The sequence below is a fragment of the Planococcus sp. PAMC 21323 genome (assembly GCF_000785555.1).
Lineage (GTDB): Bacteria > Bacillota > Bacilli > Bacillales_A > Planococcaceae > Planococcus.
Genome location: NZ_CP009129.1, coordinates 1153431 through 1384116 on the forward strand (window position 1 = coordinate 1153431; position 230686 = coordinate 1384116).

The 230686-nt window shown below is 39.5% G+C and carries 235 protein-coding genes, 1 tRNA gene, 1 other RNA gene, 2 riboswitches and 7 other annotated features (2 of these 246 only partly in view); of the genes, 216 read left to right on the top strand and 21 right to left on the bottom strand.

From position 1 onward, the window contains the following. The 12 genes from mutM to PLANO_RS05910 all read left to right on the top strand — a co-directional run. Positions 1–471, top strand: the 3' portion of a protein-coding gene (mutM, locus tag PLANO_RS05855; protein WP_038703539.1) for a bifunctional DNA-formamidopyrimidine glycosylase/DNA-(apurinic or apyrimidinic site) lyase. Its footprint begins 399 nt before the window's first position; only the last 471 of its 870 coding nucleotides appear in the window; the start codon falls outside the window, past its left edge; its stop codon occupies positions 469–471. A 9-nt stretch (positions 472–480) separates the two neighbouring features. After that, positions 481–1086 (top strand): dephospho-CoA kinase, encoded by a 606-nt coding sequence (gene coaE, locus PLANO_RS05860; protein ID WP_038703540.1) that lies wholly within the window; start codon positions 481–483, stop codon positions 1084–1086. A 99-nt stretch (positions 1087–1185) separates the two neighbouring features. Continuing rightward, the gene (locus PLANO_RS05865; RefSeq protein ID WP_038703541.1) at positions 1186–2205 is read left to right on the top strand and encodes a glyceraldehyde-3-phosphate dehydrogenase; all 1020 of its coding nucleotides are present in this window, start codon (positions 1186–1188) and stop codon (positions 2203–2205) included. Between the two features lie 316 nt (positions 2206–2521). After that, the gene (gene speD / locus PLANO_RS05870) at positions 2522–2905 is read left to right on the top strand and encodes an adenosylmethionine decarboxylase (protein ID WP_008496469.1); all 384 of its coding nucleotides are present in this window, start codon (positions 2522–2524) and stop codon (positions 2903–2905) included. Positions 2906–3019: 114 nt separating this feature from the next. Further along, complete coding sequence (nrdR, locus tag PLANO_RS05875; protein WP_038703542.1) at positions 3020–3496, top strand: transcriptional regulator NrdR; 477 nt, start codon at positions 3020–3022, stop codon at positions 3494–3496. A gap of 11 nt (positions 3497–3507) precedes the next feature. Next, positions 3508–4884, top strand: coding sequence for a replication initiation and membrane attachment family protein (locus PLANO_RS05880; RefSeq protein WP_038703543.1), 1377 nt, complete (start codon positions 3508–3510; stop codon positions 4882–4884). Further along, on the top strand, positions 4885–5820 hold the full coding sequence (gene dnaI / locus PLANO_RS05885) for a primosomal protein DnaI (protein ID WP_038703544.1): 936 nt from the start codon (positions 4885–4887) through the stop codon (positions 5818–5820). A 61-nt stretch (positions 5821–5881) separates the two neighbouring features. Continuing rightward, positions 5882–6120, top strand: a binding site (T-box leader). Between the two features lie 211 nt (positions 6121–6331). After that, positions 6332–8260 (top strand): threonine--tRNA ligase, encoded by a 1929-nt coding sequence (gene thrS / locus PLANO_RS05890; RefSeq protein WP_038703545.1) that lies wholly within the window; start codon positions 6332–6334, stop codon positions 8258–8260. 57 nt (positions 8261–8317) lie between these two features. Then, positions 8318–8458, top strand: a sequence feature (ribosomal protein L20 leader region). A gap of 83 nt (positions 8459–8541) precedes the next feature. Beyond that, the gene (infC, locus tag PLANO_RS05895; protein ID WP_038703546.1) at positions 8542–9048 is read left to right on the top strand and encodes a translation initiation factor IF-3; all 507 of its coding nucleotides are present in this window, start codon (positions 8542–8544) and stop codon (positions 9046–9048) included. Between the two features lie 27 nt (positions 9049–9075). Beyond that, positions 9076–9276, top strand: coding sequence for a 50S ribosomal protein L35 (rpmI, locus tag PLANO_RS05900; protein WP_008432253.1), 201 nt, complete (start codon positions 9076–9078; stop codon positions 9274–9276). Between the two features lie 49 nt (positions 9277–9325). Then, complete coding sequence (rplT, locus tag PLANO_RS05905; protein WP_006831130.1) at positions 9326–9685, top strand: 50S ribosomal protein L20; 360 nt, start codon at positions 9326–9328, stop codon at positions 9683–9685. Between the two features lie 253 nt (positions 9686–9938). Beyond that, the gene (locus PLANO_RS05910) at positions 9939–10211 is read left to right on the top strand and encodes a DUF1294 domain-containing protein (RefSeq protein ID WP_052124285.1); all 273 of its coding nucleotides are present in this window, start codon (positions 9939–9941) and stop codon (positions 10209–10211) included. Between the two features lie 9 nt (positions 10212–10220). Here PLANO_RS05910 and PLANO_RS05915 read toward each other — a convergent pair whose 3' ends face one another. Continuing rightward, positions 10221–10607, bottom strand: coding sequence for a hypothetical protein (locus PLANO_RS05915; RefSeq protein WP_038703547.1), 387 nt, complete (start codon positions 10605–10607; stop codon positions 10221–10223). 93 nt (positions 10608–10700) lie between these two features. On the opposite strand from PLANO_RS05915, the gene PLANO_RS05920 reads away from it, so the two are divergent. The 12 genes from PLANO_RS05920 (at position 10701) to PLANO_RS05975 (ending at position 21754) form a co-directional block, all read left to right on the top strand. Then, positions 10701–11186, top strand: a complete 486-nt coding sequence (locus PLANO_RS05920) for a dUTP diphosphatase (RefSeq protein ID WP_038703548.1) — start codon at positions 10701–10703, stop codon at positions 11184–11186. 75 nt (positions 11187–11261) lie between these two features. Then, positions 11262–12350 (top strand): M42 family metallopeptidase, encoded by a 1089-nt coding sequence (locus PLANO_RS05925; RefSeq protein ID WP_038703549.1) that lies wholly within the window; start codon positions 11262–11264, stop codon positions 12348–12350. A gap of 320 nt (positions 12351–12670) precedes the next feature. Continuing rightward, positions 12671–13570 carry a nuclease-related domain-containing protein gene (locus tag PLANO_RS05930; protein ID WP_231554756.1) on the top strand — a complete coding sequence of 300 codons (900 nt, stop codon included), beginning with the start codon at positions 12671–12673 and terminating at the stop codon, positions 13568–13570. 466 nt (positions 13571–14036) lie between these two features. Then, positions 14037–14252, top strand: a complete 216-nt coding sequence (locus tag PLANO_RS05935; RefSeq protein ID WP_038703550.1) for a helix-turn-helix transcriptional regulator — start codon at positions 14037–14039, stop codon at positions 14250–14252. Continuing rightward, positions 14242–14745: a hypothetical protein gene (locus tag PLANO_RS05940; protein ID WP_038703551.1), complete on the top strand. Its 504-nt coding sequence runs from the start codon at positions 14242–14244 to the stop codon at positions 14743–14745. The genes PLANO_RS05935 and PLANO_RS05940 overlap by 11 nt, the downstream gene beginning before the upstream one ends. Continuing rightward, the gene (locus PLANO_RS05945) at positions 14742–15191 is read left to right on the top strand and encodes a small multi-drug export protein (RefSeq protein ID WP_038703552.1); all 450 of its coding nucleotides are present in this window, start codon (positions 14742–14744) and stop codon (positions 15189–15191) included. Before PLANO_RS05940 ends, PLANO_RS05945 begins: the two co-directional genes overlap by 4 nt. A 46-nt stretch (positions 15192–15237) precedes the next feature. Next, positions 15238–16005 (top strand): TrmH family RNA methyltransferase, encoded by a 768-nt coding sequence (locus PLANO_RS05950; protein ID WP_038703553.1) that lies wholly within the window; start codon positions 15238–15240, stop codon positions 16003–16005. Positions 16006–16050: 45 nt separating this feature from the next. Further along, positions 16051–16278: a binding site (T-box leader), on the top strand. Between the two features lie 38 nt (positions 16279–16316). Beyond that, positions 16317–17354 carry a phenylalanine--tRNA ligase subunit alpha gene (gene pheS, locus PLANO_RS05955; RefSeq protein WP_038703554.1) on the top strand — a complete coding sequence of 346 codons (1038 nt, stop codon included), beginning with the start codon at positions 16317–16319 and terminating at the stop codon, positions 17352–17354. Positions 17355–17368: 14 nt separating this feature from the next. Beyond that, complete coding sequence (gene pheT / locus PLANO_RS05960) at positions 17369–19768, top strand: phenylalanine--tRNA ligase subunit beta (protein ID WP_038703555.1); 2400 nt, start codon at positions 17369–17371, stop codon at positions 19766–19768. 163 nt (positions 19769–19931) lie between these two features. Then, positions 19932–20294: a type IV pilus modification PilV family protein gene (locus PLANO_RS05965; protein WP_038703556.1), complete on the top strand. Its 363-nt coding sequence runs from the start codon at positions 19932–19934 to the stop codon at positions 20292–20294. Then, complete coding sequence (locus tag PLANO_RS05970) at positions 20291–20725, top strand: type II secretion system protein (protein WP_038703557.1); 435 nt, start codon at positions 20291–20293, stop codon at positions 20723–20725. Before PLANO_RS05965 ends, PLANO_RS05970 begins: the two co-directional genes overlap by 4 nt. Positions 20726–20737: 12 nt before the next feature. Further along, positions 20738–21754 (top strand): hypothetical protein, encoded by a 1017-nt coding sequence (locus PLANO_RS05975; RefSeq protein WP_038703558.1) that lies wholly within the window; start codon positions 20738–20740, stop codon positions 21752–21754. A gap of 73 nt (positions 21755–21827) precedes the next feature. On the opposite strand, the gene rnhC is transcribed toward PLANO_RS05975, so the two are convergent. Continuing rightward, complete coding sequence (gene rnhC / locus PLANO_RS05980) at positions 21828–22757, bottom strand: ribonuclease HIII (RefSeq protein WP_038703559.1); 930 nt, start codon at positions 22755–22757, stop codon at positions 21828–21830. An 82-nt stretch (positions 22758–22839) separates the two neighbouring features. Between rnhC and zapA the strand changes: the two genes are divergently transcribed. The 35 genes from zapA to PLANO_RS06160 all read left to right on the top strand — a co-directional run bounded on the left by zapA (position 22840) and on the right by PLANO_RS06160 (position 64407). Beyond that, the gene (gene zapA, locus PLANO_RS05985; RefSeq protein WP_038703560.1) at positions 22840–23100 is read left to right on the top strand and encodes a cell division protein ZapA; all 261 of its coding nucleotides are present in this window, start codon (positions 22840–22842) and stop codon (positions 23098–23100) included. Positions 23101–23105: 5 nt separating this feature from the next. Next, entirely contained in the window at positions 23106–23642 is a 537-nt protein-coding gene (locus PLANO_RS05990; protein ID WP_038703561.1) for a CvpA family protein, read from the top strand. Between the two features lie 56 nt (positions 23643–23698). Then, positions 23699–25408: a DNA polymerase/3'-5' exonuclease PolX gene (gene polX, locus PLANO_RS05995; protein WP_038703562.1), complete on the top strand. Its 1710-nt coding sequence runs from the start codon at positions 23699–23701 to the stop codon at positions 25406–25408. Between the two features lie 99 nt (positions 25409–25507). Further along, positions 25508–27868 (top strand): endonuclease MutS2, encoded by a 2361-nt coding sequence (locus PLANO_RS06000; RefSeq protein ID WP_038703563.1) that lies wholly within the window; start codon positions 25508–25510, stop codon positions 27866–27868. A gap of 23 nt (positions 27869–27891) precedes the next feature. Continuing rightward, complete coding sequence (locus PLANO_RS06005; RefSeq protein WP_038703564.1) at positions 27892–28305, top strand: DUF350 domain-containing protein; 414 nt, start codon at positions 27892–27894, stop codon at positions 28303–28305. Between the two features lie 249 nt (positions 28306–28554). Further along, positions 28555–30246: an AMP-binding protein gene (locus PLANO_RS06010; RefSeq protein ID WP_038703565.1), complete on the top strand. Its 1692-nt coding sequence runs from the start codon at positions 28555–28557 to the stop codon at positions 30244–30246. 112 nt (positions 30247–30358) lie between these two features. Further along, positions 30359–30943, top strand: a complete 585-nt coding sequence (locus PLANO_RS06015) for a fatty acid metabolism transcriptional regulator FadR (protein ID WP_038703566.1) — start codon at positions 30359–30361, stop codon at positions 30941–30943. A 17-nt stretch (positions 30944–30960) separates the two neighbouring features. Beyond that, a complete protein-coding gene (locus PLANO_RS06020; protein ID WP_038703567.1) occupies positions 30961–31734 on the top strand; it encodes an enoyl-CoA hydratase in 774 nt (257 codons plus the stop codon). Between the two features lie 20 nt (positions 31735–31754). Next, positions 31755–32528 carry an electron transfer flavoprotein subunit beta/FixA family protein gene (locus PLANO_RS06025; RefSeq protein WP_038703568.1) on the top strand — a complete coding sequence of 258 codons (774 nt, stop codon included), beginning with the start codon at positions 31755–31757 and terminating at the stop codon, positions 32526–32528. 91 nt (positions 32529–32619) lie between these two features. Continuing rightward, a complete protein-coding gene (locus PLANO_RS06030; protein ID WP_038703569.1) occupies positions 32620–33585 on the top strand; it encodes an electron transfer flavoprotein subunit alpha/FixB family protein in 966 nt (321 codons plus the stop codon). A gap of 204 nt (positions 33586–33789) precedes the next feature. Next, positions 33790–34104: a thioredoxin gene (gene trxA, locus PLANO_RS06035; protein ID WP_038703570.1), complete on the top strand. Its 315-nt coding sequence runs from the start codon at positions 33790–33792 to the stop codon at positions 34102–34104. A gap of 50 nt (positions 34105–34154) precedes the next feature. Beyond that, positions 34155–35951 carry an excinuclease ABC subunit UvrC gene (gene uvrC / locus PLANO_RS06040; protein WP_038703571.1) on the top strand — a complete coding sequence of 599 codons (1797 nt, stop codon included), beginning with the start codon at positions 34155–34157 and terminating at the stop codon, positions 35949–35951. 36 nt (positions 35952–35987) lie between these two features. Continuing rightward, positions 35988–36162: riboswitch (Lysine riboswitch) on the top strand. A gap of 126 nt (positions 36163–36288) precedes the next feature. Further along, positions 36289–37551, top strand: coding sequence for an aspartate kinase (locus PLANO_RS06045; protein ID WP_038703572.1), 1263 nt, complete (start codon positions 36289–36291; stop codon positions 37549–37551). Positions 37552–37905: 354 nt separating this feature from the next. After that, positions 37906–38520 carry a succinate dehydrogenase cytochrome b558 subunit gene (locus PLANO_RS06050; RefSeq protein WP_038703573.1) on the top strand — a complete coding sequence of 205 codons (615 nt, stop codon included), beginning with the start codon at positions 37906–37908 and terminating at the stop codon, positions 38518–38520. A gap of 44 nt (positions 38521–38564) precedes the next feature. Next, a complete protein-coding gene (gene sdhA / locus PLANO_RS06055) occupies positions 38565–40313 on the top strand; it encodes a succinate dehydrogenase flavoprotein subunit (protein WP_038703574.1) in 1749 nt (582 codons plus the stop codon). 22 nt (positions 40314–40335) lie between these two features. Next, on the top strand, positions 40336–41106 hold the full coding sequence (gene sdhB, locus PLANO_RS06060; protein ID WP_038703575.1) for a succinate dehydrogenase iron-sulfur subunit: 771 nt from the start codon (positions 40336–40338) through the stop codon (positions 41104–41106). A gap of 198 nt (positions 41107–41304) precedes the next feature. Beyond that, positions 41305–41772, top strand: coding sequence for an acyl-CoA thioesterase (locus PLANO_RS06065; RefSeq protein WP_038703576.1), 468 nt, complete (start codon positions 41305–41307; stop codon positions 41770–41772). A gap of 74 nt (positions 41773–41846) precedes the next feature. Further along, complete coding sequence (locus tag PLANO_RS06070; RefSeq protein WP_038703577.1) at positions 41847–42299, top strand: MarR family winged helix-turn-helix transcriptional regulator; 453 nt, start codon at positions 41847–41849, stop codon at positions 42297–42299. A 16-nt stretch (positions 42300–42315) separates the two neighbouring features. Beyond that, on the top strand, positions 42316–43119 hold the full coding sequence (gene racE / locus PLANO_RS06075; RefSeq protein ID WP_038703578.1) for a glutamate racemase: 804 nt from the start codon (positions 42316–42318) through the stop codon (positions 43117–43119). A gap of 76 nt (positions 43120–43195) precedes the next feature. Continuing rightward, positions 43196–43945 (top strand): ribonuclease PH, encoded by a 750-nt coding sequence (rph, locus tag PLANO_RS06080; protein WP_038703579.1) that lies wholly within the window; start codon positions 43196–43198, stop codon positions 43943–43945. Next, positions 43942–44547, top strand: coding sequence for an XTP/dITP diphosphatase (locus PLANO_RS06085; protein ID WP_038703580.1), 606 nt, complete (start codon positions 43942–43944; stop codon positions 44545–44547). The genes rph and PLANO_RS06085 overlap by 4 nt, the downstream gene beginning before the upstream one ends. 145 nt (positions 44548–44692) lie before the next feature. Further along, positions 44693–44766, top strand: a tRNA-Arg gene (locus PLANO_RS06090). Between the two features lie 311 nt (positions 44767–45077). Next, complete coding sequence (gene phaZ, locus PLANO_RS06095; RefSeq protein ID WP_038703581.1) at positions 45078–45935, top strand: intracellular short-chain-length polyhydroxyalkanoate depolymerase; 858 nt, start codon at positions 45078–45080, stop codon at positions 45933–45935. 841 nt (positions 45936–46776) lie between these two features. Next, the gene (locus PLANO_RS06105) at positions 46777–47787 is read left to right on the top strand and encodes a tetratricopeptide repeat protein (RefSeq protein WP_231554757.1); all 1011 of its coding nucleotides are present in this window, start codon (positions 46777–46779) and stop codon (positions 47785–47787) included. 103 nt (positions 47788–47890) lie between these two features. Further along, complete coding sequence (gene tig, locus PLANO_RS06110) at positions 47891–49177, top strand: trigger factor (RefSeq protein WP_038703583.1); 1287 nt, start codon at positions 47891–47893, stop codon at positions 49175–49177. 173 nt (positions 49178–49350) lie between these two features. Continuing rightward, positions 49351–50622, top strand: coding sequence for an ATP-dependent protease ATP-binding subunit ClpX (clpX, locus tag PLANO_RS06115; protein WP_038703584.1), 1272 nt, complete (start codon positions 49351–49353; stop codon positions 50620–50622). A 593-nt stretch (positions 50623–51215) separates the two neighbouring features. Then, complete coding sequence (gene lon / locus PLANO_RS06120; protein ID WP_038703585.1) at positions 51216–53543, top strand: endopeptidase La; 2328 nt, start codon at positions 51216–51218, stop codon at positions 53541–53543. Next, a complete protein-coding gene (yihA, locus tag PLANO_RS06125) occupies positions 53540–54121 on the top strand; it encodes a ribosome biogenesis GTP-binding protein YihA/YsxC (protein ID WP_038703586.1) in 582 nt (193 codons plus the stop codon). The genes lon and yihA overlap by 4 nt, the downstream gene beginning before the upstream one ends. Before the next feature lie 280 nt (positions 54122–54401). Further along, complete coding sequence (gene hemA / locus PLANO_RS06130; protein ID WP_038703587.1) at positions 54402–55775, top strand: glutamyl-tRNA reductase; 1374 nt, start codon at positions 54402–54404, stop codon at positions 55773–55775. A gap of 84 nt (positions 55776–55859) precedes the next feature. After that, complete coding sequence (gene ccsA / locus PLANO_RS06135; protein WP_038703588.1) at positions 55860–56690, top strand: cytochrome c biogenesis protein CcsA; 831 nt, start codon at positions 55860–55862, stop codon at positions 56688–56690. A gap of 17 nt (positions 56691–56707) precedes the next feature. Continuing rightward, positions 56708–57637, top strand: coding sequence for a hydroxymethylbilane synthase (gene hemC / locus PLANO_RS06140; protein WP_038703589.1), 930 nt, complete (start codon positions 56708–56710; stop codon positions 57635–57637). Then, entirely contained in the window at positions 57630–58331 is a 702-nt protein-coding gene (locus PLANO_RS06145; protein WP_038703590.1) for a uroporphyrinogen-III synthase, read from the top strand. The genes hemC and PLANO_RS06145 overlap by 8 nt, the downstream gene beginning before the upstream one ends. Continuing rightward, positions 58328–59311 (top strand): porphobilinogen synthase, encoded by a 984-nt coding sequence (hemB, locus tag PLANO_RS06150; protein WP_038703591.1) that lies wholly within the window; start codon positions 58328–58330, stop codon positions 59309–59311. Before PLANO_RS06145 ends, hemB begins: the two co-directional genes overlap by 4 nt. After that, a complete protein-coding gene (hemL, locus tag PLANO_RS06155) occupies positions 59308–60594 on the top strand; it encodes a glutamate-1-semialdehyde 2,1-aminomutase (RefSeq protein WP_038703592.1) in 1287 nt (428 codons plus the stop codon). Before hemB ends, hemL begins: the two co-directional genes overlap by 4 nt. 906 nt (positions 60595–61500) lie before the next feature. Then, positions 61501–61723 (top strand) — a binding site (T-box leader). Between the two features lie 50 nt (positions 61724–61773). After that, positions 61774–64407 (top strand): valine--tRNA ligase, encoded by a 2634-nt coding sequence (locus PLANO_RS06160; protein ID WP_038703593.1) that lies wholly within the window; start codon positions 61774–61776, stop codon positions 64405–64407. 216 nt (positions 64408–64623) lie between these two features. On the opposite strand, the gene PLANO_RS06165 is transcribed toward PLANO_RS06160, so the two are convergent. Further along, positions 64624–65421 (bottom strand): ATP-grasp domain-containing protein, encoded by a 798-nt coding sequence (locus PLANO_RS06165; RefSeq protein WP_038703594.1) that lies wholly within the window; start codon positions 65419–65421, stop codon positions 64624–64626. Then, on the bottom strand, positions 65418–66281 hold the full coding sequence (locus PLANO_RS06170) for an ATP-grasp domain-containing protein (RefSeq protein WP_038703595.1): 864 nt from the start codon (positions 66279–66281) through the stop codon (positions 65418–65420). The genes PLANO_RS06165 and PLANO_RS06170 overlap by 4 nt, the downstream gene beginning before the upstream one ends. Before the next feature lie 71 nt (positions 66282–66352). Here PLANO_RS06170 and PLANO_RS06175 point away from each other — a divergent pair, with 71 nt between their 5' ends. The 30 genes from PLANO_RS06175 to pheA all read left to right on the top strand — a co-directional run bounded on the left by PLANO_RS06175 (position 66353) and on the right by pheA (position 92988). Next, on the top strand, positions 66353–67549 hold the full coding sequence (locus PLANO_RS06175) for a bifunctional folylpolyglutamate synthase/dihydrofolate synthase (RefSeq protein ID WP_038703596.1): 1197 nt from the start codon (positions 66353–66355) through the stop codon (positions 67547–67549). 47 nt (positions 67550–67596) lie between these two features. Continuing rightward, positions 67597–69303 (top strand): sensor domain-containing diguanylate cyclase, encoded by a 1707-nt coding sequence (locus PLANO_RS06180; RefSeq protein ID WP_038703597.1) that lies wholly within the window; start codon positions 67597–67599, stop codon positions 69301–69303. A gap of 217 nt (positions 69304–69520) precedes the next feature. Next, a complete protein-coding gene (locus tag PLANO_RS06185) occupies positions 69521–70036 on the top strand; it encodes a type IV pilus modification PilV family protein (RefSeq protein WP_038703598.1) in 516 nt (171 codons plus the stop codon). Position 70037: 1 nt separating this feature from the next. Further along, positions 70038–70532 carry a PilW family protein gene (locus tag PLANO_RS06190; protein WP_038703599.1) on the top strand — a complete coding sequence of 165 codons (495 nt, stop codon included), beginning with the start codon at positions 70038–70040 and terminating at the stop codon, positions 70530–70532. Next, a complete protein-coding gene (locus tag PLANO_RS06195) occupies positions 70519–72060 on the top strand; it encodes a hypothetical protein (protein WP_038703600.1) in 1542 nt (513 codons plus the stop codon). Before PLANO_RS06190 ends, PLANO_RS06195 begins: the two co-directional genes overlap by 14 nt. A 31-nt stretch (positions 72061–72091) precedes the next feature. Further along, a complete protein-coding gene (locus PLANO_RS06200) occupies positions 72092–72496 on the top strand; it encodes a hypothetical protein (protein ID WP_038703601.1) in 405 nt (134 codons plus the stop codon). Beyond that, the gene (locus tag PLANO_RS15675; RefSeq protein ID WP_052124287.1) at positions 72489–73919 is read left to right on the top strand and encodes a VanW family protein; all 1431 of its coding nucleotides are present in this window, start codon (positions 72489–72491) and stop codon (positions 73917–73919) included. Before PLANO_RS06200 ends, PLANO_RS15675 begins: the two co-directional genes overlap by 8 nt. A gap of 22 nt (positions 73920–73941) precedes the next feature. Next, positions 73942–75600 (top strand): GspE/PulE family protein, encoded by a 1659-nt coding sequence (locus PLANO_RS06210; RefSeq protein ID WP_038703602.1) that lies wholly within the window; start codon positions 73942–73944, stop codon positions 75598–75600. Between the two features lie 3 nt (positions 75601–75603). After that, on the top strand, positions 75604–76650 hold the full coding sequence (locus tag PLANO_RS06215) for a type IV pilus twitching motility protein PilT (protein ID WP_038703603.1): 1047 nt from the start codon (positions 75604–75606) through the stop codon (positions 76648–76650). 1 nt (position 76651) lies between these two features. Further along, positions 76652–77863 (top strand): type II secretion system F family protein, encoded by a 1212-nt coding sequence (locus PLANO_RS06220; protein ID WP_038703604.1) that lies wholly within the window; start codon positions 76652–76654, stop codon positions 77861–77863. 129 nt (positions 77864–77992) lie between these two features. Next, positions 77993–78433, top strand: a complete 441-nt coding sequence (locus tag PLANO_RS06225) for a prepilin-type N-terminal cleavage/methylation domain-containing protein (RefSeq protein WP_038703605.1) — start codon at positions 77993–77995, stop codon at positions 78431–78433. 31 nt (positions 78434–78464) lie between these two features. Continuing rightward, a complete protein-coding gene (gene pilM, locus PLANO_RS06230) occupies positions 78465–79403 on the top strand; it encodes a type IV pilus biogenesis protein PilM (RefSeq protein ID WP_038703606.1) in 939 nt (312 codons plus the stop codon). 6 nt (positions 79404–79409) lie between these two features. Continuing rightward, positions 79410–80153, top strand: a complete 744-nt coding sequence (locus tag PLANO_RS06235; RefSeq protein WP_038703607.1) for a fimbrial assembly protein — start codon at positions 79410–79412, stop codon at positions 80151–80153. Continuing rightward, on the top strand, positions 80150–80905 hold the full coding sequence (locus tag PLANO_RS06240; protein WP_038703608.1) for a hypothetical protein: 756 nt from the start codon (positions 80150–80152) through the stop codon (positions 80903–80905). Before PLANO_RS06235 ends, PLANO_RS06240 begins: the two co-directional genes overlap by 4 nt. Before the next feature lie 132 nt (positions 80906–81037). Further along, positions 81038–81793, top strand: coding sequence for a prepilin peptidase (locus PLANO_RS06245; RefSeq protein ID WP_038703609.1), 756 nt, complete (start codon positions 81038–81040; stop codon positions 81791–81793). A 338-nt stretch (positions 81794–82131) separates the two neighbouring features. Further along, on the top strand, positions 82132–82734 hold the full coding sequence (locus PLANO_RS06250; protein WP_038703610.1) for a Maf family protein: 603 nt from the start codon (positions 82132–82134) through the stop codon (positions 82732–82734). Beyond that, positions 82734–83426 carry a RadC family protein gene (radC, locus tag PLANO_RS06255; protein WP_038703611.1) on the top strand — a complete coding sequence of 231 codons (693 nt, stop codon included), beginning with the start codon at positions 82734–82736 and terminating at the stop codon, positions 83424–83426. Before PLANO_RS06250 ends, radC begins: the two co-directional genes overlap by 1 nt. 94 nt (positions 83427–83520) lie before the next feature. Then, positions 83521–84549, top strand: coding sequence for a rod shape-determining protein (locus PLANO_RS06260; RefSeq protein WP_038703612.1), 1029 nt, complete (start codon positions 83521–83523; stop codon positions 84547–84549). Between the two features lie 13 nt (positions 84550–84562). After that, a complete protein-coding gene (gene mreC, locus PLANO_RS06265; protein WP_038703613.1) occupies positions 84563–85447 on the top strand; it encodes a rod shape-determining protein MreC in 885 nt (294 codons plus the stop codon). Further along, entirely contained in the window at positions 85444–85974 is a 531-nt protein-coding gene (mreD, locus tag PLANO_RS06270; protein WP_038703614.1) for a rod shape-determining protein MreD, read from the top strand. Before mreC ends, mreD begins: the two co-directional genes overlap by 4 nt. Positions 85975–85990: 16 nt before the next feature. Next, positions 85991–86662, top strand: coding sequence for a septum site-determining protein MinC (gene minC, locus PLANO_RS06275; protein ID WP_038703615.1), 672 nt, complete (start codon positions 85991–85993; stop codon positions 86660–86662). Between the two features lies 1 nt (position 86663). Next, positions 86664–87464, top strand: a complete 801-nt coding sequence (minD, locus tag PLANO_RS06280; protein WP_038703616.1) for a septum site-determining protein MinD — start codon at positions 86664–86666, stop codon at positions 87462–87464. A gap of 60 nt (positions 87465–87524) precedes the next feature. Next, a complete protein-coding gene (locus PLANO_RS06285; protein ID WP_038703617.1) occupies positions 87525–88463 on the top strand; it encodes a nuclease-related domain-containing protein in 939 nt (312 codons plus the stop codon). A 181-nt stretch (positions 88464–88644) separates the two neighbouring features. After that, positions 88645–88726: a sequence feature (ribosomal protein L21 leader region), on the top strand. 13 nt (positions 88727–88739) lie between these two features. Further along, positions 88740–89048: a 50S ribosomal protein L21 gene (rplU, locus tag PLANO_RS06290; protein WP_008498928.1), complete on the top strand. Its 309-nt coding sequence runs from the start codon at positions 88740–88742 to the stop codon at positions 89046–89048. Positions 89049–89050: 2 nt separating this feature from the next. Beyond that, positions 89051–89380 (top strand): ribosomal-processing cysteine protease Prp, encoded by a 330-nt coding sequence (locus tag PLANO_RS06295; RefSeq protein ID WP_038703618.1) that lies wholly within the window; start codon positions 89051–89053, stop codon positions 89378–89380. A gap of 13 nt (positions 89381–89393) precedes the next feature. Beyond that, entirely contained in the window at positions 89394–89684 is a 291-nt protein-coding gene (gene rpmA, locus PLANO_RS06300) for a 50S ribosomal protein L27 (protein WP_008498930.1), read from the top strand. A 146-nt stretch (positions 89685–89830) separates the two neighbouring features. Next, positions 89831–90346: a Spo0B domain-containing protein gene (locus PLANO_RS06305; RefSeq protein WP_038703619.1), complete on the top strand. Its 516-nt coding sequence runs from the start codon at positions 89831–89833 to the stop codon at positions 90344–90346. 1 nt (position 90347) lies between these two features. Beyond that, positions 90348–91637, top strand: coding sequence for a GTPase ObgE (obgE, locus tag PLANO_RS06310; RefSeq protein ID WP_038703620.1), 1290 nt, complete (start codon positions 90348–90350; stop codon positions 91635–91637). Between the two features lie 16 nt (positions 91638–91653). Next, complete coding sequence (locus PLANO_RS06315; RefSeq protein ID WP_038703621.1) at positions 91654–92106, top strand: ACT domain-containing protein; 453 nt, start codon at positions 91654–91656, stop codon at positions 92104–92106. Between the two features lie 15 nt (positions 92107–92121). Then, positions 92122–92988: a prephenate dehydratase gene (gene pheA / locus PLANO_RS06320; protein ID WP_038703622.1), complete on the top strand. Its 867-nt coding sequence runs from the start codon at positions 92122–92124 to the stop codon at positions 92986–92988. A 214-nt stretch (positions 92989–93202) separates the two neighbouring features. Here pheA and PLANO_RS06325 read toward each other — a convergent pair whose 3' ends face one another. After that, entirely contained in the window at positions 93203–93736 is a 534-nt protein-coding gene (locus PLANO_RS06325; protein WP_038703624.1) for a transcription repressor NadR, read from the bottom strand. A gap of 125 nt (positions 93737–93861) precedes the next feature. Here PLANO_RS06325 and ruvA point away from each other — a divergent pair, with 125 nt between their 5' ends. From ruvA to dtd, 13 genes are all read left to right on the top strand, one after another. Next, entirely contained in the window at positions 93862–94458 is a 597-nt protein-coding gene (gene ruvA, locus PLANO_RS06330) for a Holliday junction branch migration protein RuvA (protein ID WP_038703625.1), read from the top strand. A gap of 18 nt (positions 94459–94476) precedes the next feature. Next, positions 94477–95475: a Holliday junction branch migration DNA helicase RuvB gene (gene ruvB / locus PLANO_RS06335; RefSeq protein ID WP_038703626.1), complete on the top strand. Its 999-nt coding sequence runs from the start codon at positions 94477–94479 to the stop codon at positions 95473–95475. Continuing rightward, entirely contained in the window at positions 95472–96551 is a 1080-nt protein-coding gene (gene queA / locus PLANO_RS06340; protein WP_038703627.1) for a tRNA preQ1(34) S-adenosylmethionine ribosyltransferase-isomerase QueA, read from the top strand. Before ruvB ends, queA begins: the two co-directional genes overlap by 4 nt. Next, positions 96548–97690, top strand: a complete 1143-nt coding sequence (gene tgt, locus PLANO_RS06345) for a tRNA guanosine(34) transglycosylase Tgt (protein WP_038703628.1) — start codon at positions 96548–96550, stop codon at positions 97688–97690. Before queA ends, tgt begins: the two co-directional genes overlap by 4 nt. A gap of 42 nt (positions 97691–97732) precedes the next feature. Beyond that, complete coding sequence (yajC, locus tag PLANO_RS06350) at positions 97733–98008, top strand: preprotein translocase subunit YajC (RefSeq protein WP_038703629.1); 276 nt, start codon at positions 97733–97735, stop codon at positions 98006–98008. 118 nt (positions 98009–98126) lie between these two features. Next, a complete protein-coding gene (locus PLANO_RS06355; RefSeq protein WP_038703630.1) occupies positions 98127–98435 on the top strand; it encodes a post-transcriptional regulator in 309 nt (102 codons plus the stop codon). 147 nt (positions 98436–98582) lie between these two features. Beyond that, positions 98583–100859, top strand: a complete 2277-nt coding sequence (secDF, locus tag PLANO_RS06360) for a protein translocase subunit SecDF (RefSeq protein WP_038703631.1) — start codon at positions 98583–98585, stop codon at positions 100857–100859. Between the two features lie 75 nt (positions 100860–100934). Then, entirely contained in the window at positions 100935–101300 is a 366-nt protein-coding gene (locus PLANO_RS06365) for a LapA family protein (protein ID WP_038703632.1), read from the top strand. An 83-nt stretch (positions 101301–101383) separates the two neighbouring features. Continuing rightward, complete coding sequence (recJ, locus tag PLANO_RS06370; RefSeq protein WP_038703633.1) at positions 101384–103726, top strand: single-stranded-DNA-specific exonuclease RecJ; 2343 nt, start codon at positions 101384–101386, stop codon at positions 103724–103726. Then, positions 103717–104229 (top strand): adenine phosphoribosyltransferase, encoded by a 513-nt coding sequence (locus PLANO_RS06375; RefSeq protein WP_038703634.1) that lies wholly within the window; start codon positions 103717–103719, stop codon positions 104227–104229. The genes recJ and PLANO_RS06375 overlap by 10 nt, the downstream gene beginning before the upstream one ends. Positions 104230–104321: 92 nt before the next feature. Beyond that, positions 104322–105875, top strand: coding sequence for a glycosyl hydrolase family 28-related protein (locus PLANO_RS06380; RefSeq protein WP_038703635.1), 1554 nt, complete (start codon positions 104322–104324; stop codon positions 105873–105875). A gap of 172 nt (positions 105876–106047) precedes the next feature. Then, the gene (locus tag PLANO_RS06385; RefSeq protein ID WP_038703636.1) at positions 106048–108240 is read left to right on the top strand and encodes a RelA/SpoT family protein; all 2193 of its coding nucleotides are present in this window, start codon (positions 106048–106050) and stop codon (positions 108238–108240) included. A 9-nt stretch (positions 108241–108249) separates the two neighbouring features. Beyond that, positions 108250–108687 carry a D-aminoacyl-tRNA deacylase gene (gene dtd, locus PLANO_RS06390; RefSeq protein ID WP_038703637.1) on the top strand — a complete coding sequence of 146 codons (438 nt, stop codon included), beginning with the start codon at positions 108250–108252 and terminating at the stop codon, positions 108685–108687. 290 nt (positions 108688–108977) lie between these two features. Here the strand turns inward: dtd and PLANO_RS06395 are convergent, their stop codons facing one another. Continuing rightward, the gene (locus tag PLANO_RS06395; protein ID WP_038703638.1) at positions 108978–110561 is read right to left on the bottom strand and encodes an N-acetylmuramoyl-L-alanine amidase family protein; all 1584 of its coding nucleotides are present in this window, start codon (positions 110559–110561) and stop codon (positions 108978–108980) included. Positions 110562–110673: 112 nt separating this feature from the next. Beyond that, positions 110674–110913: a binding site (T-box leader), on the top strand. Positions 110914–110969: 56 nt separating this feature from the next. Between PLANO_RS06395 and hisS the strand changes: the two genes are divergently transcribed. The 4 genes from hisS (at position 110970) to PLANO_RS06410 (ending at position 115132) form a co-directional block, all read left to right on the top strand. Then, positions 110970–112250, top strand: coding sequence for a histidine--tRNA ligase (gene hisS / locus PLANO_RS06400; protein WP_038703639.1), 1281 nt, complete (start codon positions 110970–110972; stop codon positions 112248–112250). Between the two features lie 2 nt (positions 112251–112252). Next, positions 112253–114022 (top strand): aspartate--tRNA ligase, encoded by a 1770-nt coding sequence (aspS, locus tag PLANO_RS06405; RefSeq protein ID WP_038703640.1) that lies wholly within the window; start codon positions 112253–112255, stop codon positions 114020–114022. A gap of 59 nt (positions 114023–114081) precedes the next feature. Continuing rightward, positions 114082–114264, top strand: a non-coding RNA gene (gene ssrS, locus PLANO_RS15815) — 6S RNA. A gap of 103 nt (positions 114265–114367) precedes the next feature. Then, complete coding sequence (locus tag PLANO_RS06410) at positions 114368–115132, top strand: tRNA threonylcarbamoyladenosine dehydratase (protein ID WP_038703641.1); 765 nt, start codon at positions 114368–114370, stop codon at positions 115130–115132. 121 nt (positions 115133–115253) lie between these two features. On the opposite strand, the gene PLANO_RS06415 is transcribed toward PLANO_RS06410, so the two are convergent. After that, entirely contained in the window at positions 115254–116543 is a 1290-nt protein-coding gene (locus tag PLANO_RS06415) for a replication-associated recombination protein A (protein WP_038703642.1), read from the bottom strand. A gap of 275 nt (positions 116544–116818) precedes the next feature. On the opposite strand from PLANO_RS06415, the gene cymR reads away from it, so the two are divergent. The 15 genes from cymR (at position 116819) to mtnN (ending at position 131641) form a co-directional block, all read left to right on the top strand. Next, positions 116819–117235 (top strand): cysteine metabolism transcriptional regulator CymR, encoded by a 417-nt coding sequence (cymR, locus tag PLANO_RS06420; protein WP_038703643.1) that lies wholly within the window; start codon positions 116819–116821, stop codon positions 117233–117235. Between the two features lie 14 nt (positions 117236–117249). Continuing rightward, on the top strand, positions 117250–118383 hold the full coding sequence (locus tag PLANO_RS06425; RefSeq protein ID WP_038703644.1) for a cysteine desulfurase family protein: 1134 nt from the start codon (positions 117250–117252) through the stop codon (positions 118381–118383). 13 nt (positions 118384–118396) lie between these two features. Further along, on the top strand, positions 118397–119512 hold the full coding sequence (gene mnmA, locus PLANO_RS06430) for a tRNA 2-thiouridine(34) synthase MnmA (RefSeq protein WP_038703645.1): 1116 nt from the start codon (positions 118397–118399) through the stop codon (positions 119510–119512). 14 nt (positions 119513–119526) lie between these two features. After that, on the top strand, positions 119527–120186 hold the full coding sequence (locus PLANO_RS06435; RefSeq protein WP_038703646.1) for a tetratricopeptide repeat protein: 660 nt from the start codon (positions 119527–119529) through the stop codon (positions 120184–120186). Positions 120187–120210: 24 nt separating this feature from the next. After that, positions 120211–122628: an SF1B family DNA helicase RecD2 gene (gene recD2, locus PLANO_RS06440; RefSeq protein WP_038703647.1), complete on the top strand. Its 2418-nt coding sequence runs from the start codon at positions 120211–120213 to the stop codon at positions 122626–122628. 295 nt (positions 122629–122923) lie between these two features. Continuing rightward, positions 122924–123132 (top strand) — a binding site (T-box leader). A gap of 40 nt (positions 123133–123172) precedes the next feature. Then, positions 123173–125797, top strand: a complete 2625-nt coding sequence (gene alaS / locus PLANO_RS06445; RefSeq protein ID WP_038703648.1) for an alanine--tRNA ligase — start codon at positions 123173–123175, stop codon at positions 125795–125797. Between the two features lie 89 nt (positions 125798–125886). After that, positions 125887–126153 carry an IreB family regulatory phosphoprotein gene (locus PLANO_RS06450; RefSeq protein WP_038705389.1) on the top strand — a complete coding sequence of 89 codons (267 nt, stop codon included), beginning with the start codon at positions 125887–125889 and terminating at the stop codon, positions 126151–126153. Positions 126154–126155: 2 nt separating this feature from the next. After that, the gene (gene ruvX, locus PLANO_RS06455) at positions 126156–126572 is read left to right on the top strand and encodes a Holliday junction resolvase RuvX (protein ID WP_038703649.1); all 417 of its coding nucleotides are present in this window, start codon (positions 126156–126158) and stop codon (positions 126570–126572) included. Between the two features lie 13 nt (positions 126573–126585). Continuing rightward, the gene (locus tag PLANO_RS06460) at positions 126586–126900 is read left to right on the top strand and encodes a DUF1292 domain-containing protein (RefSeq protein ID WP_038703650.1); all 315 of its coding nucleotides are present in this window, start codon (positions 126586–126588) and stop codon (positions 126898–126900) included. A gap of 125 nt (positions 126901–127025) precedes the next feature. Continuing rightward, positions 127026–128150 (top strand): endolytic transglycosylase MltG, encoded by a 1125-nt coding sequence (gene mltG, locus PLANO_RS06465; RefSeq protein WP_081976635.1) that lies wholly within the window; start codon positions 127026–127028, stop codon positions 128148–128150. 91 nt (positions 128151–128241) lie between these two features. After that, positions 128242–128847, top strand: a complete 606-nt coding sequence (locus tag PLANO_RS06470) for an O-methyltransferase (protein WP_038703651.1) — start codon at positions 128242–128244, stop codon at positions 128845–128847. A gap of 36 nt (positions 128848–128883) precedes the next feature. After that, entirely contained in the window at positions 128884–129507 is a 624-nt protein-coding gene (gene udk / locus PLANO_RS06475) for a uridine kinase (RefSeq protein WP_038703652.1), read from the top strand. Between the two features lie 76 nt (positions 129508–129583). Beyond that, positions 129584–130060: a transcription elongation factor GreA gene (gene greA / locus PLANO_RS06480; RefSeq protein ID WP_038703653.1), complete on the top strand. Its 477-nt coding sequence runs from the start codon at positions 129584–129586 to the stop codon at positions 130058–130060. 131 nt (positions 130061–130191) lie between these two features. Next, complete coding sequence (locus PLANO_RS06485) at positions 130192–130866, top strand: DUF1510 family protein (protein WP_038703654.1); 675 nt, start codon at positions 130192–130194, stop codon at positions 130864–130866. A gap of 70 nt (positions 130867–130936) precedes the next feature. Then, positions 130937–131641, top strand: coding sequence for a 5'-methylthioadenosine/S-adenosylhomocysteine nucleosidase (mtnN, locus tag PLANO_RS06490; protein ID WP_038703655.1), 705 nt, complete (start codon positions 130937–130939; stop codon positions 131639–131641). Between the two features lie 62 nt (positions 131642–131703). Here the strand turns inward: mtnN and pssA are convergent, their stop codons facing one another. Next, positions 131704–132243, bottom strand: coding sequence for a CDP-diacylglycerol--serine O-phosphatidyltransferase (pssA, locus tag PLANO_RS06495; protein ID WP_038703656.1), 540 nt, complete (start codon positions 132241–132243; stop codon positions 131704–131706). A 94-nt stretch (positions 132244–132337) separates the two neighbouring features. On the opposite strand from pssA, the gene PLANO_RS06500 reads away from it, so the two are divergent. The 12 genes from PLANO_RS06500 (at position 132338) to PLANO_RS06555 (ending at position 141750) form a co-directional block, all read left to right on the top strand. After that, positions 132338–133111, top strand: a complete 774-nt coding sequence (locus tag PLANO_RS06500) for a phosphatidylserine decarboxylase (protein WP_038703657.1) — start codon at positions 132338–132340, stop codon at positions 133109–133111. A gap of 38 nt (positions 133112–133149) precedes the next feature. Beyond that, positions 133150–133671 carry a YqeG family HAD IIIA-type phosphatase gene (locus PLANO_RS06505; protein WP_038703658.1) on the top strand — a complete coding sequence of 174 codons (522 nt, stop codon included), beginning with the start codon at positions 133150–133152 and terminating at the stop codon, positions 133669–133671. Next, entirely contained in the window at positions 133668–134771 is a 1104-nt protein-coding gene (gene yqeH / locus PLANO_RS06510) for a ribosome biogenesis GTPase YqeH (protein ID WP_038703659.1), read from the top strand. The genes PLANO_RS06505 and yqeH overlap by 4 nt, the downstream gene beginning before the upstream one ends. 11 nt (positions 134772–134782) lie before the next feature. Continuing rightward, on the top strand, positions 134783–135610 hold the full coding sequence (gene aroE, locus PLANO_RS06515; protein ID WP_038703660.1) for a shikimate dehydrogenase: 828 nt from the start codon (positions 134783–134785) through the stop codon (positions 135608–135610). After that, positions 135597–135896 carry a ribosome assembly RNA-binding protein YhbY gene (gene yhbY, locus PLANO_RS06520; RefSeq protein ID WP_038703661.1) on the top strand — a complete coding sequence of 100 codons (300 nt, stop codon included), beginning with the start codon at positions 135597–135599 and terminating at the stop codon, positions 135894–135896. The genes aroE and yhbY overlap by 14 nt, the downstream gene beginning before the upstream one ends. Continuing rightward, positions 135893–136480 carry a nicotinate-nucleotide adenylyltransferase gene (locus tag PLANO_RS06525; protein WP_038703662.1) on the top strand — a complete coding sequence of 196 codons (588 nt, stop codon included), beginning with the start codon at positions 135893–135895 and terminating at the stop codon, positions 136478–136480. The genes yhbY and PLANO_RS06525 overlap by 4 nt, the downstream gene beginning before the upstream one ends. Further along, positions 136449–137024 (top strand): bis(5'-nucleosyl)-tetraphosphatase (symmetrical) YqeK, encoded by a 576-nt coding sequence (gene yqeK / locus PLANO_RS06530; RefSeq protein ID WP_038703663.1) that lies wholly within the window; start codon positions 136449–136451, stop codon positions 137022–137024. The genes PLANO_RS06525 and yqeK overlap by 32 nt, the downstream gene beginning before the upstream one ends. Then, complete coding sequence (gene rsfS / locus PLANO_RS06535; protein WP_038703664.1) at positions 137021–137359, top strand: ribosome silencing factor; 339 nt, start codon at positions 137021–137023, stop codon at positions 137357–137359. Before yqeK ends, rsfS begins: the two co-directional genes overlap by 4 nt. Further along, entirely contained in the window at positions 137356–138078 is a 723-nt protein-coding gene (locus tag PLANO_RS06540) for a class I SAM-dependent DNA methyltransferase (protein ID WP_038703665.1), read from the top strand. The genes rsfS and PLANO_RS06540 overlap by 4 nt, the downstream gene beginning before the upstream one ends. Positions 138079–138194: 116 nt before the next feature. Then, entirely contained in the window at positions 138195–138824 is a 630-nt protein-coding gene (locus PLANO_RS06545) for a helix-hairpin-helix domain-containing protein (protein WP_038703666.1), read from the top strand. 80 nt (positions 138825–138904) lie between these two features. Further along, the gene (locus PLANO_RS06550) at positions 138905–139477 is read left to right on the top strand and encodes a ComE operon protein 2 (RefSeq protein WP_038703667.1); all 573 of its coding nucleotides are present in this window, start codon (positions 138905–138907) and stop codon (positions 139475–139477) included. Between the two features lie 38 nt (positions 139478–139515). Beyond that, positions 139516–141750, top strand: coding sequence for a DNA internalization-related competence protein ComEC/Rec2 (locus PLANO_RS06555; RefSeq protein WP_038703668.1), 2235 nt, complete (start codon positions 139516–139518; stop codon positions 141748–141750). Positions 141751–141934: 184 nt separating this feature from the next. Here PLANO_RS06555 and PLANO_RS15820 read toward each other — a convergent pair whose 3' ends face one another. Next, positions 141935–142069, bottom strand: coding sequence for a YqzM family protein (locus PLANO_RS15820; RefSeq protein ID WP_038703669.1), 135 nt, complete (start codon positions 142067–142069; stop codon positions 141935–141937). Positions 142070–142226: 157 nt separating this feature from the next. On the opposite strand from PLANO_RS15820, the gene holA reads away from it, so the two are divergent. Next, complete coding sequence (gene holA, locus PLANO_RS06565; protein ID WP_038703670.1) at positions 142227–143255, top strand: DNA polymerase III subunit delta; 1029 nt, start codon at positions 142227–142229, stop codon at positions 143253–143255. Between the two features lie 50 nt (positions 143256–143305). On the opposite strand, the gene rpsT is transcribed toward holA, so the two are convergent. Further along, positions 143306–143557, bottom strand: coding sequence for a 30S ribosomal protein S20 (gene rpsT, locus PLANO_RS06570; protein ID WP_038703671.1), 252 nt, complete (start codon positions 143555–143557; stop codon positions 143306–143308). A 215-nt stretch (positions 143558–143772) separates the two neighbouring features. Here rpsT and lepA point away from each other — a divergent pair, with 215 nt between their 5' ends. From lepA to recO, 20 genes are all read left to right on the top strand, one after another. Next, entirely contained in the window at positions 143773–145602 is a 1830-nt protein-coding gene (lepA, locus tag PLANO_RS06575; protein ID WP_038703672.1) for a translation elongation factor 4, read from the top strand. 59 nt (positions 145603–145661) lie between these two features. Then, a complete protein-coding gene (gene hemW, locus PLANO_RS06580; RefSeq protein WP_038703673.1) occupies positions 145662–146801 on the top strand; it encodes a radical SAM family heme chaperone HemW in 1140 nt (379 codons plus the stop codon). A gap of 90 nt (positions 146802–146891) precedes the next feature. Beyond that, positions 146892–147926 carry a heat-inducible transcriptional repressor HrcA gene (gene hrcA, locus PLANO_RS06585; protein ID WP_038703674.1) on the top strand — a complete coding sequence of 345 codons (1035 nt, stop codon included), beginning with the start codon at positions 146892–146894 and terminating at the stop codon, positions 147924–147926. 17 nt (positions 147927–147943) lie between these two features. After that, positions 147944–148543, top strand: a complete 600-nt coding sequence (grpE, locus tag PLANO_RS06590) for a nucleotide exchange factor GrpE (RefSeq protein WP_038703675.1) — start codon at positions 147944–147946, stop codon at positions 148541–148543. 20 nt (positions 148544–148563) lie between these two features. Then, the gene (gene dnaK / locus PLANO_RS06595) at positions 148564–150390 is read left to right on the top strand and encodes a molecular chaperone DnaK (protein ID WP_038703676.1); all 1827 of its coding nucleotides are present in this window, start codon (positions 148564–148566) and stop codon (positions 150388–150390) included. A gap of 108 nt (positions 150391–150498) precedes the next feature. Beyond that, complete coding sequence (dnaJ, locus tag PLANO_RS06600) at positions 150499–151614, top strand: molecular chaperone DnaJ (protein ID WP_038703677.1); 1116 nt, start codon at positions 150499–150501, stop codon at positions 151612–151614. 126 nt (positions 151615–151740) lie between these two features. After that, a complete protein-coding gene (gene prmA / locus PLANO_RS06605; RefSeq protein ID WP_038703678.1) occupies positions 151741–152682 on the top strand; it encodes a 50S ribosomal protein L11 methyltransferase in 942 nt (313 codons plus the stop codon). A 12-nt stretch (positions 152683–152694) separates the two neighbouring features. Continuing rightward, a complete protein-coding gene (locus PLANO_RS06610; protein WP_038703679.1) occupies positions 152695–153432 on the top strand; it encodes a 16S rRNA (uracil(1498)-N(3))-methyltransferase in 738 nt (245 codons plus the stop codon). Positions 153433–153499: 67 nt separating this feature from the next. After that, positions 153500–154168, top strand: coding sequence for a deoxyribose-phosphate aldolase (deoC, locus tag PLANO_RS06615; RefSeq protein ID WP_038703680.1), 669 nt, complete (start codon positions 153500–153502; stop codon positions 154166–154168). A gap of 95 nt (positions 154169–154263) precedes the next feature. Next, the gene (gene rpsU / locus PLANO_RS06620) at positions 154264–154437 is read left to right on the top strand and encodes a 30S ribosomal protein S21 (RefSeq protein WP_006828698.1); all 174 of its coding nucleotides are present in this window, start codon (positions 154264–154266) and stop codon (positions 154435–154437) included. A gap of 226 nt (positions 154438–154663) precedes the next feature. Next, positions 154664–155989 (top strand): NfeD family protein, encoded by a 1326-nt coding sequence (locus tag PLANO_RS06625; RefSeq protein ID WP_197053113.1) that lies wholly within the window; start codon positions 154664–154666, stop codon positions 155987–155989. Positions 155990–155993: 4 nt separating this feature from the next. After that, a complete protein-coding gene (floA, locus tag PLANO_RS06630) occupies positions 155994–156980 on the top strand; it encodes a flotillin-like protein FloA (RefSeq protein WP_038703681.1) in 987 nt (328 codons plus the stop codon). Between the two features lie 30 nt (positions 156981–157010). Then, positions 157011–157508, top strand: coding sequence for a hypothetical protein (locus PLANO_RS06635; protein ID WP_038703682.1), 498 nt, complete (start codon positions 157011–157013; stop codon positions 157506–157508). A 233-nt stretch (positions 157509–157741) separates the two neighbouring features. Beyond that, the gene (locus PLANO_RS06640) at positions 157742–158701 is read left to right on the top strand and encodes a PhoH family protein (RefSeq protein WP_038703683.1); all 960 of its coding nucleotides are present in this window, start codon (positions 157742–157744) and stop codon (positions 158699–158701) included. Positions 158702–158869: 168 nt separating this feature from the next. Then, positions 158870–160990 carry an HD family phosphohydrolase gene (locus tag PLANO_RS06645; RefSeq protein WP_038703684.1) on the top strand — a complete coding sequence of 707 codons (2121 nt, stop codon included), beginning with the start codon at positions 158870–158872 and terminating at the stop codon, positions 160988–160990. 14 nt (positions 160991–161004) lie between these two features. Then, complete coding sequence (gene ybeY / locus PLANO_RS06650) at positions 161005–161487, top strand: rRNA maturation RNase YbeY (RefSeq protein ID WP_038703685.1); 483 nt, start codon at positions 161005–161007, stop codon at positions 161485–161487. Continuing rightward, complete coding sequence (locus PLANO_RS06655; RefSeq protein WP_038703686.1) at positions 161474–161827, top strand: diacylglycerol kinase family protein; 354 nt, start codon at positions 161474–161476, stop codon at positions 161825–161827. Before ybeY ends, PLANO_RS06655 begins: the two co-directional genes overlap by 14 nt. Positions 161828–161846: 19 nt before the next feature. Next, positions 161847–162257, top strand: a complete 411-nt coding sequence (locus PLANO_RS06660; RefSeq protein ID WP_038703687.1) for a cytidine deaminase — start codon at positions 161847–161849, stop codon at positions 162255–162257. After that, complete coding sequence (gene era / locus PLANO_RS06665; RefSeq protein WP_038703688.1) at positions 162241–163158, top strand: GTPase Era; 918 nt, start codon at positions 162241–162243, stop codon at positions 163156–163158. Before PLANO_RS06660 ends, era begins: the two co-directional genes overlap by 17 nt. A gap of 12 nt (positions 163159–163170) precedes the next feature. Continuing rightward, on the top strand, positions 163171–163953 hold the full coding sequence (gene recO, locus PLANO_RS06670) for a DNA repair protein RecO (protein ID WP_038703689.1): 783 nt from the start codon (positions 163171–163173) through the stop codon (positions 163951–163953). Between the two features lie 352 nt (positions 163954–164305). Here recO and PLANO_RS06675 read toward each other — a convergent pair whose 3' ends face one another. After that, positions 164306–165682, bottom strand: coding sequence for a glycine--tRNA ligase (locus PLANO_RS06675; RefSeq protein WP_038703690.1), 1377 nt, complete (start codon positions 165680–165682; stop codon positions 164306–164308). A 325-nt stretch (positions 165683–166007) separates the two neighbouring features. Between PLANO_RS06675 and PLANO_RS06680 the strand changes: the two genes are divergently transcribed. From PLANO_RS06680 to PLANO_RS06740, 13 genes are all read left to right on the top strand, one after another. Continuing rightward, a complete protein-coding gene (locus tag PLANO_RS06680; RefSeq protein WP_038703691.1) occupies positions 166008–166646 on the top strand; it encodes a transcriptional regulator CcpN in 639 nt (212 codons plus the stop codon). Positions 166647–166656: 10 nt separating this feature from the next. Further along, positions 166657–167463 carry a pyruvate, water dikinase regulatory protein gene (locus tag PLANO_RS06685; protein WP_038703692.1) on the top strand — a complete coding sequence of 269 codons (807 nt, stop codon included), beginning with the start codon at positions 166657–166659 and terminating at the stop codon, positions 167461–167463. 198 nt (positions 167464–167661) lie between these two features. Further along, a complete protein-coding gene (gene dnaG / locus PLANO_RS06690) occupies positions 167662–169461 on the top strand; it encodes a DNA primase (protein WP_038703693.1) in 1800 nt (599 codons plus the stop codon). A 33-nt stretch (positions 169462–169494) separates the two neighbouring features. After that, the gene (gene rpoD, locus PLANO_RS06695) at positions 169495–170649 is read left to right on the top strand and encodes an RNA polymerase sigma factor RpoD (RefSeq protein WP_038703694.1); all 1155 of its coding nucleotides are present in this window, start codon (positions 169495–169497) and stop codon (positions 170647–170649) included. 154 nt (positions 170650–170803) lie between these two features. Beyond that, a complete protein-coding gene (locus PLANO_RS06700) occupies positions 170804–171946 on the top strand; it encodes an acyl-CoA dehydrogenase (protein ID WP_038703695.1) in 1143 nt (380 codons plus the stop codon). A 229-nt stretch (positions 171947–172175) separates the two neighbouring features. Next, positions 172176–172559, top strand: coding sequence for a cytochrome c550 (cccA, locus tag PLANO_RS06705; protein ID WP_038703696.1), 384 nt, complete (start codon positions 172176–172178; stop codon positions 172557–172559). Positions 172560–172621: 62 nt separating this feature from the next. After that, entirely contained in the window at positions 172622–173335 is a 714-nt protein-coding gene (locus PLANO_RS06710; RefSeq protein WP_038703697.1) for a tRNA (adenine(22)-N(1))-methyltransferase, read from the top strand. Continuing rightward, on the top strand, positions 173322–174434 hold the full coding sequence (locus PLANO_RS06715) for a Nif3-like dinuclear metal center hexameric protein (protein WP_038703698.1): 1113 nt from the start codon (positions 173322–173324) through the stop codon (positions 174432–174434). The genes PLANO_RS06710 and PLANO_RS06715 overlap by 14 nt, the downstream gene beginning before the upstream one ends. Before the next feature lie 353 nt (positions 174435–174787). After that, complete coding sequence (locus PLANO_RS06720; RefSeq protein WP_038703699.1) at positions 174788–175300, top strand: GNAT family N-acetyltransferase; 513 nt, start codon at positions 174788–174790, stop codon at positions 175298–175300. Positions 175301–175525: 225 nt separating this feature from the next. Then, positions 175526–175876, top strand: coding sequence for a hypothetical protein (locus PLANO_RS06725; RefSeq protein ID WP_038703700.1), 351 nt, complete (start codon positions 175526–175528; stop codon positions 175874–175876). 141 nt (positions 175877–176017) lie between these two features. Further along, the gene (locus PLANO_RS06730) at positions 176018–176407 is read left to right on the top strand and encodes a hypothetical protein (protein ID WP_038703701.1); all 390 of its coding nucleotides are present in this window, start codon (positions 176018–176020) and stop codon (positions 176405–176407) included. A gap of 455 nt (positions 176408–176862) precedes the next feature. Further along, positions 176863–177147: a hypothetical protein gene (locus PLANO_RS06735; RefSeq protein ID WP_038703702.1), complete on the top strand. Its 285-nt coding sequence runs from the start codon at positions 176863–176865 to the stop codon at positions 177145–177147. 181 nt (positions 177148–177328) lie between these two features. Next, positions 177329–178003: a hypothetical protein gene (locus PLANO_RS06740; RefSeq protein WP_038703703.1), complete on the top strand. Its 675-nt coding sequence runs from the start codon at positions 177329–177331 to the stop codon at positions 178001–178003. Between the two features lie 155 nt (positions 178004–178158). Here PLANO_RS06740 and PLANO_RS06745 read toward each other — a convergent pair whose 3' ends face one another. Then, positions 178159–178389 carry a hypothetical protein gene (locus tag PLANO_RS06745; RefSeq protein ID WP_038703704.1) on the bottom strand — a complete coding sequence of 77 codons (231 nt, stop codon included), beginning with the start codon at positions 178387–178389 and terminating at the stop codon, positions 178159–178161. 456 nt (positions 178390–178845) lie between these two features. On the opposite strand from PLANO_RS06745, the gene PLANO_RS15680 reads away from it, so the two are divergent. The 3 genes from PLANO_RS15680 to PLANO_RS06755 all read left to right on the top strand — a co-directional run bounded on the left by PLANO_RS15680 (position 178846) and on the right by PLANO_RS06755 (position 180517). Next, positions 178846–179505 carry a hypothetical protein gene (locus tag PLANO_RS15680; protein ID WP_052124289.1) on the top strand — a complete coding sequence of 220 codons (660 nt, stop codon included), beginning with the start codon at positions 178846–178848 and terminating at the stop codon, positions 179503–179505. A gap of 371 nt (positions 179506–179876) precedes the next feature. Further along, positions 179877–180035, top strand: a complete 159-nt coding sequence (locus PLANO_RS15950) for a hypothetical protein (RefSeq protein ID WP_156108887.1) — start codon at positions 179877–179879, stop codon at positions 180033–180035. 260 nt (positions 180036–180295) lie between these two features. Further along, entirely contained in the window at positions 180296–180517 is a 222-nt protein-coding gene (locus PLANO_RS06755; protein ID WP_156108888.1) for a DUF3953 domain-containing protein, read from the top strand. 65 nt (positions 180518–180582) lie between these two features. Here PLANO_RS06755 and PLANO_RS06760 read toward each other — a convergent pair whose 3' ends face one another. Continuing rightward, positions 180583–181011 (bottom strand): DUF4181 domain-containing protein, encoded by a 429-nt coding sequence (locus PLANO_RS06760; RefSeq protein ID WP_038703706.1) that lies wholly within the window; start codon positions 181009–181011, stop codon positions 180583–180585. A 425-nt stretch (positions 181012–181436) separates the two neighbouring features. Here PLANO_RS06760 and PLANO_RS06765 point away from each other — a divergent pair, with 425 nt between their 5' ends. After that, on the top strand, positions 181437–181991 hold the full coding sequence (locus PLANO_RS06765) for a hypothetical protein (protein ID WP_038703707.1): 555 nt from the start codon (positions 181437–181439) through the stop codon (positions 181989–181991). Between the two features lie 265 nt (positions 181992–182256). After that, entirely contained in the window at positions 182257–182694 is a 438-nt protein-coding gene (locus PLANO_RS06770; protein ID WP_038703708.1) for a hypothetical protein, read from the top strand. Positions 182695–183676: 982 nt separating this feature from the next. Here PLANO_RS06770 and PLANO_RS06775 read toward each other — a convergent pair. Beyond that, positions 183677–184090 (bottom strand): hypothetical protein, encoded by a 414-nt coding sequence (locus PLANO_RS06775; RefSeq protein WP_038703709.1) that lies wholly within the window; start codon positions 184088–184090, stop codon positions 183677–183679. Positions 184091–184247: 157 nt separating this feature from the next. Here PLANO_RS06775 and PLANO_RS06780 point away from each other — a divergent pair, with 157 nt between their 5' ends. Beyond that, on the top strand, positions 184248–184709 hold the full coding sequence (locus PLANO_RS06780; protein WP_156108889.1) for a hypothetical protein: 462 nt from the start codon (positions 184248–184250) through the stop codon (positions 184707–184709). Positions 184710–184757: 48 nt separating this feature from the next. On the opposite strand, the gene PLANO_RS06785 is transcribed toward PLANO_RS06780, so the two are convergent. Next, positions 184758–185738 (bottom strand): 4-hydroxy-3-methylbut-2-enyl diphosphate reductase, encoded by a 981-nt coding sequence (locus PLANO_RS06785; RefSeq protein ID WP_038703710.1) that lies wholly within the window; start codon positions 185736–185738, stop codon positions 184758–184760. 136 nt (positions 185739–185874) lie between these two features. Between PLANO_RS06785 and PLANO_RS06790 the strand changes: the two genes are divergently transcribed. From PLANO_RS06790 to PLANO_RS06810, 5 genes are all read left to right on the top strand, one after another. After that, the gene (locus PLANO_RS06790) at positions 185875–187170 is read left to right on the top strand and encodes a DEAD/DEAH box helicase (protein ID WP_038703711.1); all 1296 of its coding nucleotides are present in this window, start codon (positions 185875–185877) and stop codon (positions 187168–187170) included. Between the two features lie 12 nt (positions 187171–187182). Further along, positions 187183–188076 carry a deoxyribonuclease IV gene (locus tag PLANO_RS06795; RefSeq protein ID WP_038703712.1) on the top strand — a complete coding sequence of 298 codons (894 nt, stop codon included), beginning with the start codon at positions 187183–187185 and terminating at the stop codon, positions 188074–188076. 195 nt (positions 188077–188271) lie between these two features. Beyond that, positions 188272–189039 carry a metal ABC transporter ATP-binding protein gene (locus tag PLANO_RS06800; protein ID WP_038703713.1) on the top strand — a complete coding sequence of 256 codons (768 nt, stop codon included), beginning with the start codon at positions 188272–188274 and terminating at the stop codon, positions 189037–189039. Continuing rightward, positions 189036–189890, top strand: coding sequence for a metal ABC transporter permease (locus PLANO_RS06805; RefSeq protein WP_038703714.1), 855 nt, complete (start codon positions 189036–189038; stop codon positions 189888–189890). The genes PLANO_RS06800 and PLANO_RS06805 overlap by 4 nt, the downstream gene beginning before the upstream one ends. After that, entirely contained in the window at positions 189887–190297 is a 411-nt protein-coding gene (locus PLANO_RS06810; RefSeq protein ID WP_038703715.1) for a Fur family transcriptional regulator, read from the top strand. The genes PLANO_RS06805 and PLANO_RS06810 overlap by 4 nt, the downstream gene beginning before the upstream one ends. A gap of 36 nt (positions 190298–190333) precedes the next feature. Here PLANO_RS06810 and PLANO_RS06815 read toward each other — a convergent pair whose 3' ends face one another. From PLANO_RS06815 to PLANO_RS06825, 3 genes are all read right to left on the bottom strand, one after another. Next, positions 190334–190924 (bottom strand): nucleotidase, encoded by a 591-nt coding sequence (locus PLANO_RS06815; protein ID WP_038703716.1) that lies wholly within the window; start codon positions 190922–190924, stop codon positions 190334–190336. Between the two features lie 12 nt (positions 190925–190936). Beyond that, the gene (gene ispG / locus PLANO_RS06820; protein ID WP_038703717.1) at positions 190937–192064 is read right to left on the bottom strand and encodes a flavodoxin-dependent (E)-4-hydroxy-3-methylbut-2-enyl-diphosphate synthase; all 1128 of its coding nucleotides are present in this window, start codon (positions 192062–192064) and stop codon (positions 190937–190939) included. Positions 192065–192252: 188 nt separating this feature from the next. Further along, on the bottom strand, positions 192253–192765 hold the full coding sequence (locus PLANO_RS06825; protein ID WP_052124291.1) for a DUF1189 family protein: 513 nt from the start codon (positions 192763–192765) through the stop codon (positions 192253–192255). A gap of 168 nt (positions 192766–192933) precedes the next feature. On the opposite strand from PLANO_RS06825, the gene PLANO_RS06830 reads away from it, so the two are divergent. The 13 genes from PLANO_RS06830 to PLANO_RS06890 all read left to right on the top strand — a co-directional run bounded on the left by PLANO_RS06830 (position 192934) and on the right by PLANO_RS06890 (position 205901). Next, complete coding sequence (locus PLANO_RS06830) at positions 192934–194565, top strand: Na/Pi cotransporter family protein (RefSeq protein ID WP_038703719.1); 1632 nt, start codon at positions 192934–192936, stop codon at positions 194563–194565. A 91-nt stretch (positions 194566–194656) separates the two neighbouring features. After that, entirely contained in the window at positions 194657–195136 is a 480-nt protein-coding gene (locus PLANO_RS06835) for a DUF456 domain-containing protein (RefSeq protein WP_038703720.1), read from the top strand. 150 nt (positions 195137–195286) lie between these two features. Beyond that, the gene (gene sodA, locus PLANO_RS06840) at positions 195287–195895 is read left to right on the top strand and encodes a superoxide dismutase SodA (protein WP_038703721.1); all 609 of its coding nucleotides are present in this window, start codon (positions 195287–195289) and stop codon (positions 195893–195895) included. A gap of 112 nt (positions 195896–196007) precedes the next feature. Next, positions 196008–198185 (top strand): peptidoglycan D,D-transpeptidase FtsI family protein, encoded by a 2178-nt coding sequence (locus tag PLANO_RS06845; RefSeq protein ID WP_038703722.1) that lies wholly within the window; start codon positions 196008–196010, stop codon positions 198183–198185. Positions 198186–198349: 164 nt separating this feature from the next. Then, a complete protein-coding gene (locus PLANO_RS06850) occupies positions 198350–199294 on the top strand; it encodes a PstS family phosphate ABC transporter substrate-binding protein (RefSeq protein WP_038703723.1) in 945 nt (314 codons plus the stop codon). A 75-nt stretch (positions 199295–199369) separates the two neighbouring features. After that, positions 199370–200296 carry a phosphate ABC transporter permease subunit PstC gene (pstC, locus tag PLANO_RS06855; RefSeq protein WP_038703724.1) on the top strand — a complete coding sequence of 309 codons (927 nt, stop codon included), beginning with the start codon at positions 199370–199372 and terminating at the stop codon, positions 200294–200296. A gap of 1 nt (position 200297) precedes the next feature. Then, complete coding sequence (pstA, locus tag PLANO_RS06860; protein ID WP_038703725.1) at positions 200298–201176, top strand: phosphate ABC transporter permease PstA; 879 nt, start codon at positions 200298–200300, stop codon at positions 201174–201176. A 28-nt stretch (positions 201177–201204) separates the two neighbouring features. After that, positions 201205–202017, top strand: a complete 813-nt coding sequence (gene pstB / locus PLANO_RS06865; protein WP_038703726.1) for a phosphate ABC transporter ATP-binding protein PstB — start codon at positions 201205–201207, stop codon at positions 202015–202017. A 15-nt stretch (positions 202018–202032) separates the two neighbouring features. Further along, positions 202033–202692 carry a phosphate signaling complex protein PhoU gene (gene phoU / locus PLANO_RS06870; protein ID WP_038703727.1) on the top strand — a complete coding sequence of 220 codons (660 nt, stop codon included), beginning with the start codon at positions 202033–202035 and terminating at the stop codon, positions 202690–202692. Positions 202693–202880: 188 nt separating this feature from the next. Next, a complete protein-coding gene (gene rpmG, locus PLANO_RS06875; RefSeq protein WP_006830468.1) occupies positions 202881–203030 on the top strand; it encodes a 50S ribosomal protein L33 in 150 nt (49 codons plus the stop codon). A 65-nt stretch (positions 203031–203095) separates the two neighbouring features. Next, a complete protein-coding gene (locus PLANO_RS06880; protein ID WP_038703728.1) occupies positions 203096–203671 on the top strand; it encodes a 5-formyltetrahydrofolate cyclo-ligase in 576 nt (191 codons plus the stop codon). After that, positions 203668–203865, top strand: coding sequence for a YqgQ family protein (locus tag PLANO_RS06885; RefSeq protein ID WP_038703729.1), 198 nt, complete (start codon positions 203668–203670; stop codon positions 203863–203865). Before PLANO_RS06880 ends, PLANO_RS06885 begins: the two co-directional genes overlap by 4 nt. 131 nt (positions 203866–203996) lie before the next feature. Continuing rightward, entirely contained in the window at positions 203997–205901 is a 1905-nt protein-coding gene (locus PLANO_RS06890; RefSeq protein WP_038703730.1) for an LTA synthase family protein, read from the top strand. An 81-nt stretch (positions 205902–205982) separates the two neighbouring features. Here the strand turns inward: PLANO_RS06890 and PLANO_RS06895 are convergent, their stop codons facing one another. Continuing rightward, complete coding sequence (locus PLANO_RS06895) at positions 205983–206165, bottom strand: DUF2759 domain-containing protein (RefSeq protein ID WP_008499035.1); 183 nt, start codon at positions 206163–206165, stop codon at positions 205983–205985. Positions 206166–206315: 150 nt separating this feature from the next. On the opposite strand from PLANO_RS06895, the gene PLANO_RS06900 reads away from it, so the two are divergent. Then, positions 206316–206960, top strand: a complete 645-nt coding sequence (locus PLANO_RS06900) for an MBL fold metallo-hydrolase (RefSeq protein ID WP_038703731.1) — start codon at positions 206316–206318, stop codon at positions 206958–206960. 68 nt (positions 206961–207028) lie between these two features. Here PLANO_RS06900 and PLANO_RS06905 read toward each other — a convergent pair whose 3' ends face one another. Then, on the bottom strand, positions 207029–207271 hold the full coding sequence (locus PLANO_RS06905; protein ID WP_038703732.1) for a DUF2626 domain-containing protein: 243 nt from the start codon (positions 207269–207271) through the stop codon (positions 207029–207031). Positions 207272–207557: 286 nt separating this feature from the next. Between PLANO_RS06905 and comGA the strand changes: the two genes are divergently transcribed. The 10 genes from comGA to gcvPB all read left to right on the top strand — a co-directional run bounded on the left by comGA (position 207558) and on the right by gcvPB (position 216156). Beyond that, on the top strand, positions 207558–208628 hold the full coding sequence (comGA, locus tag PLANO_RS06910; RefSeq protein WP_231554758.1) for a competence type IV pilus ATPase ComGA: 1071 nt from the start codon (positions 207558–207560) through the stop codon (positions 208626–208628). Then, entirely contained in the window at positions 208582–209625 is a 1044-nt protein-coding gene (gene comGB, locus PLANO_RS06915) for a competence type IV pilus assembly protein ComGB (protein WP_038703733.1), read from the top strand. The genes comGA and comGB overlap by 47 nt, the downstream gene beginning before the upstream one ends. 11 nt (positions 209626–209636) lie before the next feature. Then, positions 209637–209951, top strand: a complete 315-nt coding sequence (comGC, locus tag PLANO_RS06920) for a competence type IV pilus major pilin ComGC (RefSeq protein WP_038703734.1) — start codon at positions 209637–209639, stop codon at positions 209949–209951. After that, a complete protein-coding gene (gene comGD, locus PLANO_RS06925) occupies positions 209938–210375 on the top strand; it encodes a competence type IV pilus minor pilin ComGD (RefSeq protein WP_269429600.1) in 438 nt (145 codons plus the stop codon). Before comGC ends, comGD begins: the two co-directional genes overlap by 14 nt. 7 nt (positions 210376–210382) lie before the next feature. Continuing rightward, entirely contained in the window at positions 210383–210664 is a 282-nt protein-coding gene (locus PLANO_RS06930; RefSeq protein ID WP_231554759.1) for a hypothetical protein, read from the top strand. After that, entirely contained in the window at positions 210652–211095 is a 444-nt protein-coding gene (gene comGF, locus PLANO_RS06935) for a competence type IV pilus minor pilin ComGF (protein ID WP_038703736.1), read from the top strand. Before PLANO_RS06930 ends, comGF begins: the two co-directional genes overlap by 13 nt. A 199-nt stretch (positions 211096–211294) precedes the next feature. Then, positions 211295–211822 (top strand): shikimate kinase, encoded by a 528-nt coding sequence (locus PLANO_RS06945; protein ID WP_038703738.1) that lies wholly within the window; start codon positions 211295–211297, stop codon positions 211820–211822. A 127-nt stretch (positions 211823–211949) separates the two neighbouring features. Continuing rightward, positions 211950–212041, top strand: a riboswitch (glycine riboswitch). A gap of 163 nt (positions 212042–212204) precedes the next feature. Further along, positions 212205–213305 (top strand): glycine cleavage system aminomethyltransferase GcvT, encoded by a 1101-nt coding sequence (gcvT, locus tag PLANO_RS06950; protein WP_038703739.1) that lies wholly within the window; start codon positions 212205–212207, stop codon positions 213303–213305. 27 nt (positions 213306–213332) lie between these two features. Continuing rightward, complete coding sequence (gene gcvPA / locus PLANO_RS06955; protein WP_038703740.1) at positions 213333–214700, top strand: aminomethyl-transferring glycine dehydrogenase subunit GcvPA; 1368 nt, start codon at positions 213333–213335, stop codon at positions 214698–214700. Beyond that, the gene (gene gcvPB / locus PLANO_RS06960; RefSeq protein WP_038703741.1) at positions 214693–216156 is read left to right on the top strand and encodes an aminomethyl-transferring glycine dehydrogenase subunit GcvPB; all 1464 of its coding nucleotides are present in this window, start codon (positions 214693–214695) and stop codon (positions 216154–216156) included. The genes gcvPA and gcvPB overlap by 8 nt, the downstream gene beginning before the upstream one ends. 191 nt (positions 216157–216347) lie before the next feature. On the opposite strand, the gene PLANO_RS06965 is transcribed toward gcvPB, so the two are convergent. Next, positions 216348–216731 (bottom strand): rhodanese-like domain-containing protein, encoded by a 384-nt coding sequence (locus PLANO_RS06965; protein WP_038703743.1) that lies wholly within the window; start codon positions 216729–216731, stop codon positions 216348–216350. Between the two features lie 156 nt (positions 216732–216887). Here PLANO_RS06965 and PLANO_RS06970 point away from each other — a divergent pair, with 156 nt between their 5' ends. The 14 genes from PLANO_RS06970 to dxs all read left to right on the top strand — a co-directional run. Continuing rightward, positions 216888–217667 carry a lipoate--protein ligase family protein gene (locus PLANO_RS06970; RefSeq protein WP_052124363.1) on the top strand — a complete coding sequence of 260 codons (780 nt, stop codon included), beginning with the start codon at positions 216888–216890 and terminating at the stop codon, positions 217665–217667. 186 nt (positions 217668–217853) lie between these two features. Next, the gene (locus PLANO_RS06975; protein WP_038703744.1) at positions 217854–220412 is read left to right on the top strand and encodes a vitamin B12-dependent ribonucleotide reductase; all 2559 of its coding nucleotides are present in this window, start codon (positions 217854–217856) and stop codon (positions 220410–220412) included. A 305-nt stretch (positions 220413–220717) separates the two neighbouring features. Further along, on the top strand, positions 220718–221158 hold the full coding sequence (aroQ, locus tag PLANO_RS06980; RefSeq protein ID WP_038703745.1) for a type II 3-dehydroquinate dehydratase: 441 nt from the start codon (positions 220718–220720) through the stop codon (positions 221156–221158). Positions 221159–221160: 2 nt separating this feature from the next. Then, complete coding sequence (locus PLANO_RS06985) at positions 221161–222222, top strand: M24 family metallopeptidase (protein WP_269429601.1); 1062 nt, start codon at positions 221161–221163, stop codon at positions 222220–222222. A 17-nt stretch (positions 222223–222239) separates the two neighbouring features. Then, positions 222240–222800 (top strand): elongation factor P, encoded by a 561-nt coding sequence (efp, locus tag PLANO_RS06990; RefSeq protein WP_038703747.1) that lies wholly within the window; start codon positions 222240–222242, stop codon positions 222798–222800. 126 nt (positions 222801–222926) lie between these two features. After that, positions 222927–223430, top strand: coding sequence for an acetyl-CoA carboxylase biotin carboxyl carrier protein (gene accB, locus PLANO_RS06995; protein ID WP_038705398.1), 504 nt, complete (start codon positions 222927–222929; stop codon positions 223428–223430). A 26-nt stretch (positions 223431–223456) separates the two neighbouring features. Then, the gene (gene accC / locus PLANO_RS07000) at positions 223457–224806 is read left to right on the top strand and encodes an acetyl-CoA carboxylase biotin carboxylase subunit (protein ID WP_038705399.1); all 1350 of its coding nucleotides are present in this window, start codon (positions 223457–223459) and stop codon (positions 224804–224806) included. 15 nt (positions 224807–224821) lie between these two features. Then, positions 224822–225217 carry an Asp23/Gls24 family envelope stress response protein gene (locus PLANO_RS07005; protein WP_038703748.1) on the top strand — a complete coding sequence of 132 codons (396 nt, stop codon included), beginning with the start codon at positions 224822–224824 and terminating at the stop codon, positions 225215–225217. A gap of 205 nt (positions 225218–225422) precedes the next feature. Then, complete coding sequence (gene nusB, locus PLANO_RS07010; protein WP_038703749.1) at positions 225423–225812, top strand: transcription antitermination factor NusB; 390 nt, start codon at positions 225423–225425, stop codon at positions 225810–225812. A 14-nt stretch (positions 225813–225826) separates the two neighbouring features. Further along, positions 225827–226675: a bifunctional methylenetetrahydrofolate dehydrogenase/methenyltetrahydrofolate cyclohydrolase FolD gene (gene folD, locus PLANO_RS07015; protein ID WP_038703750.1), complete on the top strand. Its 849-nt coding sequence runs from the start codon at positions 225827–225829 to the stop codon at positions 226673–226675. A gap of 95 nt (positions 226676–226770) precedes the next feature. After that, the gene (gene xseA, locus PLANO_RS07020; protein WP_038703751.1) at positions 226771–228132 is read left to right on the top strand and encodes an exodeoxyribonuclease VII large subunit; all 1362 of its coding nucleotides are present in this window, start codon (positions 226771–226773) and stop codon (positions 228130–228132) included. Then, positions 228125–228361 carry an exodeoxyribonuclease VII small subunit gene (xseB, locus tag PLANO_RS07025; RefSeq protein WP_008429975.1) on the top strand — a complete coding sequence of 79 codons (237 nt, stop codon included), beginning with the start codon at positions 228125–228127 and terminating at the stop codon, positions 228359–228361. The genes xseA and xseB overlap by 8 nt, the downstream gene beginning before the upstream one ends. Continuing rightward, a complete protein-coding gene (locus PLANO_RS07030) occupies positions 228358–229239 on the top strand; it encodes a polyprenyl synthetase family protein (RefSeq protein ID WP_038703752.1) in 882 nt (293 codons plus the stop codon). The genes xseB and PLANO_RS07030 overlap by 4 nt, the downstream gene beginning before the upstream one ends. Positions 229240–229330: 91 nt before the next feature. Then, positions 229331–230686 carry the 5' portion of a 1-deoxy-D-xylulose-5-phosphate synthase gene (dxs, locus tag PLANO_RS07035; protein ID WP_038705400.1) on the top strand. 549 nt of this gene lie beyond the right edge of the window, so only the first 1356 of its 1905 coding nucleotides appear in the window; the start codon lies at positions 229331–229333; the stop codon falls past the right edge of the window.

Below are 230686 nucleotides of genomic sequence, written 5' to 3' on the forward strand. Positions count from 1 at the left end.
ATGCGGGTATTGCAAGAAGAAGGAGATTTTCCACCGCTACTATTAATGGCGCCTGAACCTTTTGATGATGGCGCACTTGAGCATTTTCTTGCAATGGCAGAAAGCTCGAAATACAACAATAAAGCAATTAAGGAAATCATTATGGATGGGCAAATTATTTCTGGCTGCGGCAATATATACGCTACAGAAGCGCTCTTTAAAATGAAAATTCATCCGAAACGTGCTGCTAGTCGCATTAGCCGGAAGCGGAAAATAGAATTGTTCAAATCGATTGTTGCTATTTTGCTCGAGAGTATTAGAGCGGGTGGCAGTACAATTTCAGATTACCGCGATATAAACGGTGAATCAGGCAACATGCAAGACCGTTTTGGAATGTATGGCAAAAAACAATGCACAAATTGCGGTACAGATACAAAGACCTTAAAAATTGGCGGTCGGGCTTCTGTTTATTGCCCGACATGTCAGAAATGAGGACAAACAATGATTATTGGATTGACAGGCAGTATTGCCAGTGGAAAAAGCACAGTATCCGAAATGTTGAAAAATGAAGGATATCCGATTATTGATGCGGATCTCGTGGCTAGACTAGTTGTAGAACCAGGTACAGAAACGCTTGAGCAAATTAGACAAGCGTTTGGATCTGAGGTTATAAGTGTAGACGGCACAATGAATCGTGCAAAAGTGGGCGAAATCATTTTCAATGATCCAGTTAGCCGTAAAACTTTAAATGATATTATTCATCCAGCAATTCGACAAGAAATGCTCAAGCAACGATATGAGTTGCTTGAGCAAGGTTTTAAAACCATTATTATGGACATTCCATTATTATTCGAAAGTCGCTTGCAATATTTAGTAGATAAAATCTTAGTTGTCAGCGTTACTGAAGAAAATCAGTTGAAACGATTAGTAGAAAGAAATGGCTTTACTGAAAAAGAAGCAAGAGCTCGCATTAATTCTCAATTGCCGATGTCTGTGAAAGAAGATGGCGCAGATGCAGTGATTTACAATAACGGAAGTTTAGAAGAAACTAGTCAACAATTAATGCGAATTTTAGTTAGTTGGCAAGCCGCTTCTCAAAAAGAATAAAAGATATGTTTTAAAGGTTCTCTAAATAAGCAATTGTGTTATACTATATTAGAAATTAAAAACATAAGTATAACTTAATTACAAACGGAGGATTCCTACATGACAGTTTCTATTGCAATTAACGGGTTTGGCCGTATTGGCCGTATGGTTTTCAGACAGGCGATATTGATGGATGATGTCACAATTACAGCAGTCAACGCCTCATATCCAGCTGAGACCCTTGCGCATTTGATTAAGTATGACACAAATCACGGTACCTTCTCGGGGGACGTATCTTCTGAAGAAGATGCTTTAATTGTTAACGGGAAACGAGTTCAATTGGTTAGTGAACGCGACCCTTTGAATCTGCCATGGAAAGAAATGGGCATTGATATTGTCATTGAAGCGACTGGTAAATTCAATTCTCGCGAAAAAGCAGCGCTTCATTTAGAAGCTGGAGCTAAAAAGGTGATCTTAACAGCACCTGGTAAACAAGAAGATATCACAATTGTTATGGGTGTTAACGATGACAAATTGGATATTGAACATCATGATGTTATTTCAAATGCTAGCTGCACTACAAACTGTTTAGCGCCTGTTGTTAAAGTGTTAAATGACAAATTTGGTATTGAAAACGGTTTAATGACAACGATTCATTCGTATACAAACGATCAACAAAATTTGGATAACCCGCATAAAGATCTTCGTCGCGCTCGTGCTTGTGCTCAATCGATCATCCCTACTTCTACGGGTGCCGCGAAAGCGCTATCATTAGTATTGCCGGAATTGCAAGGGAAGCTTCACGGTATGGCATTAAGAGTGCCAACGCCAAATGTCTCATTAGTTGATTTAGTTGTAGACTTAGAGACAGCGGTTACAATTGAAGAAGTAAATCAAGCTTTTGAAGAAGCTTCTGAAAATGGTTTAGCAGGAATCTTAGAATTGACGATGGAGCCTTTAGTATCTGTAGACTTTAACAGCAACGCCAGTTCAGCAATTGTGGATGGATTATCGACAATGGTGATTGGCGAGCGCAAAGTGAAAGTATTGGCTTGGTATGATAATGAATGGGGCTATTCTGCTCGTGTGATTGATTTAACTAAAAAAGTAGCAAATGCGATGATCTTAGTATCAAAATAATATAATTGCCCTATATCTCCCCGTTTAAAGGGAGATATAGGGTTTTTTCTTATGGTTTTTTTGAGAGAGATTGAGAATTAATAAGATATTATTATTGCATTTACAATAAATACGTTTTATACTATGATTCGTAGTTGAAAAACGACTACCACTTCTGACTTTCCATCAAAGCAACTAGGAATTAGGAGCGTAAGATTTTTTATTCACATGACTGCTTAAAGGGTTAGGATCTCTTTGGACTAACTTTCCCCCGTGGTAGTCAACTTTGAATATTTTGCGCAAAAACCAAAATGATATCAAAGGGGGAAAACGAACCATGGAAACAATGGGACGTCACGTAATTGCAGAACTTTGGCAGTGTGATTTTGACAAATTAAACGATATGGATTTTATCGAACAAACTTTTGTTGATGCAGCACTTAAATCTGGAGCTGAAGTAAGAGAGGTAGCTTTTCACAAATTTGCACCACAAGGTGTTAGCGGAGTTGTGATTATCTCAGAATCTCACTTAACCATCCATAGCTTCCCAGAACATGGCTATGCGAGTGTAGATGTATACACTTGCGGCGATCTAGATCCGACTATTGCAGCGGAATATATCGCAGAAGCACTAGGTTCAACATCACGCGAGCTTGTAGAAATACCACGCGGTATGGGACCAGTAAGTGTTGAAAAATCCAAAGTTTCAGTAACTGTATAATCCATTTAACCAAAAACACGTAAGCAGAGGATAAAATCCTCTGCTTTTTCTATTTTTCTAAGGAATTTTTGTTATACTATATACACTAGATAGAGAAGTTAGGGAGATGTAGAAATGAAATGTCCTGCTTGCCAACATAACGGCACACGCGTTGTCGATTCAAGGCCAATAGATGAAATGAAGTCAATCAGAAGAAGAAGAGAATGCGAAGCTTGCGGATACCGCTTTACCACTTTTGAAAAGGTGGAGGAGATGCCACTGATTGTCGTCAAAAAAGATGGCTCGCGTGAAGAGTTTAGCCGCGAAAAAGTTTTACGCGGATTAATTCGTGCGTGTGAAAAGCGGCCGGTATCTTTAGAAGAGCTGGAAGAAGTTGTCTTTACAATTGAAAAAGACCTTCGACGAGAAGGCAATCCAGAAGTAAAATCTGAAGAAGTTGGGGAATTGGTGATGAACCGATTAGCCACTATTGATGAAGTAGCATATGTTCGCTTTGCATCGGTATATCGCCAGTTTAAAGATATTACTGTTTTTATCGATGAACTAAAGGATTTGCTAAACAAAGGTCCAGAAGGCAAGAAAATCGATTGAGGTGGTAACTTATGACTGCGTATTATAAAGAGTTGCAGCCTGCTGATCCATATCGTATTCGGTTGCCTTATCCATTTTCAAATTACGATCGGCAACTTTTAACGCTATTGTATCAACCGATGATTGGTGCAGAGGCAATAGCGTTGTATTTAACTTTATGGGCCGAAGGCGAAGCATCCCGAGAAGAAACGACTCATTATACATTAATGAACACATTAGGAAATCCAATTGCAAAAATTTTCGATGCCAGAATTCAGCTAGAGGCTATCGGATTGTTGAAAACATATAGGAGTAATGAAGGCGATCGCTCTTTTATTTATGAGTTGTGCCCGCCGCTCGACCCAAAAACCTTTTTTATGGATCCTTTATTGTCGATGTTTTTGTTTAGTAAAATTGGCGAGTCCTCCTATAGAAGAGTACGCAATCGCTTTTTGGTGTATACAGAAATTTCGGCAGATTATGAAGAAGTATCCCGTACTTTTACAGACATTTTTCAGCCAGTACATGCAAAAGCAGGCTATCCATCCGTCAAAAAAGATTTACAAGAACGCAAAAAAGGTAAGTATGAAGCGGATTCGGAATTTGATTTCGATTTACTTAGACAAGGTTTATCTGAGCAATTAGTGCCTAAGAAAGTATTAACCGCAACGATAAAAGAATTTATAACAAAACTGTCTTATTTATATAGTTGGGGACCACTAGAAATGCAGAAGGTCATTTTATTAGCAATTGAAGACGATTATAAATTGACGGTAGAAGGTTTGAAAAAATCTGCTTCTGAGTATTATAAATTAACAGTATCTACGACAGCACCGCAACTTGTTCAAATGCATAAACCAGCAGAAAAGCAAGAAGGTGCAGTTGAAACACCAAAAACTAAACAAGACGAATTACTCGTTTATTTGGAAACTGCTCCACCGATTCAAGTATTACGTGATATTGCGAACGGCAGTGAACCTTTACCGGCGGATGTTGAACTGGCCAATCAATTGGTCATAACACATGGCATGAAGCCAGCAGTTGTCAATGTGCTCTTGCAATATGTATTGTTGCGCACTGATATGAAACTAACAAAAGCATATGTAGAGAAAATTGCTTCGCATTGGTTACGTAAGGGCGTGACAACGGCCAAGGAAGCGATGGAAATAGCCCGAGTCGAGCACACCCAGTACATGAAGTGGAAATCAGAAGGTTCTCCTACAACTGTAGCGAAACCGTTTACTGGAAATGGAAATCGGAAACCGGTGCGCGAAGAAAAACTACCGGAATGGTTCCATAAAAAAGACGATGTACCTGTTGCTAAAACAGAGCCAAGAAACGAAAGTCTGGAAATAGAAAAACAAAAACTTCTTGCGAAACTTGCGCTGAAGAAAGGAAAAGGTGGTTAAATGGAACCGATTCGCGAAACATTAAAACGTGTGGTCAATGCACCTGCTTTTTCTGAGCGCTATAGTGAAATGCGTAAAGAAGTATTGGCTCATCCTGGCGTCCAAAAATTTCTTGGAGATCATGCTGAAGAAATTGATGCCCCGACAATTGATCGAGGGCTCGGAAAATTGTATGAATATATCGACCAATCCCATGACTGCAATAAATGCCCTAGCTTAGATGGCTGCATTAATCATTTAAAAGGCTTTGAACCAAATTTAGTGCTAGAACGTGGAACGATTGGGATTTCTTATACAAAATGTCGATTGAAAGAATCAAATGACAATAAACGTCATGCTTCATCTTTGATCCATAGCATGTATATGCCAAAAGAAGTAATGCAAGCAACACTTGATGGCTTTGATTTAGATGACAGTCGTATGGAAGCATTTCGTGCAGTTGGTGATTTTCTAGACAAGGCAACAGGCCCTGACAATTTACCTGAAAAAGGATTATATCTTTTTGGCCAATTTGGTATTGGGAAATCGTATTTATTGAGCGCAGTCGCTAATGAGCTTGCTGAAATTAATGTCAAATCGGTACTTGTTTTTGTTCCGGAATTTATGCGTGAAATGAAACAAGCGATTGGCGATCAAACTTTGCAAGAAAAAGTGGATTACGTGAAGAAAGCAGATGTGTTAATGCTCGATGATATTGGGGCAGAAGCGATGTCGAGTTGGACGCGTGATGAAGTGCTCGGAACAATTCTTCATTACCGTATGTCGGAAAAGCTTCCGACGTTTATGTCGTCTAATTTTAGTTATTCTGAACTTGAATACCATTTAACGTATTCACAGCGTGGCGAAAAAGAGGATTTAAAAGCAGCGCGCATTATGGAACGTATTCGTGCGCTAACGACACCAGTAAAACTCGATGGACGTAACCGACGAAATTAACGGCAGAACTATTGCCTTTTGGAACAATTCGGTTTATAGTAGTAACAATCGAACCAAGATTTTACATGCCTTGACAAGGACATGAGCGAACTTATACGACTTTCAGAGAGAGAAGCCTTGGCTGTGAGCTTCTTAAGTAACGTTTTTTCGCTTACCCCCTTTGAGCAGCAACTGTGAACAGTTTCTAACTAGCAGTTGACGGTACCGGCCCGTTAGCCGATGCAGAGCTTCTTTCAATATGGATCTTTCCATATTGAAATGAAGAAGGGTGGAACCACGAGCTAAAGCTTCGTCCCTTTTGGGATGGGGCTTTTTTCTGTGGAAAAAAAGAAAAGAACGTTTTAACTGAACAAAAGTGAACTTATATATGGAGCGAGCCAGCGGAGTCTCTTGCGAAATATGGGCAGCAGAATTCTTCTGTAGTTCACTTTTATTCAAGTTAATAAAGAAACGTCTACCAGACCCTGTGGTTTAGACATTTCACTAGAGATAATCAAAAGGAGAGATTGGCATGGCAGACATGATTCAACTAACATTCCCTGATGGAGCGGTAAAAGAATTTGAGCAAGGCGTAACAACTGAAGAGATTGCACAATCTATCAGCCCAGGACTGCGTAAAAAAGCATTGGCTGGTAAAGTAGGCGACAGTTTAGTCGATTTACGTACACCTTTGACTGAAGATGGGGAAATCGCCATCGTGACACCTGAATCAGATGAAGCATTGGAAATTTTGCGTCACAGCAGTGCGCATGTATTAGCTCAAGCGATCAAACGCATGTACCCAGATGCCAAACTTGGTATTGGTCCAGTAATTGAACATGGTTTTTATTACGATATCGACACAGATACAGCGATCACTTCAGAAGACTTGCCATTGATTGAAAAAGAAATGAAGAAAATTGTTAATGAAAACGTTGAAATAATTCGCCATGACGTGACACGTGCAGAAGCACAAGAACGTTTTGCGGCAATCGAAGATCCTTACAAATTAGAGCTTCTTGAAGCGATTCCTGAAGGCGACCAAGTTTCGATTTACGAGCAAGGCGACTTTTTCGATCTTTGCCGTGGTGTTCACGTACCATCTACTGGTAAATTAAAAGAATTTAAATTACTAAGTGTAGCTGGTGCTTATTGGAGAGGGAACAGCGACAACAAAATGCTTCAACGTATTTACGGTACTGCCTTTTTCAAAAAAGAAGACTTAAAAGCGCATCTTGAAATGCTTGAAGAAGCAAAAGAGCGCGACCACCGTAAAATCGGAAAAGAATTGAATTTATTCATGAACTCTCAAAAAGTAGGCCAAGGCTTGCCGATGTGGCTTCCTAAAGGTGCAACAATTCGCCGTATTATCGAGCGTTATATTGTTGATAAAGAAGAACGTCTAGGCTACGATCACGTTTATACGCCGGTAATGGGTAGCGTGGAATTATATAAAACAAGCGGACATTGGGATCATTACCAAGATGATATGTTCCCTGTGATGAAAATGGACAATGAAGAATTGGTATTACGTCCAATGAACTGCCCACATCATATGATGATCTTTAAACAAGGTATTCATTCGTACCGTCAAATGCCAGTTCGTATCGCGGAACTTGGTTTGATGCATCGTTATGAAATGTCCGGTGCATTATCAGGACTTCAGCGTGTTCGTGGAATGACGTTAAACGATGCGCATTTATTTGTTCGTCCAGACCAAATTAAAGAAGAGTTTAAACGTGTTGTGAATTTAATTGTTGAAGTTTACAAAGATTTTAATATTAATGATTATTCGTTCCGCTTGTCTTACCGCGACCCAGAAGACAAAGAAAAGTATTTTGATGACGACGCGATGTGGAACCGTGCACAAGCAATGTTAAAAGAAGCAATGGATGAATTGGATGTTGACTATATTGAAGTAGAAGGCGAAGCAGCATTTTACGGACCGAAAGTTGATGTTCAAGTGAAAACGGCTCTTGGAAAAGAAGAAACATTGTCGACTGTTCAATTAGACTTTCTTCTACCAGAACGTTTTGAGTTATCGTATATTGGCGAAGATGGCAAGCAACACCGTCCAGTCGTTATTCACCGCGGTGTCGTTTCCACAATGGAGCGTTTTGTCGCGTTCTTGATCGAAGAATATAAAGGGGCATTCCCGACATGGCTTGCACCTGTTCAAGTTGAGCTGATCCCCGTATCGCTAGATGTGCATAGTGCGTATACAAAAGAACTTCAAGAAAAACTACAGTCTCACAAAATTCGCGTAGACATTGATGAGCGTGATGAAAAACTGGGCTATAAGATTCGCGAAGCGCAAATGCAAAAAGTACCGTACATGCTAGTTATCGGTGACAAAGAGGTAGAAGACGGTTCTGTAAATGTTCGTAAATACGGCGAACAGAAATCAGAAAGTATGCCGTTTGAAGACTTTGTAAAACTGGTTCAAAGCGAACTTCGTTAATCAGCTTGACAGTGTTTGTTACACATGATATTATGAATAAGGTTATAGAATACTTATATGTGCAAGCAGGAGCACCCGCTTCTCACCTGATCGACCGATTGTTGGCAGGTATACACGATTGACTTTTACACGCAGAAAGACGCGTGTTGTCATATTTGCGGGTGAACCTCTCTGGTTCACCCGCTTTTGTTTTGATCGGAACCCTGTAAACCGGTTCGGCCGGTTCACACATTTAAGCTATTCGCGACACTATCCGGAGGTGGATTACTATTAGCAAAGACATTAATGTAAATGACGGTATTCGTGCACGTGAGTTGCGAGTTATTGATCAAAACGGTGAACAACTTGGCATCAAAACACGTATCGAAGCACTTGAAATTGCAGCTCGTGTCAACTTGGATCTTGTTCTTGTGGCTCCTCAAGCTAAGCCGCCGGTTGCTCGAATCATGGACCATGGTAAATTCAAGTTTGAGCAGCAGAAGAAAGATCGTGAAATCCGTAAAAATCAGAAAGTGATTATCGTTAAAGAAGTACGCTTAAGCCCTTCAATTGACGATCACGATTTCAACACGAAACTTCGCAATGCGATCAAGTTCCTTGAAAAAGGCGACAAAGTGAAAGCTTCTATTCGTTTTAAAGGCCGTGCGATTACGCACAAAGAAATTGGACAACGTGTACTTGAACGTTTCGCAGAAGCGTGCAAAGAAGTTGCAACAGTTGAGCAGCGCCCGAAAATGGATGGTCGCAGCATGTTCTTGATGCTTGCACCAGTTAACGAAAAAGAATAAGAGATCATTGTTTAGGAGGAATTCGAAATGCCGAAAATGAAAAGCCATAGCGGTGCATCAAAACGTTTCAAAAAAACGGGTACTGGTAAAGTAAGACGCCACAGCTCACACACTAGCCACTTATTCGCAAACAAATCTACAAAGCAAAAGCGTAAACTTCGTAAAGGGAAACTTGTTTCTTCAGGCGACTTGAAACGCATCAAATCATTAATCTATAACATGAAATAAACCGTAACAAAAAATCGAATTTTTTATATTCAGCAGGAGGTAATGTGATATGCCACGCGTAAAAGGTGGAACAGTGACGCGTCAGCGTCGTAAAAAGGTCATTAAATTAGCAAAAGGTTATTATGGTGCAAAGCACATCCTTTTCAAAGTAGCAAACCAACAGGTAATGAAGTCAGGTAACTATGCTTACCGTGACCGTCGTAACAAAAAACGTGATTTCCGTAGACTTTGGATCACACGTATCAACGCAGCAGCTCGTATGAACGAAATTTCATACAGCCGCCTTATGCACGGATTAAAAGTTGCTGGTATCGACATCAACCGTAAAATGCTAGCTGAAATCGCTGTATCTGATGCAGCTGCATTCACAGCATTGGTTGACCAAGCGAAAAAAGCAGTAACTAAGTAATAAAAGCGAAAGTGCCTGTTCAGACCCGACAGGCTTAAGACGGACCACCGAAGCGGCGCTTTTTGCCGCACAGGTGGGTTGACTTAAGTCCCGAGGGTCTAGGCATTGCAGCTAGATAATAAAAGCGAAAGTGCCTGTTCATCGCAGTCCATAGACATCACACAACTAGAAAGCTGCAATGCATAGGCATTTAACGCTACAATAAAAAAGACTGACGATTTTTCGTCAGTCTTTTCTTATGGGGGAAAATCCAATGTTTTTGATTATCTTTGTATATATGGCAATCTTGACAGTCATGGCTTTTGTTATGATGAAAATCGATAAACACCAAGCGCAAAACCGTGGTCAACGAATCCCTGAGAAAAACTTATGGACAGTCGCCATATTCGGTGGCGGAATTGGTGCGTATCTTGGCATGATGGCATTTCGTCATAAAACAAAACACACCAATTTTCGCATCGGATTTTTAGTATTAGCTCTACTCGATGGTGCATTTTTAATTTGGAGTTATCAAAACTTCTTATAAATTAAGGAATTATTCTTCTTGTTTCATCAGGCGTTCAATGGGATTTTTCCAGCTGATATGAGCTTCTGGATAATTCATCAAAATTTCTTTTTCAAGAAAGCGGAAATCTTCTTTTGTAAAGCCTTGCAATTGATCAGGATCTGCAACCCATACAAAAATCGAAACGACTTCAAAAGATTGTTCAGTCGTACCAAGGTATTTCTCACCTTCAAACAACACGCCGCGAAGTGAGATGAAAAAGTTTTTCTGAACATTTTTCACATCGTCTAAAAAATAATAATTTCCTGCTTCAAGAGCGGCATCCAATTTCCTTTTCGGATCCACGATATAACGGATCAATCGATAAAATAAATAAATGATTAATGCCAATACAATGAGGCGTATAAGAAAAGCCATTTGAATTACCTCCTGTCTACATATTTCTATAGTTAGTATACGAGTTGAAAGTCGTTAAGTTTCACGATTTAATAGAATAAAGGGGAGATTTGTATGAAATTACAAGAATTGTTCAAAATGCAGGAAGAACTCGATCGTTTTATTCAATCAAATCAGAATATCAATGAAGATGTATTTCGCAAGAAAGGTTTAGCTTTATTAGTAGAGCTAGCAGAACTGGCAAATGAAACACGCTGCTTTAAATTTTGGAGCACTAAAGGCGCGTCAGAACGATCTGTCATACTAGAAGAGTATGTGGATTCTATCCATTTCTTATTGTCGCTCGGCATTGAAAAAAACTTGGACACGTTGGAAAATTGGCCAGACCCAATAGCAGAAAAAGAGCTTACGGAATTATTTCTCCGCACGCAAAAAGCCATTCAAGAATTTCTTGAAAATTACTCAATGTCTAATTACATGGAAGTATGGAGTTGTTACGGCGGATTAGCACGTGCGCTTGAATTTAATTATGAAGAAGTGCTTGATGCGTATATTCAAAAAAACAAAACCAATTACAATCGTCAACATGATGGGTACTAATAAACGAATGTTTTGATAATTGGTAGAAATTCCTTTATAATAAACAAGCAATGAATTATTTAGGAGGTCGAAATAATGACGAAATTAGATGAAACACAATTAATGTTAAAAGAATTGACTGATGCGAATGGCATTCCCGGAAATGAACGCCAGTCACGCGAGGTCATGAAGAAATACATAGAACCATATGCGGATTCAATCGAAACAGACGGTCTTGGAAGCTTGATTGCCAAAAAAGAGGGTTTGGCTGACGGACCCAAAATTATGGTAGCGGGTCATTTAGATGAAGTTGGCTTTATGATCACGCAAATTGATGAAAAAGGCTTTTTGAAATTCCAACCAGTAGGCGGCTGGTGGTCACAAGTTATGTTAGCGCAACGCGTGACGATTACAACTCGTAACGATAAAGAAATTACAGGTGTCATTGGATCAAAGCCACCGCATATTTTAACACCTGAAGCACGCAAAAAACCTGTCGAAATTAAAGATATGTTTATCGATATCGGCGCATCGTCTCGTGAAGAAGTAAAAGAATGGGGCATTACGCCAGGCGATATGGTAACTCCATATTTTGAATTTACGGTTATGAACAACGACAAATTATTGATGGCAAAAGCTTGGGATAACCGTATCGGTTGTGCGATTGCAATTGACGTCTTAAAAGGACTTAAAGGTGTTGACCATCCGAACGTAGTTTACGGAGTAGGCACTGTTCAAGAAGAAATCGGCTTGCGTGGCGCTAAAACAGCGACTGCTAAAATTCAGCCAGATATCGGTTTTGCAGTAGACGTTGGCATTGCTGGGGACACGCCGGGAATCACGAGCAAAGAATCGAATAGCAAAATGGGCGATGGCCCGCAATTATTACTTTTCGATGCTTCTATGGTTTCTCACCGCGGTCTACGTGAACTTGTGGTCGACACGGCTGAAGAAGCAGGCATTCCGTATCAATTTGAAACAATCGCAGGCGGCGGAACTGACGCTGGATCGATTCACTTAACAGCAAACGGTGTTCCAGCACTAGCGATCGGTGTAGCTACTCGCTATATTCACTCGCACGCAGGAATTCTGCACCGCGACGATTATGAAAACGCAGTAAAGTTAATCATCGAAGTCATCAAAAAACTCGACAAAGACACAGTCGCTCGTATTACATTCGAATAAAAATAGAGAACCCTTCGCTTAGGCGAAGGGTTTTTTGTGTTTTGCAAACAAAGTGCCGTTTAGCGCAAATAAACTTCCGCTCGCCGCAAACAAAGCGCGAGATAGCGCAAACAACGGTGTGTATCCCGCAAACAATCTCGTTCATCGCGCAAACAATTAAAGGTTTTTCGCTTTTCGCTTGCGAAAAGCATCCATCTAGAGATTTTCAGGTTTTAAAAAGAATGCTATACTCTATTTATTCTGATAGGAGGTGCTCTATGCACAGAAAAGAACTCGTTTTACTGTCTCAAACATAGTCGCTCGAAAGACTGTTATACCGCTTGCCTGAACATCATCCACAACGCCAATTTCTACAAGTCGAGTTATATCGAAGTGCTGCTGGAGAACGAGGGGAAACAAGGCTAGCGCGGAAGTTGGTGGAATTTAGTCCAGAAGAAAACTACCGCTTTTTGCAGAATGTTTGCTTGTCACTTGGCGAATGGAAAATTCAAATAGACGGCTTATTGCTGACAGAACGTGGCGCGATTATTGTGGAATCGAAAAACATTAGTGGACAGCTTTATTTTGATCATCAAACAGGCGAATTTGCTCGGACAGACATAGAAGGCCAACGCACGGTAATGGAAGATCCTACAATTCAATTAAATAAAAACATTCGCTTTCTAACGAAATTTTTTAAAATGAATAAAATCCAGTTACCGATCAAAGGTATTGTTGTATTTACATCTAAACAATGTGAATTTATTACGAAACCTCAAAATAGCGTTGTCTGTAAAACGTATCAATTGATTGACCATTTATTTCACATACTCAACTCTTTCCCCGACATGAATACCCAACCCAATTTATCGAAAATCGATAAACTTCTTCAAAAACATCAAACCCCTTATAAGCGGCTTCCTTTATGTCAGCTATACACTATAGCTTTTGCTGAACTAAAGCCCGGTATTTTTTGTGCGAGTTGTAAAAATCATCGAATGTTCCGGAAATATCGGTGCGGCTGGATGTGCGAGTTGTGCCAAACAGTAGATCTACATGCATTTGAAACGACGGTTCAGGAATATTTTTCACTCGTCCATACTCAACTAAGCAATAAGCAGTTAAGGCAGTTTTGTAATATTGATTCTCCATTTGTGGCGTCTCGCTTGTTGTCAACTTTTGATTTTGAGATTGCCGGTGCATTACGCAACCGGACCTATCAATTGAAGAATAAAGATTAGCTTTTCACTCCGGTGAGAAGCTTTTTTTGTGTTTTGCAAACAAAGCAAGGAATTGCGCAAACAAACTTTCACTCGCCGCAAACAAAGCAAGGGATTGTACAAACAACACTCTCTATGCCGCAAATAAAGCCGCATATGCCGCAAATAAAGAGTCATAGACCACTAGGTGCGTACTCGTTTAAAACTCCCAGAGCATTATTATTCTTTCGAAACTAGCTTTTCACTCAAGTGAGAAGCTTTTTTTGAGTTTTGCAAACAAAGGAGCGTATTGCGCAAACAAACTTTCGCTCGCTGCAAACAAAACGCGAGATAGCGCAAACAACGATCTCTATCCCGCAAATAAACTCGTTCACTCCGCAAATAAAGTCTCGTAAAACAAATTAATGTACATAATAATTGACTTAATGTTAAGTAAAGTGTACATTATGTTATATAAACCGAACATGAAAAAGGAAGGATGAAGCAGATGCTTAAAAATCGAGTGAAAGAACTTAGGGCTCGGTACGGCTTCACACAAAGCGATCTCGGCAAGCAAGTGGATGTCACGCGACAAACGATTGCTTTTATTGAAAAAGGAGAGTTTTCACCTTCGATTACCCTTTCGCTTAAACTAGCAAAAGCGTTGCAAACCAACGTCAACGACTTATTTTGGTTAGAGGAGGACGATGAACATGAAAAATGATTTTCGGATGCAGTACCCACTGTGGATGATGGGGTTTATCGGTGTGTTAGGAATTTTCTTATTCGGAGTCAATTCACCAATGACAAGCGATATCATCCTTACTGAAAATGAACAAAGCATACTGGTTGAATATGGTGTCGTGCAAGGATTTATTATTTTAGGGTCAATCTTAGTGTATCTCTTGATGCTGTTTGTTTTTTATATGAAGATGAGACGCCATAACAAAATGAATCCGACACAAAAAATTCCTTCTTTTGCTATTCGCCCACCCGAATATTTAGAACAGGATGAAGGTATGACGCATATTACGCGCATGGCTTCACAAAAAGTGTACACCTTTATGACATGGAGTTTACCGGCGTTAGCGGTATTTGCTATGTTTTCACCGTTACCAAGAATTTATACAGTGCTCACTATATTGATTGTCGCTTTCTTGCAATACGTCATTTACTACAAAGCAATCCGCGCGCATTTGAAGGAGGAACCCGAATGATTTATGAATACATTCTTGTCTTTTTAGGAGCGGCAATTCCTTGGTTTGAAATCGCCTTAGTCATTCCGCTTGGCATTGTTTGGGGCTTATCTCCTTTTTGGGTAATGATGTTAGCGTTTATCGGCAATATGGTAACGGTGTTGGCATTGATCGTTGGATTTGACCGTTTCAAGGTATGGTATAACAAACGTCAAGAAGCTAAAGGCAAAACTACCAACAAAAAAAGCGAACGCGCCAAACAGATTTGGAATCGGTACGGCTTACCAGGCCTTGCCATGCTCGGACCCATTTTAATCGGTACGCATATTGCCGCGTTTATCGGAATGACGCTAGGTGCGACAAAAAAGAATACGACTGTTTGGCTGACCATTAGCATTGCTGCGTGGACGCTTGTCTTTGGACTTTTGACAGCACTTGGCTTTGATTTCTTCACGGATAAAATCTAAGCTGTGCTATACTTGAGCTATTCTGAAATAAAGGCGTGAACGTATAATGAAAAGAATTGAATCTAACCAAAACTCACTCGTTAAGCATTGGAAAAAGCTCAGCACCACCCGGAAAGAGCGCGATAAATTCGCGGAATTCTTAGTAGAAGGGTTTCATTTAACTGAAGAAGCACTTCACAAAAAAGATCTTGTGAAATCATTAATTGTGCGCGAAGGCGTCGACATTCCAGAAGGTTGGGATATTGAAGGCGTTGCACATTATTCGGTAACAGCTGCTGTAGCAAAAGAGATTTCGGAAACTGAGCACACGCAAGGAATTTTCGCTCATTGCGCACAACCTGAGTTTACTGAAGACGAGCAAAAATCATGGACAAAGCTGTTAATGATCGATGCTGTTCAAGATCCAGGCAATATCGGAACCATGATTCGTACGGCTTCAGCTAGCGGGATTGATGCCGTTATTCTTGGTAAAGGTTGTGCAGATCCGTATAATCCGAAAACGGTTCGTTCAGCACAAGGATCTCATTTCCAAATTCCTATCGTTAAAGGGGAATTGATGGAATGGACCGAACAAACAAAAGCAAGTGGCATTACTATTTTCGGAACAGCGCTTCAAAACTCAACGCCCGTTCACGAAGCAAAAACGCTTGAGCAGTTTGCGTTAATTGTTGGCAATGAAGGCAGTGGTGTCGATCCGGTTCTTTTACAACAAACAGATCAAAACTTAATGGTGCCGCTTTACGGCAGTGCAGAATCGTTAAATGTGGCAGTGGCTACAGGAATTTTATTGTATAGTTTAGTTCCGAAAAACTAAGTTTGATAAAACCAGAGAACTTTCGTATAATGAAGAGGTAAATAAGTAAAAGCGAAGATTGGGAAAAGTATGTTGCGCCCTTACATTACAGAGATTCTGCACCTTGACTGGAAGTGTGGATATGTAAACGCCTCAGAAGTTCACCCCGCGAGCTGCCTAACGGGACCAGTAGAAATACTGTAAAGATAGGCCGGTGAAGAGCCGTTATGTAAACAAGTGATTGCTAATTTGCAATAACTAGGGTGGTACCGCGAATAATGCCTCGTCCCTTTTCTGGGACGGGGCTTTTTACTGTCTAAGGAGGAGAAAAAATGGAAGCACAATTGCAGGAATTGAAAACAAAGGCATTAGAAAAAATTGCTGAAGCATCGACTGTTAAAGAATTAAATGATGTTCGTGTCGCGTATTTAGGGAAAAAAGGACCGATAACGGATTTGTTGAAAGGCATGGGTAAACTACCAGCTGAAGAACGTCCGAAGATGGGTGCTTTAGTAAATGTGGTTCGTGAAGAAGTAACAACGCAATTGGAAAGTCGCATGGTACTTTTAGAAGAAGAAGCGATCAATGCGAAATTGCAAAGTGAAACGATCGATATCACTTTACCAGGACGTCCTGTAAAAACAGGTAACTCACATCCATTAACGCGTGTTGTTGAGGAAATTGAGGATTTATTTATCTCGATGGGTTATGAAGTAGCAGAAGGCCCGGAAGTTGAAAAAGACTATTATAACTTTGAAGCTTTGAACTTGCCGAAAGGTCACCCAGCTCGCGATATGCAAGATTCCTTTTATATAACAGAAGATATTTTACTCCGCACGCACACGTCTCCAGTTCAAGCACGGACAATGGAAGCAAAAGGCGGAGAGCCGATTAAAATTATTTGTCCGGGGAAAGTATACCGCCGTGATAGTGACGATGCGACGCATTCACACCAATTCACTCAAATCGAAGGATTGGTTATCGGTGAAGACATCCGCATGAGCGACTTGAAAGGAACACTTTCTGTATTTGCTAAGAAAATGTTCGGCGATGATCGTGAAATCCGTCTTCGTCCAAGTTTCTTCCCGTTCACAGAGCCTTCTGTTGAAATGGATATTTCATGCTTTAAATGTGGTGGCAGTGGCTGCAACGTTTGCAAAAAAACAGGCTGGATTGAAATTCTGGGCGCTGGAATGGTGCATCCGAATGTACTTGAAATGGCCGGTTATGATTCGAAACGTTTAACTGGATTTGCTTTTGGTATGGGTCCAGAACGTATTGCGATGTTAAAATATGGCGTCGAAGACATCCGTCATTTCTACACTAATGATGTTCGCTTTTTATCTCAATTCCAACGTACGGAACTTTAAGGAGGAAATAAAACATGCTCGTATCCATTAATTGGTTGAAAGACTATGTAAATACACAACAATTACCACCTGCTGAATTAGGTGAAAAAATAACGCGTTCAGGTATCGAAGTAGATGCAGTAATCGACCGTTCTCACGGCATGACAAATGTCGTTGTGGGCTATGTTGAATCGTGTGTCAAACACCCTGAAGCAGATAAATTATCAATTTGCCAAGTAAATGTTGGCGAAGAAACAACACAGATTATTTGCGGGGCACCGAACATTGCAGCTGGCCAAAAAGTAATTGTGGCACGCCCAGGAGCTAAACTTCCAGGTGGTATGAAAATCAAAAAAGCGAAACTTCGTGGAGAAGAATCGAATGGTATGATTTGTTCGCTTCAAGAACTAGGTATTGAAGGCAAGCTTGTGCCGAAAGCTTACGCTGAAGGTATCTATGTATTACCAGAAGACGCAGAAACAGGATCAGACGTTATTGCGAACTTCGATTTAAACGATACGATTTTAGAATTAGATTTAACACCAAACCGTGCAGATGCAATGAGTATGTTAGGTGTAGCTTATGAAGTTGGTGCAATTTTATCTGAAGAAGTTAAATTACCGGAAATCAGTTATAAAGAAGCAACAGATACAGCGGCTTCAATGCTGACATTAACGGTTGACGCACCAGAAGCTAATCCCTTGTATGTAGCAAAAGTTGTCCGCAACATTAAAGTACAAGAATCGCCCATGTGGCTACAACAACGTTTAATGGCTGCTGGTGTGCGTCCACATAACAATGTTGTCGACGTTACCAACTATGTACTGATGGAATACGGTCAGCCTCTTCATGCGTTTGACTACGATTTGTTGGAAACAGGGAATATTACCGTTCGTCACGCTAAAGAAGGCGAAATGATTACGACTTTAGATGATGCGGAACGTAAATTATCTGCTCATCAATTAGTCATTACGAATGGTGAAAAACCAGTGGCAATTGCTGGGGTAATGGGCGGTGCAAACTCAGAAGTGAGCGATGCAACGACAACGGTTGTAATCGAATCTGCTTATTTCGAGTCAGGATCTGTTCGTCAAACTTCAAGAGACCATGGTCTTCGCAGCGATGCAAGTTCACGTTTTGAAAAAGGTGTAGATCCAAATCGTGTTATTCCAGCAGCTGAACGTGCAGCACAATTATTGTCTGAGCTCGCTGGTGGGGAAGTATTGTCTGGATCTGTTATTTTCGACAAAGTATCGAAAGAAGAAAAAATCGTTAAAGTGTCACCGGACTTTATTAACAGCCGTCTTGGGATGAAAATTGCTTTTGAAGAAATGCTAGATATTTTAAACCGATTGAAATTCACTACTGAAGCAGTAAATGGTCAATTGGTTATTTCTGTACCGACACGTCGTCAAGATATTCAAATTCCTGAAGATGTTATTGAAGAAATTGCGCGCTTACACGGATATGATGAAATTCCTGCAACATTACCAGAAGCGGAAACAACTCCAGGTGGTTTAACACCTTATCAAGCTAAACGTCGCATTGTTCGTAACTTTTTAGAAGGTGCAGGGTTATTGCAAGCAACGACGTATTCGTTAACTTCTGAAAAGTCGGCAAAACAGTTTGCTTTGGATCCAACAGAAACGACACGTTTATTAATGCCAATGAGTGAAGAACGTAGCATTTTACGTCAAAGCTTATTGCCACATTTATTGGAATCTGTTACGTACAACACTGCCAGAAGAATGGACTCTGTAGCAATGTATGAAACTGGAGCGGTTTTCTTAAAAGGAAAAGACGAGCTATTAAACGAACAAGAGCATATAGCTGTGGCAATCACTGGATTGTGGCTAGATAATAGCTGGCAAGGCGAGAAAAAACCAGTCGACTTTTTTGTGCTGAAAGGCATTGTAGAAGGTCTTGGCGCGAAACTTGGAACTGAATTAACATTCGAACGCGGTCAAATGGATGACTTGCACCCGGGCAGAACGGCCTTTATCAAATTAAATGGTCAACGCATTGGTGTTATTGGTCAATTACACCCGTCTGAGCAAAAAGCACGCGATTTGAAAACAACAGTGGTACTCGAATTAAACTTAGCAGCTTTATTGAATCTGGAAACAGAAGCGTTAGTTTACACACAAGTACCACGTTACCCGTCAATGTCACGAGACGTAGCATTAGTTCTTTCTAAATTTGTGGAAGCAGCGACGATCGAAAATGTGATTCGTAGCGCTGGCGGAAAACTTTTAAAAGACGTTCGCGTGTTTGACCTTTACGAAGGTGACAAAATGGAAGAAGGCAAAAAATCTGTCGCCTTCTCATTGACATACTTTGATCCTGAGAAAACGTTGACGGACGAAGAAGTAACAAAAGCGCATGAGAAAGTGCTAGCTGCCTTAGCAGAAGTTGGGGCAGAATTAAGAAGTTAACGTGAGCTCTATAGTTAAAAAAGGATGAATCCATTTGGGTTCATCCTTTTTTTGGTTATTTTAAGCATGATGATATAATAAATTTACTTTTTATAGGACTTTTTGCTTCAAAACGATGAAAATGTGGTAGTATTTATCTAATACGAATTACGGGGGTACTCTTATGAAGAGGCTAATACAAAATGAAAGAGGCATATCTTTAGTAGAAATTCTAGCGGCAGTTGTGATATTAGGGATCGTCTTGGTTAGCGTCATGACTTTCTTCACGCAATCAGCTAAATTTACAGCACATAATAGTGAAAAGTTAACTAACATTCAAGTGGCAGAAGAGGTAGTTGCCGAAGCAAGAGTTGGGAAATATCAAAATAATATAACTTTTAAAAAAGATGGCTACGATATTATTATTAATATAAGTCCGGGACCTGAGAAATTAAAATTAGCAAAAATTACAGTGAAATCTCCAGCAGGAGCTGGAATTAATGAGCCAGAGTTTACTACTGAAATGTATTTTGAGGCAACGCCATGAAAAATAATAAAGGAATCACATTAGTAGAAATTTTAGGGGCTCTAGCAATATTGGGGATTATTGTAGTCGTAATTATGTCTGTATTTTCAAACGGTGCAAACTCGTCTGAAAGAACGACAAGTCGTCAACAATTACAGCAAGAATCAAATCTTATAATAGAACAAATCCGTTCGATATATCTAAAGAATGAAAAGAAAAATTCTGTGCCAACAGAATTTAAAATTAAAGTTAAAGGTAGTAAGTTAGTGTACTTGGATACTAATAATGCAAATGAAAAAATTATTTCAAGTGGTTATGAATACACTTTAATAAACGGTGATGTTAATAAAGAAATTCTATTTAATAGAACTAAAGCAACACCTTTCCATTTAAAAATATCTGAAAATAACCAAGAGTTTAATGTTAAGACTACGTTCAGTAAATTGAAATAGGGAGGGAAAAGAATGGAGAAAATACGCAATGAAAAAGGCTATGCACTTTTACTTGTTATGCTGCTAGTAGTACTATTTACAATAATGGGTATGGGACTATTAGCAATGAATATGAACGCGGCGAAGCAGTTTGATCTAAAAGAAGAACAAGTTCAAGCAAGGCACCAAGCGGAAATGGGAGTATTACATTATCAAAGCGAGCTAAATAAATACGTTTTCAATAATAGAATGACTATCACTGATGCAGTTGCATTTTGTAATACCGTGCCTGTGCCTAAGGTTGAATCGGGAACAAGTACGAAGAAATATACGACGATTTTACTGAAAAATGAATGTGAAATTAAAAATGGAGAAATTGTTCTTAAACTAGAGAGTACAGGGGAAGTTGGAGAAAGAGGCAACGAAGTAATAGAAGCAGATCTATATTTAACTAACTCTACCGGGGTACCAACTCTTCCAATACCAACTGGAAACGAACCAGTTAGAAGAAGTGATCCAGGGTGCATTGAAAAAGAAAATGGGAATAATTGTCTTACGACTGTAGAAGAATTTAGTGATATTCCTATATTGACTTTGCAAAAAGGGGAATATATATTTGGAAACCACTTAATACTCAATAATCTTAAAATAGGTGGTGGTAACGATTCAACTCTTATAGTTAGAAAAGACCTTTATATAAGAAAAAGTATTCATTCTCAAAATCATACGTGCCTAATAGTACAAGGAAGCCTATCCTTATTAAACGAAACATACTTAGAAAACGAAACATACTTTGGAAACAAAACATATATCTTTGTTTATGGAGATGTTAATTTATTTGATGTAACAGCATTCCAAACTCGTAATAGTGGCATTTACATCAATGGAGATGTTTATATTAAAGGGAAAAAAATAGACCCCAAGCCTACATGGGCATCTTCATTCCCTGTAAATACAGCAACAAAAGACGGTTGTAATTTACCTGGCTATGGATATAAAGATCTTACCAAATGGAGATTAATAGAAAAGATTAATGCCACGTATAAATAGAGTAAAAAACGGAACAAAACTGTTCCGTTTTTGTTTTGCTAATAAACATTTAGTATGTGCAATGTTACAACTTCTAGTGTGAAAAACGCTTTGCTAAAGCAATTGCCTTTTTCGTATTTGCAAAATGAAACTTCGTCAGTCCTTTCAAAGTCTCTTCACCATGCTTTAAAAGAATTTTCGCAGCAGCCTCATCAACAATCTTACCGGCACCTTTTGGCAACACAACTCCAGCTTCTGCACTCATCCGGTCCATTTCATCAAGAAACGCAACACGAGCGATGATTGATGCGCAAGCAACAGATACGTGAAGACCTTCTGCTTTTGTAGAAAACAAGACATTTTCTCGGATAATTTCCGTTTCGTCTTTAATGTGTTTATAGTAAATCGCGCGTTCGGCAAATTGATCGATTAAAATAGCATCGGGTTTCTCAGGAGCAATTTTAGCTAGTACATGCTTGAGTGCTTGATTGTGAAGCAATGCTTTGATTTTTCCTTGTGACCAGCCTTGCCCTTGCACTTTATTGTATTTGTCGTTATTTAACGTAAGCACACTATGAGCAAAAGCTTCTTTTATGTCGGGTGCAACTTTACGCATCCAGTCATCCGTTAATTGTTTAGAATCTTTTACGCCGAGTTCATAAGCAAGTTCAACTTTGTCTGCTGGCACGTAGCAAGCAGCGACTGTAATTGGGCCGAAAAAGTCACCGGTACCTGTTTCGTCAGATCCGAGTACCGATTGTTTGGCAAAGCCTTCCGGCAGTTTATCGCCTTTAGCAGAGACGACTTTGTTGGAAGCAGGAGCTGTTCCCCATTTAGCTGCTTCTCGGTCTGCCCCGTTTCCTTGAAACATCACTTTTCCAGATGTGTAAACCGTCACGACTGTGTCAGATAATTTTGCGCTAAATCGTGCATATGGATTTTTTGAAACTGTTTTATTTTTTTGATAATGGGCGATCACTTGGAGAAGACTTTGTTCCGGTAGTTTCAAAACAGTATTAGACATGGACGAGTCACCTTTCTTTGATTCACAATAGGATTGCTTTCATGGTATGATGAATTATAGAATTCCAAAGGGGGATATTGCATTGTCAGAGCAACATAAAATTCACACGGTCGTTGACATCTATGGCAACACCTATAAAATGGTTGGAACTGAAACTTCTGGTCATATGCGTCTTGTAGCATCAATGGTCGATAGCAAGATGAGAGAAATCAATGCCGCAAATCCATCACTAGATCAAGCAAAGCTTGCCGTCTTGACTGCATCAAATGCGGTACATGACTATCTTAAACTGAAAGAGCAAGTAGAACAATTAGAAAATGAATTAAAAGTACTGAAAGGTTGACGTGAATGCTTAATATACTTTTACTCGTCTTACTGATCGGTGGCATCATCGTGGGCGCAAAAAGAGGTTTTGTTGTCCAGTTGATTCATATGGTTGGGTTTGTAATTGCTTTAGTCGCGGCGTATACCTACTATAAACCCTTGTCTGAATACTTCGTTCTGTGGATTCCTTACCCAGCTATTAACGAAAATTCCCAATTTACGCTTGTAGTAGACCAATTAGACTTGGATCAAACCTTCTATCAACTATTAGCATTTGCGATTATTTTCTTTGTTGTTAAATTCGCATTGCAATTAATTGCATCGATGTTTGATTTCTTAAAGTATTTACCGGTACTTGGTTTTTTCAGCAAAATACTCGGTGCAGTGTTAGGATTTGTCGAAGCATACATACTATTGTTTATTTTCATTTATGTATTTGCATTGCTTCCAATAGATGCAATACAAAACCAATTAGAGAATTCTGGAATTGCACAGTCAATGCTTGAGCATACACCTTATTTCTCTGAGAAAGTAAAAGAATGGTGGTATATTTATATGTAGTAGGAACTTCTCTCTTACGAGGGAAGTTTTTTTAATCGAAACGGGGAGGGCTTTTGGTGAATAAAAAAATCATCATCAGAACACTTGAAAAAATTGCATTATATATGGAACTAAAAGGGGAAAACCCGTTTAAAGTATCGGCTTTCCGAAAAGCTGCGCAAGCATTAGAATTAGACCAGCGTAGCCTGGGAGAAATTGAAGACGTCACAAAGCTTAAAGGTATTGGCAAAGGAACGGGTGACGTGATACTCGAGCTGATTAACGACAATAAATCCACTGTTCTCGAAGAACTTCAAGAAGAAGTGCCAAAAGGGCTTCTTCCCATGATGAAACTTCAAGGCTTAGGCGGTAAAAAAATCGCCAAACTGTATAAAGAATTAGGTATTGATTCAATGGAAGCGTTGAAAGCAGCTTGTTTAAACGAAGAAATTCAAAAACTTCCGGGATTCGGTCCGAAATCAGAAGAAAAGATTTTAAAAGAACTCAATGACTTTGAAACAAAACCTGACCGTCAGCCTATATGGAAAACGGAAGAAACAGTGGCATTTATTACAGACGTCTTAACGTCCATTGCGGAAGTTACTGAGTTTTCAGTAGCTGGCAGTTTCCGTCGGACAAAAGAAACGAGTAAAGACATCGACTTTATTATCGCAACGGCTGAGCCGGCAAAAGTAAAAGAGCAATTGCTTGCGGCATTACCTATCCAGGAAACCATTGCATCTGGAGACACCAAAGTTTCTGTAACTGTAGAAGTTTTAGAGCCGATTGATGTCGATTTCCGATTGGTAGCACCAGAAGAATTTGTGACAGCGCTTCATCATTTTACCGGATCAAAAGATCATAATATAAGAATGCGTCAATTAGCTAAATCGCAAAACAAGAAAATTAGTGAATACGGTGTTGAACAAGAAGACGGTAGCATCGAAACGTTTTCTACTGAAACCGAATTTTTCGCTCATTTTGGTTTGCCTTTTATTCCGCCATCTGTGCGTGAAGATGGTCGCGAACTCGATCGTATTGAAGAATTACCGGAATTAGTGAAGATTGAAGATATTGTGAGCGATTTGCATATGCACACCACTTGGTCTGATGGCGCCAATTCATTAACTGAAATGATTGACGCATGTGTGGCAAAATCATATGAATACATGGTCATCACGGATCATTCACAGTATTTAAAAGTTGCCAATGGATTAACGCCTGAACGATTAACAGACCAAAACGCTCAAATTCGTGAGTTGAATAAAAAATACACAGAGATTAGCGTATTTTCAGGTACAGAGATGGATATTTTGCCGGACGCTACCTTAGATTTTGATGATGACATGCTCAAACAATTAGACTTTGTCATTGCTAGCATCCATTCGAGTTTCCAACAGCCGCAAGAGCAAATTATGGAGCGAATTTTAACGGCGATGAAAAATCCACATGTTCACATGATTGCGCATCCGACGGGAAGAATTGTCGGGCAGCGTGACGGCTATAATCCGGATGTTGAACAAATTTTAGATTGGGCAAAAGAATACGGCAAAATTGTTGAACTAAACGCAAGTCCGTACCGTCTAGATTTGGCAGTACCCTATTTAGTGATGGCACAAGAAAAAGGTGTACCAGTCGCTATAAATACAGACGCACATGCAATTGAAGGATTAGAAGTTATGGAAACAGGAGTTAAGCATGCTCAAAAAGCATGGCTGAAAAAAGACACGGTCGTCAATACATGGTCACTTGAAAAGTTCAAAGCTTTTATCAATAAGTCGAAATAACAAATCTTCAACGCATTGAGATATCGAGCAGAACAGCAGAGAATTCTGGGGAATATCGACATAATACTTAACATATATTGAAAGTTAGGAGGTTCTTAAATGATCGCTGAACGCGCATTAAGAACACTTGAATTTTATAAAATCCGAGATGAAGTAGCGAAGTATTGCACTTCGTCACTCGGAAAAGCACATGTAGACAATTTATTGCCGTCTACTGATATAAACAAAGTTAATCGATTGTTAGAACAAATGGACGAAGGCGCACAAGTATTGCGTGTGAAAAATAATGTCCCAATGGGCGGCATTTTTGATATTCGCCTTCAAGCGAGAAGAGCGCAAATTGGCGGTAGCCTGAGTCCAATGGAATTGATGGAAGTTTCCTCTACTGTTCGCGCGAGCCGTATTTTACGCCAGTTTTTCGAAACTATTCAAGAAGAAGGCGTTGTACAGATCCCGCATTTTATAGAGAAAAAAGAATCGATGCCCATTTTAACTGCACTTGAACATGCCATCAATATTTGTATTGATGACAACGGCGGTGTTTTGGATAGTGCTAGTTCAGAGTTACGCTCAATTCGTCAGCAATTACGCACGCAAGAAAGCCGTGTTCGTGAACGACTGGAAAGTTTAGTTCGAGGTAAAAATGCATCGAAAATGTTATCGGATTCGATTGTGACAATTCGCAATGACCGTTTTGTTATTCCCGTCAAACAAGAATATCGCAGCCATTACGGCGGAATTGTTCATGACCAATCGTCATCTGGTCAAACCTTATTTATTGAACCCGATTCTGTCGTACAAGCCAATAACGAAGTACGTCGCTTAAAAATGAAAGAAAAAGAAGAAATTGATCGTATTTTATTGATACTGTCCGCACAAGTACAAGAAGTAGCACACGAATTATTCGTACTAGTCGATGTGCTTGGTGAAGTCGATTTGATTTTAGCAAAAGCAAAATACGGTTCTGCACATAAAGGTACAAAACCAACCATGAATACAGAAGGCTATATTAACTTGAAAAAAGCGCGTCACCCAATGATTCCAAAAGATGAAGTGGTGCCCAATGATATTGAATTTGGACGAGACATTACGGCTATTGTGATTACTGGACCAAACACCGGCGGTAAGACGGTAACCTTGAAAACGGTTGGACTTGCAACATTAATGGCGCAATCTGGTTTGCCCGTACCAGCACTTGATGGTTCTGAACTTGCTGTATTCGATCAAATATTTGCAGATATCGGTGATGAGCAGTCGATTGAACAAAGTTTAAGTACATTCTCATCTCATATGGTTAACATTGTTGATATTTTGACGAAGTTTGACGAAAACTCACTTGTTATATTTGATGAGCTTGGAGCGGGTACAGATCCTCAAGAAGGAGCAGCACTTGCGATTTCCTTATTAGATGAAGTTCATGGCAGAGGTGCGCGAGTTATCGCAACAACGCATTATCCAGAACTTAAAGCATATGGATATAATCGCCCGGGTGTTGCAAATGCCAGTGTAGAATTTGATGTGGAAACATTGAGCCCAACATATCGGTTATTGATCGGTGTACCAGGACGAAGCAATGCATTTGAAATTTCGAAGCGTCTTGGATTGCCAGAGCATATTATTAGCCACGCGAAGAGTTTTACAGGAACCGATAGTAAAGCAGTGGATTCAATGATTGCATCTCTTGAAAAAAGTCGTCGTGAAGCAGAACAAGATGCGGAGCGTACGCAAGAAGTCTTATCAGAATCAGAGCAATTGAAAAAAGAGTTGGCTCAGCAACTTGAAGAATACGAGCAACAAAAAGAACAACGAGAAGAAAAAGCAAAAGAAAAAGCGCGAAAAATTGTGGACCAAGCTAGAGCAGAAGCAGAAAGTGTTATTTCGGAATTACGTAAAATGCAACTCAATCAAGGCTCATCTGTCAAAGAGCATGAATTGATCAATGCGAAAAAACGATTAGAAGACGCTATGCCTGAAAATCGCATTTTGAAAAAAGCAGCAAAAGACAATGCGGCAAAGCCATTGCAGCCTAATGATGAAGTTAAAGTTATTTCTTTCGGTCAAAAAGGAACCTTGGTTGAAAAAGTATCTAAAAATGAATGGATTGTCCAAATTGGTATTTTGAAGATGAAACTACCTGAATCCGATTTGTCATTCACAAAACCAGAAAAGCAAAAAGAAACGCGGACTATGGCAACATTAAAAGATCGCGATAGCCATGTGAAAATGGAGCTTGATTTGCGTGGTGAACGATACGAAGATGCATTAGCACGTGTTGAAAAATACTTAGACGATGCGTTATTATCAAACTACCACCAAGTATCGATTATTCACGGAAAAGGAACGGGGGCACTTCGTCAAGGTGTTCAGCAATATTTGAAAAAACACCCGCGCGTAAAAAGTTATCGTTTTGGTGAAGCAGGAGAAGGCGGCTCTGGTGTAACTGTCGCTGAATTAAAGTAAGTTTCCGAAGAGGAGTATAAGAAATGACAGAAACAGGATTTTGGACTCACCCTTTAGTCGAGACAGCTGGCTATTTTAGTGTAGTTGTTTTGTGTTTAATCGTTGCCATGGTAATTTTTGAAATGGTGACAAAGTACAATAACTGGGAACAAATCAAAAAAGGTAATTTATCCGTAGCAATGGCTACTGGAGGAAAAATATTTGGTGTTACCAATATCTTTCGTTTTTCAATCGAACAACATAATTCATTGTTCGAAATGGTCGCATGGGGCCTATACGGCTTTGCCTTGTTAGTATTTGCTTATATTTTATTTGAATTCTTAACACCGAAATTTAAAGTGGATGAAGAAATTGAACGGGATAATCGCTCAGTTGGCTTTATTTCGCTGACCATTTCTGTCGGTTTGTCGTTTGTTATAGGGGCTAGTATTCAGTAGGAGTTGGACATTGTGGAAAATCTCATTAAAATTTTATTTATTTTTTGTGCAATCTTTATCGTTGTAGGGATTATTTTCTTGTTTCTTTTTTAAAAATAAAAGCCAGCTTGGTAGCTGGCTTTTTTTGTTTGCATTTTAATTTTGTCATCGTAGTTCCTAGAAATAAAGTTTGTAAGCGGTATCATTCTTCTTTATAATAAGAAATAGGAATATTCGCACGATTCTATCAAAAATTAGGAGGTCAAAAGAATGACTGAAAAGCCTTGGCTCGCGCATTATCCACCAGAAGTGCCCCATACGCTTACCTATCCAAGCATGGCTGTGCAAGAATATTTAACACAGTCATACAAGAAATACCCACAAAAAACAGCTATACATTTTATGGGGAAAGAACTTTCTTATGAGGAACTTTATCAGTCGTCTATGAAGTTCGCCAACTATCTCCAAAAACTAGGAATCCAAAAAGGAGATCGCGTTTCGATTATGTTGCCGAACTGTCCACAGGCAGTAATTAGTTTTTACGGCATCTTGTATGCTGGGGGAATTGTAGTTATGACAAACCCACTTTATACTGAACGCGAAATCGTCTATCAAATGAAGGATTCGGGAGCAAAAGCAATTATTAGCTTAGATATTTTATTCCCAAGGATTTCGAAAGCGCTAAAAGAAACCGAGTTGGAAAATGTGATTATAACGGGTATTAAAGATTACTTAGCCTTCCCGAAAAACCTAGTTTATCCATTTATCCAGAAAAAACAATACGGCATGACGGTTAAGGTCGAGCATAGAGGCATGAATCATTTGTTTACTGAAATCATGAAAACGGCTCAACCAACTGTTAGAGAGACATCCTTTGATTTTGAAGAAGATCTAGCTTTATTGCAATATACAGGAGGGACAACCGGTTCTCCAAAAGGCGTTATGTTGACGCACAAAAATTTAATCAGCAATGCGACAATGTGTGATAGCTGGCTATATAAATGCAAGAAAGGCGAAGAAACCATAATGGGTATTATCCCATTATTCCACGTATATGGCTTAACGACGGTATTAATCCTTTCGGTGATGCTAGGAAATAAAATGGTGTTATTGCCAAAATTTGATCCAGAAACGGCATTGAAAACAATTAATAAGCAAAAGCCTACGTTGTTCCCAGGTGCACCAACTTTGTATATCGGCTTAATGAGTCATCCGGATATTGCGAAATACGACTTGTCTTCTATCGAAGCTTGTATGAGTGGTTCAGCACCGCTACCTATAGAAATACAAGAAAAATTTGAAGAATTAACAGGTGGGAAATTAGTAGAAGGATATGGCTTAACGGAAACTTCTCCTGTTACACATTCTAATTTAGTTTGGGGCGAACGGATAAAAGGATCTGTCGGTATTCCATATCCGGATACAGATAGTAAGATTTTCCAGACAGGCACTACTACCCCAATTCCAAATGGTGAAATCGGTGAAATTGCGATTAAAGGTCCGCAAGTTATGAAAGGATATTGGAATAAGCCTGAAGAAACGGCTGCAACTATTGTTGACGGATGGTTGTTAACTGGAGATCTTGGCTATATGGATGAAAGCGGACATTTCTTTATTGTCGACCGTAAAAAAGACATGATCATCGCTGGAGGATTTAACATTTATCCACGTGAAATTGAAGAAGTGCTATATGAGCACGAGGCCATTCAAGAATGTGTCGTAGCAGGAATCCCGGATCCATATCGGGGTGAAACGGTAAAAGCATATATTGTGTTGAAAGAGGGATATACTGTAACGGAAGAAGAACTCGATGTGCATTGCCGTGAGCAGTTAGCATCATTTAAAGTGCCGCGTATATATGAATTCCGCAAAGAATTACCGAAAACAGCGATTGGTAAGATTCTACGTCGTTCATTAGTAGACGAAGAAGTAGCAAAACAAAACGAAGCAATAACTTCATAAAGTTAAAATGTGTTATGCTGATAAAAACTTGACACTATAAAAAATAAACGATAATATGAAAATATGAATGAATCGCCATTCATATTTTCATATTTTTTTGGGTGGTGACATATTGGAGAAGAAAAACAAGCCGAAATATAAGCAAATTATTGACGCGGCAGTTATTGTTATTGCGGAAAATGGCTATCATCAAGCGCAAGTTTCAAAAATCGCTAAACAAGCAGGTGTAGCTGACGGAACAATATATTTATATTTTGAAAATAAGGAAGATATTTTAATATCTGTTTTTCAGGATAAAATGGGCCTTTTCGTCGATAAGTTAGAACAAATTATAGAGCGGGATTTGAGTGCTGCAACAAAGTTAGGACTTATGATTGAAAGCCATTTTAATCTGTTAGCAAGTGATATTCATTTAGCGATCGTAACACAATTAGAATTGCGTCAGTCAAACCATGAGCTTCGCACGAAAATCAATAATGTTCTCCGGGAGTATTTGAAACTAATGGATAAAATTTTGATTCAAGGAATGGATAACGACGAATTTGATAAAAACATGGATATTCGTTTAGCTAGACAGATGGTTTTTGGTACAATGGATGAGACCATTACAACGTGGGTCATGAATGAACATAAATACAATTTAGTCGAACTCGCACCACAAGTTCAACGGTTGCTGCTTAAAGGCATGCAAGCTTAATGGAAGGGGCTCATTAGATGGAATTTATTAGTTGGAAAAAAGAAGATGGTGTAGCTGTTGCGACGATTAACCGTCCGCCAGCAAATGCGCTATCGCGTTCACTTATTATGGAAGTCGATGAATTGTTGAATCAAGTAGAGAATGATGATGAAGTTCGTGTCGTTGTCTTACACGGAGAAGGAAGGTTCTTTTCCGCGGGCGCAGACATTAAAGAATTTACGCAAGTATCTTCAGGAGAAGAATTTACAAAGTTATCGGCGAGTGGCCAGAAAGTTTTTGAACGAGTTGAAACTTTCCATAAACCAGTCATAGCGGCGATCCACGGAGCGGCTTTAGGTGGTGGATTGGAGTTGGCAATGAGTTGTCACATGCGATTTGTCACTGAAAATGCTAAACTAGGATTACCGGAACTTCAATTAGGATTGATTCCCGGTTTTGCTGGAACACAACGCCTGCCAAGATATGTGGGTGCAGCTAAAGCAGCTGAAATGTTATTAACGAGTGATCCAATCACTGGAACAGAAGCCGCGCAATATGGATTGGCTAACCGTGCATATGCAGAAGAAGACTTACTTTCGGAAACGCTTACAATTGCACGCAAAATTGCGAAGAAAAGTCCTGTTTCTGTTAAAGCGGCAATTCAAATGTTGCAGTACACTAAACATGCATCTTATTATGAAGGTGTAGATGCAGAAGCGCAGTCTTTTGGAACAGTATTTGTTTCAGAAGATGCAAAAGAAGGAATCCAGGCATTTCTGGAAAAACGCGAAGCACAATTTAAAGGGAAATAATACTCGGGAGGTTTACGTTCATGAACATTTATGTATTAGTAAAACGTACGTTTGACACAGAAGAGAAAATCGTTGTTTCAGGTGGGAAAATCCAGGAAGACGGTGCGGAATTCATCATTAATCCATACGATGAGTACGCAATTGAAGAAGCAATCACTGTTCGCGATGCACATGGCGGAGAAGTAACAGTAATTACAATCGGCAATGATGAGGCAGAAAAACAGCTTCGTACAGCTTTAGCAATGGGCGCTGATAAAGCCGTATTAATCAATACTGAAGATGATGTTGAAGAAATGGATCAATTTACTTCTGCATACATACTGGCTGAATACTTGAAAGATAAAGAAGCAGATTTGATTTTAGCAGGTAACGTTGCAATTGATGGTGGGTCTGGACAAGTTGGACCGCGTGTTGCTGATTTACTTGGCATCAACTACGTGACAACAATTACTAGCTTAAGCATTGATGGTGAAAAAGTATCAATCGTTCGTGATATTGAAGGCGATTCAGAAGAATTAGAAACGTCATTGCCGCTTCTTGTAACTGCTCAACAAGGGTTAAACGAGCCGCGTTATCCATCACTTCCAGGGATTATGAAAGCGAAGAAAAAACCGCTTGAAGAATTGGAACTGGATGATTTAGACATCGAGGAAGATGATGTAGAAGCGAAAACAGAAACAATTGAAATCTACCTGCCACCGAAAAAAGCGGCTGGTCGTATTCTTGAAGGTGATCTTTCTAACCAAGTAACTGAATTAGTTGGATTACTACGTAACGAAGCAAAAGTAATATAATAAACTTCAAATTTCTGTAAAGTACATTATAAATTTTCTATCTCGTAAAATCGGGAACAGTTTTCACATCTACTTAGGGGGTAAACGGACTATGGCGAAGAAAGTATTAGTTTTAGGCGAAACGCGCGAAGGCGCTTTACGTAATGTTTCATTTGAAGCAATTGCGGCTGCTAAGAAAATTTCTGGCGGCGGAGAAGTAGTAGGTGTTTTAATCGGAGATGCGGTTACAGACTTCGGCGCTGAGTTAATTGCGTACGGTGCGGATCGTGTTGTTACGGTTGAACATCCACATTTGAAATCATATACATCTGATGGCTATGGTCAAGCATTCATGGCAGTCGTTGAACAAGAAAATCCAGAAGGACTTGTTTTTGGTCATACATCGGTCGGTAAAGACTTGGCACCAAAAATTGCATCTAAATTACAAGCTGGATTAATTTCAGATGTAACGGATATCGAAGGGGAAGGCGATGACGCTGTATTTATCCGCCCAATCTTCTCTGGTAAAGCATTTGAAAAAGTTAAACTTAAAGACGGTATTGATTTTATTACAGTGCGTGCGAACAATATTGCGCCTCTTGAAAAACAAGAACGTTCTGGAGATGTGAGTTCGCTGTCTGTTGATATTACTAATTTGCGTACGATTATTAAAAATGTTGTTCGCAAATCAACTGAAGGTGTCGATCTTTCAGAAGCGAAAGTTATCGTAGCTGGAGGTCGCGGCGTTAAGAGTACAGCAGGTTTCGAACCTTTACAAGAATTAGCAAATCTACTTGGTGGTGCGGTTGGCGCATCTCGTGGAGCTTGTGACGCGGATTACTGCGATTACTCACTTCAGATTGGCCAAACTGGTAAAGTTGTAACACCTGATTTGTATATCGCAGCTGGTATTTCTGGAGCAATCCAGCATATGGCGGGTATGTCTAACTCAAAAGTAATCGTAGCGATCAACAAAGACCCTGAAGCCAACATTTTTAAAGTAGCAGACTACGGAATCGTTGGTGACTTGTTCGATGTCATTCCAATGCTGACAGAAGAATTTAAAAAAGTGATGTAATATGAATTTTAGCAGGTGGAGAAAAGTGCATTTCTTTTCTTCACCTGTTTTTGTTTGTCTTTTTTAGAATGAAAGAAAAGCAAAGCACATCCGTTTAATCCAATAAATGAAGGGTATCAAAAGAGTAGGCAAAAAAATAGCTAGTGTTTTTGGCACATGCTATACTCTGTATATAGTTTGGTTAATCATAAGGAGGAATTATTCATGGCAATTGTACACGGTACAGATCAGAACTTTTCACAAGAAGTATCAGAAGGACTCGTTTTAGTAGATTTTTGGGCAACTTGGTGTGGACCATGTAAAATGATCGCTCCTGTGCTAGAAGAATTAGACGCTGAAATGAGCGATAAAGTTAAAATCGTAAAAGTTGACGTTGATCAAAACCAAGAAACAGCTGGAAACTACGGCATTATGTCTATTCCAACGTTACTATTGATGAAAGACGGAGAAACAATTGATAAAGTAGTTGGTTTCCGACCAAAAGAAGCTTTGGCTGAATTGGTAGAAAAACACGCATAATTCTTAACCGGGTCCAGCGATGGTCCCGGTTTTTTAATAGGGTGATAAAAATGGCAAATGAATTGATTCGACATAAATTGGCAATATTGCCTGACCAATCCGGCTGTTATTTGATGAAAGATCGTCAAAATACGGTTATTTACGTCGGCAAGGCAAAAGTTTTGAAAAATCGTGTGCGTTCTTATTTTACGGGCAGTCACGACACAAAAACACAGCGTTTGGTTAATGAAATTGTAGATTTCGAATACATTATTACGTCTTCGGACAAAGAAGCGTTAATTTTAGAATTGAATTTGATCAAAAAATACGATCCGAAATACAATATTATGCTTAAAGATGACAAAAGTTATCCGTACTTGAAAATTACAGGAGAACGTCATCCAAAACTAATTACGACAAGACACGTAAAAAAAGATAAAGGTAAATATTTTGGACCTTATCCGAATGCTTATGCCGCGGCAGAAACGAAAAAACTGTTGGACCGTTTGTATCCTTTACGCAAATGTCATACCATGCCAGACCGGGTATGTTTGTATTATCATTTAGGGCAATGTTTAGCGCCATGTGTAAAGCCGATTGAAAAAGAAACATACCAAGAATTAATTGATGGGATCACAAAGTTTTTGAATGGCGGATTCCGTGAAGTTAAAGAGCAATTGGTTGGGAAAATGTCTGAAGCGGCAGAGAACTTGGAATATGAACGTGCGAAAGAATATCGTGATCAAATTAACATGATTGAAACCGTTATGGAAAAACAAAAAATGGCGATGAACGATTTTACAAATCGCGATGTATTTGCGTATGCAGTGGATAAAGGTTGGATGTGCGTACAAGTCTTTTTTGTTCGTCAAGGCAAGTTAATTGAACGAGACGTTTCTTTATTTCCGCTATACCGTGACCCTGAAGAAGAGTTTTTAACATTTCTTGGTCAATTTTATGAAAAAGCCAATCATGTTAAGCCGAGCGAAATTTTAATTCCGGAAGCGGATGACCCAGATATGTTAAAAGAATGGCTCGGTGTTCGTGTACTAGTTCCGCAGCGTGGCAAGAAAAAAGATTTAGTAGCGCTAGCGAAAAAAAATGCCGAAGTAGCGATTAAAGAAAAGTTCCAGTTGTTAGAACGTCAAGAAGAGCGAACCATTGGTGCATGTGTAGACTTGGGTGAAGCAATGAATATTGAAACGCCTTTGCGTATTGAAGCATTCGATAACTCTCATATTCAAGGTGCCGATGCTGTTTCTGCGATGATTACATTTATCGACGGAAAACCTTCTAAAAAAGATTATCGGAAATATAAAACACGCAATGCTTCAAAACCAGATGATTATGCGGCAATGCGTGAAGTTATTCGCCGGCGCTATACACGCGTTTTAAAAGACGGTTTGCCTTTACCTGATTTGATTGTTATTGATGGGGGAAAAGGACAAATGGAGTCAGCTCGTGAAATTATAGAAGACGAACTTGGTTTGTCGATTCCTATTGCCGGACTCGCGAAAGATGCTAAGCATCAAACTTCCCAATTGCTATATGGTTCACCGGTCGAAATTGTGCCACTGAAACGAACCAGTGAAGCTTTTTACTTGATGCAACGAATACAAGATGAAGTTCACCGATTTGTTATTACGTTCCACCGTCAATTGCGGGGCAAAAACTCAATTCAATCCGCACTTGATGGGTTGGAAGGAGTAGGTCCAAAGCGTAAGCAGCAATTGTTAAAACATTTTGGGTCTGTCAAAAAAATCAAAGAGGCATCTGTAGCAGAAATCAAAGAAGCAGGAATGCCTGAAGCTTTGGCACAGTCTATTGAAAAGCATTTTGCAGAAGATACGTTGCCAAGTGAATCATAACGTGGTAATGTAGTGAATAATTAAATCACTTGGAAAAGTGATGATAGAGGCGCGAACGTCAATAGTAAGCATTCGGAGATTTGCAGAATCTGAGATGGATGGTGAAAGGGGCGATCGCCGAAGTGTGCGTTAAACTGCTTTTACGCATGCTGGTTTTGCATTTAATAAGTGCAGGGCTGTCAGAGTGAATCTCTGGAGGGCTATCTCACATGGACGTTTTTCGTACATGATAAAAGAGGTAGTTTGCCGCGTTTGCGGTGGGCTGCCTCTTTTTGTGTCTAGTTGTGAAATCACTAGTCATTTTGAGGGCCACATACTAAATGTGGGAGTGGATCGAATGAAAACAATCGTAATGAAATTTGGCGGAACATCTGTTGCAACACCTGAGAAAATTATTGGTGTGGCAAAAAGAGCGATTCGTGAAAAAGAAAAAGGCAAGCGCGTGGTCATCGTCGTTTCCGCAATGGGCAAAACGACAGACACATTACTTGGTTTAGCTGGAGAAATTTCTTCAGAGCCACCAAAACGTGAAATGGATATGTTGTTAGCGACAGGAGAGCAAGTAACCATTTCATTATTGGCTATGGCATTTAAAAAATTAGGTCATGAAGCTTTGTCATTCACGGGCTGGCAAGCCGGCATTGAAACTGAATCGGTTCCGCGGAATGCGCGTATTGAACAGATCCATACGGAACGCCTTGAACGTGTATTGGAAAATGGCTATTTTTGTGTAGTAGCAGGATTCCAGGGAGTAGACAAAATTGGCAATATTACCACACTAGGTAGAGGTGGATCAGATACAACAGCTGTAGCACTTGCAGCAGCGTTAAAAGCAGAGAAATGCGAAATTTATACTGACGTTAATGGTGTTTATACATCTGACCCAAGATTTGTTACAGGAGCGCGTAAATTGCAGCAAATTTCTTATGACGAAATGTTAGAATTAGCGAATCTTGGAGCAGGTGTGCTGCACCCACGTGCAGTCGAATTTGCTAAAAACAATCAAGTACCATTATCAGTCAGAGCAAGCTATTCAGACGAGCCTGGCACAATCATACAAGAGGTGATCACTGTGGAAACAAACTTAATCGTAAGAGGTGTGGCATTTGAACCGGGAGTCGCGCGCGTCACTATAACGTATAAAAAGCCTTTTAATGGCTCACTCGCTAATATTTTTAATAAGCTTGCGGAAAACCAAATTGATGTTGACATTATTGTTCAAAGCATTAGCGACGAATTCCCGCCGTCAGTATCTTTTTCAATCAGTCAAGAAAGTCTTGAAGAAACACGCTGCGTGCTAATAGCGTCACAAGAAGAAATTGGTTTCCTCTCTATGAATGTAGAAGTTGGATTATCAAAAGTATCAATAGTTGGATCTGGTATGGTTTCAAATCCAGGAGTTGCCGCTCGTATGTTTGATATTCTACGAAGTGAAGAAATTCCGGTTAAAATGGTTAGCACATCTGAAATTAAAATTTCAGTAGTTGTACCAGAAGCAGACATGACAAAATCAGCAAATGCATTGCATGAGGCTTATGGTTTGTCTAAAGAAGAATTGATTGAAGATAAGATGAAGTCCACTATAACTGCAGGTTCGTGAAAATATTCACAAAATGTTCAAATTCTCAATTGTAAGTTGTTAACAATCGCGACATGAGTGAACCTAGCAGATTAGTTAGAAAAAGCGATTCTCAATTAGAGAATCGCTTTTTACCGTAAATCTATTAAAACGTTTACATTTCACAATGCTTTTGTAGGAGTAGCTTGTTTATTGCCGCTAAAGGGGATGATAACTATATGATTAAAAGCGTTTCGTTGCCTTGACGCTCCTAAAGGGGGGGAGTACAATAAATATGTCATATTATTGTATCATGATGGTGAGTGGCTTCAGGTTCTTTCTTTCAGATTGTTTACTTTGAACGCTACGAATTATAGTTTTGAGGGGGGTAAAATTTTGGATAACAATCGTGAATTTTTAATGCGTAGGCTGCACTCATTGTTGGGGATTATTCCTATTGGTTTATTCTTAACACAGCACTTAATCGTCAATCATTTTGCAACACAAGGTGAAGAGGCATTCAACACTGCATCTCACTTCATGGCAAATCTACCATTCGTTATTTTCTTGGAGATTTTTGTCATATACTTACCGCTCATGTATCATGCTTTCTACGGTTTATACATAGCGTTTACTGCGAAGAACAATCCTGGACATTATAGCTATATGCGCAATATGTTATTTGTTGCACAACGTTATACAGGTGTCTTCCTAGTAGTCTTTATCGCTTGGCACATCTTCGAGACGAGATTCCAAGTTGCGATTGGAGCAGCGGCTGAAGCTGATTTTAACATGATGGCGAATATCTTAAGCAATCCTTGGATGTTGGTATTCTATATTATCGGTGTTTTATCTGCGACGTTCCATTTGTCAAACGGATTATGGTCTTTCCTTGTAACGTGGGGAATCACACAAACTCCAGCAGCACAAAAAAACGCAACTTATTTCACGCTTCTAGTATTTGTCGTATTATCGATTATTGGTATGAGAGCATTGTTTGCGTTCGTTTAAGAACGTTCAATCATTGGTGAACTAAAAGAGGAGTGAATATAAACATGGCGAAGGGCAAAATTTCTATCGTCGGAGGCGGCCTTGCTGGTTTAATGGCAGCAATCAAAGTTGCAGAAGCAGGCGCACCCGCCGATTTATTCTCAATCGTTCCCGTTAAACGGTCCCATTCAGTATGCGCACAAGGTGGGATTAACGGAGCGGTAAATACAAAAGGTGAAGGGGATTCCCCGGATATTCACTTTGATGATACAGTTTACGGAGGCGACTTCTTAGCGAATCAACGTCCTGTAAAAGCAATGGCAGATGCAGCACCTGGCATTATCCGTATGTTCGACCGTATGGGCGTTATGTTTAACCGTACACCGGAAGGTCTTTTAGATTTCCGTCGTTTTGGTGGCACGATGTACCATAGAACAGCGTTTGCCGGTGCAACAACTGGTCAACAATTATTGTATGCACTTGATGAGCAAGTTCGTCGCTACGAAGTAGCCGGACTTATCACTAAATATGAAGGTTGGGAATTCCTTGGCCTTGTTCTTGACGAGCAAGGTGCTGGTAAAGGGATTACAGCTCAAAACTTAACAACTATGGAAATTAAATCGTTCCGCGCAGATGCTGTTATCATGGCAACTGGTGGACCAGGGATTATTTTCGGGAAATCGACAAACTCTGTTATTAACACAGGATCTGCGGCTTCTATCGTTTATCAACAAGGCGCATACTACGCAAACGGCGAATTTATTCAAATTCACCCAACAGCGATTCCTGGAGACGATAAACTGCGCTTAATGTCAGAATCGGCTCGTGGAGAAGGTGGACGTATTTGGACATATAAAGACGGCAAACCTTGGTATTTCCTTGAAGAAAAATATCCTGCTTACGGAAACTTAGTTCCACGTGATATTGCAACACGTGAAATTTTTGATGTTTGCGTTAACCAAAAGCTTGGTATTAACGGTGAGAACATGGTTTATTTGGATCTTTCACATAAAGATCCGAAAGAACTTGATATTAAACTTGGTGGAATCATTGAAATCTATGAGAAATTCACAGGCGATGACCCACGTAAAGTACCAATGAAGATTTTCCCAGCTGTTCATTATTCGATGGGCGGATTATGGGTTGATGATCATCAAATGACTAGCATCCCTGGTGTTTTAGCAGCAGGCGAATGTGATTATTCTCAGCACGGCGGTAACCGTTTAGGTGCCAACTCATTACTTTCAGCTATTTACGGCGGTATGGTCGCAGGGCCAAACGCTCTTGAATATGTCAATGGTCTTGATGTGTTAGCGGAAGATCTTCCTTCAACGATCTATGATCAACATGAAGCAGAAGAAAAACGCAAATGGGAAGAGATTTTAGCATTAGACGGTACAGAAAACGCTTATATTCTTCACAAAGAATTGGGCGAGTGGATGACGGATAATGTTACAGTAGTACGTTATAATGATCGTTTGCAAAAAACGGATGAAAAGCTCCAAGAACTTCTTGAGCGTTTCAACCATATCAGTATTACTGATACGCAACTTTGGAGTAACCAAGGCGCGATGTTTACACGTCAATTGCGCAATATGCTTCATTTAGCTCGTGTAATCACAATCGGAGCGCTTAATCGTAACGAAAGCCGCGGGGCTCATTACAAACCGGATTTCCCGGAACGTAACGATGAAGAATTTATGAAAACGACAATGGCTAAATTTAATGGCTTTGATGCACCTATCTTCCATTATGAAGAAGTCGACACATCATTGATTCCACCGCGTAAACGTGATTACTCAGCAAAAGCATAATTATGAAGGGAGCTAATTTACCATGGGTGAAGCAGCAAAAACGGTAATATTTGAAATCGAACGCAGAAACTCTACGGATGAAAATTCGTATTGGGAAAAGTTCGAATTGCCATATAAGATGAACATGAATGTCATTTCGGCATTGATGGAAATTCGTCGTAACCCTGTCAACATGGAAGGGAAAAAAACCACGCCTGTAACTTGGGACATGAACTGTCTAGAGGAAGTTTGTGGAGCATGTTCGATGGTTATCAACGGCAAAGCACGCCAATCGTGTACAGCATTAGTTGATCAATTAGAACAGCCTATCCGTCTTCAGCCGATGAAAACATTCCCGGTTGTTCGTGACCTTGTCATTGACCGTAGCCGTATGTTCGATTCTCTGAAAAAAGTCAAAGCGTGGGTACCAATCGATGGTACGCATGACCTTGGAGATGGACCACGTATGCCTGAGCGTAAACGCCAATGGGCATATGAGCTATCTAAATGTATGACTTGCGGTGTATGTCTTGAAGCATGCCCGAACGTTAACGACAAATCTGACTTTATCGGAGCTGCACCACTTTCACAAGTTCGTTTGATGAACGCGCATCCAACAGGTTCAATGAACCGCGATGCTCGTTTGAATGCGATTATGGGTGAAGGTGGACTAGCAGGCTGCGGTAACTCGCAAAACTGTGTTGAATCTTGTCCAAAAGGAATTCCTTTGACAACTTCTATCGCAGCATTAAACCGTGATACAACAGTTCAAATGTTCCGTAACTTCTTTGGAAGCGACAGAATGGTTGATTAGTATTTAGTAAAAACCCCGCCGCGGCGGGGTTTTTATTTATATCTATAGAAAAACGTCTGCTCTTTTCTGAAGTTTTTGATATACTAATAAAATGAAATATAGTTAAAGTGCAAATTGTTCGAAACGAAAGTTTTGAAATAGGTATGTTTTATGTGAAAGTCATAATTAAAACAATAAGTCTTTTTTCTGGAGGTCGCTATGAAAGCAAATTACATTGAGAATTTCGAAGAATGGAAGCAAGACTTTTTCTTTTCTGCACCTGTTCAAGTGCGTTTTTCTGAAACAGATATGTTTGGTCATGTAAATAATACAGTACCAATTGCATATTTCGAATTTGCGCGTATCGAATTTATGAAAGAGATGGGTTTGATGCAGCGCTGGCTCCAAGCGGGTAATGAGCTGTTTCCGGTTGTGGCAGATATGCAAGTAGATTTTGTTCAGCAAGTCTATTTTGATGAAAAGCTAGATGTTCATGTCAAAATCGCTCGAATTGGTAGTTCTTCTGTTGATGTCCATTATTGGACAGTCAATGAAAAAGGAGAAACTTGTTTTACTGGTCGCGGCGCAATTGTCCAAGTATCTAAGCAAACAAATAGAGGCTATCCGTGGACAAAAGAAGAAATTGAAATGCTGCAGATGAAACATTTAGCAGTTGCAAAAAAATAAGGAGCTCTTGCTATATCGATAAAAAACCTGCACTATAGAACTATGATAGGGTTTTTGAGGAGTGGTAACTAGTTATGAATGAGGATCACAAAGAGATGGAAATTGATGTAGAACGCATCGCATTTATGGAAAAAGAATTACGTTATATTTCGGGGATTATTAAGCAAAAAGGACGCGAAATATTAAGCTCCTACACGATAACACCGCCTCAGTTCGTTGCCTTACAATGGCTATTTGAACATGGAGATATGACGATTGGCGATTTATCCAACAAAATGTATTTAGCATTTAGCACAACGACAGATTTAGTAGATCGTATGGAAAAAAATGAAATGGTCGTCCGTATACGTGAAGAACAAGATCGTCGCGTTGTCCGGATCAAATTATTAAAAGAAGGCGAACGCGTGATTGAAGAAGTGATTCAAAAGCGTCGTGAATACTTGAATACGGTATTAGAAAATTTCTCTGAAGATGAATCAGAGAAATTTGCAGCATTGCTTGAAAAACTGCACACAAACATGAAATAGGATAGAGGCGATGACGTTGAATGCGCCAATTGGAGTAATTGATTCGGGAGTCGGTGGACTCACTGTTGCAAAAGAAATTATGAGGTTATTGCCGAACGAGCAAATTTGTTATATCGGCGATAATGCAAGATGTCCGTATGGTCCTCGTCCGTTATCGGAAGTACGTACCTATACATGGCAAATGGCAAATGCATTGATGAAGAAAAATATTAAAATGCTAGTTATTGCTTGTAATACGGCCACAGCGGCTGCATTAATCTCTCTCCAAAAAAACTTACCGATTCCTGTAATCGGTGTGATTTTTCCGGGAGCACGTGCTGCGATTAAATCTTCCGCAACCAATAAAATAGCTGTGTTAGGTACAGCTGGAACAGTAGAAAGTGGTGCTTACGAAAAAGCCATTTTGTCGTTAGTATCTTCTGCTCACGTTGTTCAACTTGCATGTCCGCGGTTTGTCCCTCTAGTAGAAAGTGATGAATACGAAGGGGAGTTTGCACATCGGATTGTTCAAGAAACATTGGCGTCAATCGCCTACGAGGAATTTGATACAGCTATTTTAGGATGTACGCATTATCCGTTATTGCAAGGGTTTATCGAAGAAGTGCTCGGAGATACGGTCCACGTTCTTTCTTCAGCAGAAGAAACAGCGAAAGACGTTGAACGTTACTTAAGCTATAAAAATCAATTTGCCGACCGAGATAAACCACCGGTGCACCGTTTTTATACATCGGGATCTACGCAGATCTTTGGTTCGATTGTGCGCAAATGGTTAGAGATTGATGAGCCAATCATTTATTCAATCCGATTCCCAAAAACCTGATAGCTCTCGCTGTCAGGTTTTTGTCGTTGTCTACGAAATATGGTAAGCTATTGAGCATATATTAAGGAGGATTTTAATGACACGCATAGATAATAGACAAACAAACGAATTGCGTCCCGTATCCGTGGACGTTGACTACTTGATTCACCCGGAAGGTTCAGTATTAATAACAGTGGGCCAAACAAAAGTAATTTGTACGGCAACAATTGAAGAAAAAGTGCCTGGATTTTTACGTGGCCAAGGTAAAGGCTGGATCACAGCTGAATATTCCATGTTACCACGAGCAACAAATAGCCGAAATCGAAGAGAAGCTTCGGCTGGAAAAATCGGTGGGCGTACAATGGAAATTCAACGGTTAATCGGTCGTGCATTGCGCGCTGTTGTTGACTTAGAAAAACTAGGTGAACGTACACTATGGATTGATTGCGACGTCATCCAAGCAGATGGTGGAACACGTACAGCTTCAATCACAGGAGCCTTTATTGCGATGACTATGGCCATTGGCAAGCTTGAGTTAACAGAATTTCCAGTAACAGATTTTCTTGCAGCGACAAGTGTAGGCGTAACTGCAGAAAATGGACCGATTTTAGATTTGAATTATGTAGAAGATTCAAGTGCGGAAGTGGATATGAATTTAGTAATGACTGGAGCAGGTCATTTTGTTGAATTACAAGGCACTGGTGAGGAATCAACCTTTACCCGTGCGCAACTAAACGAGTTACTGGATCTTGGAGAAGATGGAATTCGTCAATTGATCGCAATGCAACAAAATGCATTAGGTGAATTGTCAGAACGAATCGGTGAAAGGGTGCCAGCAGAACTATGAAACGAATAGTAATTGCAACTCAAAACAAAGGCAAAGCAAAAGATTTTGAAGCGTTACTTGCACCACTTGGGTATGAAGTATTAACACTTTTAGATGTAGCACAGGATCTTGATGTAGAAGAAACCGGTGTAACGTTTGAAGAAAACGCCATCTTAAAAGCAGAAGCGGTATCAAAAGAGTTAAACATCCCAGTAATTTCGGACGACAGCGGTTTAGAAATTGATGCATTAAATGGAGAACCAGGCGTTTACTCTGCGCGTTATGCAGGTGGCGAAAAAAGCGACAGTGCGAATATTGATAAAGTACTACAGAAACTTACTGACGTGGCAGAAGACAAGCGTACAGCACGCTTTCGTTGCGTATTAGCAATCGCGGCGCCAGGGCAACAAACACAAACTTTTTCGGGATCATGTGAAGGCAGAATTTTAAATGCACGTCAAGGTGAAAACGGGTTTGGCTATGATCCGATTTTTTATGTACCGAGTCAAGAAAAAGCGATGGCTGAGTTAATGCCACACGAAAAAGCAGCTATTTCCCATCGTGGCAATGCGTTGCGTGAACTTAAACAAAGCATGCCAAATTGGCTGAGTGACCAAAACTAATCTGACCGAAAACTAATTTTAATGTTTTTTTAAAATAGCATTGACTTTTCTTTAAATCATTTCTATAATTAAAAATGTCTTTCAAAAGAAAAGCGAAGTCGCAAGCAACAGCAAGCGTCATTGTTTAATCTTTAAGAAAGCTTTCGTCTCAGTAGCTCAGCTGGATAGAGCAACGCCCTTCTAAGGCGTCGGTCGGGGGTTCGAATCCCTCCTGGGACATTATAGGAATGTACATAAAACATTGTTGTGTTGGGATTTTAGAGCGCGTAGGGAAAAGATGGGGAGTAGAACCGTTGAGTGATACCCCTGTTTTCGACCCGCTCACCTAACGCAGACCGAATTGATCTTCTAATCAAATTGATTAGGGGATTTTTTTTATGGCTAAAATCCGTTAATTGAATACATATACAGGGAAAAGTGGAGTGCGCAAATAGTCCGATTTCACAAAGTATGGAAAGAGTTTGTATGAGAGTGCATCGGGTACTGTATTTGTATAAGATAAAACAAGTATCTTAAGGAGGTGAATTCGAATGACTTTACCCCAAATTACGCTAGACAATAATGAAGTCATCGCTTATCGAAAAAAAGATGGGGGTGAACAGACAATACTTCTCGTCCATGGGAATTTTTACTCTTCATTAGCTTGGGAAGAGCTAATTGGCGTACTTGATCCGAAATATACAGTATATGCAGTTGATCTTCGTGGGTTTGGAGAATCATCATATAATCATCGAGTGACTCAGATTAAAGACTTCTCGGATGACCTTAAAGATTTTGTTGATAAACTTGGAATTGGTGATTTTTATATGGCGGGTTGGTCGGCTGGAGCTCAAGTATGTATGCAGTTTGAGGTAGATTATCCCGGACATTGCAAAAAACTCGCATTGATAAATCCTGCTTCAACTCGAGGTTTACCAATGTTTGAAATGAATGCAGATGGTACACCTGACTTTACAAAACGACAAACTACGTTAGAAGAAATTGAAAATGATTCATCCAAACAGCCAGGGCGCGAGGAGTTTATCGCATTTTCGGAAGCTCGAATTTATACGCACAAAAAACGCTCTCCTGAAAAACAAGAAATGTATGTTGAGGATATGCTTAAACAAAGAAACATAGTAGATGTCGCACATTCACTCAATACATTTAATATTGGATCAATCAATAATGGGGTAAGAGATGGAACAAATCAGGCGAAAGGTATTACGATCCCGGTATTAATTTTACGAGGTGATCGAGACAATATAATCCCAGCTCAAATGATCGATGAAATTAAAGATGATATCGGGGATAATGCAACATATGCGCAACTTACTGATACAGGACATTCGCCGTTTGTGGATAATTTACCTGAACTAAAGGAACAAATCGAAAAGTTCTTTATATAAAATAAAGAATTGTGCAAACAATTTAAAGCATAATCCATTTTGTAGCATAATGAAAAAAACGTATCCATCCAGGGTTACGCTTTTTTCATTTTTAATCCTAAAAATTTGGGAATCTAAAAGACGTTTTCTTCCCGAATTAAAAGGATTACGAATAGTTGCAGCCGTATTGATGCCGATTTATCACATATTGTTTAATCGTGTTTCTAGCGAAGTAAATATTTTCTTGGTTGTAATAGGCTTTTTAATTACCACATTGCTTTTTTCAATGTCTCGAGAAAACGGTAAAGTTTTATATTTTTCTTATGTTGTTAAATTATTGAAACGACATTTACCAACAGGAAGCATCCGGTTTCAATTTTATTTAGTTTGGTTGTTAGTATTCTTAGTAGCAAATAGATTTCTTCGCGTTTTTTGGGGGAAAGCACATTAAAAGCGTTTTAAATATCTTTATTTCTGTCGCTTCAGTTGTATCTTTTAATTACTCAGTATATTTGACTGCTGAATATCATCCATTCGCTTATTATCATACGCTTACTTGTGTATGGGAGTTTGGGAATGGTGGGTTGTTGGCATTAATGATTCTATAGTTAGTAATATCAATTAAAATTGCATGGTTGTGTGGTTGGCTAGGATTAATTGGGCTGATTAGTTGTGGCATTGTATTGCAAGTATCACAATTTTCCCGAGCTATACAGCAATATGGGGTGGTATTATCAGTTGTGTTTATAATTAAGGTTGGTAGTTACTCAACAAACTTTAGAGCTTTCCGATGAAACCTATAAAAATTTTATAGTGATTTATTGACTAAAGGTTACTATTTTCTACATAAAGGGAATATGATATGATTATGAAACACAAAAGAGGTGGTAAAGTGCGAAAGAAATACCGGGAGTTAAAACGTAAGGGGAACGTCATTGTCTTTCCAACCACAGTAGATCGCTTACTGACAGAAGGAATGACTTATTTAAAAGAAGAGAAGTACGAAGATGCCCGGGACAGTCTGTATCAGGTACTAAGTTATGAACCTGTTAATGTAGCTGCACTAGGTGGTTATACATATTGTCTGTATGAACTTGGAGAGTTTGGGGAAGCTTTAGAAGTGTGCAGAGAATTATTGCAAATCGGTCCGATCCACTACTTGGAGACGATGGAGCTATACATAAGTATTTTAATGCAAGTCCGTGAATTTGAAGAAGCGGAAAAGATGATTGAGGTTTTAATAGAAGAAAAAGTTTTACCTGAAGAACGATTAGAACAGTTTCAGCAATTACGAGAGTTGAACGAACGCATTTCAGCAAATGCAACTTCAGAGAAAGTTGATGCATCGCTTTATGCGATAGAAAACTTTCTGTCACTACACCCTTCAGAACAAGAACAACTGATTCTATCGTTGCCTACTACGTCTTATCAAGCGCTCAAAAAAAAGCTGCTGGCAATTATTGAACATGTAGAAGCGGATTTGTTGACGAAAACATACATATTATTTATGCTGTCTCAAGAAAAGATTGAAGCGGAAGTAAGAGTACAGAAATTTCATTACAAAGATGTATTTACGATTAGTGAGCTACCTGATCCAGTTAATGATGAACGCATACAAAAAATCTCCTCTTTAATGGAAAGAGCTTTAGAAAAAGATCCAACTCGCCTAGAGTTAGTAAAAGAGCTGTTTGAACGTCATATTTACTTGCTTTATCCGTTTATGTGGGATGACTTTAATGAAGAGAAAATAGCGCAAGCGTATATGGAATATACAGCAGGGTTATTTACTGGAATGAGTTCATTTGAAGAGGATGAAAAGCTATTAGAGTGGATTCAACAGGCTGAACTTTGGTTTGAGATGCGTAATGGGTAGAAATAGTTGAACCTGTGTGCATCTGTGCTATAATATTGAAGTTGTCAAAAATCGTAGAAAACGTTAAATGACTTTTAAGAAAATGTTTGGAGGGCTTATAATTATGTCAGCAAAATGGGAAAAACAAGAAGGTAACACAGGGGTTTTAACAGTAGAAGTTCCTGCAGAAGAAGTAAACGCAGGTCTTGATAAAGCGTTTAAGAAAGTTGTTAAAGAAATAAACGTACCAGGTTTCCGTAAAGGGAAAATGCCACGTCAAATGTTCGAAAAGCGTTTTGGCGCTGAGTCACTTTACCAGGATGCATTAGATTTCATCCTACCTGATGCTTACGCAAACGCTGTTGAAGAAGCAGGAATCAACCCAGTTGATCGTCCTGAAATCGACATCGAAACAATCGAAAAAAACCAACCACTTGTATTTACGGCTAAAGTAATCGTAAAACCTGAAGTTGAGCTTGGCGAATACAAAGGTCTTGAAGCATCAAAACCTGATACAGAAGTAACTGACGAAGATATCGAAAAACAATTGAAAGAAAACCAAGAACGTTTGGCTGAGTTGACTGTTAAAGAAGACGAAGCAATCGTTGAAGGCGATACAGCTGTTATCGATTTCGAAGGATTTGTAGACGGAGAAGCGTTTGAAGGCGGACAAGGCAATGATTATTCGCTTGAGATCGGTTCAAACTCATTTATCCCAGGATTTGAAGAGCAATTGGTAGGCGTTAAAGCTGGAGAAGAAAAAGAAGTTGAAGTTTCTTTCCCAGAAGAATACCATGCTGCTGAACTTGCAGGAAAAGCTGCAACGTTCAAAGTAAAAGTAAACGAAGTTAAAGGCAAAGAACTTCCTGAGCTTAACGACGAATTGGCAAAAGAAATTGACCCAGAAGTTGAAAGCTTAGAAGCGCTACGCACTAAAATGAAAGATAGCTTAGTTGCTGAGAAAAAATCAGCTGCTGATGCGAAACTTCGTGATGAATTAGTTCAAAAAGCTGCTGAAAACGCAACTATTGATATTCCACATGCAATGATCCACACTGAAATGGACCGCATGATGAGCGATTTTGAACAACGTTTAACTCAACAAGGTATGAACCTTGAGTTATACTTCCAATTCTCTGGTCAAGACGAAGCTGCACTTCGTGAGCAAATGCACGGTGATGCTGAAACACGCGTACGCGTTTCAATGACACTTGAAGAAATTGCTAAAGCTGAAAACATGCAAGTTACTTCAGAAGACATCGATAAAGAGCTTGAAAAAATGGCTGCTCAATTCAATATGGACATTGAACAGATCAAAACAGCTTTAGGTGGAACTGAAATGCTTGAAAACGATATCCGCATGCAGAACACAGTTGAGTTCCTAGTGGACAACGCTAAAATTTCTGAGTAACACATAAGCAATTTATAAGTAATACGGAAAACAAGGTGCGGAAACGCACCTTGTTTTCCACTACATAGAAGAATGATTAATATGTGTGTAGCAGCGAAATTGACGCTGAATCTAATTAGTTGCTACAATTACGATAATCTTGTAAGATAATTGCTTGAATAGGGGTGAATACATTGTTCAAATTCAATGACGAAAAAGAGCATTTAAAATGTTCGTTTTGCGGTAAACCACAAGAGCAGGTTCGTAAACTGGTGGCAGGACCAGGTGTTTATATTTGTGACGAGTGTATTGAGCTTTGTACGGAAATCGTAGAAGAAGAGCTTGGTACAGACGAAGAAGTAGAGTTTAAAGAAGTACCTAAGCCAAAAGAAATTTTAGACATTTTGAATGGCTATGTAATTGGTCAGGAAAAAGCGAAAAAATCATTGGCTGTAGCAGTTTATAACCACTATAAACGTGTAAATTCGAATAGTAAGATTGACGATGTAGAATTGTCTAAATCGAATATTGTCTTAATCGGACCAACAGGTAGCGGTAAAACTTTACTTGCGCAAACATTGGCTCGCATCCTGAATGTACCGTTTGCTATTGCAGATGCTACTTCGTTAACTGAAGCAGGTTATGTCGGTGAAGATGTAGAAAATATTCTACTTAAACTGATTCAAGCTGCAGATTATGACGTGGAACGTGCTGAAAAAGGGATTATTTATATCGATGAAATTGATAAAGTAGCCCGTAAATCAGAGAACACATCGATTACACGTGATGTATCTGGTGAAGGTGTGCAGCAAGCACTTCTGAAAATCTTAGAAGGCACAACTGCAAGTGTACCTCCTCAAGGCGGACGTAAGCATCCTCATCAAGAATTTATCCAAATCGATACGACGAATGTATTATTCATCGTAGGTGGAGCTTTTGACGGAGTCGATCAAATTATTAAACGCCGTCTAGGCAACAAAATCATCGGCTTTGGAGCAGATCCAAACAAAGAAGAAATCGACGAAAAATCATTGCTTAGCCAATTGATTCCTGAAGATTTATTGAAATTTGGTTTGATTCCAGAATTTATCGGTCGTTTGCCTGTATTGGCGAGCCTTGAACAATTGGATGAAAAAGCATTAGTTGAAATTTTGACTGAGCCTAAAAATGCATTGATCAAGCAATACCAAAAGATGATGGAGCTTGATGGTGTCAAATTAACGTTTGAACCAGAAGCACTTGTAGCCATTGCAAAATTAGCAATTGAACGTAAAACAGGTGCACGTGGACTCCGTTCAATCATAGAGAACACGATGCTTGAAGTAATGTTCGATCTACCTTCTCGTGAAGATATTGTCGAATGTGTCATTACAAAAGAAACAGTTGACGATAGCGTACCACCTAAACTAATCTTAGAAGATGGTTCAGAGTACGTTAGCGACAACGATGAGAAAACATCCGCGTAATGAGTGGAATTTCACCCAGTAGGCAAAGCTTGCTGTGTGATAGGTAAACCAATCAAAAGGATGATACGGGCTGACTCTGATCGTGCGCATCCGCACCTTCTGAGTTAGCCCGTTTTTGTTAGAAAAGTGAAAACACGCGTCTTATTATGACAGGTTGTAGACAAAAGAATAGTAAATATTTTTTGATCCCCACCTACTAGACGCTTTGTGCCTAATGGATGTCGGCGAATTGTCAACGACGAAGATAACGCAGTGATGGAAAAGCACATCTTTGCCCTTCGTGACATGTAGCTATGATTCCTTGAATGGTTGGATGAAATGCTAAGTAGAGTAATTATTGGTGTAAATCACATTACTTTAGCTCACGTTGATCGAAGTAGAAAGATTCCAATTGAGTTGGCTACGAAGACTCCTGTGGGAGCAGCGTAGCGACGAAAGCTGAAGCTGAGCCCACGGAAAGCGAAGTGGGCAGCTCAGTTGGAGAGTAAATAACATAATTCATTTTTGGTAAGACTTTGTCTACAAACAAAAGCACTAAATAAATTAGATGCTATTAATTCATGTTGAAAATATTCACGGAGGTGGCTCTACAGATGGCGAAGAAAAAAGGAACTAAACAGGTGCCATTATTACCATTGCGTGGACTTCTTGTATTTCCAACAATGGTCCTGCATATAGATGTCGGTCGCGACCGTTCTGTGGCGGCATTAGAAAAAGCAATGCTTGAAGACAATATTGTCTTTTTAGCGACACAAAAAGATATGAGTGTTGAAGAACCCAAACGAGCAGATCTACACAAAATCGGGACGTTGGCTTATGTAAAACAAATGTTGAAATTACCAAATGGTACGATTCGTGTATTGGTTGAAGGAATAGAACGCGGCCAGTTAAAAAATTACGAAGAAGAAGAAGATTTTACATTGGTCGAAGTAACTCCGTTTGCGGATGAAACAGAAAGAGATGCTGAACAAGATGCATTAATGCGTTTGCTATTAGAGCATTTCGAGAATTACGCAAAAAGTTCGAAGAAAGTTAGCAATGAAACGTATAATACTGTGGCGGATATTGAAGAACCAGGCCGTTTAGCGGATATGGTCGCTTCTCATTTATCAATGAAAGTAGCTGCAAAACAAGACGTTTTGGAAACCTTTGATATTAGCAAACGGTTAGAATTGCTAATTACACGCTTGCACAGCGAACAAGAAGTTGTGGATCTTGAAAAAAAGATCAACCTTCGCGTTAAAAAAGCAATGGAGCAAACACAAAAAGAATTTTATTTGCGTGAGCAGATGAAAGCCATTCAATCTGAACTTGGTGATAAAGACGGAAAATCCGCTGAAATCGTTGATTTGAAAAAACGGATTGAAGAGGCAAAAATGCCAGAGTCGACGGAAAAAGTTGCACTTAAGGAACTTGACCGTTATGAAAAAATTCCTGCAGCCGCTGCAGAAAGTGGCATTATTCGTAATTATATCGAATGGCTTGTAACGATTCCTTGGTCTGAAACAACAGAGGATCGTTTGGATATTAAGTATGCCGAAGAAGTTTTGGATCGTGACCACGACGGATTAGAAAGTGTTAAAGAACGGGTACTTGAGTATTTAGCTGTTCAACAAATGACCAATTCTTTACGCGGACCGATTCTTTGTTTAGTAGGACCTCCCGGGGTCGGAAAAACTTCACTTGCGAAATCGATTGCAGAGTCTCTTGATCGTAATTTTGTTCGTGTGTCACTTGGTGGCGTTCGTGATGAATCCGAAATACGCGGTCATCGCCGTACCTATGTAGGGGCGATGCCGGGCCGAATTATTCAAGGGATGAAAAAGGCGGGAACTGTAAATCCTGTATTCTTGTTAGATGAAATTGATAAAATGTCGAATGACTTCCGTGGTGATCCGTCTTCAGCGATGCTAGAAGTATTGGACCCAGAACAAAATAACTCGTTTAGTGATCATTACATTGAAGAAACGTACAATCTTTCGAATGTCCTATTCATTGCGACAGCGAATGACCTAGGATCAATTCCAGGACCTTTACGTGATCGGATGGAAGTTATTACAATTGCGGGTTATACAGAAGTCGAAAAACAAATGATTGCGAAAAATCATTTGGCACCAAAGCAATTAAAAGAACATGGCTTATCTTCAGAACAATTACAATTTGAAGACGACGCATTATTAAATGTTGTCCGTTACTATACGCGTGAAGCGGGTGTCCGTGGACTCGAACGTCAACTTGCTTCGATTTGTCGAAAAGTAACAAAACAAATTGTTTCAAAAGAAGAAGAACATGTGATTGTTGGAGAAAAAGAAGTTGAGGCGTATCTAGGTAAACGTAAATTCCGCTACGGAATGGCAGAATCAGAAAATCAAGTGGGTGTTGCTACGGGACTTGCTTATACTACAGTTGGCGGAGATACACTTCAAATCGAAGTTTCCTTGTCTCCAGGTAAGGGCAAGCTGCAATTGACTGGTAAACTAGGAGATGTCATGAAAGAGTCAGCACAAACGGCGTTATCATTTGTTCGTGCTCGTGCAGAATCACTTGGCATCGATCCGAAATTCCATGAATCGCATGATATTCACATTCACGTTCCTGAAGGTGCTGTTCCAAAAGATGGCCCATCGGCTGGGATTACGATTGCGACAGCTTTAGTGTCTGCATTGACGAAACGTCCTATTCGCCGAGAAGTTGGCATGACAGGTGAAATCACACTTCGTGGTCGAGTTTTACCAATCGGTGGAATTAAGGAAAAAACCTTAAGCGCGCATCGTGCTGGTTTAAGGACCATCATTTTGCCAATCGATAACGAGCGTGACCTGGAAGATATACCAGAGACAATCCGCAAAGAGATGACATTCAAGTTGGTCTCTCAAGCAGATGAGGCATTAGAAATTGCCTTAGAAGGAGAAAACGAATGAAAGTTAATAATGTAGAACTAGTTATCAGTGCCGTTCGCCCAGATCAATACCCAGAAGACGGCTTGCCAGAATTTGCTTTAGCGGGAAGATCAAATGTCGGTAAATCATCTTTTATTAACAAAATGATTGGGCGTAAAAGCATGGCGCGCATTTCTTCAAAACCAGGTAAGACACAAACGCTTAACTTTTATAAAATTGAAGAAAAGTTGTTTTATGTTGATGTACCGGGTTACGGTTATGCAAAAGTATCAAAAAGTGAACGCGAAGCATGGGGGAAAATGATCGAACGGTATATTACTGATCGTGATCCATTACGTGCTGTTATTCAAATCGTTGACTTGCGCCATCCACCGAGTAGAGATGATATCGCGATGTATGAATTTATGAAGCATTTTGATATTCCGTGTATTATTATCGCAACAAAAGCAGATAAAATTCCAAAAGGTAAATGGGACAAGCACAAGAAAATTGTCCGCACGACTTTGGATATGGACAAAACCGATCCACTCATCCTTTTCTCATCTGAAACGGGATTGGGTAAAGACGAAGCATGGCAAGAAATTGAAAGCAGAATGTAAATAAAAGCGCAGCCCTTGGGTTGCGCTTTTTTATGTAGATCTAATTGATAGCTCTACTAAATATGCTGAAATCTTCATAATTAACTCTAGCATTAACAGTTAATTCCGACTAAGAGCGTTATACTTGTGACGGCCAAAACTGTTTGCTAGTATTAGTTTATAATAATTATAATCAAGGGCTAGGTTCATGCCTTGTTCACAATTTGAGAGTCATTATATTGCATAAAAGTGTTATACTTAATAAAGATGAAATATTGAACGTGAAAGGTGTTTTGTACCCATGCACACATTAGTAGTCGGTGTGAATTATCGCTCAGCACCTGTGGAAATTCGTGAAAAGCTGTCATTTATTGAAACGGATTTACCACAGGCAATGGAAGCGTTAAAACAACAAAAAAGCATATTGGAAAACGTCATAGTTTCCACCTGCAACCGGACGGAAATTTATGCAGTCGTGGATCAACTTCACACAGGAAAATATTACGTAAAGCAATTTCTTGCGGATTATTTTGACCTACCTAGAGAAGCTATTTCGCAGTATTTATTTGTTCATGAGCAAGACGCTGCGATTGAGCATTTATTTCGAGTAACCGCTGGTATCGATTCGATGGTATTGGGCGAAACGCAAATTTTAGGCCAAGTAAGAAATAGTTTTCTTGCAGGACAAGAGCAAGGAACGACAGGAACTGTTTTTAACCAATTGTTTAAGCAAGCTGTGACTTTAGCGAAAAAAGCACATTCAGAAACGGCAATTGGCGAAAATGCCGTGTCAGTATCTTATGCTGCTGTTGAACTTGGTAAGAAGATTTTTGGCACGCTTAAAAACAAACACGTAGTTATTTTAGGTGCTGGTAAAATGGGCGAACTGGCGATCAAAAACTTGCAAGGCAGTGGAGCAGATCGTGTGACGGTTATTAACCGTACTTTTGAAAAAGCTGAACTTCTAGCTGATAAATTTGGCGGAAATGCAAAACCGTTAAGTCAACTGCAATGTGCATTGCTCGAAGCAGATATTTTAATATCTTCTACAGGCTCAACAGATTTTGTCATTGATCTTGAATTGATGCAATTTGTAGAAAAACTGCGTAAAGGCAAACCGTTATTTATGGTTGATATTGCTGTACCGCGTGACATGGATCCGCGTATTGGTGATTTGCCAAATGTCTTCTTATACGATATTGATGATATGCAAGGGATTGTAGAAGCGAACTTAGCAGAACGTGAACGTGCAGCAGGTGAAATCATGACAATGATTGACCAAGAAGCACTCGATTTCAATGACTGGCTATCAACACTTGGAGTTGTTCCTGTAATTTCTGCACTTCGCCAAAAAGCACTCGGTATTCAGGCTGAGACAATGGCGAGTATCGAAAACAAAATGCCGGACTTGACTGACCGTGAAAAGAAAGTCCTTAACAAACACACCAAATCGATTATTAACCAATTATTGAAAGACCCAATTTTGCAAGCAAAGGAAATGGGTGGTTCACCTAAGTCTCGTGAACAATTAGAATTGTTCATGCAAATCTTTGGAATCGAAGAGGAAGTTGAACAAGAAATAGAAAAACAGTCGAAAGCTCCACAAAAGAAAACGGATAAAGCCGTTCTTCAAACTCAAAATTCATCAACTGAAACTCCCGGGTATTCATTTTAAGCTTTTCAAAAGAGGCGTTTTCGATTCTATATGTTAAAATGTAGAGACGGAACGCCTTTAATTATGGAGATGAAGGGGAATGGGATGGCAGATTTAACAATGGCAAGGCTGCACGAAGCTATGGTTATTCTATATGCTGTCAGCCTTGTTTTTTATTTTATCGATTATTTATATAAAGAGAAAAAAGCAAGTCGTATTGCCATGAGTTTACTTAGTATTGTGTGGATTTTGCAAACCATCTTTTTAGGCTTGTATATTTTTGAGACACAGCGCTTTCCAGTATTGACTTTGTTTGAAGGTATTTATTTTTATGCTTGGTTATTGGTGACATTGTCGATTGTTTTGAGGGTTTTCTACCGATTTGATTTCGTGGTGTTTTTCATTAACGTTATCGGTTTTATCTTTATGACCATCCATACATTTTCACCTGTACAAATTGAGCGATCACCTGTTGGGGATGCGTTAGTATCGGAATTATTATTTATACATGTAAGTTTCGCAATTTTATCGTATGTGGCGTTTTCGTTATCATTTGTGTTTGCGACCCTCCACATGGTTTTGTATCGAATGCTTAAGAAAAAAAAGTGGACAAAACAATGGGCAAACTTGCCATCATTAAGCCAAACACAACAATTTATGACGATATCGATCTTGGTCGGGATTTCCTTATTGTTCGTGTCGCTCGTACTTGGATTGCAATGGGCAATTATTTCACTGCCTGAGTTTTCATTATTGGACATGAAGATTGTCGGTTCCTTTGTTTTACTTGTGCTGTACGGCTTGGTTTTATGGCGACATCGTAAAGGGTCGTTAAACGGCATGAACTATGCACTAGCTCATACGTATTTGTTTTTGGTACTGCTCGTCAATTTCTTTTTAGGCAGCCGGTTATCTGATTTTCATTTTTGGTATTAAAGAGAGGTAGGATTTTTTTGAGAAAAATTATTGTAGGTTCGAGAAGAAGTAAGTTAGCATTAACTCAAACAAACCAGTTTATTGATAAATTAAAAGCAGCAGGTGCACCTTTTGAATTTGAAATTAAAGAAATCGTGACTAAAGGCGACCGAATTGTCGATGTTATGCTTTCTAAAGTCGGCGGTAAAGGTTTATTTGTAAAAGAAATCGAGCAAGCACTTTTTGACCGTGAAATCGATTTTGCTGTTCACAGCATGAAAGATATGCCTTCTGTATTACCTGAAGGTTTGGCAATTGGTTGTATTCCAGAACGTGAAGACCCGCGGGATGCTTATATTGCGAATGACCATGTGAAATTATTAGACTTACCAGTTGGAGCAGTTGTTGGAACAAGTAGCTTACGCCGCAGTTCACAATTATTATTATTGCGTCCAGACTTAGACATTCAATGGATTCGTGGGAATATCGATACACGTCTTGCAAAACTTCAATCAGGCGATTTCGACGCAATTATTTTAGCTGCAGCAGGGTTAAAGCGAATGGGTTGGAAAGATGATTTAGTAACTGAATTCCTTGAAGTAGATGAGTGTCTACCAGCAATAGGACAAGGTTCACTCGGAATCGAATGCCGCGAAGAAGATACTGAACTTCTTGCTGAATTAGCAAAACTAAATCACCAAGACACAGCTTTAGCTGTAAACGCAGAGCGTAAATTCCTTAAAGATATGGATGGCAGCTGTCAAGTGCCGATTGCTGGATATGCAACAGTGAAAGATGGAGAAATTACATTTACAGGACTCATTTCTTCGCCTGAAGCAGATCAAGTGTTTAAAGAAATGGCCATTAGCCACGACCCAATCGAAGCAGGACGAATTGTTGCTGAGAAAATCAGTGCGCAAGGCGGTTATGATTTAATTCAACGCGTCAAAGCTGAAAGCAATGTCTAAAAGCAAAAAACTGCTCGAAGGAAAAACCATCGTTTTTACCGGCTCTAGAAAACCGGTAGAAGCGATTTCTCATGCACAATCATTTGGGGCAAAAACAAATTATCTCCCACTTGTTGAAACCATTGTTCGCCAGTCAGAAAAACCGGATTTCACGGAATATGACTGGCTAATTTTCACTAGTCGTACAAGTGCAGAAGTATTTTGTACACTGAATGAAACTGTAACTGCTAAAATTGCCGCAGTCGGTGACCAAACAGCAGCGGTTTTAGAAAAACACGGTCATCAAGTAGATTTTATTCCGAAAGTGTTTAGTGCCGATCATTTTATTCAAGAATTCCCGCCTATCTCGGGAGTGGCGAAATGCTTGTTTATAAAAGGGCAAATGGCGAAAAACACCATTTCCTCCATGTCGATGCAAGTCGATGAATGGACAGTTTATGATACAGTGTTAAATAGCGACAATGCAAAAACCGTTACACAATTAAAAGACGTTGTTGTCCTATTTGCGAGTCCATCTGCAGTATCTGCATATCGACAAGCAGGTGGCGATTGGTCTACTATTCAAATCGCAGCAATAGGTCACGTGACGAAAAAAGCCATTATAGCTAACGGCGGTACAGTAGATTTTACACCGAAGAAATATACGTATATCGAAGTCATCAATGAAATAGCGAAAGGAAGTTTGTCGACATGAAAGAATTGAATTTTAATCGTCATCGCCGTTTACGCGGTTCTGCTAATCTTCGTTCAATGGTTCGCGAAACAAGTTTACATAAAGAGGATTTTATTTATCCGATTTTTGTTGTTGAAGGAGAAAATGTGAAAAACGAAATTTCCTCTATGCCGGGTGTGTTCCAATTTTCAATGGACAATTTAGGTGTTGAACTCGATGAAGTGGTCGACCTTGGTATTCCTTCTGTTATTCTTTTCGGCGTACCAAACGAAAAAGACGCAGTCGGTTCGCAAGCTTATCATGATCACGGCATTACGCAAGAAGCAATTCGCTTTGCGAAAAACCGTCATCCTGAATTAGTCGTTATTGCCGATACATGCCTTTGTCAGTATACAGATCACGGCCATTGTGGCGTAATTGAAGATGGCATCATCTTAAATGATGAGTCACTTGATTTATTGGCGCGTACTGCCGTATCGCAAGCCAAAGCAGGAGCAGATATTATTGCACCCTCAAACATGATGGACGGCTTTGTCGCGGCGATTCGTTACGGATTAGACCAAGCTGGATTTGAAAATACGCCAATTATGTCTTACGGCGTTAAATATTCATCTGCATATTACGGACCGTTCCGTGAAGCAGCTCACAGTACACCTCAATTTGGAGATCGCAAAACCTACCAAATGGATCCTGCAAACCGCATGGAAGCTTTGCGTGAAACAGCATCTGATATTCAAGAAGGTGCAGATTTCATGATTGTGAAACCGGCATTGTCCTATTTGGATATTATTCGTGAAGTTCGCGACAATTATGATATTCCAATTGTTGCATACAACGTTTCAGGTGAATACGCAATGGTCAAAGCAGCTGCAGCAAATGGCTGGATTGATGAAAAGAAAATCGTTTTAGAAACTTTATTAAGCATGAAGCGTGCAGGAGCAGATATTGTCATGACGTATCACGCAAAAGACGCAGCACGCTGGTTGGAGGGAAAAGAATGACATACGAAAAATCATTAGCCGCATTTACTGAAGCCAAAACATTAATGCCAGGCGGGGTTAACAGCCCTGTTCGCGCATTTAAATCAGTCGATATGGATCCGATTTTTATGCAATCTGGAAGTGGCGCAACAATTAAAGACGTAGATGGCAACACGTATATCGACTATGTTTTGTCATACGGTCCACTTATTTTAGGTCACGCACAAGAAGATGTAGTAAAAGCCATTCAAGAAACAGCGGCACTTGGAACATCTTTTGGTGCACCAACAGAACTAGAAAATAAAATGGCGAAATTAGTTATGGACCGTGTGCCATCGATTGAAATGATTCGCATGGTTTCTTCTGGAACAGAAGCAACGATGAGTGCATTGCGCGTAGCACGCGGTTATACAGGACGAGACAAAATCTTGAAATTCGAAGGCTGCTACCATGGACACGGTGATAGTTTGTTGATTAAAGCGGGTTCAGGCGTTGCAACTCTAGGATTGCCAGATTCACCTGGTGTTCCAGCATCAGTCGCTCAAAACACCATTACAGTACCGTTCAATGACCTTGAAAGCGTTCGTTTAGCTTTCCAAGAGTTTGGTGATCAACTAGCGGCAGTTATTGTAGAACCAGTAGCAGGTAATATGGGTGTTGTTCCTCCAAGCGAAGGTTTCTTAATGGAACTACGCAACTTAACTCATGAAAATGGCACCGTGCTAATTTTTGATGAAGTTATGACTGGATTCCGTGTGGGCTATAATTGTGCACAAGGCTATTACGGCGTAACGCCAGATATGACTTGTCTTGGAAAAGTAATCGGTGGCGGCTTACCAGTCGGCGCATTCGGTGGTAGACGTGAAATTATGGAGCAAGTAGCACCGAGTGGATCAATTTACCAAGCAGGTACATTATCAGGTAATCCACTTGCGATGCGTGCAGGATTCGAAACACTTTCCCGCTTATCAGAAGAAAGCTATGACACGTTCATCAAACGCGGCGATCAACTAGAAAAAGGATTCCGCGAAGCTGCAACAAAATACAACATCCCGCACACGGTAAACCGTGCAGGTTCAATGATTGGCTTCTTCTTCACAAACGAAGACGTTGTAGATTTCGAAACAGCTAAAACATCAGACCTGGAACTGTTCGCAAACTACTACCGCTTAATGGCGGAAGAAGGCATTTACTTGCCACCATCCCAATTCGAAGGCATGTTCCTATCGACTGCCCATACGGAAGAGCATATCGCGAAAACTGTAGAAGCGTTCCATACCGTATTTGCTAAATTGGCGCGTTAATAAAATTAACAGAGCTATCCCAAGAGTCATGAAAATGACTTTTTGAGGATAGCTCTTTTTTATGTGTAGTGATTTTATTTATATAGATGGACAACTAACTGTCAAAAATTTCCGGTTGCAGGAAATCGTTGTTTTGCGTTCTGATGCTCGCTTTCCGCGGACACGACCTTAGCCGCTTCACTCACTGCGTTCGCTCCAAGGTCTTCGGCTCGTGTTATTTCCGCAAGAGTCGAGCATCTGCACTCCAAACAACTAAGCATATGACTTGAATAGAAAGTTGACCTGTTAAATAAAAAGAGTGTTTTCTCTAATGAAATACTACTCAAAAAGAATGATAAAAAAGCAAACTCAATTTAGATGATGTGCACTTACAAAGCTTCGGCGCGTCAACGGGCTAGGCGAAGCGAAAAGACCGGTGCACTTCCGGGCTTATCGCGGGAGCCATGCCCAAAGCGATCGAAGCGACAAGAGAGAGCGATGAAAACTACCTAACACACCCAACAAAAGGTGATCATTCACCAAGCAAGGAGCGACAAGGGCTAGGCGAAGCGAGAAGACTGGTGCACTTCCAGGCTTATCGCGAGAGCCATGCCCAAAGCGATCGAAGCGAAAAAGAAAGCGATAAAAGCGATTTAATATACTCAACTTAAGATGTCCATTCACAAAGCTTCGGCGCGTCAACGGGCTAGGCGAAGCGAAAAGACCGGTGCACTTCCGGGCTTATCGCGGGAGCCAGGCCCAAAGCGATCGAAGCGACAAGAAAAAGCAACAAAAGCTATCTACTAGAAACAACTTACATGCTGTCTATTCACGAAACAATTATTGAAAGTAAACGAACCTATCCGGACGACATTAAAATAGCTTGACGCTAAAACCTCCTATTGAGTACAATAAGAGTAATTAGATATTTATGCGTTGATGAGGATAGTAGGTTGTACGTTACATTTCAGAGAGAAGACCATTTGGTGAAAGGTCTTTATGAGCGTCCAGTTGAATGTCACCTCGGAGCAGTTGCCGTGAAAAGAGTAGCGGGAACCGGACTGAACATCCGTTATGAAACTTGAGAGCCAGGTCTGTAACTAGACCTGTGTATAAAGGTGGTACCGCGAAAAACTCCTTCGTCCTTTACAGACGACAGGAGTTTTTTGCGTTCAACCAGAAATTAAAGGAGGAATTCCCATGACTGAACAAATGTCCACAAAGTACGATCCGCAATCGATTGAAAAAGGCCGTTACGATTGGTGGGTCGACCAAAAATTCTTTGAAGCTAAACCAGAAAGCGGTAAAACGCCGTATACCATTGTGATTCCTCCACCAAACGTTACAGGCAAGCTGCACTTAGGCCACGCGTGGGACACAACATTACAAGACATCATGACACGCATGAAACGCATGCAAGGCTTTGACGCATTATGGCTACCAGGAATGGACCATGCGGGTATTGCGACACAAGCAAAAGTAGAAGGCAAACTAAAAGAAGAAGGCCGTTCACGTTATGATTTAGGACGCGAAGCGTTTCTTGAAGAATCATGGAAGTGGAAAGATCAATACGCAGGACATATTCGTGAGCAATGGGCAAAATTAGGTTTAGGACTTGATTATTCTCGTGAGCGTTTTACATTAGATGATGGGTTATCAAAAGCAGTGCGTGAAGTATTTGTAAAATTATACGAGAAAAAACTGATTTACCGTGGTAAATACATCATCAACTGGGACCCGAATACGCAAACAGCAATTTCCGATATTGAAGTGATTCATAAAGATGTAAAAGGTGCATTTTATCATATGCGTTATCCACTTGCTGATGGTAGTGGCCATATTGAAATTGCCACAACACGTCCTGAAACGATGCTTGGAGACACGGCTGTTGCGGTTCATCCGAAAGACGAGCGCTACAAACACTTAATCGGTAAAAAAGTAATTTTGCCAATCGTTGGACGCGAAATTGAAATTGTTGCAGACGATTATGTAGATCGTGAATTTGGAAGTGGAGCTGTTAAAATCACACCAGCGCATGATCCGAATGACTTTGAAATCGGAAACCGTCACAATTTAGAACGTGTTCTTGTGATGCATGAAGATGGTTCTATGAACGAAAACGCTGGCAAATACGAAGGTTTAGACCGTTTTGAATGCCGTAAGCAAATCGTGAAAGACTTGCAAGACATGGGCGTGTTGTTTGAAATCGAAGAGCATATTCACTCAGTAGGTCACTCTGAGCGAAGCGGTGCTGTAGTGGAGCCTTACCTGTCAACACAATGGTTTGTTGATATGCAACCTTTAGCTGCTGCATCTGTAGAAGCACAAAAAAATGGTGAAGGTGTTAATTTTGTGCCAGATCGTTTTGAAAAAACGTATTTACACTGGATGGAAAACATTCGCGACTGGTGTATTTCTCGTCAATTATGGTGGGGGCATCAAATTCCAGCATGGTATCATAACGAAACAGGCGAAATTTACGTAGGTCACGAAGCACCAACTGATGCTGAAAACTGGACACAAGATGAAGACGTACTAGATACGTGGTTCTCATCTGCCCTATGGCCGTTCTCAACACTTGGTTGGCCAGAAGAAAACGACGACCTTAGCCGTTACTACCCAACTGACGCATTAGTTACAGGTTATGACATCATCAACTTCTGGGTTTCACGTATGATTTTCCAAGCTTTAGAATTTACCGGTGAAAAACCGTTTAAAGATGTATTAATTCACGGACTGGTTCGCGATGCTGAAGGACGTAAAATGTCGAAATCACTCGGTAATGGTGTTGATCCAATGGACGTTATTTCTGAGTACGGTGCGGATTCACTGCGCTATTTCCTAGCAACAGCATCGTCTCCAGGACAAGACCTTCGTTATTCAAACGATAAAGTAGAATCTGTTTGGAACTTTGCCAATAAAATCTGGAATGCGTCTCGTTTTGCATTGATGAACATGGAAGGCATGACATACGACCAAATCGACTTATCCGGCAAAAAATCAGTTGCTGATTCATGGATCTTAACTCGTTTGAATGAAACCATTGAACAAGTGACTGAACTTGCAGAACGCTATGAATTTGGTGAAGTGGGACGTTCGCTTTACAACTTTATATGGGATGATTTCTGTGACTGGTATATCGAAATGTCGAAATTGCCATTATACGGCGAAGATGAAGAAGCGAAGAAAATGACGCGTTCGGTACTAGCTTATGTACTCGATAACACAATGCGTTTGTTGCACCCGTTCATGCCATTTATCACAGAAGAAATTTGGCAGAACTTACCACACGAAGGCGAATCAATAACGATTGCGGCGTGGCCGACAGTAGACGACTCGTTAACTAACCAAAGCCAGTCTTCTAGCATGAAGCTATTGATGGACGTGATTCGCTCTGTACGTACGATCCGCGCAGAAGTGCAATCACCAATGAGCAAAAAAGTGCCGTTAACAATTTCTGCAAAAGATGCCAATACACATGCGGTATTAGAAGCGAACGCTGCTTACATCGAGCGTTTCTGTAATCCAGAAACATTAACAATCGGTGAAAACATCGTAGCTCCTGAAAAATCGATGTCAGCAGTTGTATCAGGTGCTGAATTGTTCATGCCACTTGAAGGCTTGATCGACATTGATGCAGAACTTGCACGTTTGAACAAAGAACTCGAAAAGTGGGCAAAAGAAGTAAAACTCGTTACTGGCAAATTGTCGAACGAACGGTTTGTTTCGAAAGCACCTGAAGCCGTAGTAGCTGAAGAACGTGCGAAACAAGCTGATTACATGGAAAAACATGCAACAGTTGAAAAACGCATTGAAGAATTAAAGAATTTGTAAAACGATAAAACCGCTTTCCCATTATGGGAGAGCGGTTTTAGTCTTGTTATTCCGCAAACTAGCTGCGCTTTCTTGCGGGCTTGCACCGAACTAACTCGGGCTAGATGCCCGAGTGGATTTCGGTACTTCGCTATCCCGCGGGAGTCTCCGCTAGTTTGCTTCATATTTAAGTAAACTACAAAGTGATAAAATCACATAAAACACATAGACATATGGTTACTTCAGTCGGTCTTCTCGCTGAAAAGGCGCATTTTTCTCTATTTCTTGGATGTGTTCGAAAAATAGTTCTGCGATGTTTTCAACATGTGTTTTGTAAAACGAACGGGCACCAACAGGATCTTCGATTTCATTGAAAAGATGCTGACCGTTTTCTAGTAGTAAAAAGTCGATTCCGATATAATCGCTTTTTAGCGCACGTGCAATGCGTAATACATCTGTTTCCTGAGCTGCTGTTAAGATATATTTTTCAACTGTTGCGCCTAGAGAATAATTGGCTTTAAACGAGTCATTAGAAATTCGCTTCACAGCCCCTACAATTTCTAAGTCGATCACATAAACTCGGATATCCGCTTGGTGAGCAACAACAGGTTGAAATAGTAGGGGAGAGGTCGTGGTTGGTATATCTTCAGACGACTCGAGCAGCCATACTTCTGAACCACCGTGACCGCTAGCAGTTTTTGCGATACAAGGATATTCGGGCGCGTTCCGGTAACTTGGAATGGTAGGTACACCGAGCATCATAAACAATTCGAAACTTCTCCATTTGTCATTGGCAATGCGATTTACTTCTGCGCGATTGATCAAGTGAATGCCTTGATCTTCTAAAAAACGAGCGGCTTTTGGTTGTCGTGCGCGAAAAACGACTAGTTCGCCAGCTAGAAGATCTGCAAGCTGATGTAATCCTTCGTCGCTCCAGTCGTCCCACTGAATCAAATCAAAATCTCCAAATCGCTGTAATTCTTCTATAAACCCGCGATTACGTAATGCATCTTGTGATTCATAAAGAAGTTTCATGATAAATCCTCCAATATATAAGCAATCATGGCATCTGCAACATTAATTCCCGTGACATTTAATATATTCCGAATGTGTGCAGCTGCATTAACTTCACAAACGAGTGGTTGTTCATCTTCACCGTATAACAAGTCAACGCCAGCAAACGTAGCACCGACTGCTTGAGCGGCAGCTAGCGCAACCTCTTTTTGCGTTGGAGTTAAGTCAATAGGAGATGCTACGCCGCCATTGGTAATATTGGCTCGAAAATCAGTTGTTGAATGGCGGTGCATCGCAGCAACAATTTGATCACCGACAATATTGACGCGAATGTCACGACCGCGACTCGAATCGACAAATTCTTGGAAGACAAAATCAATGCCTCGGAGGCTATCGACTTTTTCGTAAAATTGTTCTTCTGTTTCGATCAAATAAACCTTCATGCCAAAAGAGCCATGTCCTTCTTTAATAATCATGGGCAACTGTAACCGTTCAATCACTTTTTCAAAATAACCTGAATCGATAATCGAGAAGTTCGGATAGACTTTTGGAGCGACAATCGTTCTAGGCATTGGCAGGTCTCGTGCCGCCAATTCAACATATTGAGTAGCTTTATTATCACATAAATCAATAACAGCTGGGTCATTGTAAACAGGTACACCACGACTTTTTAAAAAGTAACCTAGTAATATATCCTTATCCAATAATATTGCGAAATCGGGTATACTTATTTTTACTGATAAATCCATTATAGTTTCATAATTTTTCATAATTTTAACAGAAATGCCTGCACGTTCTGCAGCTTCAGCAACTAAACTCGCTTGGTCTGCAAACTTATCGGAAAGTAGGCTTCCATTGTAGATTACCCAACAACTCGTCATATTCATTCCACCTTCGTACTATAATCATACTCAAAAAGTGTATCATGTTTATTGAAGAAAAGAGGCTACTAATGATAATTGGATTGGAACAATATAAAGAAAAATGGAATATCCAAACAGACACTGCTATACATCCAGGTTTAGAAGCCATTACTGCAGCTCTTGAGGAATTAGGAAATCCGCATAAGGTTGGAAAGTTTGTTCATTTAGCGGGAACAAATGGAAAAGGCTCAACCGCCACTTTTTTATCAAGCGTTTTACAGGCACACGGCTACTCAGTCGGCAATTTTTATTCACCGTGCATCGAAGATCTTCACGATCAAATTCAATTAAACGGTAAACCAATCAGTCCAGATGAGTTAGAAATGATTATGAAACAATTAAGCCAAATGAAAACACCTTTAACTGATTTTGAATTATTAACAGCAGCAGCTTTTCTGTTTTTTAAAAACCATGCGCCAGACTTTGCGATTATTGAAGCAGGAATGGGGGGAGCATTAGATAGTACGAATGTAATTATCCCGGAAATTGCGATTATCCCATCCATTTCTATAGACCACACAAATTTTCTAGGTGATTCAATAGAAGAAATTACATGGCATAAAGCTGGGGTCATAAAAAAATGGCAGCCAGTAGTCATTGGAGAACTACCAGAGAAGTCTCTAAAAATTATACAAGAAACGGCAAATGAACTTCACGCGGAAGTGATTAGGCCAAAAGACCTTGAAATCTTGGATAAGCTCCAGTTCCTTCTAAAAGGTCCGCACCAAATAAAAAATGCAAGTCTAGCTATTGAAGCTGCTAAAGAACTTCTAGGTAAAGATTACAAAGAAAAAAACGCTTTACAAGGTTTATCGACAGCTAAAATTGCATATCGTTTTGAAGAAGTTTTTCCGGATGTTATTTTTGATGGAGCACATAATAAAGCAAGTGCAGAAGCTTTGATCGAGACTGTGAAAGAAGCCTATCCAGCGCGTTCTATTCACGTTGTGATGGGAATTTTTAAAGATAAAGACTATGTGAATGTGCTTCGTGAATTAGAAAAAATAAGCGATCATTTTACATTTATTGATTTTGAAAATGAACGAGCTTTACCAGCTAAAAGTTTATTATTAGAAAGTAACATTAAAAGGAAGACAATTCTAAATATTAATGATATATTACCTGTATATGATAATGAGGTGGTGACTTTAGTCACTGGATCTTTAAGCTTACTTTCTCTACTGAAAAACAATCATTATCAGTTTTTCCGCGATTATAAAAAATAAAAATATAATTAAGAAATGTATTATTTGTTATGGAGAGGAAAGATGTTATGGAGGGGAACACTAAACGTAAAATAATTCTTTGGATTTTGTGGGTATTGGTAGTTCCGGCGAGTTTGCTTCTTGTCTATAACTTTTTTCCTCCTATAGTAGATGATCCTTGGAATTTAGCTGGCTATATATTATTTTTTGTGTTGATGAGTTTAATGCCGATGAACATCAACGGTGCATCAACATTTTTAGTGCAATGGGTTACAGTCGCTCTTTTTCTTAAGTATGGGCTTTTCATTGAAATTATTGTTTCGCAATTAGCGATGATTATCGTCTTATACCGCAACCGTACACAAGAAGACCAATCGTTGAGAATTCCATTTAATTCATTAATGTTTTTGGGTGTTTCGTTAATAGCTGGTTTAACTTATACGGCATTAGGTGGCGAAGTCAATTCTCTTAATCTGGGACATGTTATCGTGTTTGGTTTGATCTTCCAAGTTGTGTCAGTTCTCGTGAATCAAATCATCTACTACTTATACGACTACACAACAAATGGCAATCCAGGTAAGTTTTTCTCTGTAGATGCCATTTGGGATTTTGTGTTAATGATAGTGATTTTCCCATATGCTATCGCTTTGTATATGTTTGAATCATATATCGGAGTGGTCGCATTGTTATTGTTAGGAGTGCCATTTTTAACAATGACAGTAGTCATGAAAATGTATAATAACTCTGAACAAATAAATATGGATTTGAAAAGAGCAGGAGTGATCGGTCACCAACTCTCTGACCGATTGGCAACAAATGAGGTATTCGATTTGTTTATTGTAGAGGTAGCTAAAATGTTCAAAGTTGAATATGCTTATGTCATTGATTATCGTGACGGACTCCAGCAATTTATGCGTGTTTATGAAAACAATCAATTAGAACAACGAACCATTCCGTCCATCTCGTATGAAAAGGGAACAGCAGGTAGAGTTATTTTGACCGGTGAATCTTTTATCTATAATGAAAAAAGAGATTGGGAAGATTTAGTGACAGGTAATTTACCAGCTGATACCGAAAGCATCATGGCAACTCCAATTGCTCGAAACAACAAAACAGAAGGGGTATTGGTTCTTGCTTCTAAAAAGAAATATGCATTTGCCAAGCACCAATTGAAAATTTTAGACATTCTCAGTACCTATTTTGCAGTGTCACTTGAAAAAGCCGGATATATGCAAAAGGTTATTGCCAAAAGTGAACGATGTGGATTAACGGGGTTGTATAATTATCGCTATTTAGACGAGAGTCTTGAAAAACAGATTCAAGAAATGAAAGCTGGTAAGTTAGATCAATTATCACTTGTCATGATGGACATCGATCATTTTAAAAGCATCAATGACCGTTATGGACATCAAAGTGGAAATGATATTTTAGTTCAATTAGCTGATATATTAAGAGAAGAAATTGCTGGAGAAGGTATGGTGGCACGATATGGCGGCGAAGAATTTGTTGTACTTCTTCGTAACTACAGTAAAGAACTAGCAATGCTACTTGCTGAAAAGCTGCGCAAACGTATTGAAGAACATGAGTTTCTTATTGAAACAGATTTGGCTAACGAACGACAACAGTTGATTGTTCATATTACAATGAGCATTGGCGTTTCATCTGCCCCAGACGATAGTGATGAAGGAATGTCGTTAATCCGGAATGCAGATCGAGCGTTATATATTGGTGCTAAACAAGCAGGGCGTAATAAGGTAGCGGCTTACTCGAAATAAGACTGTAGAAGAGAGCAAATCTCTCCTATGGTCTTTTTTCCTATTTAAAAACGGAATTTATTAATTTTTATGGTAAAAACATTAAAAATTACAAAAAACACTGTTCATTTAGACTAGATAAATGTAATAATGTAGCTAAGGGAACGATTAGATAAAAAGTTTCTTTTATAAGGAATAAAAAGGAATATTTTCATGTTTCTATAAGGAGTGGCTGCTTATGAACGGGAACGAAAAAGGACTGAGCTTGGTTGAAGTTCTGGCGGCGTTAGTTATATTAGGGATTTTGTTTGTCGGAATCATGACGATTTTTCCTCAAATGACATTATTTAACAATAAAACAGAAACAAAGTTAGATACGATGAATTTAGCCAGACAGGAAGTATCAGTTATAACAGGTGAATCAGAATGGGTGGGACAAAGAGATGTTGTCGATCCAACTGTTTATGAGGATTTTAATACAGTTTTAATGACTAAGATGCCGTTAATTGGTTATACAAAAATCTCCACAAATTCAAACTATATCCGATATGAAAAAAATGCCGAGTATCGTTATGAGGCAGATGTTTATTTGGCATGTCAGACATTTATAGAAGAAGATGAAAATAGTTTTCCATGTACTCATCCAAATTTGACGCAATTGTATAAAGTTCACTTGAAAGTATACGAAGGAAGTCGGTTGAGTAGTCAGACTTTTTCATATATTAGATTTCTAGTAGGAAATGAAGGTGGATAGGATGAGAAATAATGAAAAAGGAATCACAATGATCGAACTTCTTGCAGCGCTCGTATTGGTATCCATTGTCGTTGCTGGCGCATGGACTGCAATGACCATAGGATTTAAACACAGTGTTGTTGAAACTACAAAAACGCATATTCAACAAGACGCTAACTTGATAGTATCCAAGTTATCAGCAAATCACCGTCAAAGTGAAAGTTATAAATTGAAATTTGAAAACGGTCAACTTATGTTAAAAACATGTACTACTGAAACTACTTGTAGTACGTACCAAAGAGTCATCGATCAGAATTATGATTATAATGGAACATCGATTAACGGAAAAAGTTATACCGGTTCCACTTTTTCTGAGGTAACCATATATCCCAAGAAACAACATAACCCGGTTAAGTTAAAACTGACTTCAGGGAAAACCTCAATTTCTATTGATACCGTGTTGACTCGCATCATTACTGGCATGTACAAAAAGGAGGTCGGAAATGAAGCATCTTAAAAACCAACATGGCTATGCATTAGTAGTAGTACTACTTGTTGTCGTACTGTTTATGAGTTTATCAGCAACATTTATAGCAGGCTCGTTAAATCATTCAAAGCAAGAACAAGCGATTGATGTTAATAACCATGCAGTAGCAGCTGCGGAAATGGGCACTCTCTATTTTACTTCTGACTTTGAGAGAGAACTTCAAATATTAAAACAAGATATGAACCAACAAACTCAAGTGAAGTTAAATTCTTTAATTGCTTGTATCAAAACTCCGCTCGGCTCAGCTTGTGATACCGAGGCCAAACGTCTTCAATGGGAAAAAACAATCGATCAAGAAATGAAAACCGTTTTAATTGGACGTATTATGACAAAAGTTCAAGAGCTAAATACGCTTGTTGGTACCAAAACTGTACCCTTTTCTGCAGAGAACATAAATTACTCTATTTTGAATGTAACGGCTTTAAAGTTTAATGCTGAACAAAAAAATGTGGCATTATCTTCTACAACAAACAAAGAAGTTGCGTTTGTTGAAGTGAAAATGGAAGTTCAAGGAGCTTCGGAAGGATCGATGAAAAAGTTAGTAGCTACGTTTCTTATCAAAATTCCCAAAACTTTCTTAAATCCTGACGAGCCAATTAAGGTTGATACGATTGTTGTCACGAAAGATCAAGATCTAACATATGAAAATATTTATACGTTAGTCCCTCCAACCCAATCTTGTTCAGCGTTATTAGTAAAAGCAATAAATAAAACAGCTACGGCTCCATACGAATGTGCAGCAGCAACAGGAGAGAAATTATCGAATTTTATCGCACAGATCAAAAATGCGAAACTGAATTTGACAGATTTCCGAGTGTACACTAGTAACTTTAAAGACTATGTGTGTGGCACAAATTGCAACAACATAACTTCTGAAGGGGTTAGCGTAGTTGTCAGAGAAAATGACGCAGATGCTTCTAATAATATCAATAATCTTGTCAGCACTAATATCATCATTAATGGGAAAATAGAAGTAGGCAACAATATGAATAATTTAGGGAAAGATGGTAATAAACAAACCATTATTGCTAAAGAATTAATAGGGAATGGCAATATCAAAAATATGAAAAATACCAATTTACTCGTACTAGGCTACAACACTCCCGTTGGAAATCCTAAAATAGCGCGTATCACGTGGGGGAATCACTTTGAAGTTTTAGAAAATGCAAAACTGTGCATAAACATCGATCGCATAAACACCACCGATTTAAGACGTCTTTCTCAAGAAATTAATTTTTCTGGAACTGGGAAGTTAGTTTATTACTCAACAGACAGAAACAAAGTTTTTGAATTAAAAGATTCATCAAATGCCGATCGTACCGTGAAAAATGGAAAAAACGTTTTCAAAATGACCGACTTATATGTTCAACGAGCAAGTAGTTACTCGTCATTTTTGTCGTCTTGCGGGGTCTCACTGAAAAGTACAAACACATTTCCTTTAGATGTTTCAGTACCCAGTCCGATTGATACAGAAATCGATTTAGAAATAGAATACTAAACTATAATTTTAATTCAACAGGGGGATTACAATGATACGATTATTTATTTTTATCATCTTAGCGGCAATCATTTTACCGCTAACTTATTTACGTTTTAAGCAAGTTCCACTTTTGAAACGAATGATTATTGCGGGTGGCGGACTTGCCGCCGCTGCTGTAGCGTTATTGATGCAAGAAAGCTATAGCTGGTATATTACAGCGTTGGCATTAGTAGGCGTCTCATTTTTAGCCGCGTTTGTTTTTGCTAAAATCATTGCAAAAGAACGTGAAGAAAAACTGCGCATAGCAGAAGCACGTCGTGAGGAAAAGCTAAAACAAACAATAAAGAATACAAAACTTAAAGAAGAAACGCCAGCAGTAGAAGCAGTTGAAACACCGAAGTCGTTCGGTATGCAGTCGATTGATGCTGAGCGAGAGGAGATTACTCGTGGATAATAAATTATTTGGTTTAACATTCGCAGCCGTATTTGGCTTCGCGCTAATCGTATTCGGAGCAGCCAATGCTGGCGCTTACGCAGTAGACACTTGGATATTCCCGACAGAAGAATTTGGAGATAACACCTATATCGGCACAAATGATGTTTCAAATATGGAAGTGCCTGCTGCAAAAATGATGCTTGCCGGTCAAATGGAAAAATGGCAAACAGAAGCAAAACTTGATGTTGTTTATCAAGATGCCACAGCCTCTTACCCGCTAGAGACTGCAGAAATCCTATTAGATCAAACGCTAAGCAATGCAAAAACTGGTTCTGAAAACAGCTATGTGTTTGGTCTTTCGTTAGACGCAACACGTGAATTTTTAGCATCTCAATTTCCGGTTGCTAGTTTTTCGGAACCAGACGTTGCTACGATCAATAACAAATTAGAGCAAGCATTACAAGATGGGCAAACAAAAACAAAAGTTGCCATTAGTGACGATAGCTTGAGCCTTGACCGTACAAATGTAGCGGAAGTTGTATTTCCAGCAAAGCTAACAACGCTCGATAGTGCGACAGTTATTGATGCGTTAAATGGGATTCAAATTGCGCCTGAAAGTCAATTTTCATTTTTAGACTTTATCGCAGAATTGCCATTAACGGATGTAAGTGATGATGAGTTAACACAAATCGCTTCAACGATTTATGGTGCAATATTACAAACCAATTTTGCTATAGACGAACGCAGCATTGGTACTCAATTGCCTACATTAGTGCCAGCTGGTCAAGAAGCCGCAATCAACCGCAATTTAGGAGTTGACCTTGCTTTTACAAATCCAAACAAAAGTTCATTTACGTTGAATGTAGCGGAGAAAAAAGGGTCATTAAGCGCTGCTATTAATGGTTTCCCATTCGTTTACGAATATGTTATTGGTTTAACCGAAGAAAAGAATATTGATCCAAGACTAGTTAAGCAATTTAGTGCATTTGCAACAAGTGGCAAAAAAGTAGAAGAAAAAGGGTTGAAAGGCAAAAGCCTGACTGTTATTCGAACTACTATTAACGGCGGTGACTCGATCGATGTTGAAACGATATCGAAAGATTTTTACCCACCTATCCACCGTGTTGAAGTTCATCCATTAGCAAAGACACCAGAAACTGTAGAAACACCAGAAGCAGGAGATCCTGATTTTGTCGATGCAAATGATGATGGTATACATGATGGTACACCAACTGAACCAGCAGAAGGGCAACCAGGATTTGTTGATGTGAATGGAGACGGTGTTCATGACGCTCCTTATAAAGAACCAGTTGCTCCAAAACCAGGAGAATCTGATTTTGTGGATAAAAACAATAATGGCGTACATGATGAATCAGAAGCAGATGAAGAGCCAGAAAAGAAACCTGTTTATGATAAAGGTGGAAACTTGATTACCGAATAATTATCAGAGAGGAGGAATCAGTTTGGCGGTTGTCCGAAAAAGATTAGGTGATATTTTAGTTGAGCAGCGGTTATTGACAGAAGCGGAATTGCAGGAAACGCTGAATAGCAAGCCGAATGATCAAAAGCTCGGCGATGCGTTACTGCAACGTGGTATTATCACCGAACGACAGTTGATTGATACCTTAGAAGTTCAGCTAGGCATTCCATACGTTTCTCTCTATCGCTATCCATTTGATCCAAAACTGTTTAACGTAGTGCCCAAAGATTTTGCTAAACGGAAACTGTTGGTTCCTCTAAAAACAGTGGGTGACCGATTGTTTATCGCGATGAATGACCCGACAGATTTCATCACTATCGATGATCTTCGGTTAACGACAGGATTTTATATTGAACCTGCGATTGCTTCGAAAGAAGATATTGTCAAAACCATTGCTAAATATTACGACGAAGAATCATACGATGAATTGTTGGAAGACTTGCCGAAAACTGCAGAAGAGCAGCAAAGTGATTTAGATGACTCGGATGCACCAATTGTACGATTGGTTAACCAATTGTTGTCGAATGCTGTATCGCAAAAGGCGAGTGATATTCACTTAGATCCTCAGGAAAACCGTGTTCTTGTCAGATACCGTATTGATGGAACGCTGCGCACCGAACGGACTTTACCAAAAAGTATGCAGCAAATGATTACGGCGCGTATAAAAATCTTATCAAATTTAGATATAACCGAAAATCGTATACCGCAAGATGGTCGGATCAAGACAACAGTAGACTTCCGTGCCATCGATTTGCGTGTATCTTCGTTGCCGACTGTTTATGGTGAAAAAATCGTTATGCGAATTTTGGACTTGAGCCAAAACTTGACCGATATTTCAAAATTGGGCTTTAGTGAGTTGAATATGCAGCGATTTATGCGAGAAATCGCAAAGCCAAACGGCATTGTCTTGATTTCAGGTCCTACAGGATCAGGGAAATCTTCTACACTTTATGCCGCGTTAAATAAATTAAATTCGGAAGAAGTTAATGTGATTACTGTAGAAGACCCAGTGGAGTATCAATTGGAAGGAATCAACCAAATACAAGTGAATACAAATGTTGGACTGACGTTTGCAGCTGGGCTTCGTTCGATTTTGCGGCAAGACCCGGACATTGTCATGGTAGGCGAAATTCGAGACAAAGAAACTGCAGATATTTCGATACGTGCTTCTCTAACCGGACATTTAGTGTTAAGTACGATTCACACAAATGACTCAATCGCATCTATTACACGTTTAATGGATATGGGCATTGAACCATTTCTCGTAACGGCTTCATTAAATGCCGTAGTTGCACAACGATTAATCCGCCGCGTTTGTCGAGATTGTAAAGAATTACATCCGGTAACAGTAAGAGAAAAAGAAATTGCAGCTAAGCGTGGAATTACACTGGATACCATAGCACGCGGGAAAGGTTGTCCGGCATGCAATATGACGGGTTATAAAGGACGTATGGCCATTCACGAAGTATTAGTTGTGGACGAAAATATTAAAGATGTGATCAATCGCGGTGGTTCTGCCGCCGAAATTCGGGAAATCGCGATCAAAAATAAAACCATCTTCCTCATCGACGATGGGTTATTAAAAGTAAAGGAGGGCATGACAACGACAGAAGAAGTACTTCGCGTTGCCATGACAGATTAGCCTATGACGACTTCAACTACATTTATCGATCGTGTATTAACTGAAGCAAAAGAACGAGGCGTTTCTGATATTCATATGACCACCGGTATTACGCCAATTTTCCGAATCAATGGGAAGTTGGTTCAATTTGGTGATGAAAAACTGATGCCAGCAGACACGATGGCTATCGCAAAAGCGTTAATGCCTGAATCTTTATGGGATGCATTTATGGATAAAGGCGAAATGGATTATACGTACTCAATTCCAGGTGTTGCTCGTTACCGTGTCAATTCGTTTCACCAGCGAGGTTCAATTTCCCATGCTTTTCGGACGATTGCCTCGAATATCCCGACGATAGATGACCTTCAAATGCCTGACACATTAAAAAAGCTTGCCGACACACATCAAGGACTTATTCTCGTTACCGGGCCTACAGGATCAGGTAAATCTACAACTTTAGCTGCAATGATTCGCTATATGAACGAGCATATGAACAAACATATTATTACCCTTGAAGATCCAATTGAGTATATGCATAGTCATGGAACTTCAGTCATAGACCAACGAGAAGTAGGCTTTGACACAAAGTCGTTCGCTAATGGTTTACGCGCAGCACTTCGTCAAGATCCGGATGTCATTTTAGTTGGAGAAATGCGCGATTTAGAAACAATCACCACTGCAATTACCGCAGCTGAAACCGGACATTTAGTGATGGGAACGTTGCATACGTCGAGTGCTTCATCAACGATCGAACGAATTATTGATGTTTTCCCGCACGAACAACATGCACAAATCCGAACACAACTAGGGGGTATCATTAAAGCGGTTGTTTCACAAAGGTTATTGCCTACAGCTGATGGCAAGGGTCGTGTTGCAGCTACAGAGATTATGATTTCCAACTCGGCTATTGCCAACTTAATCCGTTCGGAAAAGGTTCACCAAATCCCAAACGTCATTTTGACAAACCGAGCGTTAGGAATGCACATGATGGAAACATCGGTACAAGAGCTATTGAAAAAAGGGAAAATCACACGTGAAGTCGCACAACCTTATTTAATAGGAGTGGATTGAGATGGCTCGTTATAAATACGAAGGACGAGATCGCACGAAGATTAGATCGGGTGTTGTGGTTGCAAGTGGACGCAAAGAAGCTGTAAGTAAACTCCGCGATGATGGAATTCGTGTGATCGACATACGCGAAATGCCCGCTACGGCGTTACAAAAAGATATTTCAATAGGTAATCCGGTTAAACGAGATCAATTTATTATGTTTTTACGACAATTTTCAACTTTAATGCGTGCAGGAGTAACAATTGTTGATTCAATTCATATTTTATCTCAACAAGTAGAGTCCAAGGCTCTTCAAAAAGCATTGTCGGAAATAGCAGATGACTTACGAAAAGGGAATGCCTTATCCAATTCATTAGCAAAATACCCAAAAATATTTGAACCTTTAACAATAAACTTAGTTAAAGCAGGAGAATTAGCGGGGAATATTGATGAGTCTCTAGATAGTTTAGCGACTCATTACGATAAAGCTTATCAAACCAGGCAAAAAGTTATTTCTGCGATGTCTTATCCCGTAGTGGTTGGATTTCTGGCAATTGGTGTAGTAATTTTCTTGTTATCCTCTATTGTTCCAATGTTTGCGGATATGTTTTCAGGATTTGGTGGAGAGTTGCCGTTAATCACACAATTCGTAATGGGTGCTTCAGATTTTGTTCAAGGGTATTGGTATTTATTGTTGTTTGCAGGAATTTCATTTGTAGCGGTTATATGGTTGATGAGAAAAAGTCCTCGAGGTAATATGATATTGGATACGTTATTGTTGAAAATGCCGATTTTTGGTAAAATCATGCAAAAATCTGCACTTGCTCGATTAACACGAACATTAAGTTCATTGTTCTCAAGTTCAGTCCCAATTTTACAATGTTTAACGATGACAGAAAAAGTTGTTGACAATGCCGTAATGTCCAAAGTTATTTTAGCAGCGCGTGATTCTCTTGAACGGGGCGGTTCTTTAACAGAGCCGATGCGTAAGCACTGGGCATTTCCCCCCCTTATTCCACATATGATTTCAATCGGAGAACAAACCGGTTCATTAGATCACATGTTAAGTAAAGTGGCGGAATTTTACGAAAAAGAAGTTGAGGCTGAAACTGATCGATTAAAAGCATTAATCGAGCCGTTAATGATTGTTGTACTAGCTGCATTGGTTGGGACTATAGTACTTGCAATTATGATGCCAATGTTTGAAATGTTCCAGAATGTAGATAAATTATAGGTTTTAAAATAAAAATACTATAAATTTATTATTTATATCGAAAATAACTATTGCAAAAATTAGTACTATTGTTATAATTATCATATACTCAAAGTAGTATAAAAAAGTAAAAAAATAGGGGGAAATAAAATGAAGAAATATTTACAACAGAAATTAAATAACGAAAAAGGTATGACATTGATTGAGCTTTTAGCAGTAATTGTAATTATTGCGATTATTGCAGCTATTGCGATTCCAGCTATAGGCAGTATTATTGAAAATAGTAGAAATGGCGCTGTTAAAGCTGATTTCCAACAAGCACTTGCATCTGCTAATTTATACGTAACTGAAACTGGAACTGTACCACCAGCAAGTTCTACAAATCACCTTACTGATCTTGCACCTTATATTGAAGATAAAGGTTCTTTAAAAGAAGTGATAATAACTCGTGATGCTGCTTCAAAAGAATTAAAAATTACTGGTAAAGCGGAACTTAACAATGGTACCAAATATGAAATTAAAACTGCTATTTCTAATTCTGGTTTAGGCAAAATTGAAAATAAAAACTTTACAGGTGTAGATATTAAATAACCGCAGAAAGTTTATCATAGGAGCTGAAAACATGGCCTTATCGTTTTTATCAAATAAAGCACGCGTCATCACCATTACAATAGAAGAAGACGCGATTCGTCATGTCGACTTGCAATCCTCTTGGCCACTTGAGCTAAACTGTGCGGAAGAAATCCTTCTTCCCACAGGCATTATTGAGGATGGTAAGATTGTCGATGCGGAAGCGCTGGCCTTGGTACTCGATAAGGCTGTCAATCAGTGGGGTCTCTCTAAGAAGTCAGTCCGATTCCTCGCCCCTGACGAATTCGTTATTATCCGCAAAGTACCATACCCCGAAAATGTTGCAGTCGATGAACTAAAAGGTCATTTCTTTATAGAAATTGGATCGACTTTGTATTTGCCATTTGAAGACCCCGTCTTTGATGTGGTGCCGTATCATTTAGAAGAAGAGCAACCAGAAGCGATTATTATCGCGTCAAGAGAATCGATTGTTCAAGCTTATGAAGAAGCATTTGAGAATGTAAAACTAAAAGCAGTTGTGGCTGATATTACGCCACTTGCACTTTATCGCTTAGCGTATTTGCAACATGATTTTCAAGAAGACGAGCACGTAATGCTGATTGATTTGCAGTCAAAGAAAATGACAGTATCGATTTTCCATGAACATTATCCTATGTTTATGCGTCCAATTGATTTGGAAATTGATGATCCGTTTTTATCAGATCGGACAGCGGTTATGGAAACGGTTGAAATCGAAGCTGAAAAACTAGCAAATTTCTATCGGTATAATATGAATGCCGGACAATATGGTGTTACAAAAATTGTGTGTAATGGTGACTTTTATGATTGGCAAGCATTCCAACAAAACCTAGAACGTCGTTTTCAAATACCGATTTTGCCAGTTGTTATCGATCCGATTCCATGTGGCGATGAAAAAGATGTGCCAAGACGCTTTAACCGGGCAATCGGTCTCGCGCTGAAAGAGGTGTAAACAATTATGTTAGTTGATATTAACTTATTGCCGCAAAAAGAGCGGGATCGTCCCGCCTTTCTTATTGCGGCAATTGCGATTTTACTATTGGCTGTCATTATATGGGCAGTGTTTGCTATTGTGGCTAATGCTAATGAAAAAGAACAAGCACTTTTAGCAGCACAAACTATGCAAGTCACCTCTGAACAAGAAGCGATTCGAGCAAAGTTAGAAGCCGCACAAGGCATGAATGAGGAACAACAATTAAAAGTAACGGTTGATTGGGCAGAGAGTTATCAGTTTGATACAGTCCCTCTATTAGAGGAACTTGTTTCGATTTTGCCAGCACGTGGATTTTTCGATACTTTTTCTTATGTAGGGTTAGACGAGGCCACTTTATCAGTTCAGTTTGATTCTTCAAGACAAGCCGCATATTATTTAGCGCAACTGAAAGCTTCAGAACTAATTAAGTCGGCTACACTAGTTAGTGTTGCTCAACAAGAGCTTAGTTTGGAAGAAGGCGGAGAATTTGTGGAAGAAGTTGATCAAGAACTCCCTCGATACATAGCAACTTATACTATTCTATTTGAAGATGACCGACTTCCGACGGATGACACGGCTGTTCCAGTAGACGGTGAAACGACACCAGAAGCTCCAGTTGAAGAAACTGTCGAAGAACCGGTTGAAGAAGTTGAAGTAAATGTTGATGTCAACACTGAAACAGAAACGCCAGAAACCGCTCCCGCAGAATCAGGAGGGGATGAGCAGTGAGTAATTATTCAAAAAGTCAAAAGGAAAAAGGGTTAATTGTTTTAGTAAGTATTTTGTTAGTAGCTTTATCTGCGTATTCCTACTTTTTGTTATATGTACCTACGAAAGAAGCGAGAATACAAGCAGAACAAATTTTAAAAGCTGAACGTGACGTGTTGATTGCTTTGCAAACAGAGTTTAAAGAATTGCCAGAAAGCGAAAAAGTAAATCCTAGTCAATTGCAACGAAAAGTGTCTGTTGAAGCATTGACCGAACTTATCGTCTTGCAAATTGAAAAAGCGGAGTTAATCTCTGGGACATTGATCGATAATATTGGTATTACAGAAGGACTTGTTCAACTGCCTGTACCTGTTGAAGGGCTTGAAAACCTACAAGAAGTATTAACGACGGTTACTGTCAAAGCAGACAATTATCGTGAGATCACTTCTTTTATAGAAGAAGTAGAAGCGATGGAACGTATTATGATTGTCGAAGCGGTTGATTTTAGCTCTAACGAAGAAGTGAAGATGGAAGAGCAAGATGCAGAAAAAATCGATGTCAACTTAACGTTTTCGGCATACTTCCGACCAGACTTAATCGCGTTAGCAGATACGGTACCGAAAGTGGATACACCCGCGCCAGCAGGCAAAAAGAATCCATTGCCAGATTATAATGGTATCGATTTAGCTGACGACGAAGCTGAAAACACTAATGATGTTGAAGTAAATATTGAAGTGAATGTTGATGAAAGTGCATCTTCTTCAAATGAGTAAGAGATCGAAGAGAAATCATTGCGATTTCTCTTTTTTTGATAGAATAGAGTTTTTTCATTCCAAAGAAAGCTATAATTATTTTAACTCATTTCAAAATCATCTTTTTATTAAACTAAAGCAAAGAGGGTTGTTATGGTATTAACTTATTCTGTTTTTATTGGCTTGTTTGGCCTGGTGTTTGGCTCTTTTTTTAATGTAGTCGGACTGCGCGTACCAAAAAAAGAATCAATTGCGTATCCGCCTTCGCATTGCACAAATTGCAATCGTCGTTTAACGGCATTAGATTTGGTTCCAGTTTTTTCTTATTTATTTTTAAAAGGTAAATGTCGCACATGTAGTTCGAGCATTCATTGGGTGTACCCTTTGATGGAAGCAATCACAGCGGTTTTATTTGTTGCTTCATATTTAGTGTTTGGATTTACACCAGAGTTGATTGTGGCGATTTTGTTTGTCTCGCTACTTGTGATCATCACAGTTTCAGATATTGCTTATATGCTAATACCGGATAAAGTATTATTGCCGTTTGCGGTTGTCTTGCTTGGGTTGCGTTTTGTAATTCCGCTTGACCCATGGTGGAATAGTTTGCTGGGTGCGGTCGTTGGATTTACAATATTGTTTTTAATTGCAATTGTCTCTAAAGGCGGTATGGGTGGTGGCGATATTAAATTATTTTTCGTCATAGGCTTAGTTCTTGGTTTAAGCGGGACATTGATGACCTTGTTTTTTGCATCGTTTATTGGCGCGATTGTTGGCATTATTCAATTGCGTGTTACAAAAAAAGGACGCAAATCACCGATTCCGTTCGGTCCGTCTATTGCAGCTGCAGCGATTATCGTTTATTTCTGGGGTGACGGAATTCTTTCGTGGTATATGAATTTTCTAGGATGAGGCTTCATCTAAAATGTAGACAACTCGATCTGTTTGAGTTGTCTATATTTTTTTATTGGCAAACCGCTTCGAACGCTTTGAGGATGGCTTTCGCCAAAAGTCAGGGAGCGCACCTGTTTCTTTGCTTTATGTAGTCTAAAAGCGACTTCCGGGAAAAGGCAGCCCTTTTGCGGAATATAATAAATTAGAATTATCAACACCTATACATAGCGATTCAAGACTAATAGAACAACCAAATCTCAGTTTTCAATAAGCTTATTGCAGCAAAAATCATTTATCGGCATTTGTTTTCATGTTTCTAGGAATGGTATGATTCTTGAAAAAAGGAGAGATTTTTTATGAAGTTCATATCCCATTTTCCCATCATTCTCGCTTCGCAATCGCCACGCCGCCAAGAACTGCTTGGCATGCTTGGTGTTGATTTTGATGTCGTTCCGAGCAAGAAAGATGAACCCAATCCGCAGCAATTTCAAACTGCACTTGGTTATGTATTGGCTTGCGCTGCCCAAAAAGCACAGGAAGTAGCAGCGAACAACACGGACGTCGTTGTCATCGGTTCCGATACAATTGTTGTATTAGATGAAGAGATTTTATTAAAGCCCAAAAGTAAAGAACAGGCTAAAAGCTATTTACAGAAATTATCTGGTCGGACGCATCACGTCATTACGGCAGTAACGGTTGTTCAGGGAGATAGCGAGTTGTCATTTCATGAAACGGTTCAAGTGACATTTTATGAATTGCCAGAAGCGTGGATAAATGCATATATCCATACAGAAGATCCGTACGATAAAGCAGGTGCTTATGGTATTCAAACAGTCTCTGGATTATTTGTTAAAGAAATAAAAGGAGATTACAACGCTGTCGTCGGGTTGCCGGTTGCTGCGTTAACACAAAAGCTAAATGCTGCAGGATTTATTTCGTTAGAAGGGAGCGGTGTCTGATGCGAAATGAAACACCATTAATGATTCGAGATGTACATATTACAGACCGTCCGCGTGAACGCTTGAAGAATCAAGGTGCTGCAGCGTTGTCGAACCAAGAGCTGATAGCGATTTTATTGCGCACGGGCAGTCGCCAAGAATCCGTATTACATTTGGCAAATCGCGTACTCACTCATTTTGAGCAAATTCAGGAATTAAAAAACGCCACGATTGAAGAGATGGTGGCGATCAATGGCATCGGACAAGCAAAAGCAGTGCAACTGCTCGCGGCAGTTGAACTTGGCCGGCGCTTGTCTTCAAAACAAACCGATACGAAATTTACCATTCGTTCTCCGAAAGACGCCGCTTCTTATTTAATGACAGAAATGACTTCGCTCAAGCAAGAACATTTTGTTGTCTTGTTCCTCAATATTAAAAATCAAGTAATGCATAGACAAACCATTTTTGTTGGCAGCTTGAATGCTTCTATCGTTCATCCTCGAGAAATTTTCCGTGAAGCGGTGCGTCGTTCTTCGGCTTCAATCGTTTGCGCGCACAATCACCCATCTGGTAATCCTGCACCATCTCCAGAAGACATCGAAGTCACCAAACGACTAGTAGAAGCAGGAAGTATCATTGGCATTGAACTACTAGATCACGTCATTATCGGAGACCACCAATTCATTTCATTGAAAGAAAAGGGGTTCATGTAGCACTGTTTATTTTTTTTCTTTTCGTCTATAATGATTGGTATTGTGTCAACACAATTGTGAAGATGCAGCTGAGTGATAGAAGGGAAGAAAAACTTTGTTTGGATTTAGTTCAAAAGATGTTGGAATTGACTTAGGCACAGCAAATACATTGGTGTATATTAAAGGCAAGGGAATTGTTCTTCGTGAACCTTCTGTTGTGATTAAAAATAAAGCGACTGGCGAAATTGTAGCGGTCGGCAGCAAAGCTAAAAATATGATGGGGCGTACAGCCAGTTCGATCGTCGCAGTACGGCCAATGCGTGACGGTGTTATCGCGGATTACGACACGACCTTAACAATGATCAAACACAATCTTGCTGAGGCGTTTCGAGCTGTCGGTAGTAAATGGAAAACAGGAACAGTTATGATTTGTGTACCTTTTGGCATTACTTCGGTTGAGCAACGTGCAGTTTTAAATGCTGCTCGGGCAGCTGGAGCGCGCGAAGCTTTTACCATTGAAGAGCCTTTTGCAGCAGCGATTGGTGCAAATTTGCCAGTATGGGAACCTGTTGGCAGTATGGTCGTCGATATTGGGGGCGGAACGACAGAAGTCGCCATTATTTCACTCGGCGGAATTGTTTCGAGTGAATCGATTCGTGTTGCAGGAGATGCGTTGGATACTGAAATTATCCATTATATTCGTAAAGCCTATCAAGTATTAATCGGGGAAAGAACGGCTGAAGCACTCAAATTCGGCATTGGATCTGCAGCTATTATGGAAGCTTCTGAAAAAGATGTCACAATGGAGATTCGCGGTCGTGACTTAGTCACTGGATTTCCGAAAACGCTGCAAATCACGGCTGGTGAAATTGCAGAAGCGTTACAAGAACCGGTTGCTGAGATTTTGACGGGTATTAAAGCAGCACTAGAAAAAACACCGCCTGAATTGAGTGCAGACATTATCGGAAATGGTATTGTGTTGACCGGTGGAGGCGCCTTACTTAAAAATCTTGACCGTGTGATTTCACAAGAAACTTCAATGCCAGTATCTATTGCTGAAAATCCATTAGACTGTGTCGCACTGGGCACAGGCATGGCGCTTGAGAATATGGACAAATTCCGACGCCAGTTATCAATTAAATAAGGAGGATGGCGATATGCCAAAGCTTTTAACAAACAAGCGGCTAATTCTGCTGCTGTTGGGTGTCATCCTGCTCGTTGCACTGATTTCTTTTTCGCTCCGTGATCGCGGCAATGTGTCGCTTCCGGAACAAATCATAAAAGATGCTGTTGGAGCCGGGCAGTCGGTATTTTCACGACCTGCTCATTTTGTTACTGGAATTTTCGATAATGTCGATTCGTTATTGAATACATTTGAAGAAAACCAGCATCTGAAAACGCGCTTAGAAGAATTTGCGGGTGTGCAGGCTGAAGTAAAGGACTTGCGTTCTGAAAATGAAGAACTGAACAAAATTGTTGGTAAAGAAGAAGATTTACGAGACTTTAACCCGATTCAAGCAACGGTCATTGCACGGAACCCGGATCAATGGGAAGAAAAATTGATCTTAAATAGTGGATCCAACCAAGGCGTTAAACCCAATATGGCTGTTATGACGGCAAGTGGCTTGATCGGTAAGGTGACATTAACAACGCCTACTACTTCGACAGTTGAATTGATTTCGACGCTCAACCCGAACTACCGCGTATCAGCGATGGTTGTGGGTGGAGCGAAAGATGTTTTTGGACTTATTGAAGGCTACGATGCCGAGCGACACGAATTATTATTAAAGCGTATTGATGCGAATATTGAGTTAAAAAAAGGGGACCAAGTGATATCAAGTGGTCTCGGTGGAATTTTTCCAAAAGGTATTTTAATTGGAACGATTACTGAAGTAACAATTGATGAGTTTGGTTTAACAAAGCTTGCTTATGTGAAACCAGCAGCTGACTTTTCTCTTTTAAACCACGTCATTATTGCAGATCGACTAATGCCGGAAGTGGACGGTGAAGACAATGGCGTGACAGGAGACGATGAATCATGATTCGTTTTCTTATTCCGTTGATCTGCCTCGTCCTGTTTTTCATGGAACCGGTTTTTGGTCTTTTCTCACCAATATATATTGGCGGCGAATGGAATTATATTGTGCCGCGTTTTCTCATTATGTTCTTGATTTTTTTAACGCTTTATTATGATTTAAAGCATGCCATGTTTTATGGATTATTTTTCGGGCTCTTGTATGATGTCTTTTACATTGATATTATTGGATTATATTCTTTTTTGTACCCGGCCATATGTCTAGTTGCAGCAGCTGCATTCAAAAAGATTCCTCGGAATTTATTGACAGCGACCCTGCTGACGCTCGTGTTATTGGCATTGTTCGAGTTTTTGCTGTACCAATTCTTCCTGCTTATTTCATTGACGGGGATGCCGCTTGGCACGTTTATCACGACAAGATTATGGCCAACGATGATCGCCAATTCAATTTTCTTGGTGATGCTCGGCTGGATTTTTAAGTCGGTAATGGTCACGCAATTATCAGAGCGTGACAACAAGGTAGGTTTATATTAATGAAAGCGCAGGTGACATTTTTTTGAAGAATCTCGTTAATATTAAAGGGAAAAATAAAGGACTTGTGCTGTATCTCGACGATCAATGTGCATATTCTGAGTTATTGACCGAGTTAAAAGCGAAAGTATCGGATCCTGCGCTAGACAGTGATACCGAAGTGACGGTGCATTTAAACAAACGTTATTGCACAGAAAGTCAGATTCAAGAGCTTAGCGAAGTGGTTGCAACAAACCCTCATTTAAAGGTTGTTGGAACTACGAGCGATATTTTAAAAGTCGAAGAATGCCAGCAAAAGATCATTGAAAGTCAATCAGAAACATACGTCGGCATTGTGAGATCTGGGCAAGTAGTCAAAGCTGAAGGCGACTTGGTCGTTATTGGCGATGTTAACCCGAACGGTCGCGTCGAAGCCGGCGGTAGCGTATATGTATTGGGTCGTTTAAAAGGTGCAGCGCATGCCGGAACAAAAGGCAATCGCGACGCAGTTATTGCGGCATCTTGGCTAGAAGCAACACAATTAAAAATTCACGACGAATTGGAAACAATGACAGACGAGTTGTCTAGTTTATCGGAACAACCGGAAATGGAATGTGCATATTTACATAAAAATGGCACCATCATTATAGACCGCTTGCAGGAATTGCGGTTTATCCGTCCGCAAATTTCAACGTTTAAAGGAGGAAGCTAGTGTGGGAGAAGCTATCGTAATTACATCAGGTAAGGGAGGCGTCGGTAAAACGACGACAACCGCCAACCTCGGCACTGCATTGGCCCTTCAAGGGAAGAAAGTATGTTTGATCGATACCGATATTGGCTTACGTAACCTTGATGTTATTTTAGGACTTGAAAATCGTATCATTTATGATTTGATTGACGTATTAGAAGGTCGTTGCAAAGTGCACCAGGCGCTTGTGAAAGACAAACGTTTTGATGATATGCTTTATTTATTGCCAGCAGCGCAAACTGCTGACAAAAACGATGTGAATCCAGAACAAATGAAAGAACTCGTGACTGAACTGAAAAAAGATTATGATTTTGTCATTATCGATTGCCCAGCCGGCATCGAGCAAGGCTATAAAAATGCTGTCGCTGGAGCGGATCACGCAATTGTCGTGACAACTCCTGAAATTTCAGCAGTTCGCGACGCTGACCGCATTATCGGTTTGTTGGAACTTGAAGAAAACATTGATGCACCGCGTTTAATCATTAACCGTATTCGCCCACATTTGATGAAAGCGGGAGAAGCGCTTGATGTGAATGAAATCACGACACATTTATCGATTGATTTACTAGGCATCGTGGCTGACGATGAGCGCGTTATTTCAAGCTCAAACAAAGGTGAACCGATTGTTATGGATCCGTCTAACACTGCAGCACTTGGCTACCGCAATATTGCTCGCCGCTTGCTAGGTGAATCGGTGCCGTTGATGAGCATGGAAAAAGCACCACCAAGTTTGTTTACAAAAATCAAAGCCGTCTTTACGAAATAAAATATACCGAGCCTTCGCTATTATAGCGAGGGCTTTTTTAAAACTTTCGGGAGGTGTGGGATGAACGAATTTTTACTTGTTCAAATGATTTCAGCAGAAAAATTGTTAGCTAGTCATGAATCAAAACAAATGGTGGTTTCCGAATTAAAAAACTCTCTAGCAGGCGTGAGTGGTGAACAGCGCACGGCTGCTTTGTTGAAAAGAGAATTAGATTTACCTAGAGAATTTGCTTTGTTGAGTGATATTCATATTCCTTATAAAGACGGCTCGGTGCAAATTGACTTGTTGCTGGTCCATGGAGACTTTATTTGCGTGCTGGAAGTAAAGAACATGATCGGCGAGTTTTATTTTGACTCAGTAAATTTTCAGTTTCACCGTATTGTTGATGGCCGCAGGGAAGGAATGCGAAACCCAGAAGCGCAATTGCACCGCGCCGTAAAAGCAGTTTCTGGATTTCTCGGGGTCCCTGCGCACGGTGTCATCGTTCTTGCGAGTCGTTCAGGAAAAGTAGTCGATGCCCCGAAACATTATCCGGTTGTATCGCTTGATTACTTGCCATTTCACTTAGAGCAGCTAGCGCACGGAGCGGAACTTTTTAACGTCGCAACATTAACAGCGAAGTTACACGGACTGCCAATGCGCAATACCAAACGACAATGGCTCGAGCGTCAAAAGATTACGCTCGATTCGCTGCGTCTCGGTGTGACTTGTCCAACTTGCCGCAACTGTCCGCTTGTCTGGCAAAATCGTAAATGGCATTGTGCTAGATGTAATTTTAATTCGCGAGATGCACACGAAGTCACATTGCAAGAATACGCCGTGCTGTTTGGCAATAAACTCGACACGCAAATTGCGTATAAGTTGCTCGGTGTCGAAGACAAATACGTATTGTACCGGTTGCTCGTAAAGTCAGCTCCAAAGAGTAACGTGCGGGGCAAGCGGCAAATTATAGAAAACCGCGATTTGCTAAGAGCGTATTTTGCTCGCGTTTATAGGTGACCGCACCTCGCGCGCAGATAACCGCACCTCAGAGAGCAAAGACCGCACCTCGCGACCACACAACCGCACCTCAAACAAATCATAACCTCACGCCTCACAATCAATTTGCCGAAAAAGTACATTCCCTATTGACTCGACTAGTCGCCACATGGTATTATTCTAATGTTATGTTTGTAGCATATCATTGCTGCAACCGCTCGAATCAGGTTACGTTAAGAAGATGCTTCGGCAGATCACCTGAATAGGCGAGTCTTAATCTAGAGGAGGTGCAAGGATATGTACGCGATTATTGAAACTGGTGGAAAACAAATCAAAGTAGAAGCAGGCCAAGAAATCTATGTTGAGAAATTGACTGGAGAAGCTGGTGATGTTATCACTTTTGACAAAGTTCTATTTGTAGGTGGAGATGATACTAAAGTGGGTGTTCCTTTTGTTGAAGGAGCTACTGTTACGGCTAAAGTTGTAAAAAGCGGCCGCGCTAAAAAGATCACTGTTTTCACTTATAAAGCGAAAAAGAACTACCATAGAAAAAAAGGTCACCGTCAGCCATACACGAAATTGACTGTCGATGCAATTAACCTGTAAGAATGATACTTGTAACTGTAAAAGAAACGTCAAACCGCATTTCGTCCTTTGAAATGTCAGGTCACGCGGATTACGCTGAACACGGGCAAGACCTCGTTTGTGCTGGAGCATCTGCTGTCTCTTTTGGAGCTGTGAATGCCATCATAGAACTTATGGGAATCGAACCAGATATTCAGCAAGCGAATAGCGGCTTTTTAAAAGTCAGTTTTCCGAGTAACTTGGATGATAAGACGGATGAGCAGGTTCAACTGCTAGTGCGCTCTATGATTGTTTCATTAAAAACGATTGAACAAGACTATGAAGAATATATTAAAATAACCTTCACAGCTTAGGAGGTGGGACAGAATGTTAAGATTAGATCTTCAGTTTTTTGCATCTAAAAAAGGTGTAGGTTCAACGAGAAACGGACGTGACTCAGAATCTAAACGCCTTGGCGCAAAACGTGCAGACGGCCAAGAAGTTACTGGTGGTTCAATTTTATACCGTCAACGCGGTACTAGAATTTATCCAGGTGAGAACGTTGGACGCGGCGGAGACGATACACTTTTTGCTAAAATCGACGGAGTTGTTCGTTTCGAACGTTTCGGACGCGATAAGAAAAAAGTTAGCGTATATCCAGTTGCACAAGAAGCTTAATACAAAACGAAAAGGGCTGCTTTCGCAGTCCTTTTTCTTTTGAAAATAATCGGCGCAATTCATGAGATAGGTTAGGCGCATTATTTTGGGAATTTACTACGAATTATTGGTATACTGGAATAAGAAGCTGAATCGGGACGTGACTTATGGATAAACCAATGACAGTGGCACAATCGCTTCGGCATGCGCGCCATGATTTTTTAAATGACCTTCAATTAATCAAAATGAATTTAGATCTTGGCCGTCTGCAAGAGGCACAAGTGCTTATTCGTTCGTATGCCGAAGCGTCTATGCATGCCAGCCGGCTAGCCGACATCGGGCTACCGCTGACAGAGGAGTGGCTGCTAACAGTCAATTGGCGCTTTCCTGGATTTAATTTCCAAGTAGAGTGTCAGGCTGTTACAGCGCCCACACATTTAGATGGCGAATTCCAGCGTTTTTTAGAGGATTTTGTAGAATTAGCAAAACAGCAATTGAGTCCTTATCAAGTGTTTGATTGTAAGATTTTATTAAAGTCTGATAAAGCGTTTTTTGAAATAATGATCAGTTGTTCGGAGAATTGGCCGGACTTGAAGCTAGTGGAAACAGATGGATTCACTGTACGAAAAGAGTGTAGCGAAGACAACACAATGATTGTTGTTCGTGCACGGATGGAGGGATAATATGTTTGTCGATCACGTAAAAGTTTATGTTAAAGGTGGCGACGGCGGAGATGGCATGGTTGCTTTCCGTCGCGAAAAATATGTACCAAACGGCGGCCCTGCCGGTGGAGATGGTGGTAAAGGCGGGAATATCGTCTTTATCGTTGAAGAAGGATTACGTACGCTAATGGATTTCCGTTACAAACGGATCTTTAAAGCTGAACGTGGAACACACGGAATGAGTAAAAACCAACACGGTGCAAAAGCAGAAGATACATTGATCAAAGTTCCACCAGGCACAGTTGTAAAAGACGTCGATACAGGCGAAACAATTGCTGACTTAGTTGAACACGGTCAAACTGCTGTTATCGCTAAAGGTGGTCGTGGCGGACGTGGGAACTCACGTTTTGCAACACCTGCAAACCCAGCTCCAGAGCTTTCTGAAAAAGGCGAACCGGGTTATGAGCGTAATGTTATTTTGGAATTGAAAGTATTGGCAGATGCTGGACTTGTTGGATTCCCGAGTGTCGGGAAATCGACATTATTGTCAGTCGTTTCTGCTGCGAAGCCGAAAATTGCTGAATACCATTTCACAACGATCGTTCCAAACTTGGGCATGGTTGAAACAGAAGACCAGCGCAGCTTTGTTATGGCCGATCTTCCTGGATTAATCCAAGGCGCTCACGAAGGAATCGGTCTTGGCCATCAATTCCTACGTCATATCGAACGCACACGTGTCATCATTCACGTAATTGATATGTCTGGTCTTGAAGGACGCGAACCTTACGAAGATTACTTAACAATCAATGAAGAATTAAAACAATACAATATGCGTTTAACAGAACGTCCGCAATTGATCGTTGCAAACAAAATGGATATGCCTGATTCTGAAGAGAATTTAGCGAAATTCCGCGAAAAATTGCCGGAAGATGCACGCATTTTCCCGATTTCAGCATTGTCGCGTAAAGGATTAAACAACTTATTGTTTGCCATTGCGGATGTCATTGAAGTAACACCAGAATTCCCGTTAATGGGTGACGAAGAAGCCGATTCAGAAAGCACAGTATTGTACAAACACGAAACGGATGCAGATGGCTTTGACATTACACGCGGTCCAGATGGCGCATTTATCCTATCTGGCTATGCGATTGAACGTATGTTCAAAATGACGGACTTTTCTCGTGAAGATTCAATTCGTCGCTTTGCTCGTCAAATGCGCGGTATGGGAATTGATGATGCTCTTCGTGAACGTGGCGCAGAAAATGGCGACACGGTTCGTTTGCTTGAATTCGAATTCGAATTTATGGATTGATGCGGAGGTAGCTTGAATGAAGGATATTTCGGAACAACGATATTATTTAGTGCGTGAAGACGTTTTAACAGAAGCGATGCAAAAAACGCTTGAAGTGAAAAGAATGCTGCAAAATGACCGCATTTCCATTTTGGATGCTGTGAACAAAACAGGTCTTTCGCGCTCCGCGTTTTATAAATATCGTGACGCTGTATTTCCGTTCCATTCGATTGTCAAAGAACGGATCTTGACGGTTTTCTTGCAATTAGAAGACCGCTCAGGAACGCTTGCGACACTTCTGCAAACAGTCGCTGAAAACGGCTGTAATATTTTAACCATCCATCAAACCATTCCGATCCAAGGGCGAGCGAATGTCACTTTGTCTTTGGACGTTACGGCGATGGACGGGAATTTGGACGTATTTTTGCAACAGCTGAAAAAACTCGATTTTGTCGAGTCAGCTGATGTGGTATCAAGTGGATCATCTTAATGGAGGAATGTATAAATGACTGGACAAGCTATAAGTAAACGAATTTCGTATTTAGGGCCGGAAGCGTCATTTACACACCTTGCGGCAACAAAAGTTTTTCCTGATAGTACACTGGTGCCATTTACAACCATTCCCGAATGCATAGAAGCAGTGGCAGAAGGCAGCGTAGACTACGCTGTCGTGCCACTGGAAAATGCATTAGAAGGATCGGTTCCATTAACACTGGATTATTTATTCCATGAAGCCGAATTGTATGTGACGGCTGAAGTATTATCGCCGATTGAACAGCATTTATTGGTGCACCCTGAAAACCGCCACGCGGAATCATTTGAAGCGATATATTCGCATCCGCATGCACTGGCACAATGTCATAAATATCTTTACTATACATATAAAAGCACACCACTAGAGCAATATAGCTCGACAGCAGCCGCGGCTAAAATGGTATCGGAGTTGCCCGAGCGTAATATTGCAGCAATTGGCAATGAATTCTCAGCCCATAAATACGGCTTGGACATCTTGCAACGCGATATTCATGATTTCCATTTTAATCACACACGCTTTTTTGTGGTGTCAAAATCCAATCATAAGCTAGACAATCCGCAACATGAGGAACAAATCAAAACAACCTTGATGATGACCTTGCCAGACGATGATCGTTCAGGTGTGTTACACCAAATTTTGTCGGTTTTTGCATGGAGACGGTTAAACTTGAGTAAAATCGAGTCGCGTCCATTAAAAACGGGTCTTGGGGATTATTTCTTTATCGCGGATGTACTAGCGGACGAAAACGATGCGATGATGCGCGGTGCGTTCGAAGAACTTACAGCTTTAGGATGCACAGTGAAAACGCTCGGCTCGTATTACACGTACAAAAATTAAACAAAAGTCCCGCAGCGAAAATGCTGCGGGACTTTTTATGTGTTGAACACATTAATCAAAATTATATTTCATGAGAATTAGATTCTTTTGCAATGAAAAAAGTAAGTACCCTATCTACTTATTTGGAGAAGCGTTCGCTCGATTCCCGCCCAACGGAAAGCGAGCGATAAGCTTCGGAAAATACGACTATAGGGGGGATTTGCGAATTAAAAATCTATTCACTTTCTTCTAATAAAAATCCATGCTCACGCATTGCACGAACCGCTTGATCAAGTGTTGCGGAGTCTGGTGCAGTAATCGTGTGTAGATGCGTGCCATCTGTTAACTCCAGTAAGTAGCTAGCACCGGTGTCGCGGATGCGTTTCATAAAGACTTCTACTTCTTGCACGCTCGAGACATGAACACCCGCTGTTAATTCTCCGTAAACAGGATGTTCGATTGACACGTCTTTAACGGTAACACCCGCTTCGACTAATAAGATTAATTCGCGTTCCGTGTCATCCGCTTGGTGACGACACGCAATACGGCGGCTCGCTTTTTCAGTTGTGCGATCCGCCAAATACAAATAGCCTTGGCTCGTTGCAAGTATAGGTTCACCTTTTGCTTTTAGCAAAGTCATATCGCCAACAATCACTTGGCGAGATACATTTGCAAGAGCAGCCAAATCACTGCCTGTGATTGGCTCGTTTGATGTTTTGATTTTTTCTAACAAAAATTGACGGCGTTGTTCGCCCAATAATTTTTTCATGTAAATCCCTCACTTATCGACTCGTTATAGTTATCTTATCATGTGCCAGACAACAGTGGGATTATTTCGTCTAACGCGCGCGAATATGCTATAATTGTTAAGTTGAATTAAAGGAGAGACTGTCCATGTACGATTACATAAAAGGCACGGTAACACGCGTAACGCCTGAATATTTAGTAATAGAACAGCAAGGAATTGGCTGGCAAATATTTGCGCCAAATCCGTATTCATTTGGTACAGAAGATTTACAAGTATTTCTGCATCATCACGTGCGAGAAGATGCCCAATTGCTTTTTGGCTTTCCGACGTTTGAACAGCGAGAATTATTTCGTAAGTTAATTTCGGTTTCTGGTATCGGTCCAAAAGGTGCTTTAGCCATTTTAGCGAGCGGACAACCGCAACACGTGATTGAAGCGATTGAACAGGAAGATGAGTCGTATTTAGTGAAATTTCCGGGAGTCGGCAAAAAAACGGCTCGTCAAATGATTTTGGATTTAAAGGGCAAGCTTACCGAGTTTTTTGGCGAATCATTAGGAGCCGAAGACACCCACAACTTGCTGTCTAGCGACCAAGGTGAACTTGAAGAAGCAATGTTGGCCCTTGGCGCACTTGGTTATTCAGAACGTGAAATCAATAAAGTAAAACCACAACTACGTGATTTAGATTTAGATACAGAAGGCTTTATGAAAAAAGCGTTACAGTTACTACTTAAACAAAACTGATGAAAGGAGGCGGACGGCATGGAAGATCGCATAATCGATAGTGAAGTTTCGGAATTTGATGATCGTTTCGAGCAATCGCTGCGACCTCAAATGTTGTCTCAATATATTGGACAACATAAAGTAAAACACAATTTGCAAATTTTTATTGAAGCTGCAAAAATGCGTCAAGAAAGTTTAGACCATGTCTTGTTGTATGGGCCTCCTGGACTCGGGAAGACCACATTGGCAGCTGTTATCGCCAATGAAATGGAAGTCAATGTTAAAATGACTAGTGGACCAGCCATTGAACGACCAGGTGATTTAGCGGCCATTGTTTCATCATTAGAACCAGGTGATGTTTTGTTTATCGATGAAATTCACCGCTTAAACCGTGCAATCGAAGAAGTGTTATATCCAGCAATGGAAGATTTTTGTTTGGATATAGTCGTAGGTAAAGGTCCAACAGCGAGATCTGTCAGACTCGATTTGCCGCCGTTTACGTTAATTGGTGCAACAACGCGAGCTGGAGCTTTGTCAGCACCGCTACGTGACCGTTTTGGTGTGTTGTCACGACTCGATTATTACGACACAGAAGCTTTGACGGAAATCGTCATTCGCTCTTCTAAATTATTCGAAGCAGACATAGATCCAAACGCCGCTGTTGAAATAGCACGCCGTTCTCGTGGAACACCACGTATTGCCAATCGTTTACTGAAACGCGTACGTGATTATGCACAAGTTCGCGGAACCGGCACAATCACAATGGATATGGCAGAGCAAGCTCTTGAAATGTTGCAAGTCGACCCACTTGGGCTTGATCATATTGATCATAAATTATTAACGGGCATGATTGAACGTTTCCGTGGCGGTCCTGTTGGACTTGATACTATTGCGGCAAGTATTGGGGAAGAGTCGACAACGATTGAAGATGTTTACGAACCGTATTTGCTGCAAATTGGTTTTATTCAACGAACGCCTAGAGGTCGTACTGTTACACAATTAGCCTATGAACACTTTAAATTGGAGATGCCTGAATGACTAAACTACAAACAACGACAAGCTTAAACATACAAGATTATGATTTTGATTTGCCAGAAGAATTGATTGCGCAAACGCCATTACTCGACCGTACGTCGAGTCGTCTTTTGGTGATGAATCAGCAAACAGGAGAGACGTCTCACCGCCATTTTCGGGACATTACCGATTACTTGCAAAAAGGCGACACACTCGTATTAAACGATACGCGTGTGCTACCTGCTCGTTTAATGGGTGTGAAAGAAGATACTGGGGCAAACATTGAACTATTACTTCTAAAGCAAATAGAAGACGATGTGTGGGAAACCCTAGTGAAACCTGCAAAAAAAGTAAAAATAGGGACAGTTGTTTCATTCGGTGAAGGCTTATTGCGTGCAGAATGTACCGGTATTCTGGATCACGGTGGACGTCATTTTAAAATGATCTATGACGGAATTTTTTATGAGATTTTGGATCAATTGGGCGAAATGCCATTGCCTCCTTATATTCGTGAAAAACTAGAAGACCAAGACCGTTACCAAACGGTTTTTGCAAAAGAACGCGGCAGTGCTGCGGCTCCTACTGCTGGACTTCATTTTACTGATGAGTTATTGGAAAGAATCCGTAACAAAGGTGTCAATATCACATTTATCACGCTTCACGTAGGACTGGGCACATTCCGTCCGGTATCGGTTGACTCGATTGAAGATCACGAAATGCATTCGGAATTTTACCGAATTTCAAAAGAAACAGCCGATCTTATTAATGAAACAAAACAAAATGGTGGACGAATTGTGTCAGTTGGCACAACTTCGACACGTACACTTGAGTCGGTCGCACAAAAGTTTGATGGTGAATTACAAGAAGATAGTGGCTGGACGGATATTTTTATTTTCCCGGGCTATGAATTTAAAGCGGTTGATGGCTTAATCACCAATTTCCATTTGCCAAAATCGACATTGGTTATGCTCGTTAGCGCATTATCGAGTCGCGACCTTATATTAAATGCCTATAAACAAGCAGTAGATGAACGTTACCGTTTTTTCAGCTTTGGAGATGCGATGTTTATTGAACCACAGAAAAAGGAGACTCACCAATGACAGCAGCAGTTACGTACGAACACATCAAAACCTGTAAACAAACAGGCGCACGACTCGGAATCGTCCACACACCACACGGTTCTTTTGAAACACCGGCATTTATGCCAGTCGGTACACAAGCAACCGTTAAAACCATGTCACCAGAAGAATTAAAAGCAATGAACGCGGGCATCATTTTAAGTAACACCTACCATTTATGGTTGCGTCCAGGGAATGATGTCATTAAAGAAGCGGGTGGATTGCATAAATTCATGAACTGGGATCGTCCGATTTTAACGGATTCCGGCGGTTTCCAAGTATTTTCACTAAGTGAATTCCGCAATATTAAAGAAGAAGGCGTTCATTTCCGTAATCACATGAACGGCGATAAATTGTTTTTGAGCCCTGAAAAAGCAATGCATATTCAAAATGATCTAGGATCTGACATCATGATGGCATTTGACGAATGTCCACCATTCCCAGCGACGCATGAATACATGAAGTCAAGTGTTGAACGAACGTCTCGATGGGCAGAGCGTTGTCTTGAAGCGCATCAACGTCCACAAGATCAAGCATTATTTGGCATCATTCAAGGTGGCGAATTTGAAGACTTGCGCAAACAAAGTGCGCAAGACCTTGTGTCTCTTGATTTCCCAGGATACGCAATTGGTGGATTGTCAGTTGGTGAACCAAAAGACGTCATGAACCGTGCGTTAGAATATACAACGCCGTTAATGCCAGCCGACAAGCCTCGATATTTAATGGGTGTTGGTTCACCCGATTCACTTATCGACGGTGCAATTCGCGGCATTGATATGTTTGATTGTGTCTTACCGACACGTATTGCGCGTAATGGTACATTGATGACAAGCACTGGACGTTTAAATATTAAAAACGCAGCATTCAAGCGTGATTTTGGACCAATCGACGAGAAATGTGATTGCTACACTTGCACAAATTATTCGCGTGCATATGTCCATCATTTGATTCGTGCAGATGAAACCTTCGGAATTCGACTTACTAGTTATCATAACCTGCAATTTCTGTTAAACTTAATGGGACAGGTGCGTCAAGCTATTCGAGAAGACCGCCTGGGAGATTTCCGCGAAGAATTTTTTGAAGCTTACGGTTTCAATAAACCCAATGCTAAAAATTTCTGAGTTAGAAACAGAATAGAGAAAGTGAAAGGGGGAAATTGAATAATGGATACGTTAATTGCGTTATCACCTTTACTATTAATGTTCTTGCTAATGTGGTTTTTCATCATCCGTCCTGCACAAAAACGTCAGAAGGCAACTAAAGACATGCAGACTGAACTAAGACGTGGCGACCGCATTGTCACAATCGGCGGATTACACGGCCTAGTTGATGCTGTTGATGATGCTACAATCTACATCACTGTAGCTGATGGTACGCGTTTGCAGTTTGAGCGCCAAGCAATCGCACGTGTAGTGGAATCTGCAAAAGCAGTAATCTAAATGTAAAAGCTCGCCTTCGATTGAGAAGGCGTTTTTTTATTGAAAAAATAATGTCCTTATTCTAAATTTTCCAGTTACAGGGTACAATAGATAGAACACATCAGAAAGGAGTATTTGCATGACGAGTTATCCAGAACAATTTAAATTCGTTTTGCCAGCGCTCGAAAGTAAACAAAGTGAATTCTATCATTTTGATTATGATACATTTACAGAAGAAGATTTATGGGAGTTTTGTGTGAAGAAAAAATGGCGGAAAAAAGATATAAAGTCGATGCATCTTTATGAAATGATTAATGACATTATGGATATGACTGCATCTGACTTTTTAGCTTACCACCAAGTCGAAGGATTAAAAAAAGCGCGTTGGAACGACGATAGCACCATTGAAAATATTCAACATTTACTACGTCCACCTAATAAAAAATAAAAAAATTTTTTATTAAGTAGGTGTATCTCAACTAGATTTTAAAAACACTCATTTTTCGCTCGATTACCCGAGTTGAATTTGACAGCGCATTACGGCTGTTTCATAATGATAGTGCTGTGTTTTTCACGACGAGGAGGAAATTTACATATGAAAGCAAGAGGCCGCATTATCGCCTTTTTCTTATTGGTTTTGCTACTGATAGGAGTTATAGGCAGCACGAGTTTACCAATCGCAAAAGACGTTAAATTAGGACTGGATTTGCAAGGTGGTTTTGAAGTGCTTTACGAAGTATCAGCTCTTCAAGATGGCCAAGAAATCACACAAGACGTACTGACAGATACGACAAATGCGTTGATGAACCGGATTAACGTACTAGGTGTTAGTGAACCCGTTATTCAAATTGAAGGCGAAGACCGCATTCGTGTTCAATTGGCGGGAGTTGAAGATCAAGCGTCAGCACGTGAATTGCTGTCGACAGAAGCCAACTTAACGTTCCGTGACGCTGAAGATAATCTGTTGCTTTCAGGCAATGACTTGAAGCAAGGCGGCGCGACAGGAACTTTTGATTCAAATGGGAACCCGATTGTCACATTAGAATTAAACGATCCAGGAAAATTCGCTGAAATTACAGAACAAGTTTCTCAAACAGCTCCACCAGATAATTTATTAGTTATTTGGCTAGATTTTGAAGAAGGTGTGGATTCATTCGCAGAAGAGCGTCTGAAAGCAGACCCGAAATTTGTTTCTGCGCCAAGAGTTGAGAAACGAATTTCATCACCATCTGTTGAAATTACAGGTTCTTTTACAGTTGAGGAAACCCAAAATCTTGCTGGGATTTTAAATGCCGGGGCATTGCCGGTTAGCTTAGAAGAGATTTATTCGACTTCTGTTGGTGCACAATTTGGAGAACAAGCACTTGATCAAACAATGGTTGCAGCAGCAGTCGGTATTGCATTAGTGCTCTTATTCATGCTCGTGTATTATCGTTTACCGGGTGCGGTAGCAGTTGTCACGCTATCAGCATATGTTTATTTGATCATGGTGGTGTTCGAATGGATTGGCGGCGTGCTCACTTTACCAGGTATCGCTGCGATTATGCTTGGTGTCGGGATGGCAGTAGATGCCAACATTATTACGTACGAACGTATTCGTGAAGAAATGAGAACAGGCAAGTCAATAAAAGACTCGTTCCGGGTAGGCGCACGTTCGTCATTCTCGGCGATCATTGATGCCAACGTTACGACTTTATTAGCAGCAGCTGTGTTGTTCTATTATGGAACAAGCTCTGTTAAAGGATTCGCGACTTTGCTTATTATCTCTATATTAGTCAGCTTTATTACAGCCGTTTGGGGATCGCGTTTATTGCTTGGCTTATGGGTCAATAGCGGTGTGCTCGATAACAAACCAGGCATGTTTGGATTAAAGCAATCCGTTATTCATGCAAAAGAAGAAAACTTAGAAATTACGGATTTATCTACGCGATTTGATCGCTTTGATTTTGCACGTAACCGCAATAAGTTTTTCTTAGCTTCAATTGTATTAATTGTTTCAGGGATGGCTGTTCTTGGTGTGTTCCGTCTAAATCTAGGTATCGACTTTTCAAGTGGTACGCGTGTAGAAATTGCATCAGAAGCCGCGTTAACAAAAGATGAAGTACAAACATTCCTTGATGGTGCTGGATTTGAAACAGACGATATTGTCATTTCAGGAGACAATTCTGATATTGGCGTCGCACGTTTCAAAGAAGAGTTTAGCCAAGAACAAATCAATAATTTAAAAGCTGTCACGATGGATGAGTTTGGTGCAGAACCAAACGTATCAACCGTGTCGCCAACAGTAGGTCAAGAATTAGCGAAAAATGCATTGTATGCATTGTCAATCGCAGCTATTGGAATTATTATCTATGTAGCGTTCCGTTTTGAATGGCGCATGGGTGTTGCATCAATCGTTGCATTGATTCACGATGCCTTCTTTATCGTCGCAGTATTTAGTTTACTTCGTCTAGAAGTCGATATCACCTTTATTGCGGCTGTCTTAACGATTATCGGTTATTCGATTAACGATACCATTGTAACGTTTGACCGAATTCGTGAAAATATGAAGCGCATGAAGAAAATCGACACGGTCGAGCAGCTAGAAAAAGTGGTCAACGTATCACTTCGTCAAACGCTAGGTCGTTCGGTTAATACGGTATTAACTGTATTATTAGTTGTCATTGCGCTATTAATCTTTGGTGCTCCATCAATCACTAACTTCTCGATCGCCTTATTAATCGGTTTAATCGCTGGAACCTATTCCTCAATCTTTATCGCAGCTCAGCTATGGCTGATTATGAAAAAAGCTGAGTTAAATAAAAAAGGGCCAATCGATATCGAGAAAAAAGAACAAGAAAATAAATGGGGTTCAGACGAACCTGTAGTTTAAGTTTAAAGCTATGATGGAACAGGGTATAATTACTATGACCTTGTTCCATTTTTTTATTTGAAAGGGGGAAATGCAATGAAATTACAATGGCTACTTTTAATTGGACTTGTTTTTGCAGTAATTATCGCCGTATTTGCCGTTGTTAATGTTGAAGAAGTACCGGTCAATTATGTATTTGGTGAAGCCGAATGGCCGTTAATCTTGGTCATCTTAGCCTCTGCACTTCTTGGATTTTTACTAAGCAGTGTGTTAGCGATTATGCGCAACTACCAAATGCAACGTAAAGTTAAAGCGTTACAAAAAGAAATTGCTGTAAAAGAAACACTGATCGCAACACAACAAAACGAAATCGCTGCTTACCAAAAAGTTGGAATAGAACCAGAAGCACAAATTGTAACAAGCGAAAAACTGCCAGAAGAACCAACTAAAGAGGAATTCTAAAAATGAACCTTTCGATGGAGACGTCGAAAGGTTTTTGTCTGCGATTTTTTACTGTATAATAGATCGGTGAGGAAGTGAATTCGATGATTGAATCTAAAAAACGATGGCGTTTAACAACACCAGATGAACAACAAGTTCAAGATATACAGAACGAACTGAAGATATCATCTGTACTAGCTAAAATTTTAGTGACGCGTGGCTTAAACACACCCCAAGCGGCACGTGAATTTATGAAAATGGACGTCAGCGGCATGCACGATCCTTATTTGATGAAAGATATGGATGTTGCCGTAACACGCATTCGCGAAGCAATCGATAAACAAGAAAAAATTGTCGTTTACGGAGATTATGATGCGGATGGCGTTACAAGCACAACGGTTATGATGACGGTTTTACAAGATTTAGGGGCAGATGTGTCCTTTATGATCCCAAACCGTTTTAAACACGGTTATGGACCGAATACGGAATTATTCCAACAAGCTTTTGACGATGGGACAAAACTAATTGTTACAGTAGATAATGGCATCTCAGGCATCGAGCAAGTTGATTTTGCTAATAGCTTAGGAATGGATGTCATCATCAGTGACCATCACGACATTGGCGATCAGATGCCAAATGCGCTAGCAATCATTCACCCACGTCATCCCGAAGGACAATATCCTTTTGGTGAACTAGCGGGAGTCGGGGTCGCGTTTAAAATGGCTCACGCACTTTATGAAGAAATTCCAGATCATTTAATCGAATTAACAGCAATTGGTACTGTTGCTGACTTGGTTCCGCTTCACGGAGAAAATCGATTGTTTGTAAAAGAAGGACTGGCTGCATTAATTGATTCGCCGAGTCCTGCGGTTGGAGCCCTTTGTGAAGTGGCGGGCATAAAACAACAAGACATTACGGAAGAAACAATTGGCTTTATGTTTGGACCACGTATTAATGCCATTGGTCGCTTGCAAGATGCGGACCCAGCTGTACAAATGTTTTTAACAGAAGACCCTGCAGAAGCACGTTCGTTAGCTTCTGGGCTTGATGTGTTAAATAAAGAACGGCAAGCAATTGTTAAACAAATTACTGAAGAAGCGATGCAGCAAGTAGAGCAGCGATATCCAAACGGTGTGCCGCGAGTACTTGTCGTCGCACAAGAAGGTTGGAATCCAGGCGTAGTTGGAATCGTAGCATCAAAACTTACAGAGAAATTTTATCGTCCATCGATTGTGTTGTCGCTGAATCCAGAAAACGGCAAAGCAAAAGGTTCTGCACGAAGCATCGATGGTTTTCATTTATACAACGAACTCGCTAAAAATCGGGATATTTTGCCGCATTTTGGTGGACATCCAATGGCAGCAGGCATGACCCTTGAAGCGAACGATGTGGATGAGTTGCGCGAACGATTAATCATGCAAGCAGAAACGAGTTTGACAGCAGAAGATTTATTGCCTGTTGTGGATATTGATATCCCACTAAACTTAGACGAAATCGACATTATCGCAATCGAATCGATGCGTTCACTTGCCCCATTTGGTATGGGTTTTGCAAAACCGAAGTTTTACCTTGAAGGCGTCCATGTGGCGTCAATTCGTAAAATTGGTGCAGCTCAAAACCATTTGAAAATGGAGTTGACGCAACATGCTGCTACGCTTGATGCAGTAGGATTTGGGCTCGGTTCGGTTGGAGATGAACTAACACCAGATGTTAAAATTGATGTGATTGGTGATTTACAAATAAATGAATGGAACGGCCGTAAAAAGCCGCAGCTTATGGTGGAAGATGTTCGTACAGATCAATGGCAATTATTTGATATTCGAGGCATTCGTCAAGTATCACGTTGGTCGAAATTGATTCCTCAGCAAAACCAGGTATTTTTAGCGTTTAAAGAAGACACGCCAGCATTGTTTCAATCATTTTTGCCGCAGCCTATTTGTTCGGTAACTCAATTAGATGCTTTATCTGATCGCAAAGATCATTTAGTATTGCTTGATTTACCAGAATCAGAAGAACAATTGGCAGAGGTTTTAGCTAAATTAAAACCAAAACGAATTTATGCACATTTTCATGCCAAGGACTCTCAGTATTTTGAGCAAATTCCAACGCGTGAACAATTTAAATGGTTATTCGCTTTTATTAAAAAGCGGGGATCGTTTGATTTTAATAAACATTGTGATGAACTAGCAAAACATAAAGGTTGGACACGGGAATCATTATTTTTCATGCTGCAGGTGTTTTTTGAACTTGGTTTTGTTACACTTAACAATGGTATTACCGAGATTGCGCAATCGCCAAGCAAACAGGATTTATCAGAAGCACCGATATATAAACATCGCGAGCAGCAGATTGCCCTAGAGCAAAAGCTATTGTATGCATCTTTTAAAGATTTAAAAGAGTGGTTCGATACGAAAGTATCTGCCAAGGAGGAAGAAATATGGATTTAAAACCGTACATTACCATTGTTGAAGATTGGCCAAAACCAGGAATTCGTTTTAAGGACATCACATCGTTGATGGACAACGGAACTGCCTATAAGTATGCAACAGACAAAATAGTTGAATACGCAAAAAAAGTAAATGCAGAAGTAATCGTAGGGCCTGAAGCACGCGGCTTTATCATCGGCTGCCCAGTAGCTTATGCGCTCGAACTTGGCTTTGCTCCAGTTCGTAAAGAAGGCAAATTGCCACGTGAAGTGATCAAAGCTGAATATGGCCTTGAATACGGAACAGACATTTTAACAATGCACAAAGATGCAATCAAACCTGGTCAACGTGTATTAATCACGGATGATTTGCTTGCAACAGGTGGCACAATCGGTGCTACGATTAACTTGGTAGAACAGCTTGGCGGAATTGTCGTTGGCTGCGCATTTTTGATTGAATTGACTTACTTAGATGGTCGTAAAAACTTAGGCAACTATGACGTCACGACATTAATGCAATATTAATAGGAAATCTCTTTGCCTTTTGGTAAAGGGATTTTTTTCTAGCGTCAAGGGTATAGATACTGTAATGATGATAAAAGTGAGGTGTCTGGATAATGAAGTTGGAAAAAAATCACGATCCCCATTTAAATGCCGCATGGATTGACCAGTTTTTGGACAATCGCACACCCCTAGAAGAAATCACCTACGAAACAGAGCGATATTTTAAAGCCGTAAAAAAAGATTTCGCTAAAAGCAAATACAATCGGCCTAAAAAAACGATGGTGCAACGAATGTGGTCATTGTTTTCAGAAAAATTTACGATAGAAGATGAACATCATTTCGAGAGCGTTGTAGTTGGAGACGAGCTTTTTCCGTCCTGGAAAAAACGGCTTGACCAAGAATACCGGAAATTAGAATCGACAATTACACAAAGAGTAGTAGTCACAGACTTCGGAGCTTTGGGAGATGGAATGACCGACAGCACAGCTGCCTTTTATAGAGCATTTGGCAATGGAGCGGTAGAAGTAAGGGTTCCAGCAGGCGTATATATCGTAAAGAACTTGCGTATTCCGTCATGGACGCGCTTAATCGGTGCAGGAAAAGGAAAGACAATCATCAAGCTGCATCCAGACGCACCGCGCAGAGCACGATTACTGACCAACCGCAATTACATAAGAGGAAATCGTAATATTTCTGTCGAACAGTTAACCTTAGACTGGCATGTTGAACGGCTTGGCAATATGGAGAAAACAAGTACAGGTAATAATTACTCAAGTTGTTTAACGTATTCCAACTTAACGTACGGCTGGGTAAAAGATGTTGAAGCGCTGAACCCTGGGTTGCATTGTTTTGATATTACGTCACCGTTTTATAATTATGCAGGAGACGGTTTACGAGGCAAAGACGGAAGCCAATTCGTGTGGCTTGATGGCGTTAGCGGCTCTGGGTTTGGAGACGATGGAGTGACCACGCATCATAGCGACTATATCTTTGTGTCCAATTCCCATTTTAGTGACCCAAGCGGAAGAGCTCATAAACAAGGATTTTCAAATTCAAATGGCTTTGAAGTGGACGATGGTTCTAGGCATGTATGGCTTGTCAATAACTCCAGTGCACGTTGTTTTGGAGGAGTCGAAATAAAAGCCCACGCGGAATCTTCAGCAGCTACAGGCGTCCATATATCTGGCCATTTATCGGTACACGATAATCGTTCATTTAACTTCCGTCATATCGGTCATCATAAAAAAGACGATCCACAGTCGCTATCAGCCTTTAATATTCGTGCTCAAAAACTGGTATCCATTGAACCTACTGAGACAGCGCTATACAAATCCTCATCCCCTCGTTGTTTAGTGGTGTCAGGTTATCGAAATGTGGCCATAAACCGCTTTTTATTTATTGGTGATCCAAACTATGACTATAAGCAAAAACCCGCTGTTGCCATTCAATATCGAGCTGCATGTGTTTCATTGACGAATGGCGTTATTGAAAAGTTTACGACCGCAAATGCGGATATTTCCATAGCGGGTGGCGAACAAAGTGCAAATAGTATTCGCATAAAAAATATTTTAAGCATTGCATCGGCGAAAGAGTCGGTCCTTGTCGGGAAAGAAAGCAGCTTGGTTCATTTAGAAGAAATTCGTAAACGCAACAATCTTTTTCTTTAATCGACTATAATTAGGTGACTACTAAGATGATAAAAAAGGTCGGTTGTCGAAAATTGACGAAAATTATCATAAATGTCTTGTTAAGTAGCTATCAAAGCTTTACATTTGACTACAATCCTTTTTATAATAGATAGATATACTTTTGGAAAAAATGAAAACAAGGTGGGCAATTATGTCTAAAGATCAAGTGAGAACAGCTGAAGATGTATTCGAAATGGTTGCGTCTTATATGAATGCCGATCATGTACAAACGATTAAAAAGGCATATCAAGTTGCGTATGATGCCCATATGGGACAATTCCGCAAATCGGGAGAACCCTATATTGTTCATCCGGTTCAAGTAGCAGGGATTTTAGCAGATTTACAAATGGATCCCGCCACAGTGGCAGCAGGGTTTTTACATGATGTAGTTGAGGACACAGAAGTTAGCCGTGAAGACATCGTCCATGATTTCGATGAAGAAGTAGCAGTGCTGGTTGATGGTGTAACCAAGTTAAGTAAAATTAAGTATTTATCTAAAGAAGAGCAACAGGCGGAAAATCATCGGAAAATGTTTGTCGCTATGGCACAAGATATTCGTGTTATTTTGATTAAACTCGCTGACCGACTGCATAATCTTCGCACATTAAAATACCAGACTGTCGAAAAACAACGCATCAAAGCAAATGAAACTCTGGAAATTTTTGCCCCGATTGCGCACCGTCTTGGAATCAATACCATTAAATGGGAATTGGAAGATACGGCATTGCGTTATTTAAATCCGCAGCAATATTACCGAATTGTTAATTTGATGAAAAAGAAACGTACTGAACGCGAAGATTATTTAAATAATGTCATTGCTGAGGTTCGTACACAACTTGATGAAGTTGACATAAAAGCGGATTTGTTTGGTCGACCAAAACATATTTACAGCATATATCGTAAAATGGCGATTCAAAACAAGCAATTTAATGAAATTTACGATTTGCTGGCGGTTCGTATTACGGTCGAAAGCATTAAAGATTGCTATGCTGTACTTGGAATTATTCATTCAACATGGAAGCCGATGCCAGGTCGTTTTAAAGATTATATTGCAATGCCAAAACAAAATTTATACCAGTCGCTTCATACGACGGTTATTGGACCACAAGGTGACCCGCTAGAAGTGCAAATTCGTACAGAAGAAATGCACCGCATTGCAGAATACGGAGTTGCTGCGCATTGGGCATATAAAGAAGGCAAAATGGCTGATAAACCAAAAAGCTCGGTCGATTCACGTTTATCATGGTTCCGAGAAATCCTTGATTTCCAAAATGAATCTGATAACGCAGAAGAATTCATGGAGTCACTGAAATATGATTTATTTTCAGATATGGTTTATGTCTTCTCTCCAAAAGGCGACGTGATTGAAATGCCGGCAGGATCTTGTCCAATTGATTTTGCTTACCGAGTGCACTCGGAAATTGGTAATAAAACCATCGGCGCAAAAATAAACGGCAAAATGGCACCACTTGATACGGAATTGCACACAGGTGACATTGTGGAAATTTTGACTTCCAAACAGTCATTTGGTCCGAGTCGTGATTGGTTGAAAATTGCTAAATCGACACAAACTAAAAATAAGATCAAGCAATTTTTCAAAAAACAATTGCGTGAAGACAATGTGCAAAAAGGTAGAGAACTGATTGAAAAAGAAATTAAAGCACAAGAGTTCCCGATAAAAGAAGTGTTGGCAAACGATAACATCAAACGTGTTTGCGAGAAATTCAATTTTGCAGGGGAAGACGATATGTACGCGGCAGTTGGCTTTAACGGCATAACAGCGCAACAAGTTGTGAACCGTTTAGCTGAAAAAATGCGTAAAAAACGCGAGCAAGAAGAAGCGATTGAAAAAATCACTGTCGAAATGAAATCCAACACACCGAGAAAGCAGACGGAATCTGGTGTCATCGTTAGAGGCATCGACAATATGATGATTCGTCTGTCAAAATGCTGCAATCCGGTACCTGGGGACGATATCATCGGGTTTATTACAAAAGGTCGTGGTGTTTCTGTTCACCGAACCGATTGCCCGAATATCCACTCGAATGAAAACGATCGACTAATTCCTGTAGAGTGGGAAAATGAAGGTACACCTGATAATAAAGCGTATCAAGTAGATATTGAAGTTCAAGCTTATGACCGCACAGGTTTAATTAACGAAGTGATGCATATGGTAAGTGAGGCGAAGACGACGATTACGGCAGTAAGTGGACGTGCAGATAAAGATAAAATTGCTACAATCAACTTGTCGATTTTAATTTCGCATATTTCACATTTGAATCGCGTCACTGAAAAAATCAAATCCATTCCGGACGTTTATTCGGTCCAGCGCGTGACGAATTAAGGAGGCAACATGAGAGTAATTTTGCAACGCTCTAAACAAGCATCTGTGACAGTCGACGGTGAGACGACCGGCGCGATCGAGTCGGGTTACGTTTTGCTAGTTGGCATCACTCATGAAGATACAGAAAAAGACGCCGACTATTTGGCTAGAAAAATTGCGCAACTTCGATTGTTTGAAGACGAAGAAGGCAAGATGAATCGTTCTATTCTCGAAAACGGTGGAGAAATTTTATCAATTTCTCAGTTTACTTTGTATGGCGAAACTAAAAAAGGGCGACGCCCAAGCTTTGTCGCAGCAGCTCGTCCAGAAGTTGCGGAACCGCTCTGGCAAGCGTTTAACACAGCGCTCGAAAGTCATGGACTAGTTGTCGAAACCGGTATTTTTGGAGCCATGATGGACGTTCAGTTGGTCAATGACGGACCAGTGACGATTATGTTGGAGTCTTAATCTCGTATGTGGAAAGAAGTACAAGGTGAATTCGCCTTGTGCTTCTTTTTTTGTTTGTTTATGCACGGTCAGCGGGGAATACGCACGGTCGACGAGAAATACGCGCGTTCGATGGGGAATACGCACGGTCGACGAGAAATACGCGCGGTCCGCAAAGAATATGCACGGTCAGCGGAGAATACGCACGTTCGGCGAGAAATACGCTTGGACCACAAGAAATACGAGCGCTACCCCCAAAAACCAAAATTTGCACAAAAAAGCACGGAGGAAAATTCCTCCGTGCGACAGTTCTACTCACTCAATTTAGCATCAAAGTAATTGATAATACCTGTGTAAAGACCAAGCGCCGCTTGTTCGCGGAACTGCTTGCTCGTTAACACGCGTTCTTCATTAAAATTGCTCAAGAAGCCAAGTTCAACAAGAACAGCAGGTTGCTTATTCTCACGGAGCACTAAGTAATTGCCATGTTGAACGCCGCGATCATGCAATGTTAGCTTTTTACCAAGTTCTGCATTGAGATACTCAGCTAATTCTTTTTGATATTCATGTTGATAATAAGAAGTGAATCCTGAAATACTGCTATCTTCGGTAGCGTCGTAATGAATGCTAATAAAAGCATCAGCTCCAGCTTGATGACTGCTAGATACACGCGTGCGGAGGTCGACATACGTATCAGATTGACGCGTCATGACTACTTCGGCTCCAGCTGCGTTAAGATGTTGAGACAAGATTTCTGCCGTTTTTAATGTTAGTTCTTTTTCTTGTGTTTTGAGGACGCCAACTGTGCCGCCATCGTTACCGCCGTGACCTGGGTCAAGGACGATCGTTAAGCCATTCAGTGTTCCTTTTTTGCGTACTGGTGTTTCACTTTGTTGCTTTTTAGTAAAGGCTTCTTCAGTCGATACAACCCATTCAGCGACAAAGGCCGTTTTACCGTCAGGCAATGAAACTTGGTACCAATCATCTTGCTTGGCAAGAACAGCTAATTTATCACCAGCATTGGCACGACTAGCAACTTCAGAAGAAGTGGTCGCTGCAGTTCGTAAATTTGTGCCATCTGTTAAAATAACGACAGATTCATTCAAGTCACTTTCGACTGTTTCTACAGTTTGATCCGATAATTGGCCGTGGAATGCGTAAACCCAACCGACTTTATCTTTTGGTAATTCGATTTCCACCCAGTTTCCTTTCATAGATAATACGGGGAGGACTTGTCCTTTGTGAACAGTGTCTTGAACTTTAGAGCTCAAATCCGGTTTTGAACGAACATTTAATGCATTTACTGCTACTTCGAAAGAAGAAACTTTTGAAATAACCGCTTTTTTTTCTTCTTTCAAATCTTCTTCTGATTCGGTCTCGACAGGTGGTACGATTTCTTCAGATTCCTCAGCAAAACTAATGTATTGTTTTGAAACAAACCCGCGAGAATTGCGGAAGTTGATTTCCACCCATTCTCCTGTGGTACTCACGACTTCCGCTTGATCGCCAGCGTTCATTTTTGTTAAAACTGCTGCTGATAAATCAGGTTGCGAGCGAACATTCAATCCATTAACTGATGAAACTATGGTATTTCCAGATGTTTTTTCCGAATCTCCATCTGCAGTTGTTAGCCACGATGCGATCCAGCCTTCTTGACCATCCACTCGAACTTCTAGCCAGTCGCCTTGTTTTGAAACAACAGTTGCTGTTTGTCCTTGTTCCAAGTCACCCGTCACGCTATAAGAAAGCCCAGGACCTGATCGCACATTGACTGTCGTACCGGAAATTTCCACGGTGTCAGTGTCGGCGAAAGCGTGATTTTCAACAAGCAAAGGAAAGCTGGCAGCTATGAATAAAATAAATGAAATAAATGCAATTAACTTTTTGTGTTTCATGCCACACCCCCTATAAAAACTTCTCTTCAATAGTATCAAAAAAAAGAGCGCTTGTGTCAAAAAGGTTGACAAGCACACGGTGAGTTATTAAGATTGATTTATTATACTTATATATTTGCTGACGACGAAGAAAGTAATTGCATGAATTGGCTGAAAAGAGAGGGAAAGTCTCGGGCTGTAAACTTTCCTACAGACACCTGCGATGAATAACACTTTTGAGGCTTTTTTCTGAAAAGCGCTTGCCGCTTATTAGGAAAAAACGGAACCGGCCGTTACCCGGAATGAGAGGATGCATTTTTCTGCATCAACTAGGGTGGAACCGCGGAAGCTAATACAAGCTCTCGTCCCTTGCGTAAAGCAAGGGGCGGGAGCTTTTTTGTATGGAAAAATAAAGGAGTGAACCAAGAGATGGCTATTCAAGCACCACGCGGCACATATGATGTGCTGCCCGACCAATCCGCAAAATGGCAAGAAGTTGAACAAAAAATTAATGAGTTGTGCAGACTTTACCAATACAAAGAAATTCGCACACCCATTTTCGAACATACTGAGTTATTCCAGCGCGGTGTAGGTGACACGACAGACATCGTTCAAAAAGAAATGTATACATTCCAAGACCGTGGAGAGCGTTCATTGACTCTACGTCCTGAAGGAACGGCATCAGTGGTTCGTTCTTATGTAGAAAATAAATTATTTGGTATGCCTGATCAACCGGTAAAATTATTTTATACTGGTCCCATGTTCCGGTATGAGCGTCCGCAAGCAGGGCGTATGCGCCAGTTTGTCCAATTCGGTGTAGAAGCCATCGGATCTAAAGATCCAGCAATCGATGCTGAAGTTATTTCACTCGCAATGGAAGTTTATCGTTCGGTTGGCCTTAAGCAATTGCGTTTAGTTATCAATTCACTTGGTGACACAGAAAGCCGCATTGCGCATAAGGAAGCCTTGATCAAACATTTCGAACCAAGTATTAATGAGTTTTGTGACGACTGCCAAACACGTCTAGAGAAAAATCCATTGCGCATATTGGATTGTAAAGTAGATCGTAATCATCCGTTAATGGCAACTGCGCCATCACTTACGGATTATTTAAATGACGAATCACGTGCTTATTTCGACGAAGTGCAATCGTATCTTTCAAGCATGGATATCGAGTTTGTTGTAGATCCGAATTTAGTGCGAGGTCTAGATTATTATAACCACACAGCTTTTGAAATAATGAGTGATGCTGAAGGTTTTGGAGCAATTACGACCTTAGCTGGCGGTGGACGTTATAACGGACTTGTTGAAGATTTAGGTGGACCCGATTCACCAGGAATTGGTTTTGCAATGAGTATCGAGCGATTATTATTAGCGCTTGAAATGGAAAAAGTAGAGATTGGTCAGTCAAACAATTTAGAAGCTTACGTTGTTGCGATGGATGAATCGACAAAGAAAAAAGCATTTGCGGTAGTTCGTGACTTACGCGTAAATGGCATTTCAGCTGATATGGATTTTACTGGGCGTAAAGTAAAAGCGCAAATGAAATCTGCTGACCGTAAAGGAGCTGCATTTGTCATCGTTATCGGCGAAACAGAACTAGAAAGCGGCAAAGTAAAATTAAAAGAAATGGCGACGGGTGAGCAACAGGAAATGTCATTCGAAGAAATCGCAGCAAGCATATTGAAAAAGAAATCATTGGAGGAATAACTATGTCAAGAACGCATTATTGTGGGGAAGTCAATGAAACGGTCATAGGGCAACGTGTCACATTAAAAGGGTGGGTACAAAAACGTCGTGACCTTGGCGGGTTAATTTTTGTGGACGTTCGCGACCGCTCTGGAATTGTTCAAGTTGTTTTCAATCCAGAAATTTCAAAAGAAGCTGCTGCAATTGGCGAATCGTTACGTAACGAGTTTGTTGTGCACATTGATGGACTTGTAGTAGAGAGAGCGGCAGGCCAAATTAACGTGACGATGAAAACGGGTAAAATTGAAGTTCAAGTTGATCACGCAACGGTAATCAATGCTGCAAAAAACCCACCATTCGCAATCGAAGACAACACAGACGTTAGTGAAGATTTGCGCTTGAAATATCGTTATTTGGACTTGCGTCGTCCAGCGATGTACGAGACTTTCAAAATGCGTTCAGATGTGACCAAGTCGATTCGTCGCTTTTTAGATGAAGAAGGATTTATCGAAGTAGAAACGCCAATTTTGACGAAATCTACACCTGAAGGCGCACGCGATTATTTAGTACCTAGCCGTGTTCATGATGGAGAATTTTACGCTTTGCCACAATCACCGCAATTGTTCAAACAAATGTTGATGGTTTCTGGCTTTGATAAATATTACCAAATTGCACGTTGTTTCCGCGATGAGGATCTTCGCGCTGACCGTCAGCCAGAATTCACGCAAATAGATATGGAAATGAGTTTCCAGTCGATGGAAGATATTATTGGCATGAACGAACGCCTTATGGTTCAAATGATGAAAGATGTGAAAAAAATCGACATCGAACCAACTTTCCAACGCATGAGCTATACAGAAGCGATGGACCGTTTTGGTTCAGACAAACCAGACGTACGTTTTGGTTTAGAGTTAACGGATGTCTCGGATCTAGTAAAAGATTCGGCATTTAAAGTATTTACAGGCGCCATTGAAAACGGCGGTCAAGTCAAATTGATCAACGTTAAAGGACAAGCGGCTAATTATTCTCGTAAAGATATTGATGCGCTAGGTGCTTTTGCAGCAGTTTACGGGGCAAAAGGACTTGCTTGGTTGAAAGTGGAAGAAGAAGGCGTCAAAGGACCAATTGCTAAATTCTTCGAAGGCGAAGCAGCAACTGCGTTAACAGACCGTGCACAAGCAGAAGCAGGCGACTTATTATTGTTTGTTGCAGACAAGAAATCAGTAGTTGCAGATGCACTTGGCGCACTTCGATTGAAATTTGGTAAAGAATTAGGGTTGATAGACAACTCGGTGTATAAATTCCTATGGATCACAGACTGGCCATTGCTTGAATACGATGAAAAAGATGGTCGTTATTATGCAGCTCACCATCCATTCACAATGCCGTTTGAGGAAGACTTAGACAAACTAGCAACCGACCCACAAAGCGTTCGTGCGCAAGCCTATGACTTAGTGTTAAACGGTTATGAGCTAGGCGGGGGATCGGCACGAATCTATCGTCGTGAAATCCAAGAGCAAATGTTTGAAGTGCTTGGCTTTAGTAAAGAAGAAGCCAACGAACAATTCGGTTTCTTAATGGAAGCTTTCGAGTACGGAACTCCTCCGCATGGTGGAATTGCATTTGGATTAGATCGTCTTGTTATGTTACTAGCAGGGCGCACAAACTTACGTGATACAATCGCTTTCCCGAAAACGGCAAGTGCGAGTGATTTGCTGACAGCTGCGCCGAGTCCAGTTTCTAGCGCACAACTTGAGGAATTGAGCCTATCTTTAAACATTCAGAATAATTAAAAAGTAATAGTGTAAAAAGCTTGTTTATACAAAAAAGGTGTGCTAACATAAGTTTATAGAGAATCCTGATGTGTTCGTTTTAAGCAATTCGATTTTGACCCAACATTATGTCGTCGGGAGATCGCATTTTACCATGGCTAACATGCCTTAACGGGAAGTTATAAGTGGTGAAGAGGTCACCCACCTGCTTTCAGCGGGTTCAAACGATGCGCAACAACAAAGACGGCACGATTGGGATTCTTACTAAAAAAATCATTTTTATCCCTTAAACAATTTATTGTTTAAGGGATTTTTTATGTGTATAATCCCTATTATGCGTATCAACTTTGAAAGGCAGTGGCTCTAATGTTACATCAGTTCTCAAGAAACGAGTTAGCAGTAGGAAAAGAAGGAATCGATTTATTAAAAAATTCAACAGTGGCTATTCTAGGAATCGGAGGCGTTGGTTCATTCGCAGCTGAAGCATGTGCACGAAGTGGTGTAGGCACGATTATTCTAGTGGACAAGGATAACGTTGATATTACCAATATTAATCGTCAGCTTGTTGCCAATTTATCAACTGTTGGACAATCTAAAGCAGGTGTGATGAAAGATCGCATCGCCGACATCAATACCGAGTGTAAAGTTATTTCTTTGCATATGTTCTATACAGAAGAAACATGCGAAGAATTTTTCAGTTATAATCCCGATTATGTAATTGATGCATCGGATACGATGATTTATAAAGTTCATTTAATGGAAGAGTGTTATAAACGTGGCATTAAAATTATTGCGAGTATGGGAGCGGCCAATAAAACCGATCCGACACGCTTTAAAATTGCCGATATTTCAAAAACACATACAGACCCGTTAGCGAAAATTATCCGTAAAAAATTACGCAAAAACGGCATTTACAAAGGTATTCCAGTTATTTTTTCAGATGAAAGTCCAATCATAGTACGCGAAGACGTTGTTGACACGGTAGGTAAACCAGATGCCGCTATCCGCAAAGCACAAATGCCGCCGTCTTCGAATGCATTTACTCCTTCAGCAGTTGGTTTGATCGCTGCGAGCTGGGTTGTTAACGACATTACCAAATCCATTCCGATTTCACGTGTTCGAATGAATTAATTCGCAGCCGGCTCTTTTCATGAGCCGGTTTTTCTATGTAATTTAATAGAAAATGAAAAAGCCATTTCCCATTTAGGAAACAGCTTTTTATTTTAGTACGTTTATAATTTTTCACATACTGCTATTTTTTATTTTTACGGAAGCTTTTTAGCTTTTCATAAATTCCAGCAAATTTCTTTTCTTCACCAGCAATGACTGGTTTGTAAAACTCAGCTTTTTTAACTTCTTTCGGTAAATAATCTTGATCGGCCCAGCCGCCAAATGAACCAATTGGTGTGTCGTGTGGGTAGCGGTAGCCACCATGTCCAAGCTCTGTGCTTCCAGCGTAATGCGTATCACGCAAATGCATTGGAATATCACCGACTTCGCCTTTGTTAATGGCGCTAGTCGCGGCATCAATCGCTTTATAGGCAGAATTGGATTTTTCAGAAAGACACATTTCAGCTACTGCTTGTGCAAGGGGAATGCGAGCTTCTGGCAGACCAAGACGATCAGCTGCTTGGCACGCTGCAAGAACATGGCTACCCACTGCTGGATTGGCAAGTCCAATGTCTTCATAAGCCATAACAAGTAAACGTCTTGTAACAGCCGTTAAGTCTCCATTCTCAAGCAAGTGCGCCAAATAATACATCGCGGCATTGACGTCGCTACCACGCACTGATTTCTGCAAAGCAGAAAGTAAGTTAAAAAAATGAGATCCTTTTTTATCGCCAAACACACCAACGCGTTTGATCATTTGCTCAACCATTTGATCTTCAACAATAAATTTCCCATTAATTTCGTCAGACGCGATGACAATCGACTCTAGCATCGTCAATGCTTTTCTGGCGTCACCGTTTGTGCCTTCTGCAATACGCTCTACTTGCTTTTCAGAAATCTCGATTTGTTCATTGCCAAGTCCCCGTTTGGGTTCGTTTAAGGCAGTGTTTAAAAGTTGCACAATGTCTTCGTGAGATAATCGTTTTAACTGTTTGATTTCACCGCAACGCGAACGGATCGCGGGATTCACGTCGTGAAATGGATTTTCAGTCGTCGCACCAATTAAGACAATGGATCCGCTCTCAACGTGCGGTAGGAGTGCATCTTGTTGTAATTTATTAAAGCGATGGATTTCATCAAGAAATAACAGCACTTTACCAGTCATCCGAGCTTCTTTAACAACTTCTTCGACATCTTTCTTGCCAGAAGTTGTGGCATTCAAAGCGATAAAAGGTAAATTTGAGGTCCCTGCGATAGCGTGAGCAATGGAAGTTTTACCAATTCCAGGTTCACCATACAACAGCATCGACGGAACATGACCGTTGCTAATCATTTTATATAAAGCGGTATGCGGTCCAATTACGTCTTTTTGTCCAACGACTTCATCGATGGTTCGAGGTCGCATACGAAAAGCTAGAGGTTCATTGTGCATAAAAAAACTCCTTTCGTACATTCGTTCTATTAGTATAGCGGTTGAAGTTTCAAAAGTCATTGCAAGTCCATTTGAGTCGAATTATGATATACTGTTTTGAAGAATAAAGGTAGATAAACCGGCGATTTTATGATGTATTATTAGCATTATTCTGTTAAATGTCGCTTCTCAAACTAGCAACGTTTTTCCATAAGAGTCGCAACTAGTTTGTTCCATAACGTATATTAGCAAACAAAGTCAAAATTAATTTAAATCATTAACTTAGAGGTGTACTCATGAAAATTTCAACCAAAGGCCGTTACGGTCTAACAATTATGATCGATCTTGGAAAACATTACGGAGAAGGCCCGTTGCCGCTACGCAAAATTGCGGCTGAAAATGAGCTTTCTGAAGCTTATTTAGAGCAATTAGTAGGCCCGTTGCGAAATTCGGGATTAGTGAAGAGTGTCCGCGGGGCATATGGCGGCTACATGCTGGCGCGCCACCCAAGAGATATTTCCGCTGGAGACGTGATTCGTGTTCTTGAAGGACCGATTCAGCCAGTTGAAGGCATCGAAGATGAAAAGCAACCTCAGCGAGAGCTATGGGTGCGCATTCGCGATGCTGTGAAAAATGTTTTAGATACGACCACAATCGAAGATTTAGCAAACGCTGAAAACGATGAAACTGATAACTATATGTATTATATATAAGGAGTTAAAAAATCATGAATCGAATTTATTTAGACCACGCAGCGACTTCACCGATGCACCCAGAAGTGATTACTACTTTTTCTGAAGCACTAGGCTCTGTTTATGGCAATCCTTCAAGTATTCATTCGACTGGTAGAGCAGCACGTAAAGTGTTAGACGATGCGCGTAAATTACTAGCTAACAGCATTCACGCGGATGACAATGAAATCATCTTTACTAATGGTGGAACAGAGGCGGATAACTTAGCGATTTTTGGCACTGCTGCAAAAAAGAGTGGGAAACATATTATTACGACTGTTATTGAACACCATGCGGTATTGCATGCTTGTGAAAAATTAGAACGTGAAGGTTACGACGTAACTTATTTACCTGTGGGTGAAAATGGTTGTGTGCGAGCAGAAGACGTGAAAAACGAGCTCCGGGACGATACAATTCTAGTATCGATTATGATGGGCAATAATGAAGTTGGAACGATTCAGCCGATTGCCGAGATTGGTGCGTTGCTAAAAGATACTGATGTGACTTTCCATACGGATGCAGTTCAAGCTTTTGGTATATTGCCAATCGATGTCAACTCGTTAAACGTCGATTTATTATCAGTTTCTGCGCATAAACTGAACGGACCTAAAGGCGTTGGCTTTTTATATCAACGAAAAGGAACGGCATTATCTCCACTTTTATACGGAGGAGAGCAAGAACGTAAACGTCGCGCCGGAACGGAAAACGTACCGGCGATTTCAGCGTTTGCGAAAGCAGCAGAAATTGCATTAGCGACAATGAAAGAAAAAACCGCAGCTTACGAGCAATACAAAACAATTTTTAAAACCGTTTTGGATAAACAAAACGTCGACTATAAAGAAAATGGCAGTAATCTGATGCCACATATTTTGAATCTCAGTATTTCAGGCATTGAGATCGAATCGTTTTTAATCAACTTGGATTTGGCAGGAATTTCAGCTTCAAGTGGTTCAGCGTGTACAGCGGGTTCAATCGATCCTTCACATGTGCTCGTTGCCATGTACGGCGAACAAGCTGCTGAACTTCGCAATTCCATTCGATTTAGCTTCGGATTAGGGTTAACGTCTGAAAATATTGAGCAAGCTGCCGAAAAGACAGCGCAAATCAGCCAGCGTTTGGCATTAAAATGAAAAGGTGAATAAAATGACAAAAGCACCACAAGATACACGAGTAGTTGTTGGCATGTCCGGAGGGGTAGACTCTTCAGTTGCCGCTTATTTATTAAAAGAACAAGGTTATGATGTTATTGGCATCTTCATGAAAAACTGGGATGACACCGATGAAAATGGCGTCTGTACAGCTACAGAAGATTACGAAGACGTCATTCGCGTTTGTAACCAAATTGGCATTCCGTATTACGCAGTAAATTTTGAAAAACAATATTGGGACAAAGTTTTCACGTATTTCTTAGAAGAATACAAAGCAGGCCGCACGCCAAACCCGGATGTTATGTGCAATAAAGAAATTAAATTTAAAGCATTTCTAGAACATGCATTAAGCTTAGGTGCTGATTATTTAGCAACTGGTCATTATGCACAAGTAGCGCATAGTGAAAATGGCGAAACGAAAATGTTGCGCGGCATAGACAATAATAAAGACCAAACGTACTTTTTAAATCAATTAGACCAAAGTCAATTGTCGAAAGTGATGTTCCCAATCGGTCACATGGAAAAGAAAAAAGTCCGTGAAATTGCGCTTGAAGCAGGACTTGCAACAGCAACGAAAAAAGATTCGACCGGTATTTGTTTTATTGGAGAACGAAATTTTAAAGAGTTCTTAGGTCAATATTTGCCAGCGCAACCGGGTCAAATGGAAACTTTAGAAGGCGTTAAAATGGGTTCGCATGACGGCTTAATGTATTATACAATTGGCCAACGCCAAGGACTTGGTATCGGCGGGGCAGGAGATCCGTGGTTTGTTATTGGAAAAGATTTAGAGCGCAACGTATTATACGTTGGACAAAATATTCATCATGATGCTCTTTTCTCAGATAGCTTAACTGCGGTAAACTTAAGTTTCACATCCAATACACCACCGAGCGGCATTTTGGAATGCACAGCAAAATTCCGTTACCGTCAGCAAGATGTCGGTGTATCTGTAGAATTTAAAGGTGAAACAGCGATCGTCACGTTTGCAGAACCGGTACGCGCAATTACACCTGGTCAGGCTGTAGTCTTTTATGACGGCGAAGAATGCTTGGGTGGCGGAACCATCGATCACGTTTTTAAAAATGGTGCACGATTGGAATATGTAGGCTAATGGGAGAGACAGCAATGAATTATAACGAAATTGGTATACAAGCCTTACAAGAAGGCGATACAGAACAAGCGATAAAGGCATTTACACAAGCAATAGAAGAGCAGCCAGAAAATCCGCTAGGCTATATTAACTTTGGCCACGTATTAACGTCGATGGATGAAATTGATCGTGCAGAACGCTTTTTCCAAAAAGCGATTACGCTAGATGAAACATCTGCGACTGCTTTTTACGGCTTAGCAAACTTGTATTTTAATTCAGAGCGCTATTCAGAAGCGATAAAGCTTTACGAAAAAGCGTTACAATATGAAATTGAAGGCGCAGATGCGCATTTCATGATTGGCAAATGTTTTGAAAAAATGGAACAGCCAAAATTAGCATTACCATATCTGCAACGTGCAGTTGAATTGGATGAAACAGATGTTCAAGCACGTTTGAGCTATGGCATTAGCTTAGCTTCTATGGAATTATTTGAACTAGCAGAACCACAATTTTTAGAAGTGATCCAAAGAGATCCGAATCATTCGGATGCACATTATAATTTAGGTGTTCTTTATGCAGTTTCAACAAATCGTAAAGAAGACGCTATGCATCACTTGAAACAAGCTTATACATTAGATGAGCGCAACGAAATGGCACGCTATGCTTACGATATGATCGCAACAACTTTAGAATAGTTCCATGAAAAGGAGACGACAGACATGACCGGACAAATCGATTTATTTCAAGAAGAAAAACAATTTGTATTAGGGCGTCCTGTCGTCTCGATTTTTCATAATCCCCAAAATTTATTCTCCATCGCGAAAGTAAAGATCCAAGAAACCAACACCCCTTATACCGAAAAAGAAATCATTGTATCGGGCTATTTCCCAATGCTGACACTTGAAGAGCAATACCGTTTTACAGGTGTCGTAAAAAATCATCCGCGTTACGGCGTTCAATTTCAAGTGGAAACTTTTACGAAAGAAGTACCTGAAACCGAACAAGGTATCATTCATTATTTATCGAGTGATATGTTTAATGGCATTGGTCGGAAAACAGCGGAAACGATCGTGAAAAAATTAGGCAAAGATGCTATTAAAAAGATTTTAGAAGACCCGGATTCCTTAGATAAAGTTCCGCGTTTGTCCGATGACAAAAAAGACACCATCCGCGCAACGCTTCAAATGAACTTAGGGCTTGAACGTGTGATGATTCAATTAAATGATTGGGGCTTTGGTCCACAAATTGGTATGCGTATTTATCAAGCATATCGAGAAGAAACGATTGATATTTTAACGAAAAACCCCTTTCAATTGATTGAAGAAATTGAAGGAATTGGTTTTCAACGTGCCGATGAACTGGGGATGAAGCTAGGCATTACAGGCAGTCACCCGGATCGAATTAAGGCATCTATTTTACATATCTTGAATCAAGCTTCGCTATCGGATGGACATGTGTATGTCGATGCGAAGACCTTAATTCCTATGGTTAAAGAATTGCTTGAAGCGCGTCAGCAAGCAGAGATTCCGATTGAGGCAATCTCTAAAGCGGCAATCGAGTTAAATGAAGAAGGAAAAGTAGCTGGAGAAGAAACCCGGCTTTATTTGCCATCTCTTTATTACTCAGAAGTCGGTATCGCAACGAAATTAGAGACCTTATTATTAGAACAGGAATCACGCACAAAGTTCCCGAGTTCAGAAGTTCGAAAAGCACTCGGTGAAGCGGAAGAGCGGCTAGGGGTTAATTACGCCGAAACACAAGTGGACGCAATTGAAAGCAGCATCAATTCATCGGTTATGATTTTGACAGGTGGGCCGGGAACAGGGAAAACGACGGTCGTTCGGGGACTGGTAGAAATTTATGCCGAGCTGCACGGGTTGTCACTCGATCCAAAAGAATACGCGAAAAAACAAGAGCCGTTTCCAATCATACTCGCTGCGCCAACAGGACGTGCGGCCAAGCGCTTGAGTGAATCAACTGAGCTACCGGCCATGACGATTCACCGCTTACTCGGCTTTAACGGCCAAGAAAAAGATGAGGAAACAGAGAAGGAAATTGAAGGCAAGTTGATCATTATTGATGAAATGTCAATGGTCGATACGTGGCTTGCCCATCAATTATTAAAAGCAGTGCCAGAAGATGCACAATTGATTTTCGTCGGGGACCAAGATCAATTGCCGCCCGTTGGACCAGGACAAGTATTGCGAGATTTACTCGAATCAAAACGTATTCCAACAGTAGAATTAACCGACATTTACCGACAATCTTCAGGTTCATCGATAATAGAACTCGCGCACCAAATGAAAAATGGGCAATTGCCAGAAGACATTACAGCGAAAACTGCAGACCGTTCTTTTATAAAAGCCGGCGCTGATCAAATTCCTTTAGTTGTTGAAAAAGTTGTGAAAAGCGCTTTATCCAAAGGGCATTCGATTAAAGACATTCAAGTGCTAGCACCCATGTACAAAGGACCTGCTGGAATTGATGCTTTAAACCGCCTGATTCAAGAAATGGTCAACCCAAATCCTGATGGTAAACGAAAAGAGCTAGTGTTCGGGGACATCACCTACCGCATAGGTGATAAAATATTACAACTGGTCAATCAACCTGAAAGCAATGTCTTTAACGGGGATATGGGTGAAGTTGTTGCTATCATGAAAGCGAAAGAAACGGTTGAAAAACAAGATATGTTAGTGGCTTCCTTTGATGGCATCGAAGTTACTTACGAACGAAGTGACTTAAACCAATTAACATTAGCTTACTGTTGTTCAATCCATAAATCGCAAGGCTCGGAGTTTCCAACTGTTATTATGCCGATTGTTCGAGGCTATATGAAAATGTTGCGACGTAATTTGCTTTATACAGGAATTACCCGCAGTAAAGACTTTCTCGTGCTATGCGGGGACCCAGGAGCATTCCGCTATGGTGTTGAACGAACAGATGACACGCAGCGCATGACAACCTTGCAAAGTCGTCTAGCGGTCACGACAGAAGAACCGAAAACTGAACAGCAAACAAAACAACAAGAAGAAACAAAACAAAGCGGCCCAGTCAGCTTAACAACCGAAAACGCCCACGCCATTCACCCAATGATCGGCATGGAAGGCATTACTCCGCAAAAGTTTATGGAAGCTTGAGTAGATTTTTGAAATTTATACAACATACAAAGGAAACCGTAATTTAGAATACGGTTTCCTGTTTTTGATGAAAAATAAATTTCATATAAATACTTATTATGTAAGTTACGAAGTAAAGCAACGGAGACTCCCGCGGGATAGCGAAGTGCCGAAATCCACTCGGACGTTAAGGCCGAGTTAGTTTGGCGCAAGCCCGCAGGAAAGCGAAGTTGGTTTACGCAGTAACACTATCCAATTAAAGTGTCACTATTGACATCACGCAAAGCTTTTTCTATAATTCAAATTAGACTGATAGACAAACACATTGATGGAGACAGTATAAAATCGCATTCGAACAGAAACAGGACCCTAGGCTGAAAGGTCCCGACGACATTCGATTTTAGAAAGCTACTCCGGAGTGCAACTAATCCCTGCCGTTGAACCGCGTTAAGGTGTTCGAGAGACACATTGCCACCAGCTTTGTGTAACTAGGGTGGTACCGCGAATAAAGCCTTCGTCCCTTTTTTGGGATGGGGGCTTTTTATATTTTAGAGGAGGAAAAAAGATGAAAAACTTAAAAGCAGAAGACATTAGACAAATGTATATTGATTTCTTTAAAGAAAAAGGTCACGACCAGGAGCCGAGTGCACCATTAGTCCCTTTTGAAGATCCATCGCTTTTATGGATTAACAGTGGAGTGGCAACATTAAAAAAATATTTTGATGGACGAGTGATTCCAAATAATCCACGTATCGTCAATGCACAAAAATCGATTCGTACGAACGATATCGAAAACGTTGGGAAGACGGCACGCCACCATACATTTTTCGAAATGCTTGGGAACTTCTCGATAGGTGAATACTTTAAAACCGAAGCGATTCACTGGGCTTGGGAATTTTTAACAGACGACAAATGGATTGGTTTCGACGCGGATAAATTATCGGTAACAATTCACCCGGAAGACGAAGAAGCATATGCAATTTGGTTGAATGAAGTAGGTGTTCCAGCTGAACGTATTATTCGTTTAGAAGGAAACTTCTGGGATATTGGAGAAGGTCCAAGTGGTCCAAACTCTGAAATCTTCTACGATCGTGGCGAGAGCTATGGCAACGATATGAACGATCCTGAATTATATCCAGGTGGAGAAAATGAACGTTATTTAGAAATCTGGAATTTGGTCTTTTCACAATTTAACCACAACCCAGATCACACCTATACATTACTTCCAAAGCAAAACATTGATACAGGAATGGGTTTAGAGCGTATGGCTTGTGTCGCTCAAGACGTTCCAACAAACTACGATACAGATTTGTTTATTCCAATTATCAAAAAAACAGAAGAAATTTCTGGTAAGAAATACGGTGAAAATGCTGAAATGGACATGGCGTTTAAAGTAATTGCTGACCATATCCGTACGGTAGCATTTGCGATTGGTGACGGAGCGTTGCCTTCTAACGAAGGTCGCGGATACGTATTGCGCCGTTTATTGCGTCGCGCTGTTCGGTTCGCGAAAAAACTAGGTGTTGAACAACCGTTTATGTACGATTTAGTACCAGTTGTTGGAGACGTGATGAAGAGTTTTTATCCAGAAGTTCACGACAAACAGGACTTTATTATTCGCGTGATGAAATTAGAAGAGCAACGCTTCCATGAAACGCTTCATGATGGATTAACGATTTTATCTTCTGTGATTGAAAAACAAAAAGCAGCTGGCCATAAAGAAATTCCAGGTGAAGATGCTTTCCGTCTTTATGATACGTATGGTTTCCCAGTAGAATTGACTGAGGAGTACGCAGAAGAAGAAGGCATGGCTGTCGATCACAAAGGGTTTGAAGCTGCTATGCAAGAACAGCGTGATCGTGCGCGAAATGCGCGTCAAAACGTTAATTCAATGCAATCACAATCCGAAGTATTAGGGAACATTAAAGAATCCAGCGAATTTATAGGCTATAACCAAACGGTAGCGGACGCTAATGTACGGTTCATTATTAAAGACGGTGAGCTAGTTGATAGTGCGCAAGAAGGCGAAGAAGTGCAAGTTATTTTGGATCAAACACCATTTTATGCAGAAAGCGGCGGTCAAATTGCCGATCGCGGAACTTTGAGCAATGATTCGGTTCAAGCATCTGTATTAAATGTTAAAAAGGCGCCAAATGGACAAAACTTGCATTCTGTACGCATTGAAACAGGAGAACTGACGAAATCAGCAGTGCTTGCGCAAGTAGATGCTTCTGAGCGTCGTCACACGGTGAAAAATCATACAGCAACACATTTATTACACCAAGCGCTAAAAGATGTTTTAGGGACTCATGTCAATCAAGCAGGATCATATGTTGGTCCAGATCGTCTACGTTTTGACTTTTCTCACTTTGGTCAAGTTACAAAAGAAGAACTTGAAACGATTGAACAAATCGTTAACGAAAAAGTATGGGAAGGCATTACTGTTCAAACAGGCTACCATAACTTACAAGAAGCAAAAGAAATGGGCGCAATGGCATTGTTCGGTGAAAAATACGGAGATGTTGTGCGTGTTGTAGAAATTGGTGGTTATTCGCTAGAATTATGCGGCGGTGTCCATGTAATAAATACATCTGAAATCGGCTTATTTAAAATCGTTTCTGAAGGCGGTATTGGTGCAGGTATTCGCAGAATTGAAGCTGTGACAGGAAAAGGCGCATATGAGAACTTAAAAGATAGTGAAAAGGTCTTAGAAAGCGCAGCTGGATTATTAAAGTCATCTCCAAGAGACATCGTACAAAAAGTACAAACTGTTCAAACTGAGATGAAATCATTACAACGTGAAAATGAATCTTTGTTAGCGAAAATCACTAACGCGCAATCAGCAGGTATTTTAGATGCAGCTCAAAAAGTTGGCGATATTACAGTCTTATCAGTCCAAGTAGAAGCTAAGGATAATAACCAATTGCGCCAGACAATGGACGATTTGAAATCGAAAATGGAAAAAGCCGTTATTGTACTTGGTGCTAAAGATGGTGATAAAGTAATGCTTGCAGCTGGAGTTACAAAAGACTTGGCAGGCGGAGATTATCACGCAGGACAGATCGTTAAACACGTAGCAGAACTATGTGGCGGTAAAGGTGGCGGTCGCCCAGATATGGCGATGGCAGGCGCAAAAGATGTAAGTAAATTAGAAGAAGCACTAAAATCGGTTTATAGCTTAGTTAAATAAGTTTAATAAATCCACGCTATCGGTTATAATGAAAAACAGACAGCAGGAGCAATTATTTGTATTTAAAATCCGAAAGCGAGGTGCTTGTCGTGAGTTCATTTGATCGCACAATGAAATTCGATTCGTCTGATGAGTCGATGGAAAAAGAAGTCAAGCAAGTAATGCTTCAGGTACATTCAGCACTTGAAGAAAAAGGCTATAACCCGATCAACCAGATTGTCGGCTATTTATTGTCAGGTGATCCGGCTTATATTCCTCGCCATCAGGATGCGCGTAATATGATTCGCAAACTGGAACGGGATGAAATTCTGGAAGAACTTGTTAAGTTCTATATTAAAAAGAATAACGAGGAATAATGATGCGCATAATAGGACTTGATGTTGGTTCAAAAACAATTGGAGTCGCTATTAGTGACCCGATGGGGTGGACAGCCCAGGGGATTGAAACCATCAAAATCAATGAAGCAATAGAAGAATTCGGAATGGAACGCCTTGGTGAACTGATTAAACAGTATGAAGTGACCGAAGCGGTAGTTGGTTATCCGAAAAACATGAACAATTCAATTGGACCACGGGCTCAAGCGTCCGAAAAGTTTGCAGCTTTGCTTAAAGAAGCGTATAGTATACCGGTGGTGCTTTGGGATGAACGGTTAACGACATCAGCAGCAGAGAAGATGTTGATCTCCGCAGATGTCAGCCGTAAAAATCGTAAAAAAGTGATCGACAAGATGGCAGCAGTAATGATACTGCAAGGTTATCTTGATTTTAAAAAATAATGAGGTGACGTAAATGGAACACGGACAAGAACACATTACGGTCGTTGATGAAAACGGCAACGAGCAATTATTTGAAGTACTATTTACATTTGAGTCAGCAGACTTCGGAAAATCATATGTTTTGTATTTCCCAGTTGGCGCTGAAGAAGATGAAGAAGGCGAAATTGAAATTCATGCATCTTCATTCACTGAAAACCCTGAGTCAGAAGAAGCTACAGTAGGTGGCGGAGAACTTCGCCCAGTAGAAACTGATGAAGAATGGGACATGATTGAAGAAATGCTAAACACGTTCCTTGACGAAGAAGAAGAAGAAAACGAAGAGCTTTAAAATGTAAAGGGCGGAATTGATTGTTGATTCCGCCTTTTTCTTTTGTGCACTTTTCTTGTATACTAATAGAAGTTGTACAAAAATAGTTCAACTTCTGTATAAGAGAAAAGCTAGGGGGAAAACCCGTGGAAAAACAGACAAAAAAAGAGATCATGTTTGATCGCATGAAAGAAAAGAAAAAGGAAGTGAGAGTCGTCCGACGCATCGTATTTATTATTGCGCTAGTCCTATTAATCATTTTAGGAATTGCAGGCTTTCAAACTTATAATTACATCTCCAATGCATTAGAACCAGTTGATCCGGATTCTGAGGAAATTATTACAGTTGAAGTACCAATCGGTTCAAGTTTGGACGGTATCGCGGCATTGCTTGAAGAAAACGGCGTGATTGCAGATGCTAGGATTTATAAATACTATGTGAAGTTTAAAAATGAATCCGAGTTTCAAGCAGGCACGTATGACTTAGTTCAATCGATGACATTGGATGAAATTACAGAGAGTTTAAAAACGGGTAAAGTGTACCACGAACCTCTCTATACCATTAGTGTTCCGGAAGGCTTAACAGTAGAAGAAATTGCGGAAAATGTGATCGCTAAAAATACCGACTTTACAGCGGAAGAATTTTTAGCGAAAATCAATGATCCTGCATATATTGAAGAGCTAATGATCAAGTATCCTGATTTGTTGACAGATGAAATACTTGGAGAAAATATTCGTTATGCACTTGAGGGGTATTTATTTCCTGCAACATATCCTATATACGAAGAAAACCCACCGCTAACTGTACTGATCGAGCAAATGCTTAGTACAACTCAAACAAATGTTATGCAATACCAATCAATTTTAGAAGAAATGGAACGTTCTCCACATTGGTTGTTAACATTTGCTTCTTTATTAGAAGAAGAAGCAACAGCGCAATCAGATCGTCAAACCATTGCAAGCGTCTTCTACAATCGTTTAGAAATCGATATGCCGTTGCAAACAGATCCGACAGTACTTTATGCAATGGGTGAACATAAAGATCGTTTGTTTAATACAGATTACGAATTTGAGCATCCTTACAGCACCTATAAAAACAAGGGGCTGCCACCAGGACCAATCGCAAATGCTGGAGTATCCTCGATTGATGCAGTGCTTGACCCAGCCGAAACCGAATACTTTTATTTCTTAGCCGATAAGGAAGGCAAAAACTATTTTGCTAAAACGTATGAACAACATTTGGTTAACCGAGATGAACATATCGGCAATTAATATCAACGAGAAGGAAGCGTCCTCGCTTTCCTTCTCTTTTTATGATAATATTTGAAGTAATTTTTGCTGAGTCGAAAAGGAGCTTTCTTGTATGGTGAACAATCAATTATCCGCAACGCTACAAGCAATTCAGGACTATGCTGTCGCACATCATGTACCCATAATGGAAAATCAAGGAATTGGAGAACTTGTTGAGTTGTTAAAAGTTCAACAGCCTTTAAATATACTTGAAATTGGTGCAGCAATCGGATTTTCAGCGATTAAAATGATCGAGGCTTTGCCGACTAGTACGGTAGATACAATTGAACGGGATGATTCACGATATCAAAAAGCGATAGAGTTTATCGCTCAATCAGGTTTTGAAGAGCGCATCCGCGTTTTTCACGCAGATGCATTAGAGCTTTCGCTTTCAAAGTTAAAGCCGGAGTATGATGCGATTTTCATTGATGCTGCTAAAGGTCAGTATGAACGCTTTTTTGATAAGTATGAGATCTTGTTAGCTAATGGTGGTATCATTTATTGTGATAATATGGCTATGCACGGACTTTCAGATATACCGCTATCGGAAGTGCCAAGGAGAAAGCGGACGATGATCCGTAATCTGGCGGCTTTTAAAGAACATATGCTAAATCATCCTCATTATGATACGGAATTATTGTCATCGGGTGATGGTATTATGATTTGCAAAAAAAAGTAAACACATTAAAAAGATATTTGCAGGGAGCTAAATAATATGTCTAATAAACGGCCGGTCGTTATTGGGATCGCAGGGGGTTCGGGCTCGGGTAAAACGAGTGTTACGAATTCTATCTATGAAGTGTTTAAAGAAAACTCAGTAGTTGTAATTGAACAAGATTATTATTACAAAGATCAAAGTCACTTGGCTTTTGAAGAGCGTTTAGAGACGAATTATGACCATCCATTAGCATTTGATACAGATTTGCTAATCGAGCATATTAACGAATTACTTGAACGCCGTCCAATTGAAAAGCCTATTTATAATTACGCATTACATACGCGGGCCGAAGAAACCGAGATTATTGAACCAAAAGACGTTATTATTTTAGAAGGTATATTAGTGCTTGAAGATGTACGTCTTCGTGAATTGATGGATATTAAACTATTTGTAGATACAGATGGCGACCTTCGAATCATCCGTCGTTTATTGCGCGATATTAATGAGCGCGGTCGGACAATCGATTCGGTTATTGAACAATATTTGACGGTTGTTCGTCCAATGCACAATCAATTTATCGAACCAACCAAACGATATGCAGATGTAATTATTCCTGAAGGTGGACAAAATGAAGTAGCGATTGATTTAATGGTTACAAAAATTAAAACTATTCTTGAATAGATTGTGAAACTATAATATGATGATACGAGACTGACGGATATAAGTATCCAGGTCAGTAGTTGAAGGAGTGGGAAGAATGGCTAACGATAAACAATTTCCAATGACAGCTGCAGGTAAGCAGAAGTTGGAAGATGAACTAGACTTTTTAAAAACGATTAAACGTAAAGAAGTGGTTGAACGAATTAAGATCGCGCGTGACTTTGGTGATTTGTCTGAGAACGCTGAGTACGACTCTGCAAAAGAAGATCAGGCTTTTGTAGAAGGTCGCATCTCGACACTTGAATCGATGATTCGCAATGCGGTTATCATAAATGAAAATGAATCAAATAAAGATGTCGTTCGTTTAGGAACGACGGTAACATTTATCGAAGTTCCAGATGGCGATCAAGAATCGTATACAATTGTGGGGTCAGCAGAAGCAGATCCTTTAGAAGGTCGTATTTCGAATGATTCTCCAATTGCCAAAAGCATGATCGGCCGCACTATTGGTGAGCACGTTAAAGTGTTAACTCCAGGTGGAGAAATGGAAATCAAAATTCTGGAAATCATGTAATCAAACGGCCATTCTTTAATAAGAATGGCTGTTTCTCTTTACCTAAATTAATTTGAAACGAAATTATAGTTAAAACGTCAAATTTGTCATATGGGTTTAATGGTAAACTATAAAGAAAGGGGGGACATCCAATGACTAACGAAGAAAAGCCGTATCCCTCTCGTTTGAAGAAAAAGAAAAATCGGTCAAACACGATTTTAAATATACTAATCGGTTTGGTATTTGCATTGATCCTTATTATTGGTGTTTCGATGCTATTTAGCGGAGGTAATGAGCAGGCTCAAAAACCGGAAGCTATTATCATGACACCTGAAACCGATGACCAAACGAGTGATTCTGAAGAAACAGATGACGGCAAAAAAGAAACTGATGACCAAGATGAACTAACAGATGAAGAAAAAGAAGCTGCTAAAAAAGCTGAAGAGGAAAAAGAAAAAGAAGAGGCTATTAAAGGTGGGACCATTACACGTGAAGACTCTAGTGACCCAATTGTAGAAGAAACAGTAATCAATACAAGCTGGGAGCCAATCGGCACTGAGCAAAAAGGTGACCATGTTTCTGTCTATCAAAAAAATTCACCAGATTGGAACGAAAAAGTCAAAGCGGTATCTTATGCAACAGGACTAGACGCTAATAATATGTACGTGATGATGATTAAAAACGGCGGTGGTCCGCAAAAATCAATCGCAACTGTGCAATCTAAAGATGAATCAGAGAAATACCGTGTCCACTTAGAATGGATAGACGGCGAAGGCTGGAAACCAGTGAAAATGGACGTCTTAAACACCTTGAAAGGCGCCTACTAATAAGGCGTCTTTTTTACGACTTTAAATCAGAAAAGGTAATAGGAATATTTGAGAGAAGAGGAATGGTCAAATGAAAATCGGTGTAATCGGTGCGATGGAAGAAGAAGTTCAATTATTAAGAAGTAAGCTTGAAAGTGCACGAACAGAAGAAATTGCAAGCTGTGAATTTACATTAGGTACATATGATGGACAAGAAATTGTTTTATTAAAAAGTGGTATTGGTAAAGTGAATGCTGCCATGTCTACAACGATTCTTCTTCAGCAATACCAACCGGATATTGTCATCAATATTGGTTCAGCAGGTGGGTTTGATGAAAGTCTTGAAGTTGGGGCAGTAGTGATTTCAGATGAGGTTCGCCACCATGATGTAGATGTTACCGTGTTTGGTTATGAAATGGGTCAAGTTCCACAAATGCCTGCCGCATTTGTTTCCAATGAAGAATTAATAGAACTTGCGATTAAAGCAGTAAAAGAGATGGGTGAACATGAATATGCAGTAGGCTTGATTGCGACTGGTGATTCGTTCATGAACGACCCAGAACGCGTTGCAAAAGTTCGTGAAAACTTCCCGACAATGAAAGCTGCAGAAATGGAAGCAGCAGCTGTTGCACAAGTGTGTTATCAGTTTGATGTAGCCTTTGTTGTGATTCGCGCGCTATCAGACATCGCTGGAAAAGAATCTTCAGTTTCATTTGATGAATTCTTACCAATGGCTGCGAAGCATTCAACTGAAATCGTCTTTAACGTTATTAGTAAATTAGCTTCACGTATTTAATCTAGTGAATAAAATTGACCAAAATAAAAAAGCTGAGGACGTTAGCTCAACGTCTTCAGCTTTTAAACTTTTTTTAATGTAAACGTACTGACCATTAATGAGGCACAAAGGATAAACAAGAACATATAAACAACTGGTGAGAATATAGAAAGTCCGAAGTATGATAAAGTGACAACGGTTCCTGCAGCTGTAATTGGTAGCCCTGTAAAATATCCAGTGGATTCTGAGATATTGAAACGTGCCAAACGGAAAGCACCGGCAGAAATATAGAACACGGTAAATGCCATACCTGCAACGCCAAAGTCAGATAACACGAGCTGATAGATTAAAATTGCAGGTGCAACGCCAAATGATAGAATATCGCTCATCGAGTCGAGTTGTTTGCCTAGGTCTGATTCTTGGTTGAATTTTCTTGCCACCATACCGTCAAAGCGGTCCAAAAAAGCGGCAATAAATATAAATAGCACACTATAGCTATAAGATCCATTTAAAGTTGCCATAAGTGAAGCTCCGCCAAACAGCATGTTTCCAACTGTAATGGTATTAGCGGTTTGCGACCTTAGCTTTTTTATGGTGTGATCCATTCTCTCTGTAATTAACAATGGAAAACACTCCTTCTTTTTGAAAACTTGTTCACTCTATTATACTGCGAAAGGTAAAAAAATGGTAGACTATTTTAGCAACGGAGGCATCTCTATGAAAAAATACTTGTACCAACGCTCGATAGAACTAACGAACGGCGCTTTTACTTCAACGATAATTCGTCAATTTGCAAAGTCAGCCAAAAGTCGTCGGTTTATACCAGGCTATATAAAGACTTATCAAATCGAAAAACAGGATATAGAACAACCATTAGAAAGTTTCCCGACACTTCATGATTTTTTTATACGTAAACTAACAAAAGATAGTCGTCCAATTTCTGAGAATGCAGTTGTTTCTCCTGTGGATGGAAAAATTGAAATTGCTGGAGATTTGCAAGAAGGCATAGAGTTTCTCGTTAAAGGACAACAGTATTCTTTAATGAATTTGTTAGGAGACCAAGAATTGGCGAAACAATACCAAAATGGCAAATATGTAGTGCTATATTTGTCGCCTGCCGATTACCATCGTATTCACAGCCCAGTAAACGGCAAAGTGATAAAACAATTTATACGCGGGAAAAAGTCATATCCAGTAAACGCAGCTGGTCTACAGTATGGAAAAGCCCCACTTAGCGGTAATTACCGGATGATTACTGAATTAGAAACCGAATTTGGCAACATGCTGGTTGTTAAAGTTGGTGCGATGTTTGTTAATTCTATTATGCTAACGGAATTGGAGAGTGACTGGAAAAAGGGCAGCGAAGTAGGCTATTTTAGTTTTGGGTCTACGGTTGTGTTATTTTTCGAGGAGAATTCTATCAAATTTGTCGAAGATATGTCTAATGGACAACGGATCAGGGTGGGAGAAGCGGTAGGAAATATGGTATAATCAATAGAATTAAGTTCGGGAAACAGGAGTGAGTAGCAGTGTATCAAAAATTTGTACCAAGTGAATATGTAAAAGAAGTATTTGATATCAAACCAGAAACTTTGATTGAAAAGAATATTAAAGGCATCATTACAGATTTGGATAACACCCTTGTCGAATGGGATCGTCCAGATGCAACGCCGAAATTAATAGACTGGTTAAAATCGATGAAAGATGCCGGTATTCAAGTAGTGATCGTTTCTAACAATAACGAATTGCGCGTCAAGTCGTTTGCAGATCCATTAGGAATTCCGTTTATATACCAAGCGCGTAAACCAATGGGGCGTGCTTTCCGAAAAGCGCTACGCATTATGGAAGCAAAAAGCGATCAAGTGGTTGTTATTGGAGATCAAATGCTGACGGATATTTTCGGGGGTAATTTGAACAAAATGCATACCATTCTTGTATTGCCTGTAGCTCAATCGGACGGCTTTTTTACTCGTTTCAATCGAAAAGTCGAACGCAAAATTATGAAGAAATTGAAAGACAAAGGACAATTAATGTGGGAGGAAAAAAATTGAGTGAAATGCCAACTTGCATCGGATGCGGTGTACAGATTCAAACTGAAAATAAAGAAGAGGTAGGATACGCTCCGCCATCTTCATTAGAAAAAGAAGAAATTATTTGTCAGCGTTGTTTCCGTCTAAAAAATTACAATGAACTTCAACCGGTATCATTAACGGATGATGATTTTCTACGGATTTTAAACGGCTTAGGTGAGCGCGATGGTTTAATCGTCAAAATCGTTGATATTTTTGATTTTAACGGCAGCTGGCTTCCGGGTCTTCACCGTTTTGTAGGGAACAATGATATTTTGCTGATTGCCAATAAAGCGGATTTATTGCCCAAGTCAGTTAAACAACATAAATTAATCAACTGGATGAAACAAGAAGCTAAAAAATTAGGGTTAAAACCGATTGACGTATTAACGGTAAGTGCTCACAGAGGAACTGGAGTTCCAGAAGCGATGGAAGCAATTGAAAAATACCGCAAAGGCAAAGATGTTTATGTGGTCGGCTGTACAAATGTTGGGAAATCCACATTTATCAACCGTGTCATTAAACAAGCAACTGGCCAATCAGATGTCATTACAACTTCTCATTTCCCAGGGACAACATTGGATATGATTGAAATCCCATTGGATGATAAGCGCTCGTTGTTTGATACTCCAGGAATCATCAATCATCACCAATTAGCTCATCACTTAAAAACTGCGGATTTGAAGCAAATTATGCCGAAAAAAGAAATTAAACCGCGTGTTTTCCAGTTGAATGCAGAGCAAACTTTATTTGTAGGCGGATTAGCGCGTTTTGACTTTATAAAAGGTGAACGCTCTTCTTTCACTGTTCATATTGCGAATGATTTACCAATTCACCGTACGAAACTGGATAATGCAGATGCTTTATATGCGCAACATTTAGGCGATATGTTAGCACCCCCTTCAGCGGAATACAAAGACGATTTTCCTGAGTTGGTACGTCATGAATTTAGCATTAAAGATGCAAAAACCGACATTGTGTTTTCTGGACTTGGTTGGATTACAATTCAGCACGGCAACGCAATCGTAGCAGCACATGCACCTAAAGGTGTGGAAGTTATTTTACGCCCATCGTTAATCTAGGAGGTTTTCAGATGAAGAAATGGTATGCAGTGATCGGTGATCCAATTTCCCATTCACTATCCCCGTTCATGCACGAAACGTGGTTTGCTGAACATGATATTGATGCAGCATATCTTCCAATCCATGTCGAACCTTCTCAGCTTGAAAAGTCATTTGAAGCGATGAAAACTTTGGGGATTAGTGGATTTAATATCACGCTCCCACATAAGCAATCCATCGTTCCATTACTTGGCAAGTTAGAAGAAAGTGCGATGCAAATGAATACTGTGAATACGGTAAGTTTAGATGGAGCGGATTATGCTGGATCGAATACGGATGGTGATGGCTTTGTTCGGTCATTACTTGTTCATTCAGTCGATAAGGCATCTAAAGTGTTGTTAATTGGAGCAGGTGGAGCGGCAAGAGGCATAGCATTTGCTTTGCAGCGCGCTGGATTTACGGATGTTACAATTACAAACCGGACGTATCGTCGCGCAGAAGAGCTCGCGGCAGATACAAATGCTTCAGCCATTACGCTAATAGAATCAGAAGAACGGTTAGCTGACTTTGCGATTTTAATCCAAACAACTTCAGTTGGTTTAGCTTCAGGTGAAGCTTTACCGATTTCTTTAGATCGAGTCAAGGCGGGGACATTGGTAACGGATATCATTTACAATCCACTTGAAACACCTTTTTTGAAAAAAGCACAAGAGAAAAGTTGTATCACGGTAAATGGTGTTGGTATGTTCGTTTATCAAGGTGCAATTGCATTTGAAAAATGGACAGGGATCAAACCAGATACAGAAAAAATGATCAAATTGATTACAGAAAAACTAGGAGGCACTTATGTTAACAACTAAACAAAAAAGCTTTTTGAAAAGCGAAGCACATCATCTTGCACCAATTTTCCAGGTAGGTAAAGGCGGCGTCAGTGATGCGATGCTCGTTCAAATTAAAGAAGCGTTAGAAAAACGTGAATTGGTTAAAATTAGCATTCTTCAAAACAATGAAGATGGCAAAGACGAAGTAGCAAAAGCTCTAGCAAAAGGTACAAAATCTCAATTGGTTCAATTAATTGGCCATACGGTCGTTCTTTATAAACAATCGGTCAACAACAAACGAATCGAGTTACCAGTTAAAAGATGAAGAAAGTAGGGATTTTAGGCGGAACTTTTAATCCGCCTCATCTCGGCCATTTGATCATGGCGAATGAAGCACTTTTCGCAGCAGGATTAGATGAAGTTCGTTTTATGCCGAATTATATTGCACCCCATAAAGAAGTTGCAGGCGCTAGTGCCGAGCAACGACTAGCAATGACCGAGTTGGCGATTCTAAATCATCCTCAGTTTAAAGTGGAAGACTTCGAGATTAAAAATGGTGGCGTTTCTTATTCATTTGATACATTGACTAAACTCATCGAACAAGAACCTGATGTGAAATTTTATTTTATTATCGGGGGAGATATGATCGAAGGATTGTCAACGTGGCATCGTATAGATGAGTTGGTAAAGTTGATCGGCTTTATTGGGGTGAACCGTCCAGGTTATAATACAGAGACGCCTTATCCGGTAATGATGATTAGTTCACCAGAAGTCTTGTTATCATCAACAATGTTAAGAGAACGTGCTGCCGAAAATCGATCACTTTTATATTTGGTGCCGGATAAAGTAGAAGCTTATATTCGAAAGGAGCGTTTATATGGATCACAATCAAATGCTTCAGACAGTTAAAGAAAGACTTCCTGAAAACCGATATACGCATGTGCTAGGTGTAGTAGAAACCGCTGTTGACTTGGCTAAGAGATTTGCGGTTTCTGAGTCTAATGCAAAAACTGCTGCAATTTTACATGATGTAGCGAAATTTTCAGATCGAGACTGGATGAAATCGATAATTGTTTCAGAAAAAATGGATCCTTTATTGCTCGAATATCATGCTGAACTTTGGCATGCTCCTGTAGGCGCTTATTTAGCTAAAACTGAATTTGGTGTCGAAGATGAAGATATACTGAATGCAATTCGTTACCACACGACCGGGCGAGAAAGCATGTCTGATTTGGAAAAAGTCGTTTATATTGCAGATTTGGTCGAACCGAACCGCAAATTTTCAGGTGTTGAAGAATTGCGACAATTAAAAGAACGCGGATTGGATGTTATGATGGAAGCCTCGATCAAACATTCCATCGAATTTTTAGAATCGAAAAATCAACCGGTATTTCCGGATTCACTGAAGTGTTTTAATGGCTTCGTGCAACAGAAAGGGAAAGTGAAAGAATGACTAAAGAAACTTTACTACAAGTAGCGTATAACGCAGCAGAAGATAAAAAAGCAGAAGATATCGTTGTATTGAATATGGAGGGAATTTCGTTACTAGCTGACTATTTTGTCATCTGTACAGGGAATTCTGATCGCCAAGTTCAATCAATCGCAAAAGAAATTATGGATAAAGCACATGAAGAAGGTCATGAAGTGAAAAGCATCGAAGGATTTGATTCAGCACGTTGGATCTTAGTAGATCTTGGTGACGTTGTTGCTCATGTATTCCATAAAGACGAACGCTCGTATTATAACCTTGAACGTCTGTGGAGAGAAGCTCCGCAAATGGAAATATGAACTACGGAAAATTTGCCGCAGTCTATGATGGGCTGATGGAAGATATTCCTTACGAAGAGTATGTGGAGTGGGTCGCTTCCCATGTTGCATCTGGCAAATTGCTAGATGTGGCGTGTGGGACGGGCACATTGTCACAGCTTTTTGCTGAAATGGGCTATGACGTAACTGCTAGTGATTTGTCTGAAGACATGTTAACGGTGGCTAATCAACGGTTCCAAAAAGCAAACCAGGCAATTCCAGTGCTTCAATTGTCTATGGATAATTTAGAAGGTTTAAGTGGATTTGATATTGTAACTATCGCAATTGACTCCCTTAATTATTTGCAGAGCGAAAAACAAGTTCAGCAAACTTTCAAAGAAGTTTATGATGCTTTAAATGTTGGGGGCCATTTTTTCTTTGATGTCCATTCTGTTTTTAAAGTAGATATGGTTTTTATGGACAGTCCTTTTGTTTATGATGCTGAAGAAATCGCTTATATTTGGCATACCGAGCCAGGTCAAACGCCTCATAGTGTCATTCACGATATGACTTTTTTTGTTCGTCAAACTGACTTATTCGAGCGATTTGAAGAAACACATGAACAACGCACTTTTTCAGTAGAAGTTTATAGAAAGTGGCTAGAAGCGGCTGGATTTACTGTGGAATCTGTTACAGCAGATTTTTCAGACCAATCTCCTGACGATGAAAGTGAACGTGTTTTCTTTTACGCAAAAAAATGACTTAAACCACCTCCATCATGCAGGTGGTTTTTGTTTGTTTCACGATAGACAAAGATCTTCTAATTATTATATAATTCAAACAGCTTCTATTTAATTGCCTTCTGAAGAAACGAGGAATGTTAGTGAAATTTTCCGAGCTTCAGAACAAACCCGTATGGCTACTGATCCCCACGGTAGCCGTCGTGTTGCTGTTGATTTATTTATTTTTTCCTCAAGGACAACCAGAGTCATCACCAGCTACGGCTCTCGAACTAATCAGCGCTGAATCCCCTCAGCAGACAGAAACCCCAGAAAACACAATACCCGAAACTAGTACAACTTTAATGATTGATGTAAAAGGCCAAGTAAACAAGCCAGGTGTCTACGAGTTAAAGCCAGGTGCTCGCATGCAAGACGCCATTCAAGCAGCAGGTGGATTCACACCTGAAGCGGATAGTCGTGCGATTAATTTAGCGTTAATTGTTGTAGATGAAACGAGTCTTTACGTTCCAGCGACTGGAGAAGAAATTGCGATTTCAGCATCGCCTCAGACTGCCACAGCTAGTAGTGGAGGCTTGATAAATATAAATCAAGCAACGGAAACGGAATTAATGGAACTTCCCGGTATCGGTCCTTCTAAAGCCTCTGCGATTCTTGCGTATAGAGAAGAAGTCGGGAGATTTAATGCGCCTGATCAATTAACGGAAGTACCGGGCATTGGTGATAAAACATATGAAAAACTAAAAGACCTCATCGTTGCAAAATAGAAAAAATGCGTTAAAAGGCAGTTGACGAAAATGCCTCCTCTGCTACACTTATTTAAACTACACACGCAGGAGGCAATTAAATGAAGCGAATAACTTGGGATCAATTTTTTATGGCACAAAGCCATTTACTCGCACTTAGAAGCACTTGTACACGACTTGCTGTTGGCGCAACAATTGTACGCGATCGGAGAATTATGGCTGGTGGCTATAACGGATCTATTTCAGGCGGAGACCATTGTATCGATAAAGGCTGCTACGTTGTCGATGGACATTGTGTACGAACCATCCATGCAGAAATGAACGCTTTATTGCAATGTTCAAAGTATGGTGTCAGTGTCAATGGTGCTGATATGTACGTCAGTCATTTTCCTTGCCTGCAATGCACAAAGTCAATTATCCAGTCAGGAATTGCCCGACTCTATTATGCAACCGACTACAAAAATCATGAATATGCCATCGAACTATTCGAACAAGCTGGGGTAGAAGTGGTGCAAGTCATGTTTGATGAGCGAAAGATTGACTTTTTAAGTGTCGAAAAATCAGCTCTTTACATCGAACTACTTGATAAATTGCGTGAAAAAGGTGGAAGTGAAGAAGAATTGGCCCATTATACGGAACGGGTGAATCAATTATTCGGAGAAATCGAAGTGTAACATCAAGTCCTTTTCTATACGTAGCAATAGCTACAGTTATGGCAACATATGCAGCGCATGAAACAGCGGTTCAACTCGTTTTCATGGCGCTGCTTTTTAGTTGGATGTATTGGAAAAGAGAAAAATGGACATTTATTATAAGTGTCCTTTTAGTTGGGTGTGCGGTATATGGCATTCAAGAAATAAGAAGTCAGGATAATTTTGATTACTCACAGCCTTATTCTGGAGAGCTAATTTTTCATGCGGGTGCAGTAATCGATGGGGACAGTCTCAGAGGATTTGCTTCATTACAGGATGGTACTGTGGTATATGCACGCTATAGATTACCATCAGATGAGCAAAAACTTCAAATGACTAGCTTAATTAGCGACTCTAAATTCTTGATAGCTGGAGTTTTTGAAGATGCATCACCACCTTCACATCGCTACTCGTTTAATATGAACGACTATTTACGACATAATGGTGCAACTTCACTACTGAAAATTGAAGCAATCCATGGTGTAGAAGACAACAAAACATGGATAAACCGTTTATTAAATAGAAGAGACTCGTTAAAAGACCATATTCGCGAAAATTTCCCTAAAAGTTTGGCAGCAGAAGCAGAAGCGCTATTAATTGGAGAACGAGAAAATATAGACCCAGAAGATCAGCGCATGTACCAAACGCTTGGGATTTCACACTTGTTTGCGATTTCAGGATTGCACGTTGGCATTGCGTCTGGATTGTTATACGTTCTTCTTATCCGTTTGCATATTCGAAAAGAGACAGCATTGATCATTTTGCTCGCCGTATTGCCTTTGTATGCAGTGATTGCAGGAGGAGCTCCGTCTGTTTGGCGAGCAGTTAGTATGGTAGTGGTTGTAGTAAGCGGAAAACTATTAAACGTAAAGTTTCCGCTTGCAAATATTATGTTAACTAGTTTAATGGTTTTTGTGATTTGGAATCCATATGCTATGTACAAAATTGGTTTTCAATTATCTTATGGCGCAACATTTGGTATTATATACTCTTTAAAGATGTTAAAGGCGATTAAATCGCCAATCAAAATAGGATTTGCTATTACATTTATTTCCCAAGTGACCTTGTATCCTTTATTATTGTTTCATTTTTATGAACTATCATTGTCCGCTTTTATAGTAAATAGCTTGTTTGTTCCACTGTTTACTTTGCTAATACTACCAGCAAATTTCTTGTTATTGTTTTTGACAGCGATTTTTCTACCAGCAGCCAACTTTGTTTTTTATTTTTATGAACCGTTGCGAGGACAAATTGATGAGTTGATGAATGGGCTAGCGAGCTTACCGTATCAATTATGGGTACCAGGAAAGCCGGGAGTTGTTGTATTCATCTTATTAACGAGCAGTGTATATTTTTTTTATTGTGCAGTAGAACAAAAGTTTCGTTGGCGGTACTTGTTATTATTGTTAATGCCAGCGCTCCTATTTACATCACTGCCTTATATGGACCCGCGTTTAAAAGTGACTTTTTTAGATGTGGGGCAAGGTGATAGTGCGGTTATTGAATTGCCATACCGTCAAGCTGTTTATTTAGTAGATAGTGGTGGTGTGCTTCGGTTTGATGTAGAGGCTTTTAAAGAAAAAAAGCGACCGTATGAAATTGGTCGGCAAGTGGTAGCACCTTACTTAAAGGGGAGCGGTATTTCATCGCTTGATGCCTTTATAATTTCTCATCCAGACGCGGATCATGCAGAAGGCGCGGAAGAAATTTTTGAGATGTTCTTAGTGAAAGAGTTACATTTAACACCAGGATCTGCTTCAAATGCCTTAATGCTAGAACTTGCACCGCACACTGCAGAAGCAGAAGTGATTTTTCCTGCTGCTGGATCTAATTGGCGTGTGGGGAAAACCGATTTTGTTTATTTGTCACCTGCTGACGCAACTTATGAAGGCAATAATGATTCACTTGTACTTTTGATGAAAACAGGAAACTATCAGATTTTATTTACGGGTGATTTAGAAGCTGAAGGAGAAAAAGAGTTATTAGCGATTTATGGGCATAAACTTAAGGGGGTAACCGTACTAAAGGTCGGGCATCACGGCAGCAAGACATCTAGCAGTGAAGAATTTCTAAGGGCGCTAACTCCAAAATTATCGATTTTCTCCACAGGAACAGACAATCGTTATGGTCATCCAAGTGAAGAAGTTGTCGAACGGTTTAACGATTTAGAGCTAAGAACCTTAAACACCGCAGAAAACGGTACGATTAAGTTGCTTTATGATGAAAATGGGATACAACTTGAAACAATGCGTTAGAACAAAAAAGTGGGGGCGGACATGTCTATTTGACGGGCATGAGATTCGCTGGCAGAGCGGCGTGCATTGCTATACAAGCAGCATGGCTTATTTGTCTGCTTCCGTTTAGCCAAAAAACACACGTATATATTTATAAAATAAAAAAAGTTCTGGTTGTAAAAACCAGAACTTTTTTTTGAGTTAATTACCGCGCAGCGAATTCTACAATTCCAGCGATGATAAAGATAAGGGCGAAAAATCCAAAGGATACGACGAAGCCCATTCCCGCGTCGATTGCATCGTTACGTTTGGACTGTACATTCTGTTCAAATTCATTCATTGAAATCCCTCCTAATTCCTTATAATTATAAGCGAAGACTCGACAAAAATCTAGATTGAAGTAAACTTAAACGGATGAAATTTTGCGCCGACACATAACTGTCAAATACCCAAAGGGGTGAAAATCCGATATAGTAGAGAAAGGGGAGGCTGATAAGATGATTACTTCCGTGTGGAAATCCATACGCAGCGGACAAATAGACCCTGTTTATCTCATTGTAGGAACAGAAAGCTATTTTATTGAAAAAACCTTGGACTTGTTAAAAGATAAATTGACAGTTGCTGGAGAATTAGAGTTAACATTTTTTGATTTAGACGAAGTGCCAGTAGAGCATGTGATTGATGAAGCAGATACGTTTCCGTTTTTCAGTGATCGAAAGTTGATCATTGCACGAAATGCTTCGTTTTTAAAAGCGGCCGAGCGTGGCAAAGAAAAAATCAATCACGATTTGAAAGCTCTAGAAGCTTGGTTAGAACATCCACCAAGTAGTTCGGTGACGATTTTTGTAGCACCTTACGAAAAATTAGACGAGCGAAAAAAAGTAACCAAGCAAATGAAACAGCATACCGTGTTAATCGAAGCGAAATCGCTGCAAGCAAATGATTTGGAAACTTGGTTAATGCATGAAGCAAAAAATTTCGGCAAAGGCATTGGCATAAAAGCAGCGCAACGGTTAATGGAGATGGCAGGTACGAATTTAACTTTACTGTCTTCAGAAATCGAAAAGATGTCTTTATACCTTGGTTCATCAGATGAAGATATTACAGTAGAGCTTGTGGAACAAATGTCTGCGCGAACTCTTGAGCAAGATGCATTCAAAATGTTGCAAGCGTATTTAGATGGCAATATCAGCGTGGCACTTAGCGTGTATTATGATTTATTGCGTCAAAAAGAAGAACCGGTAGCACTGACAGCACTACTTGCTTCACAAATCCGATTTATGATTCAAGTTTATTATTTGCAGAAAAAAGGCTATCACGCACAACAAATCTCCAAACAATTAAAAGCCCATCCATATCGAGTGAAGCTATTAGTGGAAAAGCGTCAGCAAATTTCGGAGAAACGATTGTTACAAGTGTTAGGCGATTTGGCAGATATCGATTTGCAACTTAAAACACTAAGCGGCAATCGTGATCGCATACTGGAATTTTTCTTAATGAAACGCGCAGGTCAGAAAAAACAGTAAAATAAATAGCAAAAAGCCGGCTCCTCAAAAGGAACCGGCTTTTTAATGTGTTACGCTTGTTGTTTCATCAAGCGAGATTTTTTACGAGCTGCAGTGTTTTTGTGTAGCAAGCCTTTAGAAGCTGCTTTTTCCACCTGTTGGATCGCCACTTTTACAGTATCGTTAGCGTTTTCGTCTTTGTTAGTCAAAGCTGTTTCAGCTTTTTTAATAGAAGAACGCATTGCTGATTTCACATGTGAGTTTTGAGCGTTTTTAGTGTCGTTCGTGCGCACACGTTTGATTGCAGATTTAATGTTTGGCATGTATTTCACCTCCTAGACAATATGGAAGAGCGGAAATAATCCCAACTCTTTAATGTCTCTATACAACATGAGTTATTTTATCAAATCAGCGACAGAAATGCAATAGTTACGTGCAAAGAAGTTTGCCTTGACAGTGAAATGATTTCACGGGCTATCATTGCTCAATGCCAGCTGTACTGCTATAATTCATAGTAGTTTATATAGGAGTGAAGAGAATGAACAATGAGGAAAGATTATCCCGCCAAAGTAAAATCCGTAACTTCTCGATTATTGCGCATATCGATCATGGTAAATCAACACTTGCAGATCGAATTTTAGAAAAGACGGAAGCATTGACTACACGCGAAATGAAAGCACAGTCTCTAGATTCGATGGATCTTGAAAGAGAACGTGGAATAACGATTAAATTAAATGCTGTCCAGCTTAATTATAAAGCCAAAGACGGAGAAACATATATTATGCATTTGATCGATACACCAGGACACGTCGACTTTACTTACGAGGTTTCACGTAGTTTAGCGGCTTGTGAAGGGGCAGTATTAGTGGTTGATGCTGCACAAGGGATCGAAGCGCAAACATTGGCTAACGTTTATCTAGCACTAGATAATGATTTGGAAATCCTTCCTGTTATTAATAAAATCGATTTACCAGCTGCTGACCCAGAACGCGTACGTCAAGAAATTGAAGACGTAATCGGGTTGGATGCTTCTGAAGCAGTTTTAGCTTCAGCAAAAGCGGGAATCGGTATTGAAGAAATTCTTGAACAAGTAGTAGCAAAAGTCCCAGCACCAGTTGGGGATCCTGAAGCACCACTTCAAGCATTAATTTTTGATTCGATTTACGATCCGTATCGTGGCGTAGTTGCGTATATTCGAATTGTTCAAGGAAGACTAAAACCAGGTGATCGCATTAAAATGATGGCATCAGGTAAGGAATTTGAACTAATTGAAGCAGGCGTGTTTACACCACACGCGACACTTCGCGAAGAATTGACAGTAGGAGATGTTGGCTTTATAACAGCTGCTATTAAAAATGTGGGTGATTCAACAGTTGGTGACACGATTACATTAGCTAATAACCCTGCATCTGAAGCGTTGCCTGGTTACCGTCGATTAAACCCGATGGTTTATTGTGGCTTATATCCGATTGATACATCTAAATACAATGATTTACGTGATGCTTTAGAAAAATTAGAGTTGAACGATGCAGCGTTGCAGTTCGAGCCTGAATCTTCTCAAGCACTTGGCTTTGGTTACCGTTGTGGTTTCCTAGGTTTATTGCACATGGAAATTATTCAAGAGCGTATCGAGCGTGAATTTAATATCGACTTGATCACGACGGCACCAAGCGTAATTTACGACGTTCACATGACAGACGGGGAAGTTTTAAAAATAGATAACCCGGCGATGATGCCTGACGCTCAAAAAATTGATGTGGTTGAAGAACCTTATGTAAAAGCGACAGTAATGGTGCCAAATGAATACGTGGGTGCGGTTATGGAAATTTGTCAGCGCAAACGTGGGAACTTCTTAACAATGGATTATGTAGATGATATTCGTGTCAGCATTATTTATGAACTGCCGTTAGCTGAGATTGTTTATGATTTCTTTGATCAGTTAAAATCAGGTACTAAAGGATATGCATCATTTGACTATGAATTGATTGGTTATAAAGAGTCTAAACTTGTGAAGATGGACATCTTATTAAATTCTGAACAAGTAGATGCTTTGAGCTTTATCGTTCACCGTGACTTTGCTTATGAGCGCGGAAAAGTGATTGTAGATAAGTTGAAAAATTTAATTCCGCGTCAACAATTTGAAGTGCCGATTCAAGCAGCAATCGGTCAAAAAATCGTTGCACGACAGACCATCAGTGCGATCCGTAAAAACGTTCTTGCTAAATGTTATGGCGGAGATATTTCCCGTAAACGGAAACTTCTCGACAAGCAAAAAGAAGGTAAAAAGCGCATGAAGCAAGTAGGATCTGTTGAGGTTCCACAAGAAGCATTCATGGCAATCCTGAAAATGGATGACCAATCAAAATAAAACGAAAAAAAGGAGGCGGAATTTTAGCCTCCTTTTCTTATTAGAAAAGAGGAAATAAAATGGTAAAGGGATTGTACATCCACATTCCATTCTGTCACCAAATTTGTTTTTACTGCGATTTCAATAAAGTATATTTTAAAGATCAACCAGTCGATGCTTACATCGATTCACTAGGCAAGGAACTAGCGCTTTGGAAAGAGCAAGGCGCACTCGACAAGCCTCTAGAAACAATCTTTTTAGGTGGTGGTACGCCCACATCTTTAACACCGGCTCAACTAGAGAAATTGTTAGCGTATATTCATCGCTACGTGCCGATGGCTGAGAATTTGGAATGGACGTCTGAAGCCAATCCAGACGAATTAACAAAAGACAAAATGCAAGTCTTGTTTGACGGTGGCGTAAACCGGTTAAGTATGGGAGTTCAGTCTTTTGATGAAGATTTATTAAAACGTCTTGGTCGTACACATAGTAATACGGACGTGAAAAGAGCGGTCGATTCTGCTCGACAAGTTGGTTTTGAAAACTTGAGTTTTGACTTGATGTATGGGTTGCCTGGACAAACTATGCAGCAATGGGACGATACGCTGGAGCAAGCATTCGCGTTTGATATGCCTCATTTCTCAGCTTATTCGTTAATCATTGAACCGAAAACAGTCTTTTATAATTTAATGACCAAAGGCAAATTAAATACCGTGACAGAAGATTTAGAAGCAGATATGTATGAAAAATTAATGAACGAAATGGACAAGCGGGGACTAAAGCAATACGAAATTTCCAACTTTGCCCGACCAGGACACGAATCACATCATAATTTATTGTATTGGGACAATGTTGAGTATATTGGTGTGGGCGCAGGTGCACACGGTTATGTAGATGGTGTTCGTTATTCTAATGCGGGACCCTTAAAAAAATACATGTCTCCATTAGATGAAGGCTTGCGCCCGATTTTAAGTGAACATGAAGTTCCACCGCATGAAAAAATGGAAGAAGAAATGTTTTTAGGTCTTCGAAAAACGGCTGGTGTTTCTTTGGCTCATTTCCAAACTAAGTTCCAAAAGCCAATACAAGATGTCTATGGTTTGATTTTGGAAAAAGAACTTGCTAAAGGAAATTTAGAGATTGCGAATGGTTTTATTAAGTTAACAAGAAAAGGTAGGTTCGTCGGCAACGAGGTTTTTGAACAATTTTTATTAGCTTAAAGCTCTTGCGTTGACATTGTTCTTTTTATTTGTTAATTTAAATGTAGTATTAGCACTCGAACACATAGAGTGCTAACAGAGGTGATGATCATGTTAACAGAACGGCAACTGCTCATTTTAAAAGTGACAGTAGATGATTATATTCAATCAGCTCAGCCGGTAGGATCGAACCAACTCTCCAAAAAGCTCGAAACTCCTTTTAGCCCTGCTACCATTCGTAATGAAATGGCAGAGCTTGAAAGAATGGGCTTTCTGGAAAAAACGCATACGTCTTCCGGACGCATTCCTTCTGAAAGAGGATACCGTTATTACGTCGATCATTTGCTGACGCCAAGACCGCTGCCGAAAGAGGACATTGTGCAATTGCGCTCGATTTTCGAAGAGAAAATGACGGAAACGGAAGAAATCATCAAGCGATCAGCAATGATTCTTTCAGAGTTAACCAATTACACGTCTATTTTACTCGGACCTGATGTGCGCAGACATATCGTTAAGAAGTTATCAATTGTTCCATTGACCCCGGACACGGCAGTGGCGATTATCGTCACCAATACTGGACATGTGGAAAATCGTGTATTTTCGATACCGCCTGGATTAAACCCGTCGGATGTTGAAAAAATGACGAATATCCTCAATGAACGGCTAGTTGGTGTGGCGTTAAACAACCTGCATCTGCGGTTAGAACAAGAAACCTTATCGATTTTAAAGCAGCATGTTGAGCGCTACGGTGAGCTATTCCAGACATTTAGACAAGCAGTTTTATTGCCTCATGATGATGAAAATATTTATTATGGCGGTAAACTGAACATCTTGAAACAGCCTGATTTTCACGATCTTCAAAAAATCAGGGACTTGATGGATGTTATGGAAGAAGCTAAGCATATTCCGATGATCTTGCCTGTTGGAAGTCAAGGCCTCCATATTCGCATTGGCTCGGAAAATACGCTTACAGCAATGGAAGATTGCAGTGTCATCACGGTATCGTATGATACTGGAAAAGAACAAACGGGTTCAATCGCCATAGTCGGTCCGAAACGAATGGATTATAAACGCATCGTTTCGATTTTAGATTTATTAAGTGGAGACTTGTCGAAAGAACTAAACCGGATGTTTAAAGGAACGTGAACAAAGGAGGAACAAAATTGCCAAAAAAAAATGAGTCATTAAAAACAGAAGAACAGGTAATGGCTGAAGACGTTAAAGTAAAAACGACTGAAGCGGAAGAACAGGCAGAGGTGGCGGATACAGAACAGCCAGAAACTGACCTTCCTGTAGAAGAAGAGGCAGAAACAGTAGACGAAGTTGAAAAACTTCGTGAGCAGCTTGATGCAGAGCAAAACAAATATTTGCGCCTGTTAGCCGATTATGATAATTTCAAAAGGCGCACACAAAAAGACAAAGAACTAGCCAATAAATTCCGTTCACAATCGTTGCTAGCAGACATCTTGCCAGTCTTAGATAATTTCGAACGTGCATTGTCAGTTCCAACGAAAAGTGAAGAGTCAGCATCATTGCTAAAAGGCATTGAAATGGTTCAAAAATCTTTATTAGAAGCTGTGAACCGTGAAGGCTTGGAAGAGATCAAAGCAATTGGCGAACAATTCGATCCGAATTTCCATCAAGCAGTTATGCAAGAAAAAGATGATTCGGCAGAGCCGGGCGAGGTTTTACAAGAATTGCAAAAAGGCTATATCTTGAAAGATCGAGTTTTACGACCTGCAATGGTAAAAGTAAACGAATAAAATTAATGGAGGAATTTAAAATGAGCAAAATTATCGGTATTGACTTAGGTACAACAAACTCAGCGGTCGCAGTATTAGAAGGCGGCGAACCAAAAATTATTCCAAACCCAGAAGGTAACCGTACAACTCCTTCTGTTGTAGCTTTTAAAAATGGCGAACGCCAAGTCGGCGAAGTAGCAAAACGCCAATCAATCACAAACCCAAACACAATTCAATCTGTTAAACGTTTAATGGGTACACAAGAAAAAGTAACTGCAGAAGGCAAAGAGTATACAGCTCAAGAAGTTTCTGCAATGATCTTACAATACATTAAAGGATACGCTGAAGATTATCTAGGCGAAAAAGTAACACGCGCTGTAATCACTGTTCCTGCTTACTTTAACGATGCTGAACGTCAAGCAACTAAAGACGCTGGACGTATTGCAGGTCTTGAAGTAGAACGTATTATTAACGAGCCAACTGCAGCAGCTTTAGCATATGGTCTTGATAAAACAGATACTGACGAAACAATCCTTGTTTATGACCTTGGTGGCGGTACGTTTGACGTATCAATCCTTGAACTTGGCGATGGTGTATTCGAAGTAAAATCTACTGCCGGCGATAACCGTCTTGGTGGCGATGACTTTGATAAACTAATCATTGATTATTTAGTACAAGAATTCAAAAAAGAAAATGGCGTAGACTTGTCTAAAGATAAAATGGCTACTCAGCGCTTGAAAGATGCTGCTGAAAAAGCGAAAAAAGACTTGTCAGGCGTATCTTCAACACAAATCTCATTGCCGTTTATCACTGCTGGAGCAGAAGGACCGCTTCACTTGGAAATTACAATGAGCCGTGCGAAATTTGACGAGTTAACTTCTTCATTAGTAGAACGTACAATGGGACCTACTCGTCAAGCATTGAAAGATGCTGGAATTTCAGCTTCTGAACTTGATCGTGTAATCCTAGTTGGTGGATCTACTCGTATCCCAGCTGTACAAGAAGCAGTTAAAAAAGAAACTGGTAAAGAGCCACATAAAGGTGTTAACCCGGATGAAGTAGTAGCAATGGGTGCAGCTGTACAAGGTGGCGTATTAACTGGAGACGTTAAAGATGTTGTCTTATTAGACGTAACTCCACTATCTCTTGGTATTGAAACAATGGGCGGCGTGTTCACGAAACTAATTGAGCGTAACACAACGATCCCAACTTCAAAATCACAAACATTCTCAACTGCTGCTGATAACCAGCCAGCTGTAGATATTCATGTATTACAAGGTGAGCGTCCGATGGCAGCAGCTAACAAAACGCTTGGTCGTTTCCAATTAGCGGATATTCCACCAGCACCACGTGGTGTTCCACAAATCGAAGTAAGCTTCGATATCGATAAAAACGGTATTGTAAGTGTTAAAGCGAAAGATCTTGGAACACAAAAAGAACAAACGATTACAATTCAATCGAATTCTTCATTATCAGATGATGAAATCGAACGCATGATTAAAGAAGCAGAAGAAAACGCTGATGCAGATGCGAAAGTGAAAGAAGAAGTAGAACTTCGCAATGAAGCTGACCAAGCTGTTTTCCAAACAGATAAAACAATCACAGATCTTGGTGAAGTGGTTACTGAAGAAGAGAAAAAACAAGCGGAAGATGCACGCGATGAACTAAAAGCGGCTTTAGAGTCTGATAATACTGAAGACATCCGTGAGAAGAAAGACAAACTTCAAGAAATCTTGCAAGGTCTTTCAATGAAAGCTTATGAGCAAGCAGCAGCAGCTCAACAAGCTGGACAAGACGAAAATGCAACATCTGATAACGACGATGTAGTCGATGCAGAGTTTGAAGAAGTAAACGACGACAATAAGTAAACCCTTGAAAAGTCAAAGCAAAGCAACATGCTTTGGCTTTTTCAATGTCTTTGCAACGAGGATTTAAACCGTGTACAATTACTAATGATTGCTAAGGGAGAGTGACTTATGAACAAGCGAGATTATTACGAAGTGCTGGGTGTATCCAAGTCTGCTTCCAAAGAAGAGATTAAAAAAGCATACCGGACTTTATCAAAAAAATTCCACCCAGATATTAATAAAGATGCTGATGCGTCAGAGAAATTCCAAGAAGTAAAAGATGCTTATGAAGTATTAAGTGACGAACAAAAACGTGCACAATATGATCAGTTTGGGCACCAAGATCCTAACCAAGGATTCGGCGGCGGCGGAGCTGATGGCTTTGGTTTCGATGACATCTTTAGTACGTTCTTTGGTGGCGGTGGTAGACGTCGTGACCCAAATGCACCGCGTAAAGGTGATGATTTGCAGTATTCGATGACCATTGATTTTATGGATGCTGTATTTGGTAAAGAAACCGAAGTTGAAATTCCGAAAGACGAAACATGTGGAACTTGTGATGGTTCTGGAGCTAAGCCTGGAACAAAGAAAAAAACTTGTCCATATTGCGAAGGTTCGGGTCAAACGAATGTAACGCAGGATACGCCTTTTGGTCGTATGGTCAATCGTCGGACTTGTCAACATTGTGAAGGTTCAGGACAAATTATTGAAGAGAAATGTACGACTTGTCGCGGTCAAGGAAAAGTCCGTAAAGTAAACAAAATCAAAGTCACGATCCCACCAGGTGTTGACGATGGGCAACAACTACGTGTTACAGGTCAAGGTGGTCCAGGCTTTAACGGAGGACCAGCGGGAGATCTATACGTGGTATTCCGCGTAAAACCGCATAAGCAATTCCAGCGTGAAGGCGATGATATTTACTTAGAAATTTCAATCACTTATCCGCAAGCAGCATTAGGTGACGATATTGAAGTGCCAACAATCTCCGGGAAAGTGAAATTGAAAATCCCAGCTGGGACGCAAAGTGGAGCGCGTTTCCGCTTGAAAGGCAAAGGGGTTAAAAACGTTCACGGTTATGGAACGGGCGACCAACATATTATCGTACGCATAAAAACACAAACAAAACTTAGCGACAAACAAAAGCAATTATTACGCGAATTTGCTGAAATTAGCGGAGATATTCCGGAAGAACACAGCAGTTCTTTATTTGATAAAATCAAACGCACAATCAAAGGCGATTCATAAGAGCTGGAAAATGATGAAAGCTATACGGTTCGTCGGCAGCTAAATCAATTCAATTTTACAAACAGAAGACTCTTGCCTAAGCGAGAGTCTTACTGACTGTAAAAGCGGAAAAGGAGCTGGGCACTATTGAAATGGTCAGAACTGTCAATTCATACAACAAACGAAGCGATTGAAGCAGTTTCGAATATTATGCACGAAGCAGGTGCGAGCGGTGTTGTCATCGAGGACTCAGAAGATTTAACAAAAGAACGAGAAGATCGTTTTGGAGAGATTTATTCGTTAGATCCTGAAGATTTCCCAGTAGATGGTGTTATTTTAAAAGCGTATCTCCCGGTTAATAGCTTTTTAGGTGAAACGGTAGAAGCTATTAAGCTGGCAATTAATAATTTAGTTACATTCGACATTAACTTAGGTAAAAACGAAGTATCTATCAGCGAAGTAAATGAAGAAGAATGGGCTACAGCTTGGAAAAAATATTATCATCCTGTAAAAATTTCAAAACGTTTTACAATAGTTCCAACTTGGGAAACGTACAATCCGGTTTCGAGCGATGAGTTAATCATTGAATTAGATCCTGGAATGGCTTTTGGAACAGGTACTCACCCAACAACTGTCATGAGTCTTCAAGCATTAGAGAAAATGGTAAAACCAGCAGATCGCGTGATTGATATCGGTACAGGTTCTGGGGTATTGGCAATTGGTGCAGCTTTACTATCCGCTAAAGAAGTTTATGCACTAGATTTAGATGAAGTTGCAGTTAGATCAGCGAATATCAACGTTAAATTAAATAAAGTTCAAGATGTTGTAACGGTAGAAGAAGGTAATTTGACTGATAAAATTGATCAACCAGGTGATGTAGTAGTTGCTAATATTTTGGCCGAAGTTATTATGTCATTTACAAATGATGCGTTTACAATTGTGAAACCAGGAGGCTACTATATTACATCTGGTATCATATCGGCGAAAAAAAATGATGTGAAGGCTGCTCTTGAAGCATCTGGCTTTGTTATTGAAGACGTGATGATGATGGAAGACTGGGTTACGATCATTTCAAAAAAACCGGAATAACGGGGTGCCACGATGCAACGATATTTTATAGAAGGCAAAGTTCCTGAAAATCGAATAGTGGCAATAACAGGCGATGATGCAAAGCACATCGCCAAAGTTATGCGTCAAACTGTTGGGGACAAATTGATTACGGTCATTGAAGAACAAGCGCACCAAGCAGAAATTTTATCTGTAGATTTTGATGTAGAAGTAAAAATCGGACACCTAATAGAAGCGCAAGTAGAACTTCCAAAAAAAGTGACGATTGCTTGCGGATTACCGAAAGGCGACAAGCTTGATTTAATTACACAAAAAGCAACAGAACTTGGTATGTATGCGCTATTGCCGTTTTCGGCAGAACGCTCTATTGTAAAATGGGACAATGCTAAAAGCGACAAAAAAATAGGGCGACTGCAAAAAATTGCGAAAGAAGCAGCTGAACAGTCACATAGAACGCATATTCCAGAAATCCATAACATTCACAGCTTTAAGCAGTTAATAAGTAAGGCCGAAACCTACGACGCCGTCATTGTAGCTTACGAAGAAGAAGCTAGACAAGGTGACAGGAAGCGGTTTGCTGAAACTATAAAATCATTGTATGATAAAGATTCAGTGTTACTGGTTTTTGGTCCTGAAGGTGGAATTTCTGATGTCGAAGTACAGGCCTTGAAAAACTTTGGTGCAATATTTACTTCTCTTGGTCCTCGGATTCTCCGGACAGAAACAGCGCCTTTATATGCACTGTCGGCAATTTCCTACGAGTTTGAATAAGCTTAGTTTATTGTAGGGACTAGTTGGAAAAACAAACGACTTCTATATAGAATGGGGATTTTTAAAAATGACAAACATTGCATCTTATATCGACCATACTTTACTAAAGCCTGAATCAACAGAAAGCCAAGTTGTTCAACTATGCAAAGAAGCAGCTGAATACAATTTCGCTTCTGTTTGTGTAAATCCAACTTGGGTTGAAAAAGCAGCTACAGAACTAACAAATAGTAAAGTAAAAGTATGTACAGTTATTGGCTTTCCATTAGGGGCTTCAACTCCTGAGACAAAAGCATTTGAAACAACAGACGCTATTACTAAAGGCGCTGGAGAAATTGACATGGTTATAAATATTGGCGCATTAAAAAGCGGCAACACCGATCATGTGAAAAAAGATATTGAAGCAGTTGTTAATGCTGCTAAAGGCAAAGCCATCGTTAAAGTTATTCTCGAAACATGCTTGCTAACTGAAGAAGAAAAAGTAACAGCTTCACAACTATCTAAAGAAGCTGGCGCAGATTTTGTTAAAACTTCTACTGGCTTCTCAACAGGTGGAGCGACAGTTGAAGATGTAAAATTGATGCGTCAAACTGTTGGTCCTGATATGGGTGTTAAAGCATCAGGTGCCGTACGTAGCTTAGAAGATGTAGAAGCGATGATCAAAGCAGGAGCTACGCGTATTGGCGCAAGCTCTGGCGTTAAAATCATGCAAGGCTTAACTTCTGATTCTGATTATTAACTATTGACCTTTTATCTAGAATACGATATAATTTTTGAGTATATAACACTTGTTGCTCTTCGCTTCAACGTGTGTTCGGAGGGAGGGAAAAAGAGATGTCAAAAACTACAGTTCGTAAAAACGAATCGATTGAAGATGCTCTTCGCCGCTTCAAACGCACTGTTTCTAAATCTGGAACAATGCAAGAGGTAAGAAAGCGCGAGTACTATGATAAGCCGAGCGTGAAACGTAAACTAAAATCAGAAGCTGCCCGTAAACGTAAATTTTAATTGACTTTAAGAAACATATAGACTTTTAAAAAATATGAACGACCAGCGAAAACCGCCAACACGATCTCGTGTTGGCGGTTTTTCTAATTGTCACATAAGTAAGCGCATTCTTTCGTTATTACAGAAGATTTGCTTTATAATAGAAGTATAATAACTTGAAACTTCTTCCCGGTCTAATCGTATATAAGGTGCAGAAGAAATTCGAATTGCGAAAGGAGAGATCCTGTTGAGCAAAGTCAAAGTCTTTATGGGTTTTGGACTTTTGCTATTATCGTTTCTACTTGTGCTCCCAGCTATCCAGGCTGACACTTCGACAGTATACGTAATTCCGATCGAAGATGAAGTTGAAAGAGGATTGCAAGCTTTTATCGAACGGGGGATTGAAGAAGCGGAAGAAGCTGGAGCCGAAGCCATCATATTTGAAATAGATACACCGGGTGGGTTTGTAGACGCAGCAGATGGTATTGCTCGTCTGTTAAATAAAACAAATTTAAAAACGCTGGCTTTTATCAATCAAGACGCTTTGTCTGCTGGCGCTTTTCTTGCTTTGCATAATGATGAAATTTATATGCATCCAAACGGGCGTATGGGAGCAGCACAAGTGATCGATCAGTCAGGTAACGCAGCTGCTGATAAAGCAAATAGTGCTTGGCTATCCTCTATGAAAAGTGCAGCCCAAACAGCAGATCGCGATTCTCAGTATGCCTTAGCAATGGCTGATGCATCAATGGATCTTCCAGAAGTGGGCGCAGCCAAAGGAAAGTTATTAACTTTAGATGCGAAAGAAGCGGAACAAGTAGGTTATTCGGAAGGGACCGTTAGTTCGTTAAGTGAACTTCTAGCATTAAAAGGCTTTCAAGACGCAACAATTGTGACAATTGATGAAACATTTTCAGAAAGCTTAGCGCGCTTTTTAACAAATCCGTTTATCGTACCGATTCTGTTGTCTTTTGCAGGACTCGGGTTGCTACTTGAGCTATTTACGCCAGGAGTCGGAGTTCCAGGATTTGTCGGTCTGCTATTTTTACTGTTGTTTTTTTATGGTCACCTGGTGGCTGGCTTGGCAGGTTACGAATCCATTATTTTACTAGTCATCGGACTCGGACTTTTTGTAGCTGAGTTTGTTATACCAGGTGGTGTAGCGGGATTCTTGGGAGTTGCCGCTATTCTTGGCAGTATTTTATTGGCGGGAGGAGACTTGAAAACCACCGCCATAGCAGTACTTATAGCAATGATAGTAGCAACAGTAGGGATGGTGATTGTAGTGAAGTTTTTTGGGAAACGACTAAGTTTGTTCAAACGAATTATTTTGACGGATGCCACCGATACGGCAAGTGGTTATGTATCAACTACAAACCGTCCAGAACTAGTCGGTAAAATTGCATTGACGCTGACAGCACTTCGGCCATCTGGTACGATTCAGCTGGAAGATGAACGGATCGATGCTGTTTCTGAAGGCAGGTTTATAGACAGTGGTAAAAATGTTAAGATTATCAAGGTAGAAGGTTCGCGAATCGTTGTTCGTGAACTTGATAAACAAGAGGAGGAATAAAAGAATGGGACTTGAAACAATCGGTCTAGGCGCAGCAATCATTGGTATCGTCGTTATTTTGGCAATATTCTTTACATTCGTTCCGATTACGTTATGGATCTCGGCATTAGCTGCAGGAGTAAGAATTAGTATTTTTACGCTAATTGGGATGAGATTACGTCGAGTTATTCCATCTCGTATTGTTAATCCATTAATCAAAGCTTCAAAAGCAGGATTAACTGTAACGATTAACCAACTAGAAAGTCATTACTTGGCCGGCGGTAATGTTGACCGTGTCGTTAACGCATTAATTGCGGCTCACCGTGCCAATATCGAATTACCATTTGAACGTGCAGCAGCGATTGACCTTGCAGGTCGTGACGTGTTAGAAGCAGTTCAAATGTCGGTAAACCCGAAAGTAATTGAAACACCATTTATCGCGGGTGTGGCAATGGACGGGATTGAAGTTAAAGCAAAAGCTCGAATTACAGTTCGTGCCAACATTGACCGTTTAGTCGGTGGTGCTGGTGAAGAAACAATTGTGGCTCGTGTTGGTGAGGGGATTGTCTCAACACTAGGTTCAAGCACAAGCCATAAAAAAGTTCTTGAAAACCCAGACTTGATTTCTCAAACAGTTTTAGCGAAAGGTTTAGATTCAGGGACTGCGTTTGAAATTCTATCGATTGATATTGCGGATGTCGATATCGGTAAAAACATCGGCGCTGAACTTCAAACAGAACAAGCGGAAGCAGATAAGAAAATTGCCCAAGCAAAAGCTGAAGAACGTCGTGCAATGGCTGTAGCTAGCGAACAAGAAATGAAAGCAAAAGTTGTTGAAATGAGAGCAAAAGTTGTTGAAGCGGAAGCAGCAGTACCACTTGCAATGTCTGAAGCCCTTCGCAACGGAAATATCGGCGTTATGGATTACGTTAATTATAAAAATATTCAAGCTGATACAAGTATGCGCGATTCCATTTCAAAAACGGGCACGGATAAATCCGACAATAAATAATGGGCGTTAGCCATAAGGGAGGTTTGTCGTGTGGAAGCTCTCATATTTGGTCTAGTCATTATGGCCGTAAGTGCTTTTTTCAATAAAAACAAAAAAGAATCTACTAAAAGAGATGCTCCGGTAAAGCCCTTTGCGGCAAAAACATCTACAACTAGAGAAAGTCGTTCCGGGAAAACCCGTTTTCAACGAGTTGAAGATTATGCAAAAGAAATTTATGGAGAGTTGCAAAGTCAAAAAACTCAAGGGTCTGATCGTTTAGAAGAAGCAAAGGAAAAAGCTTTAGAGGCAGTTGATCGAACGCCACTTCGCGAAGCGCGTCAAGAAGTGGCTCGTCGCGTAGTATCTAGTGAGATACAGAGCGATATACAAAGTCGTATGACTCCTAAACAATCAAGATCGCTACGAAATCAACCTGTTGCTCCTGCAGTGGAAGAAAGTTCTGATGATTTATTGCCACTTAGCAATGAGGACGTCAGAAGAGGAATTATCATGGCGGAAATATTAATGCCGCCAAAGTCAAAACGCTAATGAAAATCAGTCAGTTTAAAGCTGGCTGCTTTTTTATTTTTTATATTATTATTATGTAAACTAAAGTTTGGAGAACGATAATATGGAGTATGGTGAATTTAACAGCAGTAGGTTTATATATGAATAAGGAGAAATTCCACGTTAAAGAAGGACAGAACAAATATTTTACAAGTGATTATCTTTAATGATAGAGTGAAATTAGCAGTAAATACTCGATCCTAAGGAGCGTCCACATGACAGAAAACAACATACTAGAATTACATGTGAAAGACCCAAACGAAGCGGTACAGCTGCTCGGGATATCAGATAACCATCTAACATTAATCGAAGAAGCTTTTAATATTCATATTATTACCCGTGGAGAAGTCATTAAATTGTCTGGCTCTGATGAAGACAAGCAGACGGGAAAATTATTAATAGAGCAGTTATTACGAGTTATTCGCAAAAATATTAATATTGACCAACGTGATATTGTTTCAGCAATAGAAATGGCGAAGAGCGGCACGATTGAATATTTCGCTGAACTTTATGACGAAGAAGTTGCGCGCAATGCTAACGGCAAAACAATTCGTGCTAAAACCATTGGTCAGCGTCAATATGTTCATGCGATACGCAATAAAGATTTAGTTTTTGGAATTGGTCCAGCTGGTACAGGTAAAACCTACCTTGCCGTCGTTATGGCAGTTCAAGCGCTAAAAAATGGTCACGTAAAGAAAATCATTTTGACAAGACCTGCTGTTGAAGCAGGTGAAAGTCTTGGGTTTTTACCGGGCGATTTAAAAGAAAAAGTCGATCCTTACTTACGTCCATTATACGATGCGTTACACGACGTGCTGGGACTAGAACAAACTAATCGCTTTATTGAGCGGGGGACTATTGAAATTGCTCCACTAGCTTATATGAGAGGTCGAACACTAGATGAAGCGTTTGTTATTTTAGATGAAGCGCAAAACACCACAAAAGCGCAAATGAAGATGTTCTTAACACGTCTTGGGTTTGGTTCGAAAATGGTTATTACGGGAGATAAAACTCAGATTGATTTACCACGTGGTGCTGAATCGGGATTAATTGCGGCTGAAACGATTTTATCAAAAGTTCGAAACATCCATTTTCAATACCTTGAAAGTGGCGATGTCGTCCGTCATCCGCTAGTGGCGAAAATTATCGATGCTTATGAGAGTCAAGCAACGTAAAGAGAAAAAAGTGCAGGGAAAGTGATCCTGCACTTTTTTTCTATAGTAAAAGCTAATAAAATTTTTATGCTCGTATATATGGATATAATTTCAAATTATTAGAAAAACACGGTGAAATCTATTTCTTTAGTTGTTATGATAGAACTAGGAAATGTGGGGTGTAGTAGGATGCGTCAAAAAGCACGAGATCTTTTTGAAAAACTAGGTTATCGGAAAATAATGATGGCAGGCATCTTGTTGACGAGCATCATTTTGTACGGATTTTTAATGGACTCGATTCAAAACGATACATATGATATCCGCTTATTTCAATTATCATCTGAAACAATACGTTCTGAGAAAACCGTAGAAGATCCAGTTAAGACTGAATTAGAGAGGCAACGTTTAACCGAAGAGGTAACGCCTAGTTATCAATTTGTGAGCGAGATTGTCGACAATCAAACAGCTCTAGTCGCGTCGTTATTTGGCTATATTTTAGATGTTAAAAAGACGCCTGAAACTGAAGAAGACCGGCTTACTCAGGAGGAAATGATCGATAAGCTGAGAGAAGATTTAAGATTGCTTGAAACGAGCGATAACGGGCTTCGCTTAACAGACGAAATGCTGAGTTCACTACTATCTTTGCCAGAAGAACGTCTATTAAGTGTTCAAAAAGAATTAAACGATTTACTGCAATCTTATTTGAACGAATCTATTCGTATAGAAGAAGTTGCGCGATATCGCACAGAAATTGAACAACAAATTCGCCGTAACGAAAATATTCCGAATGATATCATTCAAGCTACAGTGACTATTGGTCGTTTTGGTATTATTGCAAATGAGTTAGTGAACGAAGAGTTAACAGCAAAACAAATAGAACAGGTTCGCAACAGCGTAGAACCGACACGCATTTTACAAGGGCAAGTTCTAGTTCAAGAAGGCCAAGTAGTTGATCGAGAAGTTTACCGTCAGCTAGAACTAGCTGGAATGACTGAAGAACGAATGAATTATAAACCATTACTTGGGTTATTAATATTTGTGGTCATTGCAGTAGGGTTGCTTTTTATCGTCATATCTCGATCGAAGAAAAAGGATGAAAATAAAGTTACCGAAATGTTGGTCGTCATGGTAACACTTACTATTTCGTTAATATTAATGAAATTGCTATCTGTTATGAGTGATAATTTTGATTTGGTTATTTCTTTTTTCTTCCCGACAGCATTAGCAGGTATACTTGTTCGTTTGTTGGTCAACGAACGAGCGGCAGTTTATGTCACTGTTTTTGTCAGTGCAGCAGCGGGTATCATGTTGCCGAGCGGTTATTCGGCAATTTTAAAAGTAGATGTCGCTTTTTATATTCTTTTTGGCGGATTGACCGCGATTTATTTAATCGAACAAGCAGGTGGTCGTGGTCGTTTATTGCAGATTAGTTTGGCGGTAGCTGGTGCAAATATTTTGTTTGTTGCGTTTTATTTATTACTCGGTCAAACCCAATATAGTTGGTCGGAAATTGGTTTTTATTTTTCAGCTGCGGTTGTCTCTGGTTTGTTATCTGGGGCATTAGCAATTGGGTTTTTACCGTTTTTCGAATCGGCATTTGGAATGCTTTCAACGATGCGATTAATCGAGTTGTCCAATCCAAATCATCCTCTACTAAAAAGAATTTTGATAGAAACACCGGGTACTTATCATCATAGTTTGATGGTTGCAAATTTAGCTGACGCTTCTTGTGAAGCGATTGGTGCAGATGGACTTCTGGCAAGAGTGGGATGTTATTATCACGATATTGGCAAAACAAAATACCCGCAGTTTTTTATCGAAAACCAAGTAAATATTGAAAATCCACATGATCGTTTACCACCTGAAAAAAGTAGAGATATCATTTTGGCGCATGGTATAAATGGTGCACAACTATTAAAGAAACATAAAATGCCGAAAGAAATTATTGATGTTGCTGAGCAACATCATGGCACGAGTCTTTTAAAATTTTTCTATTACAAAGCAAAAGAAACCAATCCGAATGTTGATGAAAACACTTATCGTTACCAAGGTCCAAAGCCGCAAACAAAAGAAATTGCGATTATCTGTATAGCGGATAGTTTAGAAGCTGCGGTTCGATCGATGAAAGAACCAACATCAGAAAAGATAAAAAAATTGGTAGATTCCATTGTAGAAGATAAACTTAAAGATGGGCAGTTTGAAGAATGCGATATTTCTTTAAAAGAACTGAAAAAAGTAAAAGAAGTAATGTGTGATACGTTAAATGGAATATTCCATTCGCGTATTGAATATCCAAAAGAAACAAACTGACAGGAGGAACTGTTATGATAGCGATTGATTTTATGGATGAGACAGAAAGCTTGGATCAAAAAGAATTGGATTTTGTGAAAAAAATAGTAGAACACGCTGCGAAACAAGAAAAAGTCACGGATTCAGAAGTATCCGTGACTTTTGTAACCAATGAAATGATTCGAGACATTAACCGCGAATATCGAGGAAAAGATCAGCCTACTGATGTCATTTCATTTGCAATGGAAGAACTGGGGGAAGGCGAAACAGCGATCATCGGCTCACAAGAACCACGCATGTTGGGAGACATTATTATTTCTCTTGACCGAACTAAAGAACAAGCTGAGGATTTTGGACATTCTTTTGAAAGAGAATTGGGCTTTCTAGCAGTGCATGGCTTTTTACATTTATTGGGCTATGATCACATGACAGAAGAAGACGAAAAGAAAATGTTTTCTCGCCAAGAGGAGATCTTAGTCTCACTTGGTATTACGCGTGATAACCATGAAGGCGCGTAGATTTTTTCGTTCTTTCTTGTTTGCTGCTCAAGGAATCGGAACAGCTTTAAAACGTGAACAAAATATTAGATTCCATCTTTTAGCCGCTATTATTGTCGTAATTGCGGGGTGGTTGACAGTCTTATCATACACAGAATGGTTAGTAGTGATATTGTTAATTGCGGGTATGATTGCATTGGAAATGGTGAATTCGGCCATTGAACGAGTAGTGGATTTGGCAACAGCAGAACTTCATCCGCTAGCAAAACAAGCTAAAGACATGGCAGCGGGTGCAGTTTTGGTATTTGCAGTGGCAAGTGCTATAATTGGTTTACTAATCTTTCTACCCAAATGGTTATAAATTCGCAGAGGTGATAAAAATGGAAAAAGAACAATTATTGAAGCAATCGATAGAGGCGCGAAACAATGCATATGTACCTTATTCAAAATTTCCAGTAGGCGCTGCATTATTAACAGCGGATGGAAAAGTATATTTAGGCTGTAATATTGAAAACGCAGGTTATTCAATGACTAATTGCGCAGAGCGTACAGCCGTATTTAAAGCGGTTTCTGAAGGCGATAAGAAATTCGTAGCTTTAGCTGTGTCAGCTGATACGCCAGGTCCTGTATCGCCTTGTGGAGCATGTAGACAGGTATTAGCAGAATTTTGCTCACCAGACATGCCAGTTTACTTAACAAATTTAAAAGGTGACGTTCAGGAAACGACAATTAGTGAATTGCTTCCTGGCGCATTTTCAACGGAGGATTTAAAATATGCAGCCAGAGAATAACGGATTTAAATCAGGATTTATTTCAATCATAGGTCGCCCGAACGTCGGTAAATCGACGTTTCTTAATCGTGTCGTTGGGCAGAAGATTGCCATTATGAGTGATAAACCTCAAACAACACGAAACAAAGTTCAAGGCGTTGTGACTACCAATGATAGTCAAATGATTTTCATCGATACACCAGGTATTAATGAACCGCGTCATAAACTAGGTGACTTTATGTTGAAAGTCGCAAAAAATACGTTTCGTGAAGTGGATGTTTTATTATTCGTTGCAAGTGGCATAGACCGCGTTGGTAAAGAAGACCGTTACGTATTAGAAATGCTAAAAGACATTGATGTTCCGGTATTTTTAGTAATTAATAAAATCGATCAAGTGCACCCAGATAATTTACCAAAAATTATCGAGTCCTACAGCAAAGAATTTGATTTTGCAGAAGTGATTCCAATTTCAGCATTAGAAGGAAATAACGTTGAAGCTTTACTTACAAAGATTAATGAGCGTCTACCTGAAGGACCTCAATACTATCCAGCAGATCAAATCACTGATCACCCAGAAAGATTTATTATTTCTGAATTGATTCGTGAAAAAGCACTTCATTTGACGCGCGAAGAAATTCCTCATTCGATTGCAGTTGTAATTGAAAAAATTGCACCCGATTCAGAGAACAAAGACATGATTCGAATTCAAGCAACAATTATGGTCGAGCGCGATTCTCAAAAAGGTATTGTTATCGGTAAAAAAGGCGTATTGCTTAAACAAATCGGTACACGTGCTCGCCGGGATATCGAAAACTTGCTTGGATCAAAAGTCTATTTGGAGTTATGGGTGAAAGTTCAAAAGGATTGGCGCAATAAAGCAATGCATTTACGCGATTTCGGCTTTAGAGACGACGAATATTAAGGAGTCCTTCCCATGCAAAATCAAGTAGAGGGCATTGTCATTCGCACAATGCCTTATGGCGAAACCAATAAAATCGTCACCTTGTTTACAAAAGAAGCGGGGAAAATTACTTGTATGGCTAGAGGCGCGAAAAAACCTGCTAGTCGATTAGCGGCAATTACGCAAGTGTTTACTCATGGGAGTTTTTCTATCTATAAAGGAAAAGGCATGGGCACTATACAGGCGGGTGATCCGTTAGAATCACTACGGCATATTCGCGAAGACATTATGTCTACTGCTTATGCAAGTTATGTTACGGAATTAATTGATCGTTTAACTGAACAAGATGAACCGCAACCTGCCATTTTTAATATGTTGTATCAAGCCCTCCATGCGATCGACGAAGGGTATGATCCAGAAGCGATTACCTTGTTTGTCGAATGGAAAATGCTCCAAACAGCTGGATTAACACCAACACTTCATCAATGTGCTAATTGTGGATCGACTGAAGGAGAATTTGCCTTTTCGTTTCAGGAACTTGGATTTCTATGTCATCGTTGTTTTCATATCGATCGTTACATTATTCGATTGAGTCCAGCGCTGGTGAAACTAATCCGTACATTTTATTTTGTGCCAATTGAGCGCGTAGGTTCGCTGACCTTGAAAAAAGAATCGAAGAACTTACTGAAACAAATTGTTCGCACAATTTATGAAGAAAAAGCGGGGATTCGCTTAAAGTCGAGAAAGTTTCTTGAACAATTAGAACGAACTCCCGAATTTTTACCCAAAAAAGAAGAGTTGCCTAAAGACGAATAGTCTTTAGGCAACTCTTTTTTCATAGAAAAGAGTTGCTCAGGTCACTTTGGATATGGCTCTTGTTGAAAGCTAGGAAAATGAACTGCCTTTCGGCTTTGTCCAGCTCACAGACGTCCCGTTAGTAGACAAAAAAAGAAGTAGGGAATAGTCATTCCACTACTTCTTTTAGTAATTGTTATTGTTTCTGCCTTATGCCTGTCAGAGCTGAACGGTCGTTTCCGCTTTTCTGTGTCTAGACTCCAGTGCCTAGCTCTTCGGGACATAAGTCAACTTAGCTGCGTGGCAAAGAACACCACACTGCTAATCTGCCTTATGCCTGTCAGAGCTGACCAGGCACTTCCGCTTTTCTGACTTAAAACTGAATATGTTTTTCGATATAGGCTTGTACTTCAGCGATTGGCATACGTATTTGTTCCATTGAATCACGGTGACGCACTGTAACTTGACCGTCTTCTACTGAATCAAAGTCGTACGTGATGCAGAAAGGTGTGCCGATTTCGTCTTGGCGACGGTAACGTTTACCAATTGATTGAGACTCGTCATAATCCACCATGAAATGCTTAGCTAGTTCAGCGAATACGCCTGTTGCGCCTTCTGCTAATTTTTTAGATAATGGAAGAATAGCTGCTTTATAAGGAGCTAAAGCTGGATGGAACTTCAATACTGTACGTTTGTCGTCGTTTTCAAGTGCTTCTTCTGTGAAAGCATCTACTAGGAAAGCCAATGTCACGCGATCTGCTCCAAGAGATGGCTCGATGCAATAAGGCACGAAGCGTTCGTTCGTTACAGGGTCGATGTAATTAAAGTCTTCTCCTGAATGTTCCATATGGCGTTTCAAGTCGAAATCAGTACGATCTGCAATACCCCAAAGCTCGCCCCAGCCAAATGGGAATTTGTATTCGATATCAACAGTTGCGTTTGAGTAATGCGAAAGTTCGTCTTCGTCATGCTCGCGCAAGCGCATATTGTCTTCGTTCATATCTAAGTTCAATAGCCAGTTTTTACAGAAATCGCGCCAGTAAGCGTACCATTCCAAATCTTCACCAGGTTTGCAGAAAAATTCAAGTTCCATTTGTTCGAATTCACGTGTCCGGAATGTAAAGTTACCAGGTGTGATTTCGTTACGGAAACTCTTACCGATTTGTGCAATACCAAAAGGCATTTTTTTGCGCATAGAACGTTGAACGTTTTTATAGTTAACGAAAATACCTTGAGCTGTTTCTGGGCGCAAGAAGATTTCGTTTGTTGAAGCTTCTGTAACACCTTGGAATGTCTTGAACATCAAGTTGAATTGACGGATGTCTGTGTAGTCTAATTTGCCACATGTAGGACATTTTACTTCGTGTTCTTGGATCAATTCTGCCATACGATCAAACGACAAGCCATCAACAATCAATTCAATGCCTTTTGCATCCAAAGCATCTTCGATTAATTTGTCTGCACGGTGGCGAGTTTTACAGCTCTTACAGTCGATCATTGGGTCGTTAAAGTTACCGACATGTCCAGAAGCTACCCACGTTTTCGGGTTCATCAAAATAGCAGCGTCAAGTCCTACGTTATAAGGAGACTCTTGAACGAATTTTTTCCACCATGCTTTTTTAATATTGTTTTTTAGTTCAACACCAAGTGGACCATAATCCCACGTGTTCGCTAAACCGCCATAAATTTCAGAGCCAGGGAATACAAAGCCTCTGTGTTTTGCTAATGCTACTACATCTTCCATTGACATAAAATTACCTCCATAAAATAAAAAATCGTACTCGCCCTCGGACATAGTTACATGCCCGAGGACGAGTACGTTTAGACCCGCGGTTCCACCTCGATTGACTGCGATGTGCAGTCCACTTTAAAATAAAAATAGCTCGGGATCGCCGTTTCCTGTTAGTGTAGGCTTTCACTATCCCTACTCGCTAAAATTACAGTACTCATTTATCCGTCATTGCCTATATTGAGTTCGTTTATAATTATATCATGACAATGTTTTCTTCGCAATATACCGTTCATTAGTATATAATAATTGATATTGAGTATAACATATATCTATTTTTGAGGCGGTGAGTCCAATCGAACTCAATAAACGACAAGAAGAAATATTACAAATTGTAAAAGGGAATGGTCCGATTACTGGCGAACAGATTGCGGATCGCCTAAACTTAACAAGATCAACGCTTAGACCGGACTTAGCCATTTTAACGATGGCGGGTTTTTTAGATGCCCGTCCCCGCGTTGGTTATTTTTATTCAGGTAAAAAACCAGGACAAGATGTTACCGATACGATGAACAATATGAAAGTAAAGGATTTTCAGTCAATACCGGTTGTTGTTCGAGAAGATGTGAGTGTATACGATGCCATCAGCCAAATGTTTTTAGATGATGTTGGGACACTTTTTGTTGTGGATAAAAAATCGCATCTAGTAGGAGTGTTATCAAGAAAAGACTTGTTGCGAGCAAGTTTGGGTAGCCAAAACTTATCGAGTATTCCCGTACATATTATTATGACGCGTATGCCCAACATTACATATTGCGCTAGAAATGAATCACTGATTCAAGCAGCGCATCGTTTGATCAATCAACAAATCGATGCACTGCCAGTAGTAGAAGAACAGCCAGACGGCTTTAAAGTTGTCGGTAGATTAACTAAAACGAATATTACTCGTGCGTTTTTATCGTTATCTGAAAACCACGATTTGTGAGGTGTCAATCATGAAATCACTGCGATTATTTATTGTATCCGATTCCGTTGGTGAAACAGGAGAACTGGTCGCGAAAGCAGCAATTAGTCAATATTTGAACGCAGATCAAAATGCAGTTTTAAAACGGTTTCCTTATATCGATTCAATTGATCATCTACAAGAAATCGTCAAATTGGCTGTCGCACAAAAAGCGTTTATCGTTTATACATTAGTTTCGCAAGAATTACGCGATTATATGCAGTCTGAAACAGCTAAGTTTCGTGTGACGGCAGTGGATTTAATGGGACCATTATTAGATGCACTCGAAAATGAACTGAATGCATCACCCTTGCAAGAAGCAGGTTTAGTCCGCAAACTTGATGATGATTATTTTAAAAAAGTAGAAGCCATTGAGTTTGCGGTTAAATATGATGATGGAAGAGACCCACGTGGCATTTTGATGGCGGATATTGTATTAGTGGGAATTTCTCGAACATCTAAAACACCATTATCTCAATATTTAGCACACAAGCGCTTAAAAGTGGCTAACGTACCACTCGTACCGGAAGTCGATCCACCAGAGGAATTGTACCAAGTAGATCCGAAAAAATGCTTTGGTTTGGTTATTTCACCAGACAAACTCAACTATATTCGAAAAGAAAGATTGATTGCTTTAGGTTTGAACGATGATGCAAATTACGCGAAAATCGATCGTATTCACGAAGAAATTAAACATTTTCACAACGTAGTCGATCGCATTGGTTGCGAAATCGTTGATGTAACAAATCGAGCTGTAGAAGAAACGGCAAATTTGATACTCGGCAAACTCCAAAAATGATTTTTGGGAAAACCACCTTTAGAGGCGGTTTTTCTTTCTTTTTGGTGGATTTTTTCATTAATAAGTTTTATAATGAAGAATTGTGGCTAAAGCTTACTAATGGATAAATAGTTCGCTTTAACTTTTTGTCGAAAAATGAAGGATTTTGTCTTTGTATCACGAATTACTTAAGTTAAGCAAACAAAGATGGTGAAAAAAATGTCCAGTAGAGTTCCTGAAGAAGTTATTGAAAAGATTCGGTCCAGCACAGACATAGTTGATGTTGTTGGTGAATATGTCCAATTAACAAAAAGAGGTCGCAATTGGTTTGGCCTTTGTCCTTTCCATGGAGAAAGCACACCATCTTTTTCAGTTACAGCCGATAAGCAGATTTTTCATTGCTTTGGTTGTGGAGCTGGTGGCAATGTCATCACTTTTCTGATGGATATTGAAAACATAACGTTCCAAGATGCCTTGTCAAGATTAGGGAGTCGCGCTGGCATTGATGTCGATATACAAGCCCCTGCCGATTCCGGTCCGGTGCAATCAAAAGAAGATCAACAATTGATTTTGATGCACGAGTTTGCTGCGGACATGTATCACCATATTTTATTGAATACGGAAGAAGGCCAAGCGGCATTGGACTATTTGGAAAATAGGGGCTTTACTCGAGAAATTATCGAGAAATATAGAATCGGTTGGTCACTTCCAGAGTGGAACTATATGGCTTCTTCATTAAAACGAAAAGGTTTTTCTGATGAAGAATTAGAAAAGAGCGGATTAGCGATTGCGCGTGAGCAATCAAGCGGCTATTTTGACCGATTCCGTGGTAGAATCATGTTTCCGATTATGAATGAATCAGGCAAGGTAATCGCCTTTTCTGGAAGGGTTCTTGAACATACAAAGCAAGAAGCCAAATACATGAACAGCCCTGAATCTCCGATTTTCCAAAAAAGCCAAGTGCTTTATAATGTACATCATGCTAGAAGCGCTATACGCAAAAATAGAAAAATCATTTTGTTTGAAGGGTTTATGGATGTGATTGCAGCGGGTAAAGCAGGTGTTGATAATGCTTTAGCAACTATGGGCACATCATTAACTGCTCAGCACATTCGACAAATGAAGCGTTTTGCTCAAGAAGTCGTCATTTGTTTTGATGGAGATGATGCTGGATGGGAAGCTGCAAAACGAGCTGCCATTGCTTTGAACGAAGAAAATTTTAAAGTGGAAGTAGCAGTGTTACCCGGGAAAATGGATCCTGATGATTACGTTCGTGATAACGGCGCTGAGGCTTTTAAAGATCAGATTATCGGTAAACCACACGCATTTATCGCATTCGCGATGATGCACGCCCGAAGACATAAAAACTTTCAGTATGAAAACGACCTGTTGCAATACATACAGGAAGTGTTGCAACTTTTAGCGGGTAGATCCTCGCCTTTAGAGCGAGATTTATATATAAAACAATTATCAGTGGAAACTGGATTGTCTCAAGAAGCTATCCTGCAGCATTATCGGAAATTAGAAAATAAGACAATTGAACGAAACCGTCCTGAACCATCGGTCATTAAGACACCTAAAAAAGAGCCGAAAAGGATTACTTCATTGCATAGAGCCGAGCGGATGCTCTTATCTCATGCATTGGCTGATCCAATGGTAATGCATAAATTAGTGGTCGAAGACAATGGAATTCCCTTCGTCAGTGAAGAATTCCAGGCGCTATACGTTCAATTGCTCGGTTTCTATGAGGAATGGGATAAAGCAGATTTCCATAAATTTCTGGAGACATTGCAAGATGCAGAACTCCGCAAATTAGTTATGGAAACCGCATTATCCGAACGCGATCCGGAACATGCGGACGAAGAAATTGCCGATTGTTTAAAGCATTTGCAAAAACATCGGATCGAGCAGCAAATCAATTTAAAAATCCAGCAATCAAAAGAAGCGGAAAAACAGCATGACTTAAAGCGCGCTTTACTTCTTGCACAAGAAGTGATTGCTTTACGAAAATCATTGTAAGTTAATTCCGGTTTTTTTAAAGGAGGAAGTCACATGGCTGAGAAATCTGAACGCCAAACTGAAGTTGAAGCAAGCAATGTTCCATTGACTACTGAAGGTCCGGAAGCAACTGTTGAAGAAGCGAAAAAACAGCTAATTGAAGCAGGTAAAAAAACCGGAGAACTCAATTACGAGCAAATTGCTGACAAATTAGCGGTTTTCGAAATGGAATCCGATGCAGTTGAAGAGTTTATCGATCAATTAGAAGGACACGGCATCGAATTGGAGCGTAAATCCGACGATGAAGAGCATTTAGACCGTCTTATGAAACCAACTGAAGATAAATTCGATTTAAATGATTTAAGTGTTCCACCTGGCGTTAAAATTAATGATCCTGTCCGTATGTACTTGAAAGAAATTGGACGTGTGGATTTATTAAAAGCTGAAGAAGAAGTGCGTTTAGCAAAATTGATCGAACAAGGTGACGAAGAAGCGAAAAAACGCCTTGCAGAAGCCAATTTACGTTTAGTAGTAAGTATTGCAAAACGATATGTTGGACGTGGAATGTTGTTCTTGGATTTAATCCAAGAAGGGAACATGGGCTTGATCAAAGCTGTTGAGAAATTTGACTACTCTAAAGGATTCAAGTTTAGTACGTATGCAACTTGGTGGATTCGTCAAGCAATTACTCGCGCGATCGCTGACCAAGCCCGGACTATTCGTATTCCAGTTCATATGGTTGAAACGATTAACAAACTGATTCGTGTACAGCGTCAGCTGTTGCAAGATCTTGGCCGTGATCCTTCTCCGGAAGAAATTGGAGAAGAAATGGATTTACTTCCCGAAAAAGTTCGTGAAATCTTGAAAATTGCTCAAGAGCCCGTATCACTTGAAACGCCTATCGGTGAAGAAGATGACTCGCACTTAGGTGACTTTATTGAAGATTCAGATGCACAATCACCATCTGATCATGCTGCTTACGAATTGTTGAAAGAACAGTTAGAAGATGTTTTGGACACATTAACTGACCGCGAAGAAAACGTATTGCGTTTACGTTTCGGTTTAGATGATGGTCGTACGCGAACATTAGAAGAAGTAGGCAAAGTATTTGGCGTAACACGTGAACGTATTCGTCAAATCGAGGCAAAAGCTCTACGCAAACTGCGTCATCCATCTCGTAGCAAACGTTTAAAAGATTTTCTTGAATAATAAAATATACAAGAGTCGCATCGGGTTTTATACAGATGCGGCTCTTTTTTATCGAGCAAATAATAGGAATTCGAGTTAAAGCTTGAATTCGTCTTAATTTTCCCTATATAATGATAGTTGTAAGCGTATTCATGACAAAGGGGATGTAAAACAAATGAATTTCGATTTGACACAAGAACAACAAATGATCAAAAAGACTATTAAGGAATTTTCTGATAAGGTGGTGGCACCAGGGGCCATTGATCGCGACCGTTCTAAAGCGTTTCCAACTGAAATTTTTAAACAGCTGTCTGACATGGGGATGATGGGCTTGCCGTTTGATGAAAAGTACGGTGGATCGGGAGCGGATACAACGAGTTTTGCTATTGTGACAGAAGAATTGAGCCGCGTTTGTGCTTCTACTGGAATTACCTATTCTGCACATATTTCACTTGGTGGTGCGCCGCTAAATTTATTTGGAACTGAAGAGCAAAAAGAAAAATACTTAGCGCCGATTTGTACAGGCGAATCATTTGGTGCTTTCGGGTTAACAGAGCCGAATGCAGGATCAGATGCAGGAGGAACAGAAACTCGTGCAATTGAAGACGGTGATGATTGGGTCATAAACGGTTCGAAAGTATATATTACAAATGCTAGTCACGCGAAGCATTTAGCCATCACAGCAATTACTGGAATGGAAAATGGCAAGAAAGAAATTAGTGCGATTATTGTACCGACCGATGCAGAAGGCTTTACAGTCATTGATAATTACGAAAAAATGGGTCTGCATTCTTCAAACACAACAGAATTAGTATTAGAAAATGTCCGTGTGCCAAAAGAAAACTTGTTAGGCAAGCGTGGAGATGGCTTTAAGCAGTTCTTAGTAACATTAGATGGTGGTCGTATTGGTATTGCTGCTATGGCTGTGGGGATTGCACAGGGGGCGTTTAACAAAGCGCTTGCTTATTCTAAAGAACGCAAACAGTTTGGAAAAACTTTATCTGAGTTTCAAGTAACGCAATTTAAACTTGCTGACATGGCCATGAAAATAGAATTGGCTCGTAACATGGTTTACAAAGCTGCGTGGCTAAAAGATCAAGGTCGACCGTTTACAAAAGAAGCTTCTATGGCAAAGTTATATGCCTCTGAAATTTCGATGGAAGTTGCTTCTGAAGCGATTCAAATTCACGGCGGCTATGGTTACATGAAAGAATATGAAGTAGAACGATATATGCGCGATGCAAAATTGCTGGAAATCGGTGAAGGAACATCTGAAATTCAACGCATGGTCATTGCACGCCAAATCGGTTGCTACTAAAAAAGTAAGCCCTGCAATTTGCAGGGCTTACTATATTTAAAAGATTTAATTGAAAATTAAACAACTAAAAACAAGTGAAAGTCGTGTCAAATGAAATTAAATTACCGTTTTTGTCACAAACAAGGAAAAGTTATCTGTTAAGACTTTTCGTTTCAATGATAATACAGTACAATAATGAATGATACGAATAATATCATCAAGCAGAACTTAGTAGAGGGAGGGGTAACGGATGCAAAAAAATGCAATTGTACCTTATATCTTAATCATGGCGTTCGGTATTGGTTTAATTTTCTTCTTGTCAGTACAAGGAGTAGGTAACGAAGCTGAAATCGCTGAAGAACACGCAACAGAAGAAGGTGGCGGAGAAGAAGCTGCAGAAGGCGGAGAAGAAGCTGCTGGAGATTTCGATCCAGAAGCTACAGCTCAAGCAAACTGTATTTCTTGTCACGGTTCAAGCTATGAAGGCGGAGTAGGTCCATCATTAGTAGCTACAGAACTTCCACAAGAAGATATCGAAGACATTTTGGTTAACGGTAAAGGCGGTATGCCAGGCGGACTTGTTGATGAAGCAAACGCGGCAGCAATGGCTGAATGGGTATTATCACTCGAATAGCATCTGAAAACCCTTAGTTCTTTAAGAGCTAAGGGTTTTTCTGTTAAATTAGGAGGACCAATATGAATGCTCAACAATTATCACATCGGTTAACAAGGGTTGCCAATCACGTACCAAAAGGTGCAATAGTCGCTGACATTGGCAGTGACCACGCATACTTGCCATGTTATTTGGTATTAAATGGCGTTATTGACAAAGCCGTTGCTGGAGAAGTCGTTAAAGGTCCATTTGAATCGGCGCAAAAACAAGTTCAGCAAGAACAGTTGACTGAAAAAATTGAGGTCCGATTAGCAAGTGGACTCGATGCAATCTTGCCTGAAGACGGGATCACAACCATTACAATAGCGGGCATGGGTGGTCCTTTAATATGCTCGATATTAGCACAAGGTAGCGAAAAATTAACAGGTGTAGCAAGGTTAATCTTACAGCCAAATGTTCACGCCAAAGCAATTCGTGACTGGGCCGTTTTAAATGACTGGAATATCGTAGAAGAAGAAATTTTGAAAGAAAACGAAAAAATATATGAAATTTTAGTCCTTGAAAAAGCAGAGTCACCTGTATCATGGTCTCCTCAACAATTACTAATGGGACCAGAGCTATTAAAACATAAAACAGCAATTTTCCATGAAAAATGGATGCGTGAAAGCGCACAATGGAAAAAAATTGTGGCTTCAATGGAAGCAACCGCACAAACCATTGAAATTGTGGAGAAAAAACAAGAACTCGTTAAAAAAATACAATTAGTAGAAGAGGTGTTGCAACGTGAAAATTCCTAATGGACACCAAATCATTGAGGAATTCGAAAAGTGGTCACCAAAATATTTAGCGATGGAAAATGATCCAATCGGCTTGCATGTAGGTACATTAAACAAGAAAATTGAACGTGTTTTAGTTACCTTAGATGTTAATGAAGAAGTCGTTGACGAAGCAATTGCTAAAGGCGCAGGGTTGATTATCGCTCATCATCCCCCAATTTTCCGTCCATTAAAAAACTTGCAAACTGATTTACCACAAGGCCGGTTAGTAGAAAAGCTCATTAAGTCGGATATCGCGGTATATGCAGCACATACCAATTTAGATGTGGCTGTAGGTGGTGTCAATGATTTGTTGGCTGAAGCACTTGGTTTGCAAAATACTAAAGTATTGGTTCCGACTTATGAAGCGGAATTAGTAAAAATTGCGGTATTTGTTCCAGAATCTCATGAAGAAGTAGTTCGAGAAGCCTTAGCTAAAGCAGGAGCCGGGGCAATCGGGGATTATGAATCTTGTAGCTACACCTTATCTGGTACAGGTCGTTTCCGGCCGACAAAAGATGCAGATCCTTATATTGGAGAAACCGGTAAAATGGAAGTGACTGCAGAATCAAAAATAGAAGTAGTTGTACGCAAAAACGAAAAAGATCGTGTGATTAAAGCGATGATTTCTGCACATCCGTATGAAGAAGTGGCTTACGATGTCCTTGCATTAGAAAACAAGGAAACGGCAATGGGCTTGGGGCGTGTAGGTACGCTTGAAACACCAATGACCTTAGACGAGTTTGCACAGTGGGCAAAACAACAATTAGACGTTCCTTCGCTTCGTGTTGTAGGCGCTGCTGATGCAGTGGTCAAAAAAGTAGCTGTACTCGGTGGCGATGGCAATAAATACATTCAACAAGCAAAGCGTTCAGGTGCAGATGTATACGTAACAGGCGATTTGTATTTCCATGTAGCGCAAGACGCTCAAGACATTGGATTAAACGTTATCGATCCCGGTCACCATGTTGAAAAAGTGATGATCAAAGGTGTTGTGGACCATATGTCTAAACAGCAACCCACGTGGCAATGCGAATTTTTACCATCTGAGACGAATACAGAACCTTTCCGGTTTATGTGAGAAGAAGCTGCGGCTTCTTCTTTTTTTATGCAGATTTTAAAGAAGATCTATAGTAATAGTTAAAAACTACGTACTTTAAGATTAAAGAAAAGCGTCCGTAAAAGCATCCGAAAAAAACGAACGTTCGTCAATTGTGTTGATACGTTTCCGAACGACTTTTTAATGCTTTTATAGCAGGTTGTGGAGTGTTCGTAAAGGTGTACTTTTACGAACGGTTTTCTGAGGGAATCTCATAACAGAAATATAACGAAGTAGAATTTCAGAAAGTTCTGTATATAATCAAAAATAATGGATATAATTGGTATGATGAAAAAAACAAATAAATCTACTGCTTGAAATGGGGTGGACAACTTATGGAGATATCTTTAATTTTATTACAAGAAGTCGATGCAGAAGCGTTATTTAAGTTTGAGTCTGAAAATCGATGGTTTTTTGAAAAAATGGTTCCAAGTCGAGGAGACGATTACTATTCTTTCGAAACATTTATAAGAAGACATCAAGAATTGCTGAAGGAACAAAAGAAGGGTCTTTCTGATTTTTACCTGATTACCAACGATTCTGGAGAAATTGTAGGAAGAATCAACTTGGTTGATAAAAAAGATAACATAGGAGACATAGGATTTAGAATAGGAGCAACATACGTGGGAAAGGGAATCGGAAATCAGGCATTAAATCTACTATTGAAAACTGATTTAAGTGTGAAACAAATACGTGGGAAAACGACGACTGTTAACCATGCATCGCAAAAGGTGTTAGAAAAAAATGGGTTTAAGCAAGTTCGAGTAGATGAAGAAGAATTCGAAATGAACGGGGAAATAATGAATTTTGTACATTATTTGTGGGGAAAGGAAAAAACTCGTTTGTAAAAGAGAATGAATTAATTTTATTGCTACTCAATTTATAAAAATATTAAGAAAGTCTGTCCTACGTTTCAATCAGATTCGAACCTGCTTATTTAAAGTTTGAGACCAATATAAGGTTAAGAAATTTGACTAAGTGAATGTAACAAAAGCGAAGATAAGCTACATTCAAACCTAGTTAAAATATTAAAAAATATTGTTTAGACAAAAATGAAATATAGGGAGTTTATGATGAAAAAAAATACAAGTTCTATCATCGTGATTTTGGCATTGATCAGTTTTTTAATTGCGACGTTTTTTTTCCAATACGAATATTTATTTCTAACCCGTATTGTTTCACTTATCTTCGCAATCGTTTATTTAGTAATTGAAGTGAAGCAAGAGTATTTCTCATCACACAAGCCATTATTTATTCTTTTCAGTATCATCAGCATGTTAGCTTTAACTGTCAGTATTTTGTTCGATGAAACGTTTGGGACGGATGCATTTAATGCTAGAATTTTTTTGAGCTTGATATTTATGTTTAGTCTTCTAGTAATTAGCTATAGAGATTTATACGAGACAAACAACGGTCCAAAATAGGTTCGGTTCAATTCCTACTGTATTTATTAGGCTAGTGAATGCAACTTACATCTCAGGATTTTTGGATTTTACAAATTCTATCGCGAGGGTACGGCACAAAGTGGAATTTAAATTTTTTAACGATTAGAGGAGGGGGAAATCATGAAAAAATTGCTAGTAATTTTATTAATTTCTGCTTTACTATCGGCATGCAATTCGTTTGAGTCTACACCGAGTATCGAAAAGTTGGAAGCAACACCAAAAGATGTTCAAGAGGTAATTGAACTGGTGGATCCAGCTTCTTCCCTTTCACTACAGGCTATTACAAAGAAGGGAAACATAACCTATATCATTTATCAATCAACGGCTTCTGTAACAGCTTCACTTGAAAAACAGGGGGACAAATTAAACGTAAAATTAGTGACTAAGCCAAAGCATAGCAACGAGATCGAACAGCATGTATTTGAGTTAATCGGAGACGAGGAAACGGAAACAATTGACGTACTCGTAAACGGTGAATCGACACCCTTAGCTATGCATGCTGGTTTATAAAAGGATAAATTTTAAAAGGCTGTCACTGTAACTTAATAACAAGCAATTTACACTTAAAAAGCAGATAAAGGAATCTTTTACCTATTCTTTTTTATTATCCTCTTAGAATCAGTAAGGAAGTAATCAAGCACCAGAAGCTGATTAAGCAGCTAAATCAGCTAAATTTTGGCCTTATATTCAAAGAAGTCGGACCTTCAAAAACCACAAGTGGTTTACATTGAATCTTTCATAACAAATCCACTTGTGGTTTTAAAAGGAATATTACTGCATATAATTTAATTATCGATAGCTGAGCAATCGTAAATTTCATTAAACTACTGGTAGCCGTTTCATTGAATTTGAATGTAACTTAAGTGCAGTTAAGTTACATTCAGTGCCGCTAAAAATAGATTATTTCCATAAAATGTTATAGTCGAATTAGATATTAATCTGAAAATGGCAGGAGGAATATCTACATGTCTTATTTAAACGAAATGGTATATTCGATTGCCAATATTAACCCACTTATTCTCGTATTCATTATTTTGCTAGTGTCATTGATATGTGGAGCCGTTACCTTCTTTTTGAAAAAAGACGAGAAGCTATTTTGGTCTCTCTTTGCTATTACGTTTGCTGATTTATTCTTAGGATTTTTCTTCTTAATTTCTATAAACGTTTATATTGGTTTAATTCTTTTGTTTCTTTTGCTAGCAATGATGATAAAAAAGTATTTAAAAGCGAGAAGGAAGGCAATAAACTAATATGATTTATTATTTAGCGATCAATCGAGTTTTTAAGTGTTGAATGTAACTTAATGTGAATTAAGTTACATTCAAATCGAGGAAAAAAAACAGCAAGATTCCTGGAATCGCTCAACGTGGAGGAGACTTTTCCTCTTGTCATAAATAGCCAAAACCCATGTAATTACGAAAGGAGGAAATTATGCTAGCTGTTCATTTTAATGACTGGAGAAAAAATCTTACCAAGAAAGATAAAGAGCGAATGCATGAAATAAATATATTCGAATTGATTTTTTCTAGGAAGGTTACAGAGTTGGGCATGACCATTGAAGGATATGAATTGGTCAAAGTTTTTTGTTTAGGGAATGAACGAAGCCCATATTCTCTCACACAACAACCAGAGATTAATCGGATTCAAATTAAAGCACCTTATAACTTCCAAGCGTTTTTTTCCTTAGAATCCACTGAAGCGAAGTTCGAGGAATTTAAGCGCCTGATTCATTTATATGTCGTTCCCGTTTTACTTGAATTTTCCCTTCTGTCACAGAGTGAGGTTTTAGAACTAGTAAGCCTTGCGCTGGATCAAATTCCTTCTCAAAATTATGAAGTTGTGTTTTTAGCAGGCAAAACTCCAAAAAAGAGTCCTAGCCGAAAAAAAGTAGCGTTATTAAAAGGCGTTCATCGCGTCGAAGGGTTTCAGCTATATTGTGAAGTCTATGATGCAAGAGGAATGCAAATTGTAAATAAACTGCTGGCGGAAGAAGTGGGGGTAGAACAGGTATACTCCAGGTTTTTAGGGGAATTGAAATGGCAAAGTGAATCGTTAATCGTTGTCAAATCCCCATATAGCAGTTGGCAGGCCACCATCGAAGTTTAGATTTTTGAATGTAACTTAATAGCAATTAAGTTACATTCAAAAAGGCCAAGCAAGGGAATTCATCCCTCACTTGGCCTTTACCGTGATTCTCATAAAAACGTTATAAAATAATTTACTATCCGCGATTAAATTAAGCACACATATGTGTTAATTGATTATTCATCTTCTGGCATATCAGGGAAAACAATTGTTTTTTCGTTTATTAATAATTTAGGATTTAAATTATAATTTGTATGAAGAAAATCAATCTTATCGTCTTCAAACTGAATAACTGCAATCAAAGCATTCTCGTAATCAACAACTGCAACCTTATTCGAATTAAGATATATTTCACTTTCCGGGTGCATCTCTATAAACCAACCATTTTTACAATCAAATTTTTTCATTTTCATTTCTCCTTATTTATATACTTAAGTTATTACTTTAAAATAACATAAAAGGAAATATTCTTGCGTGAAAGATAACTAGAAGCCTACGGGTTCTTTTTTATTATATTTGAATGTAACATAACTCTAATTAAGTTACATTCAGTCTCCCTATTTCATTCGCTTTGCTATAAAATCCATCAAAACCAACTTCAAATGAAAATATGATACATTCAAAAATCGGTGCCATGAAGTTAAAAATTCGAATTTCGATAGGATCCAGGTTTAGCTATCAAGCATTATGAAAAGAAAAAAGCTTGTAAATACGGTATTGGAATTATTGAAATCTTTAGTAACCAGCTTTGTATTTGCTACGAATCGATTGCTGCTTATGAGATGATTTCACGGACACCACATGGTCGTGGCAGGATGTCTGATACTAGATATCACTCAAGACCATAAGGAGGAGATTATTGAATGTTATTTAGAGGCTTTAATTTTAAAGATCGTTCACCCCAACACCATAAACCTAAACAAGGTCAATTTTATTTTGAAACCAACTGCATTGTTTATCTCTTTGAACAGTTCTTACCTAAACTTCATTTTGATGATGTAAGTAGTGTCCAATTTGAGTGTTATCCAAATGCTGAATTGGCTTGTCAACCCGTCATCATGGACGGGTTATTACCTGTAACGATTCCATATGATGTAAGTGATTTCTACCAGCTATCCGATTTAGAGAAAAAGAAAAAGACACTAGACCTGATGATGGATGGACTAAAAGTTATTTGTAAAGACAAGGATTGGGATGAAGAGCCATTCTTATATGCGTATCAAAAGGTAGCCGAAAAAAATTATACATTCAAAAAAACGTATAAAAAGCCAAAATCCAGTCCCAACCGTAAATTGAAAGCGAAAATTGAAATAGAGATTGGGATATATGATTGTACGGCTTCACTAGTAGTTGAAGATAAAGAACAAAAGCACATCTATTCAGAAGTCCTTTATCAAGAAAAGCCAAGATTCGACTTGCTCTATCCATTATTGGGAGATATTAAATGGGTAGGTAATAATGAAGTCAGGGTTCATGAAAGAAAACCATGTGAACATCAGTTTAAAACAGTTTATTTACAGTGAAAAAAAGCGCAAATTCATATGTCAGAACTTCTAGAATAATATTTTACCGATGATCGATAGAGTTCTTAATCGCCAAAAGGAAAAAAGCTCAACTATGAGCTCTTTGCCTTTTTGGTTTGTCAAAGTGTACTTTTACGAACGCTTTTATTTCCATAATTATCTAGCTATTCATTTGGAATTTAAGTATATTAAACCAAGGGGTTCCATTTTAGTCTTAAAGGTATTAAAAAAAGAAAGCTTTTAAAAAAGTCCGATGAAATTTTTGATGCAAAGATTAGAATGTGTATGTAACTTAAGTACAATTAAATAAAATTTAGAATCACACCATCGTCAACTAGATAAAACTTTCTGTCATTAAGGGGACTTAGAATATGAAAATGTATTTAAGGTATATTTTTTTAATAGTAGTAATTTCTATTGCTGCCATAGACACTTGGGGAGAAACAAGTAAAACTATTATGTATGTAATAGCCCTTATAAGTACACTTGCCCTAATTATTATGGAAGTAAGAGAGAAAAGTGAAAGTTAATAAGGAGGGAAGATGCGAACACTATCACATTTTCTCTCATCTTTAGTATAGGTGTGTGTTTTCGAACACTTTTATTCGAGAAAGCAATGCTGATTATTCCATCTCCATATTATGGGGATTGATGTTAATCTAAATGTAGAGAATGTTTGAAACTGAATGTAACTTATGTGCAGTTAAGTTACATTCATAGGAGTAAAATAAGAATATATAAAGATCTTCCATTTTCACTATAAACTTTACTTTTAGGAGATGATTTTTTGTTGCATAAAATTAAAGTTTTTTTTGGCATAATTACAATTTTTTTGGTGCTTTTCAAACTTATTTCCCCTGATTTCGAACCTTTTACTGGTTTTATTTTTGCATGGATGGGATTGTTTTTCCTACTTTTAGGTGGAGAGGAATTTCAAAAGAAAAACAAATTTTTAGGCATCGTTTACGGGTCTGGAGGCATATTTTTAGTTTTACTAGTCCTAATGCAGTAGATGATCAGTATTGAATGTAACTCAATGTGAATTAAGTTACATTCACATCCTAATGAAAGATCTAATTAGAACATACCGAAAAAATCAGTCGTAAATAATAAAATGAGAAGCACAAGTATAAAAACTAATTGGCCAATCGTATAAATATAGGCATTGGGGTTTTTGGCATATTTCTTTTCCATGATTGCTCTTACTATTTCAGTTATGAATACAAGTCCAAACAATAAAAACCACGGCTCCAAAAGTAAGTAAGATTCACCTAGAGGTCTGGATACATTAATGAAAAACCCTAATACTATTAAAGTCATAAAGAAAATTCTGATACTCCAGTCGATTTTCTTGTGTTGGTTATTTACATGATTATGTGAGAACGCTTTTGGTTTTTCGACTCCTAACCACCTTCGCAAGATAGCATTAAATAAAGCCATTAACACGAATAAAATGATTAGTAAGAGCAAAAAATGTAACCAGAAGGTTGGTTCAATTTCATACATGAAATGTCCTCCCTTTTACTTAATTAGTTATAATTATTATACTAATAATTTTCCATTAAAACTTCATTTTTTCAAAAAAGAGGAATTAAATATTTTTTCACTTCCTTGATTCTACTGGCTTCACAAAAAAATCATACATTCAGAATGCTGTTCTGTAAGCTTTCAAAACTTGAATCTCAACAGATGTAGGTTTACATATCGCAGCTTATCGGAAGTTTATAAAATCAAAATGGAGAAGGTGCTGGTCTTAAGCATCTTCTTTTTTCATTCATGTAGGTGCACTTTTAAGGACGGTTAATAAAATATATGGCAAAGAAGAAAGACTAAACTGGATTGTAAGAATTCCCTGTTTTTTGAATGGGTTTATATGGTATGTTGAGGAGAAAAAGAGTTGCTGAAATACGAAGTTCTAAAGGAGAAATGCTATGAAAAAGAGATTATTTATTTTCTTTTCGTCACTAATTGCTTTAATTACTATAGGTTACCTCATATTCCTGTTCATGTTTTATTATGAACCCACTCCTAGTAAAGACAATGTTGAAGAAATGGTAAGCGCAAAAGATCTTACGGAATTCGGGGAGGTTGAGGGATCATATCTACTAACTCCAAGAAACTATGGTTTTTACAATAAAGATAGCATTTATATCGTAGAACAGTACTTAGAAAAAGGTGAGGAGTATAATCAGCAATATGTATTAATAGAAGAGGGTTTGGAATTAACGGAGGATGATAAGCAGACTATCAACCAAATCCATGCTAAAGATGAATTGCAAGCTGGTTACGTAGATGATCTAAAAGTAATATCAAAGCATCGAATGTCTGTCTATAAAAATAATGAAAAAGTTGAAGAAAATTGGCTTTTTAAAATTACCTATAAAAATGATGAAGATTACTTTTTGACTTTTATTCATTCCGAAAATATAGAAGTAGGTAAATTTAATTTTTTTACCGAAGGATATGAACAGTTTCTACAGTTTTAGTGTATTGACATTTTACTGATTTGAAAATTAGCTCTGCGTAAAGAATATTGGAAATTTCCTTTTCATATAACGATAAAATTTTTAATTAGTGCCGGCAGTCAGTATACCTAATAACATAGGTTTACATATCATGAGTTATCGGTAGTACGACAGAAATGAAGTAAAATGCCTATTAAACTTTTATTTCCAAATAAGTGAAACAATTATCAGATAACTCCGTATAGTAGTTATACCGATTTGTTTTTAAAAAAAGGGGGAATTTATTTTGAAACGATTTTTATATTATTTTGTTTGGACACTGACAATTGGATTCATACTTTATATTGGAATGCAGTTACAGGATCTAGTAGTTGAAAGATCTCAAATGACATTTAATCCTTTTCCATTTCAGGCCTATATGGCTTTATTTTCAGTGGTTATCGGCTTACTGATTCGCATGCCTAAATTTTTACTGCAAATAAAGAAAAGAGACTCTTTGACCTATGATTGGATTAAATTCACTGCTATCGGATTACCCACGCTCTATGTGGTAGTAATGACTTTCCTTCCGTTCTCACCTCTAGGAGAAGGTTGGCTTCCTATTCCAAGTTTTCTTCTCTTTGGCGGAGCGACTATCCCTACAATTGCCGGATTAGTTTTTGGCTATATAGTATTGGCGAGTTTCAAAGCTACAAATGCTTCAAAGTCTAAAGTGAATGTCTAACAGCGATTTGTAGTAATATCTTTCTGCAATTAAATCATTCTACTTTCTGTTATCGTCGACTTATTTATTAAGTTACTCCAGTTTATATATGACATCTTATCTGAAGAAGGAACTTGTTTGAAGTTTACATTTGTGAACATGTTCTTTTACGAAAGCTTTGAACAAGAAGAATCTATGAAATGTAAACGACGATTTTGTCATTATGCCTAGTTAAATTGGAATCTGTAATTCGATACACGAATAAGGAAAGTTTTGATATTTTCAAAATTAGGAGAAGAGGGATATTTAAATTGAACAAAAGGGGAACTGGATTAGTTTTATTGCAACTGCAGCGTTATTGTTTTCTTCAAAATAGATAGCTGGGCTATATTTTGAATCAACACGACTTCTTGGAATGAGGAATTGTTTAAATCGATGATTTCCAATATCGGAAGACCATTGAGTATAATGAGTTTTTGGGCATTATTAATTGGATTCAGCTATCTCGGTTGGGCAGAATTTGAAGAGATAATTTCGAAAAAAAGGCTAATGCTTTATAGAATTCAAAACGCCAAGACCCTCTAAGTTTCATGGCGTTTTTAGCGTAGATGAATGTAATTTAAATGTAGTTAAATTACATTCAACATGAAATGGAGAAGAATAGGAATATGAAGAATATAGGATTGAAAATGATATCGATCATACCTATTATTTGGTACTTGTTATAGTTGAGATAGATGCAAGTAGAAAATGCTTAAAAAAGAGAGGTGCTAAATGGAAATCTTTATTACTGCCTTATGTAGTATCTGGATAGCGTTTTTATTATATCTACTCATCGAGAAAAAATTGACTAAGCGAGACAAACTACTTCTCTATTTCAATATCGCAGCCCTTCTTTTTATTCTAAGTATGTCATCTTTATATTAAACACTCTAAAGATCGCAATGTTACGGAAGTAATAGTAATATGCATGTCAATTTCTTGGTTTAGATAAATTTATATTTTAGCATGCTCTATTCATCGCAATGGTATTGAGCACGAGTATATAAAATGGATACCCCAGCGCTCCACCAATCGTCAAAAGGCCAATAACAGGATTTGGTTCATCTCCACCGTAAGTTATCGGAAAGACATAAGCAAATATCAATACGAAAAGAACAAAATTAGGTAGCCATAAAATTGCAGTTACATAGTTTACTTTTCTTTCTTCTAACCAATTTGTAGTAAGGAAATAAACTAATATAGTACCGCCCGTAAATAGAGAGAGTGAGCTTATATTAGTTATCGTATTCACTGTAGCAAGATCCCATTCGGTGAGTCTGCTGATTCGATAACCATTTAGCATCAGTTCAAATGGAATAAACACAATAAAAGCATATAGCATACTAATCACATTTAACTTTAGAAAGTAGCTCATCTAAAAACCCCCTAGTCGTAGTTCTTGTGAAATTTGTAAATGTTTTCAATAGAATAGACCTATTAATCTTTAACAATGTTTCAATTTATTTCAAATAAATCAATTTTAAAAAATATCATAAATGCTTTTAAAAAGTAAACTCATAAGGAGGAGTAGAGTGGATATAACTCAATTGGATATAAAAGAAATCAAGTACTTAAAAAAGAAAAAGCTAATTCAAGATAATATTTTTATGTTGTTAATCTTTCTATTCCTAATTTATTTTGCTAGTAATGAGAGGCATTCTTTCATCATTGGTTCATTTTTCGTGTACATATGGATAGCGGTAGCTTTTGTGATGTATACACTAAAAACAGGAAAACACATTGGTACGAAAACTAGTATATATGTGAAAAGATATGATAGAAATAAGATAGGCGAAAAGCGGTGGAAGCGCAACAAATTAATTGAACTATTCATTATTGGTATCATAGGTATTGGTATTGGATTCGTATTCATTTTTGAAAATATCAATACCGTAGGTGCGAATATTCCTAGTTATTATTTCCCGTTTATTGGATCGTGGATTGGTTTTAATTTAGGTGAAATAGGAAGAATGAGCAAGTTACAAGAACAATAAAAAAGCTGTCGCCAAAAGTTAAATCTTAACTTTTGCGACAGCTTTTAATTATTCACCTACTGGATAAGGCTCAATGCGATCCGATGGTTTCGGATGCTTGATTTTCGGTAAAATTTTATTGAGTGGTACAGAACGGGTTAACTCGTGAGTGCTTGAGTCTGCTGGATCGTATAGATCCAAGAATTTCATCACTTCTTTGACGATAGGTGTTGGTGTAGATGCACCTGCAGTAATACCAACAGTTTCAACGCCTTCTAGCCATTCTAATTTCAACTCAGACAAATCAGAAATACGATAAGCAGGAGTTCCGGCGATATCTTGAGATACTTGTGCTAAACGGTTTGAGTTATTGCTCATTGGATCTCCAATAACTAACAATAAATCCGTGTCGCCAGCTTGTTGTGCCACGGCTTCTTGGCGCACTTGCGTTGCCAAGCAAATTTCTTTATGAACTTCAGAGTGTGGGAATTTTTCTTTTAAGCGTTCCATCATCGCTACAACGTCCCATTGGCTCATAGTTGTTTGGTTTGTCACAATGATTTTTTCGGAATCGAGTTCTAATTGGTTAACGTCTTCAACACTTTCTACTAAATGAACCATATCAGGTGCTACACCAATTGCGCCTTCAGGTTCTGGGTGTCCGCTTTTCCCAATGTAAACGATCTGGTAGCCATCTGCTGTTTTCTCACGAATCAAGTCATGCGTTACAGTAACATCAGGACATGTTGCATCAATTGATACTAAGCCTTTCCGTCTTGCCAACTCGCGCACTTGTGGAGAAACACCATGTGCTGTAAAGATAACCGTACCCGTTTCAACTTTTTCCAAAATTTCAAGACGGTTTGGTCCATCTAATGTAATAATGCCATCTTGCTCGAACGCGTCCGTTACGTGTTTATTGTGGACAATCATTCCTAATATATAAATGGGGCGTGGCAAACTTTCGTCCATCGCAGCATTTTTTGCGATAACCATCGCATCGACTACTCCGTAGCAATATCCTCTTGGCGATATTTTCATAACTTTCATCCAGTACCGCGCTCCTTTCAATTTCACAATCATATATTCATTATAACGGAGACGGCACAGCTTTACAAAAGTTGCATCGCGTAAAGAGGGGAATTTATGCTATAATGTCTAGAGCGTAAGGAGGGAATTTAATCCCATGACAAAATTCAACGAATACCCATTCAAGCCGTTTCTATTAGAAGCGGTAGAAAAACTTGGTTTTACAGAGCCGACACAGATTCAAAAGGAAATGATGCCCCATATATTGAAAGGCACAAGTGCAATTGGACAATCCCACACAGGGACTGGAAAAACGCATAGTTTCATTATTCCAATTGTAGAACGTATTGACGTCAGCAAACAGGAAGTGCAGGCGGTAATTTCAGCACCGACACGTGAACTTGGAACGCAGATCTTCAACGAGTTGCAAAAATTAGTTGTTGGATCGGGCATTGAAGTAAAATCGTTTATCGGTGGTACAGACAAGCAACGTTCGATTAACAAATTAAAAACACAACCACATATCGTAGTTGGTACTCCGGGTCGTTTGAGAGACTTAGTGAAAGAAAACGCGTTATTGGTACACACAGGTAAAATTCTTGTAATTGATGAAGCAGATTTGGCTTTCGATCTTGGTTTTATCGAAGAAATTGACCAAGTTGCTGGGAAAATGAAAGACGATCTAGAAATGTATGTCTTTTCAGCGACAATTCCTGAAAAGTTAAAACCTTTCTTGAAAAAATACATGGAATCACCAGTTCATGTGAAAATTGGCGATAAACGTCCAACTGCAGATGGCTTAGACTTTTATCTTGTGCCAGTTCGTAGCAAGAAAAAAATGGAGCGCTTGCAGGATGTGATGAAAGTAATCAATCCGTATTTAGCCATCATTTTTGTTAACACACGTACAAATGCAGATTATGTGGCAGACCAATTAGCAAAAGAAGGCATTCGTGTCGGTCGTGTACACGGCGATTTAGCACCTCGTGAGCGCGTTAAAATGATGCGTCAAATTCGTGACTTGGAATATCAATATATTGTGGCTACAGATCTCGCTGCTCGTGGTATTGACATTCAAGGCATAAGCCATGTCATCAACTACGAATTGCCAGAAGACCTGGAATTCTTTATTCACCGCGTAGGCCGTACAGCTCGTGCAGGAATGAAAGGATTAGCGATAACGTTATTCAAGCCAGAAGAAGATGATGCGATTGTTCGTATTGAAAAAATGGGCATTCCATTCCAGCAAAAAGATATTGTCAAAGGCGAATTTGTCGACTTGAAAGAACGTCACAGCCGTACAACACGCGTTAAAAAAACGGATGCAGCTGATGCAAAAGCGAAAACAATGGTTCACAAACCGAAAAAAGTAAGACCGATGTACAAGAAGAAGATGAAGTGGAAAATGGACGAAATCAAAAAAATGGAACGTCGTAAAAATCGTAAAAAATAAGGAGATAGGTCAATGTTATTAGGATCTCACGTATCAATGAGCGGCAAAAAGATGCTGCTTGCAGCAAGCGAAGAAGCCGCTTCTTACGGAGCGTCGACTTTCATGATCTACACTGGCGCACCTCAAAACACGCGTCGCAAACCAATTGAAGACTTAAATATCGATGCTGGGCTTGCTCACATGGCAGCCAATAATCTAACAAATATTGTGGTCCATGCACCGTATATTATCAATTTAGGAAATACGCAAAAACCGGAAACCTTTCAACACGGTGTTGAATTTCTACAAAAAGAAATTGAACGTACTGCTGCACTCGGAGCAAAACAAATTGTCTTGCATCCTGGTGCTCATGTAGGAGCCGGAGCAGATGCGGGAATTGCTAAAATTATCGAAGGCTTGAATGAGGTATTGACGCAAGATTATCCGGTTAATATTGCACTTGAGACGATGGCTGGAAAAGGTACAGAATGTGGACGCAGTTTTGAGGAAATTGCCGCAATTATTAACGGTGTAACTCATAATGAGCGTTTGTCTGTATGCTTTGACACGTGCCACACACATGATGCTGGATACAACATCAAGGAAGATTTTAACGGGGTACTTGAACAGTTTGATCGTATTGTTGGGATTGATCGTCTACAAGTATTGCACATCAATGACAGTAAAAATGTTCGCGGAGCGGCTAAAGACCGGCACGAAAACATTGGCTTTGGTGAAATTGGCTTTGATGCATTAAACGGCATTGTCCATCATCCTGATTTAATGCATGTACCAAAAATTCTAGAAACGCCTTATGTAGGTGCAGATGCTAAAAATAAAAAACCGCCATATGCATTCGAAATTGAAATGTTCAAAGCGGGTGTCTTTTCACCAGGAGTTATCGAAGAATTAAAAGCTTCTTTATAATTGAAAATAGTTCATGCTGAAGACAGTCTCTTATATGAGAATTGTCTTCAGCTTTTTTAGTTTTATAACATCATAGAAATGAGAAAAAACTGATTACAAGTGATTCAAGCAAAATCTATTTACATTAACACAAAACTCTACTATACTTTTCTAGTGTAAATCGTAATCATTATTAATTAGAAAAGAGGCGAAACAATGGTTGCGCCATTAATCGACATTCAAGATATCAGTTTTGAATATGAAGAAACTAAAGCGTTAGATCATATTTCCATGAAAGTGGAAGAAGGCGATTTTTTAGCAATATTAGGTCCGAATGGATCAGGAAAATCGACATTATTAAAAATCATGCTAGGGCTTATCAAGCCAAGCAAAGGGAAAATTGAACTTTTTGGAATCGACTCAAAAAGTTTCAAAAATCGTGAATGGATTGGTTATGTTTCTCAAAAATCCAATTCGTTTAATTCTGGATTTCCTGCAACCGTTAAAGAAGTAGTAGCAGGGGGTTTAGTAAAGAAAACAGGCTTGTTTCACCGACTGCCAAAAACAATGTACCATCAAGTGGTTGAAGCATTAGAAGCGGTCAGTATGGAAGCATTTATCGATCGAAGCATTAGCGAACTCTCTGGTGGTCAGCAGCAACGTATATTTATCGCTCGAGCATTAATTGCAAAACCCAAAGTTTTAATATTGGATGAGCCAACGGTTGGGATTGATCACGAAAATGTTCAAGCGTTTTATGATATGTTAGCTAAGCTTAATAAGGAAAAAAATATCACGATGGTGTTAGTTACACATGATGTGGATACAGTAACAGATCGTATTAGTCATGTGGCGTGTTTAAACCAAACCATTCATTTCCATGGCTATAAAGAACAGCTTCACACCATGAGCGACGAGAAACGAGAAGCATGGTATGGCCATTCTGTCCGGAAAATTCATCATATCGGGGGAAGCCACACATGATTGAAGCAATTTTTTCTTATGAATTTTTACAAAATGCCTTTGCGGCAGGGTTAATCATTGGAGTTATTGCGCCGTTACTTGGCGTGTTTATTGTAGTAAGAAGACTGTCATTAATCGCTGATGCGTTAAGTCATGTTACGTTAGCGGGAATTGCAGGAAGTTTGTACTTGAGTCAAAGTGTTGCTTCCTTAGCTCTATTAAATCCACTATTTCTCGGGATTGCTGCATCAGTAGGTGGCTCTATGTTAATTGAACGTTTAAGAAGCTTGTATAAGCATTACCAAGAATTGGCGATTCCCATTATATTATCAGCAGGGATTGGGTTTGGTGCTATTTTTATTTCTTTAGCTGAAGGTTTTTCGAGTGATTTATTTGGTTATTTATTTGGCTCAGTTTCAGCGGTAAGCAGAGAAGACTTGTATATTGTGATGGCTGTGGCAATAGTCGTCCTTGCTTTTGTTTTTATATTTTTTAAAGAACTGTTCGTTTTATCTTTTGACGACGAATATGCTCGAGCTTCTGGCTTGCCAGCTAAATGGATTCATTTTATGTTTATGATTGTGACAGCGCTCGTAATTGCAGGCTCTATGCGCATTGTGGGTATATTGTTAGTATCGTCACTTATGACCATACCGGTTGCGACAGCAATGCGTGTTACAAAAAGTTTTAAACAAACAATCGTTTTATCAATTGTTTTTGGAGAAATTTCTGTTATTACTGGGCTAGTCTCTGCATTTTACCTAGACTTGGCTCCTGGTGGAACAATAGTTGTAACATCGATATTCCTCTTATTGCTTGTCCTTGCGTATAAGAAAATAATGGTTTCGCGTAAAAAAGGAGCGATTGCATGAATTTAGCAAATGCGTGGAAAATTCTAAAAGAAAAAGGTTTCAAGGAAACATCCAAACGTAATCAAATTTTAGAGTTGTTTGCGAACGATGAACGCTATTTGACGGCGAGAGATTTATTGGATGTTATGCAAAAAGATTATCCGAGCATGAGCTACGATACGGTGTACCGAAACTTAGCGACGTTTGTATCTCTTGATATATTAGAAGAAACGGAGTTATCGGGTGAACGTCATTTTCGAATGCAATGTGAGAGCGATCATCACCATCATCATTTTATTTGCATGGATTGTGGCAAAATAAAAGAAATTCCGCTTTGTCCAATGGATATGTTGGGTGCAGCACTACCGTCATACGAAATTGCTAATCACAAATTTGAAATATACGGGAAATGTCCCGAATGCAAATAAAAGCGAGAGTGGGGAAATCCACTCTCGCTTTTTTCATTATTTACGGCTTAATGTTTCGTGCAAACTAAATTCGTTTTTAACCCATTTTTCTGCTTCGAGCCAGTCATAAACACGTACGACATTCGAAGGAATGGCCTCGCGGTTATAAGGTGTATCAAATAGAATGACTGGAATATCTAGCTCTTCAGAAATCTCTACAGCATTGTCATGTTTGTCTTCAAAAAATAAATCGACGTTGTGACGTTTAGCTGTTTCAATTTTTTTGTGAGAACCGATCAATTCAATATGATCATACGCGATAGCGTGTTCTTCAAACCAATTTAGCGTGATATCACGAACATTATCGCCTCGAGCAGATATATAGTACAGTTCGTATTGATCTTTCCAATTGTTCAATATTTGTTTTGCATGATCAGAAACAGGAGAAGCCGCATATATGCGCGGCTCGGAATCCCGGAACCAAGAATAAAATTCACCTTGCGTCAAATGAGGAAGAGCTGCAGTTAAATCGTATTCTTTAATGTCATCCAATGTTAATTCACTATTAAATTGTTCATTAATATGAGGAATCAGTGACGTTGGAGAAGTCACTGTCCCATCGATATCTATTCCGAAACGATACTTCATCTTTTCACAACCTTAAACTTGTTGTTGTTCTAATTCTTTTTGCGCTTTTTCAGCTGCTTGTTTTTCAAAATAAGCTTCAGCTAACTTATCGATTTCGATTTTCAGTTCATCGACCATAGTAGCTTCAGGTACTTTACGGACCGTTTTACCGTGCATAAATAGCAATCCTTCTCCGCGAGCGCCAGCAATCCCGATATCTGCTTCACGAGCTTCACCAGGTCCGTTAACTGCGCAACCTAAAACTGCTACTTTTAACGGTGCTTTAATATGCGAGATATATTCTTCTACTTCGTTTGCAATGGAAATCAAGTCAATTTCAATGCGTCCGCATGTAGGGCATGAAATAAGTGTCGCTGCGTTTGAAGAAAGACCAAAAATTTTCAACATTTCACGCGCCACTTTAACTTCTTCTACTGGATCGGCACTAAGCGATACGCGAAGTGTGTTCCCGATACCTTTGGCAAATAATGCACCAAGACCTGCAGCACTTTTCACTGTTCCTGAGAACAATGTACCTGATTCTGTGATTCCTAAGTGCAACGGATAGTCAAACGCTTTTGAAGCGAGTTCATATGCTTCTACAGCTAAGCTGACATCCGACGCTTTTAGAGAAACAATAATGTCATGGAAATCCAAGTCTTCTAGTATTTTAATGTGGTGAAGAGCACTTTCGACCATACCTTCAGCTGTTGGATAGCCATATTTTTCTAGAATTTTGCGTTCTAGTGATCCTGCGTTCACACCAATACGAATTGGAATGCCTTTTGCTTTAGCTGCATTTACAACCGCTTCAACTTTTTCGCGTCGACCGATATTACCTGGGTTGATCCGAATTTTATCGGCGCCTTGTTCGATTGCAATTAAAGCTAATTTATAATCAAAGTGAATATCTACTACTAAAGGAATGTTGATGCGTTCTTTAATTGCACCAATGGCATATGCTGCACGTTCATCAGGACATGCTACACGAACAATTTGGCATCCGGCTTCTTCTAAACGTAAAATTTCAGCAACCGTTGCTTCTACATCGTGGGTTTTTGTCGTAGCCATACTTTGTATAAATAATTCATTACTGCCGCCAATCGTTAAATCTCCGACTTTTACGGGGCGCGTTTTTGAACGGTGTGTCATCTCGCTCATGAAAAAATCTCTCCTTTTTAGTGGTGGCCTGTTTTACCGGCTCACATATCTTTGTCCTACATACTAGCAATACATCAAATTATGCAGGCTCTCTTCTATTACCTATAGCCATTTTAGCAGTGTCGCGCTCTAAAAGACAAGAAAGACGGTTAATTAGCGATAGCTTTTATTACGAATAACGTAGAAACTTAAACCTTTTTAGTAGCTGGTTTTTTAGGGTAGTAACCAATTGCTAAGTATAGATAGAGGATAGTAAGCAAACTAGTAGCTAAGGTAACACTAAAACCAAAGTCAAAAAAGCTTAATACGAATGCAATAAATGTCGGAAATGTGACACTAAGTGCAGTTGTTCTCCAGACGTGACGGTATTCACCACGCCGTTTTCTTCCATTCAATATTACTAAAGCAATAAAGGCAAAAAAGCTAATTTTAACAAAATGATAAATTGTAGTAGAAACAAACAAGAAGATAAAAGCAAATGGATATAATAGCCACTCTATTTCTTCTACAAATTCAACAAGTCCGTCTATGCCACTAGATGAATTGCCTAACCCTGTAATCCATTCTATAAAGGAAACAACTGTCAACAGCGTGATAAACACAAAAATAAATTGCATTATTTTTCCGATGGTCATAATTCTGACGGCTGCTTGTTTTTTAGGTTCTATCAAACTCGCTTTAAATAATTGGTATATATTCAAATTCATCTTCCTTTCATCAATATCAATAATCGTACCACGTAGATTGTAAAAAAATATCCGGTTTTGTTACGGGAATGTAAATTTTGAAGAAAGGTGTTTACAAATTATTAGTAAACTACGCATAATAGGTTAGGTGTGAATATGAAGTTTAGGAGTTGAATAGGTATCGTGGAAATGAACTGGCAAGAAATCCTCTTTTCCTTCTTTGGTGGATTAGGGATTTTCCTATTTTCAATTAAGTTTATGGGTGATGCTTTACAAAAAGCAGCAGGTGATAAACTGCGTGACATCTTGGATCGTTTTACAACTAATCCATTCATGGGTGTTTTAGTAGGTATTATTGTAACCATCTTAATTCAATCAAGTTCAGGTACTACAGTAATTGTGGTTGGATTAGTTAGTGCTGGGTTTATGACCTTGAGACAGGCAATTGGTGTTATAATGGGTGCCAACATTGGTACGACTGTAACAGCCTTTATCATCGGACTAGACGTAGGAGCATACTCCTTACCAATTATGGCAGTCGGAGCCGCTATGATTTTCTTCATTAAGAAAAACAAAATCCAAAACATCGGACAAGTTATCTTCGGTTTTGGTGGTCTTTTCTACGGTATGGAATTAATGGGTGGCGGGATGAAACCGTTGCGCGAATTACCAGCCTTTATCGATATGACGATTAATCTGAGTGAATTCCCAATTTTAGGAGTATTCGTAGGAACAGTCTTTACATTAATTGTTCAGAGCTCAAGTGGTACTGTAGCAATTCTTCAGGGACTTTACGCTGAAAACATCCTGACGCTTGGCGCATCACTGCCAGTTCTATTCGGTGACAATATCGGGACGACCATCACAGCTGTACTTGCAGCACTTGGGACTTCGATTGCAGCACGCCGTGCAGCAGCAGTACATGTACTGTTTAATATTGTTGGGTCGGTTATCTTCTTAATCTTATTAATTCCTTTTACAGCGTATGTAGAATGGATTTCAGGGGTCTTGGCATTAGAGCCGAAAATGCAAATTGCATTTGCTCATGGTTCATTTAACGTAGCAAACACGATCATTCAATTCCCATTAATAGGTGCTTGGGCATATCTTGTAACAAAAGTTATTCCAGGTGAAGAAGTATTAGTTGAATTTAAACCAAAACATTTAGATATCCACTTTATCGAACAATCTCCTTCTATTGCACTTGGTCAAGCAAAAGAAGAAATTTTGCGCATGGGTCAATATTCAGTGCAAGGATTAGAAGAAACATATAAGTATTTAATGTCTAAGAGTAAGAAAAATGCAGAAATGGGTTATCAGTTAGAAGATGCAATCAACAATCTTGATAGCAAAATCACAGATTACCTCGTACTCATTTCAGCGGAATCGATATCAGCAGCTGATTCCACACGTCACACAATGTTAATGGAAACGGTTCGTGACATTGAACGAATTGGTGATCATTTTGAAAACATCATTGAGCTAGTTGACTATCAGGAAAACAATAAAGTGAAAATCACGGATAGTGCAATGGAAGATTTAACAGAAATGTTTACATTGACGATTGCAACAGTTCAAAAAGCATTAAACGCTTTGGATACAACTAGCCATGAACTTGCTCGTGAAGTAGCTGAACAAGAAGACTTAATCGACAAAATGGAACGTAAATTCCGCAAAAAACATATTTTACGCTTGAACGAAGGCGTATGTACTGGACAAGCAGGAATTGTCTTTGTCGACATCGTAAGTAACTTAGAGCGAATCGGTGACCATGCAGTGAATATTGCAGAAGCAATTTTAGGAAACCGCGCTTAAGTAAATATAAAAGCCTCTCTTCTATCACACTTTACATTTATAAAAATGTAGAGCACGATAGTAGAGAGGCTTTTTATAGGGAGGAATAGAGATGGAAATCATCGGTTGGATTTTAATCTTGCTTTGTTTTGCTATTGGATTTATCGGTTTGGTTTATCCAATTATACCGGCTGTCTTGTTTATTTTCGGAGGCTTTATCATGTACGGCTTGTTTTTCAGCTTTAGTGATTTGCCATGGTGGTTCTGGGCGATTCAAAGTTTATTTGTTATTTTATTATTTGGGGCAGATGCGATTGCAAATGCTTATGGTGTTAAAAAATTCGGAGGATCCAGAGCAGGTCTTTGGGGTAGTACAATTGGTTTGATTGTTGGTCCTTTCGTAATCCCAATTGTGGGCATTTTAATTGGACCTTTTATCGGTGCAATCATTGCTGAGATTCTTTTTAATAAATCGACTTTAAAGAAATCATTTCTTTCTGGTGTTGGATCAGTCGTCGGTTTTATCACTTCAGTTTTCACCAAAGGGATCATTCAAACCGTTATGGTGATTATTTTCTTCTTTACTATTTAACTAGCGAAAGGTTAAGAGAATCGAGCATATTTTCAAGATAGTCGGTCAAAGGACTGAATAACGTGCTTTGCCGTGCATTTTGTTTGTAACAGCTTAGAAATTTTGATACGCTAAGAAGGTAGACCAATAGACTCAAGGAGGAATTTAATTATGGCTTATGAATTACCAGAATTACCTTACGCGTATGACGCACTTGAACCACATATTGACAAAGAAACGATGAACATTCATCACACGAAACACCACAACACGTACATCACAAACGTAAATGCGGCTTTAGAAGGTCACGAAGATCTTGCTTCAAAATCAGTTGAAGAGTTAATTGCTGATCTAGATGCAGTTCCTGAATCTATTCGCACAGCAGTTCGCAACAACGGCGGCGGACATGCAAACCATTCATTATTTTGGAAACTATTGTCTCCAAACGGTGGTGGCAACCCAACAGGCGCTTTAGGCGAAGCAATCAACAGCAAGTTTGGAAGCTTTGACGAATTTAAAGAAAAATTCGCAGCTGCTGGAAAAACTCGTTTTGGATCAGGATGGGCATGGCTTGTTCTTTCAAATGGCGAATTAGAAGTAGTATCAACACCTAACCAAGACTCTCCATTAATGGAAGGTAAAACTCCGTTACTTGGACTTGATGTATGGGAGCATGCTTACTACTTGAAATATCAAAATAAACGTCCAGATTATATTAACGCTTTCTGGAACGTAGTTAATTGGGAAGAAGTTTCAAACCGTTACGAAACAGCAAAATAAGACGTCACAATTGAAACTTTACACACACTTTTTCGTCAGAAAAAGTGTGTGTTTTTTTTATGGGATGATATACTGATAACTGGATATTTTTTGTGAAAGGAGCAAATTGCTCATGAAACCGCCTCAAAAAAGACGCATTTCACTTGCCAGAGTAAAATTGCAGTCAAATACTGTCTTTCGAATGAATGTCCTGTTTTTCACAATTTTCTTATTGTTTTCTTTGTTGATTTTACGTTTAGGTTTTCTTCAAATTGTTAAAGGAGAAGACTACGCGCGTGCAATCGCTAGAACTGAAGAAGTCCCAGTCAACACAAGTGTCCCAAGAGGACGCATATTTGACAGCCAGGGACGAATTCAAGTTGGCAACAAACCGGTCAATGCCATTACCTATACGGCGATGCAAACGACTAAAAGAGAAGAAATGATGACAGTGGCACGAGAATTAGCGAAGATGATCGAAAAAAACATTGATAAAGTGACGCTCCGGGATAAACAGGATTTTTATATACAATTAAATACAGAAAGTGCAACAAAAAAAGTGACAGAAGAAGAAAGAGCAGCTATTGCTTCTGAGGATATTACTGAAAAAGAAAAGCAACGAAAACTCGATGCTTTAGTAAGAGAAAAAATTACGGATGAGGAATTAGCAAGTTTATCTGCAGAAGACCTAGAAGTGCTAGCGATTTATCGCGAGATGACTTCAGGGTATGCACTGTCCCCTCAAATGATTAAAAATGAAGATGTGACAGATGAAGAATTTGCGCGTGTTTCAGAACGTTTAACAGACCCAAAACTAAAAGGTATAAATACAGTGACCGATTGGAAAAGGATCAAATCAAGTGATCTTACGATTTTAGGGAGCACAACGACACCTGAAACTGGAATTCCTGCCACGAAATTAGATTATTATTTAGCGCGTGATTATTCGAGAAATGATCGTATTGGTGTAAGCTTTTTAGAACAACAATACGAAGAAGTGCTACAAGGTCAAAAATCGGTAGTGAAAAATGTGACCGATGGCCGAGGAAGTGTTATCGAAACAATTCCTGTTGATGAAGGAAAAGCAGGGAAAGATTTGGTTTTATCGATAGATAGTGAGTTGCAAAGTGAATTAGAAAAAATTGTCGAAGATAAATTGCTAGCCCTCAAAAAACTGCCAAAGTCGGAACTTGTTAAGGACGCATATTTAGTTATGATGAATCCAAAGACCGGAGAAGTATTGTCGATGGTCGGTAAGCGACTTGGTGAAGATGAAGATGGCAAACAAGTGATTTATGATTATGCATTTGGTACATTCACGGCATCTCATGAAATGGGTTCAACGGTCAAAGGTGCGACTTTGTTAACGGGTTATGCCAAAAACGCAGTGGAATTAAATGAAGTTCAAATTGATGAGCCGATTAAACTCGCCGGTGCAAAATATAAAAAATCTATTTTTAATACGCAACCCTTTAACCGCATTCCTATGACAGATTTGATGGCGATCGAACGATCTTCAAACGTCTATATGTTTAAAATCGCAATGAAAATTGCGGGGGTCGAATATCAATATAATCGTGGGTTGTACGTAGCTCCTGAAACTTTTGCTGAAATGCGAAATTCATATGCTCAATTTGGTTTGGGTGTAAAAACCGGTATTGATTTGCCAAATGAAGGAACAGGTTATATGGGGGGTACTTACCCAGGTGCTATGCTCCTCGATTTAGCAATCGGACAATATGATACCTATACACCCATGCAGTTAGCTCAGTATATTTCAACAATCGCAAACGATGGTTACCGAATGGAACCTCACGTGGTTAAAGAAATTCGTAGTGCGTCAACAGATGGTGTGACACTGGGCCCAATTGAAACAATTATTGAGCCTAAAATTCTAAATCGCATTAATAATACACAAGAAGAAATTGAACAAGTTCAAACCGGTATGCGAAATGTGTATATTGGAAGTTCTGGTTCAGCTCGTGCGCAATTTAGCGATGCACCTTATACCGCTGCTGGAAAAACCGGTACTGCCGAAGTGTATTTCAATGAAAAAGGTCATGAACTGACAAAAGAATATGCGATTAATATTGCCCATGTTGGCTATGCACCCTTTGAAAATCCTGAAATTGCTTATGCAGTAGTAATTCCATATGTTACGAGAGATCCAGAAAATGTCCCAAGAGCGAACAATGAAATTGCTCGTGCGGCGGCAGACAAATATTTTGAGATAAAAAGTAAAGAAAAGGTAGAAGAATCGAATTTAATCAAACCGCCATACAGCAAAACAGTCGAAGTGGAAGGCGAATAAACTATAGCTCCAGGGAATTTCTCTTTATAAGAGATATTCCTTGGGGCTTTTTTGTATAATCACAGCTATTTACAATTTCTTAACATTGCCTTTATATGTCCTCAACAATCACTCTCTATAGTAGAGAATGTAAACAAACATAATTAATAGGGGGAAACAACATAATGAGAAACTGGAAATTTGCAATGGCGTCAACAATTCTTGGGTCAGCTTTAATTCTGGGTGCATGTGGCAGCACGGATACACAAGAAACGAGTTCAGAAACAGCAGGAGAAGCAGTTGTTGAAGGAACGGTTTCTGGTGATGGATCATCTACTGTGGCACCAATTATGGAAGGCATTGTTGAAGAATATGCTGGAGCACAGCCGGATGTTCAAGTTACAGTCGGTACATCAGGTACTGGTGGTGGATTTGAAAAATTCATTCAAGGTGAAACAGATTTCTCGAATGCTTCTCGCCCTATAAAAGAAGAAGAAGCAGCAAGTCTTAAAGAAGCAGGAATTGACTATACAGAATTCCGATTGGCTTATGACGGATTATCAGTAGTTGTCAGTCAAGAAAATGACTGGGTAGAAGATTTAACAGTAGAAGATTTAAAAAAACTATGGGTAGAGGATGGCGCAACTAAAAAGTGGTCTGATATCAATTCAGAATGGCCAGATGAAGAAGTTGTCTTTTATGCACCTGGAACAGATTCAGGAACGTTCGATTATTTTAACGAAGTGATTCTAGAAGATGAAGATTTAGTTAGTTCAGCAACGCTTTCTGAAGACGACAATACATTAGTACAAGGTATACAAGCAGATCCAAATGCAATCGGGTTTTTCGGCTATGCCTATTACGTTGCAAACCAAGATACGTTAAAAGTTGTCTCAATTGATGGTGTCGAACCTAACGACGAAACGATCGAGTCAGGGGAATACTCGCCGCTATCACGTCCATTGTTCACATATGCTAATAATGCAGCACTTTCTGACAACGAAGCAGCCTACGATTTTATGACATACGCGCTTGAAAATGCAGGAGTTATGGCCGAAGCTGTTGGATATGTAGCTTTGCCTCAGGAAGAGTATGACAAAGACTTAGCAGATTTAGAGGCTTTGAAATAAAGATAAGAACCAGTCTAGTATAGTCTGAGGGTGAGCAGCCACTGCTCACCTTTTGCGGTTGAAAGGGGATTCGATATGCGACCATCTGTACAAGAAATGATCGCACGATCAAATGGAAAGAAAAACAAAAAGGTCATAGAAAAACTGATTCCTGTCATTCTTTTCTTGATCGCTTCGGTTTCAGTATTAACATCTCTCGGGATTGTTTTAACCTTAATTGTTGAAACTATCACTTTTTTCACACGTGTACCATTTTTTGATTTTATATTTGGCACCACTTGGCTGCCATTTTCAAATAAAGATGCTCAGTTTGGCATTTTGCCGTTAATAGTTGGGACATTAAAGGTCACGGTAATTGCTATCGTTGTAGCGGTACCAATTGGCATTTCTGCTGCTATTTATTTGAGTGAGTACGCAAGTGACAATGTGCGTCGTGTATTAAAACCAGTTCTAGAAGTATTAGCTGGAGTTCCAACAATTGTTTACGGTTTTTTCGCCTTAACATTTGTAACGCCTGTACTTCAAGCCGTATTCCCAGAAATTAAAATTTTCAACGCGATTTCTCCAGGAATTGTGGTCGGGATTATGATTATTCCAATGATCGCTTCTCTATCAGAAGATGCCATGTCATCTGTACCTAAAAGCATAAGAGAAGGTGCATTAGCAATGGGCTCTACTAAGTTTGAAGTGGCATGGAAAATCACAGTACCGGCTGCGCTTTCTGGAATTATTGCATCTATCGTACTTGCTGTATCGAGAGCCATTGGGGAAACGATGATCGTATCGCTTGCGGCTGGTTCTACACCAAGATTCGACGGCGACTTTACAGGGTCAATTCAAACAATGACAGCATATATCGTCCAAGTATCAAAAGGGGACGCAGGATTTGGTACAACGATTTATTATTCCATTTACGCAGTTGGATTTACGTTATTTGTTTTTACAATGACGATGAATATCCTTGCCGGCTACGTCTCAAAACGGTTTAGGGAGGAATATTGATATGAGATATATCGAACACCAAACAGTCGTAAAACGAATGAATGGCAGATTGATTGTAAATAAGGTTTTTAAATCAATATTCTTACTTGCTACGTTACTGGCGTTACTGGCATTGGTTATTTTACTTTACCGTATTGTTTCGCAAGGAGCGGGACATTTGTCAATAGAGTTTTTGACTAACTTTGCTTCTCGGTTCCCTGAGAAGGCGGGGATTAAAGCAGCCTTAGTGGGTTCTCTTTGGTTGATGATGGTAGTTGCTCCAACTTCAATTATTTTAGGAGTCGGATCTGCTATTTATCTTGAAGAATACGCAAAACAAAATCGAATCACTGCGTTTATTCGCATGAACATTTCTAATCTGGCTGGAGTGCCTTCAGTCGTATTCGGTTTATTAGGGCTTACAATATTCGTTCGTGCACTTGCGCTTGGCAATAGTGTACTTGCTGCAGGATTTACAATGAGTTTATTAATTTTACCAGTTATTGTCGTTTCTGCACAAGAAGCGATTCGATCAGTTCCCCGCGAGCTGCGTGATGCATCCTACGGAATGGGTGCCACCAAATGGCAAACAATCGTCAAAATCATTTTACCGGCTGCCATTCCTGGAATTTTAACAGGAAGTATTTTAGCGCTATCACGAGCGATTGGCGAAACTGCGCCATTAATAGTTATTGGTGTTCCAGTCATAATTCAGTTTTTACCTGCAGGTGTCATGGATACATTTACTGCCTTGCCGATGCAAATATATGATTGGTCGAGTCGTCCGCAACAGGAGTTTCAAACAGTTGCAGCAGCGGGAATCATGGTGTTGATGGCTGTCTTATTGTTTATGAATTCGATAGCGGTTCTTATACGAAACAAATTCGATAAACGTTATTAACGCTAATTATGTGGAAGGGGTTCTACAAATGACAACTATTATTACAGAGAAGCCAGTAATTGAAACAACAACTATAAAATCTGCTAAAAAAGCAGTTTATGAAACCAACCAACTTAATCTTTGGTACGGTACGAATCATGCGTTAAAAAATATTGACCTTGAAATTCAAGAAAATGAAGTTACGGCAATTATCGGACCCTCAGGTTGCGGGAAGTCAACGTATTTAAAGACGCTGAATCGGATGGTTGAATTGGTTCCTTCCGTCAAAACCTCTGGAGAAATTCTTTATAGAGGACGCAATATTTTCGATCACGATTATGGCGTAGAAGAGTTGCGTACCCGTGTAGGGATGGTTTTTCAAAAGCCAAATCCATTTCCAAAGTCGATTTATGACAATATCGCATATGGACCACGCATACACGGTATAAAAAACAAGAAAATCCTTGATGAAATTGTAGAGAAAAGTTTACGTGGCGCTGCGATTTGGGATGAAGTAAAAGATCGCTTAAATGAAAATGCATATAGCGTTTCTGGAGGACAGCAACAACGGATTTGTATTGCTCGTGCATTAGCAATAGAGCCCGATGTTATTTTAATGGACGAGCCAACTTCGGCTCTCGATCCGATTTCTACATTAAAAGTAGAAGAACTTGTACAAGAACTGAAAAAAGATTATAGCATTATTATCGTTACACATAATATGCAACAAGCTGCTCGTATTTCCGATAAAACGGCATTTTTCTTAAATGGCGAAGTTATCGAGTTTGATCAAACAGATACAATATTTTCAAACCCATCCGATAAACGTACGGAAGATTATATTTCAGGCAGATTTGGTTAAAGGGAGGCGAATGGTTTGTCAGTACGCGAAAAATTTGAATTCGAATTAAATACTGCTCAAGAAGAATTAATTACTTTAAGCACGATGGCAGTTAATGCGTTAAATAAATCGATGGAAGCATTAATAAAGCAAGATGTGGATGCCGCATTAGAAGTAATAGAAGATGACAAGGATATCAATCAATTAGAAGAGTTTATCAATGACCGTGTTATTTTGATGATAGCGAAACAATCCCCCGTAGCGACAGATTTAAGGCGCTTAATCGTAACGATAAAAGTAGCTTCAGATATGGAACGGGTTGGTGATTATGCGGTTAACATTGCGAAAGAAACGATTCGTATTGGCAACCAAGAATTATTGCCGCAAATAAAGCAGATCCAGCAAATGCAAAAGCTGGCTGTTGCGATGTTGCACCAAGTGATTGACGCTTTTGTAGAAGAGGATATAGTCAAAGCAAAAGAAATTGCAGAACTCGACGATCAAGTTGATGAGCTATACGGCGACGTTATTCGGAAATTGATGCAAGCAGGTGGAGAAAATCCAGGAAAGCTTGGTCAAATTACACAATTGGCTTTTATCAGTCGCTATATGGAACGATCGGCTGATCACGCGACGAATATCGCTGAACAATTGTTCTTCCTCGTACGCGGCCGCCATTATGATTTAAACAAATAATAAAAGTTACCAATCAAAGATTATGTGATGCCGGTAGCGATCAGCTACCGGTCTTTCTTTTTATTTGGCAAGGTTCAATATTATTAGTATTTTACAGTAGACTTTATCATGAGATATGCTATAATAATTAAGTCGTATAGATCATGCTTATTTACAAACGATCTTTGAAAGAATTAGGAGGGATACCGATGCGTGTTAACATCACTTTAGCTTGTACAGAATGTAGCGAACGTAACTACAGCACTGTTAAAAATAAGCGCAACAACCCTGAGCGTCTTGAAATGAAAAAATATTGCTCACGTGAAAAGAAAATGACAGTACACCGTGAAACGAAGTAATTCATTGATTGCCAAAACCTAATACGGGTTTTGGCTTTTTTCTTTTTAAAGGAGAAGATTCTGATATGGATAAAAAAACTCAACGCAATCATGTGCTAGCATCGCTTCGTCAAATGACAGCCGAACAATATAGCAACAATTCGCAAGTGATCGTAGACCAGTTAATGAAAGATCCTGCGTTTTTATCAGCAAAAACCATTGGACTAACAATTTCCGCGTTTCCCGAAGTAGATACAGTAAAGTTAATAGAAAAGAGTTGGTCAGCGGGTAAAAAGGTCGTTGCACCTAAATGCATTACATCAAATCGAACAATGGACTTTCGAGTATTTGAGCATTTCAATCAATTAGAAACTGTTTATATGAAATTGAAAGAACCAATTGTCGCAGAAACAACTTCCGTTAAACCGGATGAAATCGATTTATTGATCGTACCGGGTGTGGTTTTTTCAACACAAGGATTTAGAATTGGATTTGGTGGAGGCTATTATGATCGCTTTTTAGCAAATTACTCAGGTCAAACACGATCATTGGCATTTGATCGGCAAATTGCGATGAAAATTCCAGTCGAAAACCATGATTTACCTGTGCAAGGTATTTATACAGAAAGCGGGTTTATCGATTTAAAGGCGGTAGGTAGATGAAAAATTTATATGATGTCATGCAATTATTAAAGCGCTATGGCACAGTTATATATACAGCGGATTACACGGCAGATCTTGGTCTGATGGAAGAAGAAATTAAAGAATTGTATCGTTTGCAATTTATAACAGCTAAAGAATTTTCAACTGCTTTGCTGATTTTGCGCCATCAAAGATCCGAATACGATAAAAAATAAATTCGTTTTACGAAACTTCTAGTTGTTTCATCCGTCTTAATAAGGGTGATTACTTCAATTGATCGTAAATATCTTTTATAATGAAATATTAAGTAAACAGAAAAACAAATAGAATAGGAGGATGTCTAGGAATGTTAAAAAAAGATTGGCCAAAACATACAGTCCTGGCAATTGCCATCATCGCCACTTGGCTAAAAACATACATCGTTTACAAAACGAGTTTTTCAATAACTATTGAAAACTTGCTACAAGAATTTATCTTGTTTATCAACCCATTGAGCATGCTGTTATTTATTTACGGAGTTTCATTGTTCTTTAAAACTAATAAAGCTAAAAATGTCTATTTATTATCGGTAGCAGTCGTTACGTCAATTGTTTTATACGGAAACGTTGCATTTTATCGATTTTTCAATGACTTTATCACCTTGCCTGTATTGTTCCAAACTGATAACTTTGGAGATTTAGGATCTAGCGCAGCAGCTAGTGTATTTTGGACAGATCTTTTTTACTTTTCAGATGTCCTGCTTATTTTGCTAGCCATTAAATTTATTAAAGTAAAACCGAGTAAAGTAGGAGCTCAATCTGTTCAGCGCAAAGCTTATTATATTTTGGCGTTGGCAGTGCTCTTCTTTAATCTAGGACTTGCAGAAGCAGAACGGCCACAATTATTAACGCGCAGCTTTGATCGTGAAATGTTAGTGAAAAACTTAGGTATGTATAATTATCACTTATACGATATTTACGTTCAGTCGAAATCACAAGCTCAACGTGCATTAGCAGATGGCTCAGAGTTGGTTGAAGCAAATAGTTATGTGCGTGCGAACCAAATTGAACCTTCTGCAGAGATGAAGGGGATTGCTGAAGGACGTAATTTAATCGTCGTAACGCTTGAATCTTTGCAGAGTTTTGTGATCAACGAAGAAATGAATGGACAAACGATAACGCCGTTTATGAACTCGTTAACAGAAGATGAAGACACCATTTATTTTGAAAACTTTTACCATCAAACGGGTTTAGGCAAAACTTCTGATTCAGAATTCTTGCTTGAAAACTCACTTTATCCGCTAAGTGGTGGAGCAGTATTCTTTACACATAGTGGAAACACATTCAACTCGATGGCTGAAAGCCTAGGGAACGAAGGTTATGCTACAAACGTTCAACATGCGAATACGAAGAGCTTTTGGAATCGCGACATCATGTATGAATCGTTAAATATTGACGAATTTTATGATGTGGAAAGTTTTGAAGTCGGTGAAGGTCAAGCGGTCAACTGGGGCATGAAAGATGTTCCATTTATGGAACAGTCTGTTGAGCACATGACTGACATGCCACAACCTTTTTATAGTCGCTTATTAACATTAACAAATCATCATCCATTCACATTGGATGAAGAAGATAAATTAATCGGTGAATACGATTCAAATTCAGGAACCTTAAATCGTTATTTCCAAACATCACGTTATTTAGATGAGTCGGTGAAAGTTCTTTTCGATGAGTTAAAAGAACAAGGACTATATGAAAACTCAATTATTGTGATGTACGGTGACCATTACGGGATTTCTGAAAATCACAACGTGGCCATGTCGCAATATTTAGGTGAAGAAGTAACACCATTTACATCCGCAGAATTGCAGAAAGTTCCTTTCTTTGTTCACATTCCAGGTTACGGTAAAGGATATGTGGAAGATGAAGTAGGTGGTCAAATCGACATGCGTCCAACGATTATGAACTTGCTAAACATTGATACGTCAAAAGATATTCAGTTTGGTGGAGATTTGTTCTCGGAAGAACATGAAGAATTTGTGATTTTCCGTGACGGACGTTTTGTTACTGACGAAGTAGTATATGCAGGAAATGTTTGTTATGACAAAGAAACGGGTGAACCGACTGAACAAGAGTTGTGTGCACCGCTCATTGAGCAGTCGTTAACCGAACTTGAATATTCTGAGTCGATTATTAACGGAGATTTATTGCGTTTTTACGACGAAGAAGATGGTCAGTTAACTACAATTCCTGATGTTGAATTAAAACAATAAACAAAAGGAGAGTGCGCGAAGCACTCTCCTTTTTTCATGCAATAAAAAAAGCCGATGCATCATGCATCAGCTTTTTTTAGATTAATGTAGGCTTGGTGGATAACCTTGTGTGATAAGTGTTGCGATCGCAAACCCGCCAAAAATCACAAAAGTTCCGAAGTTAAAAAGGAAACCTAGAACTTCTTTGTTTTTAAGCGTTTGTACAGTGCCGATTGCTGCAAGAATTGCAATAAGTCCAAAAATAACTACTAACATCCAACTCATCGATGACACTCCCTTCAACTTAAACAGCCAGTGCCGCTTTGTTCTCTTTATATTGTAAAGATATTCCGCCGTTTTGTCGAGGACAAAAAGTGTCAGTATCTTGACAGTCTCTAATGGACTACATGTTATAATCGAAAAGAGGTGAAAGAAATGTTGAAAATCAATCAATTAGAGTTAGGTCCGATTCAAACAAATTGTTACATCATTTCCGATGATCAAAAAAATTGTCTAATTTTTGATCCGGGCGAAGAAAGTGCGAAGATAGAAGCGGTATTGAAAAAGAAAGGCTTAACACCGATTGCAATTTTATTAACGCATGCGCATTTTGACCATATAGGTGCTGTAGATGACATAAGAGAGCGCTATTCGATACCGGTTTATTTGCATCATTTAGAAAAAGATTGGTTAAGTCGTCCAAACTTAAACGGTTCTGGAAAATATGCAGCAATGCCAGATTATCGGTTGAAAGATGCAGACGTCCTATTAACAGACGAAAAAATCTTAGAGATTGGATCTTTTAAGATGGACATTTTCCATACCCCAGGACATTCCCCAGGAAGCGTGAGTTACTCGTTTGGCAATGAAGGGTTTGCGATTGTTGGGGATGTTATTTTCCGGGGAAGTATCGGTCGTACAGATTTGATCGACGGCTCTGAGAAAAGGCTCCTACAGTCTATAGAAGAGTCGATATTGCCGCTTCCAGAGCATATGATTCTGTATCCAGGACATGGCCCAGAAACAACTCCAGAGCAAGAATTAGCTAGCAATCCGTTCTTAAAGGTCTTCAAACAATAATTATTTTACAAAAAACAAACGGTGTATCGGGAAATCCGATACACCGTTTGTTTTTTTATTCGCATTGATTAATGTCCAGCACCAGGAACGTGGATGAACGTAGAGTAATAAGTGAAGCCTACGAAAAATACTGTCAAGTAGGCAGCAAAAATGTACATATACATGCGTTCAGAAATATTTAAAAATCCAAGAAGAACAAAAATACCGGTATTTGCTACCATTAGCAATGATACTTCAACCATATCGCCTACATAAAAGAGAACTGCAAATATTCCAGTCCACCATCCCATTAATTTGAACATATTATTCATGGGTAATCCCTCCTTTGCCACAACACAATAATCTCTCATTCATTATATAGGAAACAGAGTGAATGTGTAAACAACGAGTTCGTCTTTCTTTGTGACAAACAGGTGTACAGCAAAGATTGCTAGCTAAGTTCTATATGGAGCATAGAAATAAGATTGTTCATAAAAAATACATACCCTTCAAATATGAGATTTGACCTGATATCGGGGTTCAAAAAATTATTTTGGCAAAAGCTATTTCCTTCTAAAAAAGAGGCGGTTATACTATGGGGGAACAAGGAGGCGGCCTTTGTTCAAGGCAAAACTGGAGGTGGACATGCAATCAATTATCGAGCGCCGCTGTGTTGACCTTTTGCATGATGCGGCAAAAAATGGCACAACAGACATCCACATCAAACCCGAACCATCCTGCTACACCGTTACTTATCGCTCGTTCCAAAACTTGCGACAAGTAAAACAACTCCCCTTTGATTTGGGTGATCGCATGATTGCTTATTTCAAATACCTGTCCCTTTTAGATATGAGTGAAAAGAGAAAACCCCAAACTGGTTCTTTTCAACTTACCATCAACGACTTATCCCATTATTTTCGAATTTCAACCTTACCTTCTGTATTAACTAAAGAAAGCATTGTGATCCGAATTATGCCTGATGATGCCGCGCAATCAATCCATCAGTTGGCAGCATTTCGTGACTCTGCTCGACTTTTAGAGAATTTATCAGAAGCGTCTCAAGGGCTAATTTTGTTTACAGGTCCTACCGGATGTGGTAAATCAACGACTTTGTATTCGTTGTTGAAACATTGTTCGGACAAGTTAAATCGAAACATTATCACACTTGAAGATCCAGTAGAGCGCAAAAACCAATCAATCTTGCAAATCCAGGTAAATGAAAAAGCGGGACTTAGTTATGCTACGGGGCTTAAAGCAATTCTTCGTCATGATCCAGATATTATTATGATCGGTGAAATACGTGATGCTGAAACGGCTCAAATAGCAGTGCGTGCTGCTTTAACGGGACATTTAGTGTTCTCAACAATTCATGCCAGGCATTCCGTAGGATGTTTGCATCGTTTAAACGACCTCGGTATATCTTTTGAAGACATGACTCAAACTTTGGTGGCAATATCTGCTCAAAAAATTATTCCAATGTTTTTAGATCTTGAACAAACTGTGCCTAGTCACCGCGCTCTTTATGAAATTCTGGACGGCGAACGATTAGAAGAGGCGTTAATGTCCGCTCAACAGAAAAAAATATATTCATTACCAAGTCATTTGTCCTTTGCTGGTCAAGTTCGGGAAGGAGTGAAAATCGGTGCGATTGAGCCTTCCTACGCGCTCAAACAAGATTCGCCTTCGTGACCGCGAACAATTTTTGACGCGTTTATCGGTACTAATGAAAGAGGGGTATTTGCTGCCAGTCGCGTTAAGCCTTTTATTGCCGATGCATACTTCAAAGCTAGAAGAAGCATTGGCTGGCATTACGGCTATTTTAAAAGAAGGTGGCCGTGCAGCAGAAATACTAAAATTTTTAGGGTTTAAAGATCATGTGTTGTTTCCAGTTGAAATTGCTGAATCCCACGGTCGATTGGCAGAATCAATTGACAGCATTGCTAAAAGTTTTGCGCGAACAGAGCGGGTGCAAAAAAAGTTGAAAAATATTTTAATCTATCCAGTATCTTTATTAATTTTTACATCTATCTTATTTTTGTTTTTCCGAACAAGCTATGTACCAAATCTGACGGAAATGATGAAATCGATGCAAACTGGGGATGAAGCTTCGGGTGTGCCTGCTTATTTATTGAGTTTGCCTGATTTTTTTATCGCTATTTTTGCTAGTATCGCTTTGTCAGTGTACGTGTACAGTCAACTATTAAAAAAGTTAACAGTAGATCGGCAAATCAATTGGCTCTTGTCGGTTCCTATTATCCGCAGTTTTATGAGACTGTATTGGTCGCATTTACTGGCACGTGAGCTCGGTACTTTATTGCATAGTGGAATTTCAATGCAAGAATCATTGGATTTGTTACAACGGCAAAGCTACCACCGAATTATTCAATTTATGGCACACCTGTCTCATAAAGAGTTAATGATGGGACAAAGTTTTTCTAGGTCGTTAGAACATGTTGCGTTCGTTTCTAAAGATATGCCCGCATTTGTACAACATGGTGAAATGATAGGATATTTAGGAAAAGAGCTTCTTCTTTATAGTGAAGTACTAATGGAACAAATTGAACAGCAAACGCAGCAATTGCTGCGAATCATTCAACCAAGCTTTTTTGTTATGATCGCTATTTGCATTATCGGTGCTTATTTGGCGATTTTAATGCCAATGTATAACTTAGTTCATACCATTTAAGGAGGAAAAATATGCGTTTATTAAAAAATCAAAGAGGATTTACGTTGATCGAGATGTTGATTGTTATGCTAATCATTACGGTGTTAATTGCTATTGCGATACCAAATGTCACTAAGCAATCTTCTGCAGTTGAAGAAAAAGGTTGCAAAGCATTTGTACAAATGGTGCAAGGTCAAGTCGAGTCCTACCGAATGGATAGGAAAGCCATTCCTACCATGTCGGATCTAACTGACGGTGAATATTTAAAAACAGGTGAAACAAATTGTCCAAATGGGGACGTCGTGACCATTTCGGCTACAGGAGTCGTTAGTTCTGCAAAACCTTAACGAAAAAGGATTTACATTGTTGGAAATGTTACTAGTACTTTCTGTATTAGTAACAATTTCTACAATTTCAGTGTCTGGCTATCGCTCTGTTACAACTCATCAAGAAGAGCAACGCTTTTTTGAAGTTCTTCAACAAGATATCTATTTTGCGCAAAGCCAAAGCTATGCGTTAAAAAAGACCGCAAAAGTGGTGTTTCGAGAAAGTAAGGGAACTTATGAAATCTACACAGACCTTCAGTCGGTAATGGTTTCCCGCAAATTACCTCAATCGGTTCAATTGATGAAAACGAGCAACTTAACAGAAATTCATTTTAATTCTAGTGGTTCTGTAGTTCTATCGGGAACTTTCCGGTTTTCTACATCTAGTGGAGATAAAACGCTAGTGGTCCACCTCGGGGTAGGGAGAGTGGTGTTTTCTGGATGAACAAGGCATGTCGTGGGCAGAAACAATGTTGAGTTTGATTATGGTGTTTATTCTTTTTGGCAGCTTATTGCCGATGATGATTGGAATTCAGCATAGCCTACAAGTCAAGAAAGAACGGGTTAGCGCATTTGAAACTTTACATGAAGCAGCACGTGAAATAAGTGCTACAGGAAAGTTGCAAGGGCAACGGTCAGTCAATAACATTTTCTATAGCTGGGAAATGGATGAAAAGCTTTGTGTAGAATACGTAGATTATAAAGATCAGCAGCGACGTATATGCATCGAGTAAAGCGGCTAGATGAAAATGGGTTTTCTTTTTTAACATCGATTTTTGATTTGATGGTGTTAATGACGATACTGCCATTAATCGTTTTGTTTTTTAATTTTTCAATCAATTTTAAACAAGACTTAGACCCTCACCGGGCAGAGTGGCAATTATTCGTTATTGATTTGCAGAGCTATCTGCATCGCAGTGATTCTATCGAAATCATTAATGGAGGAAGTGGAATTCGAGTTGTTCAAAGAGGTGAGGAATTTGATATTGAACTCTACACTGATATGATGCGCAAGCAAAAAAGTAGGAAAGGGCATGAAGTGATGTTAACACGAGTGAATCAGTGCAGCTTTTCGTTAGAAGGCAATATATTGAACATACGGACCAGTTTTTTTTCGGGTAACGTAGAAGAGGCAGAATATGTATTTACAAAACCACCTGAATGAGAAAGGTGCCATTTATCCAATCACGATTGTCTTTTTTATGTCCGCTCTCTTGGTGTTATCCCATACTTTGATGCTTTATTCTATTCAATATAAAACATACGATGGTTTGGAAAATACGCATAGACATGCTACGATACTATTACTGACAGAAATAGAGCAAAAATAAATACCTGAGTAGAGGTAAGTATCGGGTGGTAGGATGAATAGAATATATTTGATTGGATTTATGGGCTGCGGAAAAAGCGCGGTCGGCAGGAGGTTAAGCTTTCTGCTGAAACTGCCTTTCTATGACATGGATAAAGAGATTGTTCGTCAGACAGGGATGACGATTCCTGAAATTTTTGAGCAGCATGGCGAAAAATATTTTAGGGATTTAGAAACGCAATTTTTGCAAAATTTTAAAAATGATTATTGCATCATCTCTACAGGTGGTGGAGTAACCATGCGTAAAGAAAATCAAAAAATCATGAGAAATACAGGGTTGGTGATGTTTTTAGATGCACCATTCCGTGAAATTTGGCGAAGGATTCACCGGGATCCCAATCGGCCGATTGTCCGTCAATCGACTCGTGAAGAAATTGAAGCGTTGCATAAAGCGCGTTACCGGGATTATAAACAAACGGCACATATTACGATTCGAACCGAATTTCGTACTTTACGACAAATAACACAATATGCTGCATTTCAAGTGAATCGGCTAAAAAGCGAACGTTTTGATTTGAATTAATCAATTCGTTCGCTTTTTATCCTCTTAAAGAAAAAAGATTGCGCTTTCTAGTGAACAATGTTAGGATATATTCAAAGTTATACTATTCTGTATAACGGATTGGACCAATCAATTTTGATTTGGGCGGATGATTGTACGAGGAGAGAATGCGAAAGCGTCGCCGAAGGAGCAAATAACAAAAGTTATGAATCTCTCAGGCAAAAAGACTCGTACAGGACGCATCTCTGGAGAATGCTGCTTGTCAGCTACCAACGAGGAAAGCCATCATTATGGTAAACTTTCAGGTTCCAGGACAGAGATTTCCCTTTAAAGGGAAATCTCTGTCCTTTTTTCGTGTCCACATAGCCGGCCGAAAAGATTTGTAAAATGAGGAGGAAAATCATTGGCACAGTTAAAGCGTACACCTCTTTTTGAAACTTATTCAAAATACGGTGGCAAAACAATTGATTTTGGTGGTTGGGAATTGCCTGTGCAATTTTCGAGCATTAAAGAAGAACATGAGGCGGTCAGAACAAAAGCAGGACTTTTTGATGTATCGCATATGGGTGAAATCTTCGTTACAGGAACAGACAGTTTAGACTACCTCCAGCATCTCGTTACAAATGATGTATCCAAAATTCAAGATGGCCAAGCGCAATATACGGCGATGTGCTATGAAGACGGCGGCACTGTAGATGATCTTTTAGTTTATAAAATAGCAGACCAGCATTATTTATTAGTTGTAAATGCATCCAATATCGAAAAAGATTTCGAGTGGATGGAAGCATCAAAAACTGGTGATGTTACATTAGAAAACGCATCTGAACGCTATGGCTTGTTGGCGTTGCAAGGTCCTTTGTCTGAACAAGTACTTCAACGTTTAACAGATGAAGATCTTTCAACGATTAAACCTTTCCGTTTTAAAAATGATGTAGTAGTAGCAGGGCAACAAGTAATTTTATCTCGCACAGGTTATACGGGCGAAAACGGCTTTGAAATTTATGCAGCTCCTGAAACATTAGTCGCATTGTGGGAAAAAATCCTAACAGAAGGTGAACCGGAAGGCATTTTACCAGTAGGACTTGGCGCGCGTGATACGCTTCGCTTTGAAGCTTGTCTTGCTTTATATGGACAAGAATTATCAAAAGATATCACGCCACTTGAAGCGGGTATCAATTTTGTTGTGAAATTGAAAAAAGAACAAGATTTTCTTGGCAAAAAAGCATTGGCTGCTCAAAAAGAAGCAGGAGTGCCACGTAAACTAGTAGGCATTGAAATGATTGATAAAGGCATACCGCGACATGGTTATCCTGTTTATATTGGTGATCAACAAATTGGTGAAGTAACAACCGGTACGCAATCACCAACATTGAAGAAAAATATCGGACTGGCTTTAGTTTCAAGTGAATACGCTGAACTTGGAATCGAATTAGAAGTTGAAATTCGCAATAAGCGACTAAAAGCGAAAACAGTAGAAACACCATTTTATAAACGATCCAACTAATTTAACTTGAAAAGGGGACATCACTCCATGAAGCATCGCTATTTACCAATGACAACTCAAGATGAAAAAGAAATGCTGGAAACAATCGGTATCGATTCAATTGATGAATTATTTTCGGATATTCCGGAAAAAGTTCGTTTTAGAGGCGAATACAATATTAAAGCAGCTAAATCAGAGTCTTCATTGACAAAAGAATTGGCTCAAATTGCGGCTAAAAATGCAGACACGAACCGCTATGCTTCATTTTTAGGTGCAGGCGTTTATGATCATTACAAACCGATTATCGTAGATCATGTCATTTCGCGCTCTGAGTTTTACACAGCGTATACACCGTACCAACCAGAAATTTCTCAAGGTGAATTGCAAGCTATTTTTGAGTTCCAAACAATGATTAGTGAATTAACAGGTATGGATATTGCCAACTCATCTATGTACGATGGTGGAACAGCTCTTGCTGAGGCGGGGATGCTTGCTGCAGGACACACGAAACGAAAGAAAATTTTAGTGTCACGCGCAGTTCATCCGGAATCTCGTGACGTTGTTCGCACTTACGCACTTGGTCAGTCGATTGATGTTATCGAAATTCCATTAAAAGATGGGCATACCGATTTAGATGCGCTAAAAGAAATGATGGATGACAATGTTGCAACTGTGATGATTCAATATCCTAACTTTTTTGGTCAAGTTGAAAACTTAAAAGAAATTGAGCCAATTGTTCACGGGTCTGGCGCATTGCTTTCCGTTTCTTCAAATCCACTAGCACTTGGTGCACTTACTGCTCCGGGTCAATTAGGTGCGGACATTACTGTTGGAGATGCACAGCCTTTCGGTATCCCTGAAGCATACGGCGGTCCTCACTGTGGTTACTTCGCGGTTACTAAAAAGTTAATGCGTAAAGTTCCAGGTCGTCTTGTAGGGGAAACGACGGATGAAGAAGGTCGTCGTGGATTTGTATTAACATTGCAAGCGCGCGAACAACATATTCGACGTGATAAAGCAACTTCTAATATTTGTTCGAACCAAGCATTGAACGCATTAGCGGCATCTGTTGCTATGACAGCACTTGGTAAAGTCGGCACACAAGAAATCGCGAAACAAAACATTGTAAAGACGCATTATATGAAACAACAATTGAAAAAAGCTGGATTTGAAATTGTTTTTGAAGGTGCCCATTTCAATGAAATTGTGATTAAAACAAAAGAAACTGTAAAGCAATTAAATGATCGTTTGTTCGAAAAAGATATGATTGGCGGCTATGATCTTGGATTAAGCTATGACGAATTCCAAAATCATATGCTTGTTGCGGTTACTGAACAACGGACAAAAGAAGAAATCGATGCATTCGTGCAGGAAATTGCTGTGAAAGTACAGGAAGTGGGGGCTACTCATGCATAAGGACAACCAAGCGCTAATTTTTGAAATGACGAAAGAAGGCCGCGTCGGCTACAGCTTGCCGACACTTGATGTACCAGAAATAGACTTGAGCGAACTGTTACCAGCTGATTTGATCCGTACAGAAGCAGCTGAATTACCTGAAGTATCGGAACTTGATATTATGCGTCATTACACAGCGTTATCTAACCGTAACCATGGTGTAGATTCAGGTTTCTATCCATTAGGATCGTGTACGATGAAATACAACCCGAAAATCAACGAATCTGTTGCGCGTTTCCCAGGATTTGCTAATATTCATCCGTTACAAGATGAAAAAACAGTTCAAGGAGCTCTTGAATTGATGTTTGATCTGCAAGAGCATTTAAAAGAAATTACAGGCATGGACGAAGTGACATTGCAGCCAGCTGCAGGTGCGCACGGCGAATGGACTGGCTTAATGATGATCCGCGCTTACCACGAGTCTCGTGGCGACTTCAAACGGACGAAAGTCATTGTTCCAGATTCGGCACACGGTACAAACCCTGCTTCAGCAACTGTTGCTGGATTTGAAACCGTTACTGTAAAATCGAGTGACCAAGGACTTGTCGACTTAGAAGATTTGAAACGCGTTGTTGGAGACGACACAGCTGCTTTAATGCTTACAAATCCGAATACACTTGGCTTGTTTGAAGAACAAATTTTAGAAATGGCTGCAATTATTCACGAAGTGGGCGGGAAATTGTATTATGACGGCGCCAACTTAAACGCTGTTATGTCAAAAGCGCGTCCAGGAGATATGGGCTTTGATGTGGTTCACTTGAATTTGCACAAAACGTTCACTGGACCTCACGGCGGTGGTGGACCCGGATCTGGTCCAGTTGGTGTGAAAAAAGATTTAATGCCTTATTTGCCAAAACCTATATTGGTTAAAAAAGATGAAGCGTATACGTTTGACTACGATCGTCCAGAATCAATCGGTCGTGTAAAACCGTTCTATGGTAACTTTGGAATTAACGTACGTGCATATACGTACATTCGCTCTATGGGACCAGATGGTTTGAAAGCTGTTACAGAATACGCGGTATTAAACGCTAACTACATGATGCGTAGATTGCAACCCCATTTCGATTTGCCGTACGATCGTCATTGCAAGCATGAATTCGTTTTGAGCGGTCGTCGTCAGAAAAAACTCGGTGTTCGGACGTTAGATATGGCAAAACGCTTACTTGACTTTGGCTATCATCCACCAACAATCTACTTCCCATTAAATGTAGAAGAAGGCATGATGATTGAACCAACAGAAACCGAATCAAAAGAAACATTGGATGCTTTTATTGACGCGATGATTCAAATTGCGAAAGAAGTAGAAGAAAATCCGGAAATCGTTCAAAATGCACCGCACACGACGGTAATCAATCGTTTAGATGAAACAAAAGCAGCACGTAAACCTGTGCTTCGTTACTACAAAGCAGAATAAAGTCGAAAAGACGTGTTGGCCAAATTGGCTTACACGTCTTTTCGTTAAAGAAGCTGGTAAAAATAGTTATAAGAAATTCAAAGTAGTAAAACATCCTAATACGTCTCTGAACAGTTTTTAATCGACCTGAATATCATATGTCATAAATATAGAAAAAACCCTTCCAGCAATGTGTGGAAGGGTTTTAAAGCTTAGTTTTTAGATTTGATTTTGCCAGTCCATTGTTTGAACCCGCCTTGCAATTGGAACAATTGGATATAGCCTTTTTTCTTTAAGAAAATGGCAACCCGTCCGCTGCGTGCTCCGTTTTGGTCATACAAATAGACTGGTTTGTCTTCGCGGATTTCTTTGTAGCGCTGACGTAATTGTGATTGTGGAATATTACGTGCGCCAAGAATATGTCCCGCTGCAAAATCTTTTGGCTCGCGAACATCAATTAATTGTGCTTTGCGGTAGCCCTCGATAAATTGTTCTTGTGTCAAGTTCGTGACAGCTTTTTTTATACGGAAATACGAAATTACCGCATAAATGATGATTGCCAATAGTACTGCGATCGTAATGTACAAAAATTCCAATGATCTTGCCCCTTTCTCATCTTCTTTTATTATAAGAGAAGAGATGACGGATATTCAATGCCAATGTTACACTAATTATCGGAAATAGGAGGCGATCTTGTGAAATATCCAAAATGGATGTTTATAAATTCAGGTGAATGCAGCCCCTCTTTTAATATGGCGCTCGATGAAGCCTTATTAAATTGGCATAGCGAAGGGCTTATTCCGCCGGTGATTCGATTTTATGGTTGGATGCCTGCTGCCCTATCAATTGGTTATTTTCAAAAAGTAGAAAAAGAAATTGATATGGAAGCTGTCGAGCGTTTGGGGCTAGGCTTTGTCCGCCGTCCTACAGGAGGCAGAGGGGTTCTGCATGAACACGAACTTACATATAGCATAATTGTTAGCGAAGCTTATCCGAATATGCCAGAAACTGTGACAGAAGCTTATCGTGTACTAAGCGAGGGTTTACTAGAAGGTTTTAGAAATTTGGATTTAGATGCCTATTTTTCGGTACCAGATACAGAAGACAAGCGTGCTGACTTAAAAAAACCAAAATCAGCTGTTTGTTTTGATGCACCAAGTTGGTATGAAATGGTCGTTGAAGGAAAAAAAGTAGCTGGCAGTGCTCAAACACGCCAAAAAGGTGTTATTCTTCAACACGGTGCAATTTTAATCGACTTGGATGCTGAAAAGCTCTTGTCGGTTTTTAAATTTCAAAATGAAGAAGCAAAAGAGCGCATGCGCGTCAAAATTCCTGAAAAAGCAGTAGCGATCAATTCGCTACGTGCAAATCCTGCAACTGCAGAAGAATGTGCAGTGGCGTTTAAAGCTGGATTCGAGCAAGCCTTGTCAATTGAGTTAGAGCCCTACGTATTGACAGACCAGCAACTTGCTGATGTCAAGGCATTAGAACAAAAAAAATATGCCAATTCTGAATGGAATTTTCGCGTGTAGTGTCTTTAGTCTTATTTTTTTGAGTTCACGCGTTAAAAACCTTGATAAATAGAGCTTTTTAAAGTGTTTGGAATTTTCATCAGAAACTTGTTATTGAAAACAAGTTTCAATATGTAGTATGATGGGAATCGAAGTAATACTATATATAGTATCCGACTCCATATATCACAAAGGAGGAATTGTCAAATGGTATCAGCCACACAATCCCAGTATTCATTAAACTCACAAGCTTTAAATGAGGATATTCAGACGTTTCCTCAAGTGCACAAAATTACACCAGATATGAAGTTAACGCACAAAGGGGTATCTCGCCTTGTAATGATTGATCGCTATTCATTTAAGGATACGGAGAAAAAGACTCTTAAAGCAGGCGACTTTGTTGTTTTAACTGTTAAAGAAGATCCGAAATTCCCAGCTCGTGGCCTTGGTTATATTGTGTCTATTGATACACAAGCCAATAAAGCAAAAGTTTGGATTGAAGAAGATTACAGAAGTGCAATCGACAATCCTGGGGAACAAGAAGCAGGCATCGTTAATCGCCCAATCGACGTGATTGAAAAGCCGATGGAAGTGTTCTACGAGCAGATTGCGAAACGCAATGCTACCGGATTAGCTTCTGTAGAAACAACACCTGAAAAGCGTAAAGAATGGTTCGAAAAGTTTTATCAGCAATTGGTTGGATTGAAATTTATTCCGGCTGGGCGCGTTCTTTACGGAGCAGGAGCCGATACAGATGTAACATATTTCAACTGCTACGTAATGCCGTTTGTAGCAGATTCGCGCGAAGGAATTTCGGATCACCGTAAACAAGTGATGGAAATCATGAGTCGCGGAGGCGGTGTTGGAACAAACGGATCAACGCTTCGTCCTCGTAATACATTAGCTCGTGGAGTTAATGGCAAATCATCAGGATCAGTATCTTGGTTGGACGATATTGCGAAATTAACACATCTTGTAGAACAAGGTGGATCAAGACGTGGTGCTCAAATGATCATGCTTGCAGATTGGCATCCAGATATCGCAGAATTCATCATTTCAAAAATGCAAAACCCACGTATTTTGCGTTATTTGATCGAAAACACACAGGATGAGACAATTAAAAAATTGGCTCACGACAAATTGAAATTTAAAGCATTGTCTTCCCAAGAAGAAGCAATGTACCAAGGTATCTTAAACTATCGGACAATCCCAGGTATGGGTGGATTTAACGAGAAAATCATGCGCGATGCTGAAACGAAATTGCGTGACGGCGGTACCTATTCTGTTCACAACGAAGAGTTTTTAACAGGTGCCAATATTTCTGTAACATTAACAAGTGATTTCATGACAGCTGTTGAAAACGATGAGGATTTCGACTTACGTTTCCCAGCCGTTGAGTCTTACTCAAAAGATGAAATGGCTATTTATAATGAAAAATGGCAAGAAGTTGGTGATGTTCGTGAGTGGGAAAGCATGGGTCATGGTGTCCGTGTGTACCGCACGATGAAAGCGCGCGAACTATGGAACTTGATCAACATTTGTGCAACTTATTCAGCAGAACCAGGTATTTTCTTTATCGATAATGCAAATGAAAAAACAAACGCTGCAGCCTATGGTCAAAAAGTGGTTGCAACTAACCCTTGTGGCGAACAACCATTAGCACCTTATTCAGTTTGTAACTTGGCTGCGGTCAACTTGGCGCAATTTGCTGATCCAAAAACAAAAAAAGTTGATTTTGAAAGCTTGAAAGAAACAGTACGCGTAGGTGTCCGCATGCAAGACAACGTGATTGACGCAACACCATATTTCCTTGAAGAAAACCAAGTACAAGCACTTGGCGAACGCCGGGTAGGTCTTGGAGTTATGGGATTAGCTGATTTGCTAATTTACTGTGACAAAGAATATGGTTCACCAGAAGGTAACGAACTTGTAGATGAAATTTTCAAGACGATTGCTACTGCAGCATACGAAGTTTCAACTGACTTAGCAGCAGAACGTGGCAGCTTCCCATTCTTAGTTGGGAATACAGATGAAGAAACTGCGGCACTTCGCAAAGCGTTTACTGAAACTGGATTTATGCAAGGCATGCCTGAACATGTTCGCGAAGCAGTTCTTGAAAAAGGAATTCGCAACTCGCATCTATTAACAGTAGCTCCAACAGGATCTACCGGTACGATGGTTGGCGTTTCGACAGGACTTGAACCTTACTATTCGTTCACTTACTACCGTAGCGGTCGCCTTGGTAAATTTATCGAAGTTAAAGCTGATATTGTTCGTGAATATCTGAAGAACAACCCTCAAGCTGACGAAGAAAATCTGCCAAAAGCATTTGTGACATCGATGGACTTAGCGCCAGAAGCACACGCAGATGTTCAGTGTATCATCCAGCGTTGGATCGACTCTTCTATCTCGAAAACAGTAAATGCACCTCGAGGCTATACAGTTGAGCAAGTAGAAGGTGTTTATGAGCGTTTGTATAAAGGTGGAGCAAAAGGTGGTACGGTTTATGTTGATGGCAGCCGTGATTCACAAGTTCTAACTTTAAAAGCTGAAGATAATAATTTCGAAGAAGAAGAACACCAAGAAGATACTGGAAAGCGTCCGATTGTTTTGATCGACACAATCCAAGATCTTCGTTCAACGAATGTGACAATCGGTTCTGAAGTGGGCGATACTTGCCCAGTTTGCCGAAAAGGAACAGTTGAAGAAATGGGTGGCTGCAATACATGTACGAATTGCAATGCTCAATTAAAGTGTGGATTGTAATATAATGAGCGCGGTGGCTAATTAGCCATCGCGTTTTTTGTATTCCATTCAAAAAGCGCCGCTTCGGCAAGTCGCCTTAAGCCTGTCGGTTCTATACAGGTGCATTCGCTTTCTTTTAGTCTAGCTCATGCACCTAGAACCTCGGGGTCTTAAGTCAACTAGCCTATGCGGCAAAAAACGCCGCTTTGGCAAGTCGCCTTAAGCCCGTCGGTTCTATACAGGTGCATTCGCTTTCTTTTATAGTTGCTCGATTGTTCCGATATGTTAAAATAATTAAGAATGTATAAGGGGAAGGGGAAAGTTGAATGCGTGTGCTGATCTTGAACGGTCCGAATTTAAACCGCTTGGGCAAACGGGAAAAAGAAGCGTATGGAACGTTCACATTAGAAGAGCTAGAACAAGATCTTGTGGAATTTTCATATCATCATCATATTGAATTGATTTGTCGGCAGTCAAACCATGAAGGCGAATTGATCGACTGGATTCACGGGGCAGGCGATGAAGGCTTATCGGGAATTGTCTTAAATGCGGGTGCATATACACATACAAGCATTGCGATACGAGATGCGATTGCGGCAATCCAAGTTCCTGTAATTGAAGTACATATATCGAATGTTCACAAAAGAGAAGAATTCCGACACCATTCTTATATTTCTCCCGTAACAATCGGACAAATTGTTGGATTTGGCCAAGATGTCTACAAACTGGCGCTCCACGCGCTACTATTAAAACAAGAGAGAGGCTGACTATATTGAAACTCCAAAAATTACGCAACGAAATGAAACAACGCGAAGTAGAAGCTTTGCTTGTTACAAGCCCATATAATTTGCGCTACATTACAGAATTTACTGGGACAGCAGGATTAGCAATCGTCACACAACAAAAAGCTGTTTTCATTACTGATTTTCGTTATACAGAACAAGCTGGAGAGCAAGTAAAGGAATTTAAAGTGATTCAAGCAGAAAAAAATCTAATGGATGAAGTGGTGAAAACGGTCAAATCCATGGATATCCAAACACTTGCTTTTGAACAAGATTATATGACTTATGCTTCGGCTACACAGTATAAGGAAAAATTAGATTGCAATCTAGAACCTATTAGCAATTTGATTGAAAAAATCCGCATGGTGAAAACAGCAGAAGAAGTATCAGTACTAAAAGACGCGGCTAAAATTGCAGATGATGCATTCGAGCATATTTGTGGTTTTATTCGCCCTGGATTGACAGAACTCGAAGTTTCTAATGAGTTGGAGTTTTTCATGAGACAACAAGGTGCAACTTCTTCAAGCTTTGACATCATTGTAGCTTCAGGATTGCGTTCTGCATTGCCACACGGTGTAGCGACAGACAAAGTCATCGAACAAGGCGACATGATTACCCTGGATTTTGGTGCTCTATATAATGGTTATATTTCAGATATTACCCGTACAGTCGCTGTAGGCGAACCGTCAGAGCAATTGAAAGAAATTTATGCTATTGTATTAAAGGCACAAGAACTAGGTGTGGAGAAAATTGGTCCGGGAATGAGCGGCATTGAAGCGGATGCCATTGCGCGTGATTACATTAAGTCCAAGGGATATGGCGAAGCATTTGGTCACTCGACAGGGCATGGTATCGGATTAGAAGTCCATGAAAGTCCAGGCTTGTCTTTCAAATCAGAAACAATTTTGGAACCGGGTATGGCTGTGACGGTTGAACCAGGAATTTATCTGCAAGGAATTGGCGGAGTACGTATCGAAGATGATATACTGATAACCGAGTCAGGAAATGAACGGTTAACTCACTCCACAAAAGAGCTTCGCATTTTATAACAAACGGAGGAACTATAATGATTTCAGTAAACGATTTTAAAACAGGTGTTACAATTGAAGTAGACGGCGGAATTTGGCGCGTTATGGAATTCCAACACGTTAAACCAGGTAAAGGCGCTGCATTCGTGCGCTCGAAACTTCGTAATCTACGTACAGGAAGTGTCACTGAAAAGACATTCCGTGCAGGTGAAAAAGTTGCAAAAGCACAAATCGATAACGCTAAAATGCAGTATTTATATGCTAATGGAGATATGCACGCATTTATGGACATGGAAACTTATGATCAGATCGAGTTGCCTGAAAAAAATATTGAATACGAATTGAAGTTTCTACAAGAAAATATGGAAGTTCAAGTAATTCAGTTCCAAGGTGAAGTGCTAGGTGTTGAATTGCCAAATACGGTCGTTTTAGAAGTAGTTGAAACAGATCCAGGTATTAAAGGCGATACAGCTAGCGGCGGTTCTAAACCAGCGAAACTATCGACTGGATTGTCTGTTCAAGTACCATTTTTCATTAACGAAGGCGATAAATTGATCGTTAACACGACTGATTCTTCTTACGTTTCTAGAGCACAATAATAACAAAAGGCCTCTTCTATATAGAGGCCTTTTTTAAAAAGGCAGATTAGCTATTTCAAAATAGCCTGAAAAAGTCTAAAATGGTATAGAAATCAGTTAAATACATATTAGGGGAGTATGATGAAAATGAAAATCCAAGAAATCCGCGAAATTATTAAATTGGTAGATGGGTCATCTATTGATGAATTTTCTTATGAGTTTGAAGGCGTTAAAGTAAAAATGAAGAAAAATGGTACGGGTCAAACTCAGCAAACAAGTTCTTCAACTGACCAAACAACACAAGTTCAAAAAGCTGTAGAAACTAATGCACCAGCACCAACAAAAGAACCAGAAGTAGAGACTTTGGTATCTACTGAGTCACCAGAAATTTCGCCTGAAAACAATGTAGATTTCCACAAAATCCTTTCGCCGATGGTTGGGACATTTTATGAGTCTCCATCACCTGATGAAGCAGCTTACGTTCAAGTAGGAACAAAAGTTTCTGCTGATCACGTAGTTTGTATCGTTGAAGCAATGAAATTATTTAACGAAATCGAAGCAGAAGTAGATGGGGAAATTGCTGAGATTCTTGTAAAAGATGGTCAACTTGTCGAATACGGCCAGCCTTTATTCCTCGTGAAAGCAAACTGAGGAAAGGGGAGATAGCAATGAAAACGATGAAAAAAGTGTTGATTGCAAACCGCGGAGAAATCGCAGTTCGAATTATCCGTGCTTGTAAAGAAATGGATATCGAAACGGTTGCAGTATACTCAGAAGCTGATAAAGAAGCACTTCATGTTGAACTTGCGGATGAAGCGTATTGCATCGGTCCAAAATTATCGAAAGACAGCTATTTAAATTTTTCTAATATCATGTCAGTTGCTAAATTGACAAATTGTGATGGCATCCATCCAGGTTACGGATTTTTAGCAGAGAATGCGAGTTTTGCTGAACTTTGCGAAGCATGCGATATTATGTTTATTGGTCCAACTGCAGACGCTATTTCGCGTATGGGTACTAAAGACGTAGCGCGTGAGACGATGCGTAAAGCAGGAGTTCCAGTCGTTCCAGGTTCTACAGGGATCGTTGCAAGCGAAGAAGACGGCTTAAAGATTGCAGATGAAATTGGCTTTCCTGTTATTATCAAAGCCACAGCAGGTGGTGGAGGTAAAGGCATCCGTGTAGCGCGTACACGTGAAGATTTCGTCACTGGATTGAAAATGACACAAAAAGAAGCAGCAGCTGCATTTGGTAATCCTGGGGTTTATATCGAGAAGTTTATCGAAGATTTCCGCCATATCGAAATCCAAGTACTTGCTGACTCACATGGCAATGCCATTCACTTAGGTGAGCGTGATTGTTCTATTCAGCGTCGTATGCAAAAACTTCTTGAGGAAGCGCCTTCACCGGCATTGTCTCCAGAGCTACGTGCAGAGATGGGCGAAGCTGCTGTAAAAGCTGCATTAGCAGTTAACTACCGCGGTGCAGGAACTGTAGAATTTATTTTTGACGCTGTTAATCAAAAGTTTTACTTTATGGAAATGAATACACGTATTCAAGTTGAACATCCTGTAACAGAAATGATTACTGGAATTGATTTGATCCAACAACAATTAAGAGTGGCTTCTGGTGAGACATTAGCTTATAAGCAAGAAGATGTAACATTCAAAGGCTGGTCTATTGAATGCCGGATCAATGCAGAAAACCCAGCTAAAAACTTTATGCCTTCAGCAGGTAGAGTCGAAATGTACTTGCCACCAGGTGGTATGGGTGTGAGAGTTGATTCTGCTATGTATTCTGGTTACACAATTCCGCCGTATTACGATTCGATGGTAGCGAAACTGATTACATTTGCCGATACACGCGAAGAAGCAGTAGCAAAAATGAAACGTGCATTAAATGAATTTGTAATTGAAGGCGTGTTTACAACGATTCCATTCCATTCGAAGTTGATGGATCACGAAGTATTTAAATCAGGAGATTTCAATACGAAATTCCTTGAAAAATACGACGTATTGGGATCTTAAGGAGGAGCTTTTTAAATGGCAGAAAAAACAGCACCTTATTTACGTATGAAATCACACGGAGCACAAGACTTGGGGAATATCGAAGTCGCTCCAGAAGTATTGGAAATTATTGCGAGTATTGCAGCAACGGATATTGAAGGGGTTGCTAGTATGCGTGGGAACTTTGCCTCTGGCGTTGTAGAACGTTTAGGAAAAAAAGTTCACGGTAAAGGCATTAAAACCGAATTATCAGAAGACGGATTGGCGATTGATGTGTATTGTGTCATCAATTACGGTGTTTCCATTCCTAAAACCGCTTTAAAAATTCAAGAGCAGGTTCGTCAAACGCTTGAAAATATGACATCACTTCAAACGCAAGAAGTAAACGTTCATATAACAGGTGTCCATTTCGAGTCTCAAACATCAGAATAGCCAGTAAGGCTGTCCTAGAGTCCTTAAAAGACTCCTGGACAGCCTTCTCTTTGTTTATGTGTGCAAACCCCAAAATATTCCTATAACTAGAGGCGGCTTTGAGTGCTATTCGTTATTATTGACCGAACATTTCAAACATGGAAGTTCTACCGGAATACCTGTATAATGAGGGGTAATTAGCTGTGAAAAGGAGACCGGATAACTTATGAAACGACACGAAGCACGCGAAAAAGCGCTTCAGACCTTATTTCAATTAGAAGGCACTGAATTAACCATCGATGAGGCAATGGATCATGTGATGGCTGGAGAAAATGATAATTTTTATGACCTATTGGTACAAGGCACATATACCAATATGGCGACAATTGATGAGAAATTAGTTGGTCATCTTGAAAACTGGTCAATTGAACGTTTGCCTAAAATTGAACGTACAATTCTTCGCATGGCGATCTTTGAATTAGATTATATGGAAGATGCACCAGCGCGTGTGGTAATGAATGAAGCAATTGAACTATGTAAAACATTCGGAGATGATAAATCTAGTCGATTTGTTAACGGAGTTTTATCGAAGTTTACGGACGAAACAGCAAATTAATTGGAGGAGTAAACATGACTGCAAAATTGATTGATGGAAAAGCGGTAAGCCAAAAAATTAAAATACAAGTACAACAACGAGTGGAAAAATTGGCGCAGCAAGAGATCATTCCAGGACTTGCCGTTGTGTTGGTCGGTGAAAACTCGGCCTCTCTTACATATGTGAAAAACAAAAAGAAAACATGCGAAGCACTTGGTATGCGCTCAGATTTGCATCAATTTCCAGAGACATTAACTGAGCAAGAGCTGCTTTCAAAAATAGATGATTTAAATAAGGATTCAGACATTCATGGAATTCTTGTTCAATTGCCATTACCTAAACAAATAGATGAATTTAAAGTGATTTCTGCCATTAGCCCGGAAAAAGATGTGGATGGTTTCCATCCAATTTCAGTTGGTAATATGATGATCGGTAAAGAAGCCTTTTTACCATGTACGCCGCATGGCATAATGGAGCTACTTGCACATTATGATATCGACCCGGCTGGAAAACACGCTGTAGTAATTGGTCGAAGCAATATTGTCGGCAAACCAATTGGTCAATTATTATTGCAAAAAGATGCAACCGTTACATATTGTCACTCAAAAACAAAAGATTTAGCACATTTTACTAAACAAGCGGATATTTTGATTGCTGCTATTGGAAAAGCTAAATTTATCGATCATACGTTCATCAAACCCGGTGCAGTTATTATTGATGTCGGGATGAATCGTGACGAAAACGGTAAATTATGTGGCGACGTAGACTTTGAAGATGTTCAAGAAACGGCAAGTTATGTTACACCTGTACCAGGTGGTGTTGGGCCCATGACAATTGCAATGTTAATGGGAAACACGCTACAATCTGCTGAAAAGGGTCTATAAAGACAAATCAACAATAGTTATGTAAAATAAGTAATAATGGGGCTGTTTTTCTTCCGAAAAACAGCTTTTTAAATTCACAGATAGGGGTTGAAAATGTGTCAGCCGACCCGTACTTAAGTGTTAAAGCATTAACCAAATACATAAAAAAGAAATTTGATGCCGATCCTCATCTACGTGATGTGTATGTAAAGGGTGAGTTGTCTAACGTAAAAATTCATACGAGTGGACATATTTACTTTACTTTAAAAGATAATTCAGCGCGGTTACCAGGTGTCATGTTCTCAGCAAGCGCGAAATCCGTGAAGTTTAAACCGGAAAGTGGCATGACGGTGTTAATTCGAGGAGACGTCACGGTCTATGAAGCATCAGGTCAATACCAACTATATGCGCAATCTATGCAAGTAGATGGGATTGGAGATTATTATTTAGCATTTGAACAATTAAAAGAAAAGCTAGCTAAAGAAGGTCTCTTCGAGGCTACACATAAAAAGAAACTGCCTCGTTTTCCAAAACGAATTGCTGTAGTGACTGCTCAAACAGGAGCAGCAGTACGAGATATTATCATCACACTTCAACGGAGATATCCTTTGGCAAATGTTGTATTGTACCCAACACTTGTTCAAGGTACCGGTGCCGTTCAATCAATCGTTCAGTCGATCCAAGCAGCCAATAAAGATCATTTTGATGTGTTGATTGTTGGTCGTGGTGGTGGTTCTATCGAAGATTTGTGGGCTTTTAATGAAGAAGCTGTGGCACGTGCCATTTTTTCATCAGAGATTCCAATTATTTCGGCAATCGGCCATGAAACCGATACGACCATTGCTGATTTTGTATCTGATTTGCGTGCACCAACGCCTACTGCTGCAGCCGAGCTTGCTGTGCCAAGTCAAGCAGAACTATTAGAGCGAATTTCAAGTTACCGAAGTCAAATGTACCGAACTGTTTCAAGCGCTGTGAATCAGCAAAAACAAGCGTTGAACCGACTGTCTTCATCTTATCCGCTTGCATACCCAGAACGTCTGTACCGGCCGTTTATTGAGCGTGTCGATCGTGCGACCGATTCTCTGCAACGAGAATCTTTACAGCATTTAAACCGTTCTAAAGAATCCTACCGAACACTTGACCAGCGCTTGAAATCGCGTATGCCCTTACAGCAAATCCGGCAATCTGAAACAGATGTAACGGAACTTGCGAGAAGGCTCGATTTTCAAGTAGAGCAATTGTTAAAAAATCATTCAAGACAGCTAACTTCGGCGATTCGAACATTGGATGCACTTAGTCCGTTGAAAATTATGGACCGAGGGTATTCTATACCATATGTCGAAGGAAACGTTGTTAAAAGTGTTGCGCAAATAACAAAAGGTGATAGCCTTACGCTTGCGATGCAAGACGGCACGATCCAAGCAACGGTCAATGAAATAAATACAAGGCGTAAAGGAGACGGAAGCGATGACTGAGAAAAAAATTATGTTCAATGATGCAATGGAACAACTTGAAGAAATTGTTCGTCAACTCGAACAAGGGGATGTCCCACTAGAACAAGCATTGACACTTTATCAAAAAGGCATGGAACTGTCGAAAGTTTGTCACGACAAATTACAAAATGCAGAAAGTCAATTAGTTACGATGATGAAAGACGGCAAAGAAGTGCCAGCTAACATAGAAATGGACGGGAATGCAAAATGAATTTGACCCAATTTCGTTCTCATTATGAACCGCTTATCCAACAAGAAATGGCACAACTAATACTTTCTTTGTCAATTCCTGATTCGTTAAAAGAATCTATGCATTATTCATTGCAAGCAGGCGGCAAACGAATTCGTCCAATTTTACTTTTAGCTGTATTGCATGAGATGAGTGGAGATGAACATCCAGACGCCTTGAAAGTTGCTGCAGCAATTGAAATGATTCACACGTATTCCTTGATTCACGATGATTTGCCGAGTATGGATGATGACGATTTACGTCGTGGCATGCCGACTAACCATAAAGTGTTTGGTGAAGCAATTGCGATTCTTGCAGGCGACGCGTTGTTAACGTATAGCTTTGGAGTGGTAGCGCGACTTGAACATGTATCGAGCGAAGACAAAATCCGCTTAATTGATTTGATGAGTGTTTCTGCTGGCGCGGAAGGCATGGTCGGTGGACAAGTACTAGACATAGAGGGCGAAGAAAAGCAATTGCAACTCGAAGAACTTGAACAAGTTCATCGCTTAAAGACAGGTGCATTGTTAACGTATAGTATATTGGCAGGCGGTATTTTAGCTCAGGCAACCAACGAAGAAATTGTAGCGCTTAGTCAGTTTGGTCAACATTTAGGATTAGCATTTCAAATTCAAGACGATATTTTGGATGTGACGGGAACTTCTCAAGAACTTGGAAAAACGGCAGGCAAAGATGAAACAAGTGAAAAAAGCACTTATCCGAGTTTATTAACTTTGCCGAAAGCAAAAGAGAAATTAGACTTCCATGCTACCGAGGCTGTAAATGCCCTTCATAAGTTAACTGGCGAAAAAACATTGCTGTTGGAACTCACACAATTAATTGTGCAAAGAAAAAACTGATTTTTAAGGCTCTGATTTGTACAATTGCTCAGTACTGATATAATATGTACAGACAGTCCGAAGGAAAATTTAAAAAAGGTGCGTGATGGCAATGGATCTACATTCGATTACTGGTCCATCTTTCTTAAAAGAGCTGAACACAAAACAGCTTGAAGTATTAAGTGAAGATATAAGACGGTTTTTAATAGAAAATTTATCAAGAACAGGTGGACATATTGGTCCTAACCTTGGCGTAGTGGAATTGACGCTAGCATTACACAAAGTATTTGATAGCCCTGCAGACAAGTTTATTTGGGATGTGGGACATCAATCGTACGTTCATAAAATCCTTACGGGAAGAGCTAGCCAATTTGACACTCTACGTCAATTCAAAGGGCTTTGTGGATTCCCAAAACGCAATGAAAGTGATCACGATGTTTGGGAAACTGGACATAGCTCAACTTCATTGTCAGCTGCTATGGGTATGGCGGCTGCTCGCGATATTAAAAAAGACAGCAATTACGTTATTCCAATTATCGGAGACGGCGCGTTAACAGGCGGTATGGCTTTTGAAGCATTAAATCATATTGGTCACACAAAAACGGATATGATCATCATTTTAAATGACAATGAAATGTCGATTGCGCCAAATGTTGGTGCGATGCACAGCATGCTTGGTCGCATGCGAACTGCTGGGAAATATAATAAAGTTAAAGACGATTTGGAATATTTATTGAAAAAAGTTCCTGCAGTCGGTGATCGTTTAGCCTCTACTGCTGAACGCGTGAAAGATTCGTTAAAATACCTTGTCGTTTCTGGCATGTTTTTTGAAGAACTGGGCTTTACCTATTTAGGTCCAATCGACGGACATGATTTGGAAGAGTTAGAAGACAATTTACGTTATGCGAAAAAAACAAAAGGTCCTGTGTTGCTTCATGTTATTACGAAAAAAGGCAAAGGCTTTTTACCTGCAGAACAAGATACAATTGGTACGTGGCATGGTACGGGTCCATATAAAATGGAAACTGGCGATCTAGTTAAATCGTCTTCAAAAGCACCATCATGGAGCGGATTAGTAGCAGAAACTGTTCGTAAATTAGCGCGTACTGACGAACGTATTGTAGCAATTACACCGGCGATGCCCGTGGGATCAAAATTGGAAGGATTTGCTTCTGAATTTCCTGAGCGCATGTACGATGTTGGGATTGCTGAGCAGCATGCAACAACAATGGCTGCTGGACTTGCAACGCAAAACATGAAACCATTCTTAGCTATTTATTCGACGTTTTTACAGCGTGCATATGATCAAGTAGTTCATGATATTTGCCGTCAAAACTTAAATGTCTTTATCGGCATTGATCGTTCTGGTCTCGTTGGAGCAGATGGCGAAACGCACCAAGGTGTATTTGATATTGCTTTCTTGCGGCACTTACCGAATATGGTTATTATGATGCCAAAAGACGAAAAC

Coding starts and splice junctions, on each gene's coding strand:
- pheS (WP_038703554.1), top strand. CDS start 16,317: ATGGAAGCACAATTGCAGGAATTGAAAACAAAGGCATTAGAAAAAATT.
- PLANO_RS06895 (WP_008499035.1), bottom strand. CDS start 206,165: ATGAGTTGGATGTTAGTAGTTATTTTTGGACTTATTGCAATTCTTGCA.
- PLANO_RS06195 (WP_038703600.1), top strand. CDS start 70,519: ATGAAGCATCTTAAAAACCAACATGGCTATGCATTAGTAGTAGTACTA.
- gcvPA (WP_038703740.1), top strand. CDS start 213,333: ATGAAGCATCGCTATTTACCAATGACAACTCAAGATGAAAAAGAAATG.
- PLANO_RS06700 (WP_038703695.1), top strand. CDS start 170,804: ATGAATTTCGATTTGACACAAGAACAACAAATGATCAAAAAGACTATT.
- pstB (WP_038703726.1), top strand. CDS start 201,205: ATGACAACTATTATTACAGAGAAGCCAGTAATTGAAACAACAACTATA.
- PLANO_RS06655 (WP_038703686.1), top strand. CDS start 161,474: ATGAAGGCGCGTAGATTTTTTCGTTCTTTCTTGTTTGCTGCTCAAGGA.
- PLANO_RS06145 (WP_038703590.1), top strand. CDS start 57,630: ATGTCTAAAAGCAAAAAACTGCTCGAAGGAAAAACCATCGTTTTTACC.
- PLANO_RS06945 (WP_038703738.1), top strand. CDS start 211,295: ATGAATAGAATATATTTGATTGGATTTATGGGCTGCGGAAAAAGCGCG.
- PLANO_RS06660 (WP_038703687.1), top strand. CDS start 161,847: ATGGAAAAAGAACAATTATTGAAGCAATCGATAGAGGCGCGAAACAAT.
- PLANO_RS06215 (WP_038703603.1), top strand. CDS start 75,604: ATGACGACTTCAACTACATTTATCGATCGTGTATTAACTGAAGCAAAA.
- phaZ (WP_038703581.1), top strand. CDS start 45,078: ATGACTTTACCCCAAATTACGCTAGACAATAATGAAGTCATCGCTTAT.
- xseB (WP_008429975.1), top strand. CDS start 228,125: ATGACTGAGAAAAAAATTATGTTCAATGATGCAATGGAACAACTTGAA.
- PLANO_RS05910 (WP_052124285.1), top strand. CDS start 9,939: ATGTTTTTGATTATCTTTGTATATATGGCAATCTTGACAGTCATGGCT.
- dnaI (WP_038703544.1), top strand. CDS start 4,885: ATGGAACCGATTCGCGAAACATTAAAACGTGTGGTCAATGCACCTGCT.
- speD (WP_008496469.1), top strand. CDS start 2,522: ATGGAAACAATGGGACGTCACGTAATTGCAGAACTTTGGCAGTGTGAT.
- PLANO_RS06325 (WP_038703624.1), bottom strand. CDS start 93,736: ATGAAAAAATTATTGGGCGAACAACGCCGTCAATTTTTGTTAGAAAAA.
- pheA (WP_038703622.1), top strand. CDS start 92,122: ATGACTGGACAAGCTATAAGTAAACGAATTTCGTATTTAGGGCCGGAA.
- PLANO_RS06380 (WP_038703635.1), top strand. CDS start 104,322: ATGAAGTTGGAAAAAAATCACGATCCCCATTTAAATGCCGCATGGATT.
- PLANO_RS06545 (WP_038703666.1), top strand. CDS start 138,195: ATGTTAGTGAAATTTTCCGAGCTTCAGAACAAACCCGTATGGCTACTG.
- hrcA (WP_038703674.1), top strand. CDS start 146,892: ATGTTAACAGAACGGCAACTGCTCATTTTAAAAGTGACAGTAGATGAT.
- PLANO_RS06025 (WP_038703568.1), top strand. CDS start 31,755: ATGAACATTTATGTATTAGTAAAACGTACGTTTGACACAGAAGAGAAA.
- dnaK (WP_038703676.1), top strand. CDS start 148,564: ATGAGCAAAATTATCGGTATTGACTTAGGTACAACAAACTCAGCGGTC.
- rpoD (WP_038703694.1), top strand. CDS start 169,495: ATGGCTGAGAAATCTGAACGCCAAACTGAAGTTGAAGCAAGCAATGTT.
- pstA (WP_038703725.1), top strand. CDS start 200,298: ATGAGATATATCGAACACCAAACAGTCGTAAAACGAATGAATGGCAGA.
- PLANO_RS06385 (WP_038703636.1), top strand. CDS start 106,048: ATGTCTAAAGATCAAGTGAGAACAGCTGAAGATGTATTCGAAATGGTT.
- queA (WP_038703627.1), top strand. CDS start 95,472: ATGACTAAACTACAAACAACGACAAGCTTAAACATACAAGATTATGAT.
- dnaJ (WP_038703677.1), top strand. CDS start 150,499: ATGAACAAGCGAGATTATTACGAAGTGCTGGGTGTATCCAAGTCTGCT.
- PLANO_RS06725 (WP_038703700.1), top strand. CDS start 175,526: ATGAAAAAAAATACAAGTTCTATCATCGTGATTTTGGCATTGATCAGT.
- ccsA (WP_038703588.1), top strand. CDS start 55,860: ATGGCAGATTTAACAATGGCAAGGCTGCACGAAGCTATGGTTATTCTA.
- PLANO_RS06745 (WP_038703704.1), bottom strand. CDS start 178,389: ATGAAAAAATTTGATTGTAAAAATGGTTGGTTTATAGAGATGCACCCG.
- PLANO_RS06225 (WP_038703605.1), top strand. CDS start 77,993: ATGAAGAAATATTTACAACAGAAATTAAATAACGAAAAAGGTATGACA.
- PLANO_RS06845 (WP_038703722.1), top strand. CDS start 196,008: ATGAAACCGCCTCAAAAAAGACGCATTTCACTTGCCAGAGTAAAATTG.
- yajC (WP_038703629.1), top strand. CDS start 97,733: ATGGATACGTTAATTGCGTTATCACCTTTACTATTAATGTTCTTGCTA.
- ruvA (WP_038703625.1), top strand. CDS start 93,862: ATGTACGATTACATAAAAGGCACGGTAACACGCGTAACGCCTGAATAT.
- PLANO_RS06180 (WP_038703597.1), top strand. CDS start 67,597: ATGGAGGGGAACACTAAACGTAAAATAATTCTTTGGATTTTGTGGGTA.
- deoC (WP_038703680.1), top strand. CDS start 153,500: ATGACAAACATTGCATCTTATATCGACCATACTTTACTAAAGCCTGAA.
- PLANO_RS06540 (WP_038703665.1), top strand. CDS start 137,356: ATGAACTACGGAAAATTTGCCGCAGTCTATGATGGGCTGATGGAAGAT.
- PLANO_RS06375 (WP_038703634.1), top strand. CDS start 103,717: ATGGATTTAAAACCGTACATTACCATTGTTGAAGATTGGCCAAAACCA.
- yqeK (WP_038703663.1), top strand. CDS start 136,449: ATGGATCACAATCAAATGCTTCAGACAGTTAAAGAAAGACTTCCTGAA.
- tig (WP_038703583.1), top strand. CDS start 47,891: ATGTCAGCAAAATGGGAAAAACAAGAAGGTAACACAGGGGTTTTAACA.
- PLANO_RS06185 (WP_038703598.1), top strand. CDS start 69,521: ATGAACGGGAACGAAAAAGGACTGAGCTTGGTTGAAGTTCTGGCGGCG.
- PLANO_RS06645 (WP_038703684.1), top strand. CDS start 158,870: ATGCGTCAAAAAGCACGAGATCTTTTTGAAAAACTAGGTTATCGGAAA.
- PLANO_RS06795 (WP_038703712.1), top strand. CDS start 187,183: ATGTTATTAGGATCTCACGTATCAATGAGCGGCAAAAAGATGCTGCTT.
- pilM (WP_038703606.1), top strand. CDS start 78,465: ATGGCCTTATCGTTTTTATCAAATAAAGCACGCGTCATCACCATTACA.
- PLANO_RS06245 (WP_038703609.1), top strand. CDS start 81,038: ATGGTATTAACTTATTCTGTTTTTATTGGCTTGTTTGGCCTGGTGTTT.
- PLANO_RS06760 (WP_038703706.1), bottom strand. CDS start 181,011: ATGTATGAAATTGAACCAACCTTCTGGTTACATTTTTTGCTCTTACTA.
- PLANO_RS06470 (WP_038703651.1), top strand. CDS start 128,242: ATGGTGAACAATCAATTATCCGCAACGCTACAAGCAATTCAGGACTAT.
- PLANO_RS06005 (WP_038703564.1), top strand. CDS start 27,892: ATGACAGAAACAGGATTTTGGACTCACCCTTTAGTCGAGACAGCTGGC.
- PLANO_RS06885 (WP_038703729.1), top strand. CDS start 203,668: ATGAAAAATTTATATGATGTCATGCAATTATTAAAGCGCTATGGCACA.
- PLANO_RS06000 (WP_038703563.1), top strand. CDS start 25,508: ATGATCGCTGAACGCGCATTAAGAACACTTGAATTTTATAAAATCCGA.
- alaS (WP_038703648.1), top strand. CDS start 123,173: ATGAAAAACTTAAAAGCAGAAGACATTAGACAAATGTATATTGATTTC.
- aroE (WP_038703660.1), top strand. CDS start 134,783: ATGAAGAAATGGTATGCAGTGATCGGTGATCCAATTTCCCATTCACTA.
- PLANO_RS06160 (WP_038703593.1), top strand. CDS start 61,774: ATGACTGAACAAATGTCCACAAAGTACGATCCGCAATCGATTGAAAAA.
- comGC (WP_038703734.1), top strand. CDS start 209,637: ATGCGTTTATTAAAAAATCAAAGAGGATTTACGTTGATCGAGATGTTG.
- PLANO_RS06890 (WP_038703730.1), top strand. CDS start 203,997: ATGTTAAAAAAAGATTGGCCAAAACATACAGTCCTGGCAATTGCCATC.
- secDF (WP_038703631.1), top strand. CDS start 98,583: ATGAAAGCAAGAGGCCGCATTATCGCCTTTTTCTTATTGGTTTTGCTA.
- sdhB (WP_038703575.1), top strand. CDS start 40,336: ATGGGTGAAGCAGCAAAAACGGTAATATTTGAAATCGAACGCAGAAAC.
- sodA (WP_038703721.1), top strand. CDS start 195,287: ATGGCTTATGAATTACCAGAATTACCTTACGCGTATGACGCACTTGAA.
- PLANO_RS06190 (WP_038703599.1), top strand. CDS start 70,038: ATGAGAAATAATGAAAAAGGAATCACAATGATCGAACTTCTTGCAGCG.
- mreD (WP_038703614.1), top strand. CDS start 85,444: ATGATTCGTTTTCTTATTCCGTTGATCTGCCTCGTCCTGTTTTTCATG.
- PLANO_RS06740 (WP_038703703.1), top strand. CDS start 177,329: ATGCTAGCTGTTCATTTTAATGACTGGAGAAAAAATCTTACCAAGAAA.
- PLANO_RS05970 (WP_038703557.1), top strand. CDS start 20,291: ATGAAAAATAATAAAGGAATCACATTAGTAGAAATTTTAGGGGCTCTA.
- floA (WP_038703681.1), top strand. CDS start 155,994: ATGGGACTTGAAACAATCGGTCTAGGCGCAGCAATCATTGGTATCGTC.
- PLANO_RS05950 (WP_038703553.1), top strand. CDS start 15,238: ATGAAAAGAATTGAATCTAACCAAAACTCACTCGTTAAGCATTGGAAA.
- PLANO_RS06815 (WP_038703716.1), bottom strand. CDS start 190,924: ATGAAGTATCGTTTCGGAATAGATATCGATGGGACAGTGACTTCTCCA.
- PLANO_RS06970 (WP_052124363.1), top strand. CDS start 216,888: ATGGCGCTCGATGAAGCCTTATTAAATTGGCATAGCGAAGGGCTTATT.
- recD2 (WP_038703647.1), top strand. CDS start 120,211: ATGACCGGACAAATCGATTTATTTCAAGAAGAAAAACAATTTGTATTA.
- sdhA (WP_038703574.1), top strand. CDS start 38,565: ATGGCGAAGGGCAAAATTTCTATCGTCGGAGGCGGCCTTGCTGGTTTA.
- PLANO_RS06065 (WP_038703576.1), top strand. CDS start 41,305: ATGAAAGCAAATTACATTGAGAATTTCGAAGAATGGAAGCAAGACTTT.
- PLANO_RS06675 (WP_038703690.1), bottom strand. CDS start 165,682: ATGTCAATGGAAGATGTAGTAGCATTAGCAAAACACAGAGGCTTTGTA.
- PLANO_RS06305 (WP_038703619.1), top strand. CDS start 89,831: ATGGATAAACCAATGACAGTGGCACAATCGCTTCGGCATGCGCGCCAT.
- radC (WP_038703611.1), top strand. CDS start 82,734: ATGCGAAATGAAACACCATTAATGATTCGAGATGTACATATTACAGAC.
- udk (WP_038703652.1), top strand. CDS start 128,884: ATGTCTAATAAACGGCCGGTCGTTATTGGGATCGCAGGGGGTTCGGGC.
- tgt (WP_038703628.1), top strand. CDS start 96,548: ATGACAGCAGCAGTTACGTACGAACACATCAAAACCTGTAAACAAACA.
- PLANO_RS06805 (WP_038703714.1), top strand. CDS start 189,036: ATGATTGAAGCAATTTTTTCTTATGAATTTTTACAAAATGCCTTTGCG.
- accC (WP_038705399.1), top strand. CDS start 223,457: ATGAAAAAAGTGTTGATTGCAAACCGCGGAGAAATCGCAGTTCGAATT.
- PLANO_RS05965 (WP_038703556.1), top strand. CDS start 19,932: ATGAAGAGGCTAATACAAAATGAAAGAGGCATATCTTTAGTAGAAATT.
- PLANO_RS06905 (WP_038703732.1), bottom strand. CDS start 207,271: ATGAATAATATGTTCAAATTAATGGGATGGTGGACTGGAATATTTGCA.
- PLANO_RS06640 (WP_038703683.1), top strand. CDS start 157,742: ATGACAGAAAACAACATACTAGAATTACATGTGAAAGACCCAAACGAA.
- PLANO_RS06295 (WP_038703618.1), top strand. CDS start 89,051: ATGATACTTGTAACTGTAAAAGAAACGTCAAACCGCATTTCGTCCTTT.
- PLANO_RS07005 (WP_038703748.1), top strand. CDS start 224,822: ATGGCAGAAAAAACAGCACCTTATTTACGTATGAAATCACACGGAGCA.
- PLANO_RS06285 (WP_038703617.1), top strand. CDS start 87,525: ATGAACGAATTTTTACTTGTTCAAATGATTTCAGCAGAAAAATTGTTA.
- PLANO_RS06790 (WP_038703711.1), top strand. CDS start 185,875: ATGACAAAATTCAACGAATACCCATTCAAGCCGTTTCTATTAGAAGCG.
- hemW (WP_038703673.1), top strand. CDS start 145,662: ATGGTAAAGGGATTGTACATCCACATTCCATTCTGTCACCAAATTTGT.
- PLANO_RS06785 (WP_038703710.1), bottom strand. CDS start 185,738: ATGAAAGTTATGAAAATATCGCCAAGAGGATATTGCTACGGAGTAGTC.
- greA (WP_038703653.1), top strand. CDS start 129,584: ATGGCTAACGATAAACAATTTCCAATGACAGCTGCAGGTAAGCAGAAG.
- uvrC (WP_038703571.1), top strand. CDS start 34,155: ATGGCAAATGAATTGATTCGACATAAATTGGCAATATTGCCTGACCAA.
- gcvPB (WP_038703741.1), top strand. CDS start 214,693: ATGCATAAGGACAACCAAGCGCTAATTTTTGAAATGACGAAAGAAGGC.
- PLANO_RS06315 (WP_038703621.1), top strand. CDS start 91,654: ATGAAGGATATTTCGGAACAACGATATTATTTAGTGCGTGAAGACGTT.
- pheT (WP_038703555.1), top strand. CDS start 17,369: ATGCTCGTATCCATTAATTGGTTGAAAGACTATGTAAATACACAACAA.
- mtnN (WP_038703655.1), top strand. CDS start 130,937: ATGAAAATCGGTGTAATCGGTGCGATGGAAGAAGAAGTTCAATTATTA.
- PLANO_RS05920 (WP_038703548.1), top strand. CDS start 10,701: ATGAAATTACAAGAATTGTTCAAAATGCAGGAAGAACTCGATCGTTTT.
- PLANO_RS06775 (WP_038703709.1), bottom strand. CDS start 184,090: ATGAGCTACTTTCTAAAGTTAAATGTGATTAGTATGCTATATGCTTTT.
- obgE (WP_038703620.1), top strand. CDS start 90,348: ATGTTTGTCGATCACGTAAAAGTTTATGTTAAAGGTGGCGACGGCGGA.
- rpsU (WP_006828698.1), top strand. CDS start 154,264: ATGTCAAAAACTACAGTTCGTAAAAACGAATCGATTGAAGATGCTCTT.
- rpsT (WP_038703671.1), bottom strand. CDS start 143,557: ATGCCAAACATTAAATCTGCAATCAAACGTGTGCGCACGAACGACACT.
- ruvX (WP_038703649.1), top strand. CDS start 126,156: ATGCGCATAATAGGACTTGATGTTGGTTCAAAAACAATTGGAGTCGCT.
- pstC (WP_038703724.1), top strand. CDS start 199,370: ATGCGACCATCTGTACAAGAAATGATCGCACGATCAAATGGAAAGAAA.
- thrS (WP_038703545.1), top strand. CDS start 6,332: ATGGCAGACATGATTCAACTAACATTCCCTGATGGAGCGGTAAAAGAA.
- lepA (WP_038703672.1), top strand. CDS start 143,773: ATGAACAATGAGGAAAGATTATCCCGCCAAAGTAAAATCCGTAACTTC.
- PLANO_RS06365 (WP_038703632.1), top strand. CDS start 100,935: ATGAAATTACAATGGCTACTTTTAATTGGACTTGTTTTTGCAGTAATT.
- hisS (WP_038703639.1), top strand. CDS start 110,970: ATGGCTATTCAAGCACCACGCGGCACATATGATGTGCTGCCCGACCAA.
- PLANO_RS06200 (WP_038703601.1), top strand. CDS start 72,092: ATGATACGATTATTTATTTTTATCATCTTAGCGGCAATCATTTTACCG.
- PLANO_RS06730 (WP_038703701.1), top strand. CDS start 176,018: ATGAAAAAATTGCTAGTAATTTTATTAATTTCTGCTTTACTATCGGCA.
- PLANO_RS06425 (WP_038703644.1), top strand. CDS start 117,250: ATGAATCGAATTTATTTAGACCACGCAGCGACTTCACCGATGCACCCA.
- folD (WP_038703750.1), top strand. CDS start 225,827: ATGACTGCAAAATTGATTGATGGAAAAGCGGTAAGCCAAAAAATTAAA.
- PLANO_RS06435 (WP_038703646.1), top strand. CDS start 119,527: ATGAATTATAACGAAATTGGTATACAAGCCTTACAAGAAGGCGATACA.
- PLANO_RS06850 (WP_038703723.1), top strand. CDS start 198,350: ATGAGAAACTGGAAATTTGCAATGGCGTCAACAATTCTTGGGTCAGCT.
- PLANO_RS05865 (WP_038703541.1), top strand. CDS start 1,186: ATGACAGTTTCTATTGCAATTAACGGGTTTGGCCGTATTGGCCGTATG.
- PLANO_RS06220 (WP_038703604.1), top strand. CDS start 76,652: ATGGCTCGTTATAAATACGAAGGACGAGATCGCACGAAGATTAGATCG.
- PLANO_RS06410 (WP_038703641.1), top strand. CDS start 114,368: ATGTTACATCAGTTCTCAAGAAACGAGTTAGCAGTAGGAAAAGAAGGA.
- PLANO_RS05940 (WP_038703551.1), top strand. CDS start 14,242: ATGAAAAATGATTTTCGGATGCAGTACCCACTGTGGATGATGGGGTTT.
- aroQ (WP_038703745.1), top strand. CDS start 220,718: ATGCGTGTGCTGATCTTGAACGGTCCGAATTTAAACCGCTTGGGCAAA.
- PLANO_RS06525 (WP_038703662.1), top strand. CDS start 135,893: ATGAAGAAAGTAGGGATTTTAGGCGGAACTTTTAATCCGCCTCATCTC.
- PLANO_RS06930 (WP_231554759.1), top strand. CDS start 210,383: ATGTCGTGGGCAGAAACAATGTTGAGTTTGATTATGGTGTTTATTCTT.
- PLANO_RS06415 (WP_038703642.1), bottom strand. CDS start 116,543: ATGCACAATGAACCTCTAGCTTTTCGTATGCGACCTCGAACCATCGAT.
- PLANO_RS06395 (WP_038703638.1), bottom strand. CDS start 110,561: ATGAAACACAAAAAGTTAATTGCATTTATTTCATTTATTTTATTCATA.
- PLANO_RS05880 (WP_038703543.1), top strand. CDS start 3,508: ATGACTGCGTATTATAAAGAGTTGCAGCCTGCTGATCCATATCGTATT.
- PLANO_RS06175 (WP_038703596.1), top strand. CDS start 66,353: ATGATAATTGGATTGGAACAATATAAAGAAAAATGGAATATCCAAACA.
- PLANO_RS06355 (WP_038703630.1), top strand. CDS start 98,127: ATGACGAGTTATCCAGAACAATTTAAATTCGTTTTGCCAGCGCTCGAA.
- holA (WP_038703670.1), top strand. CDS start 142,227: ATGATTACTTCCGTGTGGAAATCCATACGCAGCGGACAAATAGACCCT.
- ispG (WP_038703717.1), bottom strand. CDS start 192,064: ATGAGCGAGATGACACACCGTTCAAAAACGCGCCCCGTAAAAGTCGGA.
- PLANO_RS06170 (WP_038703595.1), bottom strand. CDS start 66,281: ATGACGAGTTGTTGGGTAATCTACAATGGAAGCCTACTTTCCGATAAG.
- lon (WP_038703585.1), top strand. CDS start 51,216: ATGGCGAAGAAAAAAGGAACTAAACAGGTGCCATTATTACCATTGCGT.
- mnmA (WP_038703645.1), top strand. CDS start 118,397: ATGACAAAAGCACCACAAGATACACGAGTAGTTGTTGGCATGTCCGGA.
- rsfS (WP_038703664.1), top strand. CDS start 137,021: ATGACTAAAGAAACTTTACTACAAGTAGCGTATAACGCAGCAGAAGAT.
- rpmI (WP_008432253.1), top strand. CDS start 9,076: ATGCCGAAAATGAAAAGCCATAGCGGTGCATCAAAACGTTTCAAAAAA.
- yhbY (WP_038703661.1), top strand. CDS start 135,597: ATGTTAACAACTAAACAAAAAAGCTTTTTGAAAAGCGAAGCACATCAT.
- rpmA (WP_008498930.1), top strand. CDS start 89,394: ATGTTAAGATTAGATCTTCAGTTTTTTGCATCTAAAAAAGGTGTAGGT.
- PLANO_RS06880 (WP_038703728.1), top strand. CDS start 203,096: ATGGATAAAAAAACTCAACGCAATCATGTGCTAGCATCGCTTCGTCAA.
- rnhC (WP_038703559.1), bottom strand. CDS start 22,757: ATGTCTAATACTGTTTTGAAACTACCGGAACAAAGTCTTCTCCAAGTG.
- PLANO_RS05945 (WP_038703552.1), top strand. CDS start 14,742: ATGATTTATGAATACATTCTTGTCTTTTTAGGAGCGGCAATTCCTTGG.
- PLANO_RS06555 (WP_038703668.1), top strand. CDS start 139,516: ATGGCAACATATGCAGCGCATGAAACAGCGGTTCAACTCGTTTTCATG.
- PLANO_RS15680 (WP_052124289.1), top strand. CDS start 178,846: ATGTTATTTAGAGGCTTTAATTTTAAAGATCGTTCACCCCAACACCAT.
- PLANO_RS06765 (WP_038703707.1), top strand. CDS start 181,437: ATGAAAAAGAGATTATTTATTTTCTTTTCGTCACTAATTGCTTTAATT.
- coaE (WP_038703540.1), top strand. CDS start 481: ATGATTATTGGATTGACAGGCAGTATTGCCAGTGGAAAAAGCACAGTA.
- comGF (WP_038703736.1), top strand. CDS start 210,652: ATGCATCGAGTAAAGCGGCTAGATGAAAATGGGTTTTCTTTTTTAACA.
- hemB (WP_038703591.1), top strand. CDS start 58,328: ATGAAAGAATTGAATTTTAATCGTCATCGCCGTTTACGCGGTTCTGCT.
- PLANO_RS05915 (WP_038703547.1), bottom strand. CDS start 10,607: ATGGCTTTTCTTATACGCCTCATTGTATTGGCATTAATCATTTATTTA.
- hemL (WP_038703592.1), top strand. CDS start 59,308: ATGACATACGAAAAATCATTAGCCGCATTTACTGAAGCCAAAACATTA.
- dnaG (WP_038703693.1), top strand. CDS start 167,662: ATGTCCAGTAGAGTTCCTGAAGAAGTTATTGAAAAGATTCGGTCCAGC.
- PLANO_RS06685 (WP_038703692.1), top strand. CDS start 166,657: ATGAAATCACTGCGATTATTTATTGTATCCGATTCCGTTGGTGAAACA.
- PLANO_RS06720 (WP_038703699.1), top strand. CDS start 174,788: ATGGAGATATCTTTAATTTTATTACAAGAAGTCGATGCAGAAGCGTTA.
- mreC (WP_038703613.1), top strand. CDS start 84,563: ATGCCAAAGCTTTTAACAAACAAGCGGCTAATTCTGCTGCTGTTGGGT.
- nrdR (WP_038703542.1), top strand. CDS start 3,020: ATGAAATGTCCTGCTTGCCAACATAACGGCACACGCGTTGTCGATTCA.
- rplU (WP_008498928.1), top strand. CDS start 88,740: ATGTACGCGATTATTGAAACTGGTGGAAAACAAATCAAAGTAGAAGCA.
- rph (WP_038703579.1), top strand. CDS start 43,196: ATGACACGCATAGATAATAGACAAACAAACGAATTGCGTCCCGTATCC.
- PLANO_RS15950 (WP_156108887.1), top strand. CDS start 179,877: ATGAAAATGTATTTAAGGTATATTTTTTTAATAGTAGTAATTTCTATT.
- nusB (WP_038703749.1), top strand. CDS start 225,423: ATGAAACGACACGAAGCACGCGAAAAAGCGCTTCAGACCTTATTTCAA.
- PLANO_RS06800 (WP_038703713.1), top strand. CDS start 188,272: ATGGTTGCGCCATTAATCGACATTCAAGATATCAGTTTTGAATATGAA.
- PLANO_RS06250 (WP_038703610.1), top strand. CDS start 82,132: ATGAAGTTCATATCCCATTTTCCCATCATTCTCGCTTCGCAATCGCCA.
- aspS (WP_038703640.1), top strand. CDS start 112,253: ATGTCAAGAACGCATTATTGTGGGGAAGTCAATGAAACGGTCATAGGG.
- PLANO_RS07030 (WP_038703752.1), top strand. CDS start 228,358: ATGAATTTGACCCAATTTCGTTCTCATTATGAACCGCTTATCCAACAA.
- cccA (WP_038703696.1), top strand. CDS start 172,176: ATGCAAAAAAATGCAATTGTACCTTATATCTTAATCATGGCGTTCGGT.
- PLANO_RS06165 (WP_038703594.1), bottom strand. CDS start 65,421: ATGAAACTTCTTTATGAATCACAAGATGCATTACGTAATCGCGGGTTT.
- PLANO_RS05935 (WP_038703550.1), top strand. CDS start 14,037: ATGCTTAAAAATCGAGTGAAAGAACTTAGGGCTCGGTACGGCTTCACA.
- rplT (WP_006831130.1), top strand. CDS start 9,326: ATGCCACGCGTAAAAGGTGGAACAGTGACGCGTCAGCGTCGTAAAAAG.
- PLANO_RS05975 (WP_038703558.1), top strand. CDS start 20,738: ATGGAGAAAATACGCAATGAAAAAGGCTATGCACTTTTACTTGTTATG.
- PLANO_RS06045 (WP_038703572.1), top strand. CDS start 36,289: ATGAAAACAATCGTAATGAAATTTGGCGGAACATCTGTTGCAACACCT.
- efp (WP_038703747.1), top strand. CDS start 222,240: ATGATTTCAGTAAACGATTTTAAAACAGGTGTTACAATTGAAGTAGAC.
- PLANO_RS06085 (WP_038703580.1), top strand. CDS start 43,942: ATGAAACGAATAGTAATTGCAACTCAAAACAAAGGCAAAGCAAAAGAT.
- PLANO_RS06020 (WP_038703567.1), top strand. CDS start 30,961: ATGGAATTTATTAGTTGGAAAAAAGAAGATGGTGTAGCTGTTGCGACG.
- PLANO_RS05990 (WP_038703561.1), top strand. CDS start 23,106: ATGCTTAATATACTTTTACTCGTCTTACTGATCGGTGGCATCATCGTG.
- cymR (WP_038703643.1), top strand. CDS start 116,819: ATGAAAATTTCAACCAAAGGCCGTTACGGTCTAACAATTATGATCGAT.
- hemA (WP_038703587.1), top strand. CDS start 54,402: ATGCACACATTAGTAGTCGGTGTGAATTATCGCTCAGCACCTGTGGAA.
- recO (WP_038703689.1), top strand. CDS start 163,171: ATGCAAAATCAAGTAGAGGGCATTGTCATTCGCACAATGCCTTATGGC.
- PLANO_RS15820 (WP_038703669.1), bottom strand. CDS start 142,069: ATGAATGAATTTGAACAGAATGTACAGTCCAAACGTAACGATGCAATC.
- PLANO_RS06235 (WP_038703607.1), top strand. CDS start 79,410: ATGTTAGTTGATATTAACTTATTGCCGCAAAAAGAGCGGGATCGTCCC.
- PLANO_RS06010 (WP_038703565.1), top strand. CDS start 28,555: ATGACTGAAAAGCCTTGGCTCGCGCATTATCCACCAGAAGTGCCCCAT.
- PLANO_RS06500 (WP_038703657.1), top strand. CDS start 132,338: ATGAAAAAATACTTGTACCAACGCTCGATAGAACTAACGAACGGCGCT.
- PLANO_RS06485 (WP_038703654.1), top strand. CDS start 130,192: ATGACTAACGAAGAAAAGCCGTATCCCTCTCGTTTGAAGAAAAAGAAA.
- ruvB (WP_038703626.1), top strand. CDS start 94,477: ATGGAAGATCGCATAATCGATAGTGAAGTTTCGGAATTTGATGATCGT.
- dtd (WP_038703637.1), top strand. CDS start 108,250: ATGAGAGTAATTTTGCAACGCTCTAAACAAGCATCTGTGACAGTCGAC.
- PLANO_RS06550 (WP_038703667.1), top strand. CDS start 138,905: ATGAAGCGAATAACTTGGGATCAATTTTTTATGGCACAAAGCCATTTA.
- PLANO_RS06975 (WP_038703744.1), top strand. CDS start 217,854: ATGGTATCAGCCACACAATCCCAGTATTCATTAAACTCACAAGCTTTA.
- PLANO_RS06735 (WP_038703702.1), top strand. CDS start 176,863: ATGTCTTATTTAAACGAAATGGTATATTCGATTGCCAATATTAACCCA.
- accB (WP_038705398.1), top strand. CDS start 222,927: ATGAAAATCCAAGAAATCCGCGAAATTATTAAATTGGTAGATGGGTCA.
- ybeY (WP_038703685.1), top strand. CDS start 161,005: ATGATAGCGATTGATTTTATGGATGAGACAGAAAGCTTGGATCAAAAA.
- PLANO_RS06900 (WP_038703731.1), top strand. CDS start 206,316: ATGTTGAAAATCAATCAATTAGAGTTAGGTCCGATTCAAACAAATTGT.
- PLANO_RS06810 (WP_038703715.1), top strand. CDS start 189,887: ATGAATTTAGCAAATGCGTGGAAAATTCTAAAAGAAAAAGGTTTCAAG.
- recJ (WP_038703633.1), top strand. CDS start 101,384: ATGATTGAATCTAAAAAACGATGGCGTTTAACAACACCAGATGAACAA.
- era (WP_038703688.1), top strand. CDS start 162,241: ATGCAGCCAGAGAATAACGGATTTAAATCAGGATTTATTTCAATCATA.
- PLANO_RS06030 (WP_038703569.1), top strand. CDS start 32,620: ATGGCGAAGAAAGTATTAGTTTTAGGCGAAACGCGCGAAGGCGCTTTA.
- yihA (WP_038703586.1), top strand. CDS start 53,540: ATGAAAGTTAATAATGTAGAACTAGTTATCAGTGCCGTTCGCCCAGAT.
- PLANO_RS05925 (WP_038703549.1), top strand. CDS start 11,262: ATGACGAAATTAGATGAAACACAATTAATGTTAAAAGAATTGACTGAT.
- PLANO_RS06610 (WP_038703679.1), top strand. CDS start 152,695: ATGCAACGATATTTTATAGAAGGCAAAGTTCCTGAAAATCGAATAGTG.
- PLANO_RS06460 (WP_038703650.1), top strand. CDS start 126,586: ATGGAACACGGACAAGAACACATTACGGTCGTTGATGAAAACGGCAAC.
- PLANO_RS06105 (WP_231554757.1), top strand. CDS start 46,777: ATGATTATGAAACACAAAAGAGGTGGTAAAGTGCGAAAGAAATACCGG.
- PLANO_RS06710 (WP_038703697.1), top strand. CDS start 172,622: ATGAATGCTCAACAATTATCACATCGGTTAACAAGGGTTGCCAATCAC.
- PLANO_RS06835 (WP_038703720.1), top strand. CDS start 194,657: ATGGAAATCATCGGTTGGATTTTAATCTTGCTTTGTTTTGCTATTGGA.
- rpmG (WP_006830468.1), top strand. CDS start 202,881: ATGCGTGTTAACATCACTTTAGCTTGTACAGAATGTAGCGAACGTAAC.
- PLANO_RS06070 (WP_038703577.1), top strand. CDS start 41,847: ATGAATGAGGATCACAAAGAGATGGAAATTGATGTAGAACGCATCGCA.
- trxA (WP_038703570.1), top strand. CDS start 33,790: ATGGCAATTGTACACGGTACAGATCAGAACTTTTCACAAGAAGTATCA.